Source organism: Adlercreutzia sp. CNCM I-6216, from assembly GCF_977113345.1.
In genome coordinates, this window is sequence record NZ_CDSBIE010000004.1 from 57,672 (window position 1) to 263,720 (window position 206,049).

General features: G+C 62.9%; 169 protein-coding genes, 2 tRNA genes, 1 rRNA gene, 2 pseudogenes and 2 riboswitches. Of the genes and pseudogenes, 149 read left to right on the top strand and 25 right to left on the bottom strand.

Translation table 11 applies throughout. From position 1 onward, the window contains the following. The first annotated feature begins 368 nt into the window (after nt 1-368). Genes ACYVRU_RS04990 through ACYVRU_RS05000 form a run of 3 tightly spaced genes read left to right on the top strand, consistent with a single transcriptional unit; the run spans nt 369 to nt 5,427 of the window. A complete protein-coding gene (locus ACYVRU_RS04990; RefSeq protein WP_302404172.1) occupies nt 369-3,887 on the top strand; it encodes a molybdopterin dinucleotide binding domain-containing protein in 3,519 nt (1,172 codons plus the stop codon). A 1-nt stretch (nt 3,888) separates the two neighbouring features. Next, a complete protein-coding gene (locus tag ACYVRU_RS04995; protein WP_114538615.1) occupies nt 3,889-4,551 on the top strand; it encodes a 4Fe-4S dicluster domain-containing protein in 663 nt (220 codons plus the stop codon). A 3-nt stretch (nt 4,552-4,554) separates the two neighbouring features. Next, a complete protein-coding gene (locus tag ACYVRU_RS05000) occupies nt 4,555-5,427 on the top strand; it encodes a dimethyl sulfoxide reductase anchor subunit family protein (RefSeq protein ID WP_461185780.1) in 873 nt (290 codons plus the stop codon). A 289-nt stretch (nt 5,428-5,716) separates the two neighbouring features. Here ACYVRU_RS05000 and ACYVRU_RS05005 read toward each other — a convergent pair whose 3' ends face one another. The 5 genes from ACYVRU_RS05005 to ACYVRU_RS05025 all read right to left on the bottom strand — a co-directional run bounded on the left by ACYVRU_RS05005 (nt 5,717) and on the right by ACYVRU_RS05025 (nt 11,856). Next, nucleotides 5,717-6,160, bottom strand: coding sequence for a GatB/YqeY domain-containing protein (locus tag ACYVRU_RS05005; protein ID WP_278571937.1), 444 nt, complete (start codon nt 6,158-6,160; stop codon nt 5,717-5,719). Between the two features lie 174 nt (nt 6,161-6,334). Then, nucleotides 6,335-8,548, bottom strand: coding sequence for an ABC transporter permease (locus ACYVRU_RS05010; protein ID WP_461185781.1), 2,214 nt, complete (start codon nt 8,546-8,548; stop codon nt 6,335-6,337). Next, nucleotides 8,538-9,296, bottom strand: a complete 759-nt coding sequence (locus ACYVRU_RS05015) for an ABC transporter ATP-binding protein (RefSeq protein ID WP_302404227.1) — start codon at nt 9,294-9,296, stop codon at nt 8,538-8,540. The genes ACYVRU_RS05010 and ACYVRU_RS05015 overlap by 11 nt, the downstream gene beginning before the upstream one ends. A 722-nt stretch (nt 9,297-10,018) precedes the next feature. After that, nucleotides 10,019-11,185: a sensor histidine kinase gene (locus ACYVRU_RS05020; protein ID WP_223901203.1), complete on the bottom strand. Its 1,167-nt coding sequence runs from the start codon at nt 11,183-11,185 to the stop codon at nt 10,019-10,021. Beyond that, entirely contained in the window at nt 11,182-11,856 is a 675-nt protein-coding gene (locus ACYVRU_RS05025; protein WP_114548246.1) for a response regulator transcription factor, read from the bottom strand. The genes ACYVRU_RS05020 and ACYVRU_RS05025 overlap by 4 nt, the downstream gene beginning before the upstream one ends. 566 nt (nt 11,857-12,422) lie before the next feature. On the opposite strand from ACYVRU_RS05025, the gene ACYVRU_RS05030 reads away from it, so the two are divergent. From ACYVRU_RS05030 to ACYVRU_RS05145, 24 genes are all read left to right on the top strand, one after another. After that, on the top strand, nt 12,423-13,223 hold the full coding sequence (locus ACYVRU_RS05030; protein WP_278571934.1) for an Rpn family recombination-promoting nuclease/putative transposase: 801 nt from the start codon (nt 12,423-12,425) through the stop codon (nt 13,221-13,223). A gap of 18 nt (nt 13,224-13,241) precedes the next feature. After that, nucleotides 13,242-13,463 carry a hypothetical protein gene (locus ACYVRU_RS05035; RefSeq protein WP_114548244.1) on the top strand — a complete coding sequence of 74 codons (222 nt, stop codon included), beginning with the start codon at nt 13,242-13,244 and terminating at the stop codon, nt 13,461-13,463. Nucleotides 13,464-13,939: 476 nt separating this feature from the next. Further along, nucleotides 13,940-14,431, top strand: coding sequence for a PH domain-containing protein (locus tag ACYVRU_RS05040; RefSeq protein WP_022738317.1), 492 nt, complete (start codon nt 13,940-13,942; stop codon nt 14,429-14,431). Beyond that, entirely contained in the window at nt 14,432-16,372 is a 1,941-nt protein-coding gene (locus ACYVRU_RS05045) for a PH domain-containing protein (RefSeq protein ID WP_223901199.1), read from the top strand. Nucleotides 16,373-16,400: 28 nt separating this feature from the next. Then, entirely contained in the window at nt 16,401-17,252 is an 852-nt protein-coding gene (locus ACYVRU_RS05050; RefSeq protein ID WP_022738324.1) for a hemolysin family protein, read from the top strand. 230 nt (nt 17,253-17,482) lie between these two features. Beyond that, nucleotides 17,483-18,301, top strand: a complete 819-nt coding sequence (locus ACYVRU_RS05055) for a CMP-2-keto-3-deoxyoctulosonic acid synthetase (RefSeq protein WP_302797344.1) — start codon at nt 17,483-17,485, stop codon at nt 18,299-18,301. Between the two features lie 53 nt (nt 18,302-18,354). After that, on the top strand, nt 18,355-19,017 hold the full coding sequence (locus tag ACYVRU_RS05060; RefSeq protein WP_114538628.1) for a potassium channel family protein: 663 nt from the start codon (nt 18,355-18,357) through the stop codon (nt 19,015-19,017). 9 nt (nt 19,018-19,026) lie between these two features. Continuing rightward, on the top strand, nt 19,027-19,698 hold the full coding sequence (locus tag ACYVRU_RS05065; RefSeq protein ID WP_157012168.1) for a potassium channel family protein: 672 nt from the start codon (nt 19,027-19,029) through the stop codon (nt 19,696-19,698). A 251-nt stretch (nt 19,699-19,949) separates the two neighbouring features. Then, nucleotides 19,950-21,851, top strand: coding sequence for a DUF2207 family protein (locus ACYVRU_RS05070; protein WP_452039352.1), 1,902 nt, complete (start codon nt 19,950-19,952; stop codon nt 21,849-21,851). 71 nt (nt 21,852-21,922) lie between these two features. After that, complete coding sequence (locus tag ACYVRU_RS05075; protein ID WP_278571916.1) at nt 21,923-22,450, top strand: shikimate kinase; 528 nt, start codon at nt 21,923-21,925, stop codon at nt 22,448-22,450. 290 nt (nt 22,451-22,740) lie between these two features. Next, nucleotides 22,741-24,258, top strand: coding sequence for an alanine/glycine:cation symporter family protein (locus tag ACYVRU_RS05080; protein ID WP_223901197.1), 1,518 nt, complete (start codon nt 22,741-22,743; stop codon nt 24,256-24,258). A 163-nt stretch (nt 24,259-24,421) separates the two neighbouring features. Then, nucleotides 24,422-25,750 (top strand): molybdopterin-guanine dinucleotide biosynthesis protein B, encoded by a 1,329-nt coding sequence (gene mobB / locus ACYVRU_RS05085; protein ID WP_452039353.1) that lies wholly within the window; start codon nt 24,422-24,424, stop codon nt 25,748-25,750. Nucleotides 25,751-25,768: 18 nt separating this feature from the next. Beyond that, nucleotides 25,769-26,941: a 4Fe-4S binding protein gene (locus tag ACYVRU_RS05090; protein WP_173111486.1), complete on the top strand. Its 1,173-nt coding sequence runs from the start codon at nt 25,769-25,771 to the stop codon at nt 26,939-26,941. A gap of 147 nt (nt 26,942-27,088) precedes the next feature. Then, a complete protein-coding gene (locus ACYVRU_RS05095; protein WP_114538635.1) occupies nt 27,089-27,937 on the top strand; it encodes an amino acid ABC transporter substrate-binding protein in 849 nt (282 codons plus the stop codon). 127 nt (nt 27,938-28,064) lie between these two features. Continuing rightward, the gene (locus ACYVRU_RS05100) at nt 28,065-28,718 is read left to right on the top strand and encodes an amino acid ABC transporter permease (RefSeq protein ID WP_452039354.1); all 654 of its coding nucleotides are present in this window, start codon (nt 28,065-28,067) and stop codon (nt 28,716-28,718) included. A gap of 10 nt (nt 28,719-28,728) precedes the next feature. Continuing rightward, entirely contained in the window at nt 28,729-29,502 is a 774-nt protein-coding gene (locus ACYVRU_RS05105; protein WP_452039355.1) for an amino acid ABC transporter ATP-binding protein, read from the top strand. Between the two features lie 261 nt (nt 29,503-29,763). Further along, on the top strand, nt 29,764-31,344 hold the full coding sequence (locus ACYVRU_RS05110; protein WP_256156364.1) for a S1C family serine protease: 1,581 nt from the start codon (nt 29,764-29,766) through the stop codon (nt 31,342-31,344). A gap of 228 nt (nt 31,345-31,572) precedes the next feature. Then, nucleotides 31,573-32,946, top strand: a complete 1,374-nt coding sequence (locus ACYVRU_RS05115) for a radical SAM/SPASM domain-containing protein (protein WP_256156365.1) — start codon at nt 31,573-31,575, stop codon at nt 32,944-32,946. A 132-nt stretch (nt 32,947-33,078) separates the two neighbouring features. Continuing rightward, complete coding sequence (locus ACYVRU_RS05120; RefSeq protein WP_114538640.1) at nt 33,079-33,606, top strand: DUF2975 domain-containing protein; 528 nt, start codon at nt 33,079-33,081, stop codon at nt 33,604-33,606. A gap of 10 nt (nt 33,607-33,616) precedes the next feature. Further along, nucleotides 33,617-33,937 carry a helix-turn-helix domain-containing protein gene (locus tag ACYVRU_RS05125; protein ID WP_114548232.1) on the top strand — a complete coding sequence of 107 codons (321 nt, stop codon included), beginning with the start codon at nt 33,617-33,619 and terminating at the stop codon, nt 33,935-33,937. A gap of 371 nt (nt 33,938-34,308) precedes the next feature. Beyond that, on the top strand, nt 34,309-34,629 hold the full coding sequence (locus tag ACYVRU_RS05130; protein WP_114538642.1) for an HNH endonuclease signature motif containing protein: 321 nt from the start codon (nt 34,309-34,311) through the stop codon (nt 34,627-34,629). 22 nt (nt 34,630-34,651) lie between these two features. Next, entirely contained in the window at nt 34,652-35,302 is a 651-nt protein-coding gene (locus ACYVRU_RS05135; protein ID WP_114538643.1) for a T6SS immunity protein Tdi1 domain-containing protein, read from the top strand. A 539-nt stretch (nt 35,303-35,841) separates the two neighbouring features. Then, nucleotides 35,842-36,642: an Rpn family recombination-promoting nuclease/putative transposase gene (locus ACYVRU_RS05140; protein ID WP_451917917.1), complete on the top strand. Its 801-nt coding sequence runs from the start codon at nt 35,842-35,844 to the stop codon at nt 36,640-36,642. A gap of 203 nt (nt 36,643-36,845) precedes the next feature. Next, nucleotides 36,846-37,070, top strand: coding sequence for a helix-turn-helix domain-containing protein (locus ACYVRU_RS05145; RefSeq protein ID WP_114548230.1), 225 nt, complete (start codon nt 36,846-36,848; stop codon nt 37,068-37,070). A 138-nt stretch (nt 37,071-37,208) separates the two neighbouring features. Here ACYVRU_RS05145 and ACYVRU_RS05150 read toward each other — a convergent pair whose 3' ends face one another. Next, the gene (locus tag ACYVRU_RS05150; RefSeq protein WP_114548229.1) at nt 37,209-37,439 is read right to left on the bottom strand and encodes a helix-turn-helix domain-containing protein; all 231 of its coding nucleotides are present in this window, start codon (nt 37,437-37,439) and stop codon (nt 37,209-37,211) included. 301 nt (nt 37,440-37,740) lie between these two features. Here ACYVRU_RS05150 and pyrH point away from each other — a divergent pair, with 301 nt between their 5' ends. The 5 genes from pyrH (at nt 37,741) to dxr (ending at nt 42,524) form a co-directional block, all read left to right on the top strand. Next, nucleotides 37,741-38,457, top strand: a complete 717-nt coding sequence (gene pyrH / locus ACYVRU_RS05155; protein WP_114538647.1) for a UMP kinase — start codon at nt 37,741-37,743, stop codon at nt 38,455-38,457. A gap of 142 nt (nt 38,458-38,599) precedes the next feature. Continuing rightward, the gene (gene frr, locus ACYVRU_RS05160) at nt 38,600-39,163 is read left to right on the top strand and encodes a ribosome recycling factor (RefSeq protein WP_114538648.1); all 564 of its coding nucleotides are present in this window, start codon (nt 38,600-38,602) and stop codon (nt 39,161-39,163) included. Between the two features lie 37 nt (nt 39,164-39,200). After that, complete coding sequence (locus ACYVRU_RS05165; protein ID WP_022738414.1) at nt 39,201-39,980, top strand: isoprenyl transferase; 780 nt, start codon at nt 39,201-39,203, stop codon at nt 39,978-39,980. 111 nt (nt 39,981-40,091) lie between these two features. Further along, nucleotides 40,092-41,207, top strand: a complete 1,116-nt coding sequence (locus ACYVRU_RS05170) for a phosphatidate cytidylyltransferase (protein ID WP_306506244.1) — start codon at nt 40,092-40,094, stop codon at nt 41,205-41,207. Between the two features lie 54 nt (nt 41,208-41,261). After that, complete coding sequence (gene dxr / locus ACYVRU_RS05175) at nt 41,262-42,524, top strand: 1-deoxy-D-xylulose-5-phosphate reductoisomerase (RefSeq protein WP_451917918.1); 1,263 nt, start codon at nt 41,262-41,264, stop codon at nt 42,522-42,524. Nucleotides 42,525-42,547: 23 nt separating this feature from the next. Here dxr and ACYVRU_RS05180 read toward each other — a convergent pair whose 3' ends face one another. Then, the gene (locus ACYVRU_RS05180) at nt 42,548-46,366 is read right to left on the bottom strand and encodes a VaFE repeat-containing surface-anchored protein (protein WP_452039356.1); all 3,819 of its coding nucleotides are present in this window, start codon (nt 46,364-46,366) and stop codon (nt 42,548-42,550) included. 562 nt (nt 46,367-46,928) lie between these two features. On the opposite strand from ACYVRU_RS05180, the gene ACYVRU_RS05185 reads away from it, so the two are divergent. From ACYVRU_RS05185 to ACYVRU_RS05205, 5 genes are all read left to right on the top strand, one after another. Beyond that, a complete protein-coding gene (locus ACYVRU_RS05185; protein ID WP_452039357.1) occupies nt 46,929-48,041 on the top strand; it encodes a site-2 protease family protein in 1,113 nt (370 codons plus the stop codon). Between the two features lie 91 nt (nt 48,042-48,132). Beyond that, nucleotides 48,133-49,203 (top strand): flavodoxin-dependent (E)-4-hydroxy-3-methylbut-2-enyl-diphosphate synthase, encoded by a 1,071-nt coding sequence (gene ispG, locus ACYVRU_RS05190; protein ID WP_418712528.1) that lies wholly within the window; start codon nt 48,133-48,135, stop codon nt 49,201-49,203. Beyond that, nucleotides 49,200-50,960, top strand: a complete 1,761-nt coding sequence (locus tag ACYVRU_RS05195) for a proline--tRNA ligase (RefSeq protein WP_452039358.1) — start codon at nt 49,200-49,202, stop codon at nt 50,958-50,960. Before ispG ends, ACYVRU_RS05195 begins: the two co-directional genes overlap by 4 nt. A gap of 273 nt (nt 50,961-51,233) precedes the next feature. Next, complete coding sequence (locus ACYVRU_RS05200) at nt 51,234-51,848, top strand: helix-turn-helix transcriptional regulator (RefSeq protein WP_237973930.1); 615 nt, start codon at nt 51,234-51,236, stop codon at nt 51,846-51,848. Nucleotides 51,849-51,988: 140 nt separating this feature from the next. Then, nucleotides 51,989-52,501, top strand: a complete 513-nt coding sequence (locus ACYVRU_RS05205) for a phasin family protein (RefSeq protein ID WP_114548221.1) — start codon at nt 51,989-51,991, stop codon at nt 52,499-52,501. A 98-nt stretch (nt 52,502-52,599) separates the two neighbouring features. Here ACYVRU_RS05205 and ACYVRU_RS05210 read toward each other — a convergent pair whose 3' ends face one another. Further along, entirely contained in the window at nt 52,600-54,369 is a 1,770-nt protein-coding gene (locus ACYVRU_RS05210) for an FAD-dependent oxidoreductase (protein WP_114548220.1), read from the bottom strand. A gap of 282 nt (nt 54,370-54,651) precedes the next feature. Between ACYVRU_RS05210 and ACYVRU_RS05215 the strand changes: the two genes are divergently transcribed. The 12 genes from ACYVRU_RS05215 to ACYVRU_RS05270 all read left to right on the top strand — a co-directional run bounded on the left by ACYVRU_RS05215 (nt 54,652) and on the right by ACYVRU_RS05270 (nt 67,204). After that, a complete protein-coding gene (locus ACYVRU_RS05215; RefSeq protein ID WP_237973929.1) occupies nt 54,652-56,340 on the top strand; it encodes a helix-turn-helix transcriptional regulator in 1,689 nt (562 codons plus the stop codon). Between the two features lie 374 nt (nt 56,341-56,714). After that, nucleotides 56,715-57,467, top strand: coding sequence for a 23S rRNA (guanosine(2251)-2'-O)-methyltransferase RlmB (gene rlmB / locus ACYVRU_RS05220; RefSeq protein ID WP_114548218.1), 753 nt, complete (start codon nt 56,715-56,717; stop codon nt 57,465-57,467). 15 nt (nt 57,468-57,482) lie between these two features. Next, nucleotides 57,483-58,025, top strand: a complete 543-nt coding sequence (locus tag ACYVRU_RS05225) for an NYN domain-containing protein (protein WP_114548217.1) — start codon at nt 57,483-57,485, stop codon at nt 58,023-58,025. A gap of 173 nt (nt 58,026-58,198) precedes the next feature. Further along, entirely contained in the window at nt 58,199-59,152 is a 954-nt protein-coding gene (locus ACYVRU_RS05230; RefSeq protein ID WP_461185782.1) for a helix-turn-helix domain-containing protein, read from the top strand. Between the two features lie 105 nt (nt 59,153-59,257). Then, complete coding sequence (locus ACYVRU_RS05235) at nt 59,258-59,932, top strand: DUF3990 domain-containing protein (protein ID WP_114548215.1); 675 nt, start codon at nt 59,258-59,260, stop codon at nt 59,930-59,932. Then, a complete protein-coding gene (locus ACYVRU_RS05240; protein ID WP_114538663.1) occupies nt 59,919-60,557 on the top strand; it encodes a helix-turn-helix domain-containing protein in 639 nt (212 codons plus the stop codon). The genes ACYVRU_RS05235 and ACYVRU_RS05240 overlap by 14 nt, the downstream gene beginning before the upstream one ends. A 192-nt stretch (nt 60,558-60,749) precedes the next feature. Continuing rightward, a complete protein-coding gene (locus tag ACYVRU_RS05245) occupies nt 60,750-61,550 on the top strand; it encodes a helix-turn-helix domain-containing protein (RefSeq protein WP_417303628.1) in 801 nt (266 codons plus the stop codon). Beyond that, on the top strand, nt 61,547-62,560 hold the full coding sequence (locus ACYVRU_RS05250) for a DUF4097 family beta strand repeat-containing protein (RefSeq protein WP_114538665.1): 1,014 nt from the start codon (nt 61,547-61,549) through the stop codon (nt 62,558-62,560). Before ACYVRU_RS05245 ends, ACYVRU_RS05250 begins: the two co-directional genes overlap by 4 nt. Nucleotides 62,561-62,728: 168 nt before the next feature. Then, nucleotides 62,729-64,024 carry an FAD-dependent oxidoreductase gene (locus ACYVRU_RS05255; protein ID WP_114538666.1) on the top strand — a complete coding sequence of 432 codons (1,296 nt, stop codon included), beginning with the start codon at nt 62,729-62,731 and terminating at the stop codon, nt 64,022-64,024. Continuing rightward, nucleotides 64,021-64,317 carry a ferredoxin family protein gene (locus tag ACYVRU_RS05260; RefSeq protein WP_114538832.1) on the top strand — a complete coding sequence of 99 codons (297 nt, stop codon included), beginning with the start codon at nt 64,021-64,023 and terminating at the stop codon, nt 64,315-64,317. Before ACYVRU_RS05255 ends, ACYVRU_RS05260 begins: the two co-directional genes overlap by 4 nt. A gap of 35 nt (nt 64,318-64,352) precedes the next feature. Continuing rightward, entirely contained in the window at nt 64,353-65,657 is a 1,305-nt protein-coding gene (locus tag ACYVRU_RS05265) for an MFS transporter (protein WP_227069950.1), read from the top strand. Beyond that, entirely contained in the window at nt 65,639-67,204 is a 1,566-nt protein-coding gene (locus ACYVRU_RS05270) for a class I adenylate-forming enzyme family protein (protein WP_417190722.1), read from the top strand. The genes ACYVRU_RS05265 and ACYVRU_RS05270 overlap by 19 nt, the downstream gene beginning before the upstream one ends. 6 nt (nt 67,205-67,210) lie before the next feature. Here the strand turns inward: ACYVRU_RS05270 and ACYVRU_RS05275 are convergent, their stop codons facing one another. The 3 genes and pseudogenes from ACYVRU_RS05275 to ACYVRU_RS05285 form a co-directional block, all read right to left on the bottom strand. Then, on the bottom strand, nt 67,211-67,372 hold the full coding sequence (locus ACYVRU_RS05275; protein WP_371317473.1) for a response regulator transcription factor: 162 nt from the start codon (nt 67,370-67,372) through the stop codon (nt 67,211-67,213). Nucleotides 67,373-67,519: 147 nt separating this feature from the next. Further along, nucleotides 67,520-68,797, bottom strand: a pseudogene (locus ACYVRU_RS05280) (tetratricopeptide repeat protein); the annotation flags it as partial. A 217-nt stretch (nt 68,798-69,014) separates the two neighbouring features. Further along, complete coding sequence (locus ACYVRU_RS05285; protein ID WP_461185783.1) at nt 69,015-69,653, bottom strand: hypothetical protein; 639 nt, start codon at nt 69,651-69,653, stop codon at nt 69,015-69,017. A gap of 434 nt (nt 69,654-70,087) precedes the next feature. On the opposite strand from ACYVRU_RS05285, the gene ACYVRU_RS05290 reads away from it, so the two are divergent. From ACYVRU_RS05290 to ACYVRU_RS05325, 8 genes are all read left to right on the top strand, one after another. Then, a complete protein-coding gene (locus ACYVRU_RS05290; protein ID WP_114538670.1) occupies nt 70,088-71,299 on the top strand; it encodes a CaiB/BaiF CoA transferase family protein in 1,212 nt (403 codons plus the stop codon). 114 nt (nt 71,300-71,413) lie between these two features. After that, nucleotides 71,414-71,959, top strand: coding sequence for a MaoC family dehydratase (locus tag ACYVRU_RS05295; RefSeq protein ID WP_181815484.1), 546 nt, complete (start codon nt 71,414-71,416; stop codon nt 71,957-71,959). A 2-nt stretch (nt 71,960-71,961) separates the two neighbouring features. Continuing rightward, nucleotides 71,962-72,405: a hotdog family protein gene (locus ACYVRU_RS05300; protein WP_114538672.1), complete on the top strand. Its 444-nt coding sequence runs from the start codon at nt 71,962-71,964 to the stop codon at nt 72,403-72,405. A gap of 24 nt (nt 72,406-72,429) precedes the next feature. Then, complete coding sequence (locus tag ACYVRU_RS05305; protein ID WP_114538673.1) at nt 72,430-73,734, top strand: MFS transporter; 1,305 nt, start codon at nt 72,430-72,432, stop codon at nt 73,732-73,734. A gap of 36 nt (nt 73,735-73,770) precedes the next feature. Next, nucleotides 73,771-74,979 carry a CaiB/BaiF CoA transferase family protein gene (locus ACYVRU_RS05310; protein WP_114538674.1) on the top strand — a complete coding sequence of 403 codons (1,209 nt, stop codon included), beginning with the start codon at nt 73,771-73,773 and terminating at the stop codon, nt 74,977-74,979. 4 nt (nt 74,980-74,983) lie between these two features. Beyond that, the gene (locus ACYVRU_RS05315; protein WP_173111560.1) at nt 74,984-76,156 is read left to right on the top strand and encodes an acyl-CoA dehydrogenase family protein; all 1,173 of its coding nucleotides are present in this window, start codon (nt 74,984-74,986) and stop codon (nt 76,154-76,156) included. A gap of 8 nt (nt 76,157-76,164) precedes the next feature. Then, nucleotides 76,165-76,923: an adenine nucleotide alpha hydrolase family protein gene (locus tag ACYVRU_RS05320; RefSeq protein WP_114538676.1), complete on the top strand. Its 759-nt coding sequence runs from the start codon at nt 76,165-76,167 to the stop codon at nt 76,921-76,923. A 14-nt stretch (nt 76,924-76,937) separates the two neighbouring features. Then, nucleotides 76,938-77,831, top strand: a complete 894-nt coding sequence (locus tag ACYVRU_RS05325; protein WP_114538677.1) for an electron transfer flavoprotein subunit alpha/FixB family protein — start codon at nt 76,938-76,940, stop codon at nt 77,829-77,831. A gap of 222 nt (nt 77,832-78,053) precedes the next feature. On the opposite strand, the gene ACYVRU_RS05330 is transcribed toward ACYVRU_RS05325, so the two are convergent. Then, entirely contained in the window at nt 78,054-79,517 is a 1,464-nt protein-coding gene (locus ACYVRU_RS05330) for a S1C family serine protease (protein ID WP_181815483.1), read from the bottom strand. A 462-nt stretch (nt 79,518-79,979) separates the two neighbouring features. After that, nucleotides 79,980-81,626 carry a helix-turn-helix domain-containing protein gene (locus tag ACYVRU_RS05335; protein ID WP_227069861.1) on the bottom strand — a complete coding sequence of 549 codons (1,647 nt, stop codon included), beginning with the start codon at nt 81,624-81,626 and terminating at the stop codon, nt 79,980-79,982. A 158-nt stretch (nt 81,627-81,784) separates the two neighbouring features. On the opposite strand from ACYVRU_RS05335, the gene ACYVRU_RS05340 reads away from it, so the two are divergent. Genes ACYVRU_RS05340 through nrfD form a run of 4 tightly spaced genes read left to right on the top strand, consistent with a single transcriptional unit; the run spans nt 81,785 to nt 86,151 of the window. After that, on the top strand, nt 81,785-82,492 hold the full coding sequence (locus ACYVRU_RS05340; protein ID WP_114538678.1) for a molecular chaperone TorD family protein: 708 nt from the start codon (nt 81,785-81,787) through the stop codon (nt 82,490-82,492). A gap of 57 nt (nt 82,493-82,549) precedes the next feature. Further along, nucleotides 82,550-84,742 carry a molybdopterin-containing oxidoreductase family protein gene (locus ACYVRU_RS05345; RefSeq protein WP_114538834.1) on the top strand — a complete coding sequence of 731 codons (2,193 nt, stop codon included), beginning with the start codon at nt 82,550-82,552 and terminating at the stop codon, nt 84,740-84,742. Next, nucleotides 84,742-85,278, top strand: a complete 537-nt coding sequence (locus ACYVRU_RS05350; protein ID WP_022738487.1) for a 4Fe-4S dicluster domain-containing protein — start codon at nt 84,742-84,744, stop codon at nt 85,276-85,278. The genes ACYVRU_RS05345 and ACYVRU_RS05350 overlap by 1 nt, the downstream gene beginning before the upstream one ends. A gap of 6 nt (nt 85,279-85,284) precedes the next feature. After that, nucleotides 85,285-86,151 carry an NrfD/PsrC family molybdoenzyme membrane anchor subunit gene (gene nrfD, locus ACYVRU_RS05355; protein WP_022738490.1) on the top strand — a complete coding sequence of 289 codons (867 nt, stop codon included), beginning with the start codon at nt 85,285-85,287 and terminating at the stop codon, nt 86,149-86,151. 194 nt (nt 86,152-86,345) lie between these two features. Here the strand turns inward: nrfD and ACYVRU_RS05360 are convergent, their stop codons facing one another. Together ACYVRU_RS05360 and ACYVRU_RS05365 are read right to left on the bottom strand one after the other, a co-directional pair. Beyond that, on the bottom strand, nt 86,346-87,869 hold the full coding sequence (locus tag ACYVRU_RS05360) for an ATP-binding protein (RefSeq protein WP_114538679.1): 1,524 nt from the start codon (nt 87,867-87,869) through the stop codon (nt 86,346-86,348). Further along, nucleotides 87,866-89,410, bottom strand: coding sequence for a vWA domain-containing protein (locus tag ACYVRU_RS05365; RefSeq protein ID WP_227069857.1), 1,545 nt, complete (start codon nt 89,408-89,410; stop codon nt 87,866-87,868). Before ACYVRU_RS05365 ends, ACYVRU_RS05360 begins: the two co-directional genes overlap by 4 nt. Before the next feature lie 304 nt (nt 89,411-89,714). Between ACYVRU_RS05365 and ACYVRU_RS05370 the strand changes: the two genes are divergently transcribed. The 4 genes from ACYVRU_RS05370 to ACYVRU_RS05385 all read left to right on the top strand — a co-directional run bounded on the left by ACYVRU_RS05370 (nt 89,715) and on the right by ACYVRU_RS05385 (nt 95,293). Next, nucleotides 89,715-92,060 carry a leucine-rich repeat domain-containing protein gene (locus ACYVRU_RS05370; protein WP_461185784.1) on the top strand — a complete coding sequence of 782 codons (2,346 nt, stop codon included), beginning with the start codon at nt 89,715-89,717 and terminating at the stop codon, nt 92,058-92,060. A gap of 22 nt (nt 92,061-92,082) precedes the next feature. Continuing rightward, nucleotides 92,083-92,901, top strand: coding sequence for a protein-ADP-ribose hydrolase (locus ACYVRU_RS05375; RefSeq protein WP_114538682.1), 819 nt, complete (start codon nt 92,083-92,085; stop codon nt 92,899-92,901). Between the two features lie 56 nt (nt 92,902-92,957). Further along, a complete protein-coding gene (locus ACYVRU_RS05380; RefSeq protein ID WP_114538683.1) occupies nt 92,958-93,524 on the top strand; it encodes a GNAT family N-acetyltransferase in 567 nt (188 codons plus the stop codon). A 134-nt stretch (nt 93,525-93,658) separates the two neighbouring features. Next, nucleotides 93,659-95,293: an MFS transporter gene (locus ACYVRU_RS05385; RefSeq protein WP_114538684.1), complete on the top strand. Its 1,635-nt coding sequence runs from the start codon at nt 93,659-93,661 to the stop codon at nt 95,291-95,293. A 380-nt stretch (nt 95,294-95,673) separates the two neighbouring features. Here ACYVRU_RS05385 and ACYVRU_RS05390 read toward each other — a convergent pair whose 3' ends face one another. Then, nucleotides 95,674-96,378, bottom strand: coding sequence for a response regulator transcription factor (locus ACYVRU_RS05390; RefSeq protein ID WP_114548210.1), 705 nt, complete (start codon nt 96,376-96,378; stop codon nt 95,674-95,676). A 53-nt stretch (nt 96,379-96,431) separates the two neighbouring features. Further along, nucleotides 96,432-98,213 carry an ATP-binding protein gene (locus ACYVRU_RS05395; protein WP_452039361.1) on the bottom strand — a complete coding sequence of 594 codons (1,782 nt, stop codon included), beginning with the start codon at nt 98,211-98,213 and terminating at the stop codon, nt 96,432-96,434. Between the two features lie 299 nt (nt 98,214-98,512). On the opposite strand from ACYVRU_RS05395, the gene ACYVRU_RS05400 reads away from it, so the two are divergent. From ACYVRU_RS05400 to ACYVRU_RS05435, 8 genes are all read left to right on the top strand, one after another. Next, nucleotides 98,513-100,873 (top strand): molybdopterin-containing oxidoreductase family protein, encoded by a 2,361-nt coding sequence (locus tag ACYVRU_RS05400; protein ID WP_452039362.1) that lies wholly within the window; start codon nt 98,513-98,515, stop codon nt 100,871-100,873. 4 nt (nt 100,874-100,877) lie between these two features. Continuing rightward, nucleotides 100,878-101,444: a 4Fe-4S dicluster domain-containing protein gene (locus tag ACYVRU_RS05405; protein WP_288220411.1), complete on the top strand. Its 567-nt coding sequence runs from the start codon at nt 100,878-100,880 to the stop codon at nt 101,442-101,444. Nucleotides 101,445-101,543: 99 nt separating this feature from the next. Next, nucleotides 101,544-102,746 (top strand): FtsX-like permease family protein, encoded by a 1,203-nt coding sequence (locus ACYVRU_RS05410; protein ID WP_173111597.1) that lies wholly within the window; start codon nt 101,544-101,546, stop codon nt 102,744-102,746. Further along, entirely contained in the window at nt 102,746-103,423 is a 678-nt protein-coding gene (locus ACYVRU_RS05415; protein ID WP_114548205.1) for an ABC transporter ATP-binding protein, read from the top strand. Before ACYVRU_RS05410 ends, ACYVRU_RS05415 begins: the two co-directional genes overlap by 1 nt. A 197-nt stretch (nt 103,424-103,620) precedes the next feature. Continuing rightward, the gene (locus ACYVRU_RS05420) at nt 103,621-104,571 is read left to right on the top strand and encodes a YncE family protein (protein WP_452039363.1); all 951 of its coding nucleotides are present in this window, start codon (nt 103,621-103,623) and stop codon (nt 104,569-104,571) included. Between the two features lie 11 nt (nt 104,572-104,582). Continuing rightward, nucleotides 104,583-105,002, top strand: a complete 420-nt coding sequence (locus ACYVRU_RS05425) for a DUF4418 family protein (protein WP_452039364.1) — start codon at nt 104,583-104,585, stop codon at nt 105,000-105,002. Nucleotides 105,003-105,110: 108 nt separating this feature from the next. After that, nucleotides 105,111-105,770: a DUF3990 domain-containing protein gene (locus tag ACYVRU_RS05430; RefSeq protein WP_452039365.1), complete on the top strand. Its 660-nt coding sequence runs from the start codon at nt 105,111-105,113 to the stop codon at nt 105,768-105,770. 3 nt (nt 105,771-105,773) lie between these two features. Next, entirely contained in the window at nt 105,774-106,430 is a 657-nt protein-coding gene (locus tag ACYVRU_RS05435) for a helix-turn-helix domain-containing protein (RefSeq protein WP_452039366.1), read from the top strand. Between the two features lie 248 nt (nt 106,431-106,678). On the opposite strand, the gene ACYVRU_RS05440 is transcribed toward ACYVRU_RS05435, so the two are convergent. After that, the gene (locus ACYVRU_RS05440) at nt 106,679-107,221 is read right to left on the bottom strand and encodes a metallophosphoesterase family protein (RefSeq protein ID WP_452039367.1); all 543 of its coding nucleotides are present in this window, start codon (nt 107,219-107,221) and stop codon (nt 106,679-106,681) included. A 242-nt stretch (nt 107,222-107,463) separates the two neighbouring features. On the opposite strand from ACYVRU_RS05440, the pseudogene ACYVRU_RS05445 reads away from it, so the two are divergent. The 8 genes and pseudogenes from ACYVRU_RS05445 to ACYVRU_RS05480 form a co-directional block, all read left to right on the top strand. Continuing rightward, nucleotides 107,464-108,291: pseudogene (locus ACYVRU_RS05445) on the top strand (methylenetetrahydrofolate reductase); the annotation flags it as partial. 90 nt (nt 108,292-108,381) lie between these two features. Next, on the top strand, nt 108,382-109,044 hold the full coding sequence (locus ACYVRU_RS05450) for a vitamin B12 dependent methionine synthase (protein WP_461185785.1): 663 nt from the start codon (nt 108,382-108,384) through the stop codon (nt 109,042-109,044). Then, complete coding sequence (locus ACYVRU_RS05455; RefSeq protein ID WP_461185786.1) at nt 109,028-111,730, top strand: homocysteine S-methyltransferase family protein; 2,703 nt, start codon at nt 109,028-109,030, stop codon at nt 111,728-111,730. The genes ACYVRU_RS05450 and ACYVRU_RS05455 overlap by 17 nt, the downstream gene beginning before the upstream one ends. An 84-nt stretch (nt 111,731-111,814) precedes the next feature. Further along, nucleotides 111,815-112,132, top strand: a complete 318-nt coding sequence (locus tag ACYVRU_RS05460) for a CDP-alcohol phosphatidyltransferase (RefSeq protein WP_461185787.1) — start codon at nt 111,815-111,817, stop codon at nt 112,130-112,132. Nucleotides 112,133-112,290: 158 nt separating this feature from the next. Then, the gene (locus tag ACYVRU_RS05465) at nt 112,291-113,139 is read left to right on the top strand and encodes an Mrp/NBP35 family ATP-binding protein (RefSeq protein ID WP_022738609.1); all 849 of its coding nucleotides are present in this window, start codon (nt 112,291-112,293) and stop codon (nt 113,137-113,139) included. Between the two features lie 118 nt (nt 113,140-113,257). Beyond that, a tRNA-Ala gene (locus ACYVRU_RS05470) sits at nt 113,258-113,333 on the top strand. Nucleotides 113,334-113,687: 354 nt separating this feature from the next. Beyond that, nucleotides 113,688-115,085 (top strand): peptidylprolyl isomerase, encoded by a 1,398-nt coding sequence (locus ACYVRU_RS05475; protein ID WP_461185788.1) that lies wholly within the window; start codon nt 113,688-113,690, stop codon nt 115,083-115,085. Between the two features lie 295 nt (nt 115,086-115,380). After that, nucleotides 115,381-116,682: an amidohydrolase gene (locus tag ACYVRU_RS05480; protein ID WP_461185789.1), complete on the top strand. Its 1,302-nt coding sequence runs from the start codon at nt 115,381-115,383 to the stop codon at nt 116,680-116,682. Nucleotides 116,683-117,054: 372 nt separating this feature from the next. Here ACYVRU_RS05480 and ACYVRU_RS05485 read toward each other — a convergent pair whose 3' ends face one another. Then, entirely contained in the window at nt 117,055-118,011 is a 957-nt protein-coding gene (locus ACYVRU_RS05485) for a hypothetical protein (RefSeq protein WP_173111624.1), read from the bottom strand. 592 nt (nt 118,012-118,603) lie between these two features. Here ACYVRU_RS05485 and ACYVRU_RS05490 point away from each other — a divergent pair. From ACYVRU_RS05490 to ACYVRU_RS05500, 3 genes are all read left to right on the top strand, one after another. Beyond that, nucleotides 118,604-120,682, top strand: a complete 2,079-nt coding sequence (locus tag ACYVRU_RS05490; RefSeq protein WP_461185790.1) for an elongation factor G — start codon at nt 118,604-118,606, stop codon at nt 120,680-120,682. A 349-nt stretch (nt 120,683-121,031) separates the two neighbouring features. Beyond that, complete coding sequence (gene rpoB / locus ACYVRU_RS05495) at nt 121,032-124,559, top strand: DNA-directed RNA polymerase subunit beta (RefSeq protein WP_114538749.1); 3,528 nt, start codon at nt 121,032-121,034, stop codon at nt 124,557-124,559. A gap of 4 nt (nt 124,560-124,563) precedes the next feature. Continuing rightward, nucleotides 124,564-128,985, top strand: coding sequence for a DNA-directed RNA polymerase subunit beta' (locus tag ACYVRU_RS05500; protein ID WP_461185791.1), 4,422 nt, complete (start codon nt 124,564-124,566; stop codon nt 128,983-128,985). A gap of 373 nt (nt 128,986-129,358) precedes the next feature. On the opposite strand, the gene ACYVRU_RS05505 is transcribed toward ACYVRU_RS05500, so the two are convergent. Continuing rightward, a complete protein-coding gene (locus tag ACYVRU_RS05505) occupies nt 129,359-129,970 on the bottom strand; it encodes a LysR family transcriptional regulator substrate-binding protein (protein WP_461185792.1) in 612 nt (203 codons plus the stop codon). Between the two features lie 39 nt (nt 129,971-130,009). Between ACYVRU_RS05505 and ACYVRU_RS05510 the strand changes: the two genes are divergently transcribed. From ACYVRU_RS05510 to ACYVRU_RS05660, 31 genes are all read left to right on the top strand, one after another. After that, nucleotides 130,010-130,846: a molybdopterin dinucleotide binding domain-containing protein gene (locus tag ACYVRU_RS05510; RefSeq protein ID WP_278980952.1), complete on the top strand. Its 837-nt coding sequence runs from the start codon at nt 130,010-130,012 to the stop codon at nt 130,844-130,846. Between the two features lie 18 nt (nt 130,847-130,864). Beyond that, nucleotides 130,865-131,482: a 4Fe-4S dicluster domain-containing protein gene (locus ACYVRU_RS05515; RefSeq protein ID WP_288220041.1), complete on the top strand. Its 618-nt coding sequence runs from the start codon at nt 130,865-130,867 to the stop codon at nt 131,480-131,482. A 3-nt stretch (nt 131,483-131,485) separates the two neighbouring features. After that, entirely contained in the window at nt 131,486-132,355 is an 870-nt protein-coding gene (locus ACYVRU_RS05520) for a dimethyl sulfoxide reductase anchor subunit family protein (RefSeq protein ID WP_461185793.1), read from the top strand. Between the two features lie 68 nt (nt 132,356-132,423). Next, on the top strand, nt 132,424-133,290 hold the full coding sequence (locus ACYVRU_RS05525) for a DUF6273 domain-containing protein (protein ID WP_114548184.1): 867 nt from the start codon (nt 132,424-132,426) through the stop codon (nt 133,288-133,290). A gap of 76 nt (nt 133,291-133,366) precedes the next feature. Then, a complete protein-coding gene (locus ACYVRU_RS05530) occupies nt 133,367-134,050 on the top strand; it encodes a 4Fe-4S dicluster domain-containing protein (RefSeq protein ID WP_227069758.1) in 684 nt (227 codons plus the stop codon). 9 nt (nt 134,051-134,059) lie between these two features. Then, nucleotides 134,060-135,070: a 4Fe-4S binding protein gene (locus ACYVRU_RS05535; RefSeq protein WP_461185794.1), complete on the top strand. Its 1,011-nt coding sequence runs from the start codon at nt 134,060-134,062 to the stop codon at nt 135,068-135,070. A gap of 145 nt (nt 135,071-135,215) precedes the next feature. After that, a complete protein-coding gene (locus tag ACYVRU_RS05540) occupies nt 135,216-135,746 on the top strand; it encodes a phosphoribosyl-ATP pyrophosphatase (RefSeq protein ID WP_114548181.1) in 531 nt (176 codons plus the stop codon). A gap of 115 nt (nt 135,747-135,861) precedes the next feature. Next, nucleotides 135,862-137,289 carry a phosphoglucosamine mutase gene (locus ACYVRU_RS05545; RefSeq protein ID WP_461185795.1) on the top strand — a complete coding sequence of 476 codons (1,428 nt, stop codon included), beginning with the start codon at nt 135,862-135,864 and terminating at the stop codon, nt 137,287-137,289. Between the two features lie 408 nt (nt 137,290-137,697). Continuing rightward, on the top strand, nt 137,698-137,955 hold the full coding sequence (locus ACYVRU_RS05550) for a PqqD family protein (protein ID WP_461185796.1): 258 nt from the start codon (nt 137,698-137,700) through the stop codon (nt 137,953-137,955). Nucleotides 137,956-138,228: 273 nt separating this feature from the next. Beyond that, a complete protein-coding gene (locus tag ACYVRU_RS05555) occupies nt 138,229-139,659 on the top strand; it encodes a sodium-dependent transporter (protein ID WP_461185797.1) in 1,431 nt (476 codons plus the stop codon). Nucleotides 139,660-139,789: 130 nt separating this feature from the next. Beyond that, nucleotides 139,790-140,677, top strand: coding sequence for an Rpn family recombination-promoting nuclease/putative transposase (locus ACYVRU_RS05560; RefSeq protein ID WP_461185798.1), 888 nt, complete (start codon nt 139,790-139,792; stop codon nt 140,675-140,677). Between the two features lie 227 nt (nt 140,678-140,904). Beyond that, entirely contained in the window at nt 140,905-141,630 is a 726-nt protein-coding gene (locus tag ACYVRU_RS05565; RefSeq protein WP_461185799.1) for a B3/B4 domain-containing protein, read from the top strand. Continuing rightward, nucleotides 141,630-141,956: a DMT family transporter gene (locus ACYVRU_RS05570; RefSeq protein WP_461185800.1), complete on the top strand. Its 327-nt coding sequence runs from the start codon at nt 141,630-141,632 to the stop codon at nt 141,954-141,956. The genes ACYVRU_RS05565 and ACYVRU_RS05570 overlap by 1 nt, the downstream gene beginning before the upstream one ends. 190 nt (nt 141,957-142,146) lie before the next feature. Then, nucleotides 142,147-142,596, top strand: coding sequence for a ribbon-helix-helix domain-containing protein (locus tag ACYVRU_RS05575; RefSeq protein WP_461185801.1), 450 nt, complete (start codon nt 142,147-142,149; stop codon nt 142,594-142,596). Then, nucleotides 142,593-143,000: a type II toxin-antitoxin system VapC family toxin gene (locus tag ACYVRU_RS05580; RefSeq protein ID WP_461185802.1), complete on the top strand. Its 408-nt coding sequence runs from the start codon at nt 142,593-142,595 to the stop codon at nt 142,998-143,000. The genes ACYVRU_RS05575 and ACYVRU_RS05580 overlap by 4 nt, the downstream gene beginning before the upstream one ends. Before the next feature lie 192 nt (nt 143,001-143,192). After that, entirely contained in the window at nt 143,193-146,063 is a 2,871-nt protein-coding gene (gene ppk1 / locus ACYVRU_RS05585) for a polyphosphate kinase 1 (RefSeq protein WP_461185803.1), read from the top strand. Between the two features lie 64 nt (nt 146,064-146,127). Beyond that, on the top strand, nt 146,128-147,861 hold the full coding sequence (locus tag ACYVRU_RS05590) for a polyphosphate--AMP phosphotransferase (protein WP_461185804.1): 1,734 nt from the start codon (nt 146,128-146,130) through the stop codon (nt 147,859-147,861). A 442-nt stretch (nt 147,862-148,303) separates the two neighbouring features. Beyond that, complete coding sequence (locus tag ACYVRU_RS05595; protein ID WP_461185805.1) at nt 148,304-149,212, top strand: class B sortase; 909 nt, start codon at nt 148,304-148,306, stop codon at nt 149,210-149,212. Continuing rightward, on the top strand, nt 149,212-150,693 hold the full coding sequence (gene purF / locus ACYVRU_RS05600) for an amidophosphoribosyltransferase (RefSeq protein WP_461185806.1): 1,482 nt from the start codon (nt 149,212-149,214) through the stop codon (nt 150,691-150,693). The genes ACYVRU_RS05595 and purF overlap by 1 nt, the downstream gene beginning before the upstream one ends. 17 nt (nt 150,694-150,710) lie before the next feature. After that, complete coding sequence (purM, locus tag ACYVRU_RS05605; RefSeq protein ID WP_461185807.1) at nt 150,711-151,787, top strand: phosphoribosylformylglycinamidine cyclo-ligase; 1,077 nt, start codon at nt 150,711-150,713, stop codon at nt 151,785-151,787. Nucleotides 151,788-151,815: 28 nt separating this feature from the next. Further along, a complete protein-coding gene (gene purN / locus ACYVRU_RS05610; RefSeq protein ID WP_114538792.1) occupies nt 151,816-152,433 on the top strand; it encodes a phosphoribosylglycinamide formyltransferase in 618 nt (205 codons plus the stop codon). 203 nt (nt 152,434-152,636) lie between these two features. Continuing rightward, complete coding sequence (locus tag ACYVRU_RS05615; RefSeq protein WP_461185808.1) at nt 152,637-153,629, top strand: XdhC family protein; 993 nt, start codon at nt 152,637-152,639, stop codon at nt 153,627-153,629. 99 nt (nt 153,630-153,728) lie between these two features. Beyond that, nucleotides 153,729-153,811: riboswitch (ZMP/ZTP riboswitch) on the top strand. Nucleotides 153,812-153,935: 124 nt separating this feature from the next. Beyond that, entirely contained in the window at nt 153,936-154,571 is a 636-nt protein-coding gene (locus ACYVRU_RS05620; protein ID WP_173111665.1) for an IMP cyclohydrolase, read from the top strand. A gap of 259 nt (nt 154,572-154,830) precedes the next feature. Further along, on the top strand, nt 154,831-156,012 hold the full coding sequence (locus ACYVRU_RS05625; protein WP_461185809.1) for a phosphoribosylaminoimidazolecarboxamide formyltransferase: 1,182 nt from the start codon (nt 154,831-154,833) through the stop codon (nt 156,010-156,012). 151 nt (nt 156,013-156,163) lie between these two features. After that, a riboswitch (adenosylcobalamin-variant (AdoCbl-variant) riboswitch) is annotated at nt 156,164-156,282 on the top strand. A gap of 31 nt (nt 156,283-156,313) precedes the next feature. After that, nucleotides 156,314-156,817 carry a DUF4430 domain-containing protein gene (locus ACYVRU_RS05630; protein WP_173111671.1) on the top strand — a complete coding sequence of 168 codons (504 nt, stop codon included), beginning with the start codon at nt 156,314-156,316 and terminating at the stop codon, nt 156,815-156,817. Between the two features lie 87 nt (nt 156,818-156,904). Beyond that, nucleotides 156,905-158,071 carry an ATP-grasp domain-containing protein gene (locus tag ACYVRU_RS05635; protein ID WP_461185810.1) on the top strand — a complete coding sequence of 389 codons (1,167 nt, stop codon included), beginning with the start codon at nt 156,905-156,907 and terminating at the stop codon, nt 158,069-158,071. A 43-nt stretch (nt 158,072-158,114) separates the two neighbouring features. Further along, nucleotides 158,115-159,317: a lysylphosphatidylglycerol synthase transmembrane domain-containing protein gene (locus tag ACYVRU_RS05640; protein ID WP_461185811.1), complete on the top strand. Its 1,203-nt coding sequence runs from the start codon at nt 158,115-158,117 to the stop codon at nt 159,315-159,317. A 43-nt stretch (nt 159,318-159,360) separates the two neighbouring features. Then, nucleotides 159,361-159,843 (top strand): PaaI family thioesterase, encoded by a 483-nt coding sequence (locus ACYVRU_RS05645; RefSeq protein WP_461185812.1) that lies wholly within the window; start codon nt 159,361-159,363, stop codon nt 159,841-159,843. A gap of 75 nt (nt 159,844-159,918) precedes the next feature. After that, nucleotides 159,919-159,995: transfer RNA gene (locus tag ACYVRU_RS05650), tRNA-Pro, on the top strand. A gap of 55 nt (nt 159,996-160,050) precedes the next feature. Next, a complete protein-coding gene (locus ACYVRU_RS05655; RefSeq protein ID WP_461185813.1) occupies nt 160,051-161,265 on the top strand; it encodes an acetate/propionate family kinase in 1,215 nt (404 codons plus the stop codon). A gap of 68 nt (nt 161,266-161,333) precedes the next feature. Next, nucleotides 161,334-161,573, top strand: coding sequence for an RNA polymerase sigma factor (locus ACYVRU_RS05660; protein ID WP_461185814.1), 240 nt, complete (start codon nt 161,334-161,336; stop codon nt 161,571-161,573). On the opposite strand, the gene ACYVRU_RS05665 is transcribed toward ACYVRU_RS05660, so the two are convergent. Next, nucleotides 161,482-161,961: an iron-containing alcohol dehydrogenase gene (locus ACYVRU_RS05665; protein ID WP_461185815.1), complete on the bottom strand. Its 480-nt coding sequence runs from the start codon at nt 161,959-161,961 to the stop codon at nt 161,482-161,484. The two genes, ACYVRU_RS05660 and ACYVRU_RS05665, sit on opposite strands and share 92 nt — an antisense overlap. Next, nucleotides 161,918-162,133 carry a hypothetical protein gene (locus ACYVRU_RS05670; protein WP_461185816.1) on the bottom strand — a complete coding sequence of 72 codons (216 nt, stop codon included), beginning with the start codon at nt 162,131-162,133 and terminating at the stop codon, nt 161,918-161,920. The genes ACYVRU_RS05665 and ACYVRU_RS05670 overlap by 44 nt, the downstream gene beginning before the upstream one ends. Before the next feature lie 111 nt (nt 162,134-162,244). On the opposite strand from ACYVRU_RS05670, the gene ACYVRU_RS05675 reads away from it, so the two are divergent. After that, nucleotides 162,245-162,646, top strand: a complete 402-nt coding sequence (locus tag ACYVRU_RS05675) for a MerR family transcriptional regulator (RefSeq protein ID WP_288220003.1) — start codon at nt 162,245-162,247, stop codon at nt 162,644-162,646. A gap of 61 nt (nt 162,647-162,707) precedes the next feature. On the opposite strand, the gene ACYVRU_RS05680 is transcribed toward ACYVRU_RS05675, so the two are convergent. Further along, a complete protein-coding gene (locus tag ACYVRU_RS05680) occupies nt 162,708-163,214 on the bottom strand; it encodes a metallopeptidase family protein (RefSeq protein WP_227069746.1) in 507 nt (168 codons plus the stop codon). Nucleotides 163,215-163,719: 505 nt separating this feature from the next. Here ACYVRU_RS05680 and tatA point away from each other — a divergent pair. From tatA to ACYVRU_RS05720, 8 genes are all read left to right on the top strand, one after another. Next, entirely contained in the window at nt 163,720-163,989 is a 270-nt protein-coding gene (gene tatA / locus ACYVRU_RS05685; protein WP_114538803.1) for a twin-arginine translocase TatA/TatE family subunit, read from the top strand. 96 nt (nt 163,990-164,085) lie between these two features. Next, nucleotides 164,086-164,556: a transcription elongation factor GreA gene (greA, locus tag ACYVRU_RS05690; protein ID WP_022738867.1), complete on the top strand. Its 471-nt coding sequence runs from the start codon at nt 164,086-164,088 to the stop codon at nt 164,554-164,556. Between the two features lie 9 nt (nt 164,557-164,565). After that, nucleotides 164,566-166,566 (top strand): lysine--tRNA ligase, encoded by a 2,001-nt coding sequence (lysS, locus tag ACYVRU_RS05695; protein ID WP_461185817.1) that lies wholly within the window; start codon nt 164,566-164,568, stop codon nt 166,564-166,566. Nucleotides 166,567-166,713: 147 nt separating this feature from the next. Further along, nucleotides 166,714-167,775: an ion transporter gene (locus ACYVRU_RS05700; protein ID WP_231699567.1), complete on the top strand. Its 1,062-nt coding sequence runs from the start codon at nt 166,714-166,716 to the stop codon at nt 167,773-167,775. 140 nt (nt 167,776-167,915) lie between these two features. Further along, nucleotides 167,916-170,501, top strand: coding sequence for an ATP-dependent Clp protease ATP-binding subunit (locus tag ACYVRU_RS05705; protein WP_173111686.1), 2,586 nt, complete (start codon nt 167,916-167,918; stop codon nt 170,499-170,501). 405 nt (nt 170,502-170,906) lie between these two features. Beyond that, nucleotides 170,907-171,749, top strand: a complete 843-nt coding sequence (gene ispD / locus ACYVRU_RS05710) for a 2-C-methyl-D-erythritol 4-phosphate cytidylyltransferase (RefSeq protein ID WP_022738886.1) — start codon at nt 170,907-170,909, stop codon at nt 171,747-171,749. Between the two features lie 261 nt (nt 171,750-172,010). Then, entirely contained in the window at nt 172,011-172,502 is a 492-nt protein-coding gene (gene ispF, locus ACYVRU_RS05715; protein ID WP_161127983.1) for a 2-C-methyl-D-erythritol 2,4-cyclodiphosphate synthase, read from the top strand. Continuing rightward, complete coding sequence (locus ACYVRU_RS05720; protein WP_461185818.1) at nt 172,486-172,641, top strand: hypothetical protein; 156 nt, start codon at nt 172,486-172,488, stop codon at nt 172,639-172,641. Before ispF ends, ACYVRU_RS05720 begins: the two co-directional genes overlap by 17 nt. Nucleotides 172,642-172,734: 93 nt before the next feature. On the opposite strand, the gene ACYVRU_RS05725 is transcribed toward ACYVRU_RS05720, so the two are convergent. After that, a complete protein-coding gene (locus ACYVRU_RS05725; protein ID WP_461185819.1) occupies nt 172,735-174,354 on the bottom strand; it encodes a helix-turn-helix transcriptional regulator in 1,620 nt (539 codons plus the stop codon). A gap of 276 nt (nt 174,355-174,630) precedes the next feature. Between ACYVRU_RS05725 and ACYVRU_RS05730 the strand changes: the two genes are divergently transcribed. The 9 genes from ACYVRU_RS05730 to ACYVRU_RS05770 all read left to right on the top strand — a co-directional run bounded on the left by ACYVRU_RS05730 (nt 174,631) and on the right by ACYVRU_RS05770 (nt 184,837). Next, on the top strand, nt 174,631-176,928 hold the full coding sequence (locus ACYVRU_RS05730; protein ID WP_461185820.1) for an oxidoreductase: 2,298 nt from the start codon (nt 174,631-174,633) through the stop codon (nt 176,926-176,928). Between the two features lie 267 nt (nt 176,929-177,195). Further along, entirely contained in the window at nt 177,196-177,855 is a 660-nt protein-coding gene (locus ACYVRU_RS05735; RefSeq protein WP_461185821.1) for an RNA polymerase sigma factor, read from the top strand. After that, complete coding sequence (locus ACYVRU_RS05740; RefSeq protein ID WP_461185822.1) at nt 177,800-178,471, top strand: hypothetical protein; 672 nt, start codon at nt 177,800-177,802, stop codon at nt 178,469-178,471. Before ACYVRU_RS05735 ends, ACYVRU_RS05740 begins: the two co-directional genes overlap by 56 nt. Nucleotides 178,472-178,915: 444 nt before the next feature. Further along, a complete protein-coding gene (locus tag ACYVRU_RS05745) occupies nt 178,916-179,701 on the top strand; it encodes a GTP pyrophosphokinase (protein ID WP_461185823.1) in 786 nt (261 codons plus the stop codon). A 157-nt stretch (nt 179,702-179,858) separates the two neighbouring features. Next, entirely contained in the window at nt 179,859-180,083 is a 225-nt protein-coding gene (locus ACYVRU_RS05750) for a helix-turn-helix transcriptional regulator (protein ID WP_302405057.1), read from the top strand. A 124-nt stretch (nt 180,084-180,207) separates the two neighbouring features. Then, entirely contained in the window at nt 180,208-181,767 is a 1,560-nt protein-coding gene (gene cysS / locus ACYVRU_RS05755; RefSeq protein ID WP_461185824.1) for a cysteine--tRNA ligase, read from the top strand. A gap of 13 nt (nt 181,768-181,780) precedes the next feature. Further along, nucleotides 181,781-183,217, top strand: coding sequence for a peptidase U32 family protein (locus ACYVRU_RS05760; RefSeq protein ID WP_302148436.1), 1,437 nt, complete (start codon nt 181,781-181,783; stop codon nt 183,215-183,217). Continuing rightward, entirely contained in the window at nt 183,214-184,362 is a 1,149-nt protein-coding gene (locus tag ACYVRU_RS05765; protein WP_161127989.1) for a helix-turn-helix domain-containing protein, read from the top strand. Before ACYVRU_RS05760 ends, ACYVRU_RS05765 begins: the two co-directional genes overlap by 4 nt. Nucleotides 184,363-184,555: 193 nt before the next feature. Next, a complete protein-coding gene (locus tag ACYVRU_RS05770) occupies nt 184,556-184,837 on the top strand; it encodes a hypothetical protein (protein WP_270358093.1) in 282 nt (93 codons plus the stop codon). A gap of 379 nt (nt 184,838-185,216) precedes the next feature. Here ACYVRU_RS05770 and ACYVRU_RS05775 read toward each other — a convergent pair whose 3' ends face one another. Then, on the bottom strand, nt 185,217-185,645 hold the full coding sequence (locus tag ACYVRU_RS05775) for an FKBP-type peptidyl-prolyl cis-trans isomerase (RefSeq protein WP_022738937.1): 429 nt from the start codon (nt 185,643-185,645) through the stop codon (nt 185,217-185,219). 220 nt (nt 185,646-185,865) lie between these two features. On the opposite strand from ACYVRU_RS05775, the gene argC reads away from it, so the two are divergent. From argC to ACYVRU_RS05855, 16 genes are all read left to right on the top strand, one after another. Further along, on the top strand, nt 185,866-186,924 hold the full coding sequence (gene argC, locus ACYVRU_RS05780) for an N-acetyl-gamma-glutamyl-phosphate reductase (RefSeq protein WP_223901377.1): 1,059 nt from the start codon (nt 185,866-185,868) through the stop codon (nt 186,922-186,924). Between the two features lie 55 nt (nt 186,925-186,979). Beyond that, nucleotides 186,980-188,278 carry a bifunctional glutamate N-acetyltransferase/amino-acid acetyltransferase ArgJ gene (gene argJ / locus ACYVRU_RS05785; RefSeq protein ID WP_461185825.1) on the top strand — a complete coding sequence of 433 codons (1,299 nt, stop codon included), beginning with the start codon at nt 186,980-186,982 and terminating at the stop codon, nt 188,276-188,278. Then, nucleotides 188,275-189,222 (top strand): acetylglutamate kinase, encoded by a 948-nt coding sequence (gene argB / locus ACYVRU_RS05790; protein WP_022738946.1) that lies wholly within the window; start codon nt 188,275-188,277, stop codon nt 189,220-189,222. The genes argJ and argB overlap by 4 nt, the downstream gene beginning before the upstream one ends. 9 nt (nt 189,223-189,231) lie before the next feature. Further along, nucleotides 189,232-190,467 carry an aminotransferase class III-fold pyridoxal phosphate-dependent enzyme gene (locus ACYVRU_RS05795; RefSeq protein ID WP_022738949.1) on the top strand — a complete coding sequence of 412 codons (1,236 nt, stop codon included), beginning with the start codon at nt 189,232-189,234 and terminating at the stop codon, nt 190,465-190,467. A 639-nt stretch (nt 190,468-191,106) separates the two neighbouring features. Further along, a complete protein-coding gene (locus tag ACYVRU_RS05800; protein ID WP_022738953.1) occupies nt 191,107-192,489 on the top strand; it encodes an argininosuccinate synthase in 1,383 nt (460 codons plus the stop codon). An 84-nt stretch (nt 192,490-192,573) separates the two neighbouring features. Further along, nucleotides 192,574-193,959 carry an argininosuccinate lyase gene (gene argH / locus ACYVRU_RS05805; RefSeq protein WP_157012658.1) on the top strand — a complete coding sequence of 462 codons (1,386 nt, stop codon included), beginning with the start codon at nt 192,574-192,576 and terminating at the stop codon, nt 193,957-193,959. 395 nt (nt 193,960-194,354) lie between these two features. Then, complete coding sequence (locus tag ACYVRU_RS05810; RefSeq protein ID WP_114538823.1) at nt 194,355-195,170, top strand: hypothetical protein; 816 nt, start codon at nt 194,355-194,357, stop codon at nt 195,168-195,170. A 164-nt stretch (nt 195,171-195,334) separates the two neighbouring features. Continuing rightward, nucleotides 195,335-196,741 carry an ATP-binding protein gene (locus ACYVRU_RS05815; protein ID WP_157012657.1) on the top strand — a complete coding sequence of 469 codons (1,407 nt, stop codon included), beginning with the start codon at nt 195,335-195,337 and terminating at the stop codon, nt 196,739-196,741. A 116-nt stretch (nt 196,742-196,857) separates the two neighbouring features. After that, entirely contained in the window at nt 196,858-199,050 is a 2,193-nt protein-coding gene (locus ACYVRU_RS05820; protein WP_147272666.1) for a transglycosylase domain-containing protein, read from the top strand. A gap of 159 nt (nt 199,051-199,209) precedes the next feature. Further along, complete coding sequence (locus tag ACYVRU_RS05825; protein ID WP_147270606.1) at nt 199,210-199,719, top strand: bacterioferritin-associated ferredoxin; 510 nt, start codon at nt 199,210-199,212, stop codon at nt 199,717-199,719. After that, the gene (locus tag ACYVRU_RS05830) at nt 199,709-202,216 is read left to right on the top strand and encodes a U32 family peptidase (protein ID WP_114538827.1); all 2,508 of its coding nucleotides are present in this window, start codon (nt 199,709-199,711) and stop codon (nt 202,214-202,216) included. The genes ACYVRU_RS05825 and ACYVRU_RS05830 overlap by 11 nt, the downstream gene beginning before the upstream one ends. Before the next feature lie 66 nt (nt 202,217-202,282). Continuing rightward, the gene (tyrS, locus tag ACYVRU_RS05835) at nt 202,283-203,494 is read left to right on the top strand and encodes a tyrosine--tRNA ligase (RefSeq protein ID WP_461185826.1); all 1,212 of its coding nucleotides are present in this window, start codon (nt 202,283-202,285) and stop codon (nt 203,492-203,494) included. 163 nt (nt 203,495-203,657) lie between these two features. After that, nucleotides 203,658-204,086 carry a hypothetical protein gene (locus tag ACYVRU_RS05840; protein WP_302148433.1) on the top strand — a complete coding sequence of 143 codons (429 nt, stop codon included), beginning with the start codon at nt 203,658-203,660 and terminating at the stop codon, nt 204,084-204,086. 47 nt (nt 204,087-204,133) lie between these two features. Further along, on the top strand, nt 204,134-204,592 hold the full coding sequence (locus tag ACYVRU_RS05845; RefSeq protein WP_022738980.1) for an RNA polymerase sigma factor: 459 nt from the start codon (nt 204,134-204,136) through the stop codon (nt 204,590-204,592). Next, on the top strand, nt 204,589-205,386 hold the full coding sequence (locus ACYVRU_RS05850) for an anti-sigma-I factor RsgI family protein (protein WP_302148432.1): 798 nt from the start codon (nt 204,589-204,591) through the stop codon (nt 205,384-205,386). The genes ACYVRU_RS05845 and ACYVRU_RS05850 overlap by 4 nt, the downstream gene beginning before the upstream one ends. Nucleotides 205,387-205,861: 475 nt before the next feature. Further along, nucleotides 205,862-206,049, top strand: a 16S ribosomal RNA gene (locus tag ACYVRU_RS05855); the annotation flags it as partial.

Consider the following 206,049-nt stretch of genomic DNA (forward strand, 5'->3'; position numbering starts at 1 on the left):
CCCCGTATGTCCGCAGCAGAATTATGTCCTGCGATGATAACACAGAGTCAGCGGCAGACGTGAAAAATCGCGCGGACGCGGGGCTGTTTTGGAAAATCCCCAGGTCATTTCCTCTCATATGACCCTCTTCTCCCAGAATAATAGTCCCAAATCATAAGCCTCCTATGAAGGGGGACGATGGGCGCCTCCGTAGAATTGCGCCCGTAAGGCACCGTCCTGTCAGCGTCCCGGGGAAACCGGCGAAGGCGTGGAGGTGGCGGGCGCAGCGCACAGCGCCAGCCTTCCGCCCCGTCGGGGGACAAGCCGCTTGCTTTGTCGGTGCAAGAGAGAAACGGCAAAGGATGTAGGAAAGAGAGAGGTGGGATTTTATGGCACAGCTAACCATGTCGCGTCGCAACTTCATAAAGACGATGGCTATCACCGGTGCGGCTGCAGCAGTAAGTTCCTCGGCGGTCGCGCCCATGCGAGCTCTCGCCGAAGATGCCAACGCAACCGCTGGCGAGCTGAAGCACGTGCGCACGTGCTGCCGTGCTTGCGGCAAGGTGGAGTGCGGCGTCTGGGTGACGGTGCAGGACGGCAAGGCCATCAAGGTCGAAGGCGACGAGTCGGCGCCCCAGAGCCGCGGTCATTGCTGCGCGAAGTCGCAGTCTTCCATGCACGCGGCCTATCATCCCGATCGTCTGCGCTACCCCGTGAAGCGCACGAACCCCAAGGGCTCGGACGATCCCGGTTGGGTGCGCATCACGCTGGACGAGGCGTTCGAGCTGTCGGGCCAGGGCCTGGGCGAGGTCGTCGACAAGTACGGCGGACAGTCCATCTTCGTTATGTGCGGCACGTCGCGCGTGTGGTCGCTTGGCCCTTATCAGGGCATGAAGCAGCTGTTCGGCACGCCGAACGCGCACTTGGCCTACCAGGTCTGCAAGGGCCCGCGTCACTGGGCCGGCATCATGACCGACGAGATGGGCTCCCCCTGGATGGAAGTGGAGGCCGAGCCGAAGGTGTACCTGCAGTGGGGCACCGCGGTGGAGTACTCCAACTACGACACCACCAACCGCACCATTTCGGACGTGGCCCCGCACGCGACGGCGCACATCTGCGTCGATCCGCGCGTGACGCCGCTTTCTAAGGAAGCCGATATCTGGCTGCCGCTGCGCCCCGGCACCGACGGCGCGCTGGCGCTCGGCTGGTTCAACTGGATCATCGAGAACGAGGCCTACGACGACACCATGGTGCGCCGCTGGTCTAACGCTCCGTTCCTCTTCTGCGACGACAAGCCCTGGAAGACCGAGGGCTGGCTTGTGGAGGGCAACGGCGGCATCAACATGCGCACGAAGCTCATTACCGAGGCCGACATCATCGAGGGCGGCAAGTACCAGCGCTTCATGGTGTGGGACGAGAACAACAACCGCCTGACCTACTGGGATGCCGAAGAGGGCAAGTGGGAAGGCGAGATGCACAAGATCCCGACCACGGGCTCCTTCATCGAGCATCCGCTCGAGGGCCTCGTGGCTCCCGGCTGGCTGCCCGACCCGTCGGTGTGGTGCGATCCGGCCGACGCCAAGTTCGACGCCTATTGGGACGAGGGCAACGAGAAGGGCAAGGTCACGAACCCGGCCGGCCTGCCCAAGAAGCCCGCGCTGTTCCCCGGCGAGGTGGCCGTTACCTTGAAGGACGGCAAGACCTACCAGTGCCGCACCGTGTGGGATGGCTTCCACGACCTCACCAGCCAGTACACCTGGGACAAGGTGGAGGAGATCACCGGCGTGCCCGGCGAGAAGGCCGAAGAGGCCGTGCGTGTGTGGACGACCCGCGTCGATCCGCGCCACGGCAACGGCGGCATCCACTTCCAGCTGGCCACCGACCAGAACGGCAACTCCATCCAGAACTGCCGCGTGCTGCAGATGCTCTCCTGCGTGACGGGCAATTCCGACGAGCCCGCCGGCAACCGCGGCTCCTGCAAGAGCCAGTTCGACGGCAACCCGGGCCGCTCCAACATGCAGAAGGCGGCACCCTGGGGCGATGCTGCGAAGGTGTGGCCGGGCCGCGACTACTCGCTGGAGGAAGTTGCCAAGCACATGCAGGACTTCGTGCAGTACCTCATCGATGAGAACTCCCCGCTCGCTGAGCGCTACGGCAACAAGGTGCCCTCCGATGAAGAGGCCATCGTCATCGCCAAGCGCATGGGCGGCGCCATGCTTCCCTCCCAGGGTTGGCCGAACCCGACGACCATCTTCATGCGCCAGGCCGGCCAGGTGGACGCCGATCGCTTCCCGCTCAACCGCTTCTGGGCTCGCTGGGCCGACGCGAACTGCATCTGGGACGCCTGTCTGCAGGATCCCGATTGGTCGCTGGCCATGGAGAACGAGAACAAGGAAGTGGGCTACAACGTCAAGGAGACTCTGTACGCCCTGCACGGCGGCGTGTGCCAGTCTGGCGACATCATGAACATGGGCAACATCGCCCGCGCCTGGGATGCCACCACGCAGCTCGACTTCTTCGTCGACATCAACCTGTGGTTCTGCCCCAACAACGGCAACGCCGACATCATCTTCCCCTGCCAGCACTGGATGGAACTCGACTCCACCCGCGTCTCCCAGGGCTCCGGCGGCATGTTCGGTTGCTGCTGCGCGGCCATCGAGCCTCCGGGAGAGACCATCTACGATCCCGACTGGAACGTGGGCATGTACAAGGCCATGGGCGTGCCGTGGAACACGAAGGACCCGGACGCTGCGCCGGCCGAGAACCTCAACTACGCGCCGCAGTGCCAGACCTTCATCGACAAGTGGACCGAGCAGCTGGGCGACGACTACGACGCCTCCGGCGCGCCGAGCTACCTGTGGCCCGACCACGATCGCGTGCTGAAGGACAACGTGGACAAGTGGTGCACCGCCGAGTTCCCCGAAGGTCCCACCTGGGCCGAGGCCAAACAGTGGTTCACCGATCACGGTTGGATGGACTGCCGCGAGTGGCATCCCGAGCGCTGGGGCACCTTCCGCCGCCACGAGATGGGCTGGCGTCGTCAGCAGGGCGGCTTCAACCTGTTCCCGCTCGTGGACTTCCATCCCGGCTTCATGACCGCTTCCGGTTTGGTGGAGATCTGGTCGCTCGTGTGCGAGGCCTACATCTGCAACATGGGCGAGGTGCCGGAGGACTCCGACAAGTGGGCGCACTCCGACCTGCCGCAGTTCCAGGGCGACGACGACCGCTTCCCGATCTACCGCGAGCCCACCGACTCGCCGGTGGCCAAGCCCGAGCTGTACGATGCTGCGCTCGTCGACCAGGCCGATGACACTTACTTCATGAACCATGGCTACAAGGACACCCTGAAGGCCATGCCCGACAACATCTTCCTGATGACCACGGGCTCCCGTCAGCCCACCTACTTCCACTCCGAGCATCGCCAGCTGCCCTGGTGCCGCGAGGTGTGGCCGTCTCCCCGCATCGAGATGAACCCGAAGGACGCCGAGCGCCTCGGCCTCAAGCAGGGCGACTGGGTGTGGATCGAGACGCCGTGGGGCAAGGTCCGCGAGGTGCTCGATTTGTACTACGGCATCTCCCAGGGCGTAGTGAATGCCAACCATGCCTGGTGGTTCCCCGAGTTCGACACCGCCTCTCACGGCTTCGAGCTGGTGGGCATCAACGTGGTGAACGACCCCTACGGCCAGGACACCGTCGGCGGCTGCGCCACGATGCGCTCCACCCCGACCATCGTGTACAAGGCCACGGCCGAGAATTCCCCGTTCGGCAATCCGGTTCCGTGTGATCCGAATGGCGTCGAATGTATCCATGATGCCTCCGACCCGCGCCTGCGCGAGTGGGTGCCCACGGGCAAGGGCGTGCGCGCCCGCTTCGAAGGCGAACCCGAGTGGGATGGGAGCGTGATGTAAGATGGCTCGCTACGCTATCGTTACCGACCTGAACCGTTGCGTGGGCTGCCAGGCCTGCTCGGCGGCCTGCAAGACCATCAACGGCGTTATGCCCGGCGATTTCTGGATCAAGACGCTGCGCATCGGCCCCACCCCCAAAGAGGGCGGTTCCGGCGACTGGCCTGATGTGGAGATGTACTTCCTCCCCATCCAGTGCCAGCACTGCGAAGACCCCGAGTGTGTGAAGGTGTGCCCGACCCAGGCGTCGCACGTGACCGAGGACGGCACGGTGCAGATTGACAAGGACAAGTGCATCGGCTGCCAGTTCTGCGCCATGGCCTGCCCCTACGGCGTGCGCTACCTGAACGAGGAGGAGCGCGTCGTCGAGAAGTGCACGCTCTGCCAGCAGCGTACCGCCCAGGGCGAGCTGCCCCAGTGCGTGGCCCAGTGCGGCAGCCGCGCCCGCTTCTTCGGCGACTTGGACGAGGGCTTGGAGTCCTTCCAGGCCTTGGCGCCCACCCACGATCTGGCGACTCCCTACGAGGAGATGATGCAGAACCGCACGACGCTCGGAGAGTGGGTCGAGCCCTTCACCGAGGCCGATGTGTACCATCTGACCGACACGGGTAACGGCCCGAAGCATTGCTACATCTTGCGCAACCGCAAGTGGCAAGGGGAGGAGTAGATTATGGAATTACAATGGCCCCTTATTCTGTTCACGACGCTGCTCGCGTGGGCGGCGGGCGTGTTCGGCGCGCAGTGCCTCTACGCGCTGCGCGGAAAGGGCGGCCGCGCCCAGATGCCGGCGCTCATCGCCTCGGCCGCGCTTCTGGTCGTGGGCGGCATCGCGGTGTTCTTCCATCTGGAGCACTGGGAGCGCATCTTCAACGGCTTCGGGCACCTCACGAGCGGCATCACCCAGGAGCTCATCGCCATTGTGGTGCTCGCCGTCGTCATGGTCGTCTACTTCGTGTACCTGCGCCGCGCGGGTGACGAGGCGCGCGTGCCGGCGTGGCTTTCCGCCATCGGCATCGTCGTGGCGGCGATTCTCGTCATCGTCATGGGCCACTCCTACATGATGGCCTCGCTGCCCGCCTGGGACTCCGTGCTGCAGATCGCCTCGCTGCTCGGCGCGGCCTGCGGCTTCGGCCCGGCCACCATGGCGCTCATCTGCGCCGTGCGCGACGAGGCGTCCGACCTCGATGCGAAGGCGAACCTCATCGGCCAGGCCGTGAACGTGGTGCTCGTGGTGGCCTATCTCGTCGCCATGCAGGCGACGGTGGGCGCCTACACCCAGGTGGACTTCTGGTTCGACCCGACCCAGCCCACCATGGACATCGCCCCGACGGGCGCCACCGAGCCCTTCTCCGGCGCCTCGCTGCCCTTCTCGGTCGTCGCGCTCATCGCCGCGGCATGCGGCGTGGCCGGCGCCTTCGTCGGCAAGGCGAAGAAGGATTGGAAGGTGTGGGGCGCGGTCTGCGTGGCCTGCGTGCTCGTGAGCGCGCTCGCCCTGCGCGTCGTGTTCTACATGACCGGCATCAGCATCTACCCGTTCTTCTAATCAGTTCGGGAAAGACGCTCTAAGCAGGAAGGCCTCCCATGACGGGAGGCCTTCTCTTTGTGCTTGGGGGAGAGGCGAGTAAATGCCACTTCGGTGCCGAAATGGTCGATTGACGCTGGGGCTCTCTGCCATTACGGGCCTGAAGTGGCAGAAAAATGCCAGTTGAGGGTAGCTATGGCAGAGAGGCGAAAATTGATCGTGCCATTTCGATGAGGAAGTGGCATTTACTTCCGAAAAGCGAAAATCGACAAGAGGGGGATCGTTCGGAGGTGCTTGTGGTAAACGTGGGCTAGCTCAGTTTTCCGCCGAGAATCTTGGCGGCGCCGGCCTTGTCGAAGTTGCCGCCGGTGCGGCGGGTGAGCTCGCCCATGACGCGGCCCATGTCCTTCTTCGTGGAGGCGCCGGTGTCGGCGAGCACCACCTCGATGAGCGCCGCCAGCTCGTCGCCTTCCACCTGGCGGGGCAGGTACTCTTCCAGAATGGCCACCTGCTCGGTAAGGGTATCGGTGCGCTCCTGGTTGTTGTCGGCCTTGATGGAGCCGTCGAGCGTCTCCTTCGTCTGCTTGATGACGCGCTTGAGCATGGCGTCCACGTCGGCCTCGGTCACCTCGCGGCGCTCGTTCACTTCGATGCCCTTAAGCTCGGTGTGCACCTGGCGCAGAATGTCGCGGCGATGGTTGTCGCGCGCCTTCATGGCCGCCTTGATCTCGTCCTGCAGCTGCTGGTATTCCATGAGCGTCCTTTCTCGGAAAATGATCGCCTCCATTATAGCGCGCCCTGCCGCTTCGATGGCCTTCTCTGCCCCTCTCAACTGGGGGCGTCATTCCGGTCGAGGAGGGCTGACCGAGGTCAGCCCCTACGGGACAAAGCGATAGGGGATACGGTGGAAGGGGGCCGCGGGAGGAGTTTATCCCTGCTGCAGGCTGCCCTTGACGATGCCGCGGGCGGCCAGGTAGGTTACGAGCATGTAGCCGCCGTAGATGACGAGCGTGAGTGCCGCGGCCATGGCGATGGGGCCGGCCGAGGACACGCCGATAGCGTCCAGCATGGAATCGGACAAGACGCCGATAGCGCAGGCCGAGTGGCACACCGCCAACCCCAGCGGCACGAGGAAGTACACGAGCACCTGGAACAGCAGCGAGCGGTTGATCATGGCCCGGTCGCAACCGAGCTTCCACAGGGTGCGGTAGCGCGGTGCCGAGTCGGAGGTTTGGGAAAGCTGCTGGATGGCCAGGATGGCGGCGGTGGACACGAGGAAGATGAAGCCGATGTAGAGCGCCAGGTAGGTGATCATGAGGCGCAGGCCAGCCGATTGGGTGAGCATTTCGTTGGCCGTGAGAATGCGCGTGACCGGCCACAAAAGGCTCGCGTAGGGGTCGTCGGCGCCGCTCGTGCCCTTCTCGAACCCGCCCAGGTCGCGGGGCTGCAGAGCCGCCACGATGTCGGCCAGGGCCGCGTCGTTCTCGCTGGCGGTCTTGCCGTTGTCGGCGTACATTACGTTCAGGTACTGCAGGTCGGGAATGCAGCCGGCCGCCTTCAGGGCCTCCACCGCCTCATCGGGGGCGACGACGACCATGGCCGTGGCCGCCATGACGTTGTCCTCCAGCTGCGTGTCGTACAGAGGAACAGCCAGCGCGTACTCCTTGCCGGCGATGGTCACGGTAGGGGCGGCCTCCAGCACGGCGCGGGCCAAGGGCTCCACGATTTCCATGTTGTTCGCCAGCGCGCAGGTGCCCGCCTCGAGGGTCACAGGCTCTTGGCCCTGCAGCGCGCGGGCGCCGTTGAAGTCGGACAGCGACACAACGGTGAGGTGCGTCGCGCGCACGGAGCCCAGATCGTCTAGGCGCAGCGCCTCTGGATCGGCGCCAGTGGCCTCGGCGGCCGCAACGAGCGGGTCGTAGGTCATGTCCGGTGCCGCGTAGGTGCTCACCTGGGCCCACGCGCCCACGGTCTCGGCCCAAAGCTCCGGCGCCGCATCTTGCAGAGCAGCGGCCATGTCCCAGTTGTAGGACTCGGCCTGGGCCAGGTGGTCGGGGGCCTCGGCCTCCATCTCGGCGCGGCGCTCAAGCGGATCACCCGATGACGAGGCCGTAGATCCGCCGGGCCCGTACCATACGGCCGCGTCCAGGCTGGCGGAATAGGGGTTCGCCCGTTCCGCGCCGCCGACGAACACCTCCACAAGCCCCATGCCCGAGGAGAACACCGTGATGGAGAAGAACAGCAGCACGCACACGGCCCACAGCGACAGAAACGCCGTGTTCACCTTGCTGGCGATCTGGCGTACGGTGAACAGGTTCAGCTTGCGCAGGTACACGCCGCGCATCCGCGTGAGCACGGCGATGGCGAAGCCGGCGAGCGACCAGAAGAACAGAAGCGACCCTACGAGCATGCCGATGGTGGCTCGCAGAAATTCCGGCTGATCCAGCATCACCAGGCCGTTTTCGATGAGCTGCTCGTAGGCGTAAGCGAGGATGGCGATGGCCGCGACAAACCCCACGAGACACACCCACGGGTTGCGCACGCCGGCGCGCTCGTTCTTCTCGCCGGCGCGGATGAGGTCGATGAGCTTGCAGCGGCTCACGGTGATGGTGTTGAACAGCGCCACCACCACGTAGATGGCGGCGAAGCAGGCCAGGGTCACGAGGAAGGCGTCGGAGGAGAACACGAACTGGTAGTTGCTCATGGTGGTGCCGAACAGCGCCGCCGTGAAGAACGACAGGCCCTGGGAGAGCAGAATGCCGCAGATGAGGCCCACGGCCAGGGAGAGCAGCCCCACGAGCACCGTCTCGTACAGCACGATGCGCGACACATGCCCCGGCGTCATGCCCAGCACGAGGTAGGTGCCAAACTCCCGCTTACGCCGGCGGATGAGGAACTGGTTCGCGTACAGAATGAGGAAGCCCAGCACACAGGCCACCACCACCGAGAACATGCCCAGGATGTAGGTGGTGGAATCGAACACGCTTTGGGAAGCCGAGGTTTCCATATCGAAGAGGATCTTTTGGCTGCCGATGGAGTTGAAGGCGTAGAACACCGCCACGCCGAACAGAAGCGTGATGAAGTAGATGGCGTAGTCGCGCACCGACCGGCGAATGTTGCGCAGGGCGAGCTTAAGATACATGGCCGGCCTCCCCACCCAGGAAGGACACCACTTCCATGATGCGGGCGAAGAAAGCGTCGCGGCTCTCGTTGCCCCGGCGCAGCTCGTTGAACACGGCGCCGTCCTTGATGAACAGCACGCGGCCCGTGTAGCTGGCGGCGAAGGCGTCGTGGGTGACCATCATGATGGTAGCGCCCATCTGGGTGTTCATCATCTCCATGATTTCCAGCATCACGGTGGCGGCGCGGGAATCCAGGGCTCCTGTGGGCTCGTCGGCCAGGATGAGCTTCGGGTCGGTGACCATGGCCCGGGCTGCGGCGATGCGCTGCTTCTGGCCGCCGGACATCTGATAGGGGTACTTCTGCAGCACGCCATCGACGCCGAGGCGGGCGGCCATGGCGTTCACCTTGTCGGGGATGGTGCGGGCAGGAGCACCCTTGATGGTGAGGGCGAGCGAGATGTTCTCGAAGCCGGTGAGCGTGTCCAGCAGGTTGGAGTCTTGGAAGATGAAGCCGAGGTCGTCGCGGCGGAACTTCGCCAGCTGCCGGCGCGACATGCCGGTGATGTCGCGGCCGCCTACGATGATGTGGCCGCTCGTGACCGAGTCGATGGTGGAGACGCAGTTCAGAAGCGTGGTCTTGCCCGACCCAGAGGGGCCCATGATGCCGACGAACTCGCCGGCGGCCACATCGAAGCTCACGCCGGCAAGGGCATGGGTGATCGAGTCGCGGCTGCCGAAGACCTTCTCGATGGAGCGGACCGAGAGGATGGGGGAGCCTGCGTTGACGGGGTGGCCGGCTTGGGGGGCGCGGAAGGGGTCGGCCGCACGGTGGGCGCCATGGGCGGTGTGGGCTCCTCTTCCGCTGGCGGCGCTGGCTGCGGAGGCGGCGCCGGCCACGTAGTTCTCGCGCGAGAAAGCGGCGGCGATGCCGTCGAGGGTCGTCGTGCCGTCGCCATCGAGGGGCACAGGCGTGCCAGGATCGGTCGGACGCGGGCCGAAGGCCGAGGGGGTGGGTTCGGTGTACACTTCAGCCATTAGTAGCTCCTCTCGGTTTTGGGCAGCTGGTGGGAGATGAAGGCTCCCACGGCCCCGATGATAGCAAGCGTCAGGATGATTTTCCCTGCAGTGTTCACGACAGTCCTTTCTCTCGGATGTGCGGCTCGCGTTCCGTCTGTCCGGAGGCGGCTCGATGGATCGTCCCATCCCTCCGGAGACGGCTACGCGGCATTCCGATTCGCTCAGACAGTCCTCGCTGGTATCGAAGGCGTTGGGATTGCCTGTTCCCTTTCATGTTCTGCCTTCGATACCATCTGCGGAACTCGCTCGGTCGGAACGCCGCGTATCCGTCTCCTGCATGCTGGAGGTTAGCACCCTGCATGGCCGGAGGTTGTCTCCGTCTTTTGCGTTCGCGAGCCTGAATTCATCCTAAGGAAGGTACGGTTTTGGCTCCATCGATCGGGCTTACGGTTGACTTACGAATGTGTTAGGTTCTACGCGCCGAAGAGTTCTTTGCGGGTGCGGTCGTGGGGGAAGGTGAGGATGACGCGGGTGCCCGTGCCCTCTTCGCTGGCGAGGCCTACGTGCAGTCCCATGGAAGCGCACAAGCTCGCTACCAAGTAAAGGCCCATGCCCGTGGCCGAACCGTGGGCGCGGCCGACCTGGCCGGTGAAGCCGCGCTCGAACACGCGGGGCACGTCGGCGGCGGGGATGCCGCAGCCGTTGTCGCGCACCTCAAGCACCGTGCGGCCTCGGGGGGTGCCGGGCTCCTTCTCGCGGACGGTGAAGGCAAGGGTGGTGGCGCCGTACTTCGCCGCGTTGGTGACCACCTGTCCCAAGATGAACACGAGCCAGGGCTCGTCGGCCAGCACCGTCAGGGCATCGGGAATGTCAAAGGCGGGGGTGCAGCCTTTCTCGATGAGGAAGCGGCTGTGGCGCTTGCAGGCTTCCCGCGCCGCATCGGCCAAATTCACTTCGCGGATGGCGTAGTCGCGCTCGACCGAGGTGGATCGCGCGTAATAGAGGGCCTGGTCCACCTGGGCCTCGATGCGTTCCAGCTCGCGGGCCACTTTGGCCGACTCGGGCCCGGGGTGGTTGGCGAGCATGAGCTTGATGGCGGCGATGGGCGTCTTTATCTCGTGAATCCACAGCTCCACATAGCGGCGATAGGCGGCCGCGTCGTCGCGCAGGGCCGCTGTCTCCTCGGCGGAAAGCTGGGAGAGGCGACGGGCCACATCGTAAGCGATCTCGCCTTCCAGAAAAGGCGGCTCGGCGATGAGGGAGGGAAGCACGCAGGCTTGGCGCAGCTGCTCGGTAAGGTGGTGCAATTCGTGATAGAAGGCGGCTTTGCGGCGGTAGTCCAGAAAGCCGGCGCCCAGCGCGATGAGCGTAAGAATGTCGGCGACGAGCAGAACCCCCGACGAGTTCACGCCGAGCGCAGGCAGAATGAGCACGGTGCTGGCGAGGGCGAGCAAAAAAGCCGCGAGACCGATGACGTTGTCGCGCACATAGGAAGCGGGCGTGAAGGCGGCGATGGGCGCATTGGCGGTGTGCGCGTTGACGCGTTCTCCTGCAGCGCTCGCGTCGCGGCCCCCTTCCGCAGCATGCGACGCGCAAGAGATCTCGCAGTCCTCGCGTGCCACTGTGTTGTGCCCGCTCATACCGTGTACCCCACACCGCGGCGGGTAGCGAGGAAGTCCTCCGGAACGCCTAGGGAACCGAGGGTTTTGCGCAAGCGGTTCACATTCACGGTTAGCGTGTTGTCGTCGATGAAGGCGTCGGATTCCCACAGGGCACACATGATCTCGCTGCGGGGCACCACCACGCCGGGGTTACGCATGAGCGTCTGTAGGATGCGCAGCTCGTTGCGCGTGAGTTCGGCGGTGCGTCCTTGGAATTCCACGGTGCCGGCGCCCATGTTCAACGTCACGCCTTTGTGGAGGATCGTCATACCGGCAGCAGGGCTCGCGCTGCGCCGTAGCAACGCCTGCAGATGCGCGAGCAGCACGGCGGGCCGATAGGGCTTGGTCACGTAATCGTCGGCCCCCAGGTTCATGGCCATGACCTCGTCGAACTCGCTTTCCGAAGAGGTGAGCATGAGGATGGGCACCGAGCTTTTGCCCCGGATGTCGCGGCAGATGGAATGCCCGTCGGCGCCGGGCAGCTTCAGATCGAGCACGATGCAGTCGGGCTCGGCAGCGAGGGCGCGTGCCGCGGTGTCGCCCCAGGTGCCCTCGTAAGCCGCCACGGCGTAGCCGGAAAGCTCCAGCACGTGGGCCAGCTCCGTGCGCAGGGCGGTATCGTCTTCGATGAGATAAATGCGCTGGGCCATGGCTGCCTCTCTTTCGGCGGTGTTCGCAGGTGCCGTTCGCGCAGGGCGTGGCGCTCGGGCATAAGGCCCAGGCGCGAGGTTCGGACGTGGGGCTCGCGCGCAAGGCTCGGGCGCGGTAGCGTGGGCGCGAGGTTCGTGCGCTCAAGCGCGACGGCAAGCATCGCAGCCCATTGTAAGCCTGCGCGCCGTTCCCGCCCCCAGCAACTTCCAACCTTACGCAACCGTAAGTTGGTTACCAGCTTCCTCGGAAGGCGTGCTCGACTGCTCGATAGTAAGCGAATGGGCAGAATTTGCCTGAGATCTTGAGTTATAAGCGTCTGCAGAAGAAAAATGTGGATGAAATTAACGAGTAATGTATAAAGAAGGGGTGAAAATGTGTGCTCAGGCGCTTATAACTGGCGATCTCGTGCAATTCAGGGCTGGTTCGCCGACGACGACGCTTCTTCGCAGCATTGCGACTTCGTTGCGGTCGGCGCAGGGAACGGATCGGGACATTCCCGCGTCATTTCCGCGGTCGTGCTCTGGCAGAATGCCGTCATCGACCGAATCGAGACGGGAGGTTCGCCATGGGAGAGCGGAAGCTCAAGTTCCAGGATCGCTGGATGTTCAACCGCGTGCTATGCGAGGAGGAGGTGTGCCGCAAGGTGCTGCGCGCCGCGCTGGGGATAGAGGCGGGGGAGATCGCCTACCTGAACGCCGAGCAGTGCTTCGAGCCGCTCGCCGCCGGACGAGGCGTGCGCCTGGACGTGTTCGCCCGGGGCGACGGGCGGGTCTACGACATCGAGATGCAGGTCGCCAGGGAGCGAGACCTGGGGCGCCGCATGCGCTACTACCAGGCCGCCATGGACGTGGGGGAGTTGGGGTCGGGCGAGGACTTCGGCGCGCTGCCCGAGAGCTACGTGCTGTTCTTCTGCCGCCACGACGCCTACGGCAAGGGCGAGCCCGCGTACGTGATCGAGCGCAGGTGTGGGGCCCATCCCGACCTTGCTGTGGGCGACGCCTCCCCGTGGGTAGTGCTGAACGCCTCGGCGTGGGAGGCCTCCGCCGACCCCGGGCTGCGGGATGTGCTACGATACCTCCGGACCGGGGAGGCCGAAGGGCCCTTGTCGTCGGAGATCGACGCCCTGGTCGGCGTGTTCAACGAGGACAGGGAGTGGGTGGACCGCGTGCTTACCTACGAGCAGGAGACCGAGATGCGCTGCCGAAAGGCGCGGGAGGAAGGTCGGGAGGAAGGTCGGGAGGAAGGCGAGGCCCGTCTCGCCGTGCTCGTGGGCGCTCTGCTGGCCGACGGCCGTTCCGAAGACGTGGCCGCTGCGGTGGAGGACAAGGTGCGTCGCGAGGAGCTCTACGCCGAGCTCGGAATATGAGGCCAACGCGCCTATACCGTGCGCATTACGCCTGAAGGCGATGCGCTGGCCGAGAAGCGCTGCGCCGCGCAGTCCGAGGTAGCCGATCGCATCCTGTCGACCCTGACGCCCGAGGAGGTCGAGTCGTTGAACGTTCTCACGGAGAAGATCATCCACCAGTGCAAGGACATGGGCGTCCGCGGTGAGCGCAAGCATGGTCGCCATCATCGTCATGGCAAGGGCCGCAGCTGCCGCAAGTAGCGTTCGGCACCCTTCTGGTACCTTCTCGATAATGGCCTCCCAGGGGGACATTATTTTTCTCAAAGATTATTCTTGACATAGAATAAAGCATCGTTATAATAGATTTCGACAGAGCGGGAGATGCGAAGTCTCCTCCTCTCTCCTCTTCTCTCGTCCGCATGCGCCTCTCCCCCTCGGGCGCCAAGGACACTCATTTGCGAGCCCGGGATCCCCCCTTCCCGGGCTCGCAGCATGTCAGGGGCCGGCTGCTTCGGAGGGAAGCCGGCCTCTCGGCTCTCTGCCGCTCTCCATCGAGGCGCACCGGCGCGTTGGCGCATGCGCTTTTCTTCCTTAAGAATCCCTGAGGTTTCGTTGCGAAGGCGAAAAGTGGGGTAGTATGGTCGAGAAAACGTGGCGGCCTTTGCGGGGCCGCCTGCACGTGGCGACTTCCAGAGGCACCAGAACGGGGAGTCGCCTGGATAGGGAAGGATTCGGCTATGCGAGAAATGCCCGCCAATCAGTTGAACCCGCGCATTAAGAGCGTTTGGCGCATCAACGATGCCATTTGGATCGTTGTCTCATTCCTGTGCTGCTTTCTGCCCTTCGCTATCATAGCGTTGGTGGCGCCAGAAGAAGCGTGGGCCGGGGTGGTGGCTCTTATTGTCGCTATCTTGTTCGTGGCGCTGCTTGTGCTGTGCGTGGTGGTGCTGCCGCCCATTCGCTATGCTCGTTGGCGCTACGAGCTTACGCCGGATTACCTGGACATCGCTCGCGGCATCTTCTGGCGCAAGCGCTTCGTCATTCCGTTCATCCGCGTGCAGAACACCGACACGCGCCAAGGGCCCATCCTGCGCGCCTTCGGGCTGTCCAGCGTCACCGTGGCAACTGCCGCCGGCGAGCACGAGATTCCCGGCCTCGGCATCGAAGAGGCCGACGTGCTGCGCGATCGTGCCGCCGAGCTGGCGCGTCTGGCCCGAGAGGACGTATAAATGAGCGCGCCGAACGTGCCCCCGCAGGTGCCCGCGCCCGCGCCGATGCCCCCTGCGGCGGCTGCCCCATCGACTGAGCTGCCGCGCCACCATGTGCACCACAGCTATATCTGGCTCGAAAGCGTGCGCACGATCTTCATCATTGCCGTATGCGTTGTGGTGGCGAACTTCTCCACCATCATTGGGCTCGTTGCCGAAGAGGGCATGGGCGCCGAGGCCGGGTTCATCATGGCGGTGGCTGGCATCGGCACGCTGGTGGTCATCCTCATTACGTTTGGCATCGTCGCCGGGCTGCGCGTCGTTGGCTACAATCACCTGTACTTCACCGTCGGCCCCGACGAGTTCACGCTGTGCTCCGGCATCTTCAACAAGAAGCAGGTGCACGTGCCCTACCAGCGGGTCCAGTCCGTGGACCAGCGGGCGACGCTCCTTCAGCGACTGTTCGGCGTGTGCACGGTTTCCATCGATACGGCCGGCGGCGCGGCGAACAAGGCCGTCGTGGTGTCCTACGTCACCAAGGCCCAGGCCGAGTGGCTGCGCGCCGAGCTCTACAACCGCAAGAATGCTCTGGCCGCTCAGGCTGCCGTTGCGTCGGGCATGGCGGGTGCAGCGAGTACGGCCGCGACGGGCATGGCGGGTGCGGGCGCCCCGGTTCCGCAGTCGGCGGAGGCCGGCATTGCGGCTATGTCCCAGGGGGCGGCGGCCTTTGCCGGCAACGTGCCGAGCCCGGCCGTCGCGGGCAACGTGCTCGATGTGGGCGTTGAGGCATGGAACCAAGTGGGCGGTGTGTTCGCCGGCCCTGCTCAGGACACCGGCCGCGTTACTTACGAGTACGGTCTCACTAACAAGGAGCTGTTCTTCGCGGGTCTTTCCAACACCACATCGGTGGGGCTCATCTTCGCCGGTCTGGTTGTCGGCGTGCTGCAAATCGTCGGTTTCATCTTCGACGTGATGGGGGATGCAGCCGATGGTGCTGTGGAAAGTGCCCTAGTTTTTGCCGGCTCCCAGGCTTCGGCCTACCTGATCGGGGCCGTTTCGGTGGGGATCATCGTGCTGGTGCTCGTGCTGTGGGTGTTTTCGGCGTTGGGTTCCTGCATCGGCTACGGCGGCTTCAAGGCGCGCCGTCGCAACAACCGTATCGAGGTGGAACACGGCTTGCTGCAGCACACCTTCCAAGGCATCGACATCGACCGCGTGCAGTCCGTGGTCGTGAAGCAGAGCTTTATCCGCCGTCTGCTCGGCTACTGCGAGCTGTCTCTCGGCAAGATTGACGCCGCCACGGGCGAGGATAGCGGCAATAAGCAGAACACTCTGGCCAATCAGGGGATCATCATCCACCCCTTCGTGAAGATGAACCGTGTGCCGGAAATCCTCGCCGGGCTCGTGCCGGAGTTCTCCGACCTTCCCCAGGAGGCGAAGCCCGTCGCGAAGGTGGCGCTGCGCCGAGCCGTGCTGCGCCAGGGCATCTGGTTCGGCGGCGGCTTCTGGCTGGCCGTGGTAGTCACCGTGTGCCTAGTGGTTTTCGGTTGGGTGAATGGAGAAGTTGCGACTGGCGGCATCGAGCTCGATTCCAAGGATCTGTTCCTTCTGAGCATTGGGTGGAACGTGATCGTGGTGGGTGGCTATGCGCTGGCGGCCGTCCTCTTCATCGTGGATATAGTGAACGCCGTGCTGTGGGCCCGCGAGTCCAGCTTCGCCTACAACCACCGCTTCATGCAGGTGAGCAACGGCGGCCTTTCTCGAGAAACAGTGAGTTTCCCGCGCCAGAAAATCCAGTTCGGCTGCACAAAGAGCAACCCGTTGCAGCGCCGTGCGGGCACCGACACGCTGCTCGCCACGACGGCGGCCGGTTCCGGCGGCACCACGACGACGCTCATCGACGCCTCCCACGCCGACGCCATGGCGTGGCTCGACTGGCTGAAGCCCGGCGGCAACCAGTAATCCCGGAAAATATGGTAAAGTACCGCCCATGAGTAAAACAGACGACACTGCAAATTCGAAGCCGGCCTTCCTCGATTTCCTGCGCCCCAAACGCGAAAGCGTTACCGAGGACGAGATCAAGGACATGGTGGCCGAGAATATCGAGCTTCTCGAAGACGAGAAGCGCATGATCAACGACATCCTCGATTTGGCCGACATGACGGTGCGCGAAATCATGAAGCCGCGCGTCGACATGATCATGGCTGAGGACACCGAACCGGCCCGCGCGGCGCTCGACCGCATGCGCGGCACGGGCTATTCCCGCCTGCCGGTCTATCACGAGGAAGTGGACGAGGTCATAGGCCTCGTGTCCTACAAAGACCTCATCGGCCCTCTGCTGGACGGCCGCATCGAAGACCCGGTAGCTGAGTTCATGTACGAGCCGCTTTACGTGCCCGAGACGAAAAACGTGCTGAAGCTTTTGTCGGAGCTGCAAGAGGCCCGCATGCAGATGGCCATCGTCGTGGACGAATACGGTGGCACCGACGGCCTCATTACCATGGAGGACATCATCGAGGAGATCGTCGGCGAGATTGCCGACGAGACCGACAACGATCGCGACCTCATTGTGCTTGTCGAACCGAACCAGTGGCGCGTCGACGGTCGCTTTCCCGTGGAGGATGCCGTGGAACTCGGCTGGCCCGTGGAAGAATCCGACGACTACGAGACACTTGCGGGCTGGATCATCCACGAGCTGGACTCCGTGCCCCGGGTGGGCGACGAGCTGCTGGTCGACGGCTACGCCTTCAAGGTGGTGAAGATGCGCCGCTCGCGCATTTCCATCGTGCAGGTGAAGAAGTTGCCATCGGTAAGTTGTGAAGAGTCGGTAACGACTGCCTGACAGCGCTCAGGGTCGCACCCGCGAGACCTGCGGGAACCCAGAAAGTGCGTTTTGTCAAGCGAACAAAGCGTGGATGTCGGCTACCGCCTCGGCACGGTTTCAGCCAACTAGGGTAAAATATCCGCGACATAAAACAGCATAGCGTTCTTTACTGCAGCAATCCCACACCCTAATCCAGCACGCTGCGCCGCTTGAGCGGTTTAGTTTCGTGCTGTCGAGAAAGGGAATGAGTGGTCACAAGGCGCAAACAGAGTCATCGCAAAACCGTCGTGCTGGCGATGGTTGCGCTCTGCGTGCTGCCGATGCTGGCCGTGGGCTTCCTTGATGCTGGTTGGGCGTCCGCCGGTTCTCACGACATGGGGGCGACCACCTTCGGTCTCGCTCGTCAGTCCGCCGAGAACCCCAACGCTTCCGATGTTTCCCCCGACACCGTGCAAGACAAGTCCGACGCGGACGTTCTCGCCGTGGAAGACGTCGCCGAGGAAGCAGCGCTGAAGACCGCCTCGTCCCGCGATGTGAGCGCCGGCGTGCAGGAAATCGCCGACGAGGAAGAGGCCGCGCGTCTGGCCGCCGAGGAAGCCGCTCGCGTCGCCGAGCAGGAGGCCATCGATCGGGCCGACGCCACGCGCTCCCGCTACTACGCTACCTTCGGTAGCCTGCCGGCCGGCGATGTGGATTTCTCCATCGGTCGCGAGGCGTTCATCGAAGAATGGTCCGCGCGCATCAACGATTACCTGTTCGGCAGCCCTCTGTCTGGCTACGGCGAGACCTTCGCCGAGGCGGCCTGGGAAGCGGGCATCGACCCGCGCTGGTCTCCGGCCATTTCCAACACCGAGTCCACCAAGGGCCGCGTTTGCTTCAAGTCCCACAACGCTTGGGGCTGGGATCAGACCAACTGGCCCGATTGGGACACGGCCATCCGCTCCCACGTGGCCGGTCTGGCTCGGGGCTATGGTTTCACCATCAGCTACTCCTACGCCATGCGCTACTGCCCCCCGAACTACGACAACTGGTATCGGGATACGCTGAATCAGATGCAATTAATCTAAATTAGTGAGAAAATGCCGCAAGGCATTTTCTTTTGTAGGAGGACGAGCAACCTATGAGCAACGTGATTGTGGTCGGGTGCGGGCGCGTGGGGTCGCAGCTGGCCAATATGCTCTCGGACAACGGCAACAACGTCTGCTGCATCGATAAGAACGCCGACGCCTTCGCGAACCTCGGCCGCAACTTCAACGGCAGCACGGTGCAGGGCGTGGGGTTCGACGAGGACGTGCTCATCCGTGCTGGCGTGGAAGAGTGCGATGTGCTGGCCGCCGTCACCCAGCTGGACAACACGAACCTCATGTGCGCGGAGGTGGCCAACCATCTGTTCGGCGTGCCCCATGTCATCTCGCGCCTGTACAATCCCGACCACGAGCGCGCCTATATGCAGCTGGGCATCGACTACGTCTGTGGCACGTCGCTGGTGGCTGAAGATGTGTTCTCGAAGATTGTGTCAGGCCACGGCTCCCACATCGACACGTTCGGTGAATTCGAGGTACTCCGGTTCACGCTGGATCTTTCCAGCCGCGACAACGCCAAAACGATCCGCGTCTCGGAACTCGAGCGCGATCACGAGGTGCGCATTATCGCCTTCGAACGTGCCGACGGCTCCGCGTCCTCCATCCCGACGCCCGATTCGCTGCTGTACGCCGGCGACTCCATTCTCGCCTGCGTGCGCCACGACGTCATCGCGCAATTCTCGCGCTACATTCTGGATTAGGTGATACCCATGTACATCGTTATCGCTGGCGGCGGCAAAATCGGGTCGTATCTGGCTGGCATCATGTTGAAGAGCGGCAACGAGGTGGCGGTCATCGAGCAAAGGCTCGCCACGGCCGATCGCCTCTCCGTGCAGCTGACAGGCCCGTACCTCGTCATTCACGGCGACGGCTGCGACTCGCGCTACCAGGAGGACGCGGGCATCCGCCAGGCCGATGTGTTCGTGGCCACCACGGGCCAGGACGATTCGAATCTCGTATCCTGCGAAATCGCCCAGCGCGTGTTCCGCGTGCCCCGCTGCATCGCTCGCGTGAACAATCCGAAAAACGAGCGCATCTTCCGCGAGGTGGGCATCGAATGCGTGTCCTCTACGACGCTCATTGCGAACCTCATCGAGGAGGAAGCGCTTTTGGGCTCGGTATCCGTCGTGTCGTCGCTGACTCACGGCAACGTGGCCTTAGCCGAGGTGATGGTGCCGCGCATGCGCCACTTCTCCAACGAGGACGGCGTGCTCATCAACGAGGTGCTGCTGCCGGACAACGCCATCATCGCGGCCGTGGCTAGCGGAGGGGATGTGGAAGTGGCCAACGACGAGACGGTGCTGCATCCGGGAGATAAGGCCATCGTAGTGGCGGATGAGGACGTGCTGGACGACGTGCGGCTGGCGTTTCGGGGGCTCTAGTGGTTGTGGAAAGGGCCGGTTGCATGTCGCTTGGGGCGGAATCAGGGGGTACCTTGATTCGCGGTCGCACGTCGCCGGGGGAGGAGCTACGGGGTATTCCAATTCGCTCAGACAGTCCTCGCTCGGCGGAACAGCCCACTGGACTGTTCCGTTCGCTGCGGAACTCGCTCGGTTGGAACACCCCGTATCTCCTCTGTGCCGTCGTTCTGTTGATACTTTGCCTCCTGCCCTTCTGCGTGCCCGGAAAAGCCTTGGCGGCGGATTATCGGTGCTCGGAGGTGGATTTGCTGGCGTCGGTGGAGACTGACGGGTCGGTGCACATGACCGATCAGCGCATCTTCGATCTCACGGAGGGGGAAAGCGCGCCGGAGCGGTTGAAGTGGCTCTACGATGGGTTCATCGAAGGGGCTGAGGTTACTATCGAACGGGTGCGCATGGCGCCGGTGGATGGCGATGGTGCGCTTGCCGGGGAGTGGACGGAGCTTCCCGAGACGACGTTCCTTTTGCCCTGGCGCGGCGGCGGAGGGCCCGAGCACGACGCGTGGGCCTACGACAAGTTCCAGCATACGCTCTACGCTTTCGTGGATGCCATGCCCGAGCGCGTCATGTTCGAGGTGGTCTACCGCGTGGAAGACGCCATCGAGGCCTTTGACGACGCGGCCGACTTCCAATGGCTTTATGTTCCCCAGGACTACGATGTGGCTTTGGCCGATGTTCGGGCAGAAGTGGTGCTGCCTGTAGCGGCCGACGACTCCGTGAAGGTCATGGAAAATGTTTATGCGTGGGGTCACGGCCCTGCCGATGGCGAGGTGGATATTCGCTCCGACGGTACGGTGATCTTCACAGATCCTGCGGTCGAGCCCACGATGTACGCCAAAGCGCGGGTGATGTTCCCCGTCGAGTGGCTGACGAACCTGAGCGAGGAGGCGCGCCTGGCGAATCAGGGCACCCTGCAGTACTACTGGACGAGCCGTTACGAGGAAACGTGGGTCGATACGGATACGTCTCAGGAGGTTATTCGTCTTGGGCTGGCTTTGGGGCTGCTGGGCTTGTCTGCGGCGTTGCTGCTGGCGGCGCTCATCGTTTGGTGGCGCTGGGGCCGAGAGCGGCCGCCGGCGTTTCGCGACGATTATTGGATGAACCCGCCTGCCGACGCCATGGCGCCAGCCGTGCTCGGTCGTCTGTGGCGCTGGAACCACGAGAGCCCCGACGACATAGTAGCTACGGTGCTCGATATGGTGCATCGCGGTGTTCTTGAAGTGCGAGACGATGAGCTGGTCATACCTGCTGCGGGAGAGGAGTCGGCGAAGAGGATCGAGGGTGAGTCGTCTGTCGCCCTTGCTGCGCCTCGGGCTGCTGATGCCAATGCGCCCGATGCGCCCGACGCAGCCGTCGCGGCTGACGCGGCTGACGCGGCTGACGCGGCTGACGCGGCCAACGCAGAGCAGGCCGCTCTCGATGCGGCCACGCTGCGGCTGCTGCGCATGGTCGCCACGGGCGGTCGGACGCTCAGCCGCGCCAAGCTTTCCGTTTTGGCTCACGAACATCCGCGCGATCTTTTGGAGGCCAGTGCTGCTTGGCAGCGCCGCCTCACCGCTTTGGTTGAGCCCTACGGCTTCTTCGATACAGCCTCCCGTCGCGCTCAGCATATCGTTTTGGGGGCAGCGATTTTCCTGGCGGTTGTCGCGGTAGCGGCCATCATTTGGGTCAGCTGGCGTGCTGGCGTGCTCGCCCTGGCCACGGCGGCGGCCATGGGGGTGCTCGGCAACTACACCATGCGGCGCTCCCCCGAGGGCAACGACATCGCCGCCCATGCCAAGGCCCTGCGCAACTGGATGCGCGATGGCGGCTGGTCGTTCGAGGGCGACAAGCTCGCACCCGACGAGCGCGCGGCGCTCATTCCGTACGCTTATCTGTTCGGTGCGCTTAAATCCCTCGGGTTCGGTGCTTCCGCTGACGCGGGGGACGCCGATGCCGGAGATGCCGCTACGGCGGTTCGGGAGAAGGCCCCGATGGCTGCCCCCGCTGCCCCTGCCGCTGCCCCTGCCGCCCCTGTCGATGAAGCGGCGTTCCTCGCCGCCCTGGCTCCAGTGTTTTCCCAATCCTTAGACGAAGCGTTACGTGCCGCCCATAAGCGCGCTGAAGTATCATAGGGGCGAAGCTGCCCATCCATTTCGGCGACCATAGCCCGGCCGTCGTCACCTTCTACGAGAAAGGTCTTGATATGAAAGAGAAGTCCTTCGAACCCGGTCGCGACAACATCGTGCTCATCGGCATGCCCGGTGTGGGCAAGTCGACCTTGGGCATCGTGCTGGCGAAGATTCTCTGCATGGATTTCGTCGACGCCGATCTGCTCATTCAGCAGTCCTGCGACAAATCGCTCCAGCGTCTCATCGACACTCTGGGTCCCGATGCCTTCCTCGAGATTGAAAACCAGGTGCTTTCCGAAATGTCCTTCGAGCATTCCGTCATCGCCACCGGCGGCTCGGCCATCTACAGCGAGCCGGCCATGAACCACCTGTCCGAGATCGGCCGCGTGGTGTATCTGAAGATCAGCTTCGACGAGCTGAAGTGCCGTCTGGCCGACTTCTCCGAGCGCGGCGTGGTCATGCGCGACGGCATCGGCATGAGCCTGCGCGACCTCTACGACGAGCGCCTGCCGCTCTACGAGAAGTACGCCGACATCACTGTGGATGTGAACGATCTGTCCATCACCGCCGCCGCCCGCAAGGTCGCCGCCGCCCTGAAGTAGCGGCTCGGTTTCGCATCGACGGGAAACTGGCGGAAAACAGCGCCACTTTTTCGCGGGGCGTTCAAAATACCCTGATAATATCGCCTAACTTTAGCCCGCTGTAGGGTAGAATACGGGCATGTCTTGCGCCGGCGAGGGTCGGCGCGTATATCCGAGGCCGTTTTTCTGCGACGAATCCCTGGTTCGGGCGTGCTTATCGCGCTCTATTGGATTCGACCGCAGAAAGGCGAGCCCGTTTGGAAGGCGATCCAGGTTGCAGGGCCTGGCGCGCTTTCGGAAAGGAAGCATCTATGGCCGATTTGAACGAGATGCTCGTCGCTTGGACTGGTGAGATCGACTCCTTTATGTACACCTACATTTTGGTGATCTTGCTGGTATTCGTGGGCGTCTACTACACCATCCGCACCAAGGCGGTGCAAATTCGCTACATCAAGGACATGTTCACTCAGCTGACGGAGAAAAAGCATGTCCAGGGCGAGAAATCCATCTCGTCCTTCCAGGCCCTCATGGTGTCCACCGCCTCGCGCGTGGGCACGGGCAACATCGCCGGCATCGCCACGGCCGTGGCCACGGGCGGTCCGGGCGCCATCTTCTGGATGTGGCTCATGGCGCTTATCGGCGCTGCTTCGGCTTTCATCGAGTCCACGCTCGCGCAGATCTACAAGATTCGCGGCAAGGAAGGCGAGTTCCGCGGCGGTCCGGCTTACTACATTCAGCAGGGCCTGGGCCAGCGCTGGCTCGGCATCATCTTCGCCTGGGCGCTCATCCTGTGCTTCGCCTTCGGCTTCAACGGCCTGCAGGCGTTCAACATGACTTCGGCGCTCGAGTACTACATCCCCGACTACGCCACCAACGGCACGGCGGTCGGCGTGGGCATCGTGCTCATCGTGTTCACCGCTTTCGTCATTTTCGGCGGCGCGAAGCGCATCTCCATCATCACCTCCATCATCGTGCCCATCATGGCCATCGCCTACATTCTCATTGCGCTGTGGACCACGATCGCCAACATCGGCGAGCTGCCGGCCGTGTTTGGCACCATCTTCCAGTCGGCTTTCAACTTCCAGTCCATCGCGGGCGGCTTTGCCGGCTCGGTGGTTATGCTCGGCATCAAGCGCGGTCTGTTCTCCAATGAGGCCGGCATGGGCTCGGCCCCGAACGCCGCCGCCACCGCCAGCGTGTCGCATCCGGTGAAGCAGGGCCTCGTGCAGAGCCTGTCCGTGTACATCGATACGCTGCTCATCTGCACCTGCTCCGCTATGATGGTCATGGTGTTCTGGGTGCAGGATCCCGAGGCCGCCATGGCGCTCAACGGCATGCCGCTCGTGCAGATGGCCGTGAACAACGCCGTTGGCGAGGTGGGCATCCACTTCATCACCTTCGCGATCTTCGCCTTCGCGTTCTCCAGCCTCATCGGCAACTACTTCTATGCCGAGACGAACTTCCGCTACATCTTCAAGAATACCAAATGGGGCATGCTCATCTTCCGCGTGCTGTGTCTGGCCGCCATCTTCTACGGCTGCGTGAACAGCTTCGATCTGGCGTGGAATTTGGCCGATATCTTCATGGGCTTCATGGCCATCATCAACCTTGTGGCCATTCTGCTGCTCGGCAAGTGGGCCTTGGCCGCGCTGGATGACTACACTCGTCAGCGCAAGGAGGGCAAGGATCCGGTGTTCATTGCTGCCAGCGTGCCCGGCATGCCCGCCTGCGAGTGCTGGACCACCGCGGATCTGCCGAACTTCGGAGACAATCCTGTGGAGGAGTACATCGAGGAAGCCGCATCGCTCGACTCGGAGGGCTTGAGGTAAGAACCTGGGTATCCCCCCCCGCAGGGCGGCGCATCGCCTTGGGTCAGAAAGGGTTTCCGAAAGAGCGGCGGCTCGCAAGGGTCGCCGCTTTTTTCGTAGTGCTATACTTTCCCGGAACAAAACGGCGGCCCGGGCGGCCGCATTAGGGGAGGGCGTAACAGCTATGATCGATATTCCAAGTCCGGCTGTGGCCGTCGTGGGGCGGCACAACTCCGGCAAAACGACGCTTATCGAGCGGCTCATCGCCGAGCTTACGGGCCGCGGGTTCGACGTGGGCTCCATCAAGCACCATTCCCATCGCGGGTTCGATATCGATATTCCCGGCAAGGACTCCTACCGCCACAGGGCCGCCGGCGCCTCCGAAACGGTTATTGCGGCTCCGGGGCAGGTGGCGCGCATCAAGACCGTGGAAGACGAGGTGGAGTGCAGCGAGCTGGTGCGCTCGATGCCGAATCACGACATCATTGTGGTGGAGGGCTACCGCAAAAGCGGGTTGCCCACCATCGAGATCATGCGCTCGGGCAACGAGGCCGACTGCCGTGCGGCTCGCCTGTTCGTGAAGGCGGCCCGGGAGGGCCTGCCTTTGACGACGGACTTCACGCAGCTGGGGCGCGCGGTCGACCGCGCGGGCAACGCGGCTGGGCGCGACGGCGCGGGCGAAGTACCGGGTTTGGGCGAGATGCCGGGCGCGTCCGACTACTCGGCTGCCGCCGATGCTGCGGCCAAGATGCCTTCCACCAACACGGTGGCTGTGGTGACCGACATTCCCGAGGCCGAGGAGGCTGCGGCGCTCTATGGCATTCCCGCCATCGGTCTTGAAGATGTGGCCGCTTTGGCCGACTTCCTTTCCGAGCACTACGTGCGGCCGCGCGTCACGGTGGTCATTCAGGCCGGTGGCGAGTCGCGGCGCATGGGCCAGTCGAAGGCAACGGTGCCCTTTGCGGGACGTCCCCTCATCTGCCGTCTCGTCGAGCGTCTGTCGCCCGTGGCCGATGAGCTTATCATCACCACCAACGAGGCCGACAAGCTGGGCTTTCTCCATGATATGTACCCCGATCTGACCATCAGGCTCGTGGGCGACGCCTATGCAGAACGAGGCGCTTTGCCCGGGCTCTATACCGCGCTTGCTGCTGCCGAGAACCCGTACGTGGCCGTTGTGGCCTGCGACATGGTGTTCGCGAGCGCGCGTTTGGTGGTGGCCGAGGCGCTTGCCATGCACGAAAGCGGAGCCGACGTGGTGGCTCCCTCCAACAAGCACGGCTTCGAGCCGCTGCATGCCATGTACCGCAAAGAGGGCTGCCTCGGCGCTGTTCACGCTCGCACCGAGCGGGGCGAGAAGCGCGTGCAGAGCTTCTTCGATGACCCGGCCGTCACGGTGCTGCCCTTTAACCAGGACCGCGTCCTGGAGGTCGAGCCCCGCGGTGGCTGCTTCATCAACGCCAACACGCCCGAAGAGCTGGCTCGCATCGAGCAGTCCTACCTCGGCGAATAGCAGAAAGGGGTTCGCGCCATGCCGAACTTGAACGATATCATGGAGATGATGGACGCCCTGGAGACGAAGGCCATCATCACGATCCCCACGTTCTGCGTGGCTGTGCGCAACCGCCACTCCTCCTGCCGCAAATGCGTCGACGCGTGTTTGGCCGACGCCATCACCATCGAGAAGAACGAGCTGAACATCGACGCTGGGGCGTGCGTGGCCTGCGGGGCCTGCGTGGCGGTGTGCCCTACCTCGGCGTTGGTTCCCATGGATCCGATGCCCGACGACTTGGCCGGCGCTGTGGCCGAGACGACCAACGCGGCTGATGGCCTGACGGTCATCGCCTGCGCTCGCAAAGCGGCCCGCAACGTGGGCGACCCCGACAAGTACGCGGTGGTGCCCTGCCTTGCTCGCATGGAGGAAGAGCTGCTGGTGGAACTGGTGGCCCGCGGTATTCCCGAGATCTGCCTGGTGGACGGTGACTGCCGCACCTGCAAGTACCGGGGCGCGGTGCCCGCCATCGACGATACCGTGGAATCGACCCGCACCCTCATCGAGGCCATGGGGTCGGACGCGCAGATCACGCGCACCTCGGAGTTCCCGGCTTCGGTGCAGGTGGAGGACATGCGAAAGGCCGTCGGCGCCGCCCGGCGCGAGTTCTTCACTTCCTCGGGCCACTACGCCAAGGACGTGGCGAAGTCGGCGGCCGAGAAGGTCGTGAACGACAAGCTGACGCAGCTTCATTTGCAGAAGCAGGAGCAGTCGCTGCGGGAGAAGCTGGGCGTGAAGAACGGTGCGGGCAAGATGCCCACCATCGAGGCCGAGCGCAACATCGCCATTCTGGATGCCATGAGCCGCATCGGCGATCCGGACGAGCCGGTCGTCGACGAGATGTTCACGCGCACCTTCGGCGACATCGCCATCGATGTCGAGAAATGCTCCGGCTGCGGTATGTGCGTCATGTTCTGTCCCACCGACGCTCTGCGCAAGGCGGTGGATCGGCACCCGGACGAGGGTAAGGCGTACTTGGAGTTCCAGGTTTCCGACTGCGTCCAGTGCAATTTGTGCGCCGACGCCTGTCTGAAGAAGTGCATCGAGATCGTGCCTGTCGTCTCCATGAAGGAGCTGTTCGATTTCGAGCCGCGTCTCGTGGAGATCTCCGCCGCTAAGAAGGGCAACAAGCTGTTCAACCGGAACAAGTAGGTTCCTTGGGCGAACCTGTGGCTTTCGCCCCTTTTTATTGCATTGGTCTGTGCTATACTAGCCAACGCTCTAGTGCTTTAGCACAGTAAAGAAGTAAAGTGGGGAAGACGAGAGACTTCCCTGGCGTACCTTTTTAGGGAGGACCGAATGAAGAAACTGACGAAGATCGCCGCTGCGGCTGCGGCTCTGTGCCTGGGGGCCGCGCTTCTGGCCGGCTGCTCGGGCTCGAACGATGCGGCAAGCAACGCGGCTGACAACGGCGCTGCCGCTAACCCCGATGCCACGACGCTCATCGTGGGCCTGGACAACGCTTACCCGCCCTATGGCTTCATCGGCGACGATGGCAACCTGACCGGCTTCGACATTGATCTGGCCACCGAGGTGGCCGCGCGCAATGGTTGGAATCTCGAGCTTGAAGCCATCGACTGGGATGCTAAGGACGCGCTGCTGAACCAGGGTACCATCAACTGCATCTGGAACGGCTTTACCATGGAGGGCCGTGAGGCCGACTACGCGTTCTCGAAGCCCTACATGCACAACGAGCAGGTCGTTGTCGTGAAGAAGGACTCGGGAATCAACTCTCTGGATGATCTGGCCGACAAGAACGTTATGACCCAGGTCGATTCCGCCGCCCTTGACGTGCTGGAGGGCGACCAGAAGGATCTGGCCGACACCTTCGCCGGCGGCAAGGCCCAGACCATCGGCGACTACAACAACGCCTTCATGCAGCTGGAGTCCGGTGCGGTGGATGCCGTGGCCTGCGACCTGTCCATCGCCGACTACCAGATGGCTGCCAAGCCCGACATGTTCGTGAAGCTTGAGCCGCTGTCCACCGAGAACTACGCCGTGGGCTTCGCCAAGGACGGCGATACGGCCATGATCGATGCGGTGAACAAGACGCTGAAGGAGATGTACGACGACGGCACCATCGCCAAGCTGTGCGAGAAGTGGGGCGAGTACGGTATCTCCATCGACAACTGGGTGCTGGTAGATTAATTAACAACCTCGCTGACTTCCTTGGGCGCATCCCGGAGTCAGGGAGAATTTAATTAAAAGGGAGGGCGAGGCTCTTGGGGCCTTGCCCTTCTTGTGGGTTTAAGAGCGACGATGAGAGGACGTGGAGATGGAATTCTCGGTCATGATGGGGATTCTCATGGAAGGTTTCGCCCTGACGGCGGAGATCTTCCTCATCACGCTGGTGGGCTCGCTGCCTTTGGGCGTGGTGGTCGCTCTGGCGCGCATGAGCAAGTTTAAGCCGCTGGCGTGGCTGGCGCAGCTTTACATCTCCATCCTGCGCGGCACGCCGCTTATGCTGCAGCTCATGGCCATCATGTTCGGGCCTTACTACATCTTCGGCCTGAACATGGGCAGTGATTGGAAGTTCTGGGCCTGCGCTATCGGCTTCATCCTGAATTACGCCGCCTACTTCGCTGAAATCTATCGTTCGGGCATCCAGTCTATTCCGCGTGGTCAGTACGAGGCGGCCGAGGTACTGGGCTACACCAAAGCCCAGACCTTCATGAAGATTGTGCTTCCCCAGGTCATCAAGCGTATTCTGCCGGCTATGGGCAACGAGGTCATCACGCTGGTGAAAGACACGTCGCTCGCGTTCGTGCTCGGCATCATGGAGATGTTCTCCGCTGCGAAGGCCCTGGCCGCCAGCGAGGTGTCCATGGTTCCCTACGCCATCGCGGCTCTCATCTACTGGGTGTTCTGCTTAGCTATCGAATTCATCCTGAACCGTGTCGAGAAGCGTCTCGATTATTACCACGACTAGGAGGCGTTTCATGGAAAGCAAAGCGGTCGTAAGCCTCACCAACGGTAAGAAGGCGTTTGGGAACAACGAGGTTCTGAAGGACATTTCGCTGACGGTGAATGCCGGCGATGTGCTGGCCATCATCGGGCCCTCGGGCGGCGGCAAGTCGACGCTTCTGCGTTGCATGACGCTGTTAGAAACCCTTGATTCGGGCGATCTTTCCTACGGCGATCTCACGGTGTGCGCCAACGATGCCGCGGGGCGCGCTGTGTACGGGGGCAAGGACGTCATCGCCGCCGCAAAGACTCGTTTCGGGCTCGTGTTCCAGAATTTCAACCTGTTCCCGCACTACACCGTGCTGCAGAACGTCACCGATGCGCTCATCTGCGTGCGGAAGATGCCGAAGGACGAGGCCCTCGCTCGCGGTCGCGAGCTTCTGGCCCGCATGGGCCTGGCGGACAAGGAATCGATGGTGCCGTGCGACCTATCCGGCGGTCAGCAGCAGCGTGTGGCCATCGCCCGGGCCATGGCCATGAACCCGGACGTGCTGTTCTTCGACGAGCCCACGAGCGCGTTGGATCCGGAGTTGACCCGCGAGGTGCTGAAGGTCATCCGCGATCTGGCGGCCGAGCACATGACCATGGTCATCGTCACCCACGAGATGGGCTTTGCCCGCGATGTGGCCGACCATCTCATCTTTATGGACGGCGGCGTCATCGTGGAGCAGGGCCCGGCCAGCGAGGTCATCAACAACCCCCAGCACGATCGCACCCGCGCGTTTCTGGCGAATTACGATCGCGACTAGGCGCTCGCTTGCGTTCTCGCATCGCCTCGAGGGTGGCTCGAAGACGGCTCGAAAGCGGCTCGGCGGCGGTCGGCGCGGGGTGCGGTGGCCCATGCACGGTCGGCGTGCGTCGTTGCATCTCCGCAGTGGTTGGCGCGCGTACACCGATTGGTGTATCTCTGTGACGCAAGCGTGACGATGGGTTGCCATAACGGTTGAGAAGTTCTAGAGCGTGCTAAGGTTTGGCGCACATAAGGACAACCTTACGTGAAGGAGCCTTCCATGACCGACACCAATAGCACCCCCACGCCTCCAGGCGACTCTGCCTCGGGCGGCCACACCCTCGCATCGCAGCAGCCGGTACCGCTGCAGCCGACTCAGCCTGCGCCCTACAGCGCCCAGGGCACTCAGCCCTACGGCGGTCAGCAGGCTTATGCGGGCCACGCAGGCTACGGAGCCCAGCAGCCCTACGGCTACGGAGCCCAGCAGGCGCCCGGCTCCGCGCAGCATTCCGCCAGCCAGCCTTATGGCCAGCAAACTTACGAGGCCGAGCCCGTGTCGATGCATGCCCAGCACGCGGCTCCCAAGGGCAACGGCGGCAAGACCTTCCTCATCGCCTTCGCCGGCGCGCTCGTGGCCTGTGTACTCGCCTTCGGCGTGTGGGGCATTACGAGTGCGATGATTCCGGGCAGTTCTGGCTCGGGTACTTCAACGGTCGTCACCGACCCCTCCACCGGCGAGACGACGGTCATCGCGCCCAGCGAGGATCCGACGCTGGCCGAGGCCGTGTCCGCGAAGTGCTTGCCCTCTGTGGCCGCCATCACGGTGTACGCCGAGGCTTCCCAGAATGACGCGATGAGCCAGTACTTCGGCTACCAGTACGGTGGCCAGGGCGACGGGTCGGGCGATCTGGTGGCCTATTCCCAGGGATCTGGCGTCGTGCTGACCGAGGATGGCTACATCATCACCAACAACCATGTGGTGGAAGGCGGCAGCGCCTACGAGGTCATGGTCGCCGGAGAGACCTACGAGGCCGATCTCGTGGGCACCGATCCCTCCTCCGACGTGGCCGTGCTGAAGGCCAAGGACGCCAGCGGTCTTACGGTTATGGAGCTTGGCGACTCCGACAACCTGACCATCGGCGAGTGGGTTATGACGTTGGGCAGCCCCTTCGGCTTGGAGCAGTCGGTGGCCACGGGCATCGTATCTGCCACGAGCCGCTCCCAGATTATGGACGCCCAGGAATCGATGCAGTCCGGCGGCACGGGGGAGATTACCATTTACCCGAACATGATCCAGACCGACGCGGCCATCAACCCCGGCAATTCCGGCGGCGCGCTGGTGGATGACGAGGGCAAGCTCATCGGCATCAACACGCTGATCACCTCGTACTCCGGCAACTACTCCGGTGTCGGGTTTGCCATTCCCGTGAACTACGCCATCAACTTGGCCCAGCAGATCATCGCCGGTGAGACGCCGACCCATGCTCAGCTCGGCGTGAGCCTCTCCACGGTGAGCGCGGCGACGGCATCCCGCTACGGCCTGCCCGTCGACGCCGGCGCCTACGTGGCCGCCGTCACCCCCGACTCCGGTGCGGCTGCGGCGGGCATCGTGCCTGGCGACATCGTCACTGCCTTCGATGGACAGGCGGTTGAGTCGGCTTCCGACCTCATGCTGGACGTGCGCACCAAGAACCCCGGCGACACCGTCACCCTCACGGTGAACAGCGGTGGTCAGGAGAAAGAGGTGCAGGTGACCCTGGGCGACGACTCCGCTAGCCAAAAGGCCAAGCAGGAGCAGCAGAGCCAGGAGCAGTCGATGAACGGCTACAGCCTGGAAGACCTCTTCGGCCGCCAGCGCTAACCGGCGTGACGCGCGGGCGTGTGCCGCTCACTGCGTCCACGTCACAGCTCGATCAATCTCGGCCCCTCCTCGGAGGGGCCATTTTAATGGCTAATAATCCTGGCGCACCATGGGAAATATAGCGCCATCTGCTAAGATGCGCCGCAAATCATGTCATATTCGGCATTCGAGGTCTTGCGTCTGCCGCATACTAACTGCACTATCCCATGATGCGCAGAGGAGCGTGCAGTGAGGTTCGGCCCTAACGTAGTGGAGCACGCTCCCTTTTCCATCCCCATGATCGGCAACACCGCGACTGGCTACTCCATCGGGCTCACGCCGGAGGGCGCCGCCGTGTGCCATCGCATGTTTTCCGAGGACGTGACCGAAGCAGAGGTCGCCGCAGTGCATGCGGATTTGCCCGCCCATTTGCGCCGTGGCGGCTTTGTCGTGGAAGATGTGGAGGCCGACGACGTAACATTGGGGAAAGGCGTGGAAGGCGTCGAACGTGCGGAAGGCGTCGGGGCTGGGAATGCCGCTGCGGCTGCATCCGCGCCGTCCGCGTCCGCTGTGCCCGCGCCGCTGCAGTCGGCGTACCTGCACGTCACCCATCATTGTAACTTGAACTGCATCGGCTGCTACTCGGCGGTGGACGCCCGCAATGCGCGGTGCGATCTTACGCTGGACGAGCTGCGGGGCATCATTGACGCCCTGGCCGATGCAGGCTGCCGGCATGTGGTTATTTCCGGCGGTGAGCCCTTTCTGCGCGACGATTTGCCCGCCATTGTCGCTTACGTGCGCGAGCGCGGCATCGCTTCGGTGGACGTGCTTACCAACGGCACGGCCGTCACGCCGGAGAAGCTCGCCGCCATCGCGCCCTACGTGGGCCGCGTCTCGGTGTCCTTCGACGGTCCCAACGCCGAGGCGGCGCCGGTCATCCGCCGCGAGCCTTTGTTCGAGCGTCTCGTGGCAGCGGTTGAGATGATCCGCGAGGCGGGCATTGCGCCGCACATCATTCCGACGGCCCATGCGGGCAACATCGACGCTTTGGGCGAGTACGTGGCTTTGGCCGACTCGCTGGGGGCCACCATGAACTTCAGCCTGCTGTCCGCACCCGTGGAAAGCGACGAGTTGGCAGCGGTTCTTCCTGACGATGCGGCGCTCGAGCGTTTGGCGCAGGCAACGCTGGCCCTGTCGCGCGACGGGGTGCCCGTGTTGTCCGACACGCCGGTGAGCACGCGCTTGACGACGACGTGCGGCTGCGGGGCGGGATGCGCCATGGTAAGCGTATCGGCCGATGGCGAGGTGTTTCCCTGCCACATGATGCACGACGAGGCCTTCAGCCTGGGGTCGCTTGTGGAAGACCCCAGCTGCTTGAGCGCGCGCCATGCTCCTGCCCCGCGCGTGGACGAGCTGGCCGCCTGCGCCGACTGCGACATCCGCTACCTCTGCGGCGGCGGTTGCCGCGCTCGCGCCTATTTCGCCACGGGCGACGTCGAGGCCCGCGATCCCTATTGTGCCCTCATGCGGACGTTCTACCGTCTGCTTTTTGAGGCCATGTTAGGTCGCAACCAAAGAAAGGAGGAGGAATCATGCTGTTCTATAGCGATGCAGAGCCGCTGAGCATCTGTGCGGTGATTGGTCCCGACCACACCCATTGTGTTCAGATCGGGTTTTAGCTGTACATGGATCTGTGCAATCCGGCGTTGGCCTTTTGCGTCGGATTGCGCTTGACTGCGAAAGGAGGTCTGAGAAGTGACGAAGAGCAATACTTTAGAGCAATCGCTTAAACACGCCTCGCATGTATGTCGAGTGATCAATGTGATGCTGACGGTATTGCTAATAGGCGCTGGTCTCATTTGGTTAACGGCATTGGTCATGTCTTTCGCTCAGCTTGGCGCGGCAGGATTCGATGGCATGTCGCTTGTTGCGTATATAGTGCTTTATGGAGTCCTTGTACTTGGCGTTTTGGCAATGCTGAAGCTTATCTTCAAGGATGCAGTCAATAGCGAAACGCCATTTACAGAAAAGCAGGCAGATCGCCTCAGATTCATTGCGTTCCTTGCGCTCATGTTTGCACTTCTCGAATTTGCATTTACCCTCGGGGTGACATTCGAGGTAGTTCCACGCATAGGCTACGATGTGATAGTAAATAGAGGGTCAACTGAGCCTGTTATAAGTATTAATGTTGGAGTACTCGTCTTTTCTGCTATTATGTACTCACTTTCGGCAATATTTCGATATGCTGCGCTGCTCCAGCAACTCAGCGACGAAACCGTGTAAGGGAGCTGATATGCCTATTATTCCTCGTCTCGACCGAGTGATGGCGGATCGTAAGATGTCTGTCAACGAACTCTCTCAGCGCATCGACATCTCGCCGGTGAACATTTCGCGCATGCGCCGCGGCCACATCAAGGCCGTGCGTTTCTCCACCATGGAGCGCATTTGCGAAGTGCTCCAGTGCCAGCCGGGCGACCTGTTTGAGTACGTTTCCCCCGAGCCGGGCACCGATGAGGCCGTCGAGCTGGATGCCATCATCAACCGCCCCATCGAGGAGCCGGCCCGCAAGCCCATCGGCGCCGTCTCCCGCATCCCTGTGAACGTGGCCAACTAGTCTTTGCCACAACCCGCACCTCACAGGACGCCTCACCGGGCGTCCTTTTTCATGCCCGCGAAACACCCCCGAAAAGTGCTCCCCGAGAGCTGCACCCCCGAGAAACACATTTTCAGGAAACGCGCCTGTGCTCCGACGCCCCTTTTTGCAGCATCGAGGAGGTTCCGTAGAGGCAGAAGGATCGACCTCGTCAGATGAAGGACGTCTTTCTGGCAAGTTTTCCAAGCTTTTCGACATGGCCTGTTTGCAGTGGATCAACTGATGACATTCAAGCTGTCTAGATCTCGCCGAAGATTGCTGGGAACGTCATCGGGAGCAACACGGCGGGCACGATTCGGGCCGGCGAGCGTCTCGACAGGACTGTCGATCTTGTGCTGAAGAGGAAGGACATCTGGGACGAGATCCAGATGTCCCAGGCGACGAGGAAGGCTCGGGATCTGTCGAGAGCGGACACAGTGAAGACGACCGTGGGGAAGAGGAATGGGTCGGCAGCCGATGCTTTCAAGAAGGAATACGGGAAAGACTCGGTGCCTGCTGGTTACGATGTCGATCATGTAATAGATCTTCAGCTGGGAAGCGCCGACCATGTGAGCAACATGCGCCCCCTCGACGCCAGCGTCAACCGGAGCATGGGAGCTCAGATACGCTATCCGATAAAGGATCTTCCAGAAGGCACCAAATCGGCAACGTGATATTCGAGTGAAAGGAAGCGAGATGTTCGACTTGTTCAAGAGGAGGAAGGGCCGCGGGGCCCGGCGGAGGGCGACCCCCTCGATGTTCGCGGAGTTTCTGGAGTACTTCGGGGAGGCCCCGGTCCTCGAGGACGGGGCGGCCGATCCCTACGACGCGTTCATCGACGGCCTGGGCGGCCGGTCGTTCGGCGATGGAGTGTTCAGGGTGTTCGAGCGCAGTGATCTCGAGGGATGGCATCGGGTGGTGTCCGGATGCTTCACGAAGCTTCGCAGTGAGTTTAATCTGATCGGATACGATTGGATGGGGCGGTGCTTTGCGGTTGATCAACGGGACGGCGATGGGAAGGAGCTCGTGGTTCTCCTGGAAATCGCAACTCTCGATATGTACTATATCGGGAAAGACGTGGCAGTCTTCCTGAACGAGGTTATGCCGAATCAGAGCGAGGCGTGTCTTGGGGTCGGGAGGTATCGGGAGTGGCTGGAGGGGCATGCGCCCGTGGGACGCATGGAATGCGGCGGCTACAGGATCCCTCTCTTCCTCGGCGGGGAGGACTCCCTGGAGAACATGGAGGTCTCCGACATGGAGGTGTACTGGGATATGACTGACCAGCTGTGGGAGGCCGTGAAGGACCTGCCCGAGGGCACCAAGATAGGCAACATCAGCTTCGAGTAGGGCGAGTCCCCCCCCCAAACCGGAATGAGGCCTTTGAACGGCGATCTGAGCGAGGTGCTCGATGATTTGGGTCTCCGCTACTTCGAGGGAAATGCCAATTCGCTTCGTGCGGGGCAGGTCTTTATGAAAGCCGGCGCTTGAACCTCACGCTGCTGACGTTGTGCGCGATGGTCAAGTACCCATGGGGCGTTCGCGAGGCCGTCTTTATCTCCGCATCCTGTTCGCCAAGGATGGTAGAGGAAGGCGACGGGGGAAGGGCATGGCCGCGGTCGAGATCGTCCCCTGCGTGAGGCTCGGTTCCATTGTCTTCGGCGAGAAATCATATGAAATGGATGCGAATGCGGAGCTGTCGGAAGGCCCTATTGTGACGAAAGGTCGATAGCCGAGGTCGGCGAGGGGCGGGCGGGGACTCCGATGCGACTCTGCTGCGGCACAAGTGCGGTCGGCGCGGGGAACTGACCGGGGCATTCCCGCGTCATTTCTGCGGTCGCTCTGTCGTAGGCTTGGGGAATCGTGATGTCCGATGAGAGGATTCCGCCATGCCGAAGAGATTTCTGAAGTTCTCCGATCGATGGATGTTCAACCGCGTGCTATGCGAAAAGGAGGTGTGCCGCAAGGTCCTGCGCGCCGCGCTGGGGATAGAGGTGGGCGAGATAACCTACCTGAACGCCGAGCAGGCGAAGGAGCCGGCGGCGGCGAGCCGCGGCGTCCGCATGGACGTGTTCGCGCGGGAGGGAAGCCGCGTGTTCGACATCGAGATGCAGGTCTCCCCCGAGGACCGGATAGGGCGCCGGATGCGCTACTACCAGGCGGCGATCGACGCGACGGAGCTGGGCCCCGGGGAAGATTACGGGCTGCTCCCGGAGAGCTTCGTCGTGTTCTTCTGCGCGACCGACCCCTTCAGGGCGGGCGAGGCCGTCTACTCGATCGAGCGGGTCTGCTTGGAGGCCCCGGAGCTGGTCGCGGGGGACGACTCGCACTGGCGCGTGTTCAATGCGTCGGCCGCCGAGGATGTCGCCGACCCCGACCTGCGCGATTTGCTACACTACGTGGCGACGGGGCGGCCCGAGGGCGCGCTGTCCCGAGAGATAGACTCCCTCGTGGAGGAATACAACCGTGACCGGGAGTGGGTGACCAAGGTGCTGACCTACGAGCAGGATACCGAGATGCGCTGCCGCCGGGCAGAGGCCAGGGGCATGGAGCAGGGCATGGACAGGCTGGGAACTCTCGTCGGCCTCCTTCTGGACGCGGGGCGCCTCGACGATGCCAGGCGGGTTTCCGAGGATGCTGCCTATCGCGATGAAATGCTCGCGGAGTTCGGGCTGAAAGCGAGCGAGTAGACAACGGGAAAGCGTCGCGGAGAGTTGCCCTCCGCTGCGAATGCTATCGGCCTGGTATGAAACTATCACCTTAAAATTATTGAAAACGTGCTAGTATATTAAATACATTATGAGGTTACCGTACCGCAGCGGAGAAGAGGCGGCCGTGTGGGCGCCTGCAGGATCACGCAAAAAGCGGCTTTCTGGGCGGATGGGAGCATGCTATGCCTATTGTGTCGAAGTTGAAGGTGGTCATGGCCGACCGCGACATCAGCGTCAACGAGCTGTCGGAGAAGGTGGGGCGTTCGGCGGTGAACCTCTCCCACTTGCGCTGCAATCGCTCAAAAGGTATTCGGATCTCGCTGCTGGAGGATTTGTGTCGCGAGCTGCACTGCCAACCGGGCGATTTACTCGTGTACGAGCCGCCCGCTCGCGAGGAGCAGGACTGACCGAGCCGGCGGGTGTCGCCGAGGCGTCTTTCGTCATCTTTCCTTTAAAAAGACACGGGAAAGATGCTTAAGAGCTTGCACGAGCCTTTCGCTCGCTCGCTCGCTCGATTGATGGGGGGCGAGAGGAAGTTCTTCGCCTTAGAAGTTGATGAGGGCGCCCAAGGGAACATCGAGGGCATCGGCGATTTCGATATATTTGGCGATGCCCGTGTTGTGCTTGCCGGCCTCGATGCGGGCGATGACGGCTTGGTCGGTGTGCACCATGAGGGCAAGCCTTTGCTGGGAAAGGTTCTGGGCAATGCGATGCGCCCTGATCTGCTGACCAAGCGAGTGAATGCGGGCTTGCACCTTTTCCTGTTCGTCGTTCATGGGGCCAAGAGTACGTTGATGACGAATCAGTCATAGGTCATATATGACATAACTCGGCAATTTCTGAAGAATGGGCGCACGGGAAGAGTGGCTGCCTGGCGTCTGCGCGATATGCGTTTCTGCCCGCAGTGGTCTGCACGACGGTTTGCGGTTCAGCGGGAGAGGGTTCGGGTAAGCCCCTATGCTCGCGCCTCAGCACTGAGCTAATTCTTTGATCTTGGAAGGCTGACGCTGCGTTGGCGAGGGACTTCGGGTAATATGTATCCGTTTACAAGATCCTGCCGACGAAGGGATGTACTCGATGGCGAACGAATACAAGTACGATCGCGTGCTGCTCAAGCTATCTGGCGAGGCGCTCGCCGGCGATCAGGGGTACGGCATTGACCCGCGAGTGGTCGATGACCTTGCCGAGGAGATCGCCGAGATCGTTCACGATGGCGTGCAGCTGGCTGTGGTTGTCGGCGGGGGCAACATCTTCCGCGGTTTGGCCGGATCGGCCGAGGGCATGGATCGCTCCCAGGCCGATTACATCGGCATGCTGGCCACGGTGATGAATGCGCTCGCTCTGCAGGACGCCTTCGAGCGCCACGGCATCTTCTCCCGTGTGCAGAGCGCCATCAATATGCAGGAAGTGTCCGAGCCCTACATTCGCCGCCGCGCGATCCGCCATTTGGAGAAGGGGCGCGTCGTCATTTTGGCGGCCGGCACGGGCAATCCCTATTTCACGACCGATACGACGGCGGCCCTGCGCGCCTGCGAGCTGGACGTCGATTGCGTCATGAAGGCCACGAAGGTCGACGGCGTCTACGATGCCGACCCGATGAAGAATCCCGACGCGCACCGGTTCGACCATATCAGCTATATGGAGGTGCTGAGCCAGGGGCTGCATGTCATGGATGCCACGGCCACCTCGCTTTGCATGGACAACGACGTGCCCATGATCGTCTTCGATCTCACCAAGCCGGGCAACATCAAGGCCGCTCTGCAGGGCGAGCCGGTGGGCACGGTGGTCGAGTAGGCACCTGGGGCGCAGGCCGCGCCGGAGCCGCTTGTCGGCGCGACAGCGAGGACGAGCGTATGCCGCGGGTCGCGAGGCTCGTGGCGGATTCTAGAAGGATTTCAGGGGGAGGAGCCCCTGAGTGATTAGGGAGGAAACCCTCATGGCAGATATCGACGAGATTCTGATGAGCGCGGAAGAGCGCATGGAAAAGGCCATCACGGCGCTGAAGGAGAACTTCATGGGCGTGCGCACGGGCCGCGCCAACGCCATGGTGCTCGACCGCATCAAGGTGGACTACTACGGCGTGCCCACGCCGGTGAACCAGATGGCTGGCGTGAAGACGCCCGAGGCCCATCTGCTGGTCATCGAACCTTGGGACAAGGGCATGCTGCGTGCCATCGAGCACGCCATCCTCGAGAGCGATTTGGGCGTGACCCCGAACAACGACGGCTCGGTCATTCGCCTGCCGTTCCCGAGCCTGACCGAGGAGCGCCGCCGCGATCTGGTGAAGCAGTGCAAGACCTACGCCGAGGAAGCGCGCGTGGCCGTGCGCAATGCGCGCCGCGACGCGAACACCGCGATCGAGAAGGCCGTGAAGAACGACAACCTTCCCGAAGACGAATCGAAGCGGGCCGAGGCCGAGATCCAGAAGATGACTGATCGGTTCGTTGCCGAGGTCGATGAGGTTCTGAAGAAGAAGGAAGCCGAGGTCATGGAGATCTAGGGGGTTCACTGGCTTCACGAACGACCGGTGGGTAGGGATGAATAAGGATTTAGATTACATATTTCCGGATCCGCCCGAGGGGGTTGATCCTCGGGCGCTTGATCCGGAGAGGATTCCCGAGTCGGTGGCCATCATCATGGATGGCAACGGGCGCTGGGCCAAGAAGCGCGCGCTGAATCGCCTGAAGGGCCATAAGGCCGGCATCGAGGCGGTGCGAGAGGCCATTCGCTGCGCGTCGGATCTTGGGGTGCGCTATCTGACCATCTACTCGTTTTCCACGGAGAACTGGAAGCGGCCCGAAGATGAGGTCGTGGGGCTGATGGATCTGTTCGCCAAGACCATGCTCGCCGAAGTGGACGGCCTTCATGAAGAGGGCGTGCGCGTGCGGACGATTGGCGATCTCTCGGCGCTTCCCGCAGAGACGCGTGAGGCCTTCGATGAGGCCTGGGAGAAGACGCGCGACAACGACGGTATGACGCTGGTGGTGGCCGTGAACTACGGTGGCCGTCAGGAAATACTGCGCGCTTGCCGGGGCTGCATGCGCGAGGCGGTGCTTTTGGGCGAAGAGACCGGGGAAGTGATAGAGCCCACCGAGGAGATGTTCGAGCGGGGGCTGTACACGTTCGGGATGCCCGACCCCGATCTGGTCATTCGCACTTCGGGCGAGATGCGCATCTCGAACTTCCTGCTGTGGCAGATCGCCTATTCCGAATTCGTGGTCACCGATGTGCTATGGCCCGACTTCAACCGCTACACCTTCCTGGAGTGCCTGCTCGAGTATCAGGGGCGGAACCGCCGTTTCGGGGGCGTGGCCTAAATGCGCGGGGGGATTTCCGACGAAGAGAAGAAGGATCGAGCCCGAGCGGCGCGCGAGCGATTGCGCCGAGGCGACCATGGCCGTCGTGTGCGTTCGGAAGAGCGCGGAAGCGTGTCAGCTGCGCGTGGGGCGGCGGCTTCTGACGGGATGAGTGCGTCCCCTGACGAGGTGAGTGCGCCCTCGGAGGAGCGCACTCATTTGCTCGACCGGCTGCAGCCCGATGAGGAACGCGACTTGCCTCCCGTCGTCTGCGATGCGGAATCGGCCCCCGAAGGCCCTCCCTGGCACTACGACCTCTCCGATGAGGAGCGCGCCGCCCGCGAGGAGAAGCGCGAGACGCGCCAGGAGAAGCGCGATCGCCTGAAGCAGAAGGCGCTGAACAAGACGCCGGACAAGCTGCGCAATCCCTCCGATCTTCAAGTGCGTTTCCGTACCGGGGTAATTTACACGGCGGCGACGGTCATCTGCGTGCTGGCCGGCAACATCCCCATGGTGCTCATGCTGATGGTTGTCGCTGGCATCTGCGCCGGCGAGTTCTTCTACATGCTGCGCTCCGATGCGAAGCTGCCCAACGAGATGCTCGGCATTATTGCGGCCGTGCTCTATCCCCTAAGTGTGTACATTGCCGGTCTGGTGGGCGCGATGCTGGTGAGCTTGGCTCTTCTGCTGGCCCTCTTGGTGTGGTACGTGTTCTGGCTGCGGGCCCGCATCCCCGATGTGGGGGTGAGCTTCTTCGGTGCTGCCTACACGGGCCTTCTGCTGTGCGGACTGGTGATTATCCGTGTGTCGCTGCCGGCGCCGTGGGGCGGCGCCTGCGTGCTTCTGCTGTTCTTGTCGGTGTGGGCCAACGATGCCTTCGCCTATTTGGTGGGAAGCAAAATCGGGAGGCACAAGCTGGCACCGCGCACGAGTCCGAAGAAGAGCTGGGAAGGGTTCATCGCAGGTCTGGTGGGGTCGGTGATATTTTGGTGCCTCATGACGCTGGTGCCCGGCATCACCATGGCCATTCCTCAGGCTATTGTCTTCGGCATCATTTCCGGCTGCATGGGAGTGCTGGGCGATTTGGCGGAGAGCCGCATCAAGCGGAATTCCGGGTTCAAGGACTCCGGCACCATCATGCCCGGCCACGGCGGCCTGCTCGATCGGAGCGACTCGCTGTTCCTCACCTCCATCACGGCAGCTATCCTTCTGATAGCCGGCGGTTGCATTCCCTATGCTCTTTTCTAGGCGATCCGTCCCGGTTCGCTCTTTGCGTGTCCTGTCATAGTGAAAGGGGTTCTCATGGCCAAACGGCGCATTGCGGTACTCGGCTCTACGGGATCCATCGGTACCCAGACCCTCGATGTCGTGCGTCAGCACGGCGATAAGCTGGAGATCGTCGGTCTTGCGGTGAACAGCTCCTTGGATGTTCTGCTCGCTCAAGCCCGGGAATTCGGCGTGCGCCATCTGGCGGTGGGGAATGCCGCTTTGGCGAACGATCCCCGTTGCGATGAGGCGCGGGCCCTCGTGCGGTCGCTGGCCGTTCCCGAGGGCCAGGAGGACGCGGAGGCGAGCTTCGGCGTGGGCTCCGAAGCCGTCGTGGCTCTCACCCAACTGCCCGAGGTGGATGTCGTCGTGAACGCCCTGGTAGGGGCAGCTGGCTTGGAGGCGAGCTATACGACGCTGAAGGCGGGCAAGGTGCTCGCTTTGGCCAACAAGGAGTCGCTCGTGGTGGGTGGCGACCTCATTATGCCGCTGGCAGCAGCGGTGGATGCGGATCGTCGGGCCTCCGGCGTAGCTCCGGCGACAGGGCCGGCCGGGGCGCTCATGCCCATCGATTCGGAGCACGGGGCCATCTACCAATGTCTGCTCGGAGAGAATCCGCGCGAGATCTCGAAGCTGTGGGTGACGGCTTCGGGCGGCCCGTTCCGAGGCAAGACGATCGCCGACCTGGAGGCGGTCACGCCAGCTCAGGCACTGGCCCATCCCACCTGGAACATGGGGGCGAAGATCTCCATCGATTCCTCGACGCTGATGAACAAGGGGCTCGAAGTCATCGAGGCGCACCACTTGTTCGCGATGTCCTACGACCAGATCGAAGTGGTAGTGCAGCCCCAGAGCGCCATCCATTCGATGGTGGAGTTTACCGATGGGTCGGTTCTGGCTCATTTGGGTACGACCGATATGCGCATTCCCATTCAATTTGCTCTCTCCTATCCCGAGCGGTGGGAGGCTCCCGTGAGACCGCTCGATTTTCGGACGTTGGGCTCGCTGGAATTTGCGGCGCCCGATGTGGATACGTTCCGCTGTCTTGCTCTGGCTCGTCATGCAGGTGAGGTGGCGGGCACGCTGCCCGCCGTCATGAATGCCGCCAACGAAGTGGCGGTGGCAGCATTTCTCGCCGAGCAGATCGGCTACCTCGATATCGCCTGCTGCGTCGAGGCGACCATGGACGCCCACGAAGGGGCAGGCGTCCAAGTCGTGGAGAGCCTCGAGCAGCTGAAGGCCGTCGACGCATGGGCCCGCGCCTTCGCAAGCGAGTGGGCCCGGGGGCGGCAGAGTTAGCGGCGCCGCCCCCGGAAGCGTTCTCAGCGGCGCTTGCGGTAGGCGACGAAGGCAGCGCCGGCGCCGGCGACGGCGAGCAGGGCGACCAAACAAATCACCGTAAGGCTCTCGTCTCCCGTTTGAGCGAGGCGAGAGGCTCGGGCGACGCGCGTCGGCTCGGGCTCGTCGGCCTCGGGCTCTGCGGGCTTTTCCGGCTCGTCGCCGCCGGTCGGCGGCAGCGGCAGGTCTGGATAGGCGTAGGAGACGGTCTGCCCCTCATCCTCGATATCGGCGTGGAGGGCCACCTCGATGTCGTCGTGCAGCAGCGATTCGAAGACCACGAGGCTCACGCCATCCAAGTTGGCGCCGGGAATGGTGATCTCGACATCCACCGTGCCCGAGGGTTCCTCGGGGATGAACCGGTGGCTTACCATGACCACTTTATCCTCCACGAGCCACGGGGCGTTTTCCTCTTTGTCCATGAGCACGGCGGATAGCTCGTACTCCTCGCCGGGGGTCAGTCCCTGGTAGCTGACGGTGTCGATGATGGTGACCTCTTCGGCTGGCACGCCTTCGTGAGTGCCGGTGGCGGCGTCGACGGCCGTTGTGCCGATGGCGATAGGGCTTACGGCGATGGTCTGCTTGCGGTCGGCGAGATCGCGGTGCGAGGCTACTTCGACGCCATCTTGCAGAAGCGTCTCGAAGACGACGAGGTTGGTGTCCTCGGTGATCGCCGAGGCGTCGAAGGCGAAGGTCACGTTCGCGTACCCGTTGTAATCCTCGGGAGTGAACTCAAGCTCGGCGGTGACTTCTTCCTCATTCACGAGGAACGGCTCTCCGGTGGCTTTGTCCATGAGGGTTCCCCGAAGCAGATAGGGCTCTTCGGGTTCTAGGCCAGAATAAGTGACTCGGTCGATGACGACGGCCTTGGTGTCGGCGCTGATCTGCGTGTCGTACAGATCGTCGGACAGACCGTCGTAGGCACTCGTGCGGATCGTGGGCTTGTCGGTGCCCGTGTTGTTGAGAGTGCCTAAGTCGACGACGAGCCCCTCATCGCTCTCGTCAACCACGATTTCATCGCGGATCATCTCGAAGATTGCGTTGGCCGGGCATCGAAGCTCTTCCAGCTCGTACGTGTCAAAGGGCAGTGCGCCCAGTCCATTGTCCGCAGCGACGGACGCCCCTTCGGCATTGAGACCGAACCAGATCCCCGCTGTGGCATCAAGGGCCTCGGTGTCCAACGTAAGCGGCATCTGGAAGCTGCCGTCAGGAGCGGTGAACTGCGCGTCGTTGGCGTTCGTGTTCGCGTCGTGGGGATGCCCCGGGGTAGATTCCGTGGAAGCGAGCCCGTTCTTGTCCGTGACGAGGATGTGCCATTCGCCGGTCGTCTTCGAGGTGAGCTTGAAGGGGATGCCGGCCAGCTTTGCGGCGCCGTCGACGCGCTTCATGAAGCGCAGATCGGTGCGGGCGACGCGGTCGGTGACGAGATCGCCGTTCTGTTCCGCATCGAAGGTCTCGATAATCTCGCCATCGGTGTCGGCATCGGTGACGTGGCGCACGTGCACGGTCTCGTCGAGAAGGTAGCCACGCGGCGCTTTCACTTCCTGGATGGCATAGGTGCCGATGGGAAGCGCGATGCGACCGTTGGAGAGCTTGTAGAACGCATCGCCTGCCACCTTGTAGGGAAGCTCTTCGGTCGTTCCGTCGGCCAAAGTGTGCGTGAAGCTGCCCTCCGCCTCGTCGAGCAAGAAGGCGCCCTCGTCGTTGGTGCGCACGACCCAGCTTGCTTGCGGCTCGAGGGTCTTAAGGGCATCCAGAGAAGCATTCTTTGTCGCATAATAATCGATGCGGAAGTGGGCATCGCCGAGGGTGGCGGCACCCTGCGCATGGCTCTGACCGCTTTGAGCATCCTTCTTCTGGATAAGAAGGGAGAGGGGATTCAACTTTGCCTTGTCGCTGACGGCAGTGGTATTCACGCGGGTGACGGAACGATCAGCGACGGTCACGGCATAGGTTCGGCTATCCAGAGCATAGCCCTCCAGAGGGCGCTTGGTCTCGCGCACCCAATAGGAGCCGATGGGCATCTCGTCGATGCGTCCGTAGCCGTCGGCATCGCCGTTCAGGCTCGTACGGATTTCGCGGACGAGCTTTGTGCAGGCCGAGTCCGCGTACACGCCATAGACGGCGCCCGCCAAGGTATAGCCGGGGTGTCCCATCGTGACCTCGGGATAGCCCGACTGCTTGAGCAAGTCGATGGAGCCGCGCATGGGTTCATCGGCAAAGGATACTTGGCACACGACGCTCTCGTCGCTGGTTGCCTCCACGGTCGCCTTCTGGACGGCGCTATTCAGGCGGAATCCGGGCGGGGCGAACAGTTCGCAGAAGTAATAGTCGCCGCCCTCGATGTCCTCGGCGACCGCACTTCTGCCATCCGCCCCGGTAACGAGGGTAAACGAAGCATTGGCCTGAGCCCAGGTGCGGGCCGCCTGCCAGCTTCCCCAGGCGCCCTTGGCAGCCTGCTCGGCCGCCGCTTCGGCGCTTGCACGAGTGGAGAAGGCGCCGAACACCGCGTTGGCGAGCGAGTAATTCCCGTTGGCGTTGGAGATGGCGGGGTTGGCGGAGGTTTTCACGACCTGGGCGCGCCCGGTGTTGATGGGCTCCACCAGCAGGTAGCCGACAACGTCCTGGAACTCCTTGTTGGTGGCAGCGGATCGAGCATCGATTTTGTAGTAGAACTTGTACCATCCGTTGTACGCGGATTGCGAGCCGGTGTAGGTGCCCTTGTAAGTGATGTAGTTGTCGCCGTTGGGGTTGCTTGCCACGGCGCCGTAGCCGTTGGAAACGCCGGCAGTACCGCAGGTGGCTTGGGCCATGGCGCGGTTGGTGGGTGCGCTTCCCCCGCTGTAGTTGGTGTCCTTGTAGTCGTTGCCCGTGGTGAGGAAGCGAGCGCGGTAGTCGCTGCCGGTGCGCGAGGTGGCGAAGGGCGCATCGGCGCCGTTGCGGGCGGCGATCGTCTCGTAAAGGAACGCGTCCACGACGGCGTCGAAGCTGCTCGATGCGGTGTTCAGCACGTAGTCGTTGAAGTTCGTTCCCTGGGAAACTCCGTTCACCCAGTGCTGAGAGGTGCCGAAGAAAGCGCCGAACCCATAGGAGCCTACCAGATCGCTGGGGAACCCATAGGCCTCCTGTTTGCGGGGCATGTCGACATCGAAGGTTTCGAGGCGCATATAGGGGTTGAGCGCGTAGTGCTTCTCGGTCTGGCCGGGGAAGGCGGCTGCGAAGGGGGCGATGCCGCCAGCCTCGGCGAGGATATCGGGAATGTCCGAGGCGATGGTCGTTGTCTCTTCGCCGATGGTGAGCTCCTGCGGACTCGTGTCGAGATCGGCGAGCACAAAGCGCTCATAGGCGGGATGTGCGGGCGACAGCTCGAAGACGATGCCGAGGGTTTCCAGAGTGTCCGCATAGGACTCGGGGATGCTTACGGTGCCCGCTGCGGCATCAAGAGAGCACTCATCGGTAATGTCGCGCTGGCGGTCGCCGAAGGTGGCGTAGTGCTCGTACACGGCGAAGCTGAGCGCCTCGTCGAGATCAAGCGCTCCACCCTCATCGACCGTGGCGACAATGTGCCCTTCTTGCAGGTCGTATGGCGCGGTGATGCTGGCGAAGTCGATGGTCTCGCCCGCAGAGTCTTTAAAATGGAACATGACGGGCACCCCCTCGGTTTCCGTGGCGACTGCCGAGGTCGCAGGGGCACACATCGCGGGGATGAGGCCCACGAGCAGTAGGAAGGCAAGAACCATGTTGAAAAGGGCGCGGCCTCCTTGGAGGGGCGGGCGCGCGGGGACGGGATCGAGTGAATCCACGGTGACTCCTCTCTGCGCGGCCACGTGTCCGCGCTGCTCGATTGACGAAAGAGAGTCAGGCGTGGGGCGCAATCGTGACGTCCGTGTCTCGAAGGAATGCGGGCTGGAAGGTTTGGCGTACGGCGCCCGATGCCTGACGCCGATAACCTTACGAGAGCCGAACCGTAGAAATGACGCGGGAATGTCCCAGTTCGTTCCCTCCCTCGACCGTGCGGAAGTCGTATTTTTTTGCGACGAAAAAGCGGTCGGCGCGAGGAGCTAAAAGGGACTTCGACGGGTTTTCAGTGAGAAAAGGGCGGGACTTCGAGGCGCTCGATTCTCAAGCGGCGGTAGCAAAGACGCGTGCTTCGCGCTCGCCGAGACGGCAGTCAAGGTGGCGGGCGCAGCCGGCAGATTCGGTGTACGTCCCTCCGAAACCATGGAGGGATCGTAGCCAGCTTGTAGTTATTTTCCGAGACGGCTCTCCAAGGGAAAGACAAAGGGTGCCCGCTTTCTATAATGACCAGCGACACCCGTTCCTGCCCCGCGAGGCAGGAAATCTCTCATATATAAGGAGACATCTGTGGACATCCTCATCATGATCGTCTGCGCCGTTATCAGCATCGGCTTCCTCGTGTTCATCCACGAGGGCGGCCACTACCTGGCCGCTCGGGCCTTCGGCGTGCGCGTGACCGAGTTCATGCTGGGCCTGCCCGGCCCCTCCATCGGCTTCACGAAGGGCGAGACTCGTTATGGCGTCACGGCCGTGCCCCTCGGCGGCTACGCGAAGGTGTGCGGCATGGAGGCCGGCCCTTTGCAGCCGCACCTGCAGGAGGCGCTCGCGTCGCTTTACCGCCGCGGCACCGCCAACATGGAGGACGTGGCCCGCGATTGCGGCATCAGTGACGATGAAGAGTACAACGCCCTGGAAGAGCTGGTGGAATGGGGCAGCGTCATCGGGCCTTCCAAGGCCGATCAGTACAACACCTACCGCGCCCCGCGCGTTGCGCCCGGCAAGCGCGCTCTGAAGAAGGCGGCCGCGGCGGGGCTGCCGGCGCCCGTCTCCTACGAGCTGGGCCAAGCTCGCGAAGTGGCCGACCCCCATGCGCTTTACGAGTCCGAGTACCGCCAGCAGTACCGCTCGCTGCCCTTCTGGAAGCGTTCGGTCATCCTTTTGGCGGGCATTTTCATGAACCTGCTGTTCGCCATGCTCGTGTTCATTATCGTGTTCTCGATCATCGGTTTTCAGGTGCAGCATCCTGAAACGGGCGAGATCACGACCATCCATGCCTCGGTGCTGCAGGCGCTGCAGGCTGGCTTCATGTACATCGGCATGGTGATTCAGGCGGTCGCGGGCCTGTTCAACCCGGCTACGGCGGCTCAGACGGTGTCCGATTCCACCTCCATCGTTGGCATTGCCGTCATGTCGAAAGACTACTTCCAGGCGGGCCTTGTGGAGGCACTGGAGTTCATGGCTATGATCTCGGTCTCGCTGGGCATCATGAACCTGCTGCCCATCCCGCCACTCGATGGCGGCCGCTTCGTGGTGGAAATCTTCCAGAAGGGCACCCGCAAGACAGTGTCCCAGAAGGCCATGAACTATATGTCGCTGGCCGGTATGGCGCTCTTCCTCGGCTTCTTCGTCATCATGCTGAACCAGGACATCCAGCGGTTCGTCTTTGGCAACTGGGGCTAGGGGTTTAAACCTGTCGGACCCTCGCTGACTTCCTTGGGCGGATTCCGGACTTATAATTGGTGAAAGATAACGGTTGGAAAGGAAGTGGTCCGTGACCAAGGAACTGAAGCCCCATGACCGCACGCGGCGTGTGATGGTGGGGGATGTGCCGGTGGGCGGAGGCGCGCCGGTGGCGGTGCAGTCGATGTTGAACGCCCCGGCCGACGATGTGGCCGCCAACCTCGCGCAAATTGAGGCGCTGGCCGAGGCCGGCTGCGAGATCGTGCGCATGGCCATTCCGCGTCGGGACTGCCTGGACGCTTTCGAAGCCGTGTGCGCCGCGTCACCCTTGCCCGTGGTGGCCGACATCCATTTCGACGCCCGCATCGCCATCGAGGCGGCGGCCCGCGGCGCGGCCAAGCTGCGCATCAACCCCGGCAACATCGGCGGCCTGGAGGCCACCCGTGAGGTGATCGCTGCGGCGTCGGCGGCGGGCATCCCCATCCGCATCGGCGTGAACGCCGGCTCGCTCGACGACGCGCTGGCGGCCCGCGACGACCTGACGCTGCCCGAGAAACTGGCTGCCTCCGCTACCGAATACGTGCGCTTCTTCGAAGACGAGTGCGACTTCCACGACCTTGTGGTGTCAGCCAAGGCCCACGACGTGCAGACCACCATCGACACCTATCGCCTGTTGGCCGCCGAGCTGCCCGAGGTGCCGCTGCACATCGGCGTCACCGAGGCGGGCACCGCCTTCCAAGGCATCATCAAAAGCGCATGCGGCCTGGGCGTTCTTTTGGAAGAGGGTATCGGCGACACCATGCGCATCTCGCTCACGGACGACCCTGTGGTGGAAGTGCGGGCTTGCTGGACGCTGCTCGGCGCACTCGATTTGCGCCGCCGCAGCCCCGAGCTCATCAGCTGCCCTACCTGCGGCCGCTGCCAGGTGAACCTCATTGGGCTCGCGCAAGAAGTGGAAGAGCGCCTCGCTGCGGTGGACAAGCCGGTGAAGGTGGCAGTCATGGGGTGCGTGGTGAACGGCCCGGGCGAAGCCGCCGATGCCGATATCGGGGTGGCTTGCGGAGCGGGCGCGGGCGTTGTTTTCTCCCATGGTAAAATCGTCCGCAAAGTGCAAGAGTCGGAAATTGTTTCTGCCCTTATGGAGGAGTTGGAGAACCTATGACCCAGATTCTGCGTATGAGCAACCTGTACGCCCCCACCCTGAAGGAAGACCCGTCGGACGCCGACATCGACAGCGCGCGCCTGCTTTTGCGCGCGGGCATGCTGCGCAAGGCGGCATCGGGCCTGTACACGTTCCTTCCTTTGGGCTTCCGCGTGCTGAAGAAGATCGAGAACATCGTGCGCGAGGAAATGGACGCTTCCGGTGCCCAGGAAATTCTCATGCCGGTGCTGCAGCCGGCGGAGCTGTGGGAGGAAAGCGGGCGCTTGAACGACTACGGCCCCGAGCTCATGCGCCTTACCGACCGTCACGATCGCGAGATGTGCCTCGGTCCCACCCATGAGGAGATCATCGTGGCGCTCGTGCGCAACGAGCTGCGCTCCTACAAGGAGCTGCCCCAGAACCTCTACCAGATTCAGACGAAGTACCGCGATGAGATTCGCCCGCGCTTCGGCCTGTTGCGCTCTCGCGAGTTCGTCATGAAGGACGCCTACAGCTTCAACGCCACCCAGGAGTCGCTGCAGGAGACCTACGACGCCATGGGGAAGGCCTACGGCGCCATCTGCGACCGTTGCGGTTTGGATTACCGCGAGGTGGAGGCCGATGGCGGCCAGATCGGCGGCAAGGTGACCACCGAGTTCATGGCGCTGGCCGAATCGGGCGAGGCCGACCTGGTGTACTGCTCGTGCGGCTATGCGGCCGATGCCGAGGCCGGCGCGTGTTTGGCCCGCCCCACGCTGTACGAAGTGGACGCCATGGAGAAGATCGCCACGCCCGACGTGCACACTATTGCCGAGCTGGCCGCGTTCCTGAACATCCCCGAGTCCTCCACGGTGAAGGCGCTGTCCGGCAAGGACGCCGAGGGCAACCTCGTGTGCCTGTTCATCCCCGGCGACCATGAGCTGAACGAGCTCAAGATCGAGGGCCTCGTGCCCGGCTTCACGCTGCTGACTGACGAGGAGATGCTCGCCTTCGGTCTGTGCAAGGGCTCCATGGGGCCGGTGGGGCTGCCGGAGGGCGCCCGCATCATCGCCGCTACCAGCTTGCAGGCCATCCCGCAGTGGGTCGTGGGCGCCAACGAGGACGGCTACCACTACGTGGGCGCGCGTCTGGGCGAGGATTTCCAGGTGGACGAGTGGGCCGATCTGGCCACGGTGAAGCCCGGCGATTGCTGCCCTACGTGCGGACTTCCGTTGGAAGGCGCTCGCGGCATCGAGGTGGCCCAGATCTTCCAACTCGGCGACAAGTACTCTCGTGCCATGGGCGCCACCTTCATGGACGAGGACGGCGAGGAGAAGCCCTTCATCATGGGCTGCTATGGTGTGGGCATCTCTCGCACGCTGGCTGCCATCGTCGAGCAGCATCACGACGAGCACGGCATCATGTGGCCGCTTTCCGTGGCGCCGGCCCATATTTGCGTGGTGCCGCTCACGGTGGGCGACAACGAGGTGCAGCCCATGGCCGAGAAAATCGCGAAGGATCTGGCCGAGCTCGGCTTCGAGGTGGTCATCGACGACCGTGACGAGCGCGCCGGCGTGAAGTTCAACGACGCCGACCTCATCGGCTGGCCCGTGCAGATCGTCGTGGGCAAGCGCGGCCTGAAAGAGGGCAAGGTGGAGATGAAGCTGCGTCGCACGGGCGAGAAGAAGGAAGTAGCGCTGGACGCTCTGGCCGAGATGATGGGCTTTGCCCGCCGCGCCATGCGCGACAATACCCTCCACGGCGCCGGCACCGGAGCCTTCGCCGCTATCTTCGGATAGGGCAATAGACTCCTCAATCGACGAAGACCCCGGATCGCCTCTCGCGTTTCGGGGTCTTTCTCGCATTCGCGCCGAATGGACGCGAGCCGCGCCGAAAGCGCCCAATGTGCCATGAGCGCTTTGAGCAGTCGTCTTCAACGAGCAATATTCCCAGTTCGCAGCCCCTGCCAAAGACTTTTGGCAGGGGTTTTCCATTGCAGAGGCGGCTTGTCGAAGCTTTTTGGTGGTACGCTTCGGCGCATCATGCCATGCTGATTGCGAGAGGACGGAACCGTGGAGCTGAGAGAACGGCTGAAGGAGCATCGGGCGCGACTGGGCTTGTCGCAGGAGGAACTGGCGGATCGCATTTTCGTGTCGCGCCAGACCATTTCCAACTGGGAGACCGACCGTACGTACCCCGATGTACAGAGCTTGCTTCTCATGAGCGATCTTTTCGGTACGTCCATCGACGAACTCGTGAAAGGAGACGTGGCAACTATGGAGAAGACAATCGAGAACGAGTGGAAGACCATGAGTCGTCTGGCGATGACGGCATGGGTGCTCGTAGGTGTGGGCATCGCGTGTGTCATTGCAGGGATGGCGTTTCCTTCCGGCCCTTCATCGTTGGCATCAGGCTTTTCCGAGGGTGAAGTGCTGGGTATTGTGCTGTTCGTCGCCCTGTGGATCGCAGGTCTCGTGCTTCTGGGCATCGTGGAGCACATGAAGAGAAAGTACGACTTGGTAACCTACCGCGACATTCTCGCCTATTCCCGCGGCGAAGAGCCCCCGCGCGACGGTGCGGCCTTCGCGCGGCGCCACCCCGTGATGATGGGTTGGGTCAAGGGCATTGTGAGCGCGATTGCCGGCTTTGTTGTAGCAGTGGTGCTCTGTCGCATTTTCCTGGGGTAGGGAGCGCAGAGCGATTTGGCAAATATAACCAAATCAATCAACCTTTGACGGGGCAGTAACAGTGCTGTCCCGTCGACATATTCGGAGTGTGTTGCCGCCTATGATGGAGAAGCTAACTCAACGAGAACGGAGGCTTCGAAATGACGACGATTGCCGATGGATTGAAAGATGTGTTCCTGGCCGGCGTGGGCGCCATGGCGCTTGGTGCGGAGAAAACCCAGGAACTGGTGGAGCAGCTTATCGCCAAGGGCGAGATCACCGTGGAGCAGGGCAAGGCCATCAACTCCGAGGTGCTGAAACAGGCTCAGGCCACCGCCGAGCGCGTGGGCCAGCAGGCCCAGACCGCGGTCGGCGAGGCGGCCCGTGAGGCTCAGGCGGCCGCCAGCCATTTGAACGATCAGGCCAAGACGGCCGCGGAGTTGGCTCACGAGCAGACCGAGGCTGCCGTGTCCATGGCGCGCTCGCAAGCTGAGATGGCGGCGGATGCGGCCAAGAAGGCGGCCGAAAACGCCAAGCAGGATTCCGCTGATTTCGCCACAGCGCTGAAGCACGACGTGCTGGAAGCGCAGATGGCCATGATGACCCCCGAGCAGCGCGCCGAGTTCGCCAAGAAGGCCGCCGAAATCGCCGCCCGCGATGCGAAAGCGGAATAGCTGGCAGGAAATCTTGCCCCGCAGCTCTTCATTTAGGAACAGAAAAAGGAACCCGCATGTCGCGGGTTCCTTTCATAGGGAGGGCTGTAGAGCGCCTTCTACCAGGTGCCGTTGTGCAGGTTCTTGCCGAGCAGGTAGCCGAAGGTGGTACAGGCGCCACCCAAGTTGATGCCCGGCACGTGGTAGTCGTACACGTCGCCGTACATGTCGCCGACCACGGTGCCCACGCCGTAAAGGCCCGGAATGGGGTCGTTGTTCGCGTCGCACACGTGCATCTGGATGTCGGTGTTCAAGCCGCCGGTGATGCACAAGGTGTAGGGCTCGTTGCGAATGCCGTAGAACGGTGGCTGCTTCACGGGCAGAAGGAAGCGCTTGTCCTTGTGGAACTCGTCGTCGAGCCCGGTCTCGCAGTAGCCGTTGTAGCGCTCCACCTGAGCGAGGAAGGCATCGCGGGGAAGCCCCAGGTCGTCGGCCAGTTCTTCCAAGGTGTCGGCCTTCACGGCCGTCTCGGCCATGGTGGCGTCGAAGCCGGCGTACTCGTCGGTGGTGGTCCAGTCGGTGTTGGGATCGAACAGCATCTCGATGGCGTCCTTCACCTCCTGGGTATCGCGGGGCGCCCCTCCGATGCGATCACCCTGCCAGGGGGCCGAGGCCTCTACCCAGTCGGCGTCCCAAATGAGGAAGGCGCATCCGTCGGGCTGCACGCGCTGGGGGTAGGGCATGTAGCCGTAGGTGCAGTTCTCATTGGAATAGCGCACGCCCTTGTTGTTCACGAGCAGGCCGGGGAAGGTGGTCAGCGCGCCTTCGGCCCACCAGCGGCAGGGCAGCACCTCGTCGCCCATGGTGGCGAGCATCGGGGCGTTGGGGGTGTACTTCTGCCAGGCCGCGCCGATCCACAGGGCCAGCTTCAGGCCGCTGCCGTCGTACACGCCGCCGTTGCCGAAGGGCAGCGCGATGGGACAGTACTTCGCCACCATGTCCTTGTCCTGGGAGAAGTCGCCGGTGGCCAGCACGACGCCCTTCGAGGCGTTGTAGCGGGTGTACTTGCCGTCGGCCTTGGCCACGCATCCGGTGACGCGGCCGGTGTTGTCGCCCTCGCGGTCCAGCTGCACGGCGGTGGTGTTGTAGAAGATACGGCCGCCGCCCTTCTGGATCTCCTCGGCCAAGGCCTCCACGACGATCTGCTGGGAGGCGCCGGCCGCTTGGGCGCCCTCGGCCACGAAGGAGTGGGACACGTTCAGGGTCTTCAGCGGGCCACCGTCCCACCAGTTCGTGCCGCCGTCCTGTTGGTTGTTCTCAATGACGGCGGTGATGCCATAGGGCTCCACCTTGTCCATGAGCCAGTTCATGGCGTTGCCGGACTCATCGTAAACGAGCCACCATTTCTCCTGATCCAGGCGGAAGCTGTTGGCGGCGAAGATGTCCTGGAAGATGGGTTCGATCTCCTCGCGGGTGTAGTCCATGCTCAGCTCGTGAGTCAGCCGCGTGTTGAACGCGGCGTTCGAGCCGCCGCGGGAGACCGGCCCCGAGCTGGAGGCGATGAGCACCACGTCGGCCCCTTCCTCGACGGCCGAGGTGGCGGTCACAAGGCCGCCCACGCCGGCGCCGATGACGAGGATCTCGCAATCGACGGTCTCGGTGATCTCGCTCTCGTCGATGGGCGCGGGCGGAATCTCGAAGTTCCACTTCGCGTTCGTGAATTTCTCAGCATCCAAGATGAGCTCGCCGTCGCCGCCGGTGCCGGACAGCGCGCCGGGCTCCTTGGGCGCGCAGCCGGCAAGGCCGATGGTGCCCGCGGCCACAGCGGCGGCGCCGGCCACGCCCGCGCCCTTCAGGAAGCTGCGTCGATCCATGTTCGTGTTCGTCATTGGGATTCCCTCCTTGTGTCGTCCCCTTACGATGGCGTCCGGCCTCATTGCGCTGCGGCAAAGCCGGCCGCGCGTCCCGCCGTGCGAACGATGGATACGGGGCGGGGCGCAAAGTCACCTTACGGCTGCCGGGCAGCGGGCGCGTCACTCGCTTTGGGCGAAATTCGGCCGATCGCCCCGGCGCGGGCGCCCATCTCACTCGAAAGGAGTGATGGACGGCGGCCGCCCTCCCCTATACTGAGACGTTGGAGGAAAAGGCGCGCGGGCAAGGAGGGCCGAGCCATGGGGAAGCGAGAGGCGGGGTGCACGGGGCTGCTCGGCCGCCCCACGGTGTTCGACGTGGGTATCGGCGTGCTGTACTTCTTCACGTCGCACATGGTCATCCGCGCGCTCTATTATGTGGGCATCGACCGCACGCCCTGGGAGCTTGCGGTGTTCTTCCTCACGGTCATCGTCGCCATCATCCTCGCCCACGGCTTCGCAGGCCCCTTGTTGCGCGGGCGCCTGATTGTGGAGACGAGCTTCGGCGTGCCGGCGGTCAGCGTGGTGGCGGCCCTCGGCGCCGTGATCGCCCTCGTGTCGGCGTTGCCCGTGGTGGGGGTGGGCTTCTTCTATGCCTCGGGGGCGCTGCTCGGGTTCGCCTGCGGGTGGATCGTCGTGATCTGGTCGTCCACCATACGCCCCGATCGGCCTGACGGCGCCTCGTTCTACCTTGACCCCGCTCTTCTGGTGGCCGTGGCGTGCTACTTCCTGTTCCGCTGCGTCAGCTCGTTGTCGGAGGTGGTGAGCCAGGGGTTTCTGTTGGCGTTGCCGCTGGTGGCGCTCGTGTGCATCGTGCGCAGCGACAAGGGCGACGGCGATGATTCGGTGGCGGGGGAGCGGGCCCAGTCGCTGGAGGTGCTGGTGGCCGTGGCCGCCGCCTTCGCCATCGGGTGCAGCCTTGTGGTGTACCTGTCGGGGCGCGAGTCGGACGTGCTGGCCTCGGGGCTGAACTACATGGTGCTCTTCGAGGTGCTGGCTGTGGCCCTCATCCTGTGCTGCTGCGCTCTGCTGCGGTCTTTCGCCAGCCGGTGCGCGGGGCTGGGGGCGAAGGCGACGGCGGCGGTCACGCTGCTTCTGTGCTATGGGCCGGCCTTGGGGGTGGGGCTGCTCATGGGCAGCGCCGGCATTCCGTCGCACTCGCCGGACGCGCTATGGGAGAGCAATATGTGGGTGCTCGTCATCGCCATTTTCGCCTACGATATCCGCGACTCGCTGTACGCGGTGCGCGGCCTGGCCGTGGGGCTCATGTTCGAGGCCATGTGCGTCGCCCAGATTATCGCCCGGGTGTCCACCCTCGACTTGTCGGTGAATTCCGTGGCCGTGGCTGTGGCGCTGCTGGCGCTGTACCTGCTGTGCGTGGGCAACCAGCTGCTGCGCGGCAACACGCGCCAGGAGGGTCGGGCCTTGGATATGGGCTCTGCGCGGCGGGAGGCGGGGGCGGACCGCCGGGGAGGTGCCGCGCCTGCCCGCAATGCCGCGCCCGCCCGCAATGCCGCGCCCGTGCGGTCGGTGGTTCCGGCAGCGGCAGGCGCGGACGGCATTCGGGGCGACGGGCCGGCCGCCGATGGCGAGGAAGGGCGCGCCCCCGCCGGGGGCCATGGCGATGCGAAGGAGGCTCCCCCGATGGTTCCGGCGGCCGTGGGCGACGGAGCCGCCGAGGGGGGAGAAGCGGCCGAGGCCGACGAGGGCGTGCCGGCTGACATCGCCGCCTACTGCCAGGCCCTCGCAGCCGACTACGGACTCACGCCCCGCGAGGCCGAGATCCTCGCGCTCATGGCCCTGGGTCGCAGCGCCAAGTACATCTCCGAGGAGCTCACGGTGTCCTACAACACCACCCGCACCCACGTGCGTCACATCTACGAGAAGCTGAACATCCACAGCAAGCAGGAGCTCATCGACCTGGTTCTGTTCGGCTCGGGCGTGATGTAAGGAGCAAAGAGGAACCGCGAAATGGGCAAAACGAGGCGCTTCTCGTAGGTTCGGAAAGTCCGATTCTCGATAGCGGTTCTCACGACCTGCGGAAATACTGGCTATGACTGAGAAAAACGTACCGCAAACTACGAGAAGCGCCTCGTTTTGCCCAAACTGACAGATCTTGGCTCTCATGACGCTTTGGCGAGGTTGGCGGAGCGGGCGGCAAGGGGCGCGGGTGGCCATGGTACACTGGGCAACTACGAAAACCTAGGCTGTTGCGGCACGGCGGCTTGGCAGGTACTTTCGCCAGGGTGCGGTGTCGCAACAGCCAACCAACCAACCGACCAACCGACCAACCGACCAACCGACCAACCGACGAAAGCGATTCCATGGCTGATTTCATTGAAGGCAAGCGTCCGGTTATCGAGGCGCTGCGCACCCACGTGCCGCTGAAGTACATCCTCATGGCCGACAACCTGAGCCAGGGCGATAGCCTGGTGCGCGACATCCAGCGCAAGGCGAAGAACCTGGACGTGCCTATTAAGAAGGTGTCGAAGAAGAAGCTCGACGAGATTTCCGAGCGCGGTAGCCACCAGGGGGTCATGGCCGAGGCCGCCCCGTTCGACTATGTGAACGTGACGACGATCCTGGACGCGGCGAAGCAGTCGGCTGAGGAGCACGATGGCCGCGCGCTCATTGTGGTGCTCGACCACATCACCGATGCCGGCAACTTGGGGGCCATCGCCCGTTCGGCCGAGTGCGTGGGCGCTTCCGGCATCGTCATTCCCAACAAGCGCGCCGCCCGCGTGACCGCCGCCACCTACAAAAGCTCGGCCGGGGCTATTTCTCACATTCCCGTCACCCAAGTGGCGAACCTCGTGAGCACCATCGAGCGGCTGAAAGACGAGGGCTTCTGGGTGGCCGCCGCCACCGAGCACGCTTCCGATCTCATCTGGCAGTCGAACCTCAAGGGCAAGATCGCGCTCGTGATGGGCAACGAGGGCGAAGGCGTGTCGCGCCTTGTGCTGGAGAACTGCGATTTCGGCGTGAAGCTGCCCCAGGTGGGGGAGATTTCCTCGTTGAACGTGGCCCAGGCTTCCACCGCCTGCATGTACGAGTGGCTGCGCCAGAACTGGGAATAGGCCGCAGATCGCGTCATGGCCAAGCAGCGGAAAAAGCTCCTCATCGTTGACGGGTACAACGTGCTGCGGTCGGGCAGCCGGTATCGGTGGCAGCCGCGGGCCGATGAGGACTACACCGACGATTTCTTCAACGCCGCCCGCGACCGGCTTATCAACGACGTGGTGAACTATGCCGGGCGCGACATGGGCGCCATCGTCGTCTTCGACGCCGCCGACAACGAGTTGTCCCAGGGCAGTCGCACGAAGATCGGCGGCGTCCAGGTGATCTTCTCGCCGGCGGGCCAGTCGGCTGACAAGGTGATTGAGAAGCTGGCCTATGACGCGGGCAAGCGCGGCGTGGAGACCATGGTGGTCACGAGCGACGCCGCCATCCAGGACACGGTGTTCGGCGGCGGCGTCGATCGCATGAGCGCCGACGGCTTCTCCCATGAGATGGGCGAGTACTACGAAGATGCGCGTTTGGATGACGCCCCGAAGGTGGCGCGCAAGAACACCGTCGCCGAGCGCATTCCCGCCGACACCCTAGCGCGCCTGAAGGCACTGCGGGACGGCCGCTAGCGAGCGCGAATGCTGCCGTGCGTGTGGTGACTGCTGGGGTATTGTCCCAGTTCAGCGCTTCCGCAACCAATAATTGCGGAAAATGACAACGCGAATTGGTTCCGTGGCAAAGAGGTTTTCGGTAGGCTCCAAGGCGTTTTTGAGAGGCAATCGCAGAAGAAAGGCAGCACACCATGAATGTCGAAATTGCCGAGCGCTTGGCCGCGCGCCGGAGGCTTGCGGGACTGTCGCAGGAGGCCCTGGCGGAGAAGCTGGGCGTGTCGCGCCAGGCCGTTTCCAAGTGGGAGCGCTCCGAGTCGTCGCCCGACACCGACAACCTCATTGCCCTGGCGAAGCTCTACGGCGTGTCGCTGGATGAGCTTCTGTACGTGGACGAATCCATCGAAGACGACGTGGCCTTCGGGGCCGCCGACCGCGCGGAAGCGCGTGGCGCGAGCAGGGTTGTCGTCGCGGAAGCTTCGGAAGAGACGGCTTCGCCAGAGGGTGGTGGCGTTGGCGATGCATGTGATGCCGAGACAGCCGAGGGCGTTGACTTCGAAAAGGAGGGCCGCGGCAAGGTGCACTTCGGGCCCGGTGGCATTCACGTGGACGACGGCAAGGACCATGTGCACGTGTCCTGGGCCGAGGGCGTGCACGTGGTCGACCGCCACGGCGAAGAGGTGCACGTCGGTTGGGACGGGGTGCGCGTCAACACGACGGATCCTGAGACGGCAGAGCATATCTTCACGCGCGACAATCCCTTCGGGGTATCGCCCGGTGGCTTCGATGCCGAGCGAGCCAAGAAGTGGCTGAAGTTCCCCTTCTGGGCCTTGGTGATCGTGGCTTATCTCGCCTTCGGTATGCTCAGCGGCATTTGGGGGCCGACGCTCTTTCTGCTGTTCCTCATTCCCGTGTATTACATTGTGGGCGCGGCAGTCGCATCTCACCGCATCGCTCCCATGCTGTGCGCGTTGTATCCTATTGGGTCGATCGCCTGGTTTCTTTGGATGACCTTCGTTGATGTCCATTGGCATGGTCCCGCCTGGGTCATCTTCCTCACCATCCCGCTCGTAGAGGTCATCATCGTTCAGCTCTCCAAATGGTGGAACGGCCGCAAGAGCGGCACTTTCAAAAATAGCGCCATCTAGGCTCCTGCGGTACACTAAGCGGAATTTTTTGGCGCGCCTCAAGCTATCTCTCCAGAGATATCCGTGCTATACTCTGGGAAGTATCTCTGGAGAGATAGGTAGACTATGGAACCTATGACATTATTTCACGGTTCGCCTCAAATAGTGGCTCACCCCTTCTATGGCGGTGGCAGGTCCTATAACGACTATGGCCACGGATTCTATTGCACCGAGCATATTGAATTGGCGCGCGAGTGGGCCTGTTCAGAGGAAGGCTACGACGGCTATGCCAATGAGTATCGCTTCGACGGCCGTGGCTTTAAGGTTCTCGAGCTTTCCTCTCCGGAATATTCGACGCTTCATTGGCTGGCGTTGTTGCTGGAGCATCGCAAAATCGATCTGCGCACTCCGGTGGCTCAAGCGGGCAGCGAGTTTCTTCGTGCCCACTACCTGTTGGATGCGGAATCGTTCGACGTCATCGTGGGGCACCGCGCCGATGACAGCTACTTTACCTTTGCCCGCGCCTTTTTGCGCAACGATATTTCTTTGGAGCAGCTGACGCGCGCTCTGCGTCTTGGTGATTTAGGCCAGCAGATTGTGCTTAAAAGCCCGAGAGCATTCGAAGCCATCGAATTCGTTGAAGCCACGGTGGCTCCCAGTGCTGTTTACTACCCCAAGCGGAAAGAGCGCGACGAAAAGGCGCGAGCGCTCTATCGCGAGGAGGCTGCCCGGGAGGGCATTGATGGCATTTACCTGCGCGACCTTTTGCGAGATGAGGTGACCGATCTTGCGGGCCTATAGCGAAGACTATCTGTTCGATGCCATGGAAGTGCTGGGAGAGGCGTTCGATTGCGCGGCCAACCGTGCCGGCCTGAGACTCGGCCAGTTCTTCGAAATGTTCGTAGCGACGGGGGTCGCCGATGCGTTCGGTGCCGGCGCTCCGCGCTATGTGAGCGGTTCGTCGGGCATCGAGCTGGTGCTTGACGTATGCTATCGGGCCGGGTTAGATGTCGGCATTCCCCTCGCCGATATGACGGCCGATGGGGAAGGTCCCGACTATTGGTGCGGTTGGGTTCTAGCTTACTGGCAGTGGGAAACGGGGCGCCCTTTCCGGACCATAGGACGCGTGACGACCATGGAGGAAATTCGTGCGCTATACTGGCCACTTCACGAAGCAGCCGAGCAGAAATTCGTCGAAGTGATCGAAGAGCGTGTGGCCCGGCGGGGCGCTCCTCTGAAATCGTGGCGCGAGCAAAGGGGTCTTTCTCAAGTGGCGTTGGCGGAGAAATCGGGCGTCTCGTTGAGGGCGATTCAGCAGTATGAGCAGCGATGCAAGAACATCAATCACGGCCAGGGAGTATCGCTCTATCGGCTCGCCCAAACGCTGGGTTGCCGCATTGAGGATCTGCTCGAGTATCCGTTGTGACCGATGGCGTTGATGACTTGCATTGCGAAGGGAGCGCAGATGGGTCGGATGATTCGTTGCAGGCTCCGTAAATTCCCTGTTCGTGGGTGGGGCAACCGGTGGTTGTCGGGGATTTTTTGCTCGTTTCTGGTAAATTGACCACATAAGGTGCTAGTGCAACCAGGGTTGAAACCATAGGGTGAAAGGCGAGATGTGACGAACAAGACGCGAAAGGGAACCGTGATGAACGTCGAAATCGCCCAACGCCTTGCCGAGCTGCGCCGCGAGCGCGGCTTCTCCCAAGAGGGGCTGGCCGAGCAGCTGGGGCTGTCGCGCCAGGCCGTCTCCAAGTGGGAGCGGGCCGAGTCGGCACCCGATATGGGCAACCTCATTGCCCTGGCCGACTTGTACGAAGTGACCTTAGACGAGCTTTTGCGCGTGAGCCCCGAGGTGGCCGACGATGTGCGCTTTGAGTCCCAGGAGCGCGCCGAGTCGGTGGAAACCGAAGCCGCCGCCGCGGCTGAGGCGGCGCTGGCAGCTGCGGCGCGGGCCGAGGCGGCGGCCGCAACGGCAGCCGAGGCGCCTGAAGCGCCCAAGGTGGTCGTGGAGGTGAGCGCGCCGGGCCATCGGCCACCGAGTGCGGGCTATGGCCCGGGTGTGCTTCCCCACGGTTCGCCGGCATCGCCGCAGAGCCCGGGTGCCTGCCCTCCTGGCTCCTGCCCACCGGGTTCCATTCCGCCAGCGTCTTCGGTGCCCATTGCGCCGCCACCGACGCCCCAACCGAAAGATCCGCTGCAGTCGTTTCCCTACCCGCTTCTGTGCGCGGTCATCTTCCTGCTTGCCGGCTTCTGCTTCGGCTGGTGGCACCCGGCCTGGGTCATCTTTCTCACCATTCCCTTCTACTATTGGGTGGTGAACACCTTGGAGGCCGACCCGTCTTACCAAGCTTGGTTGGCCGAACGCCAGGATGTCGCGGCGAAAAGCGATTCCTCCTCCGAAGGGGGTGCCCGATGAGGCTGGAGCGGAGTACCTATGTGAAGATCGCGCTCATCGTGCTGCTTTGCCTGGGGGTTTGCGGGTTCTTCGGCGGCTGTCGCGGCATCGTTCCCGGAGGCGGCTCGCTGTTTGCGCCCGGTGGCTTGATGGGCTGTGTGGGCTGGAACGCCATGGGCGAGATCGCCGGATACGCGGGGGATGCGGTCGGCGAGATGGCCGACTATGCGGGCGATGCCGCGAGTGAGGTGGCGGATGCGACGCTGCACAGTGGCGTGCGGGGCGGCGTCGCAGCGACGAACGAGGGCAGCCATTTCGAAATCGATGCCAGCGAGGTAAACGCCATCGATCTGAACTGGCTCGCTGGGTCGGGCTCCGTACGCGTGGTGCCCGATAGCGAGACCGGCGGCGCAATTGTCGTGAACGAGACCATGCACGGCGGCCCGCAACCCGTTATGGCCTGCAGCACGAACGACGGCGTGCTTTCCATCGACTACATGGAGGGTAGCGGTGGCCTGTCGGGATGCTCGCTTGGCACGTGGGGCAGCAAGGACGTAGAGCTGCTTATCCCTGAATCGGCGGCGTCTCTCGAGCGGTTCGTTCTTGAGGCAGCCTCAGGCGAGTACGGCATCGACGGAGCGGATGCCGTGCTGTGCGGGAAGATGGAGCTCGATGTCGCCTCGGGTTCCGTCTCGGTTAGCCGTACGTCGGTGACCGACCTCGAGCTGAGCCTCGCAAGTGGTAACGTCGCTTACGAAGGATCCGTCGCCAAGACGCTGCGCATCGATCAGGCGTCAGGCGAGTTTCGCCTTGGGCAGTGCTCGCCTGCTCCAGAAACCATTGCGGGCTCCCTCGCTTCGGGTCATATCATCCTGGAGCTTCCCGCCGACACGGCACTGAAGGCCAACGTCAACAAGACCTCGGGCAACTTCACGAACGACTTTGCCGAGTCTGCGGGCGACTCCTCCCAACCCTGCGACCTTTCCTTCGACATTATAAGCGGCAACTTGGAGGTGCTCGGCGTCGAGTAAATGGTGTGCAACCCCATAGCCTTCAACAGAAAAGGGGCGACCTGATGGTCGCCCCTGCTGCGCGCAAATACCTCATGGGGTACTGCATTTGTGCGATGCGCTTATAGTCGGGCCTTTCTATCATCCATTGGCAGAGAAATTTGGAGGATGATAAAGAAAGGCGGTAGCATGGCTGACTTTGAAGCCATTGTCGTGGGGGCTGGGTGTGCCGGTTCTGTCGCTGCATACGAGTTGGCCCGATCGGGTAAGTCTGTGCTTCTTATCGAGCGCGGAAACTATGCAGGGGCGAAGAATATGACCGGAGGGCGCATCTATTCTCACTCTTTGGCGAAGGTGTTCCCGGATTTTGAGCAGGAAGCTCCCTTAGAACGCAAGATAACCCACGAGAAAATATCCTTGCTCGCGCCCGATGCCTGTTTTACCGTCGATTTCTCATCGGAAGCGATGCTTGCCCCGAATTCCGATTCATATTCGGTGCTGCGCGCGCCTTTCGACCAGTGGCTCGCGTCGAAGGCGGAGGAAGCGGGAGCGGAGGCCATCTACGGCATTGCTGTCGAGAGTCTTGTGAAAGATGAAACCGGCAAAGTGATAGGCGTGAAGGCGGGCGAGGACGAAATTACGGCTGATGTTGTTCTGCTTTGCGATGGAGTGAACTCTCTGCTTACCAAGCAGGCGGTTGGCGCCGCGCGGCCGCCCGCGAGTGGGATTGCTGTCGGCATCAAGCAGACCATCGAGCTGCCTCCCTCTGTTATCACTGATCGAGTGCTTTCGGGCTCAGATGAAGAGGGAGCAGCGTGGCTGTTCGCGGGAGATGCGACAAAGGGGACATTCGGAGGCGGTTTTGCCTATACGAACAAGTCGTCCATCTCCATTGGCTTGGTTGCAGGGATCGAAGCGACGATGAACCATGGTCGAGCGCCGGTTTACCAGATGCTCGAGGACTTCAAGCAGCATCCGGCGATCGCGCCTCTGATTGCCGGCGGCAAGGTGGTTGAGCACTCGGGGCATATGGTTCCTGAGGGTGGCTTGAGCATCATGCCCCCTCTTGTGGGAGATGGCGTGCTTCTCGCGGGGGAGAGCGCCATGATGTGCATCAATTTGGGATATCAGGTTCGCGGCATGGATTTCGCCATTGCAGCTGGCATGCACGCCGGCCGGGAGGCGGCGCGCGCGTTAAGCGCCGGAGATACTTCCGCGCAGGGGCTGCAGGGCTATACGGCGGCCCTCGAGAACTGCTTCGTCATGCAGGACTTGCGCCAGTTCTCGAAGGTGCCTTCTTTCATGGAAGGCTTCCATCGCATGTTCGATGGGTATCCGCAGGCGATTCGAGACATTATGAACACCATGTTCGTGGTTGATGGCGAGCCGGTTCGGCCTCTGAAGAAGAACCTGAAGCCGGTGCTGGGGCAAATCGGAGTTGTCAATATGGCCCGCGATGCGATGGGAGCGATGAAGGCATTATGAGTGTGCAGCAAATTACGGTGAACGTTGACGGCTATCTGGCGTTAAACAAATACGAGGTCGATGAGGCCAACGCTCATATCGAGCTTGTCGAGGATCCCTCTGACGAGGAATTCGACAAGCTTGTCATGGTGTGTCCGGCGGCCCTGTACAAGCGAGAGCCCGACGGAACGACAAGCTTCGATTATGCGGGTTGCCTCGAGTGCGGCACATGTCGCATCGCCTGTGGGGACACCATAATCGCTCGGTGGGAGAACCCTCAGCCCACCATGGGAGTGGAATACCGTTTCGGTTAAGTCTTTCTTTAGGGGAGAAAAGGGGCGACGTGAACATGCGGAACACCACTAAAGGTTGGCTGTGCGTTTCGGGAGGCATGATAAACCTCTCCCTCTCGTACTTTTCCTATACGCTCGTTATTCTGTTTCTCCCCCTGTTGGCGGAGCAGCTTGGCTGCTCGCTTGCGCAGGCGTCTCTGATTTTTACTACGTCAGCGATTGCCAGCATGGTAGCGAGTATGTTCTTGGGGCCTATTGTGGCGGACCACAACCCTAAAGGTGTGTATCTCTTCGGTGCCGCCGGTACGGCGGTAATGTTTCTGGCGATAGCTTACGCTCCTGCCCTTGAATGGGTGCTAGCTGCGTCCATTCTGTTTGGCGTGGCCAATAAGTGCAATGGTACGCTCTCGTACCAGGTGTTGGCTACGGAGTGGTTTCGGGTGGGCAGAGGTACCGTTGCCACGATGGCCACGGTAGTGTCGGGGCTCTCGAACACTCTTCTAAGTCCGGTTGCTGGAGCTGCGGTTATGCACTTGGGGCTGAGACAAGCTGCTTTGGCGGCGGCAATGCTGCTTCTCGTGCTGACGGCGGTTGTCACGATGCTTATGATTTGCCGGGGGCCGTCATATTACGGCATGGAGCCGATCGACTTCAATTTCGTCATGGGGAAAACGAGGAAAAGGGAGCGACTGCAGAGGGTTGCGGCGTCTTACGAATTCGCCATGCCCACTTCGCGTCTTCTGAGGATCCCGCTTGTGTGGGCGCTTCTCCTCTGCCCGATGCTGATGCTTATGGCCGAGCGATTCTTCTACACCAACGAAGCGGCGATTTATGCCAGCATGGGGTTTGATGTGGCCCAAGCGTCCATCATGCTTTCGGTGGTCTATATCGGGTCGATGATCGTGGTCCCGCTATTCGGCTTTCTCAGCGATCGCTTTGGGCCGAAGAGAATATTGCTGACCTATTGCCTCATCGGGGCCGTAAACATGTTCCTCTTTCCTCTTTGGTGCCAAACAGGATTTGTTGGAGGCGCGATTCTTGCCTTCTTCTACAACGTGGGCACGGTAGGCCTCTATTTCGGCTCGGTGGTCACTACGCCCTTGTTCGGTCTGGAGAAAAGCCCAGTGCTTATCGGGTGGACCCAGGTGGTCACCTCGGCGGGCTCTGCCATTTCTCCCCCGCTGGCCGCTGCCATGTATGAGTGGTCGGGCTCCTATGTGCTTCCTTTGGCCGTGGCCGGTCTGTGCTATCTGGCGGCATTCGCCATCGCGTTCTTCTGCTTGAGCAAGAAAAGCCAAGATTACTTGGAGAAACTCGACGAACCTTATAAAAGGGATGAACTATGCAGCGAACTGAAATAGTAAGGCAAGATGACAAGAACATCATAGACCCCTTTTTGCGCCATACGAAATCGGGGCCGACCGATGTTGCGATTATCGACGGCGCTGAAGTGCTGACATACCAAGAGCTGTGGCGCTTGTCGAAATACGTTGTCCATTCGTTATGGGACTTCGGTATACGGAAGGGCGATCGAGTTGCGTATTTCCTGCCTAATGGCGTTGACCTCATCGTGCTGTATCTGGCCATTCAGGCCATGGGCGCCGTTGCGGTGCCCGTCAATTATCGTTTTACATCCGAAGAGGTAGGCTGTTTGGTCAACGCTTCGGATGCTGAGGCTCTGATCTATGCGCCAGAACACCAAAGCGTCGCCATTGATGCCCGCAAGGGCTTCGATCATGCGGTGCAGATACTCAGCAGCCAGTTTATTCGCGATGCGTTATCTGACATGCGCCAGGGAGGTCAGTCGGATTCCGCCAAGGATTTCGAGGTGTTCCAAGAGGGCGGCCCATCCCGGATTCAATTTACCGGGGGCAGCACGGGAGCGCCCAAGGGCGCCGCTCGTACCCATGCAGCGGATCTCGTCGAGATCCGCGATATCTTAGAGACCATAGGGCTTGAGGATGTCGAGCATCCCGTTGCTCTTGTTCAGGCGCCAATGGAGCATCATGGGGGGCACAGCTGGCTGCTTTCCTGTCTGAGTGCTGGCGCTGCCGTGGTGGTCGCCTCCAAGTTCGATGCCGAGGAGATACTCGGCAAAATCGAGCGATACGCCGTGACCCATATCATCTTGCTGCCCCCCAGCGTATACTGTCGTCTCTCACGCGAGGCCGCGCCCGGCGCTCGCGACCTGTCTTCGGTGCGTATTGTGCAGAGCGCCGCCGGCGCCATGATCCCCTCCATAGTGGAGGGGATATTCCAGCTGTTTCCTGCCTGCGAGATCAACTATGGTTGGGGACAAAGCGAGAGCGGCGTCGGCACTTCGATGCGATTGTCGAGGGAGGAATACGCTTCAGGCACGCCAAAAATCCATTCGGTGGGAGTGCCGATGAGATCTTTAGAAATGATGTTGCTCGATGAGAAGGGGGGAGCCTCCGATTGCGGCGAGGCCGTGGTGCGAACGCCGGCCATGATGGAGGGGTATTACGAACGGCCGGACCTTACGAGGGAAGTACTGCAAGACGGCTGGTTGAGGACAGGCGATGTCTTTGCCCGCGACGAACAGGGCCTGTACTACTTTAAGGCTCGGGTGAAGGACGTGATAAAAACAGGAGGAGAGAACGTCTACGCAAGCGAGGTGCAGGCGGTTATCCTGAGCCACCCCGAAGTGCAGGACTGCGTCGTGAAAGGTGTTCCTGATCTGGTATGGGGGGAGGCAGTGGCCGCCATCGTGCAACCGATGAAGGGAAGCGCTCTGTCGCCGAAAGCGATACAGGACTTTTGCAAAAGACACTTGGCGAGCTACAAAAAGCCGCAGAAGATAGGCCTGGTAGACGATCTGGGGAGAGACGAGTCGGGGAAAGTGGGCGCCGATCGGATGAACGAGCTTTTCTCTTTGGCGGAAAGCTGAGCACGCCTAGCGCGGTAGGATTCCACGTTCGCGGGCGTTCTCTACGGCCTCAACCCGCGAATGCGCATCCAATTTCTGAAGGGTGTTTCGGATGTGCGTTCTCACCGTGTGAACGGAAATATACAGCTGCTGGCTGATGGTCTCCGTGGTACTGCCACGCGCGATCATTTCGAGTATTTCGACTTCTCGTTCGCTGAGAACCGGCAACGCTTCGTCAGTGTCGGCTTTGGAGCGCTTGGGCCGGCACTCAAGGGCATGAATGAGGGATTGGGCGTAGGCGGGGTGCACGTCTTGGGCGACGGCAAGCTCGAGAAGCGGTTTGAGGATGTCGCCCGCAGCGATCACGCTCCGTACAATCTGCTCCTTTTCGGCCAGGGCGAGACTATACTCGATAGACCGGAGTGCCTGCTCGCGCTGTCCCAGCTTGAAATATATGCAGCCGAGAAGCGCCCGTGCGCTTAGGCACCATATCGCAGCACTGTTGGCATCGAAGAGCACCAAGCTGCGCTCCAGCTGCCGCTTCGCCATGTTCATGATGTCTTGACGGTTTGCGTCTTCAAGGGCGAATGCCAGCAGTGTTCGTTGGGCTATTATGAAGCTCATAAAGCTTGTGGTTCCCTGGAACGGGGTTTCGACGATCGATCCTTGCGGGTAGAGAACCTTTGCAGCTTCCGAGTGGTCTCCCTGCTCCAGAAGCACCTTTGCTTTTACCCCCTGGATGTAGGCGCTCCAGTTGCGCTCCGGGCGAGGTGCGGCATATTGCTCGGCCTCGTTGAGAAGCATGAGCGACGTGTCGATGTCGCTGCGCGCCGCTGCAACTTCGGCCAAACCGATATAGGCGAATGGCAAGTACTTGCCCTTTTGCGCGTTCGGAGACGGATAGAGCGCGGTGTTGAAATGGACTTCCGCCTCGTTCAGGTGGTTTCGTTCAAAGGCTATGAATCCGAGAATTGCCCGGGCGAGTCGCCGCTCGGCGTCAAGGGCATTGCTTTGCAGCTCCAGAAGGGCCAGACTGCGCTCCTCTGCCTCGATGAGCGAGCCTTGCAGGAGTAGGACCTCGATGTGCTGGGTCTCTGCAATGGCGGCGTGGCGATTGTCGTGGGCCTTGACGAATTCCGACCGTGCCTCGGCGGCACATTGGGCGGAAGAGCCGGCATCCCCGTTAAGGTAAAACCCAAAACTCTGAGACAAGAGGGCCGATCCTCTGAACCAATTGAGGTCGGTCGGAAGATTGTCGAGAGCATGCTTGCCCTCGTCTATAGCCAGGTCGGCTGATCCGCGATAGCGATAGACCAAGCTTCGTATGGCATGGGCTCTGCCAAGGGCCGGTTTGTCATCGCGGGCGAGAAAGGCCTGCTCGGCAAGGCGCAGCGGACGCTCTATATGGTCGAGGTCCTTAGAATAATAGCTTGAGAATGCCGCCGAAAGGCAGAGATCCGGCTCCTGTGCCAAGACCGAATCCGGCCAACTGAGGAATTCTCGATACCAGGTGAGGCGAGTCTTTTGAGGGCTGATGGACGGAGCGCTCTCAAGAGCATGGGAGTGGTAGCGATCGAGCAGAAGCCATCCGGCCGTCGTGTCTCCCGAGGCCATATGGTACTCAGCTGCCAAGAGGAGTTCTCCGCGCTTTTGATACCACGCGGCCGCTTTTTGCCAAAGGTCCTTCTCGTGGGCGAGGTCGCTGGTGCGACTGAACTGATCTCTGAGGAAAGCACGCAGGAGTTTTGGGTAGGCGAAGGTTGTGCCCTGGTCATCCACGGGGGAGATCAGCCCACGATCCTTAAGCCAAACGATGTATTCGCCAGAATCATCAGTAGAGCGTACGGTGTCGCACAGGGGGGGGAAATTCGTTCAGAATGCACGTATCGAGCATAAAGGTGCGAATGCGTGAGGGCAAGGTATCGTAGATGGCGTCATTGAGCCATTCTGTGATGCGGCGATCGCGGGCGCCGATGTTGGAGACGAAGTCGTCGCGATCTTCCGGATCGATGCGTTTTATTTGCAGAAGGGCCAGATGGAGCGCCGCTGGCCATCCGCCCGTGAGATCCATGAGGCGCTCCACGGATGTCTCTTTGAGATCAATCAGATTCTCCCGGAGGAGGAGGCGCAAGTCTCCTCGCGTGAAAGCAAGGTCTAGGGCTGAAATCTCGAAAAGCTGGCTATGGGCTCGAAAAGAAGACAAGGGGAACGGAGGCATAGATTCGCTCGAAATAATAAGGTGCAATGAAGGGGGAGCCCATCGAATGAGGGCAATAACAGCCTCATGCACCTCGGGATTGGATACGAGATGATAGTCGTTGAGTATGAGGACGTGGTCTCCAGTTATATGGGAGACCTGCTCAAGCGTCCAGGCCAGGTCAAGCGACGAAGCGCCTGGGGGAGGGTCTGATTGATAATCCTGCTTCGACAGCATAGCCAAAAGAGACGAGGCAAGCTTCTGGTAGAACATGGCCACTTCGTTGTCGGACTCGTCGACTTGGAGCCACGAGACGTGCTTGTCGGTATGGTTGGCCCAGCTTGTCAGCAGCGTTCCCTTTCCCCACCCCGACGATGCGACGCAGAGCGTGAGAGGGTATTTCGTTCCTTCGTTTAGCAGGCTTAGCAGTCTGTGACGCGGCACGATGCTTTTTGACTCAAGGGATGTTGGAGGACAACCTCCTATGTTGATAACACTCAAAGTGCTCTCCTCGCGCGACGGTGCAAGCCACCAGCTTGGTTAGTGATGATATCACGAGAACCTAGGGGAGTAGCGCAAATACCTCAAGCGATACCTCATTTGTGCGGTGACCCGACGATCGTCCATTCCTATGATCGAACAGCGAGTTGAATTCGCTCGGCAGCGCATCTGCCGAAGTATCGAGGGCTTTGATCGAAGGGGCGGATATGGCTAAGTCGGAGGAAATACCCGATTTTGGTCTCCTTCACGGTGTGAAGGTGCTTAGCACGGGCACGGTGGCGGCCGAGCCCTATGCCGCCACGCTGATGGCCGAGCACGGGGCCGATGTCGTCCAGGTTGAGAATGCGCGCAGCCCTGAGGGGATGCGGAAAAACGTCGCTTTGGAATGGGCGCAGGATGCACGGTGCAAGCGCACCATTGCTCTTGACATCCCATCGAAAGAGGGGCGGGGTGTCTTCCTTGATCTCATCCAATGGGCAGATATCTGGCTGGAGTCCTCCAAGGGGGGAACCTATAAGAAATGGGGATTCGACGACGAGTTTCTTTTGGAGCTCAACCCTGATCTCGTTATTGTGCATGTCTCGGGCTATGGGGAGATGGGAGAGCCCGACTACGTGCGTCGCCCGAGTTATGACCCGATAGCCCAGGCCTTCAGCGGGTTTATGTACATCAATAGTCCTAGAGGTACGAAGCCCATGGCGGTTTTCCCGGGCATCGGCGATTTCATTACGGCGCTTTTTGCGCTCTGGTCATCGCTGGCGGCTCTCCTGCGCGCCCGCGAGACCGGTGAGGGGGATGTTATCGACTTGTCCCAGTACGAGGCGATCTTGCGCGTTTCGGCTCAGTATCCGGCCGAGTATTTCACCAAGGGCAATCAGCTGGTCAGAAATCCGGATATTGACGGAGATGTGGGCGGTCTCGGGGTCTATGAGTGTAGGGACGGCCGGTATGTGTACGTCGCCCTGAATCCCTCTGCCTTGAAAAGCGACGGGCTTGCGCTTTTGGGATTGACGGGAGATCCCGATTTTGATCGGCAGGACGCAATCGTTGCTGGGACGGCCCGGGATGAGAAGTCGAAAAGAGCGATCGAGGACTACTGTTTGTCCCATACGGCAAGCGAGGTCGATCGTGACTTCAACAAGGTCAATATCGGCTGCTGCAAGATCATGGACTACTCGGAACTGGGAGACAATCCGCACTGCCTGAAGCGGGAAAGCATCGTCGAATGGTTCGATGACGCTTCGGGACAGATGGTGCGGGGAGTGGGCATTGTGCCCCGAGTGGAGCGAAGGCCCGGCCACGTTTGGCGCGGCGCCCCCCGCTTGGGCCAGGACAACGAGGATATCTTGGAGGAGTTGGGCTACTCCTCTGCGGATATAGAAAAGCTATACGCCGAGGGCGTCATTGTGCGCGACTAGCAGGTTGCATGCGAGGCGCCCCCCAGGGCGTCGTTCTACCGCAAAGCTAGTGCCCGTTTTCGGAAGGAGATGCTAAACGCGCAATTGTTCATAGATGTATTGAAAGGAGGAAGCATGATTGAGATTCCCGAAAGTGTGGAGACATGGGAAGAAACCGAGAAGACCATCGGGGAGACCCTGCCTGTGATTTACGGGGCAGACGCGGCGACCCTTGGATGGATTCGCCAATGGAATGAGGTGATCGAAGCTGATTGTCCTCTCTATTATGACGAAGAGTTGGCGCAGCGGCTGGGATACAAGACCATCCCGGCACCTGCCGGCATGGCCATGGCGGTGGGTACGGCCTCATGGTGGGAGCCCGGGGTGGAAGAGGGTCGCGTCGGGCCGCTGTATCCCCTCGCAATGCCCATGCTCGTTCCCACTCCTCGGCACTCGCTTGGCTTTGCGACAGACACCGAAGTAGAGTTTCTGCGTCCCCTCTATCCGGGGGACACTCTTCGCCAAGTCGGGCGGTTGGTGAGCGTGACCCGAAAGCGTCTTAAGGTTGGCGACGGCGCTTTCTTCACTGTGGAAATTGAGTTTATCAACCAGAACGATGAGACTGTCGCCATTCAGCGTGTTACGACCTGGTCGGGCAATCCTGTTGAGGAGGGTGAGTAGTTATGGCGAAGTGGGACGAGCAGCTGACTTTTGAGGAGGTCAAGGTGGGGGATGAGCTTCCCGAACTGGCCCTTCCTCTCACAGTGCAGCGTCTTGTGATGGAGGCCGCAGCGAATCGCGACTTTGTGCCGTTGCATCATGATGATGCCGCGGCTCAGAGGACGGGAGCGCCGGCCATGTTCGCCAACACGTGGTACTACATGGCTCTCAGCGAGAGGCATTTGCGCGAGTGGGTTGGACTTGAAGGCGAGATTCTCAAGATCGGGCCGTTCCGCATGGGCAAATTCGCTTGTCCGGGCGTTGACTTGCATTGCGGTGCGCGCGTTGTGGAGAAAAGGGAGGAAAACGGAAAGAACGTCGTCGAGCTTGATATTTGGCAAGACGACGGCACCGATAAAAACATGTGGGGCAAAGCGTTGGTCGCCTTGCCTGCAAAGCAATCGTAATCAGGGGAAAGGTACGATTCAACTATGTCGAATACAGTAAAAGGGTGGCTTTGCGCCATAGCGGGCATGGTGACCATGGGCGTGTCCCATCTGTGTTACTCGATCATCATCATCTTGATGGCATCGATGGTTGCCGCCGTCGGGTGCTCTGCGGCAGAAGGTGCGCTCATCTTCAGCATTACGGCCATCGGCTCTCTGGTGGCATCGCTTTTCATTGGGTCTCTGCTCAAGGTGCTCAAGACGAAGTACGTCTATGTCATTGGCGGAATTCTCCAGGGCGCGCTGCTGGTGACCATGGGGTATTCCACCAATCTCATGCTCGTCTACGTCATGGCATTTTTGTTTGGCATCGGCAACAAGTTCTGCGGTGCGATGACTCATCAGATTAACGTTACCAACTGGTTTGCCTCTGGGCGCGGGACCATCTCCTCTATGGGAACTTTGGTATCGGGCCTGATTAACGCGATTATGGCCACGGTTACCGGCGTGCTTAGCTCGATGTTCGGGTACCAGACTTACTCGCTGATCGCCGGATTCGTTCTCGCAGGCATTATTGTGGTGCTGGGTCTGCTGTTCGTGTGCGATGCTCCCGAGAAATATGGCATGCAGCAAATTGTGCTGAAGGAGAAGGAGGGCAAAAAGACCCGGACGATTGGGGCGGATTCGAAGGTGTACGAGACGGCTATGCCCATCTCGAAGCTGCTGCGCCAGCCGCTTCTGTGGGCCGTGCTGGTGTGCCCCTTCCTCATGCAGTTCGCCTGCACCATCTATTACAGCAACCAGTCGCTCGTGCTGGGTTCTATGGGCCTGGACGTTGTGCAGATCTCCTATTGCGTGTCGATAGTGAGTATTTCTCAGATGATTCTGGTGCCGTTGTTCGGCGTGCTGTCCGATGTTATCAGCGCTCGCAAGACGCTCATTATCTATTGCGTTGTGGGCGCGGCCAACATGTTCCTCTTCAGTTTGACGTCGCAGATGGGTCTTATCGGCGGCATGATCATTGCCTTCTTCTATAACGCGGGCATGGTCAACCTGTACTTCGGCGCTGTTGTGGCTACGCCTCTGTTCGGCGTGAACAAGTCCGCCACCATCACCGGTTGGTGCAATGCCTCTGTGTCCGTGGCGGCCATGATCGCTCCGGTGTTTGCGGCGGGGCTGTACGGGGCAACGGGCTCTTTCGTTTTGCCGCTGGCCATTGCTGGCTGCTGCTTCACGGTGGTCGTCATTCTTGCCGCCATCGGTATGAGCAGCAAAGCGCGCAAGCATTTGGAGGCAGCCGATAAGCCCTACAAAGAGGCTGAGGCGATTGCAGAGGCGGTTGCTGCTTAGAAGCATTGGCCTATCCGTTCAATTAAAGGAGAGAAAATGGCAAAAGCAAATGATGTACCTCAGTTCGGCCTGCTCAATGGTCTCAAGGTTCTCAGCTGTGGGCAAGTGACCGCAGAGCCCCACGCGACGTCTCTGATGGCGGAGCACGGAGCGGATGTCATTCATGTCGAGAACTGCAAGTCACCCGAGATGACGCGTGGCTTTGCAATCTCATTCGCTCAGGAGAACCGCAATAAGCGAAATCTCGCTATGAACGTTCCCGAGTCAAAGGATGTGTTCGACAAATTGCTTCAGTGGGCTGACGTGTGGATCGAGTCCTCGAAGCCCGGCATGTATGACAAGTGGGGCTACACCGACGAACATGTGCTCGAGCTGAACCCGAAGTTGGTGGTTGTTCACGTTTCCGGTTACGGTCATTTCGGTGATCCGGATTACGTGCCGCGTCCCAGCATGGACGTGATCGGTCAGGCGTTTTCGGGCCTTATGGCGTTGAACGGCGAGAAAGAGCCGTCGGCTCCTCTGGTGAGCAAGCCCGGCATCTGCGACTATCTTACAGGTCTCTATGCGATGTGGGCGGCGCTCATGGGCGTCTACCATGCCCAGAAGACGGGCGAGGGCGATGTGATCGACGTCTCGCAATACGAGTCCTGCCTGAGAGTGCAGGGCTATGGGCCCCTTATGTACACAACGACGGGCGAGCAGTTGAAGCGCACGGGCAACAAAGAGGCCACCTACGCCGGCATCGATGTATTCGAGTGCAAGGACGGCAACTACTGCGTCGTTCAGGTGTCCGGTCGTCCGGCGGCAAAAGCCATTGCCGCGTTGCTCGGCCTTGACGACGAGGAGCACTTCATTGAGGGTCGTCCGACGTTGAATGGTACGCCGCAAGGAGATCGCCTCGATGGGGCTATCAAGGCGTTCTGCCTTGAGCGCACGCCTGATGAGGTTGAGACGCAGCTGAAGGCTATCGGCGTCGCATGCGCGCCCATCAACAACTACGAGATGCTCATGAGCAATCCCCATGTGATCGCGCGCAACGACTTTGTCGAGTGGTACGACGAGGCGAGCGAGCAGACACTGAAGGGCGTGGCCGTGCTGCCCCCCGTGAAGAACAATCCTGGCCAGATTTGGCGTGGCGCTCCGAAACTGGGTCAAGACAATGAGGACATTCTGGAAGAGCTCGGATACTCGAACGAAGAGATCGAGGCAATGTATGCCGAGGGAAAGATTGGAAAGGCGGAATAATTACATGGATTTTTCGTTCACTGAAGAGCAGGAGCTGTTGGCCGAGAACTTGGTGGAGTTCATGGATCGAGAGTATCCTGAAAGCCTTATTAAGGAATGCGATGAGCAGAAGATATTCCCTGTAGAGGCGAATAAGAAGTTCTATGAGGCGGGATTCGGAGCCATCGGCGTTCCGGAGGAGCTGGGCGGCGTTCCTGCAGATATGGTGACGATGTGTCTGGTCACTTCCATTGTGTATCGCTACTCCTGGGCCGGATGCACCTATAGCCCCCTGTCTATCATGAATGCCGCCGATAAGGCGAGTCCGGAAATTCGCACGGAGATGCTCGAGGGTCTTATGAGCGGCGAGAAGCGTCACTCTTTCGGCAATACAGAGCCGGGAGCCGGTTCGGATGCCGCCGGCATCAAGACGTCCTACAAGAAGGTCGACGGAGGTTATGTCATCAACGGGCATAAGATCTACAACACTTATGCCAGCTGTTCCGATTACAACATCATCACCGCAAAGGATCCCGAGATTGATGATCCTTACAAGGCGGTTACGCTGTTTGCGATTCCCAACCCGACGCCGGGCATGACTATTGTGGATTTGCCGACCATCGGGCAATGGCTTGAGCCTACTTGCGAGACGTTCCTGGAGGATTGCTTCATTCCCGATAAGTATCTGTATGGCAAGGAGCATGGCGGCTGGGTCCAGCTTATGAAGCACTTCGAGGCAGAGCGCCTTCTTTGCGCGGCCATGTACCTCGGTCAGGCCGAGACGGCGTTCGCCGATCTTTGCGCCTACGCCAATTCACGCATTCAGTTCGGTCAGCCTATTGGCAAGTTCCAGCTCATTCAGGAAAAGGTGTGCCGCGACAAGATCATTCTTGAGAGCATGCGCAATATGGTGTTCCGTACTGCTTGGGAGTACGACCAGGGCAAGTCTATCCGCATCGATGCGAATATTTGCAAGCTGCTCTGCACTGAAGGCAATTGGCAGATTTGCGACGATGGCATCCAGATCCTTGGCGGTCTGGGCTATTGCACCGACCATCGTATGCAGCGTTTGTGGCGCGATGCCCGTGTCGGCCGCATCGGTGCCGGTTCGAGCGAGATTCTCACGAAGACCATCGCCAAGGACGTGCTTCGCGAGGCTGGCCAATATGGCGGCGGCACGCGCGCGTTGGGTATCTAGGAGGGCACATGCGTATTGTAGTTGCAGTTAAGATTCTGCCGGATAGCAAAGATCTTCGTGCTGGCAATGACGGTGCTCTTGATTTCAGCCATGCTCGCAATGTCGTGTCTGAGTATGATCTGAATGCCATTGAGGCCGCGGCTCAGCTTGCTGCCTCCCAAGAAGGATCGACGGTAAAGGTTCTTTCGGTGGGCCCGGCGTCTATTGACGAGTCGAAGGTAAAGAAGAACATTCTATCTCGTGGCGTTGACGAGCTCTACTTTGCCACGAACGACGCTCTGGAGCATGCGGATGCGCGAGCGACTGCGCAGGCGCTTTCGCTGGCCCTGCAAGACGTTGGTGGCTGGGATGTTGTGATCTGCGGCGATGGATCCGATGATTTCTACGCAAAGCAGGTCGATGCGCAGCTTGCTGCGACCCTTAACGTCCCCTGCGTGAATGGCGCGACTCTTTTGCAGGCAGGAGACGGCTGTATCGTGGTCGAGCGCGTGCTCGAGGATGTGGTGGAGACGGTGGAGGTGCCTCTGCCCGCCGTCATCTCGGTGCAGCCATCGGTTGCCGTTCCTCGGACTCCGTCCATGAAGGACATTCTAGCAGCAGGAAAGAAGCCGATGCACGTAGCGCCGTTGGACGTGGCTTCCGAAGAGACGGTCGAGTGGGTTGAGTGCAAAGTGCCTGAGCCGACGCCGCGCAAGAAGCAGATCTGCCACGTCAGCGACGAGGGCGCCATTGCGAGTTTTGCTGCCAGCCTCAAAGCCGCGCTCTAGAAAGGGGAGAAACGTTGAAAGTGTTAGTTTTAGCTGAGCGTCCGGGTGCGGCAGAAGAGCTTTGCGCCGGTGCGAGGGCCATGGGTGCCGATGAGGTTGCCCTGGTGGCTTTCGGCGACATGGAGATGCCGCCCTCATGCGCTGATCTTATCTATCGCGTGACGGTTCCGGAGGGGCTTTCGCTCGATAACGCCACGGCGACGGTCAATGCGATCTTCGATCATGTACGGCCGGATGTGGTGCTGGTAGAGCCTACGCGTCATATGCGCATTCTTGCTGGCGCCCTTGCGTTCCACGGCGGCACCAGCGCTATTGCCGACGTGATGGAGCTTGACGGCGATGTGGCCTCCAGCATGTATTATGGAGGAGCCGCTATCCTAAAGCGAAAGCCCGGCAAGACCGCCATCTATCTGATGCAGCCAGGTGCTTTCGGCGATAGCGTTGCAGCATCGGGCGCCAATCAGGAAGAACCTTTTGCGTGGGTTGATCCGGGTGCCACAGTTAAGGTGCTATCGAGCGAGCCCATCGAGAAGAGCGGGGTCGACTTGCAGAAGGCCGATGTCGTCGTTGCCGCCGGAAGAGGTTTTGGACTCGAGTCCGATCTTGATATGGCCCGAGCGCTCTGTGACAAGCTGGAGGCTGGTTTGGGCTGCACGCGTCCTTTGGCCGAGGATATGAAGTGGCTGCCGCGGGAGACGTACATCGGTGTCTCTGGGCTCATGCTTGCTCCTAAGGTGTATGTTGCAGCAGGGCTTTCGGGCCAGATGCAGCATATGGTCGGTTGCGATCGAGCCGGAACCATCTTTGCTATAAATAAGGATGCCGATGCTGCCGTATTCGATCAGTGCGACTATGGCATTGTTGGTGACATTCAGACGGTTCTTCCTTTGCTGGTGAACGAGCTTTAGAAAGAACGGTAGACGTCGAAATGGGGAAGTGCCCCTGGTTTATGCCGGGGCACTTCTTCGGTTTTGGGCCGCTTTCTCTGGTATAGAGGTTCGCAATGTCGAGCAACCGGGTGTTCGCCTGTCAACGAAAAGGGGCAGCCTTGAGGCTGCCCCTGGAGTAAGGGAATCGTGGATCCCTGTCGTTGGCTGCTCAGGTGCGGGCGAGCGTGCCTCCGCTGTGGCTTAGCGCTGGCCGAACAGGTCGTCCAGGTTCAGGCCGTTGCCGTAGCCATCGCCGTAGCCGTACCCGTTGCCGCCGTCCTGGCCGTAGCCGTCGCCGTAGCCCCAGCCGTAACCGTAGTCGTTACCGTCGCCGTAGCCCCAGTCAAAGTCCTGACCCTGCTCGGGCATCTGCTGCTCCTGCTGGGCCTTCTGCTCGGCAGCCGCTTTCTGGCTGGCGGCGTCGTCGCCCAGGGTGACGGAAATCTCCTGCTCCTGGCCGTTGCGGTTCACCGTCAGCTTCACGGTGTCGCCGGGGTTCTTGCCGCGCACGGCCAGCATGAGGTCGGAGGCACCTTCCACCGACTCGCCGTCCAGGGCCGTGATGATGTCGCCCTCCTGGAGGCCGGCCGCCTCGGCGCCGGAGCCCTGGGAGACGGCGGCCACGTAGGCGCCGGACTCGGCCGCGAGGCCGTAGCTGGCAGCCGCCTGGTCGTTCACCGTGGACAGGCTCACGCCGAGCTGGGCGTGGGTCGGGGTCTCGCCGGCGATGATCTGCTGGGCGAGGTTCACCGCGTAGTTCACGGGGATGGCGAACCCGACGCCGGAGTAGTTGCCCGAATACGAGGTGATCAGCGTGTTGATACCGATGAGCTTGCCCTCGTCATCCACGAGCGCGCCACCGGAGTTGCCAGGGTTGATGGCCGCGTCGGTCTGGATCATGTTCGGATAGATAGTGGTCTCGCCGCTGCCGCCGGACTGCATCGACTCGCTCGCGTCCATGATCTGCGAGCGGCTCGTGGCGGACACGATGCCCGTGGCCACCGACTGCTCGAGCCCGAAGGGAGCGCCCAGGGTCATGACCCACTCGCCGACGGTCAGGTTGTCCGAATCGCCGATCTCCATGGGGGTGAGGCCGCTGGCGTCCTTGGCCTTCAACACCGCCACGTCGGAGGAGGGGTCGGTGCCCACCAGCTCGGCGTCGTAGGTGTTGCCGGCGATGGTCACCTTGTAGGCGCTGCCGCCGTCGACCACGTGGTTGTTGGTGATGAGGTAGCCGTCCTCGGTCATCACGACGCCCGAGCCGGTACCCAAGCCCTGGAGCTGGCCGCCCGCATCGGCGTAAGTCTCCACGTATACCACGGACGGCAGGCACTTGGCGGCCACGGCCTCAGCCAGGGTCGCGTCATCGTTGGTGTTGATGACAGTCTGGGTAGCGGAAGGGGTGCCCGTGGCCTCGGCGGTGGCGGGGTCGATGATGGCGCCCTGCACGCCGAACGCGAGCATGCAGGCGAGCGCGGCGCCGGCGAATCCGGTGAGGAAGGAGCGGCGGCCGAACTTCGGCTTGGCGGCGGCGGTGTTCTCGACGCTGGCGGCCACAGAGCCGTCGATGTCGAACTCGTAGGTCTGGTTCGCGGCGGAGTCGACGGCGTTGTCACGGAAGGAATGCTTGCCGAAGGGGTTCGGGGTGGTGTTCAAGTTGGTCATTGGTGATCTCCTTCTGAAAGGGGGTCGGTCATGTGCTGGGGTGCACACTATCACGGCCCAGCACGTCCCAATGACCTCGGCAACCCCTAATCACGACCGGCCCACGCAGATACACCAACGGGAGTAGTCCCCGCGGATTATGGGGAAGCCTCGAATGCACAAAACAGGGTACTTCTCGTAGGATTTTGTGCCGGGAGGGCTTGAACCGTTTGGCGTGAACAGGGAAAACTTTTCGCATTTGTCGCCAATAGCTACGAGAAATGGCTCATTTTGCACATTTCGGATCGATGGTGCTTTTAGGCGCTCTTCTTCCAGTGTGATGCGCCCGATGCGGGCGGCCGGGTCATGACCGCGCTCGTAGAGCCGCAGGTTCTGGTTGCGCGTGGTGTCGCGCCAAGGCTTTAGACGGCTTGGCGGTGCGCGTCGGCTGGTGCACCAAGCGGCGCGCCCCTCCGCCGGCTTCTAATACTTCTCAACGAGATCGATGAGTTCCTGCTTGGAATGCAGGCAGGTCTTCTCCAAAATGCGGCGGGTGTGGGTGCGGATGGTGGATTCCGAGACGAAGAGCGCTTCGGCGATGACCTTTGCGGAGCGGCCGCGGGCGAGGTAGGGGAGCACCTCGGCCTCGCGACGAGTGAGGCCGTAGTCGTCGGCGAGGAGCGCGAAGACGACCTCTTCGCTGTTAATAGCTTCGGCCCCATCGATCTCGGCGGTCGCAGAAGTGCTGATGGACTCCGCAACGGGAGAGGTGCTGGCAGGGTCGGCAGCTGCTTTGTCGGTTGCCTTGACGGCTGTTGGGGCAGCTAAGACCGACGATGGATCTGAGACGCTCGAATGCGGATTCGCGTTGCCGTCGCCGGTCGCCTCGCCAATCGCCATTCTCCCTTCTGCCTCCTCGCCCGGAACCGAGCGTTTGGCGTTGTGCCAGAGAAACCATAGCAGGATGACGAGCAGATACACCGCTCCGATGCACACGCCCACTACAGCGTAGCCAGCCACTTCGGGGAGGAGCATGATCAGATACCCGATGCCGATGCCCACGAGCCGTGCGAGAATGGACAGCGCCCTCACCAGGCCCCCTATAACGAAGCCCGATACGGCGTAATCGTAGGCAGCTGTGGCTACCAGGTACCAGATGACCACGTCGAAGACCCCATGTACGGCGCTCATGATTGCGTTCAGCACCACGGGGTGAACATTCCAGAAAAACGGCAGCGCCGCGAACAGCACGATGGCGATGGGGATAAGCAGTTGGTAGACAAGCGACAGGTTTACTCGCCGCTGCAAGGCAACCGTGAAGGCCAAAAGAAGCACTGCAACGACGAAATTCAGCACCAGGGGCAGTTCATGGGCCGTGCTCGCGGAGTTCACGCTGAGCACGGCGGTCTCCCACATAAAGCCGAACAGGCAGGAGAAAACGAGGGCGGCGATGATGAGCGGCACGAGGGTGGTGAGAGCCGCCAGGTAGCGCTGAGACTCGGTTCGGTGGGGCGCGAGGAGGACCGACGGCTGGCTGCTCTCGGTACGGCAGCGCTTCAGGCAGAGAACCGAGGCTATTGGCAGGGGAGCCATGAGCGCAAGGGGCGGAAAGGGAGTGAGGGCCGCGAGGGAGTCGACGGCGAGAAAGATGATGGTGGTGAGCAAGAACGACGCCGGGGCATACAGGGCCGTGCGCGAGGGATGCACGCGTCCGAGCACGTCCGCCCAGCTCCCCCATAGGTAGCCGAAGCCGACGCCGCATAGCGTCGAGCCGATCACGAGCGATGCGGAAAGCGCTGGGCCGGCAAACCATATGCCGGCGCCGCCGATAGCCGCGATGCCGACAAGGATGCATCCGCAGAAGGGCCACGGCGAGAGTTTCGCCAGATTTTCCGGCGCCCGCTCTACAAGGGCCGACACGCCTAAGAGCACGGTCATGTTTGCCAAAAACGATACGACGACGATCAACGTATTGTACTGGGGCGTGTCCGCCGCGCCGGTGAGCAGGATGGAGCTGCGGAAGGTGAGCATGCTGCAGGCCCAGAAAAACGCGAGGCCGAGATAGCACAGGTGCAGAAAGCGGGGAAGCGGCTCGATAGCGGCCGATGGTGCATCGCGGACTGCTGTCACGGCCCTGCTCCTCCTTCTCCATTGCCAGTGTGAACTGGGCGTTTCCCTGTCGCGTCCTCTATTATGACTGACTTGCGTCTCGATAAATCATCAGAAACTGATGATATGGCGCATAGCCGACGATTCTAGCATGGAGCGCCAACGGAAGGAGGTGCGAAATGCAAGAGACAAGAGGCGGGGCTGCGCGTGCGACCACGCAAACATCGGAGAGAGAGGTCGTGCGCGATGCCGCACAGGCGAACGTCTGCGCCAAGGCAGCCTACCTGAGCACCATTGGAGCTCTGTTCTCGCGATGGGGCGATGACTATGAAGCGGCGTACGAGGCGGCCCGTGCGACAGCGGCCGATTTAGCGATAGCGCCCGCGACGCCGGTGGGCGCCGTGCGCTGCCGACTCGAGAACGAGGTGCTCACCTTGGGCGCTCCCGCGGCAGCGGTGCCCGTCGAATCGCTTTATAAGCCTTGGGCCGATGGACGGGAGCGCCGCAGAGGGGTCTCGGCTGAGTTTGGTGCGGCCCGGCATCTGCTCCTCGGTGACAGCGCCCAGCACATGCGGGCCCTTTATCGCGCTCTCGAACTTGAGGTGCCGATGGAGTTTTGCGCCATGCCCGACCATGTGACGCTCATGACCGAGGTGGTGGCCCTGTGCGTCGATGCGGGAAACCATGAGGCTGCTCTTGCGCTGTTGTCCGAGCATTTCGACTGGCTGGACGCTTACGAGCAAACCTTGCTCGCCCATGCGGCCGCGCTCTCGTCGGCGCCCCCCTCGGCTCGTACCGACGAGCTGGCTCGCGCTCTGGCCCATGGGCGCGAGCTGGCGGTAGCTCTCGCGGCGGCCGTCCGAGACCTATCCGTGTCCCTTCGGTAAAAACCGAGGACTTCCCCAGACAAGGAGAAAGCAGATATGCAAGAGAAGGAGGCTTTAATGCACTGCAATCCCACCAGGCGAACCTTCCTGAAGGGTACCGCCGCCACCGCTGCGCTGGCTGCTGTGGGCACTTGCTCGGTGGCCGCGTGGCGGGCCGAGCAGGCCGAGGCCGCCGCCACGGGCGCGGTCAAGATTCAGGGCGCATCGCTGTGCAACGGCTGCTCCAGCAAGTGCGGCCTGATCGCCACCGCTCTCGACGGGCGGTTGTGGACCGTCGAGGGCATGAAGGAGCACCCCTATTCCAAGGGAACGCTCTGCGGTCGCGGTCACGGCGCGGCTCAGTGGGCCTATTCCGACGGCCGGCTGACTCAGCCTATGAAGCGCGCCGCCGACGGCAGCTTCGCCCCTATCAGCTGGGATGACGCTCTGTCCGAAATTGGCGCGAAGGTGCAGGAGATCATCGCCGAGGCCGGCCCCGAGGCGCTGGCCATCATCCAAGATCCGCGCCCCTCGGGCAAGTACTACAGCAAGCGCTTCATGAACGCGCTCGGCTCACCCAACGTGTATACCCATGCCGCTGCCTGCAATCTGTCGAAAGAGAGCGGTATTCAGGAAGCCACGGGAGCCCAGAACTTCTCGGTGGACTTCCCCAACACCAAAATGGTGGTGTTCATCGGCCGCAGCTATGGCGATGGCATCCGTCCCTCCTCGGTGAAGAGCTTGGCCGGAGCGGCCGAGGGCGGGGCGCGGGTGGTCATCGTGGATCCGCGCCTGAACAACACCGGCGTCTTTGCTACTGACTGGGTGCCTATCAGGCCCGGCGCTGATATCGCGTTCCTGCTCGGCATCGCGAACGTGCTGGTGACGCGCGACCTGTACGATCACGCGTTCGTTGAGCAGTCCGCCGTGGGCTTCCCGGAGTTCGCTGCTCAAGTGACCGAGTACACGCCGGAATGGGCCGAGGGCATCTGCGATGTGCCGGCCGATACCATCGTGGAAATCGCCGAGTCGCTGGCCGCCGCCGCACCGGCCTGCGCTATCGAGCCTTCCTGGCGGGCAGCGTTCGGCTGCGCCTATCAAAACTCCTTCGAGACGGCTCGCGCGGTGTGCGCCGTGAATGCGCTTCTTGGCTGCTGGGGGCAGAAGGGCGGAGCGCTCATCACCTCTTCGCCCAAGGTGGGCGACGTGGATCCGGTGAAGTTCCCCGAGGTGCCCAAGCCGGCCGCCAAGCGTTTGGGCGACGCCGAGTACCCGCTGGCGCTCTCGGGCACCGGCACCAACCTGGCCGTGCTGAACGGCTGCGCCGACGGCGTCATCCAAGGCGTGTTCTTCTACAACTCCAACGCCGTGCAGGGGTATGCGCAGCCGGCAAAGTGGCGCGAGGCGCTTTCCCAGGCAAAGCTTGTGGTGACTATTGACGTGCAAATGAGCGAGACCGCTTTGGCGTCGGACTACGTGCTGCCCGAGTGCACAGTGCTGGAGCGCCTGGAGCTGCCCGAGTTCATCGGCGGCAAGAAACACTATGTGGCTCTGCGCACTCCCATCATCGAGCGCATCCATCCCGAAACGCGCCCTTGCGACGAGATCTTCACCGCCCTAGCCGAGGCATGCGGCGTGGGACAGTACTTCCCCTTCACGGTGGAAGAGCTGGCCGACGCGCAGCTGGCCAGCGTGGGCACCTCGCTCGATGCGGTGCGTGAGGCGGGTATCGTGGAATTGGCTGACCCCGGCTTCGCATTCGGCACGCCGACGTTCAAGACTCCGACGGAGAAGTTCCAGTTCGCCTCGGCGAAGGTGGCGGAAGCGGGCTTGAACCCGGTTATCGGCTACGTGCCGCGTCTGGTGGAGCCGGCCGAGGGCGAGTTCTTCCTCATCGGCGGCAAGCAGGGTATCCACTCCCACACCATGACGCTGAATCTGGAGGCGCTGAACGCCATCTCCCGGGAATATCAGCTTGAGCGACTCTGGATGGCTGCCTCCGATGCCGCTGATCTGGGCATTGCCGACGGCGATACGGTGGAGCTTTCCTCCAGCGAGTGCTCGGGCCAGGTAGCTGTGAAGGTGACCGAGCGCTTGAAGCCCGGTGTGCTGTTTCTGCCCACCCATTACGGCGGCACATCGCCCTATCTCACTCGGGCCCAGGGCTTTGGTCTCAACATGATGGATTTCGTTCCGCTGCATTTGGAACCTGGCGTAGGCTCCACCATGAGCCAGGAGGTAGCGGTGAAGGTTAGGAAGGTGGAAGGCTGATGGCCCGTTACGGAATGCTCATCAACACGAAGAAGTGCGTTGGCTGCTACGCCTGCCGCGTGGCCTGTCAGATGGTGAACGGGCTCGAGTCCGATGAGGCGTTCATCAAATTCGACGAGATGGAGCAGGGGGTCTACCCCAACGTGTATGCGGAAGTGGTGCCGGTGCAGTGCATGCACTGCGAGGACGCTCCCTGCGAGGCGGTGTGTCCCACCCATGCCACCTATACGACCGACTCGGGCGTGGTGCTGGTAGACGAGGAACGGTGCATCGGCTGCAAGTACTGCATGGCCGCCTGCCCCTACGGCGCCCGCATCCAGATTAAGAAGACCGGCGTTATCGAGAAATGCCGCTTCTGCTGGTACGAGGGCGAGCCGGGCAACCCGCCGCGTTGCGTGGGCACCTGCATCTCCGGCGCTCGCCTGTTTGGCGACCTGGACGATCCGCAGAGCGAGATCTGCCAGGAAATCGCTCGCACCAATGCCCAGCCGCTGGCGGGCGACCTGACCACCGCGAAAATCTACTACGTGAGGTGATGATCAATGGTTTGGGGATCTATGATCGCTTGGTACCTGTTTTTGGCGGGCGCATCGGCCGGCGCCTTCCTCACTTCAGCCTTTGTGGAGGCGAAGTATCCCGACAGCGTGAAGATGCGCGTCGCGGGCCGCATTATCTCGCCCATCTTTCTGGGCATCGGTCTGCTCATGCTCATGTTGGACGCCGAGGCCGGGCTGCACAACCCGCTGCGGTTCTTCTATCTTATTATGAACCCGGGCTCGGTGATGACGCTGGGCGTGTACTTCATCTGCGTGTTCATGCCGGTGTCCATTGCCGCGGCGCTGCTTGAGGTGCTGCGTCGCCCGGTGCCGAAGTGGCTCACCTGGACAGGTATCGTATCCGCGTTCTGCGTGGCGGCCTACACCGGCTTTCTACTGGGGGTCGTGAGCGCCTACCCGCTGTGGAACAACGCCATTTTGCCGGTGCTGTTCGTGGTGTCGGCTCTGTCGGCGGGTCTGGCGGCTACGAGCTTGGTGGGCCTTATCACCGATCGTGAGCGCTTCGAGCAGATGTGGCTCATCAAGAAGAGCCACGTGATTCTGTCGGCTATCGAGATGGTGGTGCTTGCAACCATGCTCATCATCGTGAGCTCGGGCAGTCCCGAGGGCGCCGCATCGGTTGCCTCGCTCGTGTCGGGCCAGTACGCGCCAATGTTCTGGGGCGGTCTGGTGCTGCTTGGCCTGGTGGCGCCGTTTGCCATCGAGGGCTACCCGGTGTTTGTCACGCGAAAGGTGGAGACCTCCACCACCTCTATGGTAGTGAGCGTCATCGGCGAGGGCGGTGTCCTTGTGGGTGGTTTCATGCTGCGTCTGCTGGTCATTCTGGCGGCTCTACCGGTGCTGTACCTGTAGCGAGATGGCGGCGCTGCCGGTGCTGTGCTCGTAGCGCGATGGCGGCGCTCGCCGGGTGATCGGGCGCCCCGGGGCTTTCTCCCATAGGCGACGCGTCGCCTGCGGCAAGGCCGTGGTCCTTCCGGGATCGCGGCCTTGCTCTTGCTGTGGCTTGGATCCTTTGCCGGGGCAAGGCGCTGCGGTCGCGCTGGGGGCTACTCCTCTTCCAGTGTGATGCGGTCGATGCGGGCGGCCAGGTCGTGACCGCGCTCGTAGAACTGGAGACTCTGGTTGTGGGCGAAGTAGCGGTCGCACCCGTGGTCGTTGATGAAGGCCATGCCGGCGCGGCTCACGGACAAGTCGGTCACCAGCATGAGCATCTCCTGGCCCTCGCCGAAGGCCTCTTCCACGAACTTGAACACGTTATCGAGGGCGGCCGTCGCCTCGTCGATGGCCGCGTCCAGCTCGTCGAGCCGCTCGTTGAAGCGCTCGCGCAGCAGGTTGAACGTGGCGCCCTCGGGCGTATCGGCTCCTGTGCGCAGCACCTCGTCAAGAAGACTGATGGTTCGCTCGAAGGAGCGGTAGCGCTCGTCGGAAAGCAGGCTCGCGGCCCGTTCGGTGTCGCGGGTGCGTGCCAGCTCGGTGGTCGTGGCGCGGATGAGCGCGCTCGCATCGGCGTCTTCGGCCACGCCTTCGGCGGCCAGGCGCTCCTTCAAATCGGCCAACACGCTATGAGCGAACGCGGCTGCTTTCTCTTCCATAACCGCCTCGCGCAAGCAGCTCACCGTGGCGTCCACGATAAGCCCCATGACGGCCACGCGCTCGTCGAAGGGCGCCGCCGCGGCCCGCTCGGCCAGGCCGGCATCGGCGCTGCCGTTCAAGATACGATCGATCTGATAGTCGCTGCGGTACTTCGTGAACAGGTCGTAGTACATGGCGAATCGCTTTGCGATCTCGCCGTTTTGCACATACTGCTCCACGAGCAGCTCATCAACGGTGAGCCCCTGGGCCTCGTAGAGCTTGATCATCGCCGACAGGTCGTCCCAGCCGCGGGCCGTCACGAACGACGCGCCGTCGGGCGTGGCCTCAACGGCGTAGAAGTGGGACCGCTCGATGTCCAGGTAGGTGATGACCGCGGGATGCACCTCGGTCGATACGGCGAACTCGCGCCACACATCGAAGTCGGGCTCAACCTCGATGCGCTTGAGGCGATCCCACGTGGCGATGTCGAAGTCGTGGGCCGTGCGGTTGTACTCGGGCGGGTTGCCGGCCGTCACGACGATCCAGCCGTCGGGCACGGCATGGCGGCCGAAGATCTTGTATTGCAGAAACTGCAGCATGGCCGGCGTGAGCGTCTCCGATACGCAGTTGATCTCGTCGAGGAACAGAATGCCCTCGCGGCGCCCCGTGGCCTCCATCGCCTCATAGACCGAGGCGATGATCTCGCTCATGGTGTATTCGGACACCTGGTATTCCACGCCGTCATAGGTTTTCGTCGCGATGAACGGCAGGCCTAGCGCGCTTTGGCGGGTATGGTGGGTCATGGAGTAGGACACGAATCCCACTTCCAGTTCTTGGGCGATTTGCTCCATGATGGCCGTCTTGCCGATGCCCGGCGCGCCCAGCAGGAACACCGGACGTTGGCGCTCGGGCGGCAGAAGATAGTTGCCGAACTCGTCTTTAGTGAAATAGGCAATCATGGCGTTTTTGATCTGCTGTTTTGCTTCGCGGATGTTCATAGTGGCTCCTCTTCTAGCACGAAGGTTTCATCCAGGATAACTTTCATGGCCCAGGGGGGCACGGGCGCCGAGGCGGCGGCATCGTCGGAATCGAGGAACACGAAGGCGGTTTCATAGGCGGGACGACGTGCAGGATAGGTGCCCTGGCCGTCGGTGAAGTAGATGAGTCCGCCCAGGTCGTTCAGCTCGCCGGACGCGAGCGCCTCGTCCACGTAGGCGAACACGGGACGGAAATCGGTGCCCCCCAGGCCCTTGATGGTGGGATTTTCCAGATAGTCTTCCAAATCGCGCAGGCAGGTGATGCGCGCGACGTCGGTAATGGCGGCGTCGCACTGCACGATGAGCACGTTCATGCGCGAGAAGAAGCTCGTCTCGTCGGCCAGGATGGAATAGGTGCGCTCGATGAACCGCCGCACGAGGCCGTCTTTGGTGGAGGCCGAGGTGTCGATGGCGATGACGAAGTCGCGGATGCGCTTCTCCTCGGCAAATTCCACTGGTTCCACGAGTGGCAGGTTGCCGTATAACTCAAGGCCGTAGGTGTAGAACACGTAATCGAACTCGTCGTCGTTCACGCGGATCTGCTCGCCCATGCGGGCGAACTTGCGCAGGAAGGCCCGATAATCGTGCTTTTCGCGGGTCACTTTGCGCAGGTTCATGGCGAGATTCGATCCCTCGATGCCCCACAGCTTCGCGTAGGCGTCCAGCTGGATGCCCATCTCCAGCGCCGCGTTTTCCCATTGCTCGCGGGAGCGGTCGAGCTGCACGGTGTCGGCGAAGCGCTCGCCAATGGCGCGGGCGGCGTTCTCGGGCGCGTCCTTTTGGGTGATGTCGGCGGCGTCCATCGCTCGGTGCGCCTTGTGGGAATAGGGAACGTCGGCGGCCTCATCGGGGATGTCCATGTCGGTGCCGGAAGTATCGGCCTTGGCGGCGGGAGCGCTCGTGCGACCCTCGCCTTCGGTTGCCTCGCCCGTCTTGCCCGATGCGTCTTCTCCTTCGGCAATGATGACGGCATGCCAGGGGCGATGGTCGTCCACGTGGAAACGAGCGCCGAGGCGGGCGAGCTCGTCGTCGGTTGCGCCGGCGGCGCGTTGGTCGCGCAGGGCGGCGTAGACACGCTCGGCAGTCATGAGGCCGGCCTCTTCGGCCATGCGCTCCAGCTCGGGACGCGAGGCTGCCGCTTGTGGCGTGCGCGTGGCGGGAAGATCGAGCTGATCGATCACCGATTCCACCACCATGTCGCAGGCGATGTCCCACAGATCGGGATCGATGCCCTCGCCAGGGTAGAGGTGCAGAAACACACAGTGGAGCACCGTGTGCAGGTAGGCGCGAGAAGCTTCGGCCGGATCGGCGGCGTAGGTGCGCGCCCAGGTGACGGGGTCGAACCGCAAATGCGCGCCATCGGTGGCGAGCGTAGCGCCGGGGATGGGCAGGGGCGCGAGTCGGGCGAACGCCGCGCTCATGAAGCGCAGGCTCACGAGGAGCTCGTTGCGCACCAGGCCGAGCGCGTCGAGGGCCAGCGCCTCTATCTCGCTTTCGTGCACGGCCCCTCCTTTCGCGACTCGAGCTACAAACATTTCGACATTTTTGGTCACAAAGTCGAGTTCTGGGTTTTTCTCCTGCCGGAAAGACTCACTCACTTATTGATATTCGATATATTTGGATAAGATCCAATACTGTTGTGGGTTTCGCTGTCCGTAATTCCCTCTCAAAGAAACCCAGAAGTCGATTTTGTGACCAAAAATGGCGATTCTTTTGTCATTGTGCCTCTTTGCGCTGTAGTGTAGCATGGGGATTACGCGGGGTAAACAGCCCTTGGGCATCGAAATTGGGAAGGTGCACAAAATTATGGACGCCACTGCTCTGGTCTTTCGCGACGCAACTTCTTCTCTTGACGATCTCATTGCGCGGGTGCAAGAAAATCCGCTTCATTTAACTCTGGCCGACGTGACGATTGAGGAACCGGGGCACCCCATCGAGGGGGAGAACTGGCGGCCCCAGCTGGCTCCCTACAAGCCCTGGGTGCACGATGCGGCCCTCGATGAAACCGAGGAGCTTGATGGCACCGACGGAGATCTGCTCATCGTAGGTGCGCTCGGCATGGGTATAACTGATGAGGAGCGCATGGGCATTATCGGCAGTGCTGTGCGCGGGGAAGAGGGGGAGGGGCCAACAGCAAGCGCAGTCGGACAGGCCATCGGAGAGGCGGCTGCTGGCACTGGCGCAGCAGCGGCGGCAGCGCCAGCGCGCAAGCTGTCGCCCCACGAGCTGTGGACCTTGGGGCAAACGCTGCGCTGGCAGCCGAAAGAGGAAGCGAAGGATCCGTCTTGCGAAAATGCGCGCGAAACCCAAAAGCGTGAAACATCGCAAAACCGTGAAACGCTTCTAACAGCTCGTGAAACATCGCTATCCGACCGTGAAACATCGCAAAGTGAAGAGACGTACTTTGCCACCAACGTTCCCATAACGGTGCGACGCGATGGCGAGGGCTACGCGGTTTCCGCCGTGCACCTGGGAAAGCTTGCCGAGCACGGTCTTCGGGCCGACGGCTTGATCGTTGTGGTGCCGTCGTTTATCGACGATGTGCCCGTGGTGCGCATCGCCTCAGAGGCTTTTTCCCGACGCTTTACGAGTGGCGCCCAGGTTCGCTTGCTAGTGGTGCCTGACACCGTGGAAGTGGTGGGCTCTCAGGCGTTCAATGCCGTAAGTGCCGAAGTGGTGTACCTGGGCGCGGGCGTGCGCACGTACGACCCGTCCCCGCTGGACATGGCTCTGCCCAACCCTCGGCTCGAGGCGCGTCGCTACCTGGTGAGCCCTGTCAACAAATGCTATGCGATAAAGGAGGATTGTCTGCTCGAGCGTCTGGGCGGTGGGCACAGCGAGAGGTTGGGCGCTGGCGATGCGCGCCTTTTCTCGAGCGAGACGATGGCCCCCTTCCGCCTCATCTTCGCCTCGGCACCTTATGCCGAGCATTTTGTGGTCCCTGATGGCGTGCGCGTCATGAGCGCCGCCGCCTTCGCGAAAGGATGCCCGCCGCCGCGCGTCATCGATGTGCCCGACTCGCTGGAGCGCGTGGACGGCTCGATGAACCCCGAGACGCTTTGGCGGGCCAGCGATCCAGCGGCGCTTGCGCGCATTGTCGCGCGCTGCGGAGGTCGTGTCACTGATTTTCAGGCCGTGGAAAAAAACCAGTGCTGGTACGGGTTTGCAGAAGGAAACGACCCCGCAGAAAAGGATGGCTTCGCGCGGGAGGACGGCGTTGCGAAGGAGCCCAGCGTCGCTGCGGAAAACGGTTCGCGTGAGGCTCATCTGGTGGCGGGTCCTCCGGCCCCCGATTCCCCCTCGCGCCAGTTCTCGTCGGCGGCCCATGCCCGCATGAGAGGCGCGACGGCGGTGTCGGCTCGCGAGGCCGCGGCGAACGCAGCGAGCGCCATGGTGGCGCCGGTTTCTGCCACCGATCGCCTGGCTTTGCCGCGCGAGGTGGAAGGCGCACCGCTGACGCTCATCGCCGAGCGCGCGCTCATCACGGCGCCAGCGACGTTGGTCATCCCCGATACGGTGCGTGAGGTGCGCGATGACAACGCCTGCAAGGGCACGCGTAAGCTCATGCTTCCCGAAGGCTTACGCACCATCGGTGCCCACTGCTTCTGCTCGCGCACGCTGGTCGGCCCCGTGCTCATCCCCGCGAGCGTCACCAGCATCGGCGAGGGCAGCTTCGAATACGCCATCGTGCGCCTGGCTGCGGCTGATGCGGTGGTGCATATCACGTCCGACCAGCTCATAAGTTGCTTTTTGGAAGACGTCGAGGATGGCATCCCCTTCGACTTCGCCCGCTACGATGACCAATTGCTGGTGGGGCGCGGCTTGCCTGATCATCTGGGAGCCCTGCTCCACCGCGTGGCGGCGCCTTTCCGCTTGGCGCCCGAGATGCGCGATCGCATTGTGGAAGCGCTGCGTGAGCGTGCGGCGGAGGCCGTGCAGTATGTGGCGCGTGAGGGGGACATCGCCATGGTGCGCGCTCTGGCCGATGCCGGGTTCTTGAACGATGTCGAGCTGTTCGATCGCCAGATCGAGCGCCTGCGCGCCAGCAACCGCACCGACTGTGTGCTGTTCCTCATGAACTGGCAGCACGACCGCGCCGAGGCCACGCGTGCCACCGCCCCCAAGCGCGCCCGCGACCGCTTCGCGCTATAGGTGCTGTGAGGGAGGCGAATCTATGGATCGCAAACTGTTGCAATATTTGGTGGAATACCTCGTCGAAGAGGGCAAGGCGCATGGGTGCGCTCTGCCGCCCGCGGCGGCCGATGCGGCTCAGGGCGGCCTGGCAAGCGCTTCGACCGAGGCGCTGTGGCTTGCGTTCCGATCACTTGTAAACGTGCGGCCTCCGTGGCCCGCGCCCGGCGAGTTCCTCGCGACCCAGGACGAACTGCTGCAGGGGCTCATCGCCGAGGCGGGTGTGGCGACCTTGGCCGACACGACCCCGTCGCCAACCGACCCGCGCCTACGCTTGTGGCGCGGCGACATCACCACCTTGGCCGCAGACGCCATCGTGAACGCCGCCAACTCCGGCATGACCGGCTGCTGGGCGCCGCTACACTACTGCATCGACAACGCCATCCACACTTTCGCCGGTGTGCAATTGCGTGCGGCTTGTGCGAACCTCATGGCAGCGCAGGGGCACCCGGAGCCAACGTCCCAGGCCAAGGTGACCGACGGCTACAACCTGCCCGCGCGCTACGTTATCCACACGGTGGGGCCCATCGCCAACGGACGTCCCACCGATACGCACCGCCGTCAGCTGGCCGAGTGCTATCGCGCGTGCCTGGACGCGACGGCCAAGGCGGGGCTTTCCAGCATCGCTTTCTGCTGCATCTCCACGGGTGTGTTCGGGTTCCCGCAGGAAGAGGCGGCCTCCATCGCCGTCGCTACGGTGCGCCGCTGGCTTAACGAGCATCCCGATGTGCCCATGACCGTGGTGTTCAACGTCTTCTCCGAAACCGACGAGTCGCTGTACCGCCCGTTGCTCGGACTGTAGGTGGCATCGTAACGCTATACTGTCTTCACTCGAATCCGATGAAGAAGGGAGCGGCGATGTTGGAAGTGCGCGTGGCGCGGCCCGATGAGTTCGATGCGGTGCTTGCGTTCTACACGACGATGATCGACGAGATGCAGGGCACCGATTTCGACGTGCAGTGGCAGCATGGCGTGCATCCCTCGCCGGCGTTCTTGCGTGAGTCGTTGGAGGCGGCCCAGCTGATCGTGGGGCTGCTGCCCGCAGAAGAGGTTGAAGTGGTCTCCGAAGGCGGTGAGTCCGAGCCCATCATTGCCTCGGCCATGGTGGTTAATCATGAAGGCGCCCCCGGTTACAACGCCGTTCCCTGGGCCGTGGATGCTGCGCCCGAACAGGTAGGCGTCCTGCATGTGGTGGCCACGTTGCCGGCCTTCCACGGCCGGGGCTTCGGTCGCCAGCTCGTGAATGGTGCCGCTGACATCGCCCGAGCCCAGGGCCTGGTGGCTCTACGCCTCGACACCTTCCCCCACAACGTACGCGGCCGCGGCCTCTACGAGTCGTGCGGTTTCGAGGACAAGGGCGAGTGGACCGTGCACTACCCGGCCCTCGGCGACATCCAGGTGGCTATGTACGAGTTGGCGCTGTAGCGTTCGCAAACGCATTCTCGCGCAAGTCTTCAACGGCGCCGTGACAGTTCGGCGCAGGCGGGGTTGTTGCGCGGCGCTTGCGGCGGTCGTCTTTCTAAAATAGGGAGAATCCCCTGATTGGAAAGAGGCGACCTATGGTGGTGAGCGCAGCAGATACGACTTCGAAGGCGAAAGCGGTCTCGACCGCTGCAGCTGCGTCGCCCGCAATAGCTCCTACCTCATCGGCGCCCGCAAAACCCGCAGGCGCTTCCACGCCCCATACCGATCACGCCCTGCACGGCCGGGCGCTGGCGCTCGTGTTCTTCGGGCTTCTGCTCGCCATGTTCATCAGCTCGCTTTCCGAGACCATCGCCTCCACGGCGCTGCCCACCATCGTGGGCGACTTGAACGGCGTGGAGATCATGCAGTGGGTCTCCACTGCCTACATCCTGTCGTCGACGTTGGTCATGCCCATCTACGGCAAGCTGGGCGACCTTATCGGCCGCAAGCGGCTGCTCATGGCGGCGCTCACGCTGTACGCCGCGGGCAAGGTGGTGTGCGGCCTGGCCATGAACATGGAGATGCTCATCAGCGGCCACCTCGTCTCCGGCCTCGGGGGCGGTGGCCTCATCATCTTGTCCCAGGCGACGCTCTCCGACGTGGTGCCGCCGCGCAAACTCGGCACCTACATGGGCGTCATCGGCGCCGTGTTCGCCGTGTCGAATGTGCTGGGCCCGCTTATGGGCGGCTGGTTCGTCCAGGTGACGGGCTGGCGCTGGATCTTCTGGTTCACGGTGCCCGTGGCCCTGCTTGCCGTGGTGGTACTCGGACTCACGTTGCCCCGCGACGCCCGTGCCCTCGGAAAGCACCCCCTCGATTGGCCCGGCATGATGGCCATGACCGTGGCCGTGACCTCGCTCGTGCTGGCCATGGCCTGGGGCGGCACGCTTATTCCCTGGGGCAGTCTGCCGTTTATGGGCCTTGTCGCTCTGGCTGTGGCTGCCGCTGTGGTCTTCGTGCTGTTGGAGCGCCGCGCCGCCGAGCCCATCATCCCCATGGGGCTCTTCCGCAACCGCAACTTCGTGCTGTGCTCGGTGACGGGGCTTCTCCTGAACATCAGCTTCATGGGAGCGCTCAACTACCTGCCCACCTACTTCCAAATCGTGGACGATCTGTCGCCGGAGGTGGCCGGTCTCGTGTGCACGGCCACCAGCGTGGGCATCCTCATCACTTCCACGGCCACCGGCTGGGCGGCGTCGAAGACGGGGCGCTACAAGGGGATGCTTGTGGCCATGTGTGTCGTGAGCACGGTGGGCCTATTCTTGCTGTCGCGCATGCGGGTGCACGAGGCGCTGTGGGTGCCAGTGCTGTATCTGTTCGTACTCGGCTTCGGCATGGGGCTCGGCATGCAGCTGCTCGTGCTCGTGGTGCAAAACGAGTTCCCCCACGCCATGGTGGGCACCGCCACGGCGGCGAACAACTTCTTCCGGCAGATCGGCGCTTCGGTGGGCACGGCGCTCGTGGGCGCGCTGTTCACCATGCGCCTTACGGCCGACGTGGCCGGCAAGCTCACCCACGTAGACAATCTGTCGCTCGCCACGCTGACACCGCAGATCGTCGACTCGCTGCCCGCATCGGCCCAGTCGGTCATTGCCGCCGGCTACTCCGACGCGCTGCTGCCGCTGTTCCTCTGGTTCGTGCCGCTCATGCTTGCGTGCCTCGTGATGATGCTCCTTCTGAAGCGGCACCCCCTCGCCACCACTATCAACCACGGCGGCGCGGGAAAGTAGGACGCTTGTGGCCAAAAACGGCTCGCGAACTGCATGCGAAAGTGTCTCTAGAGCATTTTTTGGTCAAAAAATCTGCGCTGGCTGCGTCAGCGGCTTGCGGTTTCGAAAGTGCGGTTTCTCTTGATCAAAGTTTTACCTGGTCAGAACATTATTGAAAAGGACGCGCGAATGTGTAGATGGTGAAAGTCGGGGAAAGAGGGCTGAAAACCGCAGTTAGCGCGTCTTTTTTGGCCATCTGGCGAATGCGGCTGAAAGGCGCTGGGGTGCAATCGGCTTGGGCACAGAAAGAAGCCCCGAAATGGCACTTTTAAATCAGAAATATCATTTCGGGGTCAAAGGTGCGCGAGCGAGAATGTTTGCCTGCAGGTTCGCTCGCTAGCTTACCCGCAGGCCTCCGGGTCCAGGCGGTAGCCGATGCCCCAGACGGTTTCTATGATGCGGGGCTCGGTGGGGTCGTCCTCTATCTTGGCCCGCAGCTTCTTGATGAACACGGTGATGGAACTGGTCTCGCCGACGAACTCCGGCCCCCAGGCCGCTTCCACCAGCTGCTCGCGGGAGAGCACGGTACCGGGGCTTGCGGCCAGTGTCGCCAGGATCTTGAACTCCTTCGGAGTCAGCGGCACGTGCTCGCCGCCCAAAGTAGCGCGGTGCTGGGCCATGTCCAGGGAAAGCCGTCCGACGGTGATGGTGCCGGTGGACGGCATGGCGGCGGTCGGGCGCATGGCGGCGCGGCGCAGGTGGGCCTCGATGTGCATCATCAGCTCGCGTGGGTCGAAGGGCTTGACCATATAGTCGTCGCCCCCGGCTGCGAACCCGACGCCCTTGTCCACGATGTCCCCTTTGGCCGACAGGAAGATGACCGGTACCGTGACGCCCCGGGCGCGCAGTTCGCGGCAGGCGGTGAAGCCGTCCATCTTCGGCATCATGACGTCCATGATGATGAGATCGGGAGCCTCGCGAGCGACGGCGTCCAGCGCATCGGCGCCGTTGTCGGCGTAAGCGAATTGCCACTCGGCGCCTTCCACCATGTCGCGCACCACCCGGGCAATGCGCGGTTCATCGTCCACGAGCAGAATCTTCGCCATCGTCGTCCTCCTTCGCGGTTGTCAGCGGTTGCGCCTCGGCGCCGCCGCGGCCTTTACGATTCCTCGTCCTCTTCCTCGATCACGGGAACGTAGGGAATGCGCACGGTGAACGTGCTGCCTTCCTTCACCCGGCTTTCCACGGTCACGGTGCCGCCATGCAGCTCGGCAAGATCGCGCACTACGGCCAGCCCCAGCCCCGTGCCCCGATAGCGGCGGTTGGCCGACTGCCCGGCCTGCTTGTACAGCTCGAAGATCTGGTCCAGCTCCTCGGGTGCGATGCCCATGCCGTCGTCGGCGACCCGCATGACGATCCAGCCGGTGGGGGCGGTGTCTCCGCCGTCGGGGGCGTGCGTGTCAGTAGGGTTGCCGCGGTCGCGGTCCGCTGCTTCGCCGCTTTCGAACCCTATCGTCAGGCGCACGAAGCCGCCCCGATGGGTGTACTTGATGGCATTGTTCACCAGGTTCTCCAGAATGCGCCGCAGCTTCTCCCAATCGGCCATGGAAAGGGGCACATCCGGCGCCACCGTGCAGGTGAGCCGCACGTCTTTGCCCTCCGCGATGGGGGCGAGCGATTTGCGCACGAACTGGGCCAGATCGACGAAATCCACGGGTTCGGGCAAAAGCTCGTCCTTTTTAGCAGCGTGCTTGGAAATGACGAGGATGTTGTTCACCATGTTCAGCAAAAGGGTGGCATTCGACTCGATTTCGCCCACGGCCTCGCGGGTCTTGGGCGCTAGGCTGTCGTCCGCGTTCAGGATGCGCGCGTAGGCCAAAATGCTGGTGAGCGGCGTGCGCAGCTCGTGGCTGACGATGGCAAAGAACTCGTTCTTGTAGGCCACCTCGTCGCCGAGACGGTCGAGCGCCGCCTTCAGCTCGCGCTTCTGGTAGTTCAGCATATCGTTCAGCACCATGAGATCGTCGGTCTTGGAACGCACCTGTCCTTCCAAGTCGGCGTACAGTTTCTCCAGGTCGCGGGCCATGCGGTCGAATTCACCGGTGAGCTCGGACAGCTCGTCGCGGGGCCGCTCGCCAGGGTTGGGCACCGTCAGCGTGTAGTTGAAATCGCCCTTGCCGACGGCGCCCGCCGCCGTGCGCAGCTCATCGATGGGCCTCAGCACCAGCCGGCTGGTGACGAAGTACAGCCCGGCGAAGGCGGCCGCCATCACGCAGAGCACCATGACCACCTGCTGCATAACACTGTTCTGGATACCGTCGGCGTAAATGTCCATGGGCTCGATAATGGACATTGCCCCGCCCACCTGGCCCACCTGCATGCCCTCCTTCGGGTAGCCGTACTGGTCCGGCTCGCCCACCGGATCGCCGTGGCATTCCAGGCACGATTCGGTCACGTACAAAGGCTCGGTATAGCGAAACACCCGCGTGCCGTCGCCGGCGTCTACCACGCGCCAGAACGCCTTGCGTTCCGGGTCGGCGTTGAAGGCGGCCAGAGCCTCCTGCTCGAACTCGTCCGGCGCGTTGGCGGCCTGACGAGGGGTGTCGTTGGTGAAGCGGATGGAGTAGTCGGTCTCCGTGGTAAACAGCATGGAGATAGACTTCGCCGCCACCACGCACACGAGGTGCTTCGTGCGGAAGGTGCCGTCCTCGGCGCGGTTGATGACGTCTTGGTTCATATCGACGAAATCCCATGCCGCGCGCATTTCGGCGGCTAGCACCTCGGCCTTCTCGCGGGCCTCGTTTTCGGCTTGGGCGTTCTGCAGCGACAGGTTCCACAGAACGTCGACGGCCATGAGCGCAACCATAATGACGCCGATGGAGACGGCGATCTTGAAGCGTATGCCATAGCGGAACGGGCGCCCCGGGTGATCGGTCGACATGGTGTCCCCTCCTCGTCAATCTTCATATTATGCCCGATGGAGCTGCATGCAGGAGACTTCGGTGGGGAAGGTAATTCTTTTTTAATATTTGCCCCGAAGTCTTAATGAAAAGTTCCGCTGACCGCCATTGAAGTGACGTTGAGTCAACGGCAGAATAATAGCCAGCGAGTGCGAGGGTTTCGGCCGAGGAGGGCCGCCCGATGCGACAGCAAGGCGGTAGGAGATCCGCCGAGAGCGGGGGTTCAAACGTCTTTTCGCCGCAGCTCGCGAGAAAATCCTATCTGAGGGAGGAGAGTTCTATGACGAAGAACAGCGAACGCGCCATTGACGCCAAGCTCACCCGTCGCGCCTTCGTGGGCGCTGCCGCGGCTACGGCTGCTGTGGGCCTGGCCGGATGCGCCCCGGCGGCCACCGACGAGGCGCCCGCCAAGGACGAGGACCTGCCCGTCACAGGGGAGGATCCCTATGCGAATGCGGAGATCTTCTACTCTACGTGCCCGCCGGAGTGTCAGCACCATAACCTCAAGGGCTATGTGGTGGATGGCAAGCTGGTGAAAGTGGAGTCCTCCGAGCTGAACGACTGCGCCGCCTGCGCTCGGGGCATCGCCCGCGGCCTTATGTGCAACGACCCCAACCGACTGACGGTGCCGCTTTTGCGTGACGGCGACAAGGGTTCGGGCAAGTTCAAGGAGATTACCTGGGACGAGGCCTTCGACCTTATTCAGCAGAAGTTCGACGAGGCCATCGCGACCGATGGCAACCAGTCGATTTGCTACGCGACCGGCTCGGGCAACTTCGGAGCCATGCACGGCCCAGTGGCCAGCGCCTTCTTCGCGCACCTCGGTGGTGCCACCACGACGGTGGGCAAGCTTTGCTGCGCCGGCGTGTACGAGTCCGTCGTGTACATTTACGGCAAGCGCTTCCTGGATTGCCGCAACCAGATTGAGAACAGCACCTACTGCATCATCTGGGGCAATAATCCCGCCATCACCAAGCAGGGCTACTTCCAGCGTTTCGAGAACATGGTGGACAACGGCGGCAAGCTCGTGGTGATCGATCCTATTTACACCGAGTCGGCCGCCAAGGCTACCGATTGGATCGCTCCCTGGCCCGGCACCGATGCGGCCTTGGGGCTTGCCATGCTGAAGACCATCGTAGATGAGAAGCTCTATGATGAGGAGTTCCTGCTGGCCCACACCTGCGCTCCCTGTCTGGTTGACAAGGCCACGGGAGAGCCGGTGATGGAAGATCCCGAGGATCCGGCCTCCTTCGTGGTACTCGATACCGCAACAGGCAACGTGGTGCGCCATGATACCGCCAATATCACGGCCGCCCTCACCCTGGAGGGGACGCCCCAGGCCGAGCGGTACAACACCGAGTTCGAGCTTATCTACGCCAACGCCGCCCCCTGGACGGCCGAGGCTGCCGAGGTCGAATGCGGGGTGCCCGCAGCTGACATTCAGCGTATCGCCCGCGAGTACGCGACCGCCGAGCATGCCATGATCGTCCACAACATGGGCGGATTCATGCGCACCGAGAACGGCACCTATGCCGTGGCCGTGGGCGCCTACTTGGCGGCGTTCTGCGGGCAGATCGGCCATGAGGGCGAGGGCTATTCGGATGCCGGCGGCGTGTGCGAGGTGAAAACCGGTGCGCCGATCGAGGTTCCCAATTTGCTCGAGAAGATGCCCGCAATTCCGTGCTTCAAGTTCGGCGAGTCCATTCTGAACGAAGATCCCTGCAAGGTGAACGTGTTCTGGTCCATGACCGGCAGCCCCATGACCCAGTGGCCCAATACCAACATGGTGCGCAAGGCCCTGGAGAAGATCCCCTTCGTCATTACCGTCGACGAATACCTGACCTCTACCGCCCTCTACTCCGATTTGGTTCTGCCCTGCGCAGGCATCTTCGAGATGGATGGCGTGCTGGCCCAGAACCGCTCCCATTGGATTCAGCTGATGGAGAAGGCGGTGGATGCGCCCGGCGAGGCCAAGAGCGACTTGGAGATCTTCACTGAGCTCGCTCGCCGTTACGACTTCGGCGATGCCTTCGATGTGCCCATGGAGACGCTCATCGGCAACGTCATTGAGCCGGCGGGTATCACCTATGAGGAGCTGAAGGAGAAGAAGGCCATCGACGTGGTGGGCCCCGACTACATTCCCTACAAGGACGGCAAGTTCCTCACGCCCTCCGAGAAGGCCGAGTTCTGGGTACGCTCCTGGAAGGAGGAGGGCTTCGATCCCATTGCCTCTTACGCGCGGGCCGAGGAGGACGCTCGCAACGACAACGAGCTGGCTCGCAAGTACCCGCTCTTCAGCGTTCAGCAGAAGACCTACCGCAGCGTGCATTCCACCTTCAACAACCTCGAGTGGATGGATGAGGTTTGCGACCAGAAGCCGGTGATCCTCATGAACCTCGCCGACGCCGCGGCGCGCGGCATCCAGGACGGCGATGCGGTGGTCGTGTTCAACGACCGCGGCGAGCACCATGGCGTTGCCCTCGTCAATGACCTTATCAAGCCCGGTGTGGTGGGGCTGCAGAATGGTTGGTGGGAACAGCAGGGCGGCTCGTCCAGCCATGTGACCAACGACAAGTGGAAGACCCTCGGAGGCACCCACTGCTGCAACCAGACCCTCGTTGATGTGAAGAAGGAGGCGTAAGGCCATGGCTATCGGATTTTGGATGAACAACAAGAACTGCTACGGCTGCAAGACCTGCTCCATCGCCTGCAAGAGCGAGAAGCAGTTGGACAAGGGCGTGTTGCTGCGGCATGTGACGGCAATTCGCCAGGATGCTCCGCGAGCCTTCGCCTACCTCTCCATGGCCTGCAACCACTGCGAAGAGCCTGCCTGTGTGGCGAATTGCCCGGTAGGGGCCTACAGCAAGCTGGAAGACGGTACGGTGATTCAAGATCACTCCGTGTGCATCGGCTGCAAGACCTGCATCTCGGCCTGCCCCTACGGTGCGCCCAGCTACGACGAGGCGTCGAGCACCACGTTCAAGTGCGACGGCTGCTATGATCGGCGCCAGCGCGGTGAGCTGCCTGCGTGCGTGGCCGCCTGCCCCGGTGCAAATCTGGCCCTCGATGACATGGAGTCTCTGCAGGGCGCGCACGCGGCCGACATCGTGTCCGACGAGAGCTCCGGTACCAAGCCCAACTTCGTCATCACGGTGGATGCGGCCTTGGCCGAAGAGCCTGACGACATCGTGGTCGAGAACCATACGGCGTAATTTTCCTGAGGGCGCCCTTGTCCGCGAGGGCGCAAGAACGGCACGAAGCGCTCCCTCCCCTCCGCTTCGTGCCGTCCCCTTTTGGAAGGAGGACGAGCAATGTTTTCCCTAGCTTGGAAGAACATCATCCGGCGCTTGGGCGGATCCCTCATGACCGCCCTCATTGCCTTCATCGCCGTTTTTGTCCTGGCCACCTCGCTGGCTGTTGTGGCATCGCTCGAAAATGGACTGAGGCTCTCGCGGGAGCGACTCGGGGCCGACATCATGGTCCTTCCCGCAGGGGCCTCGGGCAACGCCTCGGAAGTGCTCTTTTGCGCCGAGCCGGTCAACGTGTACTTGCCGGCCGACGTCGAGCGAACCGTTGCCGAAACCGCCGGTGTGGAACAGGCAACGCCCCAATTCTTCACGCAAACGGTCAACCAGAGCTGCTGCTCGGTGATCGGGGTGACGCGCGTGGTGGGTATTGACATGGAGACAGATTTCATCGTGGGCCCCTGGCTGGTCGGCGGGGCCCTTGAAGGGGGAGCGCTGCCGCCGGACGGCATTATCTTGGGGGCCGCAGCGCCACCCATCGAAGGCGGCCAAGCATCCATTCTCGGATCGGTGTTTCACTGTGTGGGCACCCTTGAGCCAACGGGATCGAGCGTCGACGAGACCATCTTCATGGATGTGAATGCTGCGCGAACCATTGCGGCCGAAAGTCCGTATCTTGAGAGCGTCTGGCTTAACGTCGATCCCTTCGATGCTATCTCGTGCGTTATGGTGAAGGTGAAAGAGGGAGCGCAGCCCTCGGCTGTGGCAGCTGCCATTATCGAACAGGTGCCGGGCGCTGCAGCGGTATGCACCTCCGATCTTATTGCCAGCGTAACATCCCAACTGGTCGTGTTGGAATCAATGACCCTTGCGTTTCTGGCGGCCATTGTGCTTTTGGCGGCTCTGGCGTTGGCGGGGCGGTTCTCGTCGCTCGTGTCGAGTCGTATGGGCGAGCTCGGCCTGCTGAGGACGATGGGAGTTGGCCGCCTTAAGGTTGCTTTGAGCTTCGTGGTCGAGGTGGGGGTTGTCACGATGGCCGCGGCTGCGGCAGCGACGGCCTGCGCGTGCTTGGCGTCGTCGGCCATTATCGGGCAGCTCCATACCTCGTTTGATTTGCCGGGAGCCCTGTTGGCTCCCTCTGCTTACGGGTGGGTTGTCTGCGCGGCCCTCCTGTTCGCGGTGCTCCTCAGCTTGGTGGCGCTCGTTCAGCCCATGATCGCCCTGATGCGCCAGGATCCCCAGGAAACGCTTGCCAAAGGAGGGTTGTGATGGAACCGTTGTTAGAGCTTTCCGACGTCGTAAAGGAATTCTCATCCCGTCCCCCGGTGCGCCCCCTCGATGGCCTGAGCATGGTTGTGCCGCCCTCGACGATGATTGCGGTTACGGGCGTCTCTGGCAAAGGGAAATCGACGCTGCTCAACGTGATGGGCGGTCTGTTGCGCCCCGAAGCTGGCAGTGTACGGTATCGGAAGATCGACTTGACGCAGGCGACGGCCGCTCAGATCGACGACATTCATCGGCGGGGCATCGGCTTCGTTTTCCAAACGCCCTATTTGTTCCAGGCGCTGACGGCCTATGAGAATTTGGAGCTGGCATTGCGGGCCTCTGGCGAGAAGGTGGTGCGAGACCGCATTTTCGAGATGCTGGAGAAGCTGGGCCTCAGCGAGCGGGCCGAGCATCTTCCCTCGGCGCTATCCGCTGGTCAGAAGCGCCGACTGGTGCTCGGCCGTGCGCTTCTCTCCCATCACGATGTGCTGCTGGCGGACGAGCCGACGAATGACCTGGATGCGGAATGGTCGGAGCGCGTCTTCGAGTTGCTGCGCGGCTTCTGTGCCACCGAGGGGCGGTCGGTGGTTCTGGTGACCCATGACCGCTCCTATGCTGCCCAGGCCGACAAGGTATACCTTTTGGAAGGCGGAAAGCTTCGGGAGGAGGTGACGCTGTGATCACGCGCAGGAGCTTTGTGATGTTAGCGGGTATTGGGGCCATGGGGCTGCTGGGCACACCAGGGTGTGCCGCTCTGACTGAGGAGTCGCCAAGAGATGTAGCCGAAGAGGGAGGGCCGCGTGAGAGTTCGTCGCCGACTCCCCAAAAGGAGCCGATCAATGCCGGCGAGCCATTTTCGGGGGAGATTGCTCCCGGGATGCTGTGCGTTGCGGAGTACGCGACGAACGCTCTTGCAGTTGTCGACGCGAGGGCGGGAGAAGTAGTTGGGCGCATTCCCGTCGGCCGCAATCCGGCTTCGGTTCTAGTTATGCAGGGTATCGTTTTCGTGGGATGCAGCGGTACTGGCGAGGTGACGGCGGTCCCGGTAGCAAATCCGGCCGCTGCGGCCCCCATTCCCGTGGGACATCAGATTCTCGGGCTGTGTCGCGACGAGGCCCGGGGGCTTATCTATGCTGGCGACTACTTTGCCAACGGCGTCCATGCAATCGATGCGGCGCTGCAATCGCTTGTGAGTACGATGGATCTGAGCTCCTCGGGGTTCAGCGGCCGTACCGACCCGCCGCCTTGCTGCACCATTGAGCCGGGGGCCGGCCGCCGCACGGTGGCGTTGGCCCTGGCGCCTGAGGGGGACGTGCTGTACGCGGCCAACTACGGCACCTACGACGTGGCTCGCATCGATCTTGCGACGGGCGAGGAGCTCGATGCCTTCGACGGCGTGGTGGGTCCGCGGCAGATTCTCGTGTCGGCCGATGGCGGCCAGCTCATTTTGGCCGGCGTGGGCGGTGAGGGCGAGCAGCAGGTGAGCGCGCTGTACGTGCTCGACCGCGCCACGGGCAAGCGGGTGCTCGAGGTGCCTGTGGGGCTCTCCGTGGCCGGAGTGGCGCTTGCCGCCGATGGGCGGCGGGCGTGGGCTATCGCCCGGGACGACGGCGAGCTCGTGGCCTTCGACGCGGCCGATTGGACGGAGACGGGGCGGCTCTCACTGGGCGTGGGCATCGACACGCTGGTGCTCTCGCCCGACGGGGAGACGCTCTTTGTGGGAAACAGCATTGGTGGTCAGGTGCATGCCGTTGACGCGGAGACGCTGGCGCTGCGCACGACCGTGGAAGGATTGGCGGCGCCTAAGGGCCTCGCCGTCATTGCTTGAAAGGGAGCAGAATGAAGAACGTGAAGCTGATCGTGCCGATCATCTCGCTGGTGTGCGCCGCCGTGGTGTGTGGGGCGGTGCTTCTATGGGCACCCGTCTGCGCGGGAACCCTCGAGCTGGCCAACGGCAACATGGTGCCCATGCGCTGCGCCTACACGGGCAAAGTGGCCGTGCTGCTGGCGCTGGTGCTGGCCGCGGTGGCGGTGGCGGCGCTCGTGACGAAGCGCCCCATGACGGTGGCGCTGGTGCTGTTGTCGTGCGCCATCGTGCTCATGACTTTCGACACGCCGCTGTCCGTCGGCGTGTGCAAGAGCGCCGACATGGCCTGCCAGGCCACGGCCCTCTGGCTGCGCATCGCCGGAGGCGTGTCAGCGGTAGCCGCCCTGGCCGGCGCCCTCCTCAACCCCGACCGCAAGCGCGTAGCGGAGTAGGGCGTCCCTCGCGCTCGGGCCGCAAGCCTGCCCAGGTGCTCTAGGTTGACGATAACCCTCTTCTTCGATATCCTTCTCTATCACTTTGGTGATAGAGAAGGAGTTGTTATGAGCGAGTCCATGCGCCTTTACCATGGGTCGCCTATCCGGGTGCCAAGGCCGTTGTTCGGGGTGGGCAACCCCTATAACGACTACGGCCTGGGCTTCTACTGCACCGAGTCGCTCGAGCTGGCCTGTGAATGGGCGTGCCCGAAGGCGAGGGACGGGTTCGCGAACGCCTACGACCTCGCTCTCGACGGCCTCGATGTCTTCGATTTGGATGCCGAGCCTAACGGCACCATCGAATGGCTCGCCGTGCTCTTTGCCAACCGACAGTTCGACGTGGCAACAAATCTCATGGAGGCCGCCAAGTCCTACGTGGCGGCTCGTTATCCGGCAGAGCTGGGCAAGGCGGATGTGATCATCGGCTACCGGGCCGATGACTCCTACTTCTCGTTCGCTCGGGCTTTCCTGGAAAACCGCATCAGCCTCGCGCAGCTTGAGCGGGCTATGAAGCTCGGCGGCCTGGGCCGCCAGGTGGTCGCGGTGAGCGAGGCCGCTTTCGGAGCCCTCACGTTCGCGGGTGCCGAAACGGCCCCGGCATCCCAGTGGCACGAGAGGCGCATGCGGCGGGACGAGAGGGCCCGGCGCGATTTCGATCGCATTCTGCACGAAGAGCCCTTCGATCCCGCCGGCGTGTACATGCTCGACCTGATGAGGGAGGGCTGAGAGGTGGGGGAATATCGCTACGCGGTCATCGAGCTGCCGTCTTCGCCCTATGCGCACGACTTGCAGGAGGTGCTGGCGTTCGTCTTCGATATCGGCGTGAACCTCGCCGGGTGCACGGGCGATCAGGTGGCCCACGCGTTTCTGGCATCGGGCCTCGCTGAGGAATTCGAGAAGCAGAACCCGGTATATGTGGCCGGGAAGTCATCCTACGACCTGCTGCGCATCATGCTGCCGCTGCTTCCCTGCGAGGAGCTGCCTGCGCCAGAGCTCCGCTACGACCGCACGCCGGACTTTTGGGTCGGGTGGGTGCTCGCGCACTACCAAATGACCACGGGGTGCTCGTACCAATCGATATTCGCGACGGCCCCTTACAACGAGATACGCTCCATGTACTGGCCGCTGCACGAAGCCCCCGAGAGCAAGTTCGTCGCCGTTTTCGACGAGATACGCACCGAGCGCGCAAGGGCCACTAACCTCCGTATGCTGCGGGAGGCGGCCGGCCTTTCCCAGTCGCAGCTGGCGAAGGCGTCCGGCGTGGGCCTGCGATCCATTCAGCTGTACGAGCAGCGCCAGAAGGACATCAACAAGGCCCAGGCCATGGCCCTCTACCAGCTGTCCCGCGCCCTCCGCTGCACCATGGAGCAGCTGTTGGAACGGTAGAAGGGGACGCACGCTGGCAGCTCCTGGCGATTCTGCACTCACTGCGTTCAGAATCGCCTCTGCTCTTACCGTCCCTCGGGCGCGAGCGTCCTCGCTTTCGCCGCACTCTTCCTCATGCGCTTCACCTTCTACATGAGCCACCTCACCGTGGGCCTCGGCGTCTAATCTGACAAAAATATTTACAGTTTACGGAAAAAATCTGTTAAAAATTTTGACAGATTGCCCGCAAGGAGAGCGAGTGAGATCGCCTAAGCCTCCAGCAGGACTTTGCCGTCCAGGTTCTCCACCCAGGTGTGCAGGATGCGGCCGGCCTCTACATCCATCTTTGCGATGGTGCGGCCGAAATCGCTGCGGGGGCGGTACACGGCGCCGGGGCACAGGTAGAGGCCCGCGGGCCGCGCGTCGGGGCTCGTTTTCAGCTCGGGCACGTGGGTGTGGCCGTGAATGATGACGTCGGGCAGGGGGTCGCCGGGCGCGAGTGCCGCCGAGCCGGCGAAGCTCACGCGCACGTCGCCCGGCTTGTGGCCCACGAGGAAGCGCACGCCTTCCAAAACCGGGTGCGCGAAATGGCCCACGGCGCTGCCGTACTCGTCGAAGTCGTTGTTGCCAAGCACCGCCGTGACTGGCGCCAGTGTTTCCAGCTCGCGCAGAACGGACGGCCCGCCGATGTCCCCGGCGTGAATGATGTGGTCGCAATCCGCCAGGGCCGCATAGGCGCGCGGGTCCAGCGAGCCGTGGGTGTCCGAGATGATGCCGATGCGCACAGCCGGGCTCCTTTCGAGAAATGCCATGGCCCTCCATCGCTCTTTTGCCTATCCAGCGAGCGATAGGTGCGGGCGCGAAGGCCGGTTCCTCCCTATAATAGCGCGTGGAAGATGTGACGCGCCCGACGCGCAGAGGAATCGCACGAGGAAAGAGATCCGTCGCTTATGGAAACTGTTGCCCGCCTATTCGAGGAGAGCCGCGAGAATCGTTCGGCCGACGCCCGGTGCTGTGGGGTGGCCGATAAGGAAGGCGCCGCGGGGCGCATTCCTTATCGGCAGAGATGTTCCCGCCGAAAGGCCAGCTCACGTTAGATGCGGCCCGAAAGGTTGTGGAAGGTTTGCGCGCGGCGTCGCCGGACTTCATCTCGGTGACCTGCTCGGCTGGCGGCAGCGGCAACGGCAGCGGCGGTCAGACGGCGGCCATCGCCGAGCTCGTCCAGAAGGAGGCGGCCATACCCGCCGTCGCCCACTTCACCTGCGTGAGCGCCACCCGTGCTTCGGTGGACGATGCTGTGGAAGACCTGCGCGCCGCCGGCGTGAAAACAGTGCTCGCCCTGCGCGGCGACCTTGTGGATGGCCAGCAGCCGGCCGACTTCCGTTATGCCTGCGAGCTCATCCCGCGCCTGAAGGAGGCGGGGCTGTGCGTGGGCGCGGCGGCCTATCCCGAGGGGCACATCGACTGTCTGGATCCGCGCGAGAACATCCGCCATCTGCGCGCGAAGCAGGACGCCGGCGCCGACTTCTTCATCACCCAGTTGTTCTTCAGCAACGACGACTTCTACCGTTTCCGCGAGGCGGCCGAATCTGCGGGCGTCACCGCGCCCATCTCCTGCGGCATCATGCCCTTTCTAGGGAAGTCGCAGATCCAGCGCATGGTGTTCCTCTGCGGCAGCTCGCTGCCGGCGCCCATCATCAAGCTGCTGGCGAAATACGAGGACGACCCGGCCTCCCTGCGCCAAGCCGGCATCGAATACGCCTGCAACCAACTGGTCGACCTCGGCCGCCACGGCGTCGACGGCCTGCACGTGTACGCCATGAACCAGCCGGATATCGCCTGTGCCGCTGCCGAGGCGGTCGCCGCTGCCGGACTTCGGTGAACACCGTGGTTGTCTTTTACGCCATCTCGAGAGCCGTGCCGAAGGCGCTGTGCCTAAGAGCCTCCGACGTTGTTGGAGGATGGTGACGCCGTGGAACTGAAAACGCGCGTCGATAGGGAAGAGGCCCTGGCGTTTCTGGGCCATCGCGGCCAGGAGCTGGGGGATCTGCGCGAAAGGCTGGAACGCGCGGCTTGCTTGTGCGAAAAGGAGCTCGTCCCGCGCGGGGTGTACCGCGAGATGGACGCGTCGGAAGCCCTCGCCCTGTTGCCGGGCCGCGATATCGCCCGCCATGTGGAAGGCTGCGCGCGCGTGGTGCTGCTGGCGGTGACGCTGGGGACGCAAAGCGAGATGCTGCTGCGTCGCGAGCGCGCCCTCAGCGCGACGGACGGCCTGCTCGTGGATGCCTGCGCATCGTCACTCGTGGAACAGGCGACCAATGTGCTGAACGGGCATATCGTGGAAGAGGCCGCGGCGCGAGGTCTGGCCGCCACTACGCGCTTCAGCCCCGGCTATGGCGACCTGCCGCTGAGCTGCCAGCCGGTTTTTCTCGTCGCAAGTGGCGCCGATCGCGCCCTGGGAATCTGCGCCACGGCGGCTCACCTTCTCGTTCCCGCCAAATCCATCACGGCCGTCATCGGCCTGTACCCCGGTCGAGGTTTCGTCCGGGAAGGAGCGCGCTGCTCCACTTGCCCCGTTGCCGATACGTGCGCCCTGCGCGCCCAAGGAAGGACTTGCTATGGCAACCCCGCGTAAGCTCACCGTGACCGATGCCCATCTGGCCGAGGCCCTGGCCGGCCGCGCCTACCTGCTGTTCGATGGCGGCATGGGCACTCTCGTCCAAGCGGCCGGTCTCCATACCGTCCACGCGGTGCCGGACCTGCTGAACCTCACGCATCCTGAGGCCATCGTGGCCATCCAGCGCCAGTACGTGGAAGCCGGCGCCGACTGCATCACCACCAACACCTTCAGCGCCAACCGCCTGAAGCTCGCGAGCACCGATGCCACGGTGGCCGAGGTGTACGCGGCGGCTGCGGCCAACGCGCGGGCGGCCGGAGCGCCGCTCGTGGCCGGCGACATCGGACCGACCGGCGCCTTGCTCGAGCCTTTGGGCACCCTCACCTTCGACGAGGCCTTCGATATCTTCTCCGAACAGGCCTGCGCCGCCGAGGCGGCGGGCTGCGATCTCATCGTCGTGGAAACCATGGCCGACCTGCTGGAAGCCAAGGCTGCCGTGCTCGCTGCGGTGGAAAGCACGACGCTGCCGGTGTTCGCCACCATGACCTTCGGCGAGGACGGCCGGACCTTCCTCGGCACGACGCCGGCCATCGCCGCCACGACGCTGTCGGCTTTGGGCGCCTCGGCCGTGGGGCTCAACTGCTCGCTGGGGCCCGTGGAGTTGGCGCCGCTCGTGGAAGAGCTTGCGCCTCACAATCGCGCCCTCGTCATGGCCCAGCCCAACGCCGGACTGCCGCGCATCCAAGACGGCGAAACGGTCTTCGATGTGGGACCCGACGAGTTTGCCCGGGCCATGGAAGCGATCCTGGACGCCAGCGCTACCGTTGTCGGCGGCTGCTGTGGCACCACCCCAGCCCACATCGCCGCCCTCAGCGCCCTTCTCGACGCCCGCCCCCTTCCCGCAGTCGAGCCTTCCGCCCCCCGTGTCATCCTGAGCGAGCGAAGCGAGCCGAAGGATCTCCCCGCGCCCTCCATCCCCAATCCCCTCTATCGCCCCGCGTTCGCGGTGACCTCGGCGCAGCAGATGGTGTCGCTGCCGGCCGGCGAGCCCCGCATTGCCGTCATCGGCGAGCGCATCAACCCGACGGGGAAAAAGAAGCTGAAGGCCGCTCTGCAAGTGGGCGATGTAGACTACCTCGTGGCCGAGGCCGCCGCTCAGCAGCGCGCCGGCGCCGACATCCTCGATGTGAACGTGGGCGTGCCTGGCCTCGACGAGCCGACGCTCTTATCGCAGGTCACGCGCACGCTGCAAGCCACGGTGCCCCTGCCGCTGCAACTGGATTCCTCGGATCCGGTCGCTATCGAGGTCGCCGCCCGCGCCTACGCGGGTCGTCCCATGGTGAACTCCGTGAATGGCAAGGCCGACAACCTTGCCGCCGTGCTGCCCGTCGTGGCGCGCTACGGCTGCACGGTTGTGGGTCTCACCTTGGACGAAAACGACATCCCGCCCACGGCCGAGGAGCGCCTGGCCATCGCCGAGCGCATCGTGGCCGCCGCCGAGTCCTACGGCATCCCGCGCGAGGACGTGGCCATCGACTGCCTCGTCATGGCTGCCGCCACCAACCAGGATGAGGTGCGCGAGATTCTGCGCGCGGTAGCTCTGGTGAAAGAGCGCCTCGGCGTGCGCACGGTGCTCGGCGTGTCGAACGTCAGCTTCGGTCTGCCGGCGCGGCCGCTCGTGAACAGCACGTTCCTTGCTGCTGCGTTCGGGGCCGGCCTCGACATGCCCATTTTGAACCCCCTGAACGCCCGCTATCGCGACACCGTGGCGACGTTCCGCATCTTGAACGGCCAGGATGCGGGCTGCCGGGCGTTTTTGGAAGCCTACGCGAATACGGCCGACCCCTACGAGGTCGCCGCCAACCCCGCGGCCTCGAGCGCGGTCGCCTCTCGGGAAGGCGGCGCAAGCCCCGCCCCTACGGATGGGGCGCGCAACAACGACGTTGCTGCCGGAGTCTTTCCCGTAGGGGGCGACCTTGGTCGCCCCTCGGTCCCAAGCGGGTGTCCCATCCCGATAACGGAAACCTTCGCCGACGCGGCCGACGTCGTTTCCCACCTAGCCGAATGCGTGCTGGAGGGCCGCGGCACGCCGGTGGCGGCGGCCACGGAACGTCTGCTGGAGACCCACGACGGTCTGGCCGTCATCAACGACGTCTTCGTGCCCGTCCTCGACGTCGTCGGCCAGAAGTACGACGAGGGCACCTTCTTTTTGCCCCAGCTCATGGCCTCCGCCGAGGCCGTTAAGGCCGGTTTCGACCTCATCCGCGACCGCGCTCGGGCAGCCAGCGCGAACGCTACCCCTACGGAGGGCGATGCACACGTCCCCGGCGAAGCCGCTCGCGCCATTATCGTGGCCACGGTGCAGGGCGACATCCACGACATCGGCAAGAACATCGTGAAGATGCTTCTGGAAAACTACGGCTTCACCGTCATCGACCTCGGCCGCGACGTCGCCCCCGAGGCCGTCCTGGCCGCCGCTCGCGACACCCGCGCGCGCCTCATCGGGCTCTCGGCGCTCATGACCACCACGGTCGGCGCCATGGAGCGCACCATCCAACTCATTCACGAGCAGCTTCCCGGCACCGCGGTCATGGTGGGCGGCGCGGTCATCACCCAGGAGTTCGCCGACCAGATTGGCGCCGATTTCTACGCAAAGGACGCCGCCGCTTCCACCCGCGTCGCCTCGGCCTTCTTCGATGACTAATTCGCGTAGATGCCCCCACAGACCGCCGATCGCGCTATCATAAGGCCGTTCCAATTCCACCCTCACCGAAGCAAAGGAGCCTTAATGGGGAAGAAGGACGTTGAAGCCCTCGAGATCACCATCGACGAACTGCCCACTTATCTGCACACGAACCACGCCGTCTACATGGAAGTGGCCGATGGGCTGTATTACCTCACCGATGTGAATGACCGCTATTGGCGCGCCCAGGACACCAACCAGTTCAACGAGAAGGGCCACTACGTCGACGCGAGCCCCCTCGTCCCCACGATCGCCGAGTTCCTCGAGCTGCCCTTCTGCGACGGCAAGTCGGTGACGGATCTGTTCGCCGAGGCCACCTTCTACGCCTCCGGCGACGGCAAGGACATGCCCGAGGATTTCTGAGCGCCGGCGCGTGTTTTCCGAAGCGGTCTGTCTTTTGTTCTTACGACGTTCAAGAACCCCGAGGTGTCGAAAGGATGCCTCGGGGTTTGTGCTATGATGCCCTGCGAACTATCTTGGCTGCGAACAATGCGGCGACACGAGAAGAGAAAGAAGGAACCATGGCAGAAGAATGCTCGCACGAGTGCTCCAGCTGCGGCGTCTCCGGCTGCGGCGACCGCACCGCTGAGGCTGGTCCGTCCACCCTGGCGCCCAACAAGCGCACCAATGTCAAGCATGTGATCGGCGTCGTGTCCGGCAAGGGCGGCGTGGGCAAGTCCCTCGTCACCAGCCTGCTCGCCTCCGAGATGAACAAGCGCGGCCACAAGGTGGCCATCCTGGACGCCGACATCACTGGCCCGTCCATTCCGAAGTCCTTTGGCGTCGACAGCCGCCTTACCGCTGACGCTGACGGCATCAACCCGGCGAAGTCCGCCAGCGGCATCGAGGTCATGTCCGTGAACCTGATGCTCCCCGAGGGCGACATGCCCGTGGCCTGGCGCGGCCCTGTCGTCACCGGCGCCATCAAGCAGTTCTGGCAGGAGGTGAACTGGGGCGATGTGGACTACATGTTCGTCGACATGCCTCCGGGAACTTCCGACGTGTTCCTGACGGTTTTCCAGTCGCTGCCCGTGGATGGCATCGTCACCGTGTCGGCTCCCCAGGAGCTCGTAGCCATGATCGTCGGCAAAGCCGTGAATCTGGCGAAGTCGCTGGAGGTGCCGGTGGTGGGCCTCGTGGAGAACATGGCCTACTTCAAGTGCGACGAGTGCGGCAAGGAACACCACATCTTCGGCGAGCCTCAGGGGGCGGCCGTGGCCGAGAAGTACGACATCCCCGCCGTGGCCACGCTGCCGATGGACCCGACCTTCGCGCGCCTGGTGGACGAGGGCAAGGTGGAGGCCTACGAGGTGGAAGGCGCCCTGGACGGCATCATCGACCAGATCGTCGCCACCTGCGAGGCCGAGTAAAGCCAGCATTGCGATGGCGCGGGGCCGCACAGGGGCCGCTAGCGGGAATTTCCAAAATTCCTGAAAAAAGTTCTTGCGCGCCGCCACCGTTATGCTAATATAGTCCTCGCACTTTTTCGGGGCCTTAGCTCAGCTGGGAGAGCGCATGGCTGGCAGCCATGAGGTCAGGGGTTCGATCCCCCTAGGCTCCACCACACTATCAAGCCCGCCGTTAGGCGGGCTTTTTTGTTGATGCTGCGATTTCGACAGGCACCTGGAAAATGACCCTTCACCTCAGGTTTTAAGGAATCCTTTCAGGAACTTTACAGGTATGTGCGATTATTGTTGACACCGTGTGTGGACTAAGTAATTCGCTTTATACGGTGCGCACGCATTGAAATAATAGCTCCCTGACCTTACGAAACGGTAAAGAACGTTACGCTAGGGTTGCAACATTCAGTTAGCGCTCATGAAGGAAGGGCGGGAGTCCCGCGGAGGGAGCGGGAGTGCGCTCGATGAGCCTGCGCCGGCAATAGGTCTGACGCAATGTCATGAAAGGTTGAGGACACATGAAATTTGCCTCGTTCAAGAGCTCTGCTCTGAAGAGCGTGGGAGCGGTTTCGCTCTGCGTCGCTCTCGGTGCCGGGCTGGTGGGCTGCGGCGGCAACGGTGCCGGCGGCGGCGCGGTGGCCGCGACGGTCAACGGCCAGGAAATTATGGAGCAGACGGTCACCGACTACATCGCCAACTTCCGCACCTCCAGCTCGCTGGAGTCCGATGAGGCGTGGGGCGAGTGGATGGTCGCCAACGGCTACACCCCCGAGTCCGTGCGCGAAGAGGTCATCGACTACTACGTCAACCAGGATCTCTACGACCAGGCCGCCAAAGAGTACAACGTGACCGTGGAGCAGGCCGACATCGATTCCGCCATGGAGGAGACCAAGGCCATGTTCGAGTCTGATGAGGCCTTCCAGGAGGCTCTCGAGGCGTCCAGCATGACCGAGGAGTCCTACATCGAGGACGTCATTCGTCCGAATCTGCTTCAGACGAAGCTCGCCGAGGCCGTGGCCGCCCAGGATACCGAGGGTGAGGGCGACGACGCTACGCTCGCCCAGGCCCAGGCCATGAGCGAGCAGTTCAACGGCGCTAAGCGCTCGAGCCACATCCTGCTGACCGCCGAGGAAGGCGAGGACGACGCCGCTCTGGCCGCCCGCGCCCAGGAGCTGCTTGATCAGATCAACGCCGGCGAGATCTCCTTCGAGGATGCCGCTTCCCAGTACTCCACCGACACCGGCTCCGCTGCTAACGGCGGCGATGTGGGCTGGGACGCGCTGAGCACCTTCGTCACTGAGTACCAGGACGCTCTGGCCGGCCTCGAGAAGGATCAGATCGTTGCCGCTCCCGTCAAGAGCGAGTACGGCTACCACATCATCAAGGTGACCGATGTCTACGAGGTTCCCGAGGGCGGTATCACGTCGGTTGACCAGCTGCCGACCGAGTTCCAGGAGTATCTGACCTACATGGAGCAGAGCAACGCCTCCCAGAACTTCTCCACCTGGTTCGAGGAGTATCGCAACAACGCCGAGATCACCGTTAACCCGATGCCCGAGGGCCTGCCCTACGCCATCGACCTTGCTCCCTACGAGGAGGCTGCTGCCCAGAATGCCGAGGGCGACGCTGCCGCCACCGAGGGCACTGAGCAGCCTTCCGACGAGACCATGTCCGCCGAGGATCAGGCCGCTGCCGACGCCGCCGCTGCCGATGCGGCCGCCGACGAGGCCGCTGCCGGCGAGGCTGGTGCTGATGCCGCTGCCGACGATCAGGCTGGCGACGCTGCTGCCGCCGACCAGGCCGCCGATGAGGCCGCTGCCGATCAGACGGCCGCCGACCAGGCCGGTGCTGACGCTGCCGCCGACCAGGCCGCTGCCGATCAGGCCGCCGAGGGCGCCGAGGGTACCCAGCAGTAAGCTGCTCTCGACAACCCAGGCGTTTCCCAAGGACCCGCGCTCAGGCACGGGTCCTTTTTGTGGCAGCGAATGATGCTTCAAGAGGGAATTCCCCCCCCCGAGGACGCACTCTCGGCCACGCAGCCAGCAGCGAGCTTTGCCGACGAAGGGTTCGCTCTCTGCCGGCGGCATTCGGAAGTAGCCAAAGGTACCATGTCCATTTGTGGAAGAGGTCGCCGCGAAAACCGTTTCCGTCCGCGAAATGCGTTATGCTTCTTCCCTAGAACCCCGTTCCGCTCTCTTCGAAAGGCCTTCCATGCTCTTTGCCGATATCAATCTTCTCGACGCCGACTTCGCTATCAAGCACCACCAATGGGTGGGGGTGCGCGACGGCCGAATCGCCTATATCGGCTCGGTGCCTCCTGCGCCCGATGTGGCTGCCACCTTCGGCGAGACCTACGATGGCACGGGACGTCTGCTCATGCCCGCGCTCTACAACGCCCATGCCCATGCTCCCATGACGCTTCTGCGCGGTTACGCCGAGAACTTGCCGCTGCAGCGTTGGCTCGAGGAGAAGTGCTTCCCCTTCGAGGCCAAAATGACCGCCGAGGATTGCTATTGGGGCACGGTGCTCGCCTGCGCCGAGATGGCGCGCTTCGGCGTGGTCAGTTTTTCGGACATGTACTACGCGACCGAGGAGCGTGCCCGTGCGGTGCTCGAGGCCGGCATGAAGGCCAACATGTGCGAGGGACTCGTTGCCTTCGAGGAGAAGCCCTATGCGGAATATCCCATCTGCGCCCAGATGGAGGCCCTTGTGCGCGACTGGCACGGGGCCGGCGACGGACGCATTCGCATCGACTATAACATCCATTCGGAGTACCTGTCCACCGAGACGGTTTGCCGCGACATTCTGGACATCGTGCGTGGCACCGACCTGCGCCTGCACATCCACCTGTCCGAGACCGAGAAGGAAGTGCGCGAATGCCGCGAGCGCCACGGCGGCCTCTCGCCGGTGCAGTATTTCGAAAGCCTCGGGTTGTTCGACGTGCCGGTGACGGCGGCCCATTGCGTATGGGTCGATGACGCCGACCTGGATATCTTGCAAGCTCACGGTGTGTTCGTCGCCAACAACCCGGCCTCCAACATGAAGCTCGGCAGCGGGTTCGCGCCCATTCCCGAGATGCTGCGCCGCGGCATTCCCGTGTGCCTGGGCTCCGATGGTATGGCGTCGAACAACAATCACAACCTCTTCCATGACATGTACCTGCAGGCGCTCATCTACAAGGGCGCGACGCTTGATCCGACGGCGGTCACGCCCCAGCAGGCGCTGGCGGCGGCGACGCGCACCGGCGCGCTTTCCCAGGGCCGCGAGGATTGCGGTGTGGTGGCGGAAGGCGCCCGTGCTGACCTGTGCGTGCTGGACATTACGGGCCTGTCGTGGTGCCCGGCGCCCGACCCGGTGTACAACGTGGTTTATGCCGGCGATGGTGCCGACGTGGTGCTCACGATGTGCGATGGCGAGGTGATCTGCCGCGCCGGTGAATGGCCCACCATCGACGTCGAGCGCGCCAAGGCCGAATGCACCGCCCGCACCGCCCGCATCATCAGCGAGCTATAGCCATATCCCATGCGTCGAGCAGCCCAGCTGCTCCCAGTTTCGCGAGGCCGCGGTTCTTGCCGTGGCCTCACATGTCGCGGCCGTACCTTGGGGCCTCATTTTGCCATTTGGGTTTGGAGCCAACGGCATTTTGATCCTCGATCCGCAGCCCGAGGCATCTTTTTGTCGTTCGGTTCTGAAACGTGCGACATTTTAGGCTCTCGGGCTGCGGTGTTAACCATGAAAAACAAAGTCGCAGCAAGAGAAGTACCAGGTCACAGCTTCGTGCCTCCAAATCCTTCCTCGGCAACCCGCAGCCAGACCAGCAAAAATGTCAGAACAAGGAAGGACGCCTGACAAAAATCATCTTTGGGCTGCGGTTGTCAGGGTGCGTTATTGCCAGGAGGGGAGTCCCAGGACCTCTCGCAGATGCTTGTGCTTTGCATCGAAGTCGCCTATGCGGAATCGGATCGGTTTGCCAAGTGCGCGGGCAACAGAGAGCGCGATTTTCCTTGTTTCGCTGGTTGAGTTGAGCTGCAATCGTCCCACGGTGATGATCCGGTAGTTCATGGCTTGCAGCGTCATGCGTTTAACAGCGTCTTCCTGCAGCTGCTCGGACGTAAGGTGGCGTTCGTCGCTGTCGTACTCGAGAATGAGTCTTTGCGCGGGCCAGCAAACATCTGCAACATAGTACTCTTTTCGCGAAAGCGGGCGAGCGGCACCGGTGAGTTCGATGGAATGATTCAGCCTCGGTCGGGCGAAGTGATAGCCGCCGAGATGGTTGGGGAGCGTCATGAGAAGAGCGAGGGCTGCCTCTCTCGGCGAGGCGGCGTTATCGAGAATCCAAGGAGCGGCGCGTCTCGTCATGGCGCAGCCTCGTATGTCCCGGTGGGCCAAAAGAGCTTCTTGGATGCGCTCAGATGAAGTAAGAACGGGGCGATTGAAGACGGTGTCGAAAGGAGGCGTTAGACCGTAGGCGCCGCAAAGGGTGCTTCCTTTGAAGATCACTTCGGCAAGGTCGTGACTCCAGTTGCTTTGGAGAAAGGCGACCTCGGGGGAAGGAGCAAAGAGTCCTTGCGCAATGCGAAAATAGCGATCTTGCTGAATTGACGCCTCTGCGACATGGCAGCGCACATCTTTGAGATTGCGCTTTTGCTGGCGTGAAGGAACGATGATGCGAAAAGGCTTGCTCAGCCAGGGGAGCCTATCCTCCAGATACTGAACGGCGGCAGCGTTGGGGGTGATGTCCTCCTGGTGGGCGATATCAAGCCACAGAGTGAGGAGAGAGGTGAAATCGCCGTGCTGGTAGAAATCGAGGGCACTCGAGCCCCATAGTATTAGTTTCGACATTGACCGTCACTTTCCAATCGATAATGAAGCCATGCGGCGGTGAGGGATGGCGCGTATGGCTCCTGCGCCCTGCGCGCGTTCGAACAGGCTACTCTCTCCGAACCGTATTAATGACGCGAGAATGTCTCGGTTGGTTCCTCGCGCCAACCGTGGTGGCGTCCCATGGGGCGGTTGGGGGGGTGCGCGGGCCAACTCGCGGGCCAACTTGCGGTCCAGCTTGCGGGCCAACTCGCGGGCCAACTCGCGGGCCAACTCGCGGATCAAACCCTGAGAAGCTCCCCCTGAGAAAAAGCGCACGAACTTCGTCTCGCGAATTTTTCGCTGTACTCAGCGGACGCGGTGCCCTCTGCTAATATGGATGCCACGGAAAAGACGCCGTTCGTCGGCGCTGAAAGACCGCTCGCTGGCGATGCGCCAAGAGCTCGCGGGTCGTGGATCTGTCAGTTGGCGCGGCCCCGGCAGCGGGTGTTCGCGGCAACGGGAATTCAGCGTAGCGTTTGGCGAGAAGGCGCGCGACCGATGGGCGGCGCGTCTGGGTTAGACCCGCGCAAGGGGTGCGGGCGCCCTCTATCAGGAAGGCAGGTGGTCGCTCATGGCAGCTCCGGCTCCCGAACACGTCAGAAACATCGTCCTTGTGGGACAGGATGGCGCCGGCAAGACCTCGCTGGCCGAGGCTATGCTCTTCGTTTCCGGCAAGACGCCGCGCATGGGCACGACCCACGACGGCAAGTCGTACCTCGATTACGACCCCGAGGAGATCAAGCGCAAGTTCACTATCTCCACCTCCATTGCCCCCATCCCCTACAAGGACTACAAGATCAACGTGCTGGACACCTCCGGCCACCCCGACTTCATCGGCGACACGCTGGCCACCATGCAGGCGGCCGAGATGGCCCTGTTCGTGGTGGACGCCGTCGACGGTCCCCAGGTCATGACGACGAAGCTGTGGCGCGAGGCCGAGGATATGCGTCTGTCGCGCGCGGTGTACATCAACCACATCGATCGCGAGAACGCCAACTTCGACGCCGCCATGGCGCTGCTGCACGCCCGCTTCGGCGGTCGCCTCGGCGCGGTGACCATCCCCATCGGCCAGGGCCCCGATTTCGAGGGCGTCATCGACATCATCCGCATGGAGGCCCGCTATTTCGAGGACGGCGGCGAGCGCGTGGAAGCGGTGGAAACCCTGCCGGCGAAGTACCAGGAGGAGGCGCGCAACGCCCGCGACAAGCTGTGCGATCTGGTGGCCGAGGCCGACGACGAGCTTATGATGAAGTACCTCGAGGGCGAAGAGCAGCTCACCCAAGAGGAGCTGGAGGGGCTGCTGGACAAAGCCATCGCTCAGGAGCTCATCATTCCGGTGTTCGTGGGATCCACCATTATTATGCAGGGCGTTCAGGGCCTCATGGAGGACATCTGCACCTACTTCCCGCACCCGAAGAGCCACGGTCGCTTCCGCATGGCCGATGACGTGACGGTGCGCATCGACGAGACGAAGCCCCCCTGCGCCTTCGCCTTCAAGACGGTGTCCGACCCGTTCGTCGGACGCCTCACCTTCCTGAAGGTCATCTCCGGATACCTGGAGCCGGGGCTGGAGCTCGTCTGCGGACGCACCGGCAAGAAGGAGCGCCTCGGCAAGATCCAGGTCATGATGGGCAAAGAGGCCGTCGACGTGAAGAGCGCCAAGGCCGGCGACATCGTCGTGGTGCCGAAGCTTTCCGACGTGCGCGCGGGCGACACGCTCTCCTGCGAGGGCACCATCGCCATCGAGTCTTTGCCCCTGCCCGAGCCCTTGTACCCCGTGGCCATCGAGGCTGTGTCGAAGAAGGAGGAGGACAAGCTCGGCACCTTCCTCGCCCGCGCCGCCGAGGCTGACCCCACCATCCGCATCACGCGCGACGAGGACACGCATCAGACCATCATCCACGCCATGGGCGAGACCCAGGTAGACATGCTGATCGGGCGCTTGAAGGAGCAGTCCGGCGTAGAGGCGAAGCTCGTTCCCGTGCGCATTCCCTACCGCGAGACCATTACCAAGCAGGCCGAGGCCCAGGGCCGTCACAAGAAGCAGACCGGCGGCGCCGGCCAGTTCGGCGACTGCTGGTTGAGGTTGGCCCCCATCCCCGGCGAGGGCTACGAGTTCGTGGACGAGATCAAGGGCGGCGCCATTCCCAACGGCCTCATCCCGGCTGTGGATAAGGGCGTGCGCGAGGCCATGGAAGAGGGCTTCCTCGCGGGGTACCCCATGGTGGACATCAAGTGCACGGTGTTCGACGGCTCGTATCATTCCGTCGACTCCAACGAGATGGCCTTCAAGACCGCGGCGCGCATCGGCTTCCGCGCCTGCTGCGAGAACGCCGGCCCCATCATCTTGGAGCCCTGGGCCACTATGGAAGTGACCGTGGGCGAGGAGTACGCCGGCACCATCATGGGCGACATCTCCACGCGCCGCGGCCGCATTGTGGGCACCGACGCGGGCTTCGCCGCCGGTGAGACCGTCATCAAGATGCGCGCGCCCTATGCCGAGGTCATCAACTACACCAAGGATCTGCGCTCCATGACCCGCGGCTCCGGCTCCTACACGCTCACCCTGGAAGGCTACGAGCAGGCGCCGGCCGACGTGACGAAGAAGCTCGTGGAAGCCTACGAGGCCGCCCGCGCCGCCGGAAACTAACGGCATTCTCATAGCAGAATGGGACGGAGCGAAAACGCTCTGCCCCATCCCACAAGGGCGGACTTCGGTCCGCCCTTTTCGTTGCGCGAGAGCGTGGCGCTCCAATCCGTAGGGGCAGACCTTGGTCTGCCCTCCTCAAGCGCGGCGCCCTCACCTGAGGAGGGGCGACCAAGGTCGCCCCCTACGGAGGACGGAACGCAACAACGCCCAGCTCCGAGCCCTATTTTCCAGAAAATTTCCATGGCTCGTAAAAATTTTTCTTGACTCGGGCTTCACGCCGTAGTATTTTAGCGAATTGCAACTTTTTGCAGATTTGCGATGGACGTGAAGGAGGAACAGCCTCGTGGCAATGGATAAGAAATCCGCTCCCACCAGCCTTTACAGGGATCGCCGAAGCTTCGCGAAGATTCCCGACGTCATGGACGTCCCGAACCTGATCGCTATCCAGACGGAAAGCTTCGACTGGTTCAAGAACGAGGGCTTGGCCCAGGCGTTCGCCGATGTGTGCCCGATTGAGAACAACACCGGCGACATGTGCGTCGAATTCGGTAAGCACGAGTTCGGCGAGCCCAAGTACACGGTGGACGAATGCAAGGAGAAGGACGTCACCTACCAGGCGCCGCTCTTTGTGGAGATCCGCTTCATCAACCGTGAGACCGGCGAGATCAAGGAGCAGGAGGTGTTTATGGGCGACTTCCCGCTCATGACGCCGCGCGGCACCTTCATCATCAACGGCACCGAGCGCGTGGTCGTCTCCCAGCTCGTGCGCTCCCCGGGCGTGTACTTCGCCTCTGAGCGCGACAAGACCTCCGACAAGACCATCTACAACGCGAAGGTCATCCCTTCCCGCGGTGCGTGGCTCGAGTTCGAAACCGACAAGCGCGACCTGCTCTCCGTGCGCATAGACCGCAAGCGCAAGCAGCCGGCCACCCTGCTCGTGCGCGCCCTCGGCCTGGCCGAGACCCGCGAGGAGATCATCGAGCTTTTGGGCTCCTCCGAGATGGTGCTGCGCACGCTCGACCGCGACCCCGCCACCACCAAGGAAGAGTCGCTCATCGAGCTGTACAAGCGCTTCCGTCCCGGCGAGCCGCCGACGATCGATTCCGCCCGCACGCTGCTCGACGGCCTGTTCTTCAACCCGCAGCGCTATGACCTGGCCAAGGTCGGTCGCTACAAGATGGACAAGAAGCTCGGCTTCACCCCCGAGGAGAACGATTCCTCCACGCTGACCAATGAGGACATCATCCGCACGATGCGCTACATCATCGGTCTGCACAACGGCGATGAGGGCTTCGTCACCGACGACATCGACCACTTCGGCAACCGTCGCATCCGCAGCGTGGGCGAGCTGATCCAGAACCAGTTCCGCATCGGCCTGTCGCGTATGGAGCGCGTGGTGCGCGAGCGCATGTCCATGCAGGAGCCCGACGAGATCACGCCGCAGTCGCTCGTGAACATCCGCCCCATCGTGGCCGCCATCAAGGAGTTCTTCGGAAGCTCCCAGCTCTCGCAGTTCATGGATCAGTCCAACCCCGCCGCCGGCATTACGCATAAGCGCCGTCTGTCGGCTCTGGGCCCGGGCGGTCTGTCCCGCGAGCGCGCCGGCTTCGAGGTGCGCGACGTCCACACCTCCCACTACGGCCGCATGTGCCCCATCGAGACGCCTGAAGGTCCGAACATCGGCCTTATCGGCTCTCTGGCCACCTATGGCCGCATCAATCCCTACGGCTTCATCGAGACGCCCTACCGCCGCGTGATCGACGGCAAGGTGACTGACGAGATCGACTACCTGACCGCCGATGAGGAAGAGAACTTCACCATCGCCCAGGCCAACGACTTGTTCGATCTGGAAACCCGCGAGTTCGGCTACACCGACGAGGACGGCGTCTTCCACAAGTCCGCCCGCGTGCTCGCCCGTACCACCGACACCAACGGCGTGTTCGGCGAGGCCATGGACGTGCCGCCGGAGATGGTCAACTACATGGACGTGTCGCCGCGCCAGATGACCTCCGTGGCTACCTCGCTCATTCCGTTCCTCGAGCACGACGACGCCAACCGCGCCCTCATGGGCTCGAACATGCAGCGCCAGGCTGTGCCGCTGCTGCGTCCGAGCGCCCCGCTCGTGGGTACCGGCATCGAGCACCGCATCGCGGTGGACTCCGGCGAGATCCTCGTGGCCCAGCGCCCCGGCGTGGTCGATTACGTTGACGGCCAGACCATCATCATCCTGAACGACGACGGCGAGTACGACGAGTACCTCATTCCGAAGTTCCAGCGCTCCAACCAGTCCGGTTGTATCAACCACCGTCCCATCGTCCGCAAGGGCGACGAGGTGCAGGCCGGCGACGTGCTGGCCGACGGCCCGTCCTGCGATGGCGGCGAGCTGGCGCTCGGCCAGAACCTTATGATCGCCTACATGCCGTGGGAAGGCTACAACTACGAGGACGCTATCATCGTGTCCGAGCGCGTCGTGGCCGAGGACCTGCTGACCTCCATCCACATCTCCGAGTACGAGGTGGACGCCCGCGACACGAAGCTGGGCCCCGAGGAGATCACCCGCGAGATCCCGAACATCTCCGAAGACATGATCTCCGACCTGGACGCCGATGGCATCATCCGCGTGGGCGCCGAGGTGTTCCCGGGCGATGTCCTGGTGGGCAAGGTCACCCCGAAGGGCGAGACCGAGCTCACGGCCGAGGAGCGCCTGCTGCGCGCCATCTTCGGCGAGAAGGCCCGCGAGGTGCGCGACACCTCGCTCAAGGTGCCCCATGGCTCCGGCGGCCGCGTCATCGGCATCTACCGCTCCTCCCGCGAGGCCGGCGACGATCTGGCCCCCGGCGTGAACGAGCTCGTGCGCATCTACGTCGCTCAGAAGCGCAAGGTGCAGCAGGGCGACAAGCTGTCCGGCCGTCACGGCAACAAGGGCGTTATCTCCCGCGTGCTGCCGGTCGAGGACATGCCCTACCTCGCCGATGGCACCCCGATCGACGTCATCCTGAACCCCCTGGGCGTTCCGTCCCGTATGAACGTCGGCCAGCTGCTCGAGAACCACCTCGGCTGGGCCGCCAAGTGGGGCTGGTCGGACGCCGAGGAGACCGACGAGGTCGTGGAGGGGCCGATGTACGTGGCCACGCCCGTGTTCGACGGCGCCACTGAGGAAGAGATCTCGGACGCCATCGAGAAGGCCAACCGCAACCTCATCAACATGAACCATGCGAAGTACGGCGACATGGCCCGCGACGAGCTGGTGCCCCAGCTGACGCGCACCGGCAAGACGTGGCTGTACGACGGCCGCACCGGCGAGAAGTTCCGCGAGCCCATCACTGTCGGCCAGACCTACATCCTGAAGCTCGGCCACATGGTGGACGACAAGATTCACGCCCGCTCGACCGGCCCCTACAGCCTCATCACCCAGCAGCCCCTCGGCGGCAAGGCCCAGTTCGGCGGCCAGCGCTTCGGCGAGATGGAGGTGTGGGCGCTGTACGCTTACGGCGCCTCCAACGTGCTGCAGGAGATCCTCACGGTGAAGTCCGACGACACGTCGGGCCGCGTGAAGAGCTACGAGGCCATCGTGAAGGGCGAGAACATCCCGGCGCCGGAGGTGCCCGAGTCCTTCAAGGTGCTCGTGAAGGAAATGAAGTCCCTGTGCTTGAACGTCGAGCTCGAGGGCCACGATATGCAACCCATCAGCGAGGACGAGATCGAGGACTACAGTGCCGACCAGGCGCTTTACGCCGCACTTGCCGCTGATGCCAAGAAGACCGAAGACGAAGAGGCCAACGCCATCGATGCCCTGGCTGCCGAGCTGGGCGACCTGATGAGCGGTCTTGAGTCCGACCTGAACACCGACCTCATCGGTGGCGGAGAGGAGGCCTAACCCCATGACGGAATTCGACGTCAACAACTTCGACGCCCTGCGCATTTCGCTCGCTTCCGCCGAGGACGTGCGCAGCTGGTCTCGCGGCGAGGTAAAGAAGCCCGAGACCATCAACTACCGTACCTTGAAGCCCGAGAAGGACGGCCTGTACTGCGAGAAGATCTTCGGTCCCACCAAGGACTGGGAGTGCGCCTGCGGCAAGTACAAGCGCGTTCGCTTCAAGGGCATCGTCTGCGAGCGCTGCGGCGTGGAGGTCACCCGCTCCAAGGTGCGCCGCGAGCGCATGGGCCACATCGAGCTGGCTGCGCCCGTGAGCCACATCTGGTACTTCAAGGGCTCCCCGTCGCGTCTGGGCTACCTTTTGGACATTCCGCCGAAGGAGCTCGAGAAGGTTCTGTACTTCGCCAGCTCCATCATCACCTCGGTGGATAAAGAGGCCCGCGAGGAGGACATCGACGACTTGCGCGACGAGCTTGCCGCCGACATGGAAGAGCTGGACGCCGAGCGCGACCGCCTCATCGAGGCCACCCGCAAGCTGTCCACCGACTACGTGCCCGAGGAGGACGATTTCGTCGACGATCTCGATGACGATGAGCGCTTGACCCCCGAAGAGGTGGAAGAGGAGATCGCCGACATCTACGAGGAGTTCAACGAGCGCAAGGCCCTGCGCCAGGACGCGTTCGACGCCTTCCTGAAGATCGAGCCGAAGCAGCTCATCGGCGACGAGGCCCTTTACCGCGAGATGCGCGCGAACTACCGCGACTACTTCACTGGCGGCATGGGCGCCGAGTCGGTGCGCGACCTTCTGGACGCCATGGATCTGGAGGCGACCTCTGAAGAGCTGCGCGAGGTCATCGCCACGGGCAAGGGCCAGAAGCGCGCCAAGGCCGTGAAGCGCCTGAAGGTGGTGGATGCGTTCCTCAAGTCGGACAACAAGCCTTCCGACATGATCCTGGACGTCATCCCGGTTATTCCGCCCGATCTGCGCCCCATGGTGCAGCTCGACGGCGGCCGCTTCGCCACGTCGGATCTGAACGATCTGTACCGCCGCGTCATCAACCGCAACAACCGCCTGAAGCGCCTGCTCGATCTCGGTGCTCCCGAGATCATCATCAACAACGAGAAGCGCATGCTGCAGGAGGCCGTGGACTCGCTGTTCGACAACGGTCGTCGCGGTCGCCCCGTGACCGGCCCTGGCAACCGTCCGCTGAAGTCCATCTCCGATATGCTCAAGGGCAAGCAGGGCCGCTTCCGCCAGAACCTGCTCGGCAAGCGCGTCGACTACTCCGGCCGTTCCGTTATCGTCGTCGGCCCGTCGCTGAAGCTGCACCAGTGCGGCCTGCCTCAGCAGATGGCGCTGGAGCTGTTCAAGCCCTTCGTCATGAAGCGCCTGGTCGAGCTTGAGTACGCCGCCAACATCAAGGCCGCCAAGCGTGCCGTCGATCGCGGTGCCAGCTACGTGTGGGACGTGCTGGAAGAGGTCATCGTCGACCATCCGGTGCTGCTGAACCGCGCACCAACCCTGCACCGTCTGGGTATCCAGGCCTTCGAGCCGGTGCTCGTCGAGGGCAAGGCCATCAAGCTGCATCCGCTCGTCTGCACCGCCTTCAACGCCGACTTCGACGGCGACCAGATGGCTGTGCACGTGCCGCTGGGCGCCGAGGCTCAGGCCGAGGCCCGCGTGCTGATGCTGTCCTCTAACAACATCAAGTCCCCGGCCCACGGCCATCCGCTGACCGTGCCGACCCAGGACATGATCATCGGCCTGTACTACCTGACGGCCATGCGCGACGGCTTCCCCGGCGAGGGTCGCATGTTCATCGATTTCGATGACGCCCTGAACGCCTACGACGCCCGCGCCGATCTGGACCTGCAGGCCAAGATCCAGGTGCGTCTGCCCTACAACACGAAGGTGGCCACCGCCTTCGGCGTGTTCGAGGACCACAAGGAAGGCGAGCGCATCGAGACCTCGGTCGGCCGCATCATCTTCAACGATGTGCTGCCGCCGGACTATCCCTTCCTGAACTACGAGATGAACAAGAAGGAGATCAGCCGCCTGGTCGAGGACGTCACCAACACCTACGATCTGTCCGAGGTGCCGCCGATTCTCGACGGTCTGAAGGACGCCGGTTTCCACTACGCCACCCGCGCCGGTGTTACCGTGTCGGTGTACGACGCCACCATCCCGCCGTCCAAGCCGGCCATTCTGGCCCAGGCCGATGAGCGCGTCGCCGCCATCGACGAGGACTACGAGATGGGCCTCATGTCCAACGAGGAGCGCCACAAGCAGGTCGTCGACATCTGGAACGATGCCAACGAGGAAGTCGGCGAGGCCATGGCGGAGAACTTCGACAAGTTCAACCCCATCTACATGATGGCCTTCTCCGGCGCTCGAGGCAACATCAAGCAGATTCGTCAGCTCGCCGGCATGCGCGGTCTGATGTCCGACCCGAAGGGCGAGATCATCGACCGTCCGATTAAGGCGAACTTCCGCGAGGGTCTGTCCGTTCTGGAATACTTCATTTCCACCCATGGCGCCCGCAAGGGCCTGGCCGACACGGCGCTTCGTACCGCCGACTCGGGTTACCTGACCCGGCGTCTGGTGGACGTGGCCCAGGACGTCATCATCCGCGAGATCGACTGCGGTACCACCGAGGGCGTGCCCTACCGCGTGCGCAACGAGAAGAACGAGGTGGACGAGAACCTCATCGGTCGCTGCCTTCTGGAGGATGCCGTCTCTCCCGAGACCGGCGAGATCCTCGCCGAGGCCGGCACCTACCTGCATTCCATGGCCCAGCTGCGCGAGCTTGATGCGGCCGGCATCGAGGAGGTCACGATCCGCACGATCATGACCTGCCATGCCGAGCACGGCGTCTGCCAGAAGTGCTACGGGTGGGATCTGGCCACGGCCCGTCCGGTGAACATCGGCACGGCGGTGGGCATCATCGCCGCCCAGTCCATCGGCGAGCCCGGCACCCAGCTGACGATGCGTACGTTCCACACCGGCGGCGTTGCCGGCGAGGACATCACCCATGGTCTGCCCCGTGTTCAGGAGCTGTTCGAGGCCCGCAAGCCCAAGGGCCAGGCGGTGCTCGCGGAAATCTCCGGCACCATGCAGGTCACCGGCGACAAGATGTCGAAGACCATCACCATCCACGACCAGGAGGGCAACTACCGCGAGTACGTGGTGAGCGCCCGCGCCCAGCTTCTGCCGGGCGTGTTCGACGGGTGCGAGGTGCGCGTGGGCCAGCAGCTGACCAAGGGCTCCGTGAACCCCCACGACCTGTTGCGTCTCACCGATCCGAACACGACGCTGCGCTACATCGTGGGCCAGGTCCAGGACGTGTACGTGTCCCAGGGCGTGGATATCAACGACAAGCACATCGAGGTCATCGCGCGCCAGATGCTGCGCAAGGTGGCCGTGCTCGATGCCGGCGATTCCGACTTCCTGCCGGGCCGTCAGGTGAACCGCTTCGAGTTCGAGAAGGTGGCCAACGAGCTGATCGCCGAGGGCAAGGAGCCGCCGGTGGGCCAGCCGCTGCTGCTCGGCATCACCAAGGCGTCGCTGGCAACGGATTCGTGGCTGTCCGCCGCGTCGTTCCAGGAGACCACCAAGGTGCTCACCGACGCCGCTATCGAGGGCAAGACTGATCACTTGGCCAGCCTGAAGGAGAACGTCATCATCGGCAAGCCCATTCCCGCCGGCACGGGTCTGCGTCGCTACCGCGATGTGGGTCTCACCTACAAGGGCCGTCCGGTGGAGAAGGTCACCGGGGACGCGCTGCCCGACTTCGCGCCGGATGCGCTGCGCGAGATCGAGGATCTGCTGCCCCAGCCTCAGGATTGGTCGCTCGACAGCGACGGCTACTTCAACTCCTCGGGCTCGTTCGGTGGCTACTACAGCGCTCTTTCGGGGCACCGCGGCCACAACCTGTCCGACGAGGACGCGCGCCTGTACATCTACGACGATCTGGGCGTGTCCCAGCGCTGGGCGAACAAGTTCTCCGAGGCGGGCATCGAGACCGTGGCCGACCTGCTGGGTCATACCGAGGAGGATCTGCTGCGCATCGAGGGCATCGGCGTGAAGGCCATCGAGGAGCTGAAGGAGGGCTTGGCGGCTCGCGACCTCATGCACGTCATCGAGGACGACCTGGCGGCTTCCTCCGACGACATGAGCCAGCTCTTGGACATGGTGTTCTCGCCTGACGACACCATCCTCATCGGCGGCGACGAGCCCCCGACGTTCAACACCGACGGCGAGGAGATGCTCGGCGAGGCGCTGCCTCCGCGCTCCTACCAGCGCAACCTTGAGGAGCTGGACGCGCTACTCGGTAACATGGGCGGCTTGAGCTCCCTCGGCTTCGGCTTCACCAGTGCCGAGGACGAAGCGGCTTCCAACCAGGCCATGGAAGACGGCGAGGAGTAAATTGGTTTCGCCTGTCCTTGCGAAGCATCACTGACTTCCTTGGACGAACTCGGGAGTTTTCTATTGGGGCGACCTTCGGGCCGCCCCTTTTTTGTGTTTGCTGTTCCCGCGGGGCGCCAAATGGCCAAAAAGTAGCTGCCAGCTGGCAGCTAGGTACCTGTTTTTGACCATGGAGGCTATAGCGACGAAATCAGGCTGGCTGCTCGGAAAGTATTCCCAGGTCAGTGCGTCGAAGAATATTGGTACAAAGCAAGCTGCCTTTTCGGTTTGCAGCTAACGACCGATAATTGACCAAAACGTCGCTTCAAGCTCTTCGAACTTGCAGCTGGCATTCGGAATTTGGCCACTGAGCGCAGCTTTCCTTTGTGCGCGGCTACTCGCTGTCGACTAGGGTGCCGCCTTTGCCATGGTTGAGGATGATCTTGCGGGCGCGGGTGTAGGCGTCCAGGGCCGGCCGCACGCGTTCGTAGTTGTCCTTCTTGTAGATGGCGTACAGTCGGAAGGCCGCATCGTCGTCGGTTACGGGAAGCACCGTCACACGGGAGAAGTCCGACAGGTAGCGCAGCTGGGGCATGGATGCCTGCAGGATCATGACGTCTTCCACACCCAGCGGAATAGCGCAGTAGTTCATGTAGGTGCGCCCGAGTACCGCCCGGGTGCGGGGCGTGTAGCCGTGCTCTTGGCAGACGCGTTCGATGTTGGTCCAGCCCGACAAGGCATAGCCGTCGGCGAATTTCACGAAGCGGTAGCTGCGCAGATCGTCCATGGTCACCGACTTCATAGAGGCCAGGGGGCTGTCCATAGAGACCATGGCAACGAAGGGCGAACGAATGAGCGGAATGTAGGCAAGTCCCAAATTATCGAGCTTGTCCAGTTCGGCATAGGCCAGCAAGATGTCGGCATCGCCTTCCACCAATTGCTCCAGGTAGTTCGTATCGTTCAGGCTGTTGTAGCTGGCAGGAGCCTCGCCCTCGGCGTCGAGCACGGCGGCGGCTGCGCTCCCTATGACTCCTGGGACGACTTCGTGGCCGCCTACCAGGAGCACGGCACCTGGAACATGAAGGAAGTGTTCCCGGACGACTGGGGCTCCTACCGCCGCTACGAGATCGGCCAGGCCTACCGCAAGGCGCCGCATCAGCAGCCGACGAAGCTGAACATCAACATTCCCGGCTTCCCCACGCCGACCATGAAGCACGAGCTGTGGGCCACCACCATCGAGTCCCACTTCCCCGAGGGCTCCGACGGCCCCGAGGTGACGCCGGGCTTCCACACCGAGGCTCTGCCCTACTACGTGGAGGGCATCCACTCCCGGGTGCGCGACGCGGAAACCTACGAGGAGTACCCGATCCTCTGCATCACCGGCCGCCGCATCCCCGTGTACTTCCACAGCGAGCATCGCCAGCTGCCGTGGTGTCGCGAGCTGTGGCCGGTGCCCCGCATGGAGATCAACCCGGAAACAGCCGCCGAGCTCGGCCTGGAGCAGGGCGATTGGGCCTGGATCGAGAGCCCCTGGGGCAAGGTGCGCCAGACCGTGGACCTCTACTACGGTATCGCGCCTGGCACTATCAACTGCGAGCACCAGTGGTGGTACCCGGAGCTGGCCCAGGCCGACAAGGGCTTCAAACTGTCCTGCATCAACTGCATCACCGACCGCACGGCCCAGGACAAGTACAACGGCTCGTCCACGGTACGCGGCTATCCGGTGAAGGTGTACAAGGCCACGCCCGAGAACAGCCCCTTCGGCAACCCCATCCCCTGCGGCAACGACGGCACCGAGATCATCCACGACTCGTCCGATCCGCGCCTGAAGCTGTGGGCCATCGGCGCCGAGGGCATTCACCCCGACAAGTTCGACGCGTAAGAGAAAGGAGTGGGAGAAATGACACAGCTTGCTATTTGCACCGACCTCGACCGGTGCGTGGGATGCCTCGCTTGCAGCGTGTCCTGCAAAGTGGTCAACGGTGTGCCCATCGGCAACTTCTGGAACAAGACCCTGCGCGTGGGCCCCACCCCCAAGGAGGGCGGTTCCGGCCAGTACCCGGATGTCGAAACCTACTTTTTGAACGTGCAGTGCCAGCACTGCGAGAACCCCCAGTGCGTGTCGGTGTGTCCCACCGAGGCGTCGCACAAGCTGCCCGACGGCACCATTCAGATTGACAAGTCGAAGTGCATCGGCTGCCAGTTCTGCGTCATGAGCTGCCCCTACGGCGTGCGCTACCTCAACGAGGAGGAGGGCGTCGTGGAGAAGTGCACGCTGTGCCAGCAGCGCACGGCTCAGGGCGAGCTGCCCCAGTGCGTGAGCCAGTGCTGCGGCATGGCCCGCTGGTACGGCGATGCCGAGCAGGGTATCGAGTCCTTCGAGGGCCCGCGCGGCGAGCGGTTGGGCGACTTCGTGAACGACTTCACCGAGGATCAGGTGTACAAGCTCACCGATGTGGGCAACGGACCGAGCATGTTCTACATCATGCGCAACATCAAGTGGCAGGGGGTCGAGTAGCCCATGGAAATTCAAATCCCGCTCGTCATCTTCACGAGCTTTCTGGCCTGGGCCGCGGGCATCTTCGGCACCCAGTGCATCCTCGCGCTGCAGAAGCGCGGCGGCGCGGTGCAGCTGCCGGCGCTCATCTGCTCGGCCGTGGTGCTCGTGGTGGGCGGCATAGCCGTCGTGTTCCACCTGACCCATCCGTTCAACCTGTTCAACGGGCTCGGGCACATCACCTCGGGCATTACCCAGGAGCTCATCGCCATTGTGCTTCTGGCGGTGGTTATGGTGCTGTTCTTCCTGATGCTGCGCCGCTCCGAGGATGACACGGTGCCCCAGTGGCTGGCCGTGGTGGGCATCGTGGTGGTGCTCGTGCTCATCGTGGCCATGGGCCACAGCTACATGATGCCGTCGCTGCCCGCCTGGGACACGGTGCTGCAGCTGCTGTCGCTTCTGGGCGCGGCCTGCGTCATGGGCCCGGCCACCGTGGCCTTCATCGGTGCCGTGAAGGGCGTCGAGATCGAGGGCATCGGCCTTCTTACGGTCATCGGCGCGGCCGTGAATGCCGTGCTCTCGGCGGCCTACATGTTCGCCATGGAGGCCTCGAGCGCCACCTTCCAGTCCTTCCAGTACTACTTCGACCCGACGCACCCGAACGTGGCTATGGCCAATCCGGCCAACGTGTCCCTGTTCACCGGCGACTCGCTGGCGGCCCTTGTGGTGGCGATCATCGCCCTGGTGGTCGCCCTCGTCGGCGCGCTTTTGGGCAAGAAGCAGGGAGCGTGGAAGGTATGGGGCGCCGTGGTCGCCATCGCCGGTTTGGTGTGCGCCGTGGCTCTGCGCATCATGATGTACACCATGGGCGAGACCCTGTTCATGCTGTACTAGCGGGCTTCGGGGAGGCCGCGTGCGCGTGCGCCTCCCCGCCCTTCGAGAAATGAGACAAGGAGGTTCTCATGCGAGGAATATACAAGCGGGCTGGCCTGGCGCTTGCCGCCGGAGCGCTCGCACTTGGCCTCGCCGGATGCGCTACGGAAAGCGCGCCGGTGAGCGACCCTTCCAAGGGCGACAACACCCAACTGGCCTATACCGGTGCCGAGTCCGCCGACGAGCAGAGCTTCGATACGGTCACTTTCGGCAGCTACCAGGGTCAGGACATCACGTGGCTTGCGCTTGCCGAGGAGAACGGCAAGACGCTGCTCATCAGCGAGTCGGTGCTGGATGCCGTGCCCTACGACAACACGGCCGAGCCGTACCAGTGGTCGGTGCAGTCGCCGCGCCCCCAGAAGGACGTGGAATGGGCGACGAGCTCGATTCGCACGTGGCTGAACGGCGAGTTTTTGAATGCGGCCTTCAGCGCCGATGAGAAGGGCGCCATCGCTGCCACGACGCTCGCCGATACGAAGAACAACGTGTCCCATACGGCGGCCACGGCGGCCGACCCTTCGGTGCATGCGGCCGAAGAGACGACTGACCAGGTCTTCCTGCTGAGCCTGGCCGAGGCGAAGCAGTACTTCGCCAACAACGCGGCTCGCGTGGCCCATCCCACCGACTATGCCGTGAAGCAGGGCGTCTACGTGGGCGTGGCGAGCAACGACGAGCAGCCTGACGGCGCGGCGGCCTGGTGGCTGCGCTCCAACGGCTACTACGCCGGCTACGCCTCGGTGGTGACCGACGACGGCTACGTGCACGGCGACGGCTACCGCATGGCCGGCGAGCTGCACGACGGCTTCGACGACCACGGAAGCGAGCTTAAGAGCACGCTCGGCGGCAACATTGGCGTGCGTCCCGCCATCTGGGTGGAGACGAGCGCGCTTTCCTAGAAGCGCTTGGAACGGGAGCGGCTGGTTGATCGGTCGCTCCCATTCCTGTTGATAAGTCCGAGAGAGGAGGATGAGCATGGCTGGTGGAAATCCGTTGACGCGGCGGACGTTGTGTATTGGCGTGGGCGCTACCGTGGCCATGGCCGGGCTGGGGGCGCTACGCTATGTGGGCAGCGAGCCGCTCGTGCGACCGCCGGGAGGACAGGACGAGGAGAACCTGGTGTCCCGCTGCGTGCACTGCTACCGCTGCATCGAGGCGTGCCCCGAGAAGGTGATCGTGGCTGCCTCTCTTGATGCGGGCGTGCTGAATATGCGCACGCCGCGCATGGAGTTCTCCGACTGCTACCCCGGTCAGCTGGACGATTTCCGCTACTGCGATTTCTGCGCTGAGCGCAACGGAGGCGTGCCCCTCTGCGCGGCTGTGTGCCCTTCCGGGGCTTTGCAGCTGCCGGTCGATTACGCACCCGAAACCGAGGTCATTGGCGTGGCGGTACTGAATACCGAAACGTGCATCGCCTACCGCAGCAGCTTCTGCGCTTTCTGCCACGACGTGTGCATCCAGGTGCGTGGCGAGGAGAATGCGGCCATCTACTACCAGAACGCCGATGCGGCGGATGCCCTGGACACGCGGCTGCCCGTGGTGGATGCCGAGAAGTGCAACGGTTGCGGCGCCTGCGAGGCCGTGTGCGTGTCGGCCCAGGCCGGCTCCACCATGAACGCCTCGGAGCGTGCCATTGTCGTGAAGCCGCTGGAAGGGTAGGGGGTCGTCATGAAGTTCAAGAATGCGCGCACTGCGGTGGCCGCTGTGGCTTTTGCGGCGCTGGCCGTCTGCCTTATTGCCGGCGTGGCCACGGGAACCTGGTGCGGATTCGGGGCGAACGACATCGCGGTTCTGTGCCCGGTGGGCGCGCTGCTATCCATGGTGGCGGCCAAGACCCTCATCCCGCGTGCGGTGCTGAGCATCGTGGTGGCCATCGCCCTCGTGCTGCTTTTGGGCCGCCTGTTCTGCGGCTGGATCTGCCCCGTGACCCTGTGGCGCCGAGTGAAGGAGTTCTTCAAGCCCGTGAAGAAACGCGAGCAGGAGGCGGAGGCCCTCTCTCAAGCGAACCAGGCCCTCGCCGCCGAGGAGATCGCAGCGCTGAAAGAGGCGTCGGCGACTCACGACTGCGCCGCCTGCGGAGCCTGCCACGCCAAGCGCAACGCGCCTTTCGACTCGCGCCATGCGGTGCTCGGCGGTGCGCTGCTGACGATGGCTGTGTTCGGGTTCCCCGTGTTCTGCCTCGTGTGCCCCGTGGGCCTCACTTTCGCAGCGGTGGCCTTGCTGGTGAGCCTGTTCGGCGCGGGCGACTTGAATTGGTCGCTTCTGTTCGTGCCGGCCATGCTTGTCATTGAGCGGGTATTCTTGCGCAAATGGTGCGGCCGGTTCTGCCCCATCTCGGCGTTCATGAGCCTCATCTCCCGCTTCAGCCGCACGGGCATGCCGGTCATCGACAACGAGCGCTGCCTGGAGACGGCCAAGGGTACGGCCTGCAGCCGCTGCGCCACGGCCTGCACCTTCGACGTGAACCTGCGTCACCCCGACTTGGGCGAGCTGCCCCTGCACGACTGCGCCCGCTGCGGCGACTGCGTCGATGCTTGTCCCACAAGTGCCATCGCCTTCCGCGTCGTCAGCGGCAAGCCCGTTCCCTTCGCCAATGCCCTCTCCTCGGTTCGCGGTGGCGGGAAGGCGAAAACGTCTGCCGCACCGGCTTTGGACGATTTGGAACCCGAAGAAGCGTAAGGCGGTGGGGGCCGACGGCTCGCGCCATCTTCTCGAAACCTGTGATTTTTATCAGGGGCGGCTTTCGGGCCGCCCCTGCTTTTTGCGGTTGGGTATCATGGAGAGAAATATCATGGTGGCTGCCCGAGAGAAAGTGCTGCATTCAATGGTCAACAAGACGTTCATCCCCGAAGGCGAGGCGGCTCCGGCCTCGCAGATTGGCGCGACGTTGGAGGCGCTCGCCGCCACTATCGCCGCGCGTCGCGACGCCGACGAGGCGAGCTACACCTACCGGCTTCTGACTGGCAACGTCGACGGCGTGCTGAAGAAGGTCATGGAAGAGTCCGGGGAGGTGGCCCTGGCCGCCAAGGACGTAGAGGGCTGGGCGACGTCCTCGCTCGCGGCGGCTGTGGCGTTGGAGGCGACTGAGGCTGGCGGGACGACTACCGGCGCGGAGACGGCTGACGGCGGCGCCGACTTCCCCCTTTCCGTCCAGCTGCCCCCGGAGTACGGCGAGGCGGTCGATCATTTGCGCTACGAGGCCGCCGATGTGGTGTATCATCTTCTCGTCGTGCTGGAGCGCTACGGCATCACGCTCGACGAGTTTGCTGCCGAGCTGAACAATCGCATGACCGAAGGAGAGCGGCCGCACGGCGCCGTTCGCTTGCACGACGAGTTCGTACGACGCGGAAAGTAGCGTTCAGCTGCAGGTCTTGTGCGGGGAAGAGACGGGAATCTCGCGGCAGCCTGAGCGAGCGAAACGATATGAAGAACTTCGGGGGAGCCCCCGAGTTGAAGGAAAGAAGGATTTCATGGCCCGACTGTTTGGAACTGATGGCGTGCGCGGTATCGCAAATGTGGAGCTGACCTGCGAGATGGCCTATCGTCTTGGCCAGGCCGCCGCCATCTATCTCGGCAAGACTATCGTTGTGGGTCGCGACACGCGCCGCTCCGGCGACATGCTGGGCGCCGCCCTTTCCGCGGGCATCATGAGTGCCGGTGGTACCGTGCTCGAGGCAGGCATCATCCCCACGCCGGGCGTGGCCCTGCTCGTGCGCGAAATGCGCGCGGCGGGCGGCGCGGTCATCTCCGCCTCTCACAATCCGCCGGAGTACAACGGCATCAAGTTCTTCGACGCCCAGGGTTTCAAGCTGCCCGACGCCGTGGAAGACGAGATCGAGGCCTTCATCGTCAACGGTGGATTGGAAGGCGAGGTCGCTGCCGCCGAGGAGGCTGCCTGGAACGCCGCTCAAGCCGCTGCGCCCGATGCTCCCGCCGATGCGACGAGCTATCTGGCTTCCGAAATCAAGATGCCTGCTGGTGCCGAGGTGGGCGTGGTCATTCCGCTGGAAAACGCTTGCGACATTTACATCGATCATGCAGCCCGTTCCATCGAGGAGCAGGGCATTTCCTTCAAGGGCCTGCGCATCGCTTTGGATACGGGTCACGGTGCTTCCTCGCTCACGTCCCCGGAGGCTCTGCGGCGGTTGGGCGCCGAGGTGAGCGTCATCAACGATGATTTCGACGGCATGGACATCAACGTGCGGTGCGGCTCCACTCATCTCGAGCCCCTGCGCGCGCTTATGGCCGAGACGGGTGCCGATGTGGGTATTGCGCATGATGGCGATGCTGACCGCGTCATGCTCATGGCGCCCGATGGCACCGAGATCGACGGCGATATGGTGGAAGCGGTCTGCGCGCTCGATATGCGCGAACGCGGCGTGCTGGCCGGCGACACGGTTGTGTCCACGGTGATGTGCAACTTCGGTTTCGTGCGCGCCATGAAAGAGATGGGCATCAACGTGGTGCAGACCAAGGTAGGCGACCGCTACGTTCTGGAGGCCATGCGCGAGCACGGCTACTCCATCGGCGGCGAGCAGTCCGGCCACATGATTCTGCTCGATCACAACTCCACGGGCGACGGCCTCATGACGGCCTGCCAGTTCTTGGCGGCGGTCATCCGTTCCGGCAAGCCCGTGGCCGAGGCCATCCAGGTCATGGAGAAGATGCCGCAGACCCTGATTAACGTGCGTGTGAACGACAAGCATGCTGTGGAGGACAGCGCCGAGGTGGCCGCTGCCGTGGCCTCCGCTGAGGAGGCACTCGGCGAGGACGGCCGCGTGCTTCTGCGCCCGAGTGGCACCGAGCCGGTGGTGCGCGTGATGGTGGAGGCGGTTGATCCGGCCGCCGCGCAAGCGCACGCCGAGGCCATCGCCGCCGTGGTGGAAGCCTGCGTGTAAGGCGAAGGCGACCGACAGGTTCCGTTTTTCGGAAACAATGCAGTAAATGCCAGTTCGACCCCGTAATGGCAAGGTGTGCATCCCCGATTCTTACCATTTCGAGGTCGAACTGGCATTTTCGGCTCCCCACGGAAGTTCATTCTTGCCATTACGGGGTCGAACTGGCATTTACTTGGGAGATTTCGAAAATGACTATGTTCGATGGAGTCGCAAGGTTTGTTCGGCGGTGATGTTTTCTAAGCGAACAGCTCATGGATTTCGCTTTGGTAACAGAACATGGCAATACTGTTAACCTGGGGTTATTTACAAGGAGTCACCGTTACGCTGCAGTTACTTGTTTGGTGGTGATCGGTGCAAGAGCTTCCTGTCCTCGGTCCTGCTTCGAATGGTGACGAAAGGACGGACGGCATGAAAACGCGAACCCTTGCTCCCGGGGCCTATCTGGCAAGAAGCGGCCAGAGCGTTTCCCTGTACGATGCCGAGGGCAAGTGCTTCGCCATGAACAAGATGGGAGGCTCCATTCTCGCGCTGGCTCTCACGGGGCTTTCCGCCGAGGGTATTGCCGACGCGTTGCGCCATTATTTCAACGGGACCCCCACCCAGTCCCGCGACGAGGTGGCCGCCTGGCTCGACGAAATGGAAGCGAGTGGTTTTCTGAGTTCCTAGCAGTTGGCCACTGACATTGTTGCCTCATGTCGGCCATTGCTCAAAAGTATGCAGGATTTTGCGATTAGGAGAGTCATGCACGTCCTTTCAGTCGCTGCAGGCTCTCCCTATCGCAAAATCCTGCACAAATAGCGCTCGGGGACTCTCTTAATCGCAAAATCCTGCACGAAAGGAGGGGAAGCGCGTGCGAGATTTGTTCCTCTGACCAGAACCTGCTTGTTCGCGCCGCGCCTTTCGCTATGATGGAAGGCACGGAAATTCAAGGAGGGCGCTGTGGCGAACCGGAGCGACAATATCATTGCGGAAGAGGCGCGGGCCATCGAGGTCGGCGAGGAGACGGGCGGTGCAGGCGCGCCCGGCGGCAAGGGCGGCAAGGGCGGCCGCGCGCGCGACACCTGGGCCACCCACACCGGGTTCATCCTCGCCTGCGTGGGCAGTGCGGTGGGCATGGCCAATATCTGGTTGTTCCCCTACCGTGTGGCCCAGCTGGGCGGCGCGGCCTTCCTCATTCCGTACCTCATCTTCGTGGCCCTGCTCGGCTTCACTGGCGTGATCGGGGAGATGGCCTTCGGCCGCGCCATGGGCACCGGCCCCATGGGAGCTTTCGGGCGCGCCATGGAGATGCGCGGCGTGCGGCATGGCGAGCGCATCGGCAAGATCATCGGGCTAATTCCCACGCTGGGGTCGCTCGCCTTGGCCATCGGGTATGCCGTGGTGCTGGGCTGGGCTTGCCATTACCTGTTCTCGGCGATGACCGGCGAGCTTATGGCCCAAACCGATACGGGCGCCTTCTTCGGAGCCATGGCGTCGGACTTCGGTAACGTGGGTTTCCACTTGCTGGGGCTGGCCATCACCTTCGGCATCATGATCCTCGGCGTGTCCCGGGGCATCGAGAAGGCGAACAAGGTGCTCATGCCCACCTTCTTCGTGCTGTTCGTCATCATCGCCATCCGCGTGGCCACGCTGCCGGGGGCGGAAGCGGGCTATCTGTACCTGCTCGTGCCCCGCTGGGAGGCGCTGCTGAATCCCACTACCTGGGTGTACGCGCTCGGCCAGGCATTCTTCAGCCTGTCGTTGGCCGGCTGCGGCACGCTGGTGTACGGCAGCTACCTGAAGCGAGACGTGGACGTGGTGGACGCGGCGAAGAACGTCGCCATCTTCGACACCATCGCGGGGCTCGTGTCCGCGTGCGTGGTGGTGCCGGCGGTGTTCGCCTTCGGGTTGGACGTGTCCTCTGGGCCGCCGCTTCTGTTCATCACGCTGGCCCAGGTGTTTCAGGAGATGCCTTTCGGCGGCGTTTTCGCGGTCATCCTGTTCGTGGCCGTGGTGTTCGCCGCCATCACGAGCCTCATGAATTTGTTCGAGGCACCGGTGGAGGCGCTTCAGAAACAGCTGGGACTGTCGCGGTTGGCGTCGGTGGGCATTATCGCCGTGGCTGCCGTGGCCGTGGGCCTGTTTATCGAAGGCGGCAGCTCGATGAGCGACTGGATGGACGTCATCTCCATCTACGTCATCCCTGTGGGCGCGTTCCTGGCGGCCATCATGTTCTTCTGGGTGTGCCCGGCGGGCTTCGCGAAGAGCCAGGCGGAGCTGGGGCGCAAGAAGCCTTTGGGAGCGTGGTTCAACGTGTTCACCCGCTACGTGTTCGTGGGCATCACCGCGCTGGTCATCGTGCTCGGCATCTTCTACGGCGGCATCGGGTAGAAGATGCGACTCTAGTGCGACTCCGTTGCGGTTGGCGCGAGGAATAGAACGGGACTTTCCCGCGTCATTGCTACGGTCGTGCTCTGGCAGAATGTCCCTCCATCGACTTGTCGCTGATCGAAGAGGGTTCATGATGACAAAGAGAAAACTGGGGTTCCAGGACCGCTGGATGTTTAATCGAGTACTGTGCGAGAAGGATGTTTGCCGCAAGATTCTGCGCGCTGCGCTTGGGATAGAGGCGGGCGAGATATCCTACTTGAACGCCGAGCAGTGCTTCGAGCCGCTGACGTCAGGGCGGGGCGTGCGCCTGGATGTGTTCGCCAGAGGGGGCGGGCGGGTCTATGACATCGAGATGCAAGTCGCAAAGGAACGCGACCTAGGGCGTCGCATGCGCTACTACCAGGCCGCCATGGACGTGGGCGAGCTGGGCGCGGGGGCGGACTTCGGTGATCTGCCTGAGAGCTACGTGATGTTCGTCTGCACCTTCGACGCCTATGGCAAAGGCTCCCCATTGTACGTGATTGAGCGGCAGTGCATTGATTATCGAGATCTTGATGTAGGGGACGGCTCTCCCTGGGTGGTGCTCAATGCCACAGCGTGGGAGACGGCTGCTGATCCCGGCTTGCGGGATGTGCTACGATACCTCCAGACTGGAGAGGCCTTGGGGCCGTTGTCGGAAGAGATCGACGCTCTGGTCGATGCGTTCAACGAAGATCGAGAGTGGGTGAATCGCGTGCTGACCTATGAGCAGGAGACCGAGATGCGCTGTCGCCGGGCCAGGGAAGAGGCTCTGGAGCAGGGCATCGAGCAGGGCATCGAGCAGGGCATCGAGCAGGGTATCGAGCAGGGCATCGAGCAGGGTATCGAGCAGGGTATCGAGCAGGGTATCGAGCAGGGCATGGATCGCTTAGGAGCTCTCGTCGGTCGTCTTATTGACACGGGCCGCCTCGACGACGCAAAGCGCGTCTCCGAGGACGCTGCCTACCGCGAAGCGCTGCTCGTGGAGTTCGGTCTCTGAAAATGCCAAACTGGATATAGCCGCTGCCATCGTGCTATCATGGAGCCAGCTTAAAGCACATAGCCTGCCGCCGGGTAGGCACGAAGCGCTCGCAGCGCGGACATCGTTAGGCCTTTGAAGATGTTCGCCCCGCGGGCGCTTTTTCGTTGGAGAAGGTCGTCGCGTTTGTGCTGGCACGCGAAGCCGAGGGCTTTGCGGGCGCGACGGCCGTCGAGAAAGGAAGACCTATGAAGCAGTTCGTGACGGAAGAGTCGTTTTGGGAGCTGTTCCCCGAGGCTCAGATCGGCATCGTCGTGGCTCACAACATGAAGCCGACTGAAGAGGTGGCGCCCGAAGACGCCGCCGCCATCGCGCGCGCTCTTGCCGAGGCCAACGGAAAGGCCGATCAGCACCTGGAGAGCAACACCATCTCGCAGAACGAGGTGGTGGCCGTATGGCGCGACGCCTACCAGAAGTTCAGGACGAAGAAGGGCGCGCGCTGCTCCATCGAGAACCTGCTCAAGCGCGTGCTGAAGGGCAATCCCGTGGGCTCCATCACGCCGTCGGTGGACATCTACAACACGGTGTCGCTTACGCACGCGCTGCCCGTGGGCGGTGAGGACATCGATGCCATGGCCGGCGACATCCGCCTCGGCATCACCGAGGGCGGCGATGCGTTCCGTCCGCTCGGCGAGGAGGAGGACGCGCCCACGTTGGAAGGCGAGCTGTGCTATCGCGACGATGCCGGTGCCATCTGCCGCTGCTGGAACTGGCGCGACGGCGAGCGCACGGCCCTGACCGACGATTCGAAGAAGGCCTTCCTCATCATCGAGTCCGTCGATCCGGCCCGTGCTGACGATCTGGCTGCCGCCACCGACCAGCTGGCCGCCATGGTGCAGCGCTACCTGGGCGCCGACATCTTCGCCAAGCAGATCGTCACCCGCGACAATCCGACCATGGTGATCGACGAATAATGAGTTGGCTTGTGCTTGTGGCCTCGGGCTGCATGGAATCGGTGTGGGCCATAGCCCTCGGCAAGTCCGAGGGCTTCACCCACGTCGGCCCCACCATTGTGTTCGTTGTGGCCCTGGTGCTTTCCATGCTGGGGCTCTCTTTCGCCGTGAAGACGCTGCCGACGGGAACCGCCTACGCCGTGTGGGTCGGCATCGGCGCGGCGCTCACGGTCATCTACGGCATGGTCACAGGGTCGGAGCCCGCAAGCCTCGCCCGCATCCTACTCATCGCGGGCCTCGTCGGCTGCGTCATCGGCCTCAAGCTCGTCGACGGCGCAGCTGATTGATCTTTACACCCCCTGCATCAGATCCTCCACGGAGCAGCCGAGGACGCAGGCCAGGGCGATCGCCACGGTGACCCCGTTCTAATTATCGGCGGAACGATAGTCAGAACGGGGATTGCACTAGGCCGCTTGTATATGCATGTAAAAGTAGGTATAATGCATGCAATGATTGCTCTGGAAGAGAGGACAAGAGATGCCTGCGCTTCAGGTAAGGGATTTTCCGGCGACGCTTTACGATGAGCTGAAGGAATACGCGGCGCGCAACCATCGCTCTATTGCCCAGCAGACGATCATCGCCGTGGAGGAAATGCTGGCCGAGGCATCGGCGCTGCGGCAGGAACCCTTTCCGTTTGATGCAGATCGTCTGTCACGCCTTGCGCCGCGCAATGGTGATATTCAGCTCGCTTCTGCGGGGGTCGCAAAGGGAAGCTTCTGGCAGGAAAGAGGGGCAATCGAGGAGTCCCGAGCGCAGAGGCGTCAGCAGATTTTCGCCAATTTCGATGAACTGAACTGGAAGTGCAAGACGCTGACGACTGATGAGATCGTTGCATTGGTAAGAGAGGGAAGGGAAGAGCGCACCGATCGCATTATGGCATCCCTTGATCCTTTTGCCGACATCGAAGACGAGGGGGGGCGTCAATGATCGTTCTGGATGCTAATGCCGCCGTGGCGATGGCCCAAGGCGGAGAAGCGGGGCAGGCGCTCAGAATGCTTGTGGGCAATGGGGAGGCGATCATTGCTCCACGATGCTTCGTAACCGAAATGGGCAATGTGGCTTGGAAGTACATACGGATAGGGGGTCTTTCCGAGGAGGAAGGCATCGAGCTCTTCCAGAATGCGCTTGATTTGATAGACGGTTATGCGGATGACGAATCGCTTCTGCTGGAGGCGCTTCATGAGGCTGCGCGGAACAACCACCCTGTTTACGATATGCTTTATCTCGCCCTCGCTCGGCGCAATGCTGCTACGCTCTTCACGTTCGACAAGAAGCTGAGAGCCATCTGCGAGGCCAATGGGGTGAACTGTCTCGGGGCGGCGAGCTTGTAGGGTGGGCGGTTTTGGCGAGGATCCCAGGAGCGGTCTGACACATCGGACTGCTTTCTCCAGGGCCGTTGACATCCCGTTGCCAAATTTCGGCTAATCGTCCAAAGAATGATAAAATACATAGGTCGCGCGCGTTCCGGTGCGCGGCTTGATTTTTTCGGCCAGCGACTATACAAGAGGGAGAAGGCTAGGCCCATGAACGCACAGGCATCGAAGGATACCGCGGCAACGACGACGATTGTGAAGCCGCCTTATATGCAGAACCGCGAGCTTTCGTGGCTCGATTTCAACAAGCGCGTGCTCGACCAGGGCGCCGATCCCACGGTGCCGCTGCTTGAGCGTTTGAACTTCATCTCCATCTTCTGGAGCAACTTGCAGGAGTTCTTCATGGTGCGCGTCGGCTCGCTCACCGACCTGTCGCTTTTGAAGAAGTCCATCATCGACCCGAAGTCCGGCATGACGCCGGCCCAGCAGCTGGAGGCCATCTACGCCCGCTGCCACGAGCTGTACCCCTACTACGAGGAAACCTATAAAACGGTCCGCAGCCTCCTTGCCGAACAGGGCATTCGCGGTTTGCACAAGGAAGACCTCACGGCCGAGCAGCGCGATTATCTGCGCGGCTACATGGAAGACAACGTGCTGCCCTTCCTCTCGCCGCAGATCATCAACGCGCGGCACCCTTTCCCGCACCTGGAAAACGGCGGCCTGTACATCGTCGTGCGCCTCGATGAGGAGGCGCGTCCCAAGGCGAAGAAGTCGAAGGAGGAGCGCGCCCGCGACAAGGCCGAGGCGAAGGCCACGAAGAATCTGGGAGCCGAGGGCGTGACGCTGGGCATCATCCCGCTACCGCGCCAGACGAGCCGCGTCATCGAACTGCCCGGCGATGGCTTGCAGTTCATCCTGGTGGAGCGCGCCATCGAGATGTTCGCTGCCGAGGTCTTCTCCATGTACACGGTCAAGCACACCAACATCATCTGCGTGACCCGCAACGCCGATTTGGATGCCACGGAAGGCGCCGAGGAGCAGGGCGAGGACTACCGCGAGCACATGAAGCGCATTCTGAAGAAGCGCAGCCGCTTGGCCCCGGTGCGTCTGGAAAGCGAGCGGCCGCTCTCGCGCACGGTGAAGGGGCTTCTGCTGGAGAAGCTGGGTCTGGCTGAGCACCAGCTGTTCGTCACCCGTGTGCCGCTGAACATGGGCTACACCTGGGGGCTGGGCAGCCGTCTGTCCGCCGAGGCGCGCGCCGCGCTCACTCAGGCGCCGTTCACGCCCCAGTGGCCCGCCTGCCTCGACCGCAAGCGCTCCATCATCGAGCAGGTGAGCGAGCACGAGGTGCTCTTGTCCTACCCCTACCAGTCCATGGACGCCTTCGTGCAGCTTTTGCGCGAGGCCTCGGTGGATCCGGCCGTCGTTTCCATCAAGATCACGCTGTACCGCCTGGCGAGCCAGTCGCATCTGGCCGAGGCCCTCATCAACGCCGCCGAGAACGGCAAGGAGGTCACGGCGCTGTTCGAGCTGCGCGCCCGCTTCGACGAGTCCAACAACATCGAATGGTCCCAGCGCTTCGAGGCCGCCGGCTGCCACGTCATTTACGGCTTCCGCAACTTCAAGGTGCACTCGAAGATCTGCACCATCACGCGCCAAACGGAAAACGGCCTGCAGCACATCACCCAGCTGGGCACGGGCAACTACAACGAGAAGACGGCGAAGCTCTACACCGACTTCTCGTTCATCACCTGCGACTCACAGATCGGCCACGACGCCGCCGACTTCTTCCGCAACATGGCGCTGGAGAACACCTCAGACAACTACGACATCCTGTGGGTCGCGCCGCTCATGATCAAGCAGAACATCTTGCGCAACATCGACGAGCAGATCGAGCGCGCGCGCCGCGGCGAGAAGTGTGGGCTGTTCTTCAAGACGAACTCCATCACCGATAAGGAGGTCATCGACAAGCTGGTGGAGGCCTCCCAGGCGGGGGTGCCCATCGACCTGTTCGTGCGCGGCATCTCCTGCATCCTGCCGGGCGTGGAGGGCTATACCGACCGCGTACGCGAAGTGTCCATCGTCGGCCAGCTGCTCGAGCACAGCCGCATCTACGGCTTCGGCCCGCGCGACGACTGCAAGCTGTACCTGTCCAGCGCCGACCTCATGACCCGCAACATGGACAAGCGCATCGAGATCGCCTGGCCCATTTTGAACGATACGCTGCGCAACCAGGTGCTGGGGTATTTGGGCATCTGCTACTCCGACACCGCCAAGCTGCGCGAGCTTCTGCCCGACGGCTCCTACACGGCGCTCGGCGCTTTCGCCGAACGTGACGAGAACGGGGAGGTAGAGCTGTTCGATTCCCAGAAGTACCTCATTGCCGAGGCTCAGCGCATGAAGCTCGTGTCGGCCGAGCTGGCCGCCCGTCAGGAGGCCAACAACGGCGGCAGTGCGCGCATGGTGTTTCCGCTCGGGGAGGTGGCGACCGCAGGGAGCGCCCCGGCCGGTGCCGACGAGGTGGTGACGGAAGAGGGGTCGGAGTTTATCGCCCATCGCTCGCCGGAGTTGGAGGCGGCCGAGGCCAAGGCCGTGCGCGATGCGGCCGATGCCATGGCCGCGGCGGCGACGGCTACGGCGGCGTCGGTTTTGGAGGCGGTGACCAAGGGCGTGGCCCAGGAGGTGGCCGCTCTGCAGGCCCGTGAGGCCCAAGGGACGCCGGCGCCCGCGGAGAATGTTCCCGCTGCCGACTCTGGTTCGGCCGTGGCCGACCCGGCCTCGGCTGATCCGGCCACGAGCACTCCGGCCGAGGCGGCTTCGGCCGCCGAGGGGCCCGTGGCCGAGCGCGCGGAGCTGGACGCCGCCGTGGTGGCAGCCGCGGAAGGGGCTCATCCGCGGCCCGATACCGCGCCGACCGCTGCTGCGGTAACGGCACCGGTCCCCGCTCCGGCTCCTGCAGCCGAGGTCGTGGATGCCGCTCGTGCCGACGACGGCCGCGCCATCGTGCCGGCCGCCGTGGTGGAGCCGGCGCCCCAGGGCAGTGCCATCGCGCGGTTCTTTCGCCGCCTGTTCGGCAAATAGGCCAACGCCGCAGCGCCCGGTCATCGCAGAAGACGAACACCTAAGGATAGGGGAAAGGAAAGCCATGCTCGAGAAGGTCAAGTTCAACAAGAAGCCCATGAAGAAGGCCGCCTACAAGGAGCAGTGGGACGAACTTCTGGCCAAGCTCGTGGTGCTCCAGCAGCAGGCCCACAACGAGGGCGTGGGGCTCGTGGTGCTGTTCGAGGGCTGGAACGGCGCCGGCAAGGGCAGTCGTATCTCCGATCTCATGTATCACTTAGACGCCCGCTCCACCGGGGTTTACGTGGGGCTCGACCTCGATCCGGACACCGAGCGCGAGTTCGTCGGCCGCGAGTGCGGCGTGACGGGCTTCTACCCCATTATGCAGCCCTTCTGGAAGGCCTTAGGCGAGCGGAACTCCATCACGTTCTACGATCGTGGTTGGTATACGGCGGTCATTCAGCATATGCTCTACAACGCGCCGGCCAAGTTGCTGCTTCCCAAGAAGGAGGAGCGCCACTACTTGGATTCCGTTCACGACTTCGAGCAGCAGCTTGTGGCCGATGGCTACGTGGTGGTGAAGTTCTTCGTGCATATGACCAAGAAAGCCCAAGTCGAACGCTTGCAGCGGCTGCACGACGACCCGGTGACCCGCTGGCGCGTGACCGAGAAGAAGCTCGAGAGCCATCACGGCTACGAGACCGCCTACGAGCTGTACGACCGTCTGCTCGAGCGCAGCGACTACGACTTCGCTCCCTGGGTGCTGCTCAACGGCGAGGACAAGCGCCGCACGAACCTCGCCATCGCCAGCACGCTGGTGGACGCCCTGGAGCGCGCGCTCGCCCGCAAGGAGGCCGATGACGTGCTGAAAGCGTCGCTGGCGGCCCGCGAGAGGGCCGATGCGCTTCTCGCGGAAGAGCGCGCCGTGGAAGAGGCCGCCGCTGCCGAGGCAGCCGGTGCGGTGCCGGCGCCGGCGACCCAGCCTGGACGCGGCATGTTAGCCGGTGTGGCTTTGGCCCGCGCCGAGGCCCAGGCGGCCGCGGCCCACGATTTGGCCCCCAAGAAGTCCCGCTTCGACATCGTGAAGCACTACCCCCAGGTGGACACGATCGACCACAGCCTGGCGCTCACCTTGGAGGAATATAAAACCGAGCGCAAGCGCCTGCAGGATCGCCTGTTCCGCCTGGAGAACATCATGTTCCAGCGCCGGGTCCCCCTCATTCTCATGTACGAGGGGTGGGACGCGGCCGGCAAGGGCGGCAACATCAAGCGTGTCGCCCAGGCCCTCGACGCTCGCGCCTACACCATCTTCCCGTCGCCGGCGCCCACCAAGCCCGAGCTGGCGCACCCGTTCCTCTGGCGCTACTGGACGCGCCTGCCCAAAGCGGGGCACGTGGGCATGTACGATCGCAGCTGGTACGGGCGCGTGCTGGTGGAGCGCGTGGAGGGTTTCGCCACGCCGGCCGAGTGGTCGCGGGCCTACGACGAAATCAACGAGTTCGAGCACGATCTGGTCGATTGGGGTGCCATCTTGCTGAAGTTCTGGGTCGATGTGAGCCCCGAGGAGCAGCTGCGCCGCTTCCAGGACCGCGAGGACGACCCGGCCAAGCAGTGGAAGATCACCGAGGACGATTGGCGCAATCGCGAGAAGTACCCCCAGTACAAGGCCGCCATCGACGATATGTTCCGCTTGACGTCGACCACGTTCGCTCCCTGGGTGGTGCTGGAGTCCGATGACAAGCGCTACGCCCGCATCAAGGCCCTGCGCATCATCGTTGAAGCCCTGGAGAAGCGCTTGGGCGAGTGTCCCGCCTCGTGATGCCCTCCAAGAGGACAGTTCGCCGTCGTCGCGGGGTTTTTCCTTGCGCCAACCCGGGGTTCAGGGTACTATGAACCCAACATCAGCAAGTTGGCGGGTGCGCAGAAGACGGGCCCGTTGCATAGAAGGAGTCCGCTATGTCTTTGTTCGGTTTCGAAGTGCCCATGGAGGCCATCTGGGTCGTTGTGGCCATCATCGTGCTCGTCATCGTGGTGTTCATCGCCAAGGGCTTCATGGACGAGATGAAGAAGTAGCAGCTCGCCCGCTCGACGGGGTGAGCTCAGGGCCCCTGCGGGGGCCCTTTTGTTTTCCGCCGGCGCAGGGCCGGGGAAGGCGAGAGCGCCGGCACGGAACCGGCGAGGACGTCGTGGGCGGCACGGTCAGGAGGCTGACCCCAGCCCCGCCGTCATGCAGAGAGATCGATATCGAAGGGGGAGGCCTCATGGCTACCGCTCAGAATACCGATACCAAGAAGAAAAAGAAGCGCGGGTGCTTTTGGCGCATCGTGTTCTGGCTGGCGCTCATCGTGTTCATCGGCTCGGTGGGCACGCTGGGCTATCTGTTCTACACCTATTGGCAGGGTCAGAACGAGTACGAGGAGATTGCCAGCCGTGTCGTTGAAGTGCCCGAGGACGGCCATGTCGCGAACTTGGCCGATCTGGTGGTCGATTGGGACGCCCTGCGCGAGATCAATCCGGACATCGTCGCGTGGGTGTACATGCCCGGCACCATCATCAACTACCCGGTGGCTCACAAAGACGGCGACTCGGAGTACTACCTGCACCACAACTTCAGCTTGGGCGAGGGCTCTTTCGGCGCCGAGTTCGGCTCCATCATGCTGTCGGGCGAGAACGCCGGCGACTTCTCCGACGAGGTGAACATCCTTTACGGCCACCACATGCGCAACGGCTCCATGTTCGCCCTCTTTGCCGAGTTCCGCGACTCCGCCATCTTCAACGAGCATCGCACCATCTACCTGCTCACTCCCGAGGGCAACTACCACTTGCAAACTTTCGCTGTGGAGCATGTGCCCATGACTCATTCCTCCATCGCCACGCCGAACTACCCGACCGACGAGGAATTCACGGCCTTCAAGGACTGGCTCGTGGAGGAGTCCGTGGTCACGCCCGACCCCGATACCACCGACACCCTCGCCGATGCGACGAAGCTCTTTGGGTTCTGTACGTGCGATGGAGCCGACAACACCTGGCGCTATATCACCTTCGCTGATGTGGCCGAATTCGTGCCCATCGATTACGTCGGCACGGGCACCTACCAGGGCGACACGGCGGTGGAAGACGATGCGGCCGGCGAGATTGCCGCCGATGCGCAAGAGCGAGCGGAGGGCTAGTGGCTGACAGCGTATTTCCCGGCGAGCAGCCGGATCGATTGGAAGAGGAGTGCGGCGTCTTCGGCGTCTACGCGCCGGGGGAGGACGTGGCGCGCCTGACCTGCTACGGGCTGCAGGCCCTGCAGCATCGCGGCCAGGAGAGCGCGGGCATCGCCGTGGGCGACGGTTCCACGGTCATCGAGGCGAAGGACTTGGGGCTTGTGACCCAGGTCTTCGACGAGGCAACGCTGGCGGGCCTTGGCGAGGGCGTGGTGGCCATCGGGCACGTGCGCTACTCCACCAGCGGCGGAAAGGCCTCCTGGGAGGCGGCGCAACCGCATATTTCCGCCATCGACGACACGCTCATCGCGCTCGCCCACAACGGCACGCTGGTGAACACGAACCACCTGCGGGCGCAGCTCATCGACGAGGGCGAGCATTTGCGCGCCGGCACCGATTCCGAGGTGGCGGCCAAGGCCATCGGTCACCTCACGCGCCAGACCCATCATCTGCGCGAGGGCATCCGCTACGCCATGGAGAATCTGGAGGGCGCCTATGCCATGGTGCTCGCGAGCCCCGAGGCGCTCTACGCCTTCCGCGATCCCCACGGCATCCGACCCCTGTGCATCGGGCAGCTGCCCGAGGGCCGCGGGTGGGTCGTGTCCTCGGAAACCTGCGGCCTCGACATCGTCGGCGCCGAGTACGTGCGCGATGTGGAGCCCGGCGAGATGGTGCGCTTCACCGCCGAGGGCATGGTAAGCGAGCAGGCTGTGCCGCCGCGCCCCCGGGCCGCCTGTATCTTCGAGTACGTGTACTTCGCCCGGCGCGACTCGGTGCTCGACGGGCAATCGGTCTACCAGGCGCGCCGCGCCATGGGCCGCATTCTGGCCGACGAGGCGCCCGTGGAGGCCGACCTCGTGCTCGGCGTGCCCGACTCCGGCGTGCCGGCGGCCCTGGGCTATTCCGAGGCCTCGGGCATTCCGTTCACCGACGGTATCGTGAAGAACCGCTACGTGGGCCGCACTTTCATCCAGCCCACCCAAGCCATGCGCCAGCTGGGCATTCGCCTGAAGTTGAACCCGCTGCCGAGCGTGATTTCGGGCAAGCGCCTCGTGGTCATCGACGATTCCATCGTGCGCGGCAACACTTCCAAGAAGCTCGTTCAGATGCTGCGCGATGCCGGGGCGGCCGAGGTGCACCTGCGCATCGTGAGCCCCGAGGTGCTCTGGCCCTGCTTCTACGGCATCGACACCGACACCCGCGAGCAGCTCATCGCCGCGAACATGACGCTTGAGGAGATGAACGACTGGATCGGCTCCGACTCGCTCGCGTTCATCACGCTGGACGGCCTGCGCGCGTCGCTCGCCGATGCGGGCCACGACGGCTTCTGCACGGCCTGCTTCACCGGTGACTACCCGGTGCCCATTCCCGACGATGTGGCAAAAAAGAGCTTTCTTACCCGCAAGGACTTCGAGGCGGTGTACGCCGGCGAGGTTTCGTAGACACTGAAAGGAACCCCATGGAAAACCAGAACAGCGTGACCTATGCCGAGGCCGGCGTCGATATCGTGGAGGGCGCCCGTGCCGTGGACGCCATCAAGGACACGGTGCATTCCACCTATCGCCCCGAAGTGGTGGGCGACATCGGCGGCTTCGGCGGCCTGTTCTCCATCGCGGCGGCCAAGGACATGGCCGATCCGCTTTTGGTGTCGGGCACCGATGGCGTGGGCACGAAGCTCAAGGTCGCTCAGCGTCTTGGCGTGCACGATACGGTGGGCATCGATCTGGTGGCCATGTGCGTGAACGACATTCTTGCCACCGGCGCGGAGCCTTTGTTCTTCCTCGACTACGTGGCCGTGGGCAAGCTGGATTCCGGGGCCATGGCCAAAATCGTCGGGGGCATCGGCGAGGGCTGCCGCCAATCCGGCTGCGCGCTCATCGGCGGCGAGATGGCCGAGCATCCCGGTGTGATGGATCCGGACGACTACGATCTGTCGGGTTTCTGCGTGGGGCTGGTCGACCGGCCGCGCATGTTGGATCCCGAGAGCGTGCGTGAGGGCGACGTGCTCATCGGCCTCGCCTCGTCCGGCCTGCATTCCAACGGCTACTCGCTGGCCCGCAAAGTGTGCGTCGAGGGCCGCAGCGAAGAGGAGCTCCGCGAGGGGCGCGAGGAGCTCGCCGGCCAGTCCATTTTGGAGGCGCTGCTCACAACGACGCGCATCTACGTGAAGCCGGTGCGCGCCGTTATGGAAGCGGTGCCCGGCGCTGTTCGCGCGCTCGCCCACATCACTGGCGGCGGCATCACCGAGAACCTGAACCGCGCCCTGCCGGCCACCGTGAACGCCGAGGTCGACTTGGGCACCTGGTCCATCCCGCCTGTGGTGCGTTTCGCCTGCGAGCAGGCGAACCTCTCCGAGGCCGAGGCGCTCAAGACCTTCAACATGGGCCTCGGCATGATTCTCATCGTGAATCCGGACGAGGCTGAGGCCGTGGAGGCCGCCCTGGCCGATGCCGGCGAGCAGACCTTCCGCGTCGGCCGCATCGTCGCTGGCGGGGGCGAGGTCCACTACGCCAACGAGGGCGGCTTGTTCGCGTAGTCCCTGCGACCGAGAGAAGGGAAATGAGATGGAGAAGCTGAAGATCGGCGTGCTGCTCTCCGGTAGCGGAACGAACTTGCAGGCCATCATCGACGAGATTGCCGAGGATCTGCCGGTTGAGATTGTGCATGTGCTGTCCTCGCGCCCCGATGCCTACGGCATCGAACGCGCTCGGGCGGCCGGCATTCCCGTGACGGTGTTCGACCGCTCCTGCTACGAGGATCCCACGGCCGCCGACGGGCGCATCGCCGCCATCATGGATAAGGCTGGGGCTGAGTACCTGGTCATGGCCGGCTATATGCGCAAGCTCACCCCGGTAGTGCTCGACGCCTTCCCCGATCGCGTGCTGAATCTGCACCCGGCGCTATTGCCCTCCTTCAAGGGCGCCCATGCTATTCAAGATGCATGGGATGCCGGTGTGAAGGTGACGGGCGTGACGGTGCATCTGGCCAACGAGGACTACGACAAGGGGCCCATCGTGGCTCAGCGCGCGGTGCCGGTGCTGGAAGGTGACGATATCGACGCTTTGGAGGCGCGCATCCACGAGACCGAGCACGTCATTTACCCCGAGGTGCTGCGCGCCATCGCCGAGGGCCGCATGACCCTGGATGCCGACCGCAAGATTCATATTCAACCGCTCGGTTAAAAGCGCGCTCGGTGACACAAATTTAGGATTTTTTGGTCAAAAACCTGAGAAGTGAGTCTTGCGACGTTGGTTTTGGGCTCGAAACAATCGAAAATGTGTCCCGTTGCGCATCATTTTGGCGTGAATAGCGTCTTGTTGGTCAAAATATAGACTCATTTCTCGACTTTTTGACCATTTTTGAGAAAAATATTGCGGAGGAACCCATGAAACGAGAGACCATCGAAACCATTGTCGCTGATTTGCGAGCCGGTCGTGTGCCCGAGCTGGCCGTCGAGGATTTCCCGGCGTTCTCGGAAGAGGCGACGGCGGGCGATGCGCACATCGGCCCCGCGACGCTGGAGGCTATCGCCGCCACGCTAACTGAGGCCGATATCCCCACGTTCGAGCGCGCCTTGCGCGCTATGGACGAGGGCGATTTGGCGTGGCTCGGCTTCAAGGTCGTCTACGACGGGGCTGCTGCCCAGGGCAATGTGGACAATGAGGTCACGAAGAAGTACGGCGAGCAGGGTTCCGCCGACGGAGAGCCGCTTGTGTTCTTCTGCAACGATGCCAAGGAAATTGTCGCCTCCCGCGAGCTGTCGCCCCGCGATATCTTCCAGGCGAAGGACGTCACCCGCGGCCCCTCGATGCACAACGATCAGTTCGACGGTCTCACTTGGGCCAGCGAGCCTTTATTCGGGAAGGTGCGCGTCTGGCTGCTTGGAGCGTCCGATGCTGCCGTGGAGGTGGCGCGGCTGGCCGACCGCGTGGGCTTCCATGTGGTGGCCGTCGATTACGACCCGGCGTTTTTGAACGAGGAACGTTTCCCGACTGCCGAGCGCATCATGCTGCATGGGGGCAACTTCGACGAGCTGGCTAACATGCCGGGGCGCCCTGAGGACTATGTGTGCGTGCTGACTCGCGGGCATATGTTCGACCCGGAAAGCTGCGTCTGGGCGCTGCAGAACGGCGTGCACTATGTGGGCATGATGGGGTGCGCGGGCAAGAACTCCACGGTGCACGACCTCGTCATCAATGCGGGCATTTCCGAGTCCGATTGGGATCGCGTGAAGCGGCCCATCGGTCTTAGCTTCGGCGCGAAGACCCCGGCGGAGCTGGCCATCGCCATTGTCGGCGAGCTGGTGGACGTGCGCTACAAGCAGCGCTACAGCGAAGAGGCGCAGGCCCGCCACGAGAAGAGCCTGGGGCGGGAATAGCCGCTCTGGCCGCGCTTGCGCCGCCGACGGAAAAGCCGTGGGAAAACGAGGAGCGCTCTTCCGCAGACGGCTCCTTCCGTGATAACCTGCTTTTCGAAGCGAACGCGCTGTGACTGACGGGTACGCGTGGGGAACCACGGGGGAGCAGCGCGCATATCCTGCCGACCGTCTGGGCAAGCCTTCTCGCAGGAGGGGCTTGCCCTTTTTAGTTGGGTGGGGCGCGGAAGATGCCGACGCGTCGAGAGCCGATGCGGAAAGCGCACCGGTCGCGGCAACGTCGGAGAGCCGAAGAGAAAGGGAACGCCCGTGCAAGACCTCGTCGAACTGCTGGAAAACAATCCCTACCCGGGCCGCGGTATCGTGGTGGGCAAGGACACCGTGTACTACTTCATCATGGGCCGCTCGGTGAACAGCCGCAATCGCATCTTCGCCGCAGAACCCGACGGCATCCGCACCGAGGCCCACGATCCCGCGCTTCTGGAAGATCCGAGCCTCATCATCTACCACCCCGTGCGCACGATGGGCGACGCGCTCGTGGTCACCAACGGCGATCAAACCGACACTATCGTGGAGGCGGGCGATTTCCGCGCTGGCTGCATGCAGCGCGAGTACGAGCCCGACGCGCCGAACTTCACGCCGCGCATCTCGGCCATTGTGAACCCCGACGGCTCGTTTGAGATGTCCATCTTGAAGCACGCCGATGGCGACCGCTGTATCCGCGAGTTCTTCGCCTACGAAGGTGCCGACGAGGGGCAAGGCTACTTCATCAGCACCTATCAGGGCGACGGCAATCCGCTGCCTACCTTCGCCGGCGAGCCCATCCCGGTGACGCTGCCGACTCCCGATGAGCTGTGGGCCGCGCTGAACGATGACAACAAGGTGAGCCTCTACGCCAATGTCGGCGGCGAAGTGACCCTCTACAACAAGAACCTCGGGGATTAATCGCGCCCATCTTCAACTACGGTTGAGCTTGGCGGGATGCGGGGCGCCGCTCACCAAGCGAGTTCCGCAGCGAGCGCAACTGCGCACTCTCAACTACGGCTGAGCTTAGCGAAGATACGGGGTGTTCTGACCGAGCGAGTTCCGCAGCGACTGGAAATGCCCAGTGGGCATTTCCACAAAGCGAGGACTGTCTGAGCGAATCAGAATACCGCGTAGCTTCGCCCCCCGAGGACCCAGAAACATCATAGATAGGAGACTCATGAACGAACTGGAACTCAAGTACGGCTGCAACCCGAACCAGAAGCCGTCCCGCATCTTCATGAAGGACGGCAGCGACCTGCCCATTCGGGTGCTGAACGGCAAGCCCGGCTTCATCAACTTCCTCGACGCCTTCAACTCTTGGCAGCTCGTGAAGGAGCTGAAGGAGGCCACGGGGCTGCCGGCGGCCGCTTCCTTCAAGCACGTGTCCCCGGCTGGGGCCGCCGTGGGCCATCCCCTCACCGAGACCGACCGCGCCATGTACTTCGTGGAAGACGCGGGCGAGCTTTCTCCCATCGCTTGTGCCTACATCCGCGCCCGCGGTGCCGACCGTCTGTGCTCTTATGGCGACTGGGCGGCGCTGTCTGATGTGTGCGATGCCGATGTGGCCCGCTATCTGGCGCGTGAGGTGTCCGACGGCATCATCGCGCCGGGCTACACCGACGAGGCGCTGGAGATTCTGAAGACCAAGCGCAAGGGCTCCTACAACGTGGTGCAGATCGATCCGGACTACGTGCCGGCCGAGACCGAGCTGAAGGACGTCTTCGGCATCACCTTCGAGCAGGGCCACAACAACTTCGAGATCAACGAGGCGCTGCTGGAAAACGTGGTGACCGAGAACAAGGAAATTCCGGAATCGGCAAAGATCGATATGATTGTAGCGCTCATCACGCTGAAGTACACCCAGAGCAATTCCGTGTGCTACGTGAAGGACGGCCAGGCCATCGGTGTGGGCGCCGGCCAGCAAAGTCGCATCCACTGCACGCGCCTGGCGGGCAACAAGGCCGATCAGTGGTGGCTGCGCCAGATGCCCGAGGTGCTGAACCTCCCCTTCAAGGCCGACATTCGTCGCCCCGACCGCGACAATGCCATCGACGTGTACCTGTCCGACGACGAGTGCGACGACGTGCTGCGCGACGGCGAGTGGCAGCGCGTGTTCACCGAGCAGCCCAAGGCCCTGACCCGCGAGCAGAAGAAGGCCTGGATCGCGCAGATGAGCGGCGTGACCGTGGGGTCGGACGCCTTCTTCCCCTTCGGTGACAACGTGGAGCGCGCCCGCAAGTCCGGCGTGGACTACATCGCCGAGCCCGGCGGCTCCATCCGCGACGACAACGTCATCGAGGTGGCCAACAAGTACGGCATCGCCATGGCCTTCACCGGCATGCGCCTGTTCCATCACTAATCGGACGATTGGGGCCTTGCTTGGGGCCTAAAGTGTCGGTTGTCGAACCCTTTGCGGCCGCTCTTTCGAGGGCGGCCGTTTTGCGCCATAATGGGTAGGTCAATGGCCCGTCGGGCCGCGCGTGGGAGCGCGGTGCGCGCCGTGGATGAGAATGCGGCAATGCGCGTCTCGGGAAATGTGGGTGGAAAGCCCGCGCTATGCCAGTAACCGTAAGGTTCGCCGTTGTGCCGAAGGGCGCGGCGGCGGCGAAGTCGGAACACCGAGCCGAACAACAGGGCCCTGGAAGAAAGGATAAGGAACTATGAACAAATTCGACATCACGGAGCTTCCCAAGCAGTGGCTCGTGGCCTTGGTGGCCCTGGCCTTCACCTTCTTGCTGGTGGTGCCGGGCTGCGCCGGGGAGGCGGCCGATAACGGCGGCAACGGCGAGAACGCGGCCGAGCAGGCGGCCCAAGTGGCCGAGGAGGAAGGCCCCATCGAGGCCGGCCAGGCGGCGGAGGACATCGTTGTTCCCGTCTCCATCACGATGCCGGAAAGCGCCGGCGCCGAGCCCAAGACCATCGAGGTGACGGTGCCCGATGGCGCCACGGTGCTGCAGGCGACCGAGGCTGCGGGCTGGGATGTGCAGGTGGAGGACAGCGACTACGGCAAGTTCGTCACCTCCATCAACGGCATCGCCAACGGTTCTGAAGGCGAGGCCTCCGGCTGGGTGTACACGGTGAACGACGAGACGGTCATGGAAGCCTGCGACGTGCGCCAGCTGGCCGCCGGCGACTCCGTGCAGTGGTCGTTCTACGCCGGCTAGCCACCCCTCCGCGCCAAGCGCGCAATCCGGCGGGCTCCTCCAAGCGAGGGGCCCGTTTTGCAAGTCCCCTATGCGAAGGAGCTTTCCATGATCATTCTCGATGAACCCTACGCCTCCGTTCCGCTGCTCGACTGGATGGAGGCCTCGGCGCATCCCGTGCTCGCCAACGGGTTCACCAAGAAGCTCGTGGCGGGCGGCCGCACGTTGAACCTGGTGGACGCCGACGAGTGCGCCCGGCGCCTGGAGGCGGGGGAGCGCATTTACACAAACTCCGAGAACGCTCTGGCCTGGATTCTCGACCACGTGGACAACCCCACGCTCACCGATGCCATTCGCCTGTTCAAGGACAAGGCGGCCATGCGCGAGAAGCTCGCGCCTCTAAGCCCTGGCCTGTTCCATAAGACCGTCGATCGTGCGGGATTGGAAGCGGTAAACGTCGCCGATCTGCCGTTGCCGGTGGTGCTTAAGCCGGCGGTGGGCTTCTGTTCCATGGGCGTCTACGTCATCGAAGAGCCCGAGGATTGGGCGGCGGCCGTGGCCGACATCGCCCGGCGCGAGGACGGCTGGCATGAGCGCTATCCGGAAAGCGTCGTCGGCGGCAGCGAATACCTTATCGAAGGCTACCTCGCTGGTACGGAATACGCCCTGGACGCCTACTTCGACGAGGATGGCGCTCCCCATATCCTGAACATCCTGCGTCACGATTTCGCCGGGCCCGAGGATACCTCCGACAGGATGTATCTCACCGACGGCACCATTGTGGATGCGTGGAATGACCGCTTCACGGCGTGGCTGGCGGCTGTGAACGAGGTGGTGGGCGCCCGCAGCATCCCCGTTCACGTGGAGCTGCGCGTCGACGGCGGCGCCATTGCTCCCATCGAGTTCAACCCCTTGCGCTTCGCGGGCCTCGGCGGCACGGACGTGGCCTTCTACGGGGTGGGCCTGCGCACCTACGAGGCGTTCCTGGAAGATACGCCGGTCGATCTGGCGGCGCTGTACGCGGCGCACCCGGGCAAGGTTTACTCCATGTCGCTGCTGAATCCGGCGCCCGAGGCCGATCTGGCGCGCCCCTTCGACGGTGCGGCGCTCTGCGAGCGGTTCAGCCATGTGCTCGCCTACCATGTTTTCGATCCGGTGACGGTGGGCTTCTACGGGTTCCTGTTCCTGGAAACCGATGCGGAAGGCACGGGGGCTGACGAGCGCGATTGGCTTTTGCGCAGCGATCTCATGGAGTTTGTGGGCGGCGCGTTATAATGATGCACCTACCCCTGTCTCCTACCACGACGGAGGTGCGCTGATGCGCGGCAATTTGCAGAAGATCATGATCGGCCTGGTGGTCGTTATCGTGCTCGCATTCATATTCTTTTCCGGCGACTCGCTGGTGAAGCTTGTCGACACCATCAAGCAGGGCACGCCCTTTTTCATCATTGCGGCGGTAGTGGCCCAGCTGTGCAAGTACCTGGCCCAGGGCCGCGGCTTTCAGGCCTGCTTCAACACCGTGAACGGGCACATCAGCTACCGCACGGGCCTGTCGCTGGTGTTCGGTACCTTCTTCATGAACACGGTGGCGCCTTCGATGAACCTGGCCGGCACGTCGCTTGTCATGGCCACGGCCACGCGCAACGGCATGCAGGCGGGCAAGGGCACCACGGCGGCGCTGCTCATGCAGCTATCCATCGATTCCGGTTTCGTCATCATCATGCTCACCACCTTCGGCGTGCTCACCTTCACGGTGGGGCTGCAACCGGGGTGGCTGGCGCTCGGGCTGGTGGCCGTGGCGCTCGTGGGCGGCCTCGTGTTCGTCATCGCCGTGGGCGGGCTGAAGCCCCAGCTGGTGCTGAAGGTGCTGCGTCCGTTCGTGAAGCTCGCCGACAAGATCCTCGCGAAGTTCAAGAAGCCGGCCATTGACGAGTCCGTGGAGCGCACGATCCACAACTTCTCCAGCGCCGCGCACCTCATCACGAAGAACCCGCGCAAGACGGTGCAATCGTTTTTGTGGACGACCCTCTCCAGCATCTGCGAGATGAGCTGCTTTGTGCTCGTTGGCTTCGCGTTCGGCGTGCACCACCCAGAAGCGCTCATTTGCGGGTATGTTGTGGCCACGCTGTTCGCTATGATTTCCTTTGTGCCCCAGGGTGTCGGCGTTGTGGAGGCGGCGGTAACCGTGGCCTTCGCGCTGTTCGGCATCGGCTCGGCCACGGGTCTTGCCGTGGTCATCGTCTATCGCGGCATTGTGTTCTGGCTGCCGTTCCTTGTGGGCGCAGTGGTCATCCAGCGCATAAAGGCGTTCATGCCGCTGGGCTCGCGCGATTTGAAGGGCAAGGCCGAAGCCATGGAGCACGAGCTGCCCGACAAGGTGGAGGCCGTGAAGCAGGTGGAGGCCGACGAGGCCGCCAAGTGGGAGACGGCTGAGGGCCGGTCCGAGCCCGAGAAGGTGCCGGTGGCCCCGAAGGCTTTGCCGGCGGCTGGGTCGGGGAAGCCTTCGAAGGAGACGAAATAGGCGGGTGCCGCGAGGGCGCCCGACGTGAAAGGAAGCGGAAGCGATGACGGAGACGAATCTGACGGGCGCGGCCCTGGATGTGGCGCAGAAGCGCGAGGCGCAGGGGCTCAACCATACGCTGGGCATCCACTTCACCAAGGTGGAACCGGGCCTGGTGGAAGCGGAGATGTCCATCACCCCGGCGCTTCTGCAGCCGTTCGGCTTTTTGCACGGGGGCGCCACCATCGCGCTTCTGGAATCGGTCGCTTCGGCCGGCGGCGAGCTGGCATGCGACTTGGAGACCGAGCAGCCCTTCGGCGTGGAGGTGACCATCCGTCACAAGAAGAGCGGTCGGGAAGGCGATGTGGCTCGCGGCGTGGCGAAGCTCGCCGAGCGCAAACCGTCGTCGAAGGCCGGCTACAAGCTGTACTGGGACGTGGCCGCCTACGACGGGGACGGCGACGTCATCAGCGACGGCGTCATCGTGGTGAAGGTGGTGCCGAAGGACTACCTCGCCCAAAAGCTCGCCGAGCGCGGGCAGGCGTAAAATTCCGCCGACTTTTCTCTTGCGCTGGGCGGGCTCTGTGGTATCATAGCGTTCGCTGTCCGCAAGGCAGCATTTCGGGTTGTGGCTCAGTTTGGTAGAGCGCTGCGTTCGGGACGCAGAGGCCGCAGGTTCAAATCCTGTCAACCCGACCATCGAATTCAAGAGCCGGCCCCGCGCCGGCTCTTCTTGTATGGAAGGGAAATGCTCATGCGCATACTGGTCGTGAATGCGGGTTCGTCGTCGCTGAAGAGCCAGCTTATCGAGACTGACGGCAAGGTTTCGCTCATGAAGTGCCTGGCCGAGAAGGTGGGCACGCCTGACGCTTACATGAACGTGGCCTTCGCGCCCGATTTCCAGAAGGTCACCTATCATGTGGCAAACATGACCGTGGCCGAGTGCCTGAAGAAGCTTTTGGAGGTGCTCGTCGACGATCCGGAGAGCCCCATCAGCGACCTCTCGCAGATCGACGCCATCGGCAACCGCATCGTGGCCGGCGGCGAGTACTTCACCAAGTCCGTCATCATCGACGAGCCGGCCCGCGAGAAGCTCACCTTGTGTGAGGAGCTGGCGCCGCTGCACAACCCGCCGGCCGACGCTTGCATCGACATGATGGCCGCGCTCATGCCGGATACGCCCCAGGTCGCCGTTTTCGACACCGCCTTCCACGCCACCATGCCCGCGAAGGCCTACATGTACCCGTTGCCGGCCCGCTACTACGACGACTACCGCATCCGCCGCTACGGCGCTCACGGCACGAGCCACCGCTACGCGGCCCAGCAGGCGGCGAACCTGCTCGGCCGTCCGCTGCGCGACTTGGGCCTCATCACGTGCCACCTTGGCAACGGCGGCTCCATTACGGCGGTCAACCATGGGAAGTCCATCGATACCACCATGGGCTTCACGCCGCTGGAGGGTCTCATGATGGGCACGCGAAGCGGCTCCATCGACCCGGCCATCCTCACCTACATCATGCGCCGCGAGGGCATCTCCTTCGACGAGATGGACGCCGTGCTGAACCGCGAGAGCGGCGTGCTCGGCGTGTCGGGGCTGTCGGCCGACATGCGCGACGTGCTGGCGGCGGCCGATGAGGGCGACGAGCAGGCGCGGCTGGCCATCGACATGTACGTGTACCGGGTGCAGAAGGCCATCGGCGGCTTCTACGCGGCCATGACCCGCACCGACGCCGTGGTGATGACCGCCGGCATCGGCGAGAACTCCGCCGAGCTGCGCGAGCTCATCTTCGAGGGGCTGGCCCACATGGGCATGATCCTCGATCGCGAGCGCAACCACGTGGTGGGCCAGATCGGCGTGAACCGCATCATCTCCATCGACGACAGCCCCATCAAGATCTGCGTGGTCACCACCGACGAGGAGATGCGCATCGCCCGCGAGACCGACAACCTCGTAAGCCAGCTGGGATAGAGCATTTTCCGAAATCTTCCGACAAAACACCTTCCCCAATCGTGTTAGAGGAAAGGGAAGGAGAAACCGTGGCCTCGCAAACCGAGATGGAAGCTGTGTACCCCCTCCACATTGGGGTGGTGTACCGGCTGTGCTACTCCTATTTGGGAAGCGCCGCCAAGGCCGAGGATGCCGCCCAGGCAGTGTTTCTCTCGCTGGTAGAGCATCCCCGCACGTTCAACGACGCCGAGCATGAGAAGGCGTGGCTGATCGTCTGCGCCCAAAACCGCTGCCGCGATGTGATGAGAAGCGCTCGCTGGGGTGGCTGAGCCCCGACGAGTACCGCCGCAGCGAGGGCTGGGCGGTGTAGGAAGGTACGAAAAGACGTCCGCACCCCCGGCCCTTCACCTTGGTGGCTTCGTTAGTGATGACGCCGCCGTTGTTCTGCTCGGCGCCGGTGCCGGAGAGCGTGACCACGCACCCCAGCGGGATGAAGGCGGTCGGCGTCTTGTCCTGCACGTGCTCGAAATCGTCGATGTCCTCGTCGAGCAGCGCCTGAGCGGAGACGATCTTGCAGCAATCGAACACCGAACCGCCGCCCACGGCGAGGATGAAGTCGACCCCTTCCTCACGGGCGATGCGGGCCCCTTCCTGCACCTTCTCGTAGGTGGGGTTAGGCATGATGCCCGGGAATTCCACGACGGTCTTCCCCCGCATCTTGAAGCGCCGCCACGATTTCGTCGTAGAGGCCCGTGCGCTTGATGGAGCCTCCGCCGTAAGCGAGCATGACCTTCTCGCCCATGGCGGGCAGCTCGGCGGCGAGCGCGGTGTGCAGAGCGCCTTCGCCGAAGTAGTTCTTGACGGGGTACTGGTAAGTGAACGAGTTCATGGGAATCCTTTCTTGTCAGGATGTCTTTCAGCTGCTAAAGTGCGACTCTATCAACCGGTAGTTACTACCGCAAAAGGGCAGTGGCAGCGAAAGCAAGGAGCATTCACAAACATGACGCAGCTTTACTCCATGAAGCAGGTGTGCGAGACGACGGGCCTCACCTACGAGACGCTGAAGTTCTACTGCAACCAGGGGCTCGTGCCCAATGTGAAGCGAGACGCGAACAACCGCCGCGTTTTCGACGAGCGCGATGTCGAGTGGGTCAAAAGTCTGACGTGCCTTAAGCGCTGCGATATGAGCATCCAGGAAATGAAGGAGTACCTAGCGCTGTGCTTGCAGGGGGCCGCCAGCATTCCCGAGCGCAAAACGATGCTCGCGGCCAAGCGCGCGCGACTTGCGGAGCTACTCGTCGAGGTGCAAAAGAGCATCGACTATATCGATTGGAAACAGGGCTTCTACGACGATGTTCTGGCGGGAAGGACGGAGTACACAAGCAACCTGCTGCCTCGATAGGGCCGCACGCTCTCTTTCGCTCAAGGGGTTGCATGGCTCGGCGCGGGGCGATCCTGCCCCCTTACTCGTACCCCATGGCCGCAAGCTGGTCCTCGTTAAGGCCGAAGTAGTGGCCCAGCTCGTGGATGATGGTCTTGCCGACCTCTTCCACGATTTCCTCGCGGCTGTTGAAGCAGCGCTCGTGTGGGCCTTTGAAGATGGTGATGACGTCGGGGATGTCGTCGTCGTAGCCGTTGGCCCGTTCCACGATGGACAGCCCGTCGAACAGCCCGAGAAGGTCGTCGAATTCGTCCTCGTCGTCCTCCGCCTCGTATTCGCCGCCTGCGTCTTCCGCTGCTGCGTCGTCTTTTGCATCGCGTTCCGCAGGCGTATACGATTCGGGGCCATCTTCGTCTTCGACAAACGCTGGTTCGATGTCCCATTCCTCGTCATAGCCCACATGGTAGGCGCTTGGCTCTTCTTCCCATACGATGGCCACGTTGTTCAGCGCTTCCATGAACTGCTCGGGCATCGCATCAAGGGCCTCGGCGATGGCGGTTTCGAATTCCTCATCGGTCATGCGGTACATAGCTGCTCCTTCTGGATGCGAATGCTGAACACCCATTTTATCCCATCGAGGTTGCGGCGAACCGTAGCCCGAGGCGTGTTTTTGTCACGACGCAGCAAGCATCGCGTCATTATCCTGCCCCAGGCTACGGTGTATCGTGTGGATAACATATCGATTTCTGGCATATCGCCTGGTCGTAGCCCCGGGGCGATTTGTTGTATCAGGATAACACCGTAGCCAGACAAGGAAAAATGCCTGGCTCTTCGAACCGGGGTGGCAAAAATTTGTTTCTGGCTACGGTCGCCGCTTTTCTTTCGCGCCTTTTGCGAGAGGTGGAGGCTGAACGGCGGCCGTCGTTGAAGTATTTGTGCGAAACACGGCGCGGTGAGGGGGTTTGTGTTACCATTGCCCGCGCATTCAAAGGCGCGCGGAGGGTCCGGGCGCACTGCTCGTCGGAAACGAGACAACGGCGGGCGATCATCGATAAGGCAAGGCGACCCCTTGCCCGACCTTATGGAGGAATTGCATGAAGATTCTGGGCATGGGAGTTCCCGAGCTCCTCATCATCCTGGTCGTTATCCTGCTCATCTTCGGCCCGAAGAACCTGCCCAAACTCGGCAGCGCGCTCGGCAAGACGGTGAAGAACCTGCGCGAGGGCATGGGCGCCGGCGAAAAGGACGTCGAGGAAGCCGCCGACGACGAGGAAGTCGTCGAAGTGGTGGAAGAGGTCGTGGAAGAGCCTGCTGCCGCTCCGAAGAAGACGGTGAAGAAGGTCGTCAAGAAGAAGGCCGAGTAACCTCGCTCCTTCGACAACATCAGGTAAGAACGGTGGTGCGCCCGCTGCGTTAGGCGGGCGCACCACCGATGTATAAGAGAGAAAACAGGAATCATCATGGCTAACGACAACTACGTGCTGACCGAAGAAGGCAAGAAGAAGCTCGAGGAGGAGCTGCACTACCTCGAGAACGAGAAGCGCGCCGAAATCGGCGAGCGCATCAAGGTCGCTCGCGAGTTCGGCGACATCTCCGAGAACTCCGAGTACGACGACGCCAAAAACGAGCAGGGCATGATGGAGGCGCGCATCGCCGAGATCAGCCGCATCCTCTCCGAGGCCACCGTCGTGAACGCGCCGAAGCGCTCGAGCAAGGTGAATATCGGCTCCACGGTGACCGTGGACATGAACGGCCGCGAGCGCGTGTTCACCATCGTGGGCGGCGCCGAGTCCGACGCCCACGAGGGCAAGATCTCCAACGAGTCGCCGGTGGGTCAGGCGCTGCTCGGCTGCAAGAAGGGCGACGAAGTGACGACGACCGGCCCCACTGGTCGCGACATCAAGCTGACCGTTATCAAGATCGAGCACTAGGAGACCGGAATGGCCGAAGCGGTAGAAATCATCGAAGACGATCCCATCGAGGTGCGCCGCGCCAAGCGCGAGGCGCTGATTGCCGCGGGCATCGATCCCTATGGGCACTCGGTCAAGCGCAGCCATACGGTGGGCGAGCTGAACGAGAAGTACGCGCACTTGGAAGACGGCGAGTCCACTGAGGACGCGGTGCTCATCGCCGGCCGTGTCATGGCCAAGCGCGTCCAGGGCAAGATCGCGTTTCTGGAGCTGCGCGAGTCCGGCTGCGACATTCAGCTGTTCTGCCGCATCAACGCGCTGGGCGAGGAAGCTTTCGCGGCGCTGTGCGATTTGGACGTGGGCGACTGGATTGCCGTGCATGGCACCATGATGCGCACGAAGCGCGGGCAGCTGTCCGTGGCGGTGGATTCCTTCGAGCTGATGAGCAAGTCGCTGCGCCCTCTGCCTGAGAAGTTCCACGGCCTGACGGACAAGGAGACCCGCTATCGCCAGCGCTACGTGGATCTCGTCATGAACCCCGAGGTGCGCACCACCTTCGAGCGCCGCTTCAAGATCGTCTCGGCTATCCGCCGCTACATGGAGGGCCAGGGCTACTACGAGGTGGAGACGCCGTTTCTGCATGCCATCATCGGCGGCGCGAACGCGAAGCCCTTCATCACGCACTTCAACGCGCTTGATCGCGACTACTACCTGCGCATCGCCACGGAGCTGCCGCTGAAGCGTCTGCTCGTGGGCGGTTTCGAGAAGGTGTTCGAGATCGGTCGCCAGTTCCGCAACGAGGGCATGGATCCGTACCACAACCCCGAGTTCACCACCATGGAGGCCTACGAGGCCTTCGGCGACCTCGACTCCATGATGGATCTCACCGAGGGCTGCATCAAGGCCGCGGCCGAGGCGGCCTGCGGCACCCTTAAGATCGAGTACCAGGGAACGCCGGTAGACCTGTCCGGCGACTGGCGCCGCGCCTCCATGATGGAGCTGGCCAGCGAGCACGCCGGCGAGGAGGTGTCCTTCGACCGCACTCGCGACGAGCTGGTGGCCATTCTGGAAAAAAACGGCGGCCATGCCGAGGCGGCCTGGGGCAAGGGCAAGCTCATCTCCGAGATCTTCGAGGCCGTGGCGGAGGAGAAGCTCATCCAGCCCACCTTCGTCGTCGACCACCCGCTGGAGATCTCGCCCCTGGCGAAGAAGCATCCGGAGAACCCCGAGCTCACTCAGCGCTTCGAGCTGTTCATCCTGGGCCACGAGTACGGCAACGCCTTCACCGAGCTGAACGACCCGGTGGATCAGGCCGAGCGCTTCCGCGCCCAGGTGGCGGCCAAGGACATGGGCGACGACGAGGCCATGGGCTTCGACGCCGACTACATCCGCGCGCTGGAGTACGGCATGCCGCCGGCCGGTGGCGTGGGCATCGGCATCGACCGCTTGGTCATGTTGCTCACCGATGCGCCGTCCATTCGCGACGTGCTGCTGTTCCCGCACATGAAGGACGAGGTGCTCGGGGACGGGAGGCCGGTGTGCGCGACTGAGAAGGCGCCGGCCGAGGGTGCGCCGGCTGAGGGTGCGCCGGTTGCAACTTGCGCGGCTGAGGCCACCAGTGCCGAGCCCTCCGAGCCCATCGATTTCTCCAACGTCGTCATCGAGCCCCTCTTCGAAGACGAGGTGGATTTCGACACGTTCAGCAAGTCGGACTTCCGCGCCGTGAAGGTGAAGGAGTGCGTCGCGGTGCCGAAGTCGAAGAAGCTTTTGCAGTTCACCCTGGACGATGGCACGGGCACCGACCGCACCATCCTGTCGGGCATCCATGCCTACTACGAGCCGGAGGAACTTGTGGGGCGTACGCTCATCGCCATCACCAACCTGCCGCCGCGCAAGATGATGGGCGTGGCCTCCGAGGGCATGCTCATGTCGGCCATCCACGAGGTGCCCGGCGACGACGGCGAGCCCGAGGAGCGCCTGAACCTCCTCATGGTAGACGACCACATCCCCGCCGGTGCCAAGCTGTACTAGGCGCTTGCGCTGACGACTCCAGGACGGCCCCCTTCGCAACTGCGGCGAAGGGGGCCGTCCTTTGTATCCAGCTTCTTGACGGCTGGTGGATGGCGACGCGTTGTGGGGCGTCCTCTGCTTAGAATGGGAGGGGAGAGGAGGTGCCCCATGAGCGCCACAGATGACGAACGGCAACGCGACGAAGACGACGAGCGCGCTGCCCGCGAGCGGCGGGAGCGCCGCGAGGAGCGCCGGCGGCGCAAGGAGCGCACGCGCCGCGAGAGCCTGCGTCGGCGCTTGGGCGACTCCTCCACGTTCAAACGGGAAACCTTCTACGCTTTGGAGAACCTGAATCGGGCGAACTGGCCGGCGAAGATCGTCGGAGGTGCGCTGTTCGCGCTCATCCTCCTGAATGCCGTGGTAGTGTTCGTCTCCGCTCAGCCGGGGCTCGATCCGGTGGCGGCCAATATCATCCAGGGCTTCTACCGATTCTCCACGGTGTGCTTTTTCGTGGAATATATCGCTCGTATCTGGATTGCCGATTTGGCCTACGGTAACTGCACTCTGGCTCGTGCTCGGCTGCGCTATATCTTCTCGCCGTGGGGTATCATTGACCTCTTGTCCTTCGGGCCGAATATGGCGGCATGGTTTTTGCCCGTCACGCCCGCGCTGCAGAACGTCATTAGCGTGGTGCGGTTGGTGCGCCTGATAAAGATCTCCCGCTATATGCGCGGGCTGCGCACGATCGGTCGCGTCATTTCGAAACACTACCATGAAATCGTGGCGTCGTTTCTGGTCATTGCCATGCTCGTGGTGGTGGCCAGTGTGGTGATGTACGAGATTGAGCATCCGGCTCAGCCCGACAAGTTCAACAACCTTTTGTCCGGCATCTACTGGGCCGTGACCACTGTCACAAGCACCGGCTATGGCGACTTGGTGCCCATCACGCCGGCGGGGCGCATCGTGGGCTCGGTCATCATGTTCCTCTCGGTGGCGCTCGTGGCCATTCCCGGCGGCATCTTCTCGGCCGGCTTCGTGGCCGAGTTCCAAAACGCCAACCTCCGCAAGATCGAGCGCGACGTCCGCCGCGAGGACGCTCGTCAAGACAACCGCGACGAGGAGGAGCGCGCCGCCGACGAGGAGGTCGAACGCGCAGTTGGCGAAGAGCCTGAAAAGGAAGCTCCCTCGCGGAATTCTTCTGCGGATCCCTCACAACGTGCCCACAAATAGGGGGTTTCCAAGACCCAGGTTTAGCAATTCAAGATAGGGAGTGCTAAACTGCACGGGAACTATTTGCCGTGCCCGACGTGTCAGTTTTACCAGAGAGAAAGCATTCGCAGAAGGGCACCAACCCAAGGAACGAGGCAACCATGTCATTCGAGAAATTCACGGACAAGGCGCGCAAAGTGCTTGTCCTGGCTCAGGATGAGGCGCGCTCGCTTCACCAGCCCTACGTGGGCACCGAGCACATCCTGCTCGGCCTCATCCAGGAGAAGGACGGTCTCGCCGCCCAGGCACTCAACCGCTTGAACGTCAGCTACGACGGAGTGGTGCAGGCCATCCGCCAGGTGGTCACTATTGATGAGGACACCGATGTCTCGGGGCACCTCTCCTTCACGCCGCGCGTCAAGCGCGTGCTGGAGAACTCGCTGCGCGAGGCCATGCAGATGGGGCAGTCCTACATCTCCACGGAGCACTTGCTGCTCGGCATCGTGCGCGAGGGCGAGGGCACGGCGCTCGAGGTGCTGGGCCGCCTGAACGTCTCCGGCGACGACGTGCGCGGGGCGCTGAACGATCTTGTGGGCCAATCGCCGGTCTACGCCGGGCGCGCGGGCTTCGATGGCCCGGCGAGCTCGTCGGATTCCATGCTCACCGAGTTCGGCACCGATCTCACCAAGAAGGCCCGCGAGGGCAAGCTGGATCCGGTCATCGGCCGCGCTTCGGAAATCGAGCGCGTCATGCAGATCCTCTCGCGGCGCCAGAAGAACAACCCGCTCATCTTGGGCGAGCCCGGCGTGGGCAAAACCGCCATCGCCGAGGGCCTGGCCCAGCTCATCGTGGCCAACCAGGTGCCCGACATCCTGCGCAACAAGCGCCTCATCACGCTGGACGTCTCCGCGCTCGTGGCCGGCTCGAAGTACCGCGGCGAGTTCGAGGAGCGCCTGAAGAAGGTCATCAAGGAGGTCATGGACGCCGGCGATGTGCTGCTGTTCATCGACGAGATCCACACCATCATCGGCGCCGGCTCCGCCGAGGGCTCCATCGACGCGGCGGCCATTCTGAAGCCCCCGCTGTCGCGCGGCGAGATCCAGATCATCGGCGCCACCACCCTGGAGGAGTTCCGCAAGCACCTGGAGAAGGACTCTGCGCTGGAGCGCCGCTTCCAACCGCTTACCATCAACGAGCCCAACGAGGAGCAGGCCGTGCGCATCATGGAGGGCCTGCGCGACAAGTACGAGGCGCACCATGGCGTGCACTTCACCGACGAGGCGCTGACCGCCGCGGTGCAGCTGGCCAACCGCTACATCCAGGATCGCTACCTGCCCGACAAGGCCATCGACGTCATGGACGAGGCCGGCGCCCGCATGCGCATCCGCAACATGACGCTGCCCAAGGAGCTGCGCGATTTGGACGAGAAGCTGCGGAAGTGCCGCGCCGAGAAGGACCGCGCCATCGGCGACCAGAACTTCGAGCGCGCCGCCGAGCTGCGCGACGAGGAAGAGGCTCTGAAGAAGGAGCGCGAAGAGGCCGAGAAGCAATGGGAAGAGGACACCTCTAAGACGGTGCAGAACGTCACGGTTGAGGACATCGCCGACGTGGTGTCCATGTCCACCGGCGTGCCCGTCAGCAACCTCACCGAGGCCGAGACTGAGAAGCTGCTGCGCATGGAAGGCGTGCTGCACGAGCGCATCATCGGCCAGGACGAGGCCGTCACCGCGCTTTCCAAGGCTATCCGTCGTTCCCGTTCGGGCTTGAAGGATCCGAAGCGCCCCGCGGGTTCGTTCATCTTCCTGGGCCCCTCGGGTGTGGGCAAGACCGAGCTTTCCAAGGCGCTGGCCGAGTTCCTGTTCAACTCCGAGGATGCGCTTCTGTCTTTCGACATGTCCGAGTACATGGAGAAGCACACGGTGTCGCGCCTGGTGGGTTCGCCTCCGGGCTATGTGGGCTTCGACGAGGGCGGCCAGCTCACCAAGGCCGTGCGGCAGCGCCCGTACTCGGTGGTGCTCTTCGACGAGATTGAGAAGGCGCATCCGGATGTGTTCAACATCCTGCTGCAAATTCTGGAGGAGGGGCGCCTCACGGACGCCCAGGGCCGCACCGTGGACTTCCGCAACACCGTCATCATCATGACCTCGAACGTGGGCGCCCGCGACATCACCACCACGACCACGCTGGGCTTCTCGAACTCGGGGCAGAACGGGCTTTCCGACAAGGAAATCAAGAGCCGCGTCATGCACGAGCTGAAGAACGCCTTCCGTCCGGAATTCTTGAACCGCATCGACGAGATCATCGTGTTCAAGAGCCTGACCGAGGACGAGATCGTGCAGATCGTCGACCTCATGGTGGCCGAGCTGCGCGAGCGCATGATCGCCCAGAACATGACCATCAACCTGGACGACGCCGCCAAACGCCTCGTGGCCAAAGAGGGCACTGACACCGCCTTCGGTGCCCGGCCCTTGCGTCGCGCCATCCAGCGCATGCTGGAGGATCCGCTGTCCGAGCAGATCCTTGAGGGCCGCTGGACAAGCGGTTCGGTGGTGGACGTCACCGTGTCCGAGGACGGCGAGGAGCTGGTGTTCTCCGAGGGAACCGGTTCCATCCCGGCGCCTCGCAAGCGCGACTCCATCGCCCGTGACGCCGAGCTGCTGCTGACGAACTACGACCTGGGCCACGCTGGCGTGGGAAGCGGCCGTGGCGCCGGCACCCCCGCTGGTTCTCTGGCGGGAGGGGAGTAGGGGCGGCCTTTCGGCGCTAGCGGGGCTGTCCTTCGGTTCCGCCCCGGCTGCGTTTCGGTGCCAACTGAGGCCGCGCCTCGGCTCCGACGCAGCTGCGCCCAGTCGTAATTCGAGCGTATTCTAACCGCGTCTACAAGGAGGCTCCCCGGAGCCTCCTTCTTCATGTCTGAACCGCGATTGGGGACGATTTCGATTTTCCCTTCCCGAATGCCAGTTCGACCCCGGAATGGTAAGGGCGCAAGACCTCTGGAGCTCGAAATCTTACCAAAGCGGGCTTCAACTGGCATTTTTCGTCCTCGCGCCTTACCAAAGCGGGCCTGAAGTGGCATTTGCGGAAGAAAACCGAAAATGCGCGCGATGGCTTATACTATGTCCCAACATTCCACGAGCCCTCAGGGGGTACTTATGCCGAACATCATCGATCCCGTCACCGAGCCCTCGGTTCTTCGCGAGCCGTCCTTTTGCATGGATGAGCTCGATTTCGATGCCCTGAGCTCGCCGCTTCTGCAGCTGCAGGGCAAAGTGGACAAAAAGCCCCAGACGGCGGCCATCATTCTGGCCGGTGGCACAGGGGAGCGCTTCGGCAAAGAAGGTGGCAAGCAGCTGGTGGAGATTGCCGGCAAGCCCATCCTTACGTGGTCGGCCGAGGCCTTCGACGCGGTAGGAGATGTGGGGCTCATCGTCATCGTGTGCCCCGAGGAGCGCATGCACGAGTACTTGTCCCGCGCCATCGACCCGTTCCCCTTCGTCACGCCCGTGGTGCTCGCGCCCTCGGGGGCCATTCGCCAGGAGTCGGCGTTTTCGGGGCTCGAGATGGTGGGCGACGAGTACGAATACGTGGTGCTGCACGATGGCGCCCGACCGCTCGTGTCGCCGGATCTCATCGAGCACACCATCAACATGGTCAAGGGCAACTTCGATGCCGACGGCGCCATTGTGGCACATCCGGCGGTGGATACGCTGAAGGTCGTGGAAGACGGCGTGGTGGTGGGCACCCCCGACCGTTCGGTCTTCTGGAACGCCCAGACGCCCCAGGTCTTCCGCGCGGGCATCTACCGCCGCGCCCATGCGAGCGCGCTGTCCGACGGCTTCGTGGGAACCGACGACTCGTCGCTCATCGAGCGACTGGGCGGCAAAGTGCTGATCGTGGAAGGGAAGCGCGACAACATTAAGCTTACGGTGCCCGAGGACTATGTGCTTCTCGCCAGTGCCGTTCGAACCATGCTTTTGAACTCCGAGCATCGGTAACGGTTAGCGAAGAGGGCCATTTCTGCAGCAAATCGCGAGTTATAAGCGTCTGGAGCTTTCTTCGTTCGAGACATTCAAAAGCTGCGAATTTCTGACCTGGGGTTTTGCTGGGCGGAAAACCTGGAATGCGGTGAAGCGCATCGCTCAGACGCTTATAACTCGCGATTTGCTGCAGAAACGAGTCTTTTCGATGACCGAGAAGGAAATGAGAAGGGTTTTCAGAGGCGATATGCGTGATGGAAGAAGGCGGAAGGAGCCGGTATGAACGACCTGCGCAATCTTCGGACGGGGCTGGGAATGGATGTGCATGCTTTTGCTCCGGGCCGCAAGCTCATCTTGGGCGGGGTGGACATTCCGCACCATCAGGGGCTCGACGGGCACTCCGATGCCGACGTGCTAGCCCACGCTATCTCCGACGCGCTTTTGGGCGCCGTGCGCGGGGGCGACATCGGGAAGCTGTTTCCCGACACCGACCCGGCCTACAAGGATGCCGACTCGCTTAAGCTGCTCGCCGAGGTGGCTCGCTTCGTGCGCGAGCGCGGTTTCGAGATCATCGACGTGGACAGCGTCATTGCCGCCCAGGCTCCGAAGCTCTCTCCCTACCGCGAGCAGATGCGCGAGAACCTGGCCCGTGCCATGGGGCTGCCGGTGGAAAACGTCGGCGTGAAGGCCACCACCACCGAGCACTTGGGTCCCGAAGGCCGCGAAGAGGGCATCACCGCCTACGCCACCTGTCTTGTGTGCCGCATTTAACGACAACCAGAACCTCACCTGGACCTTCGATTACACGCCGGAGAAGGCGGGCTTCTACGTGCTGCGCGTGCGCTCGGTGAACGATGCCGGCGAGCACAGCCCCGAAAGCGCCTTCGTCGAGCTGCAGGTGGACGATTAGGGAGACCCACCTGCTCGGCCGACTCGCTGCCGAGCTGGATGACGCGGCGTGCGCCGTTGTAGGGGGAGTGCTGGCCTCAATGAGGCTGCTTCCTCAGTCTTCCGGGTGCGACTGCAGGAGGTCGATCAGGGCCTGGCGGGAGGAGACCTCGCACTTCTCGTAGATGTGGCGGATGTGGGTCTTCACGGTGCTCTTGGAAAGCACGAGCTCCTGCTCGATGTAGGGAACGTCGCGGCCCTTCGAGATGAGCCCTAGGATCTCCCGCTCGCGGGGCGAGAGGCGGTGGGCGCTGGCGAAGGCGTCCAGGTGCGCTTCGGCCAGCTCCTCGCGTTGAAGGGAAACCGCCGCCGCGCTTTCGGCTCCTTCGTCGGTATTTTCGGCATTGTTCCCTGCGGCTTCCGAGCGGCATGCCCCCCGGCGCACGACCTCGTAGACATGGGGCATGGGCCCCAGCAGCAGTGCCACCAGAACCAGGACGCCAACGCCGCCGAAGATGGTGCGGTTGGTGAAGTCGAACAGGTCGAGGGCCGGGTTCAGGTACAGCGTCATGACAAGCACGTCGGCCACGGCCATGGCCAGGGCGCACAGGCACGCGAGCCGGGCGAGGGGGATGAGCCACGCCTGCGGCGGGCAGCCCTGGTAGTAGCGCAGAAGCGCCATGATGATGAAGACGAGAATGATGACGCGCCCGGCTTCGGCGACGCCGATGGGTGCTCCGCCGGGAAGGTGGTAGGGGAAGGTGACGAACCCCACGGCCACGGCGAAAAATCCCACGGAGCACACGAGCGGAAGCTTGAGGCGTTCGCGTTCTTCAAGCAGAAGGGCGATGCCCGAGGACAGAGCGATAAGCAGCGCGGCGATAAGGGCCGGCTCGGTGAGATTGCCGAGGGTCGCAGCGGCCGGGTCGCCGGTCAGCGGCGCGAAAAGCGGGCTGGCCTCCGAGAAGAGCGATACGGGGAACAAGCTGAGCAGAAGATCCGCCACGAATACCGAGATGACGATAGAAAGTTGGAGTACGCGGGGCAGGGGCGCGGTTTCAGGCGCGGGGCGGGTGGTCTCTGTTGTGTCGGCGGAGGCTTCGGGGCGTTCGTCGCGGGCGTCGTCGCAAGGAGAGTCGTCCGCGTCCGCCTGTGGTTCGGCAAGTTGCATTGCCAGCCCCAGACCTATGGCGACGGGCGACACCAGGCAGGCGCCGAGCAACAGAATGCCGCGCGGCGCCAGGCTAAGCACAACAAAGGCGATACTGGCCCCAAGCAGCGCTCGCACGACTCGAAGAAGCGCGACGTGCGGCGACTCTCCGGAAAAGGCAAGCCACCAGAGGTATCCGGCCGCAGCCAATGAGGCGCCGAGCAGCACGTCGCCAGCGATCATGGGCACTGTCGCCTCTTCGAAAAGCATCCCCGTCCGCAGCAGGATAGCAACGCTTGTGGTGAAGGCCGGCAAAAGCGGCAGCATGGTTGCTGCGAAGGTGCGGCCGGCCCCCGCAAGGAGCGGCATCCCGAAGGCGCGCCCGCCGCGTTTCGCCACCGCAAGGCATCCTGCAAAGCCTAAAAGAAGCCCTGCGTCGCACGACAGTGTCAGCGGTATCTGACAAGCGGTGCCCACCTCCAGCGCGGGGTACAGCGCGCCCGACAGCAGCGTGCACAGCGCCAGCCAGAAATAGCAGCCAAGGCCGATTTCCACCACCAGCGGTTTCGCGGAATCGAATGTCACGGGCCCCTCCTTTCTCTCTAGATTATAGACGCTCACCCCGCCTCGTTCCTATCGTACTAACGGGTCGATGCTGGAAATATTTTCGCAATTACCTCCATCGGGTCGATGCGTTGAACTGGGCTTCCGTCCTACAGTGCCCTCATCCCCGCCGTGAGAGCCCACGGGATCCTTCGCCAAAGCGGCGAGAAGCGCCGGCAAGTGCGCTGATCCCAATGGCATCGGGTGGGGCGGCAAAACGGAACGGAAACGTGCCGAAGGAGAGAAAGGGAGGCTCGCATGAGCACGATGGAAGAGACGAAAACAGCAGCAACGGTAAGCCGCCGCGGGTTTTTGGGCGGCATAGGCGCGGCGGCCCTGGGTGCAAGCGCGCTTGGGCTTGGGCTTCTGGGCGGGTGCGCCCCGCAGCCTCGTGCGGCTGAGGCCGGCGGCGAGGCAGCGGCGTCCGGTGATGCGACGTCCCCGGCGTTGTCGCAGACGGGAAGCGCCGCTTCGCCCTACGCGCAGATCAATCCCCAGGACTGGGACTTTACGACCAACAGCATCGAGGACTTCGCCAACACCACTATGTTCTCCGAGCTGAAGATCGGTTCGCTCACGCTGAAGAACCGCCTCATCAAGTCGGCGGCCAGCTCCATGGTGCCCAACGAGGAGCAGAAGGCCGTGGCCTATCACGGCCGCATCGCCGCCGGCGGCATGGGCGCGGTGCTCGTCGAGGGCAGCTATATCATGCTCGAGCGGCTGGACAAGCGCGTGAATGTGGCCGACAACGATATGCGCATGACCATCGAGGAAAGCCCGCTTGCGGCTATCTGCGCCGAAGTGCACAGCTATGACGTGCCTTGCCTCGTCCAGATGAAGACGGCCACTCCCGGCATCGTGTATCTGTGGGAGAACATGGGCGAAGAGGGCGAGACCCACAAGGCCAGCCTGCTATCGGCCGCCGACATCCAGACGTACATCGAGGACACCATTGACGGGGCCGCCCGCCTTCAGGCCATCGGCTTCGACGGCATCGATCTGAATGCCGCCGGCGACAACCTGCCCGCACGGTTCTTCTCGCGCTTCGGCAACGACCGTGCCGCCGACGACCCCTACGGGCCGGCCACTATTGAGAACCGCACCCGCATCGCCTGCGACATCATTCGCGGTATCAAGGAGCGCTGCGGTGCGGACTTCGTGGTGCAGGTGCTCGTGAACGGCGCCGAGGAGAACGACGGCGCCCTCGGCGACAACGCGCTGGTGAACACCCCCGAGGAGACCGCGGCCATCTGCCAGGCCCTTGAGGCTGCCGGCGCCGATGCCCTGGAGCTGCGCCTGGGTACCTTCGCCTTCCACGAGGCCCAGTTTGTCAACGACGGCGTCTTCGCCGGCTACGGCTACGACGGCGCCACCAGCTTCGGCACCTTCTTCGACTTCGACAGCCACTTCAGCGGCTTGCTCGACGGCTCCCATTCCGGCTGCGGCCTCATCATGGGCGCCTGCCGCTACGTCAAGCAGCATGTGGGCATCCCCGTGGGCGGCGTGGTGTTCATGGATCCGGCACTCGCCCCCGATTACTTCGAGAACGCCCTGAACGAGGGGTGGCTCGACATGATCTACATGCACCGCCCCGTGGCCAACTGCGATGCGGAGTACGCCAACAAGCTGCGCGAGAATCGCATCGACGAGATCCGCCCCTGCTGTCGCTGCTTGAACTGCCTGGGAGGTTTGTGCCGCGTGAACCCCTGCAACAACTCGGTGTTCACCGACGCCATGCCCGAGGGCTACGAAGTGCGTCCGGCCGACGGCGACAAGAACGTCATGGTCATCGGCGGCGGCCCTGCCGGCATGGAGGCGGCGCGCGTGGCCGCCGAGCGCGGGTACGCCGTCACCCTGTACGAGAAGAACGGCCTGGGCGGCCTGTTGGACTTCGCCGAAATGGTGAAGGGCAAGCACGAGAGCTTGGGCCGTCTGCGCAACTACCTCTCCCATATGCTGGAGGTAGAAGGCGTCGCCGTGGTCACTGGCCAGGAGGTGGATGCCGCCTTCGTGCGCGAGCAGGGTCCCGACGTGGTGATCGTCGCCACCGGCGGCGTGCGCCCGGAGCTGGCGGCCGCGGGAAGTTCGGCCACGCCGGTCATTGGCGTCACCGACTTTTTGGCCAGCGAGATCGGCGAGCGCGTGGCGGTGCTCGGATTCAACGCTCAGGCCACCGACACGGCCCACTACCTCATCGCCCAGGGCAAGAAGGTGACGGTGATCGCGCCGGAGCCCGCCGAGGCCTTCGGCACCGGTCAGGCCATGATGCTGAACGCCTTCGTGAAGCCCGCCTTCTTCGCCGCCGGCGGTCGTCTCATGCCCGAGTGCACGTTGAAGAGCGTGGGCGACGGTGAGATCGTCGTCACGAACGGCTTCGGCATGGACATCACGCTTGCCTGCGACTGCGTGGTGGACGCCTCCACCATGAGCCCCAACACGGCTCTGGCCGACGAGCTGTCCGGCGAGTTCGACGTGCACGTGATTGGCGACGCCGCCGAGCCGCTGAGCATCCAGAACGCCATCACCACGGGCAACCTCACCGCCCGCAACTGCTAGGGCGCCCAAGGCGCACCACTGCGCGCAAGGCGCATCGCCCCTCACCCACCCAAGAAGAAGGCCGGCCCCGAGTCGGCCTTTTCCTTGCTTGTTCTATACCACCCTCGTTTCTGGCGAGTTTTGTCAGGGAAAATTTCTCCCAAACGTCGCACATTGTGCCGCGCCCAAGCGTATTGTCTGTGAAAGGCCTTTTATGGAAGGCGGCGACGGGGCGGCAAGCTAGCGGCTGCGAGTCGTCGCCTTCCCCGACGGACGAGAAGGAAACCTGTGGACAACCGCCAGTACCGACAGATCGTCGATGCCTATGCCGACATGGTGTACCGCATCGCGCTCAATCAGACGCGACGGGTGCCCGATGCCGAGGACGTGGTGCAGGCGGTGTTTCTAAAGCTGTACGAGAAGCCGCCGACGTGGCTCGAATGTGATGGCGATCCTGATCCCGGGCGCGATGCCGGCCACGGTCGCGGCCGTGACGGCGAGCGCACTGCAGGGGACGGAACTGGTTGCGATACCAAGCGAGCAGGCGCCCGCGATGAGCGTCTGCGCGCGTGGCTCATTTGCGTCACGGTGAACGAGTGCAAGAGCCTCTGGCGGAGTCTGTGGCGCCAGCGAGTGGAGCTGCGCGAGATTCGCGACGGCGATGCCCCGCCCTTCGAGGAGCCCGCGTTCGCCGAGCCGGCCCACGAGGCGCTGTACGCGGCTTTGGGCGACCTGCCCGAGAAGTGCCGCATCGTGGTGCACCTGTTCTACTTCGAGGACATGGGCACACGCGAGATCGCCGAAGTGCTGGGCATCAAGGAGCCCACGGTGCGCACCCGGCTCGTCCGCGCAAGGAAGCTACTGAAACAGTCACTGAAGGAGGCGTGGGAAGATGAGCAACTCAAGCCAGTACAAAGCCATGATGGGCGAGGTCCATGCCTCTGCTGACCTGATAGGAAAGGTTAAGGGCATTCCCATGGAGAAGACGAAGAAGCGTACGACGGCCCTGAAATTCGCGACCGCCACCTGCGCGGCACTGCTCGGCGTGTTCGTGGTCACCAACGGCGTGTGCTACGCCGCCACGGGCGAGACCTGGGTGGAGAAGGCCACCGTCTACATCAACGGCGAGCCGGTGGAGATGGACGTGCAGATGAGCCAAAACGGCGACACGGCCATCGGCGAGATCAACTACACCGTGGAAGACGCCGATGGTGAGGGCGGCGCGGTGCAGATGACCATGATCTCGGAAGGTGGCGACTTCGACGACACTACTTACGAGATCCATGACTACACGGTGGAAGGCACTGAGGCTGGTTCGCCGAACGCCGACGACATGGTGCTGGAATCCTCCGACGGCCATGTCATTCTGGCCCCCGAGGGCATCGAGCCCATCGACCTCACCGATGACCTGTCCGCCAACGGTGCCGCCACGGGCACCTATGAGAAGGACGGCGCCACCTACGTGTACCAGGTAAGCGGCGAACCCGGCAATTGGCACGCCTCCGTGCATTTGGAAGACGCCGAGGCCGAAGCCGCTCCGTCCGCCGCTGCGGAGGTGCGGTAGAGTTTTCGCAGCCACGAATGCGTGATAGGGTCGAAGCGACGGCGCGATAGATCGATGCAGAATTTTGTTATGCGCTAACCATATTCGTGCGATCTCCCGCAGAAGCTCACTCTCTGCGGGAGATCTTCTTGCCGGAATGGCTGAAATGGCTTGGAAATCACGAAACATCGGTCGAAGAGCTTGTTTTCAGCATTCCTTGTAATACTGAGGATGATGTTTTCCCAGGTCGTGTATTACAAAAGAGCTTAATCTGAAAATTCCGACCGATGTTCCGTCGTTTTCAAGCCATTTGAAGGATATGAAGTCTCATTTTGTAGATTTCGACCGATGTTTCGTGATTTCCAAGTCATATCGAGGCCACAAAGTATCATCTTGCGAAAGAGAGCGAAGCCTCATGCTCGGAAGGAGCAAGGGGCCAACGATGACGCGGGAAAGGGAGCGGCTATGGCGAGGTTGACGGAGCGAGCTTTCGAAAACGCGGTGGTGCGGCTGCGTGACGGTCAGGGCGCGCTGGGCCAAAGCGCGTTGGATGTGTTGCACGAGCAGCGAGAGGAACTGGCGAACCAGATGCTGGCGCGGCTGGCGGGCAGCGACGAGTTTGCCGCCATGCTAGAGCGCAACTTCGCACCCTACCGGCGCCTTATGACCTATTACGAGTGCGCCATGATGGAGGTGGAGACGAAATTCCGCGTGCTGGATGCCGAGTTCGGGCTGCAGCACGATCGCAACCCCATCGAATCCATCAAGTCGCGCTTGAAGAGCACCGACAGCCTGGCGAAGAAGCTCGCCCGCAAAGGCTTTCCCATGTCGGTGGATTCCATCGAGCAGAACATCTACGATGTTGCCGGCGTGCGCGTCGTCTGCACCTTCCCCGAAGATATGTTCTCCCTGGCCGAGTCGCTGCTCTCCCAGGATGACGTGCGACTTATCGAGCGGCGCGACTATGTGGCCTCCCCGAAACCGAGCGGGTACCGCAGCTTGCATCTCATTATCGAGGTGCCCATTTTCCTCGAGCGCGAGAAACGCTCGGTGAAGGTGGAAGTGCAGCTGCGCACCATCTCCATGAACTTTTGGGCATCGCTGGAGCATCAGCTGCGCTACAAGAAGGATCTTCCCGACGAAGAGGCCGCGGCGGTGGCCGCCGAGCTGGCCGATCTGGCCGAGACCGCCGCCGATCTAGATCGCCGCATGCAGGCGCTGCGCAACTACTTGGACGATGGGGAAGAGTAGGGGCAGACAGTGCTCGTGCTCACCTTGTAGCCTGAAAGTCTCGCACTCCATATCATTCCCGATCGGTAATAGAATCGCCCAAATTTCCTTTTCATTCCCGATCGGTAATGATATAGTTCTCGATCGGCAGATATTCCCGATAGGTAATGAGAGCATCATGCGCATTAACTCGATGAAGGTCCTGGGGCAAGCCATTCGTGCGCGTCGCAAAGAGCTCGGCTATTCGCAGCAAGAGATGGCCGAGTATTGCGGGTGCGGCACGCGCTTTATTTCCGATTTGGAGAACGGTAAGGAGACTATCCAGTTCGGTAAGGCTCTCGACGTAGCTTCTATGCTCGGGCTCGACCTGAGCATAGACGTGAGAGGGCAGCGCGGTGAGTGACCTGCTCAAGGCCGTCAGCTTGTTGAGCTGATGTTCGTGCTTTAATCGCCTGTGTCGCAAAGGTGAGGGTGCTTTCTTGCGCTACAATGGCTCTCATTCTGAATGAACGCCCGAAGGAGCTTTTATGATCAAGCTGTACGATACGCGCCGCCGCCAGAAGGTGGACTTCGAACCTGTCGAGCCCGGGAAGGTCTCCATGTACGTCTGCGGGCCGACGGTGTACAACCGCATCCACATCGGCAACGCGCGCACGTTCATCTCCTTCGACATGATCCGCCGCTACCTCAGCTGGCGCGGCTTCGATGTCACCTTCGTGCAGAACGTGACCGACGTGGACGACAAGATCATCCGCCGCGCTGCCGAGGAGGCGCGCACGGCCGCCGAAGTGGCCGAGGAGTACACGCGCCTGTTCATCGAGGACATGCGCGCGGCCGGCGTGCAGGATCCGGACATCCGCCCGAAGGCCACGGAGGAGATCGGCACCATGATCGCCCTCATCGAGCGCCTGATCGAGCGCGGCCATGCCTACGTGTCGGAGGGCGACGTGTACTTCGACGTGCGCTCCTACCCGGGCTACGGCCAGCTCTCGGGCCGCGACGTGGACGAGGCGGAAAGCGGTCACCGCGAGCTGCGCGCCGACGGCCAGGGCCTGGAGGAGCGCAAGCGCGACGAGCTGGACTTCGCCCTGTGGAAGGCGGCCAAGCCCGGCGAGCCGGCGTGGGAATCCCCCTGGGGCGAGGGCCGTCCGGGCTGGCACATCGAGTGCTCGGCCATGTCCGAGAAGTACCTGGGACTGCCCTTCGATATCCACGGCGGCGGGGCCGACCTGGTGTTCCCGCACCACGAGAACGAGCGTGCCCAGTCCGAGTGCGCTTGTGACAGCACGTTCGCCAACTACTGGATGCATTCCGGTATGCTGCAGATCGCCAACGCCGAGACCGGCGAGACCGAGAAGATGTCGAAGTCGCTGAACAACTTCCTGCTGCTGCACGAGGTGCTGGAGCAGGTGCGTCCGGCGGCCCTTCGCATGCTCATGCTGCAGAGCCACTACCGCAGCCCGCTCGTGTTCGGCGAGCAGCGCGTTGCCGAGGCCGACGCGGCCCTCACGCGTATCGAGAACGCCGTGAAGGCCCTGGACTGGCTGCTGGAGACGGGCACGCCCCGCGGCGAGGCGGCCCTTGAGCCCGAGACGCCCGCAGCTGCCCTTGCAGCCACGCTGGACGCCGCGGCGCTCACCGATCGTGTGGCCGTTCTGCGTGCGGGCTTCACCGAGGCCATGGATGACGACTTCAACGCGCCGGCGGCCTTGGGTGAGGTCTTCTCGTTCGTGAGCGATGCGAATGCGCTCGTGGCCGATGCGAAGACCCTCGCGGCCGAAGAAGCCGCCGCCGTGCGCGAGGCGCGCGGCGCCATCGTGGAGCTCATGGACGTGCTCGGCATCGATGTGACGGCCGCCGAGGTGGGGGAGGCCTACCCGGTGGAAGTGGTGGCGCTCGCGGCCGACTTGGCCGGCTACGACGGCGATGATCCGGAAATCGCCGTGGCGCGCTTGCTCGAGGCCCGCGCGACGGCCCGCAAAGAGAAGAACTGGGCCGTGGCCGACGGCGTCCGCAACGGCCTGGCCGATCTCGGCTTCGTGATCGAGGACACCCCCCAGGGTGCCCGCGTGACGTTCGAGGGGTAGCTCGTTGGGAAGCATGCCGATGGAACTGCTCGCGCCGGCGGGTGGGATGGAACAGCTGCGGGCCGCCGTGGCCTTCGGGGCCGATGCGGTGTATCTGGCGGCCGAGCGGTTCGGCATGCGGGCCCGGGCGGCGAACTTCCGCATGGACGAGATTCCCGCTGCTGTGGCCTTTGCTCACGAACACGGCGTGAAGGTGCACGTCACCTGCAACATTCTCATGCACCCCGACGACATCGACGGGCTGCCGGCGTTCTTCCGCGCGCTGGACGCGGCCGGGGTGGACGCCTTCATCATCGGCGACCTCGGTGCCTTCGCTGTGGCCGGGGAGGTGTCGCCGCGGGTGGAGCGCCATGTGAGCACCCAGGCCTCGGTGGCCAATGCGGCTGCGGCCCGGGTGTGGCACTCTCTCGGCGCGAGCCGCGTGGTGTGCGCCCGGGAAATGTCGCTGGCCGACATCGCCCGCCTGCGCCAGGAGACGCCGCCTGATCTGGAGATAGAGGCCTTCGCTCACGGCGCCATGTGCATGGCGGTCTCGGGTCGCTGCCTCATCAGCAGCTACCTCACCGGCCGCTCGGGCAACAAGGGTCACTGCACCCAGCCCTGCCGCTGGAGCTACCAGCTGGAAGAGGAGAAGCGCCCCGGCGAGTTCTTTCCCATCGAGGAGGACGATCGCGGCACCTTCATCATGAATGCGAAGGATCTGAACATGCTCGCGCACCTACAGGCGTTGGCCGATGCGGGTGTGGATTCCATCAAGATCGAGGGTCGCAACAAGAAGGCCTTCTATGTGGCCACCGTGGTGGGCGCCTACCGCCGGGCACTCGACGGCGAGCCGCCCGAGGTCGTGGCCGACGAGCTTCTGGCCGTATCCCACCGTCCCTACGGCACTGGCTTCTATTTCTCCGAGGTTGAACAGGCGACCGCCTACGATGGCTACGAGCAGGAGACCATGCACGTGGCCGACGTCGTCGCATCCTCCCCGCGTCATCCAGAGCGAAGCGTGCAGCGCGAAGTCGAAGGATTTCCCGATGATCCGCAGTACCTGTACCTCCTGTGCCGCAATCGTTTCGCGGAAGGCGACGAGCTGGAAACCCTCGTGCCTCACGAGCCCAGCCGCCGACTCATCGTGCGCGATCTGCACTGGCTCAACACGTTCGGTCCTGATAACCACGACGAGGATGCCCCCGCCACGGTGAAAGAGGCCCTATCTCGTGCTACTGCCACCGATTGGGAACCCGCCGCCGCGGCCAACCGCTCCTGCAACCTCTATCGTATCCTCGTAGGAGATGCCTCGCGTTATGCCTCCGACGGTTCGGCTTCTGCCGCGCTTTCCGTCTCAGACAAGGCGGTATGCGATGAGTCTGCGCCCTTTGCGATCCCCGAAGGCTCCTTCCTCCGCAAACGCACCTTCCGCCGTTCCGCCCGGCACGAGGACAAGGAGAGGCTATGATCACCGTCGGCGATGTCATGAACATGAGGGCCTTCGACAGCATTTGGCTGGCGACTCCCTGCGACGGGGCGGCCGCGCGCGAGGTCACGGGCGTGGGCACCCTCGATCACGAGCCGTTCACGGGCGGCTACGAGGTGTTCACCCAGGGCGAATTCGTGTTCACCACGCTGGGTTTCGCCGGCGTGCACCCCGATCTGGCCGAAGAGGCGCTGCTTGCGCTCATCGATTGCGGCGTGGCGGCGGTGGCCGTGAAGCCCGTGGTGCTGAAGGAGCTGCCGCCCACGGTGGTGCAGGCCTCGGCCGCGCGGGGCGTGCCCGTGTTCTTCTACGAGGGGCGCTACATGGAACGGGTCATCGCCGACCTCATGAACCTGCTCGACGACGATGCCGCCGAGTGGGAGCGCAACCACCTGATCGACCTCATTCTGGCACCCTCCGACGAGCACGCCGTGCGCTCTACGTTCTTCACCATCGCGGGCGTTACAGGCGCCACTATCCAGTGTTTGGCCATACGCCCCGTCACCGACGACGGGGCATCGCTGCGCGCATTGCAGAAGGTGGTGGAAGGGGTACTCGCCGATTATGGCGAACGCTGGGACGACGTCGAGCGCACGTTTGTGTGCCGCTACCGCGAGATGCTTTTGGGGTTCGTCTCCTTCAAGAGGCCCCCGCTGAAGGCCATCGCCATCTCCGACGCCGACCTGGCGAAATGCATCGCCACGGCCGGGCCTTTGGTGTGCGGCATCAGCCAGGAGGTGAGCCTGGGGGAGGGGGATCTGGCGGTGCGGCAGGCCATGGCCGCCCTGCGCACGGCCGAGCGTGAGGACGCGGGCATCGTGCGGTGGACGACCCTGCGCTTCGACGCCTTCCGCGCGGCGGCCCGAAGCGATCGCCTGTACGCGCGCGCCGCCGACCTTCTGCGCTCGCTTCTGTTCGACTACGATGCTGAGCACGACGCCGACTTGGGTGCGACAGCCGAGGCGTTCGCTGCCGCCTATGGCGAGGTGAGCCGCACGGCCGAGGCGCTGTTCCAGCACCCGAACACCGTGCGCTACCGCCTGAAGAAGATCAAGGAAGTTCTTTCCGTGCAAGATGCAACCGACCGCGAACTGGCCGCCCTGCTCGCGTTGGCGTATCTGACATAGTTCGGTTCCCGCATCATTGGGGCTATCGGTGCGAGAGAAGGGAGCATGCTGTTTCTTTCATCGTCGCGAAGCCGATCTTGCAGACGATAATCTTGTGCAACTGCACAAATAGAAGCGCACGGGTTCATCCGATCGACCAAACGATGACCTTTATCGTGGGCCTAAACTAGGCGCCGTCGAAAGGAGAACTATCATGAAACTGTTCAACGACCAGGCCGCAGCCGCCGTTGCTTCCCTTGATTCCGCCGACGCCGCTTACTGCGCCAAGCTGGAGCAGCGCTTCGCCCATATGGGCATCAGCTCAAAGGCCGCCTCCAGCGCCGTGCAGTCGCTTGTCGAGGCCGATGCCGTGCCCCAGGTTGGCGTCTGGGCCGCCCTGCCCTCCGCGTTCAAGGGCCTCTTCCAGAAGAAAACCGAGGCGAAGCCCGTCGCCTCCGAGGCGTTCGAGGCTTCTCTGTCCGAAGCGCTCGCCTAGGTTCGTCGCAGCAGACGCCTCCGCTTTGCCGCATGGTGCCACCTCTTCGTCGGCCCCGTGCTGCCGCGCTTGCATCTGTCGCGCGATCGCCTGGTGCGCTGAGTCACCGACTCTCAAGCCTTGCCGGCTGCCAATTTCCCATCCAGGGCAGCCTCGGTTTTCCCAAACGCAAAGCGACCCCGCCAAAGTCGGCGGGGTCGCTTCAGGTAAGTTCAAGTAAGTTCAGGTAAGTAAGAGTAGGTCGGGAGTTGGCGGAGGGGGTGCCGCGCGCAGTTCATTGAAGTGCATTAGGAAATGCCGGAACCCCCGACGAGCCCTGCACTTCAATGCTGTTTGAGCACGGTGCCCCCTCCGCCAACTCCCGACCGGACAACCAGGGTTAGTCCTCAACCTCCACGAGCTCGATGTCGAAGTTCAGGTCTTTCCCCGCCAGCTCATGGTTCATGTCGAAGGTGACAATGCCGTCCTCGATGGACTGCACGAACACGGGGAAGGGCTGGCCGCCCGGGCCCATCATGTAGACGGTCTGGCCGACGGGCAGCTGGTCGGCATTGGGGATCTGATCCACGGGCACCTTCTGCACCATGGCGTCGTCGCGCTCGCCATAGGCCTCGGCGGCGGGGATGTGCACGGTCTTCTTCTCGCCGACGGCCATGTCCTCCACGGCGGCGTCGAAGCCGGGGATCATCTGGCCGGCCATGCAGACGAACTCGATGGGCTCGCCGCGATCCACGGACGAATCGAACTTGGTGCCGTCGTCCAGCGTGCCGGTGTAGTGCACCTTGACCTTCTTGCCTTTGTTGCTCATGGGAGCTCCTTTCCAAAAGATGTGCGCTTAAGTCTAGCGGAAGGGGGCGTGCGGGGTAGGGAAGGGGCGCAACCTGCTCCAAGTTGTCATAAACGGAGCTTTTTGCCTTCGGGACGGCTCCAGTGGGGGTATGATGAAAACAACAACGAAAAAGCTCAACTTTGTGCATATGCTCAAGAAAGAGCCGAATACGCAACGGGCATAGAGGAAGGAAGTTTCTATGGGCTATCGAGCGGGAGTTGTAGGAGCGGCCGGTTTCGCCGGCATCGAGCTGGTGCGCCTGCTGTCGCGCCATCCTGAGTTCGATCTGGCGGCGGCGACCTCCGACGCGCTGGCGGGAACCCCTATCGCGAAGGCCTACCCCGCGTTCACCGGCGTGACCGATTTGGCGTTCTCTACCCACGAGGACACCGACTTCTCTGCCTTCGACGTGGTGTTTCTGGCGGTGCCCCACAAGGCAGCCATGGGCATGGCGCCCGACCTTATGGCCGCCGGCGTCACGGTCGTCGACCTGTCGGCCGATTTCCGCCTGAAGGATCCGGCCATTTACGAGAAGTGGTACGCGCCTCATACGGCCACCGATCTTCTGGCCCAGGCCGCCTTCGGACTGCCCGAGCTTACGGGCGATGAGTTGGCCGCCGCGGCCGAGCGCCGCGCTGCCGGTGAGGCCGTGCTCGTGGGCTGCGCCGGCTGCTACCCGACGGCCACCTCGCTCGCTGCGGCGCCCGCTATCCGCGCGGGGCTCGTGGACGCGGCGGCGCCGGTGGTGGCCGATGCCGTCTCGGGCGTGACCGGCGCGGGCAAGAAGGCCACCGAGCGCACCCATTACTGCTTCGCCAACGAGAACCTGGAGGCCTACGGCGTGGGCACCCATCGCCACACCCCCGAGATCGAGCAGATCTTAGGGCTGGAGGGCCGGCTCGTGTTCACTCCGCATCTTGCCCCGCTCAACCGCGGACTGCTGTCCACGGTGACGCTGCCGCTGGCTTCGGGGGCTGCCCCCACTACCGAGGAGCTCGTGGAGCTGTATCGCGACTTCTACGCGGCAAGCCCGCTCGTGTCCGTCATGGACGCCGGCGTGCAGCCGCGCACGGCGTCGGTGGCGGGAACCTGCCGCGCCCAAGTGGGCGTGGCGGTACACCCCGCCGGCATGATTGTGGCCACCGGCGCCATCGACAACCTGGGGAAGGGCGCGGCCGGCCAGGGCGTGCAGTGCGCCAACATCGTGTTCGGTCTGCCCGAGACTTGCGGTTTGGAAGAGATCGCCAACCCCGTGTAGGACTGGAAGGGGACGAGGGCCGTGTCGGCGCCGTCCCGTGGGAAAGAGAGGACCTATGACCGAGAACGACACTTTCGCTTTCGATCCTGAGGGCAATGCGGCCAGCGCGCTCGGCTTTTCCGCTGTGGGCGTGCACGCGGGCTTTAGGGCCGACCCGGAGCGTCTCGACATGGCGCTCGTCGTGGCCGACGAGCCCTGTGCGGCGGCGGCCACCTTCACGACCAATGTGTTCTGCGCGGCGCCCGTGCGCGTGTCCCGCGAGCACCTGAACGAAGGAGGCGCCGGATCTCCCGCCTACGGGTGCGCCCGGGCCGTCGTCGTCAACTCTGGCATCGCGAACGCCGCCACGGGCGAGATCGGTTTGGAAAACGCCCGCAAGACCGCCGAGCTCGTCGGTGAGGCCGTGGGCTGCCCGGCCGACGAGGTGCTCGTGGCCTCTACGGGCGTCATCGGCCAGCACCTGCGCCTTGCGCCCTTCGCGGAGGGCGTGCCGGCGGCGCTTGCGGCCATGGCGAAAGTGGCCGACGATCTCGCCGGCCGCGCATCCCAGGGCCTGACGGCGGCCCGCGCCATCATGACCACCGACACCTGCCCCAAGCACGGCTCGGTCAGCTTCTTCGGCGACGGCATCGGATACCCGGGCGTCACCTTCACGGTGGGCGGTATGTGCAAGGGCGCGGGCATGATCATGCCGAACATGGCCACTATGATCGCCGTCATCACCACGGATGTGCCCATCGCGGCGCCCGATCTGTCGCAGGCCCTCACGGCGGCGGTGAACAAGAGCTTCAACAAAGTCACGGTGGACTCCGACACCTCCACCAACGACACCTGCTTCGCCCTGGCATCTGGCGCTGCCGCGCCCGACGGCCCCGCTTTCACGCCCGGCACACCGGCCTTCGACGCCTTCCAGCGCGCCCTCGATCAGCTTGCGACGACGCTCGCCCGCAAGATGGCCGCCGACGGCGAGGGGGCCACGCGCCTCATCACCGTCACCGTGCGTGGGGCCGCCACGGCTGACGACGCCGATGCGGCTGCTCGTACGGTGGCGAATTCGCCGCTCGTGAAGACCGCCGTCTACGGACACGATGCCAACTGGGGCCGTGTTGCCGCCGCCCTCGGACGGTCCGGTGCTCGTTTCAATCAGGAGGACGTGGATATCGATATACTGGGCCTGCCCGTGTGCCGTGCCGGTCTGGTGGTCGATTTCGACGAAGAAGAGGCCCTGCGTCGCTTCGAAGAACCCGAAGTGGCCATCGAGGTGGATCTGCACGCGGGGGAGGAGTCGGCCACGATGTGGACCTGCGACTTCTCGCACGAGTACGTGACGATCAATGGAGACTACCGCTCATGAAATACGCTAACGAAGCTCGCGCCGAGGGCGTACCCGTACGCACCGGCGAGATCCTCTACGAGGCCATGCCATGGCTCAAGCAGGTGACGGGCAAGACCATCGTCATCAAGTACGGCGGCTCGGCCATGGAGAACCCCCAGCTGGCCGCCGAGGTCATGGCCGACATCGTGCTTTTGAAGATCCTGGGCGTGAACCCGGTGCTCGTCCATGGGGGCGGCAAGGCCATCAACCGCGCCTTCGCCAAGTTCGATCTGCCGGTGGAGTTCGTCGATGGCCAGCGCGTCACTACCGACGACGCCATGGATCTTGTGCGCATGGTGCTCACGGGCGAAGTGAACCAGCAGCTGGTGGAGGCCATGAACGCCCATGGCAACATGGGCGTGGGCGTGTCGGGCACCGACGCCGGCATCATCGTGGCCGAGCAGGCCGATCCGCGGCTGGGGCGTGTGGGCAAGATCACGCGCATCAACACGCCGCTCATCGAGGACTTGGTGGCCGACGACTACATTCCCATCATCGCCTCCATCGCCATTGGCGAGGACGGTGGCTGCTACAACGTGAACGCCGACGTTGCTGCCGGCTACATCGCCGCGGCCATCGGCGCCCACAAGATCATCTTCCTCACCGATGTGGACGGCCTCTACGAGAACTACCCCGACCCCGACTCGCTTATCGCCGAGATGTCGCTGGGGGAGGCCGAGGCCATGGTGCGCGGCGACAAGCTGGCCTCGGGCATGATTCCGAAGCTGGCGAGCTGCGTGCGCGCCCTCGATTCCGGCGTCAGCGCGGCCCATATCATCAACGGCACGGTGCCCCATGCGCTTCTGCTGGAAATGCTCACCGACTCCGGCATGGGAACCATGGTGGGCGGCCTCGCTTCCGCCCAGTTCCTGAACGTCTCGCCGGTGAGCAAATTCGCCGCCAAACTCATTGAAAACCGTTAGGAGCATCCCATGACTCTCGCCCGCGAAATGGCTTTGGAATCCGAATACGTGATGGGCACCTTCGCCCGCAAGCCCGTGGAATTCGTCGAAGGCCACGGCATGACGCTCATCGACGATGCCGGCAACGAGTACCTCGATTTCCTCTCCGGCATCGGTGTCTGCAGCCTCGGCCACTGCCACCCCTCCATCGTGCAGGCCGTGAGCGATCAGGCGGCCAAGCTCATCCACGTGAGCAACTACTACTACATCGAGCACCGCGGGGAAGTGGCCCAGCTGCTGTCGAACATGCTGAACGCCTACGTCGATGAGCCGAGCCCCGAGACGTGGAAGACCTTCTTCGCGAACTCCGGCGCCGAGGCCAACGAGTGCGCCATCAAGCTGGCGCGCCTGTACGCCCGTCGCCGCACGGAAGCCGCCGGCAAAGATGCCGAGCTGGCCCCGCGCCTCATCGTCACGCTGGCCAAGAGCTTTCACGGCCGCACCTTGGCGACGCTTGCGGCCACGGCCCAGCCGGCCAAGCAGGAGGCTTTCCAGCCGCTGCCGGCCGGGTTCACGGCCACGCCCATCAACGACGTGGAAGCGCTCGAGCGCCTGTTCGAGACCCAGGGCGACCGCATCTGCGCCGTCATGATCGAGTGCATCCAGGGCGAGAGCGGCGTACATCCCTGCACCGAGGAGTTCGTCGGCGCCATCCGCCGCCTCACCGAAGAGCACGGTGCGCTCATGATCTGCGACGAGGTGCAGAGTGGCATCTTCCGCACGGGGCTGCCCTACGGGTTCCAGAACTTCGGGGTGCTGCCCGACATCGTCACCATGGCCAAGGGCATCGCCTCTGGTGTGGTGGCCGGCGCCTGCGCGGCCAAAAGCTCCATCGCGGCGGCGTTCGCGCCGGGCGATCACGGCACCACCTTCGGCGGCTCGAACATCGCCATGGCCGCGGCCCACGTGACGCTGTCCACGCTGCTCGCCCCAGGTATGGGGGCGCAGATCGAGTCGGTCGGCGCCTACATGCGCGAGCGGCTGGCCCGACTGCCCCACGTGCAGGAGGTGCGCGGCTTCGGCCTTATGAACGGTATCGACCTCACCCATGAGGCGCCGTCGGCTCCCGATGTGGTGGCCGCCGGCCTGGAAGCGGGCCTCGTCCTGAACGCCACCGGCCCCCATACGCTGCGTTTCCTGCCCCCGCTCATCTGCACGGAAGCCGACGTGGACGTGCTGGTTCAGAAGCTGGAGCAGTTGCTGTAAAACGCCATCACATCGAGCCATCATCGAGCGACCCTTGCACAAAAAGCTTGGGTCGCTCTTGTATATAAGCGCACAATTTCCCAGGTAGAATAAGCAAATTTTTGTGCAACTGCACAGCACAGTGCACAATTAAATTGCGCCGTTTCCGCAAAAATTTTGAAATTCGGGGTTGACGACTCATAAATTAGGGCATAATGCCGTCAACCGCACAGCCGAGGGCTTACGGCGCAAGGCGCCAGGGCCCCATAACTCGGACGGCTGCGCGTACTTGAAAGGAATTGTCACGATGCAGGCAGCAGCTCTCATAGCTTCCAAGCACAGCGGAATCGCTGCTGCTGCCCCGTGCCCCCAGTTCCTCGCCACGGCTTACGTCGACCGACGCCGACGTACCTCTTCTCTGCGACGCCGACGCGCGTAGCAGATCTTTTCGCGCGCTCAGCGCACCGCCGCGCGGCCCCGCCCGGGTCCGCCAAAGGCCGTGGCCTCCCGAAGTTCCTCTTCGAAACCTCAAGCACCATCGCGCAGGAACCCTGCGCATCGTCCCAGACGCGACTTCACGCCACGCCTTTCCATCGCAAAGCGAGCCGGGCACCCCATAAGGAAACCCAAAAGCAGCTCCCGACACGAAAGGCAACTCCCATGACTACGACGAACTCATCCCTTCACGACGCCCCGCAGATCTCCGCCAAGCCGGCCCCCGGCGAGAAGGAACGGTGCGTGCTCGCCTACTCCGGCGGCCTCGACACCTCCGTGTGCATCAAATGGCTGCAAGAGGAATACGATCTCGACGTCATCGCCGTCGTGGGCGACCTCGGCCAGGAGCACGAGGGCCTCGAGGCCATCAAGGCCAAGGCGCTCGCCACCGGTGCCATCGGCTGCGCGGTCATCGACATGCGGGAGACCTTCGCCAACGAGTACCTCGCCTGCGCCATGGCCGCCAACGCCATGTACGAGAACAAGTACCCACTCGTGAGCGCGCTCTCGCGGCCGCTCATCGCCAAGCACCTCGTGGCGGTGGCCCATCAGTTCGGCGCCAAGTACGTGGCCCATGGCTGCACGGGCAAGGGCAACGACCAGGTGCGCTTCGAGTCCTCGGTGCTCATGCTGGATCCGGCGCTCACCATCATCGCCCCGGTGCGCAACTGGGATCTCGGCTGCCGGGCCGACGAGATCGAATGGGCGGCGGCCCACGGCGTGCCGGTTAAGGCCACCACCGACAAGCCCTACTCCATCGACGACAACCTGTGGGGCCGGGCCATCGAGTGCGGCGTGCTGGAGGATCCCTGGTGCGAGCCGCCGGCGGATATTTGGACGATGACGTGCGATCCGGCCTGCGCGCCCGACGAGCCCACCTATGTGGAAATCGAGTTCGATCAGGGCGTTCCCTGTGCGCTTGACGGCACTCCGATGAGCTTCCTCGACATCATCTACGCCATGAACGATATCGCCGGCACCAACGGCTACGGCCGCATCGATATGGTGGAGAACCGGCTCGTGGGCGTGAAGAGCCGCGAGTGCTACGAGGTGCCGGGCGGTCTGGCCCTCATCCAGGCTCACAAGGCCCTGGAGGATCTGTGCCTGGAGCGGGGCGTGCTGCACCACAAACTCGCCATCGAGCAGACCTGGGCCGAGCAGGTGTACAACGGCCTGTGGTTCTCGCCGCTGAAGGAGGCCTTCGACGCCTTCCTCGCCCACACCCAGCAATGCGTGTCCGGCACGGTGAAGCTGAAGTTCTTCAAGGGTTCCTGCACCGTGGTGGGACGCAAGAGCACCTACTCGCTGTATGATTTCGGCCTGGCCACCTACGATGCCGACGACGCTTTCGACCATCAGGCCGCCAAGGGCTTCATCGACATCCACGGCCTGTCCTGCAAGGTGTGGGCGAAAAACCGGCTCGCCACGGGCGCGCGCATGCCCTCCTACGACGACGTGAACCTCGCGAACACCGCTTACGGCAAGATGAGCGCCGTGGTGGAGGAAGCCGAGGAGATTCTGGAAGGCGCCGACGCCGTCACGGCCTAGGGACGCTCAACGAGCACGACAACGAGGGGAGCGGGCGGTCTTGAGGGGCGCCCGCCTGGCTTACCGATTTACCGAGGAGACACTATGGCACTGTGGTCTGGAAGATTCACCGAAGGCGCCGATGCCTTTACCCAGCGCTTCGGGGCGTCGCTGCCCGTGGATCAGCGACTCTACGTCGAGGACATCGCCGGCTCTATCGCCCATGCTAACATGCTGGCCGCCCAGGGCATCATCGCGACCGCCGATGCCGAAGCCATTGCAGAAGGGCTCCAGGGCATTCTGGCCGACATCACCTCCGGCGCGCTCACGTTCGACGTGATGGAAAGCGAGGACATCCACATGGCCATCGAGGCGGAGCTGACCCGCCGCGTGGGGGATGCCGGGGCTCGGCTGCACACGGGCCGCTCGCGCAACGACCAGGTGGCCACGGACACGCGCCTGTACGCCAAGCGTCGCGCCGGCGAGCTCATGGCCGCCAACGTCGCCCTGCGCGAGGCGCTCATCGCCCAGGCCGAAGCGAACTTCGACGTCATCCTGCCGGGCTACACGCACCTGCAGCATGCCCAGCCGGTGCTGTTCTCGCACCATATGCTCGCCTACGTGCAGATGCTCGCCCGCGACTACGATCGTCTCGCCGCCGCCCGCAATGCCGCTGACGCGTGCCCCTTGGGAGCTGCCGCGTTGGCCGGAACCACCTACCCGCTCGACCGCTTCGCCACCGCAGAGGCGCTCGGCTTCGACCATCCCATCCCGAACTCGCTCGATGCTGTGTCCGACCGCGACTTTCTGCTCGACCTCATCTACGCCTGTAGCGTGTCGTGTTTGCACCTGTCGCGTTTGTGCGAGGAGATCGTGCTGTGGTCGTCGGCGGAGTTCGGCTTCATCACGCTGTCGGACGCCTACTCCACCGGCTCCTCCATCATGCCCCAGAAGAAGAACCCCGATTTCGCGGAGCTCATCCGCGGCAAGTCGGGCCGGGTCGTGGGCGATCTGGTGGCCCTCATGATGACGCTGAAGTCGCTGCCGCTCGCCTACAACAAGGATCTTCAGGAGGACAAGGAGGGCGCCATGGACGCCGCCGACACCCTGGAGGACTGCTACGTATGCGCTGCCGGCATGATCGCCACCATGACGGTGAACGCCGACGCCATGGCCACCCAGGCGAAGAAGGGATATCTGGCCGCGACGGATGTGGCCGACTACCTGGCCAAGAAGGGCCTGCCCTTCCGTCGGGCCCACGAGATCGTGGGGCATCTGGTGCTCACCTGCGAGCAGCGCGGCTGCGATTTGGAAGACCTCACGCTGGACGATTTCAAGGCGGAGAGCGATCTTTTCGAATCCGATATCGTGGAATGCCTGAACCTGCCCGCCATCGTCGCCGCCCGCACCACCTTCGGCGGCACGGCCCCCGAAGCGGTGCGCGTGCAGCTGGCGGCCGCCAAGGCGCAACTCGTCGGTTTTGGAGCTTAGTTTATTGCCAAAGCGCGTTTAAGCGTAGTTTGGTAAATCGAGAATTCTGCTGTATCCCGCTGCGGCACAAGCGACTCCGCTTGCGCCGCAGCTTTCTCTATGCTGTCTTTCGATTTGGGCTTTGCTATAATCGAGCCACCACAACCGCAAGTGACATGCTTGCATACAACTTCAGAGCTGCGGTACAGCTGCATCGAAAACCAGGGCAGGAGAGCATCTGCCATTCAAGGTTTTCGTGCGGTTTGCCCGTTCTGAAGTCCTTGCGGTTGTGGTGACTGCGGTGGATGCTCTCCTCTTTCGCGCGTTCGCTCGCAGTGAGTCAAAGAGGATGTGGCTTACGTGTCGAGTTGGCCGTCATCTAGCTTTCGAGACGCAACGACGGAAAGGACGATCGCGTGTTTGGCAAAGATGATTCGAAGAAGGCCGTTGCAACAAGATTGGCTTTCGCTGTGGTTTTCGCTTTGGCCTTGCTGGGGTGTGCGGGCTGCGCTCAGGTGACAGGAGGTGCGTACGATTCTCCATCGACCCCGGAGTCTGCACAGACAGATGCGCAAAAATCTACTGAAAGTGCTCAAGACGCTGAGAGCGTTAGCGATGACGAGGGGGAAGAAAAATCTTCTGCTGCTGAGTTGCCGGCAGAAGAGGTCGAGGTTATTACCGGAGATAATGAGCTTGACGCTAAGCTGAGCGCGATTAAAAGCGAGACAGAAGCAGCCTCGTCCGATCTCGAAAGCAGGTTCAGCGAGATTAATACTGCGGTTGGTGACACTTACCAGGGGTATGCAGACAATTCGAGCCAAGTTCAAGATGCTTACGATTTTGCTTTGCAGCGTTCGGAAGCTCTGTATGAGTCAATCCTTGCTGGTATGACGGACTATTATGCTCTTGTCCGAGAAAAAGGGCTGGACGATTATAAGACTTGGTCAAGAGCCATGGAGGATGGCTATGGGGTGTGGGACGATGCCATGAAAGACTATTACGAGGCGTGGGACCGACTGCTCAAAGACTCGTACGAGCAGTATGATGGGGCCATCAACTCTGGTTATGAGACGGAGGAATACAAAGTTGTTTCAGATACATGGACTGACATGTATCGTGCTTACGATGACTCGTGGACCGATCAATATCGTGCCTATGACGACAACTGGAGCAAGTTGTATCGTCTGTATGACGACTCGTGGAGCGAAATGTACAGGGATTCCGTTGGCTAACGTTTGCCAGAGATTTGTCGTGGAGCCCGTTACCTCGTATGTCTGGTGAAAGCGCTCCGGCGAAAGAGACTTGTCTACGAACGAAGACGCGAATAGCTAGTTGCAAATAAGATACTCGTGATTATAATAATCGTGAGTATCTTATTTTGCTGTAAGGAGTGCCGTTGTTCGTCGGACGTGAAAACGAGTTGGAGACGCTTGAGCGGGCCTATGATGCTGATGTCTTCCAGATGGTGGTGGTGTATGGACGACGTCGTGTGGGCAAGACGACCCTGCTAACTCATTTCGCCCAGGACAAGCCGACGCTTTTCTTCACGGCTCAGCAGCAGACTGACGCGGATAACCTGGCTGATTTCAGTGTCGAGATTGCGCAGTTTTTCTCGCTGCCGCCGGGAACAAGGTTCGACGGTTGGGATGGTGCTCTGCAGTTTCTCGCGGAGCAGGCTCGGCGAGAACCGTTCCTTTTCGTATTCGACGAGTTTCCCTATGCTGCTGAGGCTAATCCGTCGCTGGTTTCGAAAATGCAAATCGCCATAGACCATCATTTCGCTCAAACGAAGGCGTGTCTTGCGCTATGCGGAAGTGATCAGGGATTCATGGAGAGCGAGGTGCTGGGCAAAAAGAGCCCCTTGCACGGCCGCCGCACGGCGCAGATTCGTGTGCGGCCCTTCGACTATTTAACGTCAGCGCGCATGGTTCCAACGGTAAGCGCAGAAGACGCTTTTCGGTACTACGCCTGCGTGGGCGGGGTGCCCTATTATCTGGCGCAGATTGATGAAAGTCGGCCGTTCCTCGACAACATCGCCGATCTGTTTTTTTCGACTGACGGATTGCTCTATGAAGAGCCTCTTATGCTGTTGCGACAGGAGTTGCGCGAACCGGCTGTGTACAACTCGATTCTTCGCGCCATAGGCTCGGGGGCAACGCGGCGCGGCGAGATTGCTGCTCGCGCGGGACTTGAGGCGACGGCGGTGTCGAAGTACTTGGCAACTCTAGAACGCCTTGACATCATCGAGCGCGTCGTCCCTTTTGGAGAGAACCCTCAAACTTCGCGCAAAGGACTCTACCGTTTCGCCGATGCCTGCTACGACTTTTGGTATACCTTTGTCATGCCGGCAGTTGGAGACATCGAGGGAGGTGCCGGTCGTATTGTCGCTGAGGGGCTTTCCGACGAAGTACTCGGAACCTACCTCGGTCATCGGTTTGAACGCGTGTGCTCCCAATGGCTTCTCGAAGAGTCCCTGGCGGGACGCCTTCCGATACGGGCCTCGTCATTCGGGCAATGGTGGGGAACCGATCCGGCGCTTCGCCAGCAGGATGACGTCGATGTCGTGGCCGCAGACCGCGCCAGCAAAACGGCCTTAATAGGGGAGTGCAAGTGGCGCAACTCGTTCGACGAGACGGAAGTGCTGGAGAAGCTGCACCACCGCGCCGATCTCGTCAAGGGCTACCGCATCGAATTCTTCTACTTGTTCTCGAAGAACCCTCTTTCGACGGCCACCTTGCGAAAGATGAAGGCGTCTGGCGACGAATTTTCGGTAACGCTGGATGACTTGTATCGGCATCGATAAGGGCAGAATGGGAAGCCCCTCGTCCTCTGCGCATTTCCTGGTGGCGGCTCCATCTTATGAACCCTCCATAACTCATTGGTAAAATGGCCAGACCTATAACTGATGGAGGTTAATTCGTGGGTTCTCGCGCAATGAAGGGCCGTAAGGGCACGAAAGTAAAGAATAAGAAGGTCATCGTTTTGTCGGTGCTGGGCGTGTTCGTCGCCTTTCTCGCGGCGGGCGTGTTCGGCGTGGTGACGCTGTGCAACTCCTGGCTGGAGGATCTGCCCGACTACCAGAACGCCGACGCTTACAACACGGCGCAGCCAACCATGGTTTACGCATCGGACGGCACGACGCTGCTCGCCGAGTTCCAGCTGGAGAATCGCGACCCGGTGGCTCTCGACCAGATTAGCGAGTACGTGCTGAAGGGCACCGTCGCCACCGAGGACGAGCGCTTCTACACCCACTCCGGCGTCGATTACCTCGGTGTGGCCCGCGCGCTCGTGAACAACCTCATGGGCGGCGAGCTGGAGGGCGCCTCCACCATCACTCAGCAGTTCGTGCGCAACACGATTCTTTCCGACGAGATGCGCGACATCTCCTTCAAGCGCAAGATCCGCGAGATGTACATTTCCCAGAAGCTGGAAGAGCAGTACTCCAAAGACGAGATCCTGCTCATGTACCTGAACACTATCAACTACGGTTCCGGTGCCTACGGTATCGAGGCCGCCGCCGAGCGCTACTTCTCCAAGGACGCGAAGGACCTCACGTTGAACGAGGCGGCCACGCTCGTGGGCATTCCCCAGTCGCCCACCTACAATAACCCCATCGATTATCCGGACAACTGCCTGAAGCGCCGCAACACCGTGCTCGACCGCATGGTGTCCAACGGGGTTATCACGGCGGAGGAGGCCGACGCGGTGAAGGCCGAGCCCATCGAGCTGAACCCCTCCGAGCCCTCCATGACGGGCATTCTGGCCTACCCCTACTTCACGAGCTACGTGCGCAACCAGCTGACCAACCCCGAGGGCAAGTACGCCTATTCCACCTCCGAGCTGTTCAAGGGCGGGTTGAAGGTGATCACGACGCTGGATATCGAGGCCCAGACCGCCGCCGAAGAGGCTGCGGCCGAAAAGGAAGAGGAGGCCGGCGATCCCTTCGAGGTGGCCATGGCCGTTGTGAACCCCGAGAACGGCTACATCGACGCGCTGGTGGGCGGTCGCGATTACGAGAGCTCCCAGGTGAACATGGCCACGGGCGAGGGCGGCGCGGGCCGTCAGGCCGGATCGTCGTTCAAGCTGTTCACGCTTTTGGCGGCTATCAACGAGGGCATCGACCCGGAAACGCTCATCGATGCTGGCTACAAGGTTGATTTGGAGGGCGGCGAGCCTGTCTACAACAACGATAAGGCCGATTACGGCACGCGCACCATCAAGAGCGCTTTCGGCGTGTCGTCGAACACGGCGTTTATTCGCTTGCTTCTCTCCGTGGGCGTCGATAAGGTGATCGAGATGGCCCACGCCATGGGTATCACCTCCGATTTGCCGGCGGTGGCGGGCCTTACCCTGGGCATCGGTTCGGTCACGCCGCTCGAAATGGCTGACGCCTATGCCACGGTGGCCAACGGCGGCGTCCACTACGATCCGGAGTGCATCATCTCCATCGAGGACAAGAACGGCAACGTTATCGTGGACAACACCGACCCCACGGGCGAGCGGGTGTTCTCTCGCGAAGTGGCTCGGGCGGCGCTCGACTGCATGGAAGTGGTCATCGACAACGGCACTGGCAAGGCGGCTCGTCCCGATAACGGCCAGGAGGCCGGAGGCAAGACCGGTACCACCGACGACAAGAAGGACAGCTGGTTCTGCGGTGTGACCCCGCAGTACGCCGTGGCCATCTGGCTGGGTGACCGCTCCGACTATTCCGAGGCCCAGGCGACGACTACGACGGCGGCCAGCGTCTTCGGCGATTTCATCGACAAGATGATCTCCCCGACGCAGACGGTGAAGTTCTTCGAGGCAGATAAGCCCGAGTACAAGAAGGATTACCGCGACGAGGACAACCATATCGGCGGCTACTACTCTTCCAAGAAAAAGAAAGACGACACCGAGGTGACCACGAAGCAGGATGATGAGGAGACGCCCGAGGGCGACGGCGACGAGAACGGCGGCAACGAAGGCGGAGAGGGCAACGAGGGCGGCGGCAACGCCGAGCCGACACCGACACCGACGCCGGAGCCTACCCCGGAGCCCGAGCCAACGCCGGAGCCGACGCCGGAGCCGACGCCCGACCCAGCCCCGGACGACGGTGGCGGCGAGGGTGCCTAAAGCAGCGTAGCCGCGACATAATTGTTGCGATACCGTGACGGCGGTACGGGCCCGGGGGTGCGGACTGCTATCATAGCGAATGAGAAACCAAAGCCTCGCTCGACGAGGCTGCCCTGAGCAAGCAACCGGTGCCTCAAGGTACCGAAGACGGGAGAAATCATGAGGAAACGTACCATCGCGCGGGTTTTGGCTGTGGCCCTTGGCGCGGCTTTGGCCCTCGGCGCTCTTGCCGGTTGCCAGTCGCCGGCCACTGGAGCCACCGACCAGCAGCAGGCCAATCGCACCTACATGACCAAGGTCAACCAGGCGGTGGAGGAGCTGAACACGCGCCTCGGCGAATTCGACGAGGCGGTGGCTCAGGAGAGCGTCGTCAATATGCGCAACAAGGCCAACAGCGCCTTCGAGGCCATTGACGCTCTGGCGGCCATCGATACGCCGGACGCCATGAAAGACCTGCAGACGAACTACGTCGACGGCTGCAACAAGCTGAAGGATGCCCTGAACAGCTACATCGATTTGTACACGGAGATCAGCAGCGCAACCGAGGAGGCGCCCTTCGACTTCAGCGCCTACGACGGGCGCGTGAAGGAAATCCAAGACGCCTACAACGAGGGCATCGACAAACTGAAGGCCGCCGACGAAGAGGCTTTGAAGCTGAATGAAGACTAATCAAGTAGAACTGCTGGCGCCGGCCGGCAATATGGCGGCGCTGCATGCGGCGGTGGCTGGCGGGGCCGATGCGGTGTATCTGGGGTTTGAGACCTTCAATGCGCGGCGCGGGGCCGACAACTTCACCCTGGAGACGCTGCGGGAGGCCTGCGACTTCGCGCATCTGCGCGGGGTTTCCGTCTACGTCACCATGAACACCATCATCCTGCCCGACGAGGTAGGGGAGGCCTTGGAATGCGTGCGCCAGGCTTACCGCGCCGGAGCCGACGGCTTCATCGTACAGGACATCGGCCTGGCTGCGGAGATCTCCCGCACGCTCCCCGAAGCGTCGCTGCACCTTTCCACGCAGATGAACACCCACAACCTCGCCGGCGTGCGCGCGGCGGCCCGCTTAGGGGCCGAGCGCATTACGCTCGCCCGTGAGGTGTCGCTGGACGAGATCGCCCTTCTGTGCGCGGCGGCGGCCGAAGAGGGGATGGAAGTGGAGGTGTTCGCCCACGGCGCATTGTGCGTGTGCTACTCGGGCCAGTGCTTCATGTCCTCCATGATCGGCGGCCGCTCGGCCAACCGGGGGATGTGCGCTCAAGCGTGCCGGCTTCCCTATGAGCTGCAGAACAAGGCTCTGCAGAAGAGCCTTCCCTCGCCGGGCGATCACTTGCTTTCGCCCCAGGATCTGTGCACGGTGGATCGCGTGGACGACCTCGTGGCCGCCGGCGTGGCGTCGCTTAAAATCGAGGGCCGCATGAAGTCGCCCGAGTACGTCTTCGCCGTGACCTCCGTCTATCGTAAAGCTCTCGATGCTGCTTTGGCGAAGGAGAACGCGGCTATCACCGATGCCGATCGCGACCGCCTCACCGATGCCTTCTCCCGCGGTTTCACCACGGCTTATCTGGACGGCAAGCGCGGCAACGATATCATGAGTTACCAGCGTCCCAACAACCGCGGCCTGTTCCTCGGCCGCGTCGACGAGGTGCGCGATGGCGCCGCCTATTTGAAGAGCGCCCATGCTCTGACAGAAGGCGACGTCCTGGAGTTCTGGACGCGCAAGGGCAACGGCACGCTGACGCTGGGGCCGGTGCGCACCGACAAGAAGGGCCGCTACCATTTGCCGCTGGAAGGCAAGACGCGCACGGTGAAGGCCGGCGACCGCGTTTTCCGCGTCCGCAGTGCCGAGGCCGCCTTCGAAGACGACGCCCGTGAGCCCCGCGTGCCCCTCGTCGGCACCGCCACCCTCCACATCGGCGAGCCTCTTCGCATGGAGTTCCACCCCGCAGCCGAGGCCGATATCGAAGGCGCTCCCCGCACCACCCTCGCCGTTGCCCGTCGCCTGCAAGCTGCCTTCCCCGATGGGGTTTCCGGTGTCGCCGAAGGCGCGCCCGTAGAGGCGGCTCGCACCCGCGCCGTCTCCTTCGACGACGTCGCCGCCCACATCGACCGCCTTGGCAACACGCCCTACCAGCTGGTGAACCTCACCATCGATATGGACGACGGCGTCGGCATCGGCTTCTCGGCCCTGCATGGCGTGCGCGCGGCGGCGCTGGACGTCCTCACCGAGGCGCTTACCGCCGAGGGCCACGGGCGCACCCTGCCCCGCACTACTCCGCGCGAGCCTCTGCCCGCAGCGCGTCCCACCGGCTGCCGCGTGGCCGTCACGGTCACGAACCCCGCTTGCGCTCGCGCCGCCAAGCGCGCCGGCGCGCACATCATCTATGTGCCGGCTCTGAACTACCGGCGCGGCGAGGCGGTTATCGCCGGCCAGAAGAACGCCGCTGCCGAGCAGGCCGGCTACCCCAAGGGCTGCATTCCCATCATGCCTGTGGCCGATCACGAGGCCGTTGGCGGCGCGCGCGAAGCGGTCGTCGATGCCGACGTGTGGAAGTATGCTGCCGAGGGCAAGCCGCTTCTGGCCGAAAGCCTCGGTGCTATGGAACGGGCTTCCGAAGAGGGGGCGCTGCTCGATGTCGGCTCCCATGTGCCCATTACCAACCAGCTCTCCCTGGCCGTCGCCAGCGAGTTCGGTGCCGCGCGCGTGTGGCTCTCGCCGGAGCTCACGCTGCGGCAAATCGAAGAGGTTGCCAAAGATGCCCCGGTGGAACTGGGCGTGCTGCTCATCGGCGCCCAGGAGCTCATGGTCACCGAGCACTGCATGCTCATGAGCCAGGGCCCGTGCGACGAGAACTGCGCCGAATGCCCGCGTCGCAAGAGCCCCCATGTGCTGAAGGATCGCAAGGGCTACGAGTTCCCGGTCGTCACCGACGCCATGGGCCGCAGCCACCTCTACAACGCGGTGGAACTGGATATCGCCTCGTCGATGCCCGAGTTGCTCGCGGCCGGCATCTCCTCCTATATGGTGGACGCCACCCTCATGAACGCTGAGGAGACGGCCCACGCCGTGGGGCGCGCCATTCGCGCCCTGCACGTGGCCCAAAACGACGGCAACGCCATCGCGAAGATGCCCAACACCACCTCCGGCCACCTCTACCGCGGCGTCTCGTAGCGGCTGTGCTAGAATTTCCAGCACTTGTATAAAGGTATCGCGATATTAAAGAAAAGCGGAGGCATCATGCTTACTCCTGAGGAACAACTGCACATTATCAAATCCGGTACGGCGCAGATCGTGCCCGAATCGGCGCTCCTGGAGAAGCTCAAGCGCGGCGTGCCGCTGAACGTGAAGCTCGGCGTCGACCCGACGGCCCCCGATATCCATCTGGGCCATGCGGTGCCCCTGCGCAAGCTGCGCCAGTTCCAGGATCTGGGGCATCAAGTGACGCTCATCATCGGCGACGGCACGGCGCTCATCGGCGACCCGTCCGGGCGCAACACCACGCGCCCGCAGCTCTCGCGCGAAAAGATCCAGGAGAACGCGCAGACCTACGTTGACCAGGCGTTCAAGATCCTCGATCCCGAGAAGACCGTGCTGCGCTACAACTCCGAGTGGATTCTCGATTTGAACATGGAGTCGCTGCTGAAGCTTCTCGCGAACTTCACCGTGGCTCGCATCTTAGAGCGCGACGACTTCCACAACCGCTACACGTCGGGCCAGTCCATCAGCCTGCACGAGTTCCTCTACCCGGTCATGCAGGCCTACGACTCCGTGGTCATCAAGGCCGATGTGGAGCTCGGGGGCACCGACCAGCTGTTCAACCTGCTCGCCGGTCGCGAGCTCATGGAGAAGATGGGCATGGAGCCCCAGGTCTGCCTCACGCTGCCACTGCTTGAGGGCACTGATGGCGTGAAGAAGATGTCGAAGAGCTACGGCAACTACATTGGCCTGACCGACGAGCCGGCCAATATGTTCGGGAAGGTCATGTCCATCCCCGACGAGCTCATGGTGAAGTACTACCGCCTTGCCTCCACCGAGGCCGTGGACGAAATCGATCGCATCGAGGCCGGCCTTGCCGCCGACGAGCTGCATCCCAACAAGGTGAAGCGCGCGCTCGCCCGCAACATCGTGGCCGCCTACTACGACGATGTTGCCGCCGAGGCCGCCGAGGCCGACTTCGACCTCAAGTTCAAGGAGCACGGCTTCCCGGCCGACGCCCCCGTCTTCGCGCCCGATCTGACGCCGGATGAGAACGGCCTGGTATATGTGGCGAAGATTCTGGTAGATGCCGGCGTGGCTGGCACCGCCTCCGAGGCGCGTCGCCTTATCGACGGCGGCGGCGTGAAGGTCAACGGCGAGGCGCTTGCCCCCAAAGCCTACAACGTGGCTCCCGAGGTTCTCGCCGGCGCCGAGGTGCAGGTGGGGAAGAAGAAGTTCGTGCGCTTCGAGTAGCTTTTGAGGCCGGCGTAAGTGTGCTGAGGTTTGCCGGCTGAGTGCCAGCGGCGTTTTCCGCTTAGAGGAGTTTTTTCCAGAAATGAAAAAAGTTGCAAGGATTCGCGTGGCTGAATCGTGTTACTTGCAGAGACGGAAGAAAACTCAAGGAGGAACCTGAATTATGAAGAAGTCTACCTTCGTTGTTGTCGTGGTGCTCGCGTTGGCGCTTTGCGTGCCGGCGGTGGCTTTCGCCGCCCTTTCCCCGTCGTCGCCGATGGCGATCGGCTCCCGTTCGGCTGCGGCGACGTGTCCGAATTACGCCGACCGCAATGCCAACGGTGCGTGCGACCGGCATGAGAATGGTGCGTGCCCCGGCTACGCTGATGCCGACGGCGATGGCGTCTGCGACAACTACCAAGACGGCGCGTGCTCTGGGTATGTGGATGCCGACGGCGACGGCATATGCGACAACTGCGCCGGTGCTGGAGCGAACTGCCCGGGCTACGTGGATGCCGACGGTGATGGCGTCTGCGACAACTACGGCAGCGGGAACGGCCAGGGTCATGGCCATGGCCGTCACCATGGCGGCGGTCACGGCTGCGCTCGCTAAACAAACCCTGCGAGTGCGTGAGATCTGCCCCTGACATAGAAGAGACTATGGCGCGTCATGGCGATACCGTGTGGCGCGTTTGCCTTACGGCGCTTTGTCGCCATGCGGATGCCGAGGACGCGTTCCAGAATTCATTTCTAAAATACGCACTCGCAGATGATGTTCAGTTTCGTGAAGAGGAACATCGCAAGGCGTGGTTGATTCGCGTTGCTTCGAACACGTGCCGCGATATGCGGCGGGCGGCTGCGAGTAAGAATGTGCCGCTTGATGAGACCTCATTCGAATCGCTCGCGTCCCGCGATGAGGAGGCTCAGCCCGATTCGCGTGTGAAAGAAGTGCTCGATGCCATGAGCGACCTCGATGACCCTCCCCGCACTCCCGTGTATCTTGCCCTGTACGAGGGCTACACGGCTCCGGAGATCGCCTCGATGCTCGACGTCCCCGTGAATACCGTGTATTCCTGGATTGCCCGCGGCAAAAAGACGCTGAAGGAGGCCCTCTCATGACCAATCTTGAGCAGCGTATCCGTGAGGCCTACGATGCTCAGCATGCTTCCGAGGCGCTCCGCGGACGCACGCTGGCCCTTCTCGAGGAAGAGCGGAAGAGGCGGCCGGATGCTCCTTCTGTTGAGGTGCATCGCGCCTCCCTGCGGCGTCGCCCGCGAGCACGTGTCGTCACTGCTTGGGCCGCATGCCTTTTGCTCGCGCTGGCCCTTGTCGGTGCCTATGGCGTGTATCGTGCGCCGTCTGCTTTCGTGGACATTGAGGTGAATCCCTCTCTTGAGCTTACGGTTAATACGTTCGGTATCGTGATTGAAGCCGAAGCGCTCAATGATGATGGCGCTGTCGTGCTCGGCGCTGTTGATATGCTGAATCGCCCTTACGGCGACGTCATCGGCGCGCTGCTGTCGAGTGACGCATTCGGCTCTTATGCTGAGAAAGATGCGTTTATTGACGTCAACGTGGTTTCTGAGAACAATCGCTTGGGGGAGAGCCTTGTTGCTCAAAGCGACGAGGCGCTGTCCTCTGCATCCTGTGAACATGCTTGTCGCCGTGCCGATAGCGCCACTCGCGATGCGGCAGCTGCGGCGGGTTTGGGCGTTGGTCGCTATCAGGCTGCCCAAGAGCTGATGAGCCTCGATCCCTCATACACGCTCGAGGAGTGTGCTTCTATGACTATGCGTCAGCTGCGTGATCGCATCGACGCATGCCACAGCGGCCAGGAGGGCGATTCCTACGAGGGCCACGGACATGGCCAAGGGGCTGGTAAGGGATATGGTCACGGCCGCCATGGCAATTAAACGAGGCGACGCATAACGTATTGCGACGGAGTTTCGGCCGTCTCAGGGGCCATTCGTGCGGATGAAAGATTTTTCAAATTCCCCCTTGCGCGAAATCCCGGGAGCTGTATCATATGCGAGCTGCCTTTTTCGGAAGTGCGGAAGGCGGCGCCCCCGGCGGTCCGGGCGGCCCGTCGAGCGGGAAAGCGAAGTTGTCGAGATTTCGTGAACCGCTTGACGGGGGATGCGAGTCCCTGTAAAGTATTTCCTTGCGCCGCTCGCGAGGGCGGCGGGGCGGGAAGCCTCCCGCGGAACCTTGACAACCGGATACTGAGGATGGAATTCGAGAGACGGAACAAACGTCTTCTCGGATGTCAGACGGACATTCGAGAGAGCAAGCTTTAACTTTTTCCCTGTCAGGGGCCCTAAGGCCCCGACGGAGAGTTTTCAAACAGAATCACACTCACATGATCTGTCGGCGCCTCCGGGCGCTGTTCGAACGGAGAGTTTGATCCTGGCTCAGGATGAACGCTGGCGGCGTGCTTAACACATGCAAGTCGAACGATTAAGACGGCTTCGGCCGTGTATAGAGTGGCGAACGGGTGAGTAACACGTGACCAACCTGCCCCGCGCTCCGGGACAACCGCTGGAAACGGCGGCTAATACCGGATGCTCCGGGGAGGC

Bases quoted from the DNA above. Each gene is read 5' to 3' on its own strand.
- ACYVRU_RS05635 (WP_461185810.1), top strand. From the start codon at position 156,905: ATGATCATTCTCGATGAACCCTACGCCTCCGTTCCGCTGCTCGACTGG.
- tatA (WP_114538803.1), top strand. From the start codon at position 163,720: ATGAAGATTCTGGGCATGGGAGTTCCCGAGCTCCTCATCATCCTGGTC.
- ACYVRU_RS05830 (WP_114538827.1), top strand. From the start codon at position 199,709: ATGAAGACTAATCAAGTAGAACTGCTGGCGCCGGCCGGCAATATGGCG.
- argC (WP_223901377.1), top strand. From the start codon at position 185,866: ATGGGCTATCGAGCGGGAGTTGTAGGAGCGGCCGGTTTCGCCGGCATC.
- ACYVRU_RS05760 (WP_302148436.1), top strand. From the start codon at position 181,781: ATGCCGATGGAACTGCTCGCGCCGGCGGGTGGGATGGAACAGCTGCGG.
- ACYVRU_RS05135 (WP_114538643.1), top strand. From the start codon at position 34,652: ATGTTCGACTTGTTCAAGAGGAGGAAGGGCCGCGGGGCCCGGCGGAGG.
- ACYVRU_RS05210 (WP_114548220.1), bottom strand. From the start codon at position 54,369: ATGACGAACACGAACATGGATCGACGCAGCTTCCTGAAGGGCGCGGGC.
- pyrH (WP_114538647.1), top strand. From the start codon at position 37,741: ATGGCGAACGAATACAAGTACGATCGCGTGCTGCTCAAGCTATCTGGC.
- ACYVRU_RS05615 (WP_461185808.1), top strand. From the start codon at position 152,637: ATGAAACGAGAGACCATCGAAACCATTGTCGCTGATTTGCGAGCCGGT.
- nrfD (WP_022738490.1), top strand. From the start codon at position 85,285: ATGGTTTGGGGATCTATGATCGCTTGGTACCTGTTTTTGGCGGGCGCA.
- ACYVRU_RS05025 (WP_114548246.1), bottom strand. From the start codon at position 11,856: ATGGCCCAGCGCATTTATCTCATCGAAGACGATACCGCCCTGCGCACG.
- ACYVRU_RS05285 (WP_461185783.1), bottom strand. From the start codon at position 69,653: ATGTTCTACCAGAAGCTTGCCTCGTCTCTTTTGGCTATGCTGTCGAAG.
- ACYVRU_RS05765 (WP_161127989.1), top strand. From the start codon at position 183,214: ATGATCACCGTCGGCGATGTCATGAACATGAGGGCCTTCGACAGCATT.
- ACYVRU_RS05410 (WP_173111597.1), top strand. From the start codon at position 101,544: ATGTTTTCCCTAGCTTGGAAGAACATCATCCGGCGCTTGGGCGGATCC.
- ACYVRU_RS05350 (WP_022738487.1), top strand. From the start codon at position 84,742: ATGGCCCGTTACGGAATGCTCATCAACACGAAGAAGTGCGTTGGCTGC.
- ACYVRU_RS05215 (WP_237973929.1), top strand. From the start codon at position 54,652: ATGGGGAAGCGAGAGGCGGGGTGCACGGGGCTGCTCGGCCGCCCCACG.
- ACYVRU_RS05575 (WP_461185801.1), top strand. From the start codon at position 142,147: ATGCCTGCGCTTCAGGTAAGGGATTTTCCGGCGACGCTTTACGATGAG.
- ACYVRU_RS05345 (WP_114538834.1), top strand. From the start codon at position 82,550: ATGCACTGCAATCCCACCAGGCGAACCTTCCTGAAGGGTACCGCCGCC.
- ACYVRU_RS05485 (WP_173111624.1), bottom strand. From the start codon at position 118,011: ATGTCGAAACTAATACTATGGGGCTCGAGTGCCCTCGATTTCTACCAG.
- ACYVRU_RS05730 (WP_461185820.1), top strand. From the start codon at position 174,631: ATGAGCACGATGGAAGAGACGAAAACAGCAGCAACGGTAAGCCGCCGC.
- ACYVRU_RS05655 (WP_461185813.1), top strand. From the start codon at position 160,051: ATGCGCATACTGGTCGTGAATGCGGGTTCGTCGTCGCTGAAGAGCCAG.
- cysS (WP_461185824.1), top strand. From the start codon at position 180,208: ATGATCAAGCTGTACGATACGCGCCGCCGCCAGAAGGTGGACTTCGAA.
- ACYVRU_RS05430 (WP_452039365.1), top strand. From the start codon at position 105,111: ATGAGCGAGTCCATGCGCCTTTACCATGGGTCGCCTATCCGGGTGCCA.
- ispF (WP_161127983.1), top strand. From the start codon at position 172,011: ATGAACGACCTGCGCAATCTTCGGACGGGGCTGGGAATGGATGTGCAT.
- ACYVRU_RS05560 (WP_461185798.1), top strand. From the start codon at position 139,790: ATGATGACAAAGAGAAAACTGGGGTTCCAGGACCGCTGGATGTTTAAT.
- ACYVRU_RS05010 (WP_461185781.1), bottom strand. From the start codon at position 8,548: ATGTATCTTAAGCTCGCCCTGCGCAACATTCGCCGGTCGGTGCGCGAC.
- ACYVRU_RS05480 (WP_461185789.1), top strand. From the start codon at position 115,381: ATGCTCTTTGCCGATATCAATCTTCTCGACGCCGACTTCGCTATCAAG.
- ACYVRU_RS05700 (WP_231699567.1), top strand. From the start codon at position 166,714: ATGAGCGCCACAGATGACGAACGGCAACGCGACGAAGACGACGAGCGC.
- ACYVRU_RS05305 (WP_114538673.1), top strand. From the start codon at position 72,430: ATGTCGAATACAGTAAAAGGGTGGCTTTGCGCCATAGCGGGCATGGTG.
- ACYVRU_RS05705 (WP_173111686.1), top strand. From the start codon at position 167,916: ATGTCATTCGAGAAATTCACGGACAAGGCGCGCAAAGTGCTTGTCCTG.
- ACYVRU_RS05125 (WP_114548232.1), top strand. From the start codon at position 33,617: ATGCCTATTATTCCTCGTCTCGACCGAGTGATGGCGGATCGTAAGATG.
- ACYVRU_RS05535 (WP_461185794.1), top strand. From the start codon at position 134,060: ATGAAGTTCAAGAATGCGCGCACTGCGGTGGCCGCTGTGGCTTTTGCG.
- argH (WP_157012658.1), top strand. From the start codon at position 192,574: ATGGCACTGTGGTCTGGAAGATTCACCGAAGGCGCCGATGCCTTTACC.
- ACYVRU_RS05075 (WP_278571916.1), top strand. From the start codon at position 21,923: ATGAAAGAGAAGTCCTTCGAACCCGGTCGCGACAACATCGTGCTCATC.
- ACYVRU_RS05520 (WP_461185793.1), top strand. From the start codon at position 131,486: ATGGAAATTCAAATCCCGCTCGTCATCTTCACGAGCTTTCTGGCCTGG.
- ACYVRU_RS05370 (WP_461185784.1), top strand. From the start codon at position 89,715: ATGGACGCCACTGCTCTGGTCTTTCGCGACGCAACTTCTTCTCTTGAC.
- ACYVRU_RS05595 (WP_461185805.1), top strand. From the start codon at position 148,304: ATGGCTACCGCTCAGAATACCGATACCAAGAAGAAAAAGAAGCGCGGG.
- ACYVRU_RS05080 (WP_223901197.1), top strand. From the start codon at position 22,741: ATGGCCGATTTGAACGAGATGCTCGTCGCTTGGACTGGTGAGATCGAC.
- greA (WP_022738867.1), top strand. From the start codon at position 164,086: ATGGCTAACGACAACTACGTGCTGACCGAAGAAGGCAAGAAGAAGCTC.
- ACYVRU_RS05540 (WP_114548181.1), top strand. From the start codon at position 135,216: ATGGTCAACAAGACGTTCATCCCCGAAGGCGAGGCGGCTCCGGCCTCG.
- lysS (WP_461185817.1), top strand. From the start codon at position 164,566: ATGGCCGAAGCGGTAGAAATCATCGAAGACGATCCCATCGAGGTGCGC.
- ACYVRU_RS04995 (WP_114538615.1), top strand. From the start codon at position 3,889: ATGGCTCGCTACGCTATCGTTACCGACCTGAACCGTTGCGTGGGCTGC.
- ACYVRU_RS05590 (WP_461185804.1), top strand. From the start codon at position 146,128: ATGCTCGAGAAGGTCAAGTTCAACAAGAAGCCCATGAAGAAGGCCGCC.
- rlmB (WP_114548218.1), top strand. From the start codon at position 56,715: ATGGCTGATTTCATTGAAGGCAAGCGTCCGGTTATCGAGGCGCTGCGC.
- ACYVRU_RS05425 (WP_452039364.1), top strand. From the start codon at position 104,583: ATGAAGAACGTGAAGCTGATCGTGCCGATCATCTCGCTGGTGTGCGCC.
- ACYVRU_RS05300 (WP_114538672.1), top strand. From the start codon at position 71,962: ATGGCGAAGTGGGACGAGCAGCTGACTTTTGAGGAGGTCAAGGTGGGG.
- ppk1 (WP_461185803.1), top strand. From the start codon at position 143,193: ATGAACGCACAGGCATCGAAGGATACCGCGGCAACGACGACGATTGTG.
- ACYVRU_RS05420 (WP_452039363.1), top strand. From the start codon at position 103,621: ATGCTGTGCGTTGCGGAGTACGCGACGAACGCTCTTGCAGTTGTCGAC.
- ACYVRU_RS04990 (WP_302404172.1), top strand. From the start codon at position 369: ATGGCACAGCTAACCATGTCGCGTCGCAACTTCATAAAGACGATGGCT.
- ACYVRU_RS05400 (WP_452039362.1), top strand. From the start codon at position 98,513: ATGACGAAGAACAGCGAACGCGCCATTGACGCCAAGCTCACCCGTCGC.
- ACYVRU_RS05165 (WP_022738414.1), top strand. From the start codon at position 39,201: ATGAATAAGGATTTAGATTACATATTTCCGGATCCGCCCGAGGGGGTT.
- ACYVRU_RS05845 (WP_022738980.1), top strand. From the start codon at position 204,134: ATGGCGCGTCATGGCGATACCGTGTGGCGCGTTTGCCTTACGGCGCTT.
- ACYVRU_RS05040 (WP_022738317.1), top strand. From the start codon at position 13,940: ATGCGAGAAATGCCCGCCAATCAGTTGAACCCGCGCATTAAGAGCGTT.
- ACYVRU_RS05745 (WP_461185823.1), top strand. From the start codon at position 178,916: ATGGCGAGGTTGACGGAGCGAGCTTTCGAAAACGCGGTGGTGCGGCTG.
- ACYVRU_RS05545 (WP_461185795.1), top strand. From the start codon at position 135,862: ATGGCCCGACTGTTTGGAACTGATGGCGTGCGCGGTATCGCAAATGTG.
- ACYVRU_RS05105 (WP_452039355.1), top strand. From the start codon at position 28,729: ATGGAAAGCAAAGCGGTCGTAAGCCTCACCAACGGTAAGAAGGCGTTT.
- ACYVRU_RS05640 (WP_461185811.1), top strand. From the start codon at position 158,115: ATGCGCGGCAATTTGCAGAAGATCATGATCGGCCTGGTGGTCGTTATC.
- ACYVRU_RS05225 (WP_114548217.1), top strand. From the start codon at position 57,483: ATGGCCAAGCAGCGGAAAAAGCTCCTCATCGTTGACGGGTACAACGTG.
- ACYVRU_RS05850 (WP_302148432.1), top strand. From the start codon at position 204,589: ATGACCAATCTTGAGCAGCGTATCCGTGAGGCCTACGATGCTCAGCAT.
- ACYVRU_RS05100 (WP_452039354.1), top strand. From the start codon at position 28,065: ATGGAATTCTCGGTCATGATGGGGATTCTCATGGAAGGTTTCGCCCTG.
- ACYVRU_RS05415 (WP_114548205.1), top strand. From the start codon at position 102,746: ATGGAACCGTTGTTAGAGCTTTCCGACGTCGTAAAGGAATTCTCATCC.
- ACYVRU_RS05630 (WP_173111671.1), top strand. From the start codon at position 156,314: ATGAACAAATTCGACATCACGGAGCTTCCCAAGCAGTGGCTCGTGGCC.
- ACYVRU_RS05625 (WP_461185809.1), top strand. From the start codon at position 154,831: ATGAACGAACTGGAACTCAAGTACGGCTGCAACCCGAACCAGAAGCCG.
- tyrS (WP_461185826.1), top strand. From the start codon at position 202,283: ATGCTTACTCCTGAGGAACAACTGCACATTATCAAATCCGGTACGGCG.
- argB (WP_022738946.1), top strand. From the start codon at position 188,275: ATGAAATACGCTAACGAAGCTCGCGCCGAGGGCGTACCCGTACGCACC.
- ACYVRU_RS05255 (WP_114538666.1), top strand. From the start codon at position 62,729: ATGGCTGACTTTGAAGCCATTGTCGTGGGGGCTGGGTGTGCCGGTTCT.
- ACYVRU_RS05295 (WP_181815484.1), top strand. From the start codon at position 71,414: ATGATTGAGATTCCCGAAAGTGTGGAGACATGGGAAGAAACCGAGAAG.
- ACYVRU_RS05275 (WP_371317473.1), bottom strand. From the start codon at position 67,372: ATGATCGCGCGTGGCAGTACCACGGAGACCATCAGCCAGCAGCTGTAT.
- ACYVRU_RS05005 (WP_278571937.1), bottom strand. From the start codon at position 6,160: ATGGAATACCAGCAGCTGCAGGACGAGATCAAGGCGGCCATGAAGGCG.
- ACYVRU_RS05440 (WP_452039367.1), bottom strand. From the start codon at position 107,221: ATGGCATTTCTCGAAAGGAGCCCGGCTGTGCGCATCGGCATCATCTCG.
- ACYVRU_RS05405 (WP_288220411.1), top strand. From the start codon at position 100,878: ATGGCTATCGGATTTTGGATGAACAACAAGAACTGCTACGGCTGCAAG.
- ACYVRU_RS05680 (WP_227069746.1), bottom strand. From the start codon at position 163,214: ATGTACCGCATGACCGATGAGGAATTCGAAACCGCCATCGCCGAGGCC.
- ACYVRU_RS05195 (WP_452039358.1), top strand. From the start codon at position 49,200: ATGACCCAGATTCTGCGTATGAGCAACCTGTACGCCCCCACCCTGAAG.
- ACYVRU_RS05375 (WP_114538682.1), top strand. From the start codon at position 92,083: ATGGATCGCAAACTGTTGCAATATTTGGTGGAATACCTCGTCGAAGAG.
- ACYVRU_RS05065 (WP_157012168.1), top strand. From the start codon at position 19,027: ATGTACATCGTTATCGCTGGCGGCGGCAAAATCGGGTCGTATCTGGCT.
- ACYVRU_RS05050 (WP_022738324.1), top strand. From the start codon at position 16,401: ATGAGTAAAACAGACGACACTGCAAATTCGAAGCCGGCCTTCCTCGAT.
- ACYVRU_RS05570 (WP_461185800.1), top strand. From the start codon at position 141,630: ATGAGTTGGCTTGTGCTTGTGGCCTCGGGCTGCATGGAATCGGTGTGG.
- ACYVRU_RS05140 (WP_451917917.1), top strand. From the start codon at position 35,842: ATGCCGAAGAGATTTCTGAAGTTCTCCGATCGATGGATGTTCAACCGC.
- ACYVRU_RS05030 (WP_278571934.1), top strand. From the start codon at position 12,423: ATGGGAGAGCGGAAGCTCAAGTTCCAGGATCGCTGGATGTTCAACCGC.
- mobB (WP_452039353.1), top strand. From the start codon at position 24,422: ATGATCGATATTCCAAGTCCGGCTGTGGCCGTCGTGGGGCGGCACAAC.
- ACYVRU_RS05800 (WP_022738953.1), top strand. From the start codon at position 191,107: ATGACTACGACGAACTCATCCCTTCACGACGCCCCGCAGATCTCCGCC.
- ACYVRU_RS05000 (WP_461185780.1), top strand. From the start codon at position 4,555: ATGGAATTACAATGGCCCCTTATTCTGTTCACGACGCTGCTCGCGTGG.
- ACYVRU_RS05290 (WP_114538670.1), top strand. From the start codon at position 70,088: ATGGCTAAGTCGGAGGAAATACCCGATTTTGGTCTCCTTCACGGTGTG.
- ACYVRU_RS05045 (WP_223901199.1), top strand. From the start codon at position 14,432: ATGAGCGCGCCGAACGTGCCCCCGCAGGTGCCCGCGCCCGCGCCGATG.
- ispD (WP_022738886.1), top strand. From the start codon at position 170,907: ATGCCGAACATCATCGATCCCGTCACCGAGCCCTCGGTTCTTCGCGAG.
- dxr (WP_451917918.1), top strand. From the start codon at position 41,262: ATGGCCAAACGGCGCATTGCGGTACTCGGCTCTACGGGATCCATCGGT.
- ACYVRU_RS05645 (WP_461185812.1), top strand. From the start codon at position 159,361: ATGACGGAGACGAATCTGACGGGCGCGGCCCTGGATGTGGCGCAGAAG.
- ACYVRU_RS05150 (WP_114548229.1), bottom strand. From the start codon at position 37,439: ATGAACGACGAACAGGAAAAGGTGCAAGCCCGCATTCACTCGCTTGGT.
- ACYVRU_RS05250 (WP_114538665.1), top strand. From the start codon at position 61,547: ATGAGGCTGGAGCGGAGTACCTATGTGAAGATCGCGCTCATCGTGCTG.
- ACYVRU_RS05455 (WP_461185786.1), top strand. From the start codon at position 109,028: ATGGCAACCCCGCGTAAGCTCACCGTGACCGATGCCCATCTGGCCGAG.
- ACYVRU_RS05770 (WP_270358093.1), top strand. From the start codon at position 184,556: ATGAAACTGTTCAACGACCAGGCCGCAGCCGCCGTTGCTTCCCTTGAT.
- ACYVRU_RS05390 (WP_114548210.1), bottom strand. From the start codon at position 96,378: ATGGCGAAGATTCTGCTCGTGGACGATGAACCGCGCATTGCCCGGGTG.
- ACYVRU_RS05825 (WP_147270606.1), top strand. From the start codon at position 199,210: ATGAGGAAACGTACCATCGCGCGGGTTTTGGCTGTGGCCCTTGGCGCG.
- ACYVRU_RS05205 (WP_114548221.1), top strand. From the start codon at position 51,989: ATGACGACGATTGCCGATGGATTGAAAGATGTGTTCCTGGCCGGCGTG.
- ACYVRU_RS05525 (WP_114548184.1), top strand. From the start codon at position 132,424: ATGCGAGGAATATACAAGCGGGCTGGCCTGGCGCTTGCCGCCGGAGCG.
- ACYVRU_RS05515 (WP_288220041.1), top strand. From the start codon at position 130,865: ATGACACAGCTTGCTATTTGCACCGACCTCGACCGGTGCGTGGGATGC.
- ACYVRU_RS05775 (WP_022738937.1), bottom strand. From the start codon at position 185,645: ATGAGCAACAAAGGCAAGAAGGTCAAGGTGCACTACACCGGCACGCTG.
- ACYVRU_RS05360 (WP_114538679.1), bottom strand. From the start codon at position 87,869: ATGAACATCCGCGAAGCAAAACAGCAGATCAAAAACGCCATGATTGCC.
- ACYVRU_RS05060 (WP_114538628.1), top strand. From the start codon at position 18,355: ATGAGCAACGTGATTGTGGTCGGGTGCGGGCGCGTGGGGTCGCAGCTG.
- ACYVRU_RS05315 (WP_173111560.1), top strand. From the start codon at position 74,984: ATGGATTTTTCGTTCACTGAAGAGCAGGAGCTGTTGGCCGAGAACTTG.
- ACYVRU_RS05090 (WP_173111486.1), top strand. From the start codon at position 25,769: ATGCCGAACTTGAACGATATCATGGAGATGATGGACGCCCTGGAGACG.
- ACYVRU_RS05475 (WP_461185788.1), top strand. From the start codon at position 113,688: ATGAAATTTGCCTCGTTCAAGAGCTCTGCTCTGAAGAGCGTGGGAGCG.
- ACYVRU_RS05500 (WP_461185791.1), top strand. From the start codon at position 124,564: ATGACGGAATTCGACGTCAACAACTTCGACGCCCTGCGCATTTCGCTC.
- rpoB (WP_114538749.1), top strand. From the start codon at position 121,032: ATGGATAAGAAATCCGCTCCCACCAGCCTTTACAGGGATCGCCGAAGC.
- ACYVRU_RS05380 (WP_114538683.1), top strand. From the start codon at position 92,958: ATGTTGGAAGTGCGCGTGGCGCGGCCCGATGAGTTCGATGCGGTGCTT.
- ACYVRU_RS05395 (WP_452039361.1), bottom strand. From the start codon at position 98,213: ATGTCGACCGATCACCCGGGGCGCCCGTTCCGCTATGGCATACGCTTC.
- ACYVRU_RS05385 (WP_114538684.1), top strand. From the start codon at position 93,659: ATGGTGGTGAGCGCAGCAGATACGACTTCGAAGGCGAAAGCGGTCTCG.
- ACYVRU_RS05795 (WP_022738949.1), top strand. From the start codon at position 189,232: ATGACTCTCGCCCGCGAAATGGCTTTGGAATCCGAATACGTGATGGGC.
- ACYVRU_RS05260 (WP_114538832.1), top strand. From the start codon at position 64,021: ATGAGTGTGCAGCAAATTACGGTGAACGTTGACGGCTATCTGGCGTTA.
- purM (WP_461185807.1), top strand. From the start codon at position 150,711: ATGGAAAACCAGAACAGCGTGACCTATGCCGAGGCCGGCGTCGATATC.
- ACYVRU_RS05270 (WP_417190722.1), top strand. From the start codon at position 65,639: ATGCAGCGAACTGAAATAGTAAGGCAAGATGACAAGAACATCATAGAC.
- ACYVRU_RS05675 (WP_288220003.1), top strand. From the start codon at position 162,245: ATGACGCAGCTTTACTCCATGAAGCAGGTGTGCGAGACGACGGGCCTC.
- ACYVRU_RS05565 (WP_461185799.1), top strand. From the start codon at position 140,905: ATGAAGCAGTTCGTGACGGAAGAGTCGTTTTGGGAGCTGTTCCCCGAG.
- ACYVRU_RS05145 (WP_114548230.1), top strand. From the start codon at position 36,846: ATGCCTATTGTGTCGAAGTTGAAGGTGGTCATGGCCGACCGCGACATC.
- ACYVRU_RS05340 (WP_114538678.1), top strand. From the start codon at position 81,785: ATGCAAGAGACAAGAGGCGGGGCTGCGCGTGCGACCACGCAAACATCG.
- ACYVRU_RS05235 (WP_114548215.1), top strand. From the start codon at position 59,258: ATGGAACCTATGACATTATTTCACGGTTCGCCTCAAATAGTGGCTCAC.
- frr (WP_114538648.1), top strand. From the start codon at position 38,600: ATGGCAGATATCGACGAGATTCTGATGAGCGCGGAAGAGCGCATGGAA.
- ACYVRU_RS05530 (WP_227069758.1), top strand. From the start codon at position 133,367: ATGGCTGGTGGAAATCCGTTGACGCGGCGGACGTTGTGTATTGGCGTG.
- ACYVRU_RS05840 (WP_302148433.1), top strand. From the start codon at position 203,658: ATGAAGAAGTCTACCTTCGTTGTTGTCGTGGTGCTCGCGTTGGCGCTT.
- ACYVRU_RS05740 (WP_461185822.1), top strand. From the start codon at position 177,800: ATGAGCAACTCAAGCCAGTACAAAGCCATGATGGGCGAGGTCCATGCC.
- purN (WP_114538792.1), top strand. From the start codon at position 151,816: ATGGAGAAGCTGAAGATCGGCGTGCTGCTCTCCGGTAGCGGAACGAAC.
- ACYVRU_RS05580 (WP_461185802.1), top strand. From the start codon at position 142,593: ATGATCGTTCTGGATGCTAATGCCGCCGTGGCGATGGCCCAAGGCGGA.
- argJ (WP_461185825.1), top strand. From the start codon at position 186,980: ATGACCGAGAACGACACTTTCGCTTTCGATCCTGAGGGCAATGCGGCC.
- ACYVRU_RS05265 (WP_227069950.1), top strand. From the start codon at position 64,353: ATGCGGAACACCACTAAAGGTTGGCTGTGCGTTTCGGGAGGCATGATA.
- ACYVRU_RS05550 (WP_461185796.1), top strand. From the start codon at position 137,698: ATGAAAACGCGAACCCTTGCTCCCGGGGCCTATCTGGCAAGAAGCGGC.
- ACYVRU_RS05490 (WP_461185790.1), top strand. From the start codon at position 118,604: ATGGCAGCTCCGGCTCCCGAACACGTCAGAAACATCGTCCTTGTGGGA.
- ACYVRU_RS05465 (WP_022738609.1), top strand. From the start codon at position 112,291: ATGGCAGAAGAATGCTCGCACGAGTGCTCCAGCTGCGGCGTCTCCGGC.
- ACYVRU_RS05665 (WP_461185815.1), bottom strand. From the start codon at position 161,961: ATGCGGGGGAAGACCGTCGTGGAATTCCCGGGCATCATGCCTAACCCC.
- ACYVRU_RS05110 (WP_256156364.1), top strand. From the start codon at position 29,764: ATGACCGACACCAATAGCACCCCCACGCCTCCAGGCGACTCTGCCTCG.
- ACYVRU_RS05020 (WP_223901203.1), bottom strand. From the start codon at position 11,185: ATGAGCGGGCACAACACAGTGGCACGCGAGGACTGCGAGATCTCTTGC.
- ACYVRU_RS05095 (WP_114538635.1), top strand. From the start codon at position 27,089: ATGAAGAAACTGACGAAGATCGCCGCTGCGGCTGCGGCTCTGTGCCTG.
- ACYVRU_RS05230 (WP_461185782.1), top strand. From the start codon at position 58,199: ATGAATGTCGAAATTGCCGAGCGCTTGGCCGCGCGCCGGAGGCTTGCG.
- ACYVRU_RS05310 (WP_114538674.1), top strand. From the start codon at position 73,771: ATGGCAAAAGCAAATGATGTACCTCAGTTCGGCCTGCTCAATGGTCTC.
- ACYVRU_RS05750 (WP_302405057.1), top strand. From the start codon at position 179,859: ATGCGCATTAACTCGATGAAGGTCCTGGGGCAAGCCATTCGTGCGCGT.
- ACYVRU_RS05320 (WP_114538676.1), top strand. From the start codon at position 76,165: ATGCGTATTGTAGTTGCAGTTAAGATTCTGCCGGATAGCAAAGATCTT.
- ACYVRU_RS05670 (WP_461185816.1), bottom strand. From the start codon at position 162,133: ATGAACTCGTTCACTTACCAGTACCCCGTCAAGAACTACTTCGGCGAA.
- ACYVRU_RS05330 (WP_181815483.1), bottom strand. From the start codon at position 79,517: ATGACCAACTTGAACACCACCCCGAACCCCTTCGGCAAGCATTCCTTC.
- ACYVRU_RS05460 (WP_461185787.1), top strand. From the start codon at position 111,815: ATGGGGAAGAAGGACGTTGAAGCCCTCGAGATCACCATCGACGAACTG.